This window comes from Streptomyces sp. NBC_01618 (assembly GCF_045209435.1).
Lineage (GTDB): Bacteria > Actinomycetota > Actinomycetes > Streptomycetales > Streptomycetaceae > Streptomyces.
In genome coordinates this window covers 6,525,339-6,746,669 of sequence record NZ_CP109297.1, presented here as the reverse complement: position 1 = coordinate 6,746,669, position 221,331 = coordinate 6,525,339, and the positions used below count along the sequence as shown (strand labels likewise).

General features: G+C 68.8%; 227 protein-coding genes and 18 pseudogenes (2 of these 245 running past the window's edge). 118 read left to right on the top strand and 127 right to left on the bottom strand.

The features are described from left to right. The 6 genes from OH735_RS31395 to OH735_RS31370 form a co-directional block, all read left to right on the top strand. A protein-coding gene (locus tag OH735_RS31395) for an aminotransferase class V-fold PLP-dependent enzyme (protein ID WP_406385044.1) crosses the window boundary here: on the top strand, positions 1-727 show its 3' portion. The gene continues 506 nt to the left of window position 1, outside the view; only the last 727 of its 1,233 coding nucleotides appear in the window; the start codon falls outside the window, past its left edge; the stop codon is at positions 725-727. Beyond that, a complete protein-coding gene (locus tag OH735_RS31390) occupies positions 697-2,679 on the top strand; it encodes a serine protease (RefSeq protein ID WP_406385043.1) in 1,983 nt (660 codons plus the stop codon). Before OH735_RS31395 ends, OH735_RS31390 begins: the two co-directional genes overlap by 31 nt. Positions 2,680-2,789: 110 nt before the next feature. Beyond that, entirely contained in the window at positions 2,790-3,674 is an 885-nt protein-coding gene (locus tag OH735_RS31385; protein ID WP_406386833.1) for an AAA family ATPase, read from the top strand. Between the two features lie 2 nt (positions 3,675-3,676). Further along, positions 3,677-5,635 (top strand): SAV_2336 N-terminal domain-related protein, encoded by a 1,959-nt coding sequence (locus tag OH735_RS31380; protein WP_406385042.1) that lies wholly within the window; start codon positions 3,677-3,679, stop codon positions 5,633-5,635. After that, positions 5,589-7,100: a hypothetical protein gene (locus OH735_RS31375; RefSeq protein WP_406385041.1), complete on the top strand. Its 1,512-nt coding sequence runs from the start codon at positions 5,589-5,591 to the stop codon at positions 7,098-7,100. Before OH735_RS31380 ends, OH735_RS31375 begins: the two co-directional genes overlap by 47 nt. Then, entirely contained in the window at positions 7,097-7,447 is a 351-nt protein-coding gene (locus OH735_RS31370) for a hypothetical protein (protein WP_406386975.1), read from the top strand. Before OH735_RS31375 ends, OH735_RS31370 begins: the two co-directional genes overlap by 4 nt. A gap of 153 nt (positions 7,448-7,600) precedes the next feature. Here OH735_RS31370 and OH735_RS31365 read toward each other — a convergent pair whose 3' ends face one another. Together OH735_RS31365 and OH735_RS31360 are read right to left on the bottom strand one after the other, a co-directional pair. Beyond that, positions 7,601-10,990 (bottom strand): S8 family serine peptidase, encoded by a 3,390-nt coding sequence (locus OH735_RS31365; RefSeq protein ID WP_406385040.1) that lies wholly within the window; start codon positions 10,988-10,990, stop codon positions 7,601-7,603. Positions 10,991-11,446: 456 nt separating this feature from the next. Continuing rightward, the gene (locus tag OH735_RS31360; protein ID WP_406385039.1) at positions 11,447-12,475 is read right to left on the bottom strand and encodes a helix-turn-helix domain-containing protein; all 1,029 of its coding nucleotides are present in this window, start codon (positions 12,473-12,475) and stop codon (positions 11,447-11,449) included. Between the two features lie 221 nt (positions 12,476-12,696). Between OH735_RS31360 and OH735_RS31355 the strand changes: the two genes are divergently transcribed. Genes OH735_RS31355 through OH735_RS31345 form a run of 3 tightly spaced genes read left to right on the top strand, consistent with a single transcriptional unit; the run spans position 12,697 to position 13,580 of the window. Further along, positions 12,697-13,095, top strand: a complete 399-nt coding sequence (locus tag OH735_RS31355) for a Beta-galactosidase C-terminal domain (protein ID WP_406385038.1) — start codon at positions 12,697-12,699, stop codon at positions 13,093-13,095. 20 nt (positions 13,096-13,115) lie between these two features. Continuing rightward, positions 13,116-13,355 (top strand): hypothetical protein, encoded by a 240-nt coding sequence (locus tag OH735_RS31350; protein ID WP_406385037.1) that lies wholly within the window; start codon positions 13,116-13,118, stop codon positions 13,353-13,355. A gap of 30 nt (positions 13,356-13,385) precedes the next feature. Beyond that, positions 13,386-13,580, top strand: coding sequence for a hypothetical protein (locus OH735_RS31345; RefSeq protein WP_406385036.1), 195 nt, complete (start codon positions 13,386-13,388; stop codon positions 13,578-13,580). A gap of 58 nt (positions 13,581-13,638) precedes the next feature. Here the strand turns inward: OH735_RS31345 and OH735_RS31340 are convergent, their stop codons facing one another. The 5 genes from OH735_RS31340 to OH735_RS31320 all read right to left on the bottom strand — a co-directional run bounded on the left by OH735_RS31340 (position 13,639) and on the right by OH735_RS31320 (position 17,403). Continuing rightward, positions 13,639-14,511 (bottom strand): amino acid ABC transporter permease, encoded by an 873-nt coding sequence (locus OH735_RS31340; RefSeq protein ID WP_406385035.1) that lies wholly within the window; start codon positions 14,509-14,511, stop codon positions 13,639-13,641. Further along, positions 14,508-15,152 (bottom strand): amino acid ABC transporter permease, encoded by a 645-nt coding sequence (locus tag OH735_RS31335; protein WP_406385034.1) that lies wholly within the window; start codon positions 15,150-15,152, stop codon positions 14,508-14,510. The genes OH735_RS31340 and OH735_RS31335 overlap by 4 nt, the downstream gene beginning before the upstream one ends. A gap of 17 nt (positions 15,153-15,169) precedes the next feature. Beyond that, the gene (locus OH735_RS31330) at positions 15,170-16,081 is read right to left on the bottom strand and encodes a glutamate ABC transporter substrate-binding protein (RefSeq protein WP_406386831.1); all 912 of its coding nucleotides are present in this window, start codon (positions 16,079-16,081) and stop codon (positions 15,170-15,172) included. 14 nt (positions 16,082-16,095) lie between these two features. Further along, on the bottom strand, positions 16,096-16,839 hold the full coding sequence (locus OH735_RS31325; RefSeq protein ID WP_406385033.1) for an amino acid ABC transporter ATP-binding protein: 744 nt from the start codon (positions 16,837-16,839) through the stop codon (positions 16,096-16,098). Between the two features lie 123 nt (positions 16,840-16,962). After that, on the bottom strand, positions 16,963-17,403 hold the full coding sequence (locus tag OH735_RS31320) for a DUF6278 family protein (protein ID WP_406385032.1): 441 nt from the start codon (positions 17,401-17,403) through the stop codon (positions 16,963-16,965). Between the two features lie 480 nt (positions 17,404-17,883). Between OH735_RS31320 and OH735_RS31315 the strand changes: the two genes are divergently transcribed. Next, the gene (locus tag OH735_RS31315; RefSeq protein ID WP_406385031.1) at positions 17,884-19,065 is read left to right on the top strand and encodes a Cmx/CmrA family chloramphenicol efflux MFS transporter; all 1,182 of its coding nucleotides are present in this window, start codon (positions 17,884-17,886) and stop codon (positions 19,063-19,065) included. Positions 19,066-19,199: 134 nt separating this feature from the next. On the opposite strand, the gene OH735_RS31310 is transcribed toward OH735_RS31315, so the two are convergent. Genes OH735_RS31310 through OH735_RS31295 form a run of 4 tightly spaced genes read right to left on the bottom strand, consistent with a single transcriptional unit; the run spans position 19,200 to position 23,185 of the window. Next, complete coding sequence (locus OH735_RS31310) at positions 19,200-19,979, bottom strand: exodeoxyribonuclease III (protein ID WP_406385030.1); 780 nt, start codon at positions 19,977-19,979, stop codon at positions 19,200-19,202. Between the two features lie 48 nt (positions 19,980-20,027). Further along, positions 20,028-20,684, bottom strand: coding sequence for an MBL fold metallo-hydrolase (locus OH735_RS31305; RefSeq protein ID WP_406385029.1), 657 nt, complete (start codon positions 20,682-20,684; stop codon positions 20,028-20,030). A 12-nt stretch (positions 20,685-20,696) separates the two neighbouring features. Next, positions 20,697-21,950, bottom strand: coding sequence for a 4-carboxymuconolactone decarboxylase (gene pcaC / locus OH735_RS31300; RefSeq protein ID WP_406386830.1), 1,254 nt, complete (start codon positions 21,948-21,950; stop codon positions 20,697-20,699). A gap of 53 nt (positions 21,951-22,003) precedes the next feature. Further along, the gene (locus OH735_RS31295; RefSeq protein ID WP_406385028.1) at positions 22,004-23,185 is read right to left on the bottom strand and encodes a tyrosine-type recombinase/integrase; all 1,182 of its coding nucleotides are present in this window, start codon (positions 23,183-23,185) and stop codon (positions 22,004-22,006) included. A gap of 21 nt (positions 23,186-23,206) precedes the next feature. Between OH735_RS31295 and OH735_RS31290 the strand changes: the two genes are divergently transcribed. From OH735_RS31290 to cutA, 3 genes are all read left to right on the top strand, one after another. After that, positions 23,207-23,341: a hypothetical protein gene (locus OH735_RS31290; protein WP_406385027.1), complete on the top strand. Its 135-nt coding sequence runs from the start codon at positions 23,207-23,209 to the stop codon at positions 23,339-23,341. A 975-nt stretch (positions 23,342-24,316) separates the two neighbouring features. Further along, a complete protein-coding gene (locus OH735_RS31285; RefSeq protein ID WP_406379152.1) occupies positions 24,317-25,705 on the top strand; it encodes an IS1380 family transposase in 1,389 nt (462 codons plus the stop codon). 294 nt (positions 25,706-25,999) lie between these two features. Then, complete coding sequence (gene cutA, locus OH735_RS31280; RefSeq protein ID WP_392666819.1) at positions 26,000-26,326, top strand: divalent-cation tolerance protein CutA; 327 nt, start codon at positions 26,000-26,002, stop codon at positions 26,324-26,326. Between the two features lie 67 nt (positions 26,327-26,393). On the opposite strand, the gene OH735_RS31275 is transcribed toward cutA, so the two are convergent. Next, positions 26,394-27,635, bottom strand: coding sequence for a helix-turn-helix transcriptional regulator (locus OH735_RS31275; RefSeq protein WP_406385026.1), 1,242 nt, complete (start codon positions 27,633-27,635; stop codon positions 26,394-26,396). Between the two features lie 131 nt (positions 27,636-27,766). Between OH735_RS31275 and OH735_RS31270 the strand changes: the two genes are divergently transcribed. Next, positions 27,767-28,276 carry an ATP-binding protein gene (locus OH735_RS31270; RefSeq protein WP_406385025.1) on the top strand — a complete coding sequence of 170 codons (510 nt, stop codon included), beginning with the start codon at positions 27,767-27,769 and terminating at the stop codon, positions 28,274-28,276. Positions 28,277-28,338: 62 nt separating this feature from the next. On the opposite strand, the gene OH735_RS31265 is transcribed toward OH735_RS31270, so the two are convergent. Next, positions 28,339-28,839: an SAM-dependent methyltransferase gene (locus OH735_RS31265; protein ID WP_406385024.1), complete on the bottom strand. Its 501-nt coding sequence runs from the start codon at positions 28,837-28,839 to the stop codon at positions 28,339-28,341. Positions 28,840-28,911: 72 nt separating this feature from the next. Further along, positions 28,912-29,898 (bottom strand): annotated as a pseudogene (locus OH735_RS31260) (Tat pathway signal protein); the annotation flags it as partial. A 47-nt stretch (positions 29,899-29,945) separates the two neighbouring features. Here OH735_RS31260 and OH735_RS31255 point away from each other — a divergent pair. The 5 genes and pseudogenes from OH735_RS31255 to OH735_RS31235 form a co-directional block, all read left to right on the top strand. Then, positions 29,946-31,964: a hypothetical protein gene (locus tag OH735_RS31255; protein ID WP_406385023.1), complete on the top strand. Its 2,019-nt coding sequence runs from the start codon at positions 29,946-29,948 to the stop codon at positions 31,962-31,964. Next, entirely contained in the window at positions 31,937-32,548 is a 612-nt protein-coding gene (locus OH735_RS31250) for a winged helix-turn-helix domain-containing protein (protein ID WP_406385022.1), read from the top strand. The genes OH735_RS31255 and OH735_RS31250 overlap by 28 nt, the downstream gene beginning before the upstream one ends. Continuing rightward, entirely contained in the window at positions 32,472-33,014 is a 543-nt protein-coding gene (locus tag OH735_RS31245; protein WP_406381518.1) for a transposase, read from the top strand. The genes OH735_RS31250 and OH735_RS31245 overlap by 77 nt, the downstream gene beginning before the upstream one ends. A gap of 88 nt (positions 33,015-33,102) precedes the next feature. Beyond that, positions 33,103-35,751: an RNaseH domain-containing protein gene (locus tag OH735_RS31240; protein WP_406385021.1), complete on the top strand. Its 2,649-nt coding sequence runs from the start codon at positions 33,103-33,105 to the stop codon at positions 35,749-35,751. 1,350 nt (positions 35,752-37,101) lie between these two features. Further along, positions 37,102-37,314, top strand: a pseudogene (locus OH735_RS31235) (BTAD domain-containing putative transcriptional regulator); the annotation flags it as partial. Positions 37,315-37,506: 192 nt separating this feature from the next. On the opposite strand, the gene OH735_RS31230 reads toward OH735_RS31235, so the two are convergent. The 4 genes from OH735_RS31230 to OH735_RS31215 form a co-directional block, all read right to left on the bottom strand. Then, entirely contained in the window at positions 37,507-37,743 is a 237-nt protein-coding gene (locus tag OH735_RS31230) for an acyl carrier protein (protein ID WP_406385020.1), read from the bottom strand. Then, positions 37,743-39,662: an HAD-IIIC family phosphatase gene (locus OH735_RS31225; protein WP_406385019.1), complete on the bottom strand. Its 1,920-nt coding sequence runs from the start codon at positions 39,660-39,662 to the stop codon at positions 37,743-37,745. The genes OH735_RS31230 and OH735_RS31225 overlap by 1 nt, the downstream gene beginning before the upstream one ends. Before the next feature lie 411 nt (positions 39,663-40,073). Beyond that, positions 40,074-41,090 (bottom strand): ketoacyl-ACP synthase III family protein, encoded by a 1,017-nt coding sequence (locus tag OH735_RS31220; protein WP_406385018.1) that lies wholly within the window; start codon positions 41,088-41,090, stop codon positions 40,074-40,076. Positions 41,091-41,304: 214 nt separating this feature from the next. Next, on the bottom strand, positions 41,305-42,477 hold the full coding sequence (locus OH735_RS31215) for an ISAs1 family transposase (protein ID WP_406385017.1): 1,173 nt from the start codon (positions 42,475-42,477) through the stop codon (positions 41,305-41,307). Positions 42,478-42,690: 213 nt separating this feature from the next. Here OH735_RS31215 and OH735_RS31210 point away from each other — a divergent pair. The 3 genes and pseudogenes from OH735_RS31210 to OH735_RS31200 form a co-directional block, all read left to right on the top strand. Continuing rightward, positions 42,691-43,836, top strand: a pseudogene (locus tag OH735_RS31210) (beta-ketoacyl synthase N-terminal-like domain-containing protein); the annotation flags it as partial. A gap of 91 nt (positions 43,837-43,927) precedes the next feature. After that, positions 43,928-44,461 (top strand): ketoacyl-synthetase C-terminal extension domain-containing protein, encoded by a 534-nt coding sequence (locus OH735_RS31205; protein WP_406386828.1) that lies wholly within the window; start codon positions 43,928-43,930, stop codon positions 44,459-44,461. 264 nt (positions 44,462-44,725) lie between these two features. After that, positions 44,726-45,304 carry a phosphopantetheine-binding protein gene (locus OH735_RS31200; RefSeq protein ID WP_406385016.1) on the top strand — a complete coding sequence of 193 codons (579 nt, stop codon included), beginning with the start codon at positions 44,726-44,728 and terminating at the stop codon, positions 45,302-45,304. Positions 45,305-45,508: 204 nt separating this feature from the next. On the opposite strand, the gene OH735_RS31195 is transcribed toward OH735_RS31200, so the two are convergent. Together OH735_RS31195 and OH735_RS31190 are read right to left on the bottom strand one after the other, a co-directional pair. Further along, positions 45,509-47,614: an MMPL family transporter gene (locus OH735_RS31195; protein ID WP_406386826.1), complete on the bottom strand. Its 2,106-nt coding sequence runs from the start codon at positions 47,612-47,614 to the stop codon at positions 45,509-45,511. Between the two features lie 19 nt (positions 47,615-47,633). Next, entirely contained in the window at positions 47,634-48,524 is an 891-nt protein-coding gene (locus tag OH735_RS31190) for an ATP-binding cassette domain-containing protein (protein ID WP_406385015.1), read from the bottom strand. A 65-nt stretch (positions 48,525-48,589) separates the two neighbouring features. On the opposite strand from OH735_RS31190, the gene OH735_RS31185 reads away from it, so the two are divergent. From OH735_RS31185 to OH735_RS31165, 5 genes are all read left to right on the top strand, one after another. Continuing rightward, positions 48,590-49,189 carry a TetR/AcrR family transcriptional regulator gene (locus OH735_RS31185; RefSeq protein ID WP_406385014.1) on the top strand — a complete coding sequence of 200 codons (600 nt, stop codon included), beginning with the start codon at positions 48,590-48,592 and terminating at the stop codon, positions 49,187-49,189. Positions 49,190-49,207: 18 nt separating this feature from the next. After that, positions 49,208-49,534 (top strand): type IV toxin-antitoxin system AbiEi family antitoxin domain-containing protein, encoded by a 327-nt coding sequence (locus OH735_RS31180; protein WP_406385013.1) that lies wholly within the window; start codon positions 49,208-49,210, stop codon positions 49,532-49,534. A 180-nt stretch (positions 49,535-49,714) separates the two neighbouring features. Beyond that, complete coding sequence (ltrA, locus tag OH735_RS31175; RefSeq protein ID WP_406385012.1) at positions 49,715-51,076, top strand: group II intron reverse transcriptase/maturase; 1,362 nt, start codon at positions 49,715-49,717, stop codon at positions 51,074-51,076. A 338-nt stretch (positions 51,077-51,414) separates the two neighbouring features. Continuing rightward, entirely contained in the window at positions 51,415-52,386 is a 972-nt protein-coding gene (locus tag OH735_RS31170; RefSeq protein WP_406385011.1) for an endonuclease domain-containing protein, read from the top strand. A 142-nt stretch (positions 52,387-52,528) separates the two neighbouring features. Continuing rightward, positions 52,529-52,666: a hypothetical protein gene (locus tag OH735_RS31165; RefSeq protein ID WP_406385010.1), complete on the top strand. Its 138-nt coding sequence runs from the start codon at positions 52,529-52,531 to the stop codon at positions 52,664-52,666. 407 nt (positions 52,667-53,073) lie between these two features. On the opposite strand, the gene OH735_RS31160 is transcribed toward OH735_RS31165, so the two are convergent. Then, positions 53,074-53,874 carry a transposase family protein gene (locus OH735_RS31160; RefSeq protein WP_406386825.1) on the bottom strand — a complete coding sequence of 267 codons (801 nt, stop codon included), beginning with the start codon at positions 53,872-53,874 and terminating at the stop codon, positions 53,074-53,076. A gap of 94 nt (positions 53,875-53,968) precedes the next feature. Here OH735_RS31160 and OH735_RS31155 point away from each other — a divergent pair, with 94 nt between their 5' ends. Then, positions 53,969-54,223, top strand: coding sequence for an IS3 family transposase (locus OH735_RS31155; RefSeq protein WP_406386824.1), 255 nt, complete (start codon positions 53,969-53,971; stop codon positions 54,221-54,223). 31 nt (positions 54,224-54,254) lie between these two features. Here OH735_RS31155 and OH735_RS31150 read toward each other — a convergent pair. The 8 genes and pseudogenes from OH735_RS31150 to OH735_RS31115 all read right to left on the bottom strand — a co-directional run. After that, positions 54,255-54,821 (bottom strand): annotated as a pseudogene (locus OH735_RS31150) (SRPBCC family protein); the annotation flags it as partial. A 9-nt stretch (positions 54,822-54,830) separates the two neighbouring features. After that, positions 54,831-55,535, bottom strand: a pseudogene (locus OH735_RS31145) (histone protein); the annotation flags it as partial. After that, the gene (locus OH735_RS31140) at positions 55,514-55,786 is read right to left on the bottom strand and encodes a gas vesicle protein GvpG (protein WP_406386822.1); all 273 of its coding nucleotides are present in this window, start codon (positions 55,784-55,786) and stop codon (positions 55,514-55,516) included. The pseudogene OH735_RS31145 and the gene OH735_RS31140, both read right to left, overlap by 22 nt. Positions 55,787-56,038: 252 nt before the next feature. Beyond that, positions 56,039-56,236: pseudogene (locus OH735_RS31135) on the bottom strand (GvpL/GvpF family gas vesicle protein); the annotation flags it as partial. A gap of 16 nt (positions 56,237-56,252) precedes the next feature. After that, complete coding sequence (gene gvpO / locus OH735_RS31130; protein ID WP_406385009.1) at positions 56,253-56,390, bottom strand: gas vesicle protein GvpO; 138 nt, start codon at positions 56,388-56,390, stop codon at positions 56,253-56,255. A 711-nt stretch (positions 56,391-57,101) separates the two neighbouring features. Further along, complete coding sequence (locus OH735_RS31125; protein ID WP_406379152.1) at positions 57,102-58,490, bottom strand: IS1380 family transposase; 1,389 nt, start codon at positions 58,488-58,490, stop codon at positions 57,102-57,104. A 149-nt stretch (positions 58,491-58,639) separates the two neighbouring features. Beyond that, positions 58,640-59,086: an SRPBCC family protein gene (locus OH735_RS31120; RefSeq protein ID WP_406385008.1), complete on the bottom strand. Its 447-nt coding sequence runs from the start codon at positions 59,084-59,086 to the stop codon at positions 58,640-58,642. A 126-nt stretch (positions 59,087-59,212) separates the two neighbouring features. Then, positions 59,213-59,368: a DUF6131 family protein gene (locus OH735_RS31115; protein WP_164495245.1), complete on the bottom strand. Its 156-nt coding sequence runs from the start codon at positions 59,366-59,368 to the stop codon at positions 59,213-59,215. A 110-nt stretch (positions 59,369-59,478) separates the two neighbouring features. On the opposite strand from OH735_RS31115, the gene OH735_RS31110 reads away from it, so the two are divergent. Beyond that, on the top strand, positions 59,479-59,757 hold the full coding sequence (locus tag OH735_RS31110) for a hypothetical protein (RefSeq protein ID WP_406385007.1): 279 nt from the start codon (positions 59,479-59,481) through the stop codon (positions 59,755-59,757). A gap of 376 nt (positions 59,758-60,133) precedes the next feature. Here the strand turns inward: OH735_RS31110 and amaP are convergent, their stop codons facing one another. The 5 genes from amaP to OH735_RS31085 are packed head-to-tail and all read right to left on the bottom strand — an operon-like array spanning position 60,134 to position 62,568. After that, on the bottom strand, positions 60,134-60,733 hold the full coding sequence (amaP, locus tag OH735_RS31105) for an alkaline shock response membrane anchor protein AmaP (protein WP_406385006.1): 600 nt from the start codon (positions 60,731-60,733) through the stop codon (positions 60,134-60,136). An 8-nt stretch (positions 60,734-60,741) separates the two neighbouring features. Further along, positions 60,742-61,425: a DUF6286 domain-containing protein gene (locus OH735_RS31100; protein WP_406385005.1), complete on the bottom strand. Its 684-nt coding sequence runs from the start codon at positions 61,423-61,425 to the stop codon at positions 60,742-60,744. Further along, complete coding sequence (locus tag OH735_RS31095; RefSeq protein ID WP_406385004.1) at positions 61,422-61,874, bottom strand: Asp23/Gls24 family envelope stress response protein; 453 nt, start codon at positions 61,872-61,874, stop codon at positions 61,422-61,424. Before OH735_RS31095 ends, OH735_RS31100 begins: the two co-directional genes overlap by 4 nt. Continuing rightward, positions 61,871-62,098 carry a hypothetical protein gene (locus tag OH735_RS31090; protein ID WP_393704726.1) on the bottom strand — a complete coding sequence of 76 codons (228 nt, stop codon included), beginning with the start codon at positions 62,096-62,098 and terminating at the stop codon, positions 61,871-61,873. Before OH735_RS31090 ends, OH735_RS31095 begins: the two co-directional genes overlap by 4 nt. 38 nt (positions 62,099-62,136) lie before the next feature. Then, positions 62,137-62,568 (bottom strand): Asp23/Gls24 family envelope stress response protein, encoded by a 432-nt coding sequence (locus tag OH735_RS31085; protein ID WP_406385003.1) that lies wholly within the window; start codon positions 62,566-62,568, stop codon positions 62,137-62,139. A gap of 1,141 nt (positions 62,569-63,709) precedes the next feature. Here OH735_RS31085 and OH735_RS31080 point away from each other — a divergent pair. The 7 genes from OH735_RS31080 (at position 63,710) to OH735_RS31050 (ending at position 68,312) form a co-directional block, all read left to right on the top strand. Further along, positions 63,710-65,038 (top strand): IS4 family transposase, encoded by a 1,329-nt coding sequence (locus OH735_RS31080; protein WP_406385002.1) that lies wholly within the window; start codon positions 63,710-63,712, stop codon positions 65,036-65,038. A gap of 450 nt (positions 65,039-65,488) precedes the next feature. Continuing rightward, positions 65,489-65,797 carry a transposase gene (locus tag OH735_RS31075; RefSeq protein ID WP_406385001.1) on the top strand — a complete coding sequence of 103 codons (309 nt, stop codon included), beginning with the start codon at positions 65,489-65,491 and terminating at the stop codon, positions 65,795-65,797. Continuing rightward, entirely contained in the window at positions 65,794-66,777 is a 984-nt protein-coding gene (locus OH735_RS31070; protein WP_406385000.1) for a GvpL/GvpF family gas vesicle protein, read from the top strand. The genes OH735_RS31075 and OH735_RS31070 overlap by 4 nt, the downstream gene beginning before the upstream one ends. A gap of 17 nt (positions 66,778-66,794) precedes the next feature. Further along, entirely contained in the window at positions 66,795-67,019 is a 225-nt protein-coding gene (locus OH735_RS31065) for a gas vesicle protein (protein WP_406379148.1), read from the top strand. After that, positions 67,009-67,416, top strand: a complete 408-nt coding sequence (locus tag OH735_RS31060; RefSeq protein WP_406379150.1) for a gas vesicle protein K — start codon at positions 67,009-67,011, stop codon at positions 67,414-67,416. Before OH735_RS31065 ends, OH735_RS31060 begins: the two co-directional genes overlap by 11 nt. 50 nt (positions 67,417-67,466) lie before the next feature. Next, entirely contained in the window at positions 67,467-67,640 is a 174-nt protein-coding gene (locus tag OH735_RS31055) for a CsbD family protein (protein WP_406384999.1), read from the top strand. Positions 67,641-68,030: 390 nt separating this feature from the next. Next, positions 68,031-68,312: a plasmid stabilization protein gene (locus tag OH735_RS31050; RefSeq protein WP_406386820.1), complete on the top strand. Its 282-nt coding sequence runs from the start codon at positions 68,031-68,033 to the stop codon at positions 68,310-68,312. A 4-nt stretch (positions 68,313-68,316) separates the two neighbouring features. Here the strand turns inward: OH735_RS31050 and OH735_RS31045 are convergent, their stop codons facing one another. Further along, a complete protein-coding gene (locus tag OH735_RS31045; protein WP_406384998.1) occupies positions 68,317-69,270 on the bottom strand; it encodes a Rieske 2Fe-2S domain-containing protein in 954 nt (317 codons plus the stop codon). A 90-nt stretch (positions 69,271-69,360) separates the two neighbouring features. Then, a complete protein-coding gene (locus tag OH735_RS31040) occupies positions 69,361-69,546 on the bottom strand; it encodes a hypothetical protein (protein ID WP_406384997.1) in 186 nt (61 codons plus the stop codon). Between the two features lie 222 nt (positions 69,547-69,768). Between OH735_RS31040 and OH735_RS31035 the strand changes: the two genes are divergently transcribed. Then, positions 69,769-70,185: a VOC family protein gene (locus tag OH735_RS31035; protein ID WP_406384996.1), complete on the top strand. Its 417-nt coding sequence runs from the start codon at positions 69,769-69,771 to the stop codon at positions 70,183-70,185. After that, complete coding sequence (locus OH735_RS31030) at positions 70,182-71,159, top strand: iron-containing redox enzyme family protein (RefSeq protein ID WP_406384995.1); 978 nt, start codon at positions 70,182-70,184, stop codon at positions 71,157-71,159. Before OH735_RS31035 ends, OH735_RS31030 begins: the two co-directional genes overlap by 4 nt. Here the strand turns inward: OH735_RS31030 and OH735_RS31025 are convergent. The 5 genes from OH735_RS31025 to OH735_RS31005 all read right to left on the bottom strand — a co-directional run bounded on the left by OH735_RS31025 (position 71,139) and on the right by OH735_RS31005 (position 73,888). Continuing rightward, positions 71,139-71,342, bottom strand: a complete 204-nt coding sequence (locus OH735_RS31025; RefSeq protein ID WP_406384994.1) for a CDGSH iron-sulfur domain-containing protein — start codon at positions 71,340-71,342, stop codon at positions 71,139-71,141. The genes OH735_RS31030 and OH735_RS31025 overlap by 21 nt on opposite strands. A 37-nt stretch (positions 71,343-71,379) precedes the next feature. Further along, positions 71,380-72,042: a HemK2/MTQ2 family protein methyltransferase gene (locus OH735_RS31020; protein WP_406384993.1), complete on the bottom strand. Its 663-nt coding sequence runs from the start codon at positions 72,040-72,042 to the stop codon at positions 71,380-71,382. Between the two features lie 15 nt (positions 72,043-72,057). After that, a complete protein-coding gene (locus OH735_RS31015; RefSeq protein WP_406384992.1) occupies positions 72,058-73,023 on the bottom strand; it encodes an LLM class F420-dependent oxidoreductase in 966 nt (321 codons plus the stop codon). A gap of 97 nt (positions 73,024-73,120) precedes the next feature. Continuing rightward, the gene (locus OH735_RS31010) at positions 73,121-73,387 is read right to left on the bottom strand and encodes a DUF5133 domain-containing protein (RefSeq protein ID WP_406384991.1); all 267 of its coding nucleotides are present in this window, start codon (positions 73,385-73,387) and stop codon (positions 73,121-73,123) included. A 327-nt stretch (positions 73,388-73,714) separates the two neighbouring features. Beyond that, positions 73,715-73,888, bottom strand: a complete 174-nt coding sequence (locus OH735_RS31005; RefSeq protein WP_406384990.1) for a CsbD family protein — start codon at positions 73,886-73,888, stop codon at positions 73,715-73,717. Between the two features lie 1,336 nt (positions 73,889-75,224). Here OH735_RS31005 and OH735_RS31000 point away from each other — a divergent pair. Further along, positions 75,225-76,133 (top strand): VOC family protein, encoded by a 909-nt coding sequence (locus tag OH735_RS31000; protein WP_406384989.1) that lies wholly within the window; start codon positions 75,225-75,227, stop codon positions 76,131-76,133. A 72-nt stretch (positions 76,134-76,205) separates the two neighbouring features. Then, positions 76,206-76,775: a type 1 glutamine amidotransferase domain-containing protein gene (locus tag OH735_RS30995; RefSeq protein ID WP_406384988.1), complete on the top strand. Its 570-nt coding sequence runs from the start codon at positions 76,206-76,208 to the stop codon at positions 76,773-76,775. A gap of 1,267 nt (positions 76,776-78,042) precedes the next feature. On the opposite strand, the pseudogene OH735_RS30990 reads toward OH735_RS30995, so the two are convergent. The 3 genes and pseudogenes from OH735_RS30990 to OH735_RS30980 form a co-directional block, all read right to left on the bottom strand. After that, positions 78,043-79,172: pseudogene (locus OH735_RS30990) on the bottom strand (glutamate--cysteine ligase). A gap of 437 nt (positions 79,173-79,609) precedes the next feature. Continuing rightward, positions 79,610-79,807, bottom strand: a complete 198-nt coding sequence (locus OH735_RS30985) for a hypothetical protein (protein WP_362453520.1) — start codon at positions 79,805-79,807, stop codon at positions 79,610-79,612. Positions 79,808-80,139: 332 nt separating this feature from the next. After that, positions 80,140-80,688 (bottom strand): hypothetical protein, encoded by a 549-nt coding sequence (locus OH735_RS30980; protein WP_406384987.1) that lies wholly within the window; start codon positions 80,686-80,688, stop codon positions 80,140-80,142. A gap of 306 nt (positions 80,689-80,994) precedes the next feature. Here OH735_RS30980 and OH735_RS30975 point away from each other — a divergent pair. After that, a pseudogene (locus OH735_RS30975) lies at positions 80,995-81,373 on the top strand (universal stress protein); the annotation flags it as partial. 1,334 nt (positions 81,374-82,707) lie between these two features. Beyond that, complete coding sequence (locus OH735_RS30970) at positions 82,708-83,952, top strand: PP2C family protein-serine/threonine phosphatase (RefSeq protein WP_406384986.1); 1,245 nt, start codon at positions 82,708-82,710, stop codon at positions 83,950-83,952. An 8-nt stretch (positions 83,953-83,960) separates the two neighbouring features. Here the strand turns inward: OH735_RS30970 and OH735_RS30965 are convergent, their stop codons facing one another. The 3 genes and pseudogenes from OH735_RS30965 to OH735_RS30955 form a co-directional block, all read right to left on the bottom strand. Continuing rightward, the gene (locus OH735_RS30965) at positions 83,961-84,215 is read right to left on the bottom strand and encodes a hypothetical protein (RefSeq protein ID WP_406384985.1); all 255 of its coding nucleotides are present in this window, start codon (positions 84,213-84,215) and stop codon (positions 83,961-83,963) included. Positions 84,216-84,274: 59 nt separating this feature from the next. Then, a complete protein-coding gene (locus OH735_RS30960; protein WP_406384984.1) occupies positions 84,275-85,351 on the bottom strand; it encodes a Ku protein in 1,077 nt (358 codons plus the stop codon). A 170-nt stretch (positions 85,352-85,521) separates the two neighbouring features. Then, positions 85,522-86,454, bottom strand: a pseudogene (locus OH735_RS30955) (hypothetical protein). Between the two features lie 278 nt (positions 86,455-86,732). Between OH735_RS30955 and OH735_RS30950 the strand changes: the two are divergent. The 4 genes from OH735_RS30950 to OH735_RS30935 all read left to right on the top strand — a co-directional run bounded on the left by OH735_RS30950 (position 86,733) and on the right by OH735_RS30935 (position 89,214). Continuing rightward, positions 86,733-87,101: a DUF3732 domain-containing protein gene (locus OH735_RS30950; RefSeq protein ID WP_406384983.1), complete on the top strand. Its 369-nt coding sequence runs from the start codon at positions 86,733-86,735 to the stop codon at positions 87,099-87,101. Positions 87,102-87,479: 378 nt separating this feature from the next. Next, positions 87,480-87,854 (top strand): hypothetical protein, encoded by a 375-nt coding sequence (locus tag OH735_RS30945; protein ID WP_406384982.1) that lies wholly within the window; start codon positions 87,480-87,482, stop codon positions 87,852-87,854. 125 nt (positions 87,855-87,979) lie between these two features. Then, a complete protein-coding gene (locus OH735_RS30940) occupies positions 87,980-88,192 on the top strand; it encodes a hypothetical protein (RefSeq protein ID WP_406384981.1) in 213 nt (70 codons plus the stop codon). A gap of 599 nt (positions 88,193-88,791) precedes the next feature. Then, complete coding sequence (locus OH735_RS30935) at positions 88,792-89,214, top strand: hypothetical protein (RefSeq protein ID WP_406384980.1); 423 nt, start codon at positions 88,792-88,794, stop codon at positions 89,212-89,214. 122 nt (positions 89,215-89,336) lie between these two features. Here the strand turns inward: OH735_RS30935 and OH735_RS30930 are convergent. Further along, a pseudogene (locus OH735_RS30930) lies at positions 89,337-89,721 on the bottom strand (ATP-binding protein); the annotation flags it as partial. A gap of 842 nt (positions 89,722-90,563) precedes the next feature. Here OH735_RS30930 and OH735_RS30925 point away from each other — a divergent pair. Further along, positions 90,564-90,902, top strand: coding sequence for a MerR family transcriptional regulator (locus tag OH735_RS30925; protein WP_366730956.1), 339 nt, complete (start codon positions 90,564-90,566; stop codon positions 90,900-90,902). 218 nt (positions 90,903-91,120) lie between these two features. On the opposite strand, the gene OH735_RS30920 is transcribed toward OH735_RS30925, so the two are convergent. From OH735_RS30920 to OH735_RS30905, 4 genes and pseudogenes are all read right to left on the bottom strand, one after another. Beyond that, the gene (locus tag OH735_RS30920; RefSeq protein ID WP_406384979.1) at positions 91,121-91,564 is read right to left on the bottom strand and encodes a DUF2267 domain-containing protein; all 444 of its coding nucleotides are present in this window, start codon (positions 91,562-91,564) and stop codon (positions 91,121-91,123) included. A 65-nt stretch (positions 91,565-91,629) separates the two neighbouring features. Then, positions 91,630-92,025, bottom strand: a complete 396-nt coding sequence (locus OH735_RS30915) for a DUF2267 domain-containing protein (RefSeq protein WP_406384978.1) — start codon at positions 92,023-92,025, stop codon at positions 91,630-91,632. Positions 92,026-92,126: 101 nt separating this feature from the next. Continuing rightward, positions 92,127-92,420 (bottom strand): annotated as a pseudogene (locus OH735_RS30910) (Hsp20/alpha crystallin family protein); the annotation flags it as partial. A gap of 371 nt (positions 92,421-92,791) precedes the next feature. After that, positions 92,792-94,018 (bottom strand): hypothetical protein, encoded by a 1,227-nt coding sequence (locus OH735_RS30905; protein WP_406384977.1) that lies wholly within the window; start codon positions 94,016-94,018, stop codon positions 92,792-92,794. A 483-nt stretch (positions 94,019-94,501) separates the two neighbouring features. On the opposite strand from OH735_RS30905, the gene OH735_RS30900 reads away from it, so the two are divergent. After that, a complete protein-coding gene (locus OH735_RS30900; RefSeq protein WP_406384976.1) occupies positions 94,502-94,771 on the top strand; it encodes a multiprotein-bridging factor 1 family protein in 270 nt (89 codons plus the stop codon). A gap of 9 nt (positions 94,772-94,780) precedes the next feature. Here OH735_RS30900 and OH735_RS30895 read toward each other — a convergent pair whose 3' ends face one another. Continuing rightward, a complete protein-coding gene (locus OH735_RS30895; RefSeq protein WP_406384975.1) occupies positions 94,781-95,233 on the bottom strand; it encodes a hypothetical protein in 453 nt (150 codons plus the stop codon). Continuing rightward, entirely contained in the window at positions 95,230-96,060 is an 831-nt protein-coding gene (locus tag OH735_RS30890) for an IS5 family transposase (protein WP_406384974.1), read from the bottom strand. Before OH735_RS30890 ends, OH735_RS30895 begins: the two co-directional genes overlap by 4 nt. 132 nt (positions 96,061-96,192) lie before the next feature. Here OH735_RS30890 and OH735_RS30885 point away from each other — a divergent pair, with 132 nt between their 5' ends. Further along, positions 96,193-96,384: a hypothetical protein gene (locus OH735_RS30885; protein ID WP_406384973.1), complete on the top strand. Its 192-nt coding sequence runs from the start codon at positions 96,193-96,195 to the stop codon at positions 96,382-96,384. Between the two features lie 129 nt (positions 96,385-96,513). On the opposite strand, the gene OH735_RS30880 is transcribed toward OH735_RS30885, so the two are convergent. Beyond that, positions 96,514-96,645 carry a hypothetical protein gene (locus OH735_RS30880; RefSeq protein WP_406384972.1) on the bottom strand — a complete coding sequence of 44 codons (132 nt, stop codon included), beginning with the start codon at positions 96,643-96,645 and terminating at the stop codon, positions 96,514-96,516. A 431-nt stretch (positions 96,646-97,076) separates the two neighbouring features. On the opposite strand from OH735_RS30880, the gene OH735_RS30875 reads away from it, so the two are divergent. The 4 genes from OH735_RS30875 (at position 97,077) to OH735_RS30860 (ending at position 100,889) form a co-directional block, all read left to right on the top strand. Further along, positions 97,077-97,349 carry a DUF6225 family protein gene (locus tag OH735_RS30875; RefSeq protein ID WP_406384971.1) on the top strand — a complete coding sequence of 91 codons (273 nt, stop codon included), beginning with the start codon at positions 97,077-97,079 and terminating at the stop codon, positions 97,347-97,349. A 310-nt stretch (positions 97,350-97,659) separates the two neighbouring features. Then, positions 97,660-98,856 (top strand): IS110 family transposase, encoded by a 1,197-nt coding sequence (locus tag OH735_RS30870; protein WP_406386819.1) that lies wholly within the window; start codon positions 97,660-97,662, stop codon positions 98,854-98,856. Between the two features lie 417 nt (positions 98,857-99,273). Then, complete coding sequence (locus OH735_RS30865; RefSeq protein ID WP_406384970.1) at positions 99,274-99,945, top strand: hypothetical protein; 672 nt, start codon at positions 99,274-99,276, stop codon at positions 99,943-99,945. A gap of 572 nt (positions 99,946-100,517) precedes the next feature. Beyond that, complete coding sequence (locus tag OH735_RS30860; RefSeq protein ID WP_406384969.1) at positions 100,518-100,889, top strand: hypothetical protein; 372 nt, start codon at positions 100,518-100,520, stop codon at positions 100,887-100,889. A 90-nt stretch (positions 100,890-100,979) separates the two neighbouring features. Here the strand turns inward: OH735_RS30860 and OH735_RS30855 are convergent, their stop codons facing one another. Then, positions 100,980-101,402, bottom strand: coding sequence for a YjbQ family protein (locus OH735_RS30855; RefSeq protein WP_406384968.1), 423 nt, complete (start codon positions 101,400-101,402; stop codon positions 100,980-100,982). A 137-nt stretch (positions 101,403-101,539) separates the two neighbouring features. Continuing rightward, positions 101,540-101,878 carry a peptidase inhibitor family I36 protein gene (locus tag OH735_RS30850; RefSeq protein ID WP_406384967.1) on the bottom strand — a complete coding sequence of 113 codons (339 nt, stop codon included), beginning with the start codon at positions 101,876-101,878 and terminating at the stop codon, positions 101,540-101,542. Positions 101,879-101,988: 110 nt separating this feature from the next. Between OH735_RS30850 and OH735_RS30845 the strand changes: the two genes are divergently transcribed. Next, positions 101,989-102,180: a hypothetical protein gene (locus OH735_RS30845; RefSeq protein WP_406384966.1), complete on the top strand. Its 192-nt coding sequence runs from the start codon at positions 101,989-101,991 to the stop codon at positions 102,178-102,180. Between the two features lie 384 nt (positions 102,181-102,564). Here OH735_RS30845 and mobF read toward each other — a convergent pair whose 3' ends face one another. Continuing rightward, positions 102,565-104,535, bottom strand: coding sequence for a MobF family relaxase (mobF, locus tag OH735_RS30840; RefSeq protein ID WP_406384965.1), 1,971 nt, complete (start codon positions 104,533-104,535; stop codon positions 102,565-102,567). A 137-nt stretch (positions 104,536-104,672) separates the two neighbouring features. Next, positions 104,673-105,026 carry a nucleotide pyrophosphohydrolase gene (locus tag OH735_RS30835; RefSeq protein WP_406384964.1) on the bottom strand — a complete coding sequence of 118 codons (354 nt, stop codon included), beginning with the start codon at positions 105,024-105,026 and terminating at the stop codon, positions 104,673-104,675. 319 nt (positions 105,027-105,345) lie between these two features. On the opposite strand from OH735_RS30835, the gene OH735_RS30830 reads away from it, so the two are divergent. The 3 genes from OH735_RS30830 to OH735_RS30820 all read left to right on the top strand — a co-directional run bounded on the left by OH735_RS30830 (position 105,346) and on the right by OH735_RS30820 (position 106,340). After that, entirely contained in the window at positions 105,346-105,510 is a 165-nt protein-coding gene (locus OH735_RS30830; protein WP_406384963.1) for a DUF6207 family protein, read from the top strand. A 137-nt stretch (positions 105,511-105,647) separates the two neighbouring features. Beyond that, positions 105,648-105,998: a hypothetical protein gene (locus OH735_RS30825; RefSeq protein ID WP_406384961.1), complete on the top strand. Its 351-nt coding sequence runs from the start codon at positions 105,648-105,650 to the stop codon at positions 105,996-105,998. 3 nt (positions 105,999-106,001) lie between these two features. Continuing rightward, complete coding sequence (locus OH735_RS30820; RefSeq protein ID WP_406384960.1) at positions 106,002-106,340, top strand: DUF6233 domain-containing protein; 339 nt, start codon at positions 106,002-106,004, stop codon at positions 106,338-106,340. 10 nt (positions 106,341-106,350) lie between these two features. Here OH735_RS30820 and OH735_RS30815 read toward each other — a convergent pair whose 3' ends face one another. Together OH735_RS30815 and OH735_RS30810 are read right to left on the bottom strand one after the other, a co-directional pair. Beyond that, complete coding sequence (locus OH735_RS30815) at positions 106,351-107,304, bottom strand: ATP-dependent DNA ligase (RefSeq protein WP_406384959.1); 954 nt, start codon at positions 107,302-107,304, stop codon at positions 106,351-106,353. Between the two features lie 20 nt (positions 107,305-107,324). Beyond that, on the bottom strand, positions 107,325-108,272 hold the full coding sequence (locus OH735_RS30810; RefSeq protein ID WP_406384958.1) for a Ku protein: 948 nt from the start codon (positions 108,270-108,272) through the stop codon (positions 107,325-107,327). Positions 108,273-108,736: 464 nt separating this feature from the next. On the opposite strand from OH735_RS30810, the gene OH735_RS30805 reads away from it, so the two are divergent. Then, positions 108,737-109,183, top strand: coding sequence for a hypothetical protein (locus tag OH735_RS30805; protein WP_406384957.1), 447 nt, complete (start codon positions 108,737-108,739; stop codon positions 109,181-109,183). A 46-nt stretch (positions 109,184-109,229) separates the two neighbouring features. Here OH735_RS30805 and OH735_RS30800 read toward each other — a convergent pair whose 3' ends face one another. Both OH735_RS30800 and OH735_RS30795 read right to left on the bottom strand, forming a co-directional pair. After that, positions 109,230-109,577 (bottom strand): hypothetical protein, encoded by a 348-nt coding sequence (locus OH735_RS30800; RefSeq protein WP_406384956.1) that lies wholly within the window; start codon positions 109,575-109,577, stop codon positions 109,230-109,232. Beyond that, positions 109,519-110,748, bottom strand: coding sequence for an IS110 family transposase (locus OH735_RS30795; protein ID WP_406386818.1), 1,230 nt, complete (start codon positions 110,746-110,748; stop codon positions 109,519-109,521). Before OH735_RS30795 ends, OH735_RS30800 begins: the two co-directional genes overlap by 59 nt. A 427-nt stretch (positions 110,749-111,175) precedes the next feature. Between OH735_RS30795 and OH735_RS30790 the strand changes: the two are divergent. Then, positions 111,176-111,472: pseudogene (locus OH735_RS30790) on the top strand (transposase); the annotation flags it as partial. 31 nt (positions 111,473-111,503) lie between these two features. After that, positions 111,504-111,749, top strand: a complete 246-nt coding sequence (locus OH735_RS30785) for a hypothetical protein (protein ID WP_406384955.1) — start codon at positions 111,504-111,506, stop codon at positions 111,747-111,749. A gap of 611 nt (positions 111,750-112,360) precedes the next feature. Here the strand turns inward: OH735_RS30785 and OH735_RS30780 are convergent. The 3 genes from OH735_RS30780 to OH735_RS30770 all read right to left on the bottom strand — a co-directional run bounded on the left by OH735_RS30780 (position 112,361) and on the right by OH735_RS30770 (position 116,939). Further along, positions 112,361-113,842, bottom strand: coding sequence for an aspartate ammonia-lyase (locus tag OH735_RS30780; RefSeq protein WP_406386817.1), 1,482 nt, complete (start codon positions 113,840-113,842; stop codon positions 112,361-112,363). A gap of 698 nt (positions 113,843-114,540) precedes the next feature. Further along, positions 114,541-115,548 carry an arginase family protein gene (locus OH735_RS30775; RefSeq protein ID WP_406384953.1) on the bottom strand — a complete coding sequence of 336 codons (1,008 nt, stop codon included), beginning with the start codon at positions 115,546-115,548 and terminating at the stop codon, positions 114,541-114,543. A gap of 44 nt (positions 115,549-115,592) precedes the next feature. Then, positions 115,593-116,939: an MFS transporter gene (locus OH735_RS30770; RefSeq protein WP_406384952.1), complete on the bottom strand. Its 1,347-nt coding sequence runs from the start codon at positions 116,937-116,939 to the stop codon at positions 115,593-115,595. Positions 116,940-117,195: 256 nt separating this feature from the next. On the opposite strand from OH735_RS30770, the gene OH735_RS30765 reads away from it, so the two are divergent. Further along, on the top strand, positions 117,196-117,987 hold the full coding sequence (locus OH735_RS30765; protein ID WP_406384950.1) for an FCD domain-containing protein: 792 nt from the start codon (positions 117,196-117,198) through the stop codon (positions 117,985-117,987). Between the two features lie 226 nt (positions 117,988-118,213). On the opposite strand, the gene OH735_RS30760 is transcribed toward OH735_RS30765, so the two are convergent. After that, positions 118,214-118,972, bottom strand: coding sequence for an IS6 family transposase (locus OH735_RS30760; RefSeq protein ID WP_406384948.1), 759 nt, complete (start codon positions 118,970-118,972; stop codon positions 118,214-118,216). A 724-nt stretch (positions 118,973-119,696) separates the two neighbouring features. Between OH735_RS30760 and rpmF the strand changes: the two genes are divergently transcribed. Together rpmF and OH735_RS30750 are read left to right on the top strand one after the other, a co-directional pair. Continuing rightward, positions 119,697-119,867 (top strand): 50S ribosomal protein L32, encoded by a 171-nt coding sequence (gene rpmF / locus OH735_RS30755; RefSeq protein WP_406384947.1) that lies wholly within the window; start codon positions 119,697-119,699, stop codon positions 119,865-119,867. A gap of 6 nt (positions 119,868-119,873) precedes the next feature. Further along, positions 119,874-121,049 carry a GTP-binding protein gene (locus OH735_RS30750; protein ID WP_365693491.1) on the top strand — a complete coding sequence of 392 codons (1,176 nt, stop codon included), beginning with the start codon at positions 119,874-119,876 and terminating at the stop codon, positions 121,047-121,049. 138 nt (positions 121,050-121,187) lie between these two features. Here the strand turns inward: OH735_RS30750 and OH735_RS30745 are convergent, their stop codons facing one another. Further along, positions 121,188-121,928: a GTP-binding protein gene (locus OH735_RS30745; protein ID WP_406384945.1), complete on the bottom strand. Its 741-nt coding sequence runs from the start codon at positions 121,926-121,928 to the stop codon at positions 121,188-121,190. A gap of 6 nt (positions 121,929-121,934) precedes the next feature. Between OH735_RS30745 and OH735_RS30740 the strand changes: the two are divergent. Beyond that, positions 121,935-122,402 (top strand): annotated as a pseudogene (locus OH735_RS30740) (hypothetical protein); the annotation flags it as partial. A 135-nt stretch (positions 122,403-122,537) separates the two neighbouring features. On the opposite strand, the gene rpsN reads toward OH735_RS30740, so the two are convergent. Together rpsN and rpmB are read right to left on the bottom strand one after the other, a co-directional pair. Then, complete coding sequence (rpsN, locus tag OH735_RS30735; protein WP_406384944.1) at positions 122,538-122,843, bottom strand: 30S ribosomal protein S14; 306 nt, start codon at positions 122,841-122,843, stop codon at positions 122,538-122,540. Then, positions 122,843-123,079, bottom strand: a complete 237-nt coding sequence (gene rpmB, locus OH735_RS30730) for a 50S ribosomal protein L28 (protein ID WP_406384943.1) — start codon at positions 123,077-123,079, stop codon at positions 122,843-122,845. Before rpmB ends, rpsN begins: the two co-directional genes overlap by 1 nt. A gap of 69 nt (positions 123,080-123,148) precedes the next feature. Here rpmB and rpmG point away from each other — a divergent pair, with 69 nt between their 5' ends. The 5 genes from rpmG to OH735_RS30705 all read left to right on the top strand — a co-directional run bounded on the left by rpmG (position 123,149) and on the right by OH735_RS30705 (position 125,564). Further along, positions 123,149-123,313: a 50S ribosomal protein L33 gene (rpmG, locus tag OH735_RS30725; RefSeq protein WP_203183923.1), complete on the top strand. Its 165-nt coding sequence runs from the start codon at positions 123,149-123,151 to the stop codon at positions 123,311-123,313. A gap of 47 nt (positions 123,314-123,360) precedes the next feature. Continuing rightward, positions 123,361-123,615, top strand: a complete 255-nt coding sequence (locus OH735_RS30720; RefSeq protein ID WP_329814610.1) for a type B 50S ribosomal protein L31 — start codon at positions 123,361-123,363, stop codon at positions 123,613-123,615. After that, a complete protein-coding gene (locus tag OH735_RS30715) occupies positions 123,615-124,769 on the top strand; it encodes a CobW family GTP-binding protein (RefSeq protein ID WP_406384942.1) in 1,155 nt (384 codons plus the stop codon). The genes OH735_RS30720 and OH735_RS30715 overlap by 1 nt, the downstream gene beginning before the upstream one ends. A gap of 42 nt (positions 124,770-124,811) precedes the next feature. After that, on the top strand, positions 124,812-125,054 hold the full coding sequence (gene rpsR, locus OH735_RS30710) for a 30S ribosomal protein S18 (RefSeq protein WP_406384941.1): 243 nt from the start codon (positions 124,812-124,814) through the stop codon (positions 125,052-125,054). A 207-nt stretch (positions 125,055-125,261) separates the two neighbouring features. Then, the gene (locus OH735_RS30705; protein ID WP_389998894.1) at positions 125,262-125,564 is read left to right on the top strand and encodes a hypothetical protein; all 303 of its coding nucleotides are present in this window, start codon (positions 125,262-125,264) and stop codon (positions 125,562-125,564) included. A 604-nt stretch (positions 125,565-126,168) separates the two neighbouring features. On the opposite strand, the gene OH735_RS30700 is transcribed toward OH735_RS30705, so the two are convergent. Beyond that, complete coding sequence (locus tag OH735_RS30700) at positions 126,169-127,680, bottom strand: MFS transporter (protein WP_406384940.1); 1,512 nt, start codon at positions 127,678-127,680, stop codon at positions 126,169-126,171. A gap of 218 nt (positions 127,681-127,898) precedes the next feature. On the opposite strand from OH735_RS30700, the gene OH735_RS30695 reads away from it, so the two are divergent. Next, the gene (locus OH735_RS30695; protein ID WP_406384938.1) at positions 127,899-128,411 is read left to right on the top strand and encodes an anthrone oxygenase family protein; all 513 of its coding nucleotides are present in this window, start codon (positions 127,899-127,901) and stop codon (positions 128,409-128,411) included. A 16-nt stretch (positions 128,412-128,427) separates the two neighbouring features. Here the strand turns inward: OH735_RS30695 and OH735_RS30690 are convergent, their stop codons facing one another. The 3 genes from OH735_RS30690 to OH735_RS30680 form a co-directional block, all read right to left on the bottom strand. Further along, positions 128,428-128,619 (bottom strand): DUF6059 family protein, encoded by a 192-nt coding sequence (locus OH735_RS30690; protein ID WP_406386816.1) that lies wholly within the window; start codon positions 128,617-128,619, stop codon positions 128,428-128,430. A 165-nt stretch (positions 128,620-128,784) separates the two neighbouring features. Further along, positions 128,785-129,624 (bottom strand): BTAD domain-containing putative transcriptional regulator, encoded by an 840-nt coding sequence (locus OH735_RS30685; RefSeq protein WP_406384936.1) that lies wholly within the window; start codon positions 129,622-129,624, stop codon positions 128,785-128,787. Continuing rightward, complete coding sequence (locus tag OH735_RS30680; protein ID WP_406386814.1) at positions 129,621-130,076, bottom strand: flavin reductase family protein; 456 nt, start codon at positions 130,074-130,076, stop codon at positions 129,621-129,623. The genes OH735_RS30685 and OH735_RS30680 overlap by 4 nt, the downstream gene beginning before the upstream one ends. Before the next feature lie 513 nt (positions 130,077-130,589). On the opposite strand from OH735_RS30680, the gene OH735_RS30675 reads away from it, so the two are divergent. The 14 genes and pseudogenes from OH735_RS30675 to OH735_RS30610 all read left to right on the top strand — a co-directional run bounded on the left by OH735_RS30675 (position 130,590) and on the right by OH735_RS30610 (position 141,292). Then, positions 130,590-130,916: a TcmI family type II polyketide cyclase gene (locus OH735_RS30675; RefSeq protein WP_406384935.1), complete on the top strand. Its 327-nt coding sequence runs from the start codon at positions 130,590-130,592 to the stop codon at positions 130,914-130,916. 108 nt (positions 130,917-131,024) lie between these two features. Next, a complete protein-coding gene (locus OH735_RS30670; protein WP_406386812.1) occupies positions 131,025-131,414 on the top strand; it encodes a cupin domain-containing protein in 390 nt (129 codons plus the stop codon). After that, positions 131,411-132,688 carry a beta-ketoacyl-[acyl-carrier-protein] synthase family protein gene (locus OH735_RS30665; protein ID WP_406384933.1) on the top strand — a complete coding sequence of 426 codons (1,278 nt, stop codon included), beginning with the start codon at positions 131,411-131,413 and terminating at the stop codon, positions 132,686-132,688. The genes OH735_RS30670 and OH735_RS30665 overlap by 4 nt, the downstream gene beginning before the upstream one ends. Next, the gene (locus tag OH735_RS30660) at positions 132,681-133,931 is read left to right on the top strand and encodes a ketosynthase chain-length factor (protein WP_406384932.1); all 1,251 of its coding nucleotides are present in this window, start codon (positions 132,681-132,683) and stop codon (positions 133,929-133,931) included. The genes OH735_RS30665 and OH735_RS30660 overlap by 8 nt, the downstream gene beginning before the upstream one ends. Beyond that, positions 133,928-134,176: pseudogene (locus OH735_RS30655) on the top strand (acyl carrier protein); the annotation flags it as partial. The gene OH735_RS30660 and the pseudogene OH735_RS30655, both read left to right, overlap by 4 nt. Before the next feature lie 36 nt (positions 134,177-134,212). After that, on the top strand, positions 134,213-134,698 hold the full coding sequence (locus tag OH735_RS30650) for an SRPBCC family protein (protein WP_406386811.1): 486 nt from the start codon (positions 134,213-134,215) through the stop codon (positions 134,696-134,698). After that, complete coding sequence (locus OH735_RS30645) at positions 134,695-135,441, top strand: SDR family oxidoreductase (protein WP_406384931.1); 747 nt, start codon at positions 134,695-134,697, stop codon at positions 135,439-135,441. The genes OH735_RS30650 and OH735_RS30645 overlap by 4 nt, the downstream gene beginning before the upstream one ends. A 20-nt stretch (positions 135,442-135,461) precedes the next feature. After that, positions 135,462-135,785 carry an antibiotic biosynthesis monooxygenase family protein gene (locus OH735_RS30640; RefSeq protein WP_406384930.1) on the top strand — a complete coding sequence of 108 codons (324 nt, stop codon included), beginning with the start codon at positions 135,462-135,464 and terminating at the stop codon, positions 135,783-135,785. Further along, the gene (locus OH735_RS30635) at positions 135,782-136,102 is read left to right on the top strand and encodes an antibiotic biosynthesis monooxygenase family protein (protein ID WP_406384929.1); all 321 of its coding nucleotides are present in this window, start codon (positions 135,782-135,784) and stop codon (positions 136,100-136,102) included. Before OH735_RS30640 ends, OH735_RS30635 begins: the two co-directional genes overlap by 4 nt. Positions 136,103-136,115: 13 nt before the next feature. Continuing rightward, entirely contained in the window at positions 136,116-137,357 is a 1,242-nt protein-coding gene (locus OH735_RS30630; RefSeq protein WP_406384928.1) for an FAD-dependent monooxygenase, read from the top strand. A gap of 9 nt (positions 137,358-137,366) precedes the next feature. Continuing rightward, a complete protein-coding gene (locus tag OH735_RS30625) occupies positions 137,367-137,831 on the top strand; it encodes an anthrone oxygenase family protein (protein ID WP_406384927.1) in 465 nt (154 codons plus the stop codon). A gap of 62 nt (positions 137,832-137,893) precedes the next feature. Then, positions 137,894-138,727, top strand: a complete 834-nt coding sequence (locus OH735_RS30620; protein WP_406384926.1) for an SDR family NAD(P)-dependent oxidoreductase — start codon at positions 137,894-137,896, stop codon at positions 138,725-138,727. A 131-nt stretch (positions 138,728-138,858) separates the two neighbouring features. After that, positions 138,859-139,404, top strand: a complete 546-nt coding sequence (locus tag OH735_RS30615; RefSeq protein ID WP_406384925.1) for a cupin domain-containing protein — start codon at positions 138,859-138,861, stop codon at positions 139,402-139,404. Between the two features lie 184 nt (positions 139,405-139,588). Continuing rightward, the gene (locus tag OH735_RS30610) at positions 139,589-141,292 is read left to right on the top strand and encodes an NAD(P)/FAD-dependent oxidoreductase (protein ID WP_406384924.1); all 1,704 of its coding nucleotides are present in this window, start codon (positions 139,589-139,591) and stop codon (positions 141,290-141,292) included. A gap of 98 nt (positions 141,293-141,390) precedes the next feature. Here the strand turns inward: OH735_RS30610 and OH735_RS30605 are convergent, their stop codons facing one another. Together OH735_RS30605 and OH735_RS30600 are read right to left on the bottom strand one after the other, a co-directional pair. Further along, positions 141,391-141,840, bottom strand: coding sequence for a nitroreductase family deazaflavin-dependent oxidoreductase (locus tag OH735_RS30605; RefSeq protein WP_406384923.1), 450 nt, complete (start codon positions 141,838-141,840; stop codon positions 141,391-141,393). Further along, on the bottom strand, positions 141,837-142,631 hold the full coding sequence (locus tag OH735_RS30600) for an SDR family NAD(P)-dependent oxidoreductase (RefSeq protein ID WP_406384922.1): 795 nt from the start codon (positions 142,629-142,631) through the stop codon (positions 141,837-141,839). The genes OH735_RS30605 and OH735_RS30600 overlap by 4 nt, the downstream gene beginning before the upstream one ends. A 266-nt stretch (positions 142,632-142,897) precedes the next feature. On the opposite strand from OH735_RS30600, the gene OH735_RS30595 reads away from it, so the two are divergent. From OH735_RS30595 to OH735_RS30585, 3 genes are all read left to right on the top strand, one after another. Beyond that, positions 142,898-144,163, top strand: a complete 1,266-nt coding sequence (locus OH735_RS30595; RefSeq protein WP_406384921.1) for an acyltransferase family protein — start codon at positions 142,898-142,900, stop codon at positions 144,161-144,163. 11 nt (positions 144,164-144,174) lie between these two features. Next, positions 144,175-145,245, top strand: a complete 1,071-nt coding sequence (locus OH735_RS30590; protein WP_406384920.1) for a methyltransferase — start codon at positions 144,175-144,177, stop codon at positions 145,243-145,245. Between the two features lie 266 nt (positions 145,246-145,511). Then, positions 145,512-146,141, top strand: a complete 630-nt coding sequence (locus OH735_RS30585; RefSeq protein WP_406384919.1) for a response regulator transcription factor — start codon at positions 145,512-145,514, stop codon at positions 146,139-146,141. On the opposite strand, the gene OH735_RS30580 is transcribed toward OH735_RS30585, so the two are convergent. From OH735_RS30580 to OH735_RS30555, 6 genes are all read right to left on the bottom strand, one after another. Beyond that, on the bottom strand, positions 146,122-146,598 hold the full coding sequence (locus tag OH735_RS30580; protein ID WP_406384918.1) for an ester cyclase: 477 nt from the start codon (positions 146,596-146,598) through the stop codon (positions 146,122-146,124). The genes OH735_RS30585 and OH735_RS30580 overlap by 20 nt on opposite strands. Next, on the bottom strand, positions 146,595-148,265 hold the full coding sequence (locus OH735_RS30575) for an NAD(P)/FAD-dependent oxidoreductase (protein ID WP_406384917.1): 1,671 nt from the start codon (positions 148,263-148,265) through the stop codon (positions 146,595-146,597). The genes OH735_RS30580 and OH735_RS30575 overlap by 4 nt, the downstream gene beginning before the upstream one ends. Before the next feature lie 136 nt (positions 148,266-148,401). After that, on the bottom strand, positions 148,402-150,645 hold the full coding sequence (locus OH735_RS30570) for an MMPL family transporter (protein WP_406386809.1): 2,244 nt from the start codon (positions 150,643-150,645) through the stop codon (positions 148,402-148,404). A 261-nt stretch (positions 150,646-150,906) separates the two neighbouring features. Further along, a complete protein-coding gene (locus OH735_RS30565; RefSeq protein WP_406384916.1) occupies positions 150,907-151,584 on the bottom strand; it encodes a hypothetical protein in 678 nt (225 codons plus the stop codon). Then, positions 151,584-151,907: a PadR family transcriptional regulator gene (locus tag OH735_RS30560; protein ID WP_406384915.1), complete on the bottom strand. Its 324-nt coding sequence runs from the start codon at positions 151,905-151,907 to the stop codon at positions 151,584-151,586. Before OH735_RS30560 ends, OH735_RS30565 begins: the two co-directional genes overlap by 1 nt. A gap of 114 nt (positions 151,908-152,021) precedes the next feature. Beyond that, positions 152,022-152,279, bottom strand: a complete 258-nt coding sequence (locus OH735_RS30555) for a hypothetical protein (RefSeq protein ID WP_406384913.1) — start codon at positions 152,277-152,279, stop codon at positions 152,022-152,024. A 95-nt stretch (positions 152,280-152,374) separates the two neighbouring features. Here OH735_RS30555 and OH735_RS30550 point away from each other — a divergent pair, with 95 nt between their 5' ends. Next, on the top strand, positions 152,375-152,686 hold the full coding sequence (locus tag OH735_RS30550) for a hypothetical protein (protein ID WP_406384912.1): 312 nt from the start codon (positions 152,375-152,377) through the stop codon (positions 152,684-152,686). Between the two features lie 74 nt (positions 152,687-152,760). Here OH735_RS30550 and OH735_RS30545 read toward each other — a convergent pair whose 3' ends face one another. From OH735_RS30545 to OH735_RS30530, 4 genes are all read right to left on the bottom strand, one after another. Then, entirely contained in the window at positions 152,761-152,970 is a 210-nt protein-coding gene (locus OH735_RS30545) for an acyl-CoA carboxylase subunit epsilon (RefSeq protein WP_406384910.1), read from the bottom strand. Between the two features lie 35 nt (positions 152,971-153,005). Continuing rightward, positions 153,006-154,595: an acyl-CoA carboxylase subunit beta gene (locus tag OH735_RS30540; protein WP_406384909.1), complete on the bottom strand. Its 1,590-nt coding sequence runs from the start codon at positions 154,593-154,595 to the stop codon at positions 153,006-153,008. A 413-nt stretch (positions 154,596-155,008) separates the two neighbouring features. Further along, entirely contained in the window at positions 155,009-155,266 is a 258-nt protein-coding gene (locus OH735_RS30535) for a maleylpyruvate isomerase N-terminal domain-containing protein (RefSeq protein ID WP_406384907.1), read from the bottom strand. Between the two features lie 235 nt (positions 155,267-155,501). Continuing rightward, a complete protein-coding gene (locus OH735_RS30530; protein ID WP_406384906.1) occupies positions 155,502-155,735 on the bottom strand; it encodes a hypothetical protein in 234 nt (77 codons plus the stop codon). A 40-nt stretch (positions 155,736-155,775) separates the two neighbouring features. Here OH735_RS30530 and OH735_RS30525 point away from each other — a divergent pair, with 40 nt between their 5' ends. Next, a complete protein-coding gene (locus OH735_RS30525; protein ID WP_406384904.1) occupies positions 155,776-155,928 on the top strand; it encodes a hypothetical protein in 153 nt (50 codons plus the stop codon). Between the two features lie 52 nt (positions 155,929-155,980). On the opposite strand, the gene OH735_RS30520 is transcribed toward OH735_RS30525, so the two are convergent. Further along, complete coding sequence (locus OH735_RS30520) at positions 155,981-156,169, bottom strand: hypothetical protein (RefSeq protein ID WP_406386974.1); 189 nt, start codon at positions 156,167-156,169, stop codon at positions 155,981-155,983. On the opposite strand from OH735_RS30520, the pseudogene OH735_RS30515 reads away from it, so the two are divergent. Next, positions 156,158-156,412 (top strand): annotated as a pseudogene (locus OH735_RS30515) (TetR/AcrR family transcriptional regulator C-terminal domain-containing protein); the annotation flags it as partial. The gene OH735_RS30520 and the pseudogene OH735_RS30515 overlap by 12 nt on opposite strands. A gap of 344 nt (positions 156,413-156,756) precedes the next feature. On the opposite strand, the gene OH735_RS30510 reads toward OH735_RS30515, so the two are convergent. Next, positions 156,757-156,954, bottom strand: a complete 198-nt coding sequence (locus OH735_RS30510) for a hypothetical protein (RefSeq protein WP_406384903.1) — start codon at positions 156,952-156,954, stop codon at positions 156,757-156,759. A 575-nt stretch (positions 156,955-157,529) separates the two neighbouring features. Between OH735_RS30510 and OH735_RS30505 the strand changes: the two genes are divergently transcribed. Beyond that, positions 157,530-159,224 carry a GAF domain-containing protein gene (locus OH735_RS30505; RefSeq protein ID WP_406384901.1) on the top strand — a complete coding sequence of 565 codons (1,695 nt, stop codon included), beginning with the start codon at positions 157,530-157,532 and terminating at the stop codon, positions 159,222-159,224. Between the two features lie 28 nt (positions 159,225-159,252). On the opposite strand, the gene OH735_RS30500 is transcribed toward OH735_RS30505, so the two are convergent. Continuing rightward, positions 159,253-159,984 (bottom strand): response regulator, encoded by a 732-nt coding sequence (locus OH735_RS30500; RefSeq protein ID WP_406384900.1) that lies wholly within the window; start codon positions 159,982-159,984, stop codon positions 159,253-159,255. A 242-nt stretch (positions 159,985-160,226) separates the two neighbouring features. Here OH735_RS30500 and OH735_RS30495 point away from each other — a divergent pair, with 242 nt between their 5' ends. Next, the gene (locus OH735_RS30495) at positions 160,227-161,564 is read left to right on the top strand and encodes a globin domain-containing protein (RefSeq protein WP_406384899.1); all 1,338 of its coding nucleotides are present in this window, start codon (positions 160,227-160,229) and stop codon (positions 161,562-161,564) included. Here the strand turns inward: OH735_RS30495 and OH735_RS30490 are convergent. After that, positions 161,515-162,195, bottom strand: a complete 681-nt coding sequence (locus OH735_RS30490; RefSeq protein WP_406384898.1) for a vitamin K epoxide reductase family protein — start codon at positions 162,193-162,195, stop codon at positions 161,515-161,517. The two genes, OH735_RS30495 and OH735_RS30490, sit on opposite strands and share 50 nt — an antisense overlap. Continuing rightward, a complete protein-coding gene (locus tag OH735_RS30485; protein ID WP_406386808.1) occupies positions 162,192-162,671 on the bottom strand; it encodes a hypothetical protein in 480 nt (159 codons plus the stop codon). Before OH735_RS30485 ends, OH735_RS30490 begins: the two co-directional genes overlap by 4 nt. 227 nt (positions 162,672-162,898) lie before the next feature. Between OH735_RS30485 and OH735_RS30480 the strand changes: the two genes are divergently transcribed. Both OH735_RS30480 and OH735_RS30475 read left to right on the top strand, forming a co-directional pair. Then, on the top strand, positions 162,899-163,405 hold the full coding sequence (locus tag OH735_RS30480) for a pyridoxamine 5'-phosphate oxidase family protein (RefSeq protein WP_406384897.1): 507 nt from the start codon (positions 162,899-162,901) through the stop codon (positions 163,403-163,405). A 66-nt stretch (positions 163,406-163,471) separates the two neighbouring features. Further along, complete coding sequence (locus tag OH735_RS30475) at positions 163,472-163,810, top strand: MerR family DNA-binding transcriptional regulator (protein WP_406384896.1); 339 nt, start codon at positions 163,472-163,474, stop codon at positions 163,808-163,810. A 613-nt stretch (positions 163,811-164,423) separates the two neighbouring features. On the opposite strand, the gene OH735_RS30470 is transcribed toward OH735_RS30475, so the two are convergent. From OH735_RS30470 to OH735_RS30425, 10 genes are all read right to left on the bottom strand, one after another. Next, positions 164,424-165,089, bottom strand: coding sequence for a hypothetical protein (locus OH735_RS30470; RefSeq protein ID WP_406384894.1), 666 nt, complete (start codon positions 165,087-165,089; stop codon positions 164,424-164,426). A gap of 239 nt (positions 165,090-165,328) precedes the next feature. After that, positions 165,329-165,853 carry a hypothetical protein gene (locus tag OH735_RS30465; RefSeq protein ID WP_406384892.1) on the bottom strand — a complete coding sequence of 175 codons (525 nt, stop codon included), beginning with the start codon at positions 165,851-165,853 and terminating at the stop codon, positions 165,329-165,331. Positions 165,854-166,395: 542 nt separating this feature from the next. Next, the gene (locus OH735_RS30460) at positions 166,396-166,539 is read right to left on the bottom strand and encodes a hypothetical protein (RefSeq protein ID WP_406384891.1); all 144 of its coding nucleotides are present in this window, start codon (positions 166,537-166,539) and stop codon (positions 166,396-166,398) included. Positions 166,540-166,575: 36 nt separating this feature from the next. Then, positions 166,576-167,166 carry a hypothetical protein gene (locus OH735_RS30455; protein WP_406384890.1) on the bottom strand — a complete coding sequence of 197 codons (591 nt, stop codon included), beginning with the start codon at positions 167,164-167,166 and terminating at the stop codon, positions 166,576-166,578. 14 nt (positions 167,167-167,180) lie between these two features. Next, positions 167,181-168,344, bottom strand: coding sequence for an ROK family glucokinase (locus OH735_RS30450; protein ID WP_406384889.1), 1,164 nt, complete (start codon positions 168,342-168,344; stop codon positions 167,181-167,183). Between the two features lie 130 nt (positions 168,345-168,474). Continuing rightward, positions 168,475-169,335: an ATP-binding cassette domain-containing protein gene (locus OH735_RS30445; protein ID WP_406384888.1), complete on the bottom strand. Its 861-nt coding sequence runs from the start codon at positions 169,333-169,335 to the stop codon at positions 168,475-168,477. Further along, the gene (locus OH735_RS30440) at positions 169,332-170,384 is read right to left on the bottom strand and encodes an ABC transporter permease (RefSeq protein ID WP_406384887.1); all 1,053 of its coding nucleotides are present in this window, start codon (positions 170,382-170,384) and stop codon (positions 169,332-169,334) included. The genes OH735_RS30445 and OH735_RS30440 overlap by 4 nt, the downstream gene beginning before the upstream one ends. Continuing rightward, entirely contained in the window at positions 170,381-171,364 is a 984-nt protein-coding gene (locus OH735_RS30435; RefSeq protein WP_406384886.1) for a sugar ABC transporter substrate-binding protein, read from the bottom strand. Before OH735_RS30435 ends, OH735_RS30440 begins: the two co-directional genes overlap by 4 nt. 86 nt (positions 171,365-171,450) lie before the next feature. Next, positions 171,451-171,660: a hypothetical protein gene (locus OH735_RS30430; RefSeq protein WP_406384885.1), complete on the bottom strand. Its 210-nt coding sequence runs from the start codon at positions 171,658-171,660 to the stop codon at positions 171,451-171,453. Positions 171,661-171,761: 101 nt separating this feature from the next. Further along, a complete protein-coding gene (locus OH735_RS30425; protein ID WP_406384884.1) occupies positions 171,762-172,520 on the bottom strand; it encodes a GntR family transcriptional regulator in 759 nt (252 codons plus the stop codon). Positions 172,521-172,657: 137 nt separating this feature from the next. On the opposite strand from OH735_RS30425, the gene OH735_RS30420 reads away from it, so the two are divergent. Further along, on the top strand, positions 172,658-173,710 hold the full coding sequence (locus OH735_RS30420; RefSeq protein WP_406384883.1) for a Gfo/Idh/MocA family oxidoreductase: 1,053 nt from the start codon (positions 172,658-172,660) through the stop codon (positions 173,708-173,710). Positions 173,711-173,731: 21 nt separating this feature from the next. On the opposite strand, the gene OH735_RS30415 is transcribed toward OH735_RS30420, so the two are convergent. From OH735_RS30415 to allB, 7 genes and pseudogenes are all read right to left on the bottom strand, one after another. Next, on the bottom strand, positions 173,732-174,154 hold the full coding sequence (locus tag OH735_RS30415; protein WP_406384882.1) for a PaaI family thioesterase: 423 nt from the start codon (positions 174,152-174,154) through the stop codon (positions 173,732-173,734). 44 nt (positions 174,155-174,198) lie between these two features. Further along, the gene (locus OH735_RS30410) at positions 174,199-175,389 is read right to left on the bottom strand and encodes a cytochrome P450 (protein ID WP_406384881.1); all 1,191 of its coding nucleotides are present in this window, start codon (positions 175,387-175,389) and stop codon (positions 174,199-174,201) included. A 149-nt stretch (positions 175,390-175,538) separates the two neighbouring features. After that, positions 175,539-175,805 (bottom strand): annotated as a pseudogene (locus OH735_RS30405) (sensor histidine kinase); the annotation flags it as partial. A 145-nt stretch (positions 175,806-175,950) separates the two neighbouring features. Continuing rightward, positions 175,951-176,574 (bottom strand): dihydrofolate reductase family protein, encoded by a 624-nt coding sequence (locus tag OH735_RS30400; RefSeq protein ID WP_406384880.1) that lies wholly within the window; start codon positions 176,572-176,574, stop codon positions 175,951-175,953. Positions 176,575-176,716: 142 nt separating this feature from the next. Then, on the bottom strand, positions 176,717-177,049 hold the full coding sequence (locus OH735_RS30395) for a putative quinol monooxygenase (RefSeq protein ID WP_406384879.1): 333 nt from the start codon (positions 177,047-177,049) through the stop codon (positions 176,717-176,719). A 67-nt stretch (positions 177,050-177,116) separates the two neighbouring features. After that, a complete protein-coding gene (locus tag OH735_RS30390; RefSeq protein WP_406384878.1) occupies positions 177,117-177,548 on the bottom strand; it encodes a hypothetical protein in 432 nt (143 codons plus the stop codon). Between the two features lie 2 nt (positions 177,549-177,550). After that, positions 177,551-178,894: an allantoinase AllB gene (gene allB, locus OH735_RS30385; protein ID WP_406384877.1), complete on the bottom strand. Its 1,344-nt coding sequence runs from the start codon at positions 178,892-178,894 to the stop codon at positions 177,551-177,553. A gap of 373 nt (positions 178,895-179,267) precedes the next feature. Here allB and OH735_RS30380 point away from each other — a divergent pair, with 373 nt between their 5' ends. After that, on the top strand, positions 179,268-180,068 hold the full coding sequence (locus tag OH735_RS30380; protein WP_406384876.1) for an IclR family transcriptional regulator: 801 nt from the start codon (positions 179,268-179,270) through the stop codon (positions 180,066-180,068). A 144-nt stretch (positions 180,069-180,212) separates the two neighbouring features. Here the strand turns inward: OH735_RS30380 and OH735_RS30375 are convergent, their stop codons facing one another. Next, on the bottom strand, positions 180,213-180,515 hold the full coding sequence (locus OH735_RS30375; RefSeq protein WP_406384875.1) for a DUF5955 family protein: 303 nt from the start codon (positions 180,513-180,515) through the stop codon (positions 180,213-180,215). Positions 180,516-180,783: 268 nt separating this feature from the next. Here OH735_RS30375 and OH735_RS30370 point away from each other — a divergent pair, with 268 nt between their 5' ends. Both OH735_RS30370 and aceB read left to right on the top strand, forming a co-directional pair. Next, positions 180,784-181,416 (top strand): NTP transferase domain-containing protein, encoded by a 633-nt coding sequence (locus OH735_RS30370; RefSeq protein ID WP_406384874.1) that lies wholly within the window; start codon positions 180,784-180,786, stop codon positions 181,414-181,416. A 234-nt stretch (positions 181,417-181,650) separates the two neighbouring features. Next, positions 181,651-183,270, top strand: a complete 1,620-nt coding sequence (aceB, locus tag OH735_RS30365; protein WP_406384873.1) for a malate synthase A — start codon at positions 181,651-181,653, stop codon at positions 183,268-183,270. On the opposite strand, the gene OH735_RS30360 is transcribed toward aceB, so the two are convergent. Continuing rightward, positions 183,225-183,536 carry a hypothetical protein gene (locus OH735_RS30360; protein WP_406384872.1) on the bottom strand — a complete coding sequence of 104 codons (312 nt, stop codon included), beginning with the start codon at positions 183,534-183,536 and terminating at the stop codon, positions 183,225-183,227. The genes aceB and OH735_RS30360 overlap by 46 nt on opposite strands. A 151-nt stretch (positions 183,537-183,687) precedes the next feature. Between OH735_RS30360 and OH735_RS30355 the strand changes: the two genes are divergently transcribed. Continuing rightward, positions 183,688-184,749, top strand: a complete 1,062-nt coding sequence (locus tag OH735_RS30355; protein ID WP_406384871.1) for an amidohydrolase family protein — start codon at positions 183,688-183,690, stop codon at positions 184,747-184,749. Between the two features lie 37 nt (positions 184,750-184,786). Further along, the gene (locus OH735_RS30350) at positions 184,787-185,407 is read left to right on the top strand and encodes a TIGR03086 family metal-binding protein (protein WP_406384870.1); all 621 of its coding nucleotides are present in this window, start codon (positions 184,787-184,789) and stop codon (positions 185,405-185,407) included. An 87-nt stretch (positions 185,408-185,494) separates the two neighbouring features. Here the strand turns inward: OH735_RS30350 and OH735_RS30345 are convergent, their stop codons facing one another. Next, positions 185,495-186,178: an alpha/beta fold hydrolase gene (locus OH735_RS30345; protein ID WP_406384869.1), complete on the bottom strand. Its 684-nt coding sequence runs from the start codon at positions 186,176-186,178 to the stop codon at positions 185,495-185,497. Between the two features lie 109 nt (positions 186,179-186,287). On the opposite strand from OH735_RS30345, the gene OH735_RS30340 reads away from it, so the two are divergent. Next, entirely contained in the window at positions 186,288-187,088 is an 801-nt protein-coding gene (locus OH735_RS30340) for a chitosanase (RefSeq protein ID WP_406386807.1), read from the top strand. A 97-nt stretch (positions 187,089-187,185) separates the two neighbouring features. Here OH735_RS30340 and OH735_RS30335 read toward each other — a convergent pair whose 3' ends face one another. The 8 genes from OH735_RS30335 to OH735_RS30300 all read right to left on the bottom strand — a co-directional run bounded on the left by OH735_RS30335 (position 187,186) and on the right by OH735_RS30300 (position 193,381). After that, positions 187,186-188,646, bottom strand: coding sequence for a nucleobase:cation symporter-2 family protein (locus tag OH735_RS30335; protein ID WP_406384867.1), 1,461 nt, complete (start codon positions 188,644-188,646; stop codon positions 187,186-187,188). A gap of 238 nt (positions 188,647-188,884) precedes the next feature. After that, positions 188,885-190,282, bottom strand: coding sequence for an 8-oxoguanine deaminase (locus OH735_RS30330; RefSeq protein WP_406384866.1), 1,398 nt, complete (start codon positions 190,280-190,282; stop codon positions 188,885-188,887). Positions 190,283-190,494: 212 nt separating this feature from the next. Continuing rightward, entirely contained in the window at positions 190,495-191,418 is a 924-nt protein-coding gene (gene pucL / locus OH735_RS30325) for a factor-independent urate hydroxylase (RefSeq protein ID WP_406384865.1), read from the bottom strand. 5 nt (positions 191,419-191,423) lie between these two features. Then, positions 191,424-191,813 carry a hydroxyisourate hydrolase gene (gene uraH, locus OH735_RS30320; RefSeq protein WP_406384864.1) on the bottom strand — a complete coding sequence of 130 codons (390 nt, stop codon included), beginning with the start codon at positions 191,811-191,813 and terminating at the stop codon, positions 191,424-191,426. A 5-nt stretch (positions 191,814-191,818) separates the two neighbouring features. Then, on the bottom strand, positions 191,819-192,328 hold the full coding sequence (gene uraD / locus OH735_RS30315; protein ID WP_406384863.1) for a 2-oxo-4-hydroxy-4-carboxy-5-ureidoimidazoline decarboxylase: 510 nt from the start codon (positions 192,326-192,328) through the stop codon (positions 191,819-191,821). 192 nt (positions 192,329-192,520) lie between these two features. After that, a complete protein-coding gene (locus OH735_RS30310; protein WP_406384862.1) occupies positions 192,521-192,898 on the bottom strand; it encodes a helix-turn-helix domain-containing protein in 378 nt (125 codons plus the stop codon). After that, entirely contained in the window at positions 192,895-193,146 is a 252-nt protein-coding gene (locus OH735_RS30305) for a hypothetical protein (protein WP_406384861.1), read from the bottom strand. The genes OH735_RS30310 and OH735_RS30305 overlap by 4 nt, the downstream gene beginning before the upstream one ends. 58 nt (positions 193,147-193,204) lie before the next feature. Next, positions 193,205-193,381 carry a hypothetical protein gene (locus OH735_RS30300; protein WP_406384860.1) on the bottom strand — a complete coding sequence of 59 codons (177 nt, stop codon included), beginning with the start codon at positions 193,379-193,381 and terminating at the stop codon, positions 193,205-193,207. Between the two features lie 244 nt (positions 193,382-193,625). Between OH735_RS30300 and OH735_RS30295 the strand changes: the two genes are divergently transcribed. The 3 genes from OH735_RS30295 to OH735_RS30285 all read left to right on the top strand — a co-directional run bounded on the left by OH735_RS30295 (position 193,626) and on the right by OH735_RS30285 (position 197,089). After that, entirely contained in the window at positions 193,626-194,465 is an 840-nt protein-coding gene (locus tag OH735_RS30295; protein ID WP_406384859.1) for a TIM barrel protein, read from the top strand. 46 nt (positions 194,466-194,511) lie between these two features. After that, positions 194,512-195,411, top strand: coding sequence for a 2-hydroxy-3-oxopropionate reductase (locus tag OH735_RS30290; protein WP_406384857.1), 900 nt, complete (start codon positions 194,512-194,514; stop codon positions 195,409-195,411). Positions 195,412-195,631: 220 nt separating this feature from the next. After that, the gene (locus OH735_RS30285) at positions 195,632-197,089 is read left to right on the top strand and encodes a catalase (protein WP_406384856.1); all 1,458 of its coding nucleotides are present in this window, start codon (positions 195,632-195,634) and stop codon (positions 197,087-197,089) included. A gap of 381 nt (positions 197,090-197,470) precedes the next feature. Here the strand turns inward: OH735_RS30285 and gcl are convergent, their stop codons facing one another. Next, positions 197,471-199,246: a glyoxylate carboligase gene (gene gcl, locus OH735_RS30280; protein ID WP_406384855.1), complete on the bottom strand. Its 1,776-nt coding sequence runs from the start codon at positions 199,244-199,246 to the stop codon at positions 197,471-197,473. Between the two features lie 352 nt (positions 199,247-199,598). On the opposite strand from gcl, the gene OH735_RS30275 reads away from it, so the two are divergent. The 3 genes from OH735_RS30275 to OH735_RS30265 all read left to right on the top strand — a co-directional run bounded on the left by OH735_RS30275 (position 199,599) and on the right by OH735_RS30265 (position 201,214). Beyond that, a complete protein-coding gene (locus OH735_RS30275) occupies positions 199,599-200,327 on the top strand; it encodes a hypothetical protein (protein WP_406386806.1) in 729 nt (242 codons plus the stop codon). Positions 200,328-200,362: 35 nt separating this feature from the next. Continuing rightward, complete coding sequence (locus OH735_RS30270) at positions 200,363-200,917, top strand: GNAT family N-acetyltransferase (protein WP_406384854.1); 555 nt, start codon at positions 200,363-200,365, stop codon at positions 200,915-200,917. Positions 200,918-200,992: 75 nt separating this feature from the next. After that, positions 200,993-201,214 (top strand): hypothetical protein, encoded by a 222-nt coding sequence (locus tag OH735_RS30265; protein WP_406384853.1) that lies wholly within the window; start codon positions 200,993-200,995, stop codon positions 201,212-201,214. Positions 201,215-201,236: 22 nt separating this feature from the next. Here the strand turns inward: OH735_RS30265 and OH735_RS30260 are convergent, their stop codons facing one another. Continuing rightward, a complete protein-coding gene (locus OH735_RS30260) occupies positions 201,237-202,910 on the bottom strand; it encodes an AMP-binding protein (protein WP_406384852.1) in 1,674 nt (557 codons plus the stop codon). Beyond that, entirely contained in the window at positions 202,907-204,583 is a 1,677-nt protein-coding gene (locus tag OH735_RS30255) for an AMP-binding protein (protein WP_406384850.1), read from the bottom strand. Before OH735_RS30255 ends, OH735_RS30260 begins: the two co-directional genes overlap by 4 nt. 147 nt (positions 204,584-204,730) lie before the next feature. On the opposite strand from OH735_RS30255, the gene OH735_RS30250 reads away from it, so the two are divergent. The 3 genes from OH735_RS30250 (at position 204,731) to OH735_RS30240 (ending at position 207,080) form a co-directional block, all read left to right on the top strand. Continuing rightward, the gene (locus OH735_RS30250; RefSeq protein WP_406384849.1) at positions 204,731-205,573 is read left to right on the top strand and encodes a response regulator transcription factor; all 843 of its coding nucleotides are present in this window, start codon (positions 204,731-204,733) and stop codon (positions 205,571-205,573) included. An 88-nt stretch (positions 205,574-205,661) separates the two neighbouring features. Continuing rightward, complete coding sequence (locus tag OH735_RS30245) at positions 205,662-206,537, top strand: DMT family transporter (protein ID WP_406384848.1); 876 nt, start codon at positions 205,662-205,664, stop codon at positions 206,535-206,537. 117 nt (positions 206,538-206,654) lie between these two features. Beyond that, complete coding sequence (locus OH735_RS30240; RefSeq protein ID WP_406384847.1) at positions 206,655-207,080, top strand: cold-shock protein; 426 nt, start codon at positions 206,655-206,657, stop codon at positions 207,078-207,080. Between the two features lie 89 nt (positions 207,081-207,169). Here OH735_RS30240 and OH735_RS30235 read toward each other — a convergent pair whose 3' ends face one another. Then, on the bottom strand, positions 207,170-207,400 hold the full coding sequence (locus OH735_RS30235; RefSeq protein WP_406384846.1) for a DUF6296 family protein: 231 nt from the start codon (positions 207,398-207,400) through the stop codon (positions 207,170-207,172). 257 nt (positions 207,401-207,657) lie between these two features. On the opposite strand from OH735_RS30235, the gene OH735_RS30230 reads away from it, so the two are divergent. Next, positions 207,658-208,113 carry a DUF5709 domain-containing protein gene (locus tag OH735_RS30230; RefSeq protein WP_406384845.1) on the top strand — a complete coding sequence of 152 codons (456 nt, stop codon included), beginning with the start codon at positions 207,658-207,660 and terminating at the stop codon, positions 208,111-208,113. A 171-nt stretch (positions 208,114-208,284) separates the two neighbouring features. After that, the gene (locus OH735_RS30225; protein ID WP_406384844.1) at positions 208,285-208,650 is read left to right on the top strand and encodes a nuclear transport factor 2 family protein; all 366 of its coding nucleotides are present in this window, start codon (positions 208,285-208,287) and stop codon (positions 208,648-208,650) included. A 181-nt stretch (positions 208,651-208,831) separates the two neighbouring features. Here the strand turns inward: OH735_RS30225 and OH735_RS30220 are convergent, their stop codons facing one another. Beyond that, complete coding sequence (locus OH735_RS30220; RefSeq protein WP_406386805.1) at positions 208,832-209,641, bottom strand: ArsR/SmtB family transcription factor; 810 nt, start codon at positions 209,639-209,641, stop codon at positions 208,832-208,834. A gap of 249 nt (positions 209,642-209,890) precedes the next feature. Here OH735_RS30220 and OH735_RS30215 point away from each other — a divergent pair, with 249 nt between their 5' ends. Continuing rightward, complete coding sequence (locus OH735_RS30215; RefSeq protein ID WP_406384843.1) at positions 209,891-212,308, top strand: endonuclease/exonuclease/phosphatase family protein; 2,418 nt, start codon at positions 209,891-209,893, stop codon at positions 212,306-212,308. 128 nt (positions 212,309-212,436) lie between these two features. Here the strand turns inward: OH735_RS30215 and OH735_RS30210 are convergent, their stop codons facing one another. Next, positions 212,437-212,883 carry a hypothetical protein gene (locus OH735_RS30210; protein ID WP_406384842.1) on the bottom strand — a complete coding sequence of 149 codons (447 nt, stop codon included), beginning with the start codon at positions 212,881-212,883 and terminating at the stop codon, positions 212,437-212,439. Between the two features lie 365 nt (positions 212,884-213,248). On the opposite strand from OH735_RS30210, the pseudogene OH735_RS30205 reads away from it, so the two are divergent. Then, a pseudogene (locus tag OH735_RS30205) lies at positions 213,249-213,746 on the top strand (SMI1/KNR4 family protein); the annotation flags it as partial. Further along, positions 213,747-213,950: a histone-like nucleoid-structuring protein Lsr2 gene (locus OH735_RS30200; protein ID WP_376317684.1), complete on the top strand. Its 204-nt coding sequence runs from the start codon at positions 213,747-213,749 to the stop codon at positions 213,948-213,950. It abuts the pseudogene before it with no gap. 264 nt (positions 213,951-214,214) lie between these two features. Here OH735_RS30200 and OH735_RS30195 read toward each other — a convergent pair whose 3' ends face one another. Then, on the bottom strand, positions 214,215-214,589 hold the full coding sequence (locus OH735_RS30195; RefSeq protein ID WP_327259723.1) for a hypothetical protein: 375 nt from the start codon (positions 214,587-214,589) through the stop codon (positions 214,215-214,217). Between the two features lie 526 nt (positions 214,590-215,115). Then, positions 215,116-216,050, bottom strand: a pseudogene (locus tag OH735_RS30190) (Tn3 family transposase). 332 nt (positions 216,051-216,382) lie between these two features. Here OH735_RS30190 and OH735_RS30185 point away from each other — a divergent pair. The 3 genes from OH735_RS30185 to OH735_RS30175 form a co-directional block, all read left to right on the top strand. After that, the gene (locus OH735_RS30185; RefSeq protein WP_406384841.1) at positions 216,383-217,936 is read left to right on the top strand and encodes a peptidoglycan-binding protein; all 1,554 of its coding nucleotides are present in this window, start codon (positions 216,383-216,385) and stop codon (positions 217,934-217,936) included. Between the two features lie 503 nt (positions 217,937-218,439). Further along, on the top strand, positions 218,440-219,894 hold the full coding sequence (locus tag OH735_RS30180) for an MFS transporter (RefSeq protein ID WP_406384840.1): 1,455 nt from the start codon (positions 218,440-218,442) through the stop codon (positions 219,892-219,894). Positions 219,895-219,996: 102 nt separating this feature from the next. Further along, positions 219,997-221,331: the 5' portion of an FGGY family carbohydrate kinase gene (locus OH735_RS30175; protein WP_406384839.1), read on the top strand. It continues 237 nt past the right edge of the window; 1,335 of the gene's 1,572 nt are visible here — the first part of the coding sequence; the start codon lies at positions 219,997-219,999; its stop codon lies off the right edge, out of view.

The window sequence follows — 221,331 nt, the reverse complement described above, 5'->3', positions numbered from 1 at the left end:
GGTGCTCGACCAGATCACCTCGGCCACCGCCCGTGAACTGCCGGTGGAGCAAGTCGGTGCCGAACTGGCCCGGCGTAACATCACCCTGCTCGTGGACGGTGCCCACTCCCCCGGCATCCTGGCCTCCCCGCTCGAAGGGCTGGTCTGCGACGCCTGGGTTGGCAACCTCCACAAGTGGGGTTGCGCACCGCGCGGCACGGCAGCCCTCGTGGCCCGCGGCCCGCTGCGCGAGCACCTCCATCCACTGATCGACTCCTGGAGCGCGACCGAAGCGTTTCCCCACCGCTTCGACCAGCAGGGCACCGTGGACGCCACCGGACCTCTGGCGGCGCCGGTGGCACTGGACTTCATCGACCGCACGTGGGGCTGGGAGACGGGCCGCCGCTATATGGACGAACTGGCCGACTACGGCGCCCGCGTGATCGGCTCCGCGTTCGCCGGCTCGGCGGGGCCTACGGAAAGCGTGGACGTCGGCATGCCCGTGCCGGGTATGCGCCTGGTCCGCCTTCCCGAGGGACTGGGACGCACCCGCATCGCAGCGGACGCGCTGCGCGACCGGGCCACCGCCGAACTGGGCGTGGAGGCGGCTTTCACCAGCTTCGACGGAATCGGCTACCTCCGTTTGTCGGCCCATGTCTACAACACCCCGGCCGACTACGACCGCTTCGCCGACTTCTGCGTTCCCGCCCTGCACGAGTGGGCCCGTCAGGCCCGCATGCGGAGCTGACCGACTGCTCCGGCGCGATCCGCCGGCGTGCGGGCATCGACGCGTTGATCTTTGCGAACCGGTCGCGCGACGACGGACTGCCGGTGCGCGAGAAGCGGGACCACGACTGGTACGGGGACCTGGCCGTGCTGGCCGTCGACCGGCCCGGGGACTTTCGCGGTCGACCGCCAAAGTGGGCGCCCATGGAGTCGGGACAGAGGCTGCGGGCCTGGCACAGCACCGGGCTGGGCAGCTCATTCGCCGATGTGCACGTCAAGTACCTTGACGGGGCGGTCGGTTACGTCGACGGTGAGCCGACCGGGATGGCCATCGGGCCGGCGTACAGCGGGGGCCCGCTGTGGTCCGTGGACGCGCAGGTAGTCGTAGGGCTCGTCACCGGGCACATCATGCCGCCCCTCGACCCGATCAGCGGACGGCCGCTCCCGTACGGCAGTCAGCAGATCGCCCGCCGCAGTTGGGCCACCCCCTGGCAGGCAATCCAGGAGGAATTGCGCGCGGCGAACGCGTCGGGGCTTTTCGAGGCGGCGGCCGAGGCCGATCCGGAGGATCCCGCGCTGCCGCTGCTGACCGATCTGCTTGAGACGGTGATGCCTTCGCCCGAGATACGCCGGGAGCGGGCGCGGGCGGTGGCCGAGCGCTGCGGGTACGCCTACCCGCAGGACGGATCGGCGCCCGGGAACGAGGAGTTCGCCCGGCTGCTGGTGACGGACCCACGGGCGCTGGCCGCGCTCAGCGAGGTGTTGCGCCTGCTGGACCCTCCGGCCACCGAGCGGATCCTGCAAGCACGGCTGCTCTCCCAGGTGCCGCTGCTGCTCTCGCCGAGGGAGTTCGACCGGCTGCGCAGCCAACTGGATGGGTTGCCCGAGAGCCTGCGGGCCCGGTTGCCACAGGCGATGCGGGCCGCGCTGCCGCTGGCCGCGGCGCTGCCCGACGGGGAGCGCCTCGACGAGACACTGACCAGCCTGGAGCGGCTCTCCGGCGACAGTCAAGGCGATCCCGCGGGCCCTCGGGTGCCCGGACTGTTGCGGGTGATGGAGTATCTGGCGGTCCTGTGCAGCGAGGGACCGCGGGCCCGGCTGCGGCTCTGGTCCGACGGTGTGGCCGACCGGCTCGGCATACCCCGTTCGGCGCTGGCCGAGCGCCGCTCCGATGCCGAGGAGTGGGCCCGTACACAGGGCGCGCGGACAGCGCCGCTGAGGGTACTGGTGCAGGTGCAGACGCTTGCCGGGGCCGACCGCTACCGGCTCCGCCTGTGGTGCGACGAAGGAGCGGGACCCCGCCAAGTCTCCACCGACGGCGAGCGCGTGTACAGCGGGGCGCAGGCCGCCCGGGAGGTGCTGCGCGCGCTGGAGTCGCTGTGCCGGGCAGCGGACCCGGGCGAGCACCGGCCGCTGGTCGAGGCCCTGGTCGATCGGGCGGGACTGAACCTGCCCATCGATGAGTGGGAGACGGACGACCCCGACGACGTCGTGCCTGCTGTACTCGGTGCGGAATACCAAGTAGTGGTGAACTGCCCGGAGTTACTGCGTCGAAACGAGCGCTTCCTGCCGGACTGGAGGCGGCGCTGGCGCCAGCTTGACACCGGGACCTCGCTGATATTCAGCGACGCGGCGATGGGCCCTCGGGAGATCTACGGGACCCTGATGGACCGGGCCGATGCCGTGCGGGTCTCGGTGGCGGTACCGTCCGGACTCCGGGAGGAGATCGTGCAGGTGTGCCTGGCGGTGGGCGTGCCGGTGGTGGTTTGGGACCGGGCAGGGCAGAGCCAGTCGGCGGCCGTGGCACAGATGGACGTGGTCTCCACCCGCGAGCTGCCCGAGGGGGTGCGGTCGTACCGTGCCAAGACGGTGCACCGGCCCCAGGACTACCCAGGCAGGCCCGTACTGGCCTGGGCTGATGCCGACCGGACCGTGCCCCAGCTGTATCTGGCCGAACCACAGGAGAGCGCATGAGCGAGGCAGAGAACGGGGCAGCCGGCACTCCGCGGGAGCGCGGCGACCACGAGACGGATGCAGGCAGCTGGCGGCTCTTCCGCGGGAACGGGGTGCCGCGCCCGGTGTCGATGCCCCCGGCTCCGCCATGGAGGCGGTTCAAACAAGCCGGCGCACCTGCGCCGCAACTCCCGTACCTGATCAACCCGCAGCATGCCGACGTGGTCAACGCGGCGCTCCACCTGCGCCGACCGCTGCTGGTCACGGGGCCTGCCGGAACCGGCAAGTCCTCGCTGGCCAAGGCCGTGGCCCACGAGCTCCAGCTGGGTCGGCTGCTGCGCTGGTCGGTCAACAGCCGCTCCAGCGTGCAGGATGCGCTGTACCAGTACGACGCCATCGGGCGGCTGCGCGAGACCACACTGAGCCGGGACCGGGGCGAGGGCGATCCCGGCATCGGCCGGTTCGTCCGCTTGGGCCCGCTGGGCACGGCGCGGGTCCCGGGACCGAAACCCCGCACCCTGCTGGTCGACGAGATGGACAAGGGGGACGTAGACCTCCCCAACGACCTGCTCACCGTCTTCGAGGAAGGGATCTTCGACATCCCGGAGCTGGCCCGGCTGCCCGACGGGACGGATGCCGTGGAGGTGCTGACCGCAGACCATCAGGGCACGGCGCTCGTGGAGCGGGGCATGGTGCACTGCACCGAGTTCCCCGTGGTGATCATCACCAGCAACGGAGAGCGGGATTTCCCGCCGGCCTTCCTGCGCCGCTGCGTACGGCTCGATCTGCCGGTCCCCGACGAAGCGAGGCTGCGGGCGATCGTCTCGGCCCATCTGGGAGATCAGGCTTTGCTTGAGGTTGACGACCTGCTCCAGGCATTCCTGCGCCGCAGGGCGCCGGGTGAGCTGGCCACCGACCAGTTGCTGAACGCGGTGTTCCTGCGCGCGGGCGGGGTGGACCTGGACGCGGATGGACTGCTGGACGCGGTCCTGCACCAGCTGACCGGAGCAGGCTGAGCATGATCAGGCCCGACGTGCCCGAACCCGACCGGCTCGGCACCGTCCTCCAGGTGTTGGCCGCCGTCGGTCAGGACCTGGACGCCCAGGGCGTACTGGACGTGCTGTGGCTGGCCCACAGCCTGTCCGGCGATCCGGCCGCCTTGCCGCTCGCCGCCGCCCGGTCCCGCTCCCAGCACCCCGCCGACGGGACAGCCGCAGAGGACGAGTCCTGGCCGGAGCCGGACCAGGAAGCCCCCGGGGAGCTGAAGCTGCCGGACGAAGACCTGCCCGACCTCACCCTCCCTGGCCTGCACGCGGCACCGCTGCCGCCCCCCACCGGCGTACGGGAGTCTGCCGAACACTCCGTACCCGACCTCGAGGACCAGTCGCAGCCGGGCATGCCGGTCCGGGTGCCGGAAGAGAAAGCCCTGACGCAAGAGCTGCTGGTGGGACGGTCGTTGCGGCCGCTGAAACGGAAGCGGCCGAGCCGGTGGCGGTCCGAACTGGACGAGCGGGCCACCGCCGCCGCGCTGGCGGAGACCAGGCTGCCGGACGTGGTCATGCGCCCAGTACGCGAGCGCTGGCTGGACCTGGTCCTGGTGGTGGACGACGGGATCTCGATGCTGCTCTGGCAGCGGCTGACCGCGGACATCCAGGCAACCCTGCAACGGCTGGGCGCCTTCCGGTCGCTGCGGGTGTACGGACTGGACAGCACCGGCCCCGGGGAACCGATGCTGCGCGGGCGGCCCTTCGATCCGACGAGCGCACCCCTGTCGTCCTCACTGTCCGCCGACCCGTCCGGGCGGACGCTTGTACTCGTCCTGAGCGACGGGATGGGTTCGGCCTGGCGCCAGGGACGGATGCACCCGGTGCTGACGCGGTGGGCGCGCTGCGGGCCGACGGCCCTGGTGCACACCCTGCCGCCCGGTCTGTGGGACGCATCGGGGATCCAGGCCGACCGCTGGCAGATCACCACCAGGCACCCCGGGGCACCCAACTCCCGATGGCTGGTCACGGACCAGATGCTGCCGCCGGAACTCGCCGAGTTCCCAGGCACGCCCGTGCCGGTGCTGGAACCGACGGCCGGTGCACTGCACGACTGGGCCCGCCTGCTCACCTCACCCGGGACCACGGTCAGCCTGCCGCTGCTGGGCCCCGCCCGGCTACGGACCCTGATGGCACCGTCCCGGGGCGAGCGCGGGGTGCAGCACTTCAGGGACGCGGCGTCCCCGGAAGCGTACCGGCTGGCGGCGCACCTGGCGGCGGTGAGCCCGGTTTCGGTGCCGGTGATGCGGCTGGTACAGAACGAAGTGCCGTGGCAGGCACGGACCACGCATCTCGCGGAGGTGTTTCTGGGCGGGCTGCTGCGACCGGTGGCCGCTCCCGTGGCCGGGCCACTGCCGGCCCGGCACCAGGTCTTCGAATTCACCGAAGAGGCCAAGCCGGCCCTGCTGGACGCGCTACCCAGCGCCGAACTGGTGGCGACGAGCCGGCGCATGGGGCGACGTCTGAGTCAACTGGCAGGCCGCTCACCGGACTTCCCGGTCTGGCTGGCACACGAGGACGGTCAGGACCGGGTGCCGGAGGCCCTGCGCTCCTTCACCGCAGTGGAGCGCCGGCTGCTGGCGCGGATGGGCATCACCATGGAGCCACTGCCCCGGACCGTCCCGGGCGGCCACGGACCCGGCCCGGTCGCGGACCTGTTCGACCCCTCGGCCGCCGCCGACGCGTCGTCCGCGTGGGCGCCGCTCACTCCACAGGACCCCGTCCGGCTGGGCCCGTATCAGCTGCTGTACCGCCGTGTCGACGACCGGTCCATCATCTACCGCGCGCGATGCCCGGGGCGGGGAGGCCGCGGTCCGGGTAATCCGCCCCGATCTCCCCCGGGCCACAGGCCAGCTGCTGGTCATCGAGGCGGAGGCACTGCGCCGGATGAACGGCCGCTACTCCCCCGCCCTCCTGGCCCGCGGGCTCGATGACGATCCCCCCTGGATCGCCATGCAGCTGCTCAGCGATGCCACCGCGCGGGCGGGGCAGCCTGCCACCCTCGGCGATCTGATCAGCTTCCACGCCGAGGCGGACCGCGCCCCCTTCGATATCCTTACCGGCCTCACCCTTGGCTGGCATCTGGCGGGCGCGCTGAGCATCTGCCACACGAGCGGGCTGGTGCCGGCCTCGCTGACCGAGGACACCGTGGTGGTACTCCAACGTTCGGTGGTGCTGACCGGGCTTTTCGACTGCGCGGTGGACGGCGAGTACGCGGGCAGCGGACCGTTGCCCAGCCAGGCCGACAATGTCCGGGCCCTCGGGGAACTGCTGCGCCGGATCAGCAGCAAGCGGCAGGGCACCTCGTACGGGATGCCGGACGGTATGCACCTGTGGCAGGGGGACACTTGGCAATCCCTGCGGGAGATCGTCGGCCGCTGTCTGGCCCCGGACCCGCTCCGGCGCCCGACCGCCGCCGAGGTTGCAACGGTCCTCGCTCGGTACGTGGCGCTCGCGCGAGGGGGGCCGATGCCCGGGGTGCGCCGCGTCGACGAGGCCCGGAGCGCCGGGGCCCGGCCCGCCCTCCTGGCCCGCCCGGGCGCGGCGCCGCGAGACGTCGCCGCGCTGCGCATCGGGAGCAGGTCGCTGCTCCCCACGGCCCGCACTCCGGAGAGGAGCAGGTTCTACCAGCTGCTGGCTGGGCTGCGTCGACCGCTGACCCAGAGCCTGCGGATCACCGTCGCAGGTGCCCAGCCCGGCTGCGGGCGAACCACCGCATGCCTGGTGCTGGGCGGGATGTTCGCCGCGGTGCGGGGCGAGCCGGTGCTGGCCATGGACGGAGCTCCGGCCGTCGGCGAGCTGTCCGGCTACCTCCGCGAGCGCAACCCCCGCACCCCGCACGAACTCGCCGAACTCCCGGCAAACGCCTCCTACGAGGAGATCCGGGCCTACACGACGCGCGGCACCGGCGGGCTGGAGGTGCTGGCCCATGCCGCCGCCCATTCGACCGCGAGTCCGGCCTACGCTGACGAGTACCGACGGATTATGGCAATGACGGCCCGTCACTACCCAGTGGTACTGAGCGACTGGGCAGGGAGCCGGATCAGCCGGGGCGCGACGACCGTACTGGCGCACACCGACCGGCTGGTGCTGTGTTGCACCAACACCGTGTACTCGGTCGAGGCTGCGGTGGACCAGCTGGACGAACTGCGGGCGGACGGATGGGAGCAGATTGCAGACCAGACAGTGGTGGTGTGCACCGCACTCGGCGGCATCGACCATCTGGCGGACGAACAGAGCGTGCGGGCCATCTTCGCCACCCAGGTGCGGGCCGTGGTGGTCGTACCGTTCGATCGGCACCTGGCGGGCCCCCGGGAGCGGAACCTGTCCAGGCTCCGCCCACGGGTGGCGAAGGCTTTCGCGCAGCTGGCGCAGGAGGTACTGGTGGGTGCGCCGTGAATATATCTCTTGCCGTCGAGGCCACCCTCCGCCCCTTCCCGGGCATCACCCGTGCCGAAGCCGGCGGCGGCCCGCCACGCTGGGGGAGGGGTCCGGTAGCGGTCCCTCTCAGGGTTCGCTCGCTCCCACGCGCGCGGGCTCTGGAACACGCCGTCGGACCAGATATCGGCGATCTTCGCGAAGGTGCTGCGCCGGCCCGGCCCGGCGCGCTGTACGAGCAGGTGCGGGTCGGCGACCCGTTCGAGATCACCGGCGCCGACGCCACGGGCACGGTCGCGGAGGGCAACGGGTACGGGGCGTGGAATGTGGCCTGGTCCGGCCGGCAGGCGAAGAGCGCACTGAAGTGAGCCGCGCGGCCGCGTCGGCAAGCTGTCGGCCTGCCGTGTCCGTGGCGGTCTGCACCACCTGCTGCCCGCACTCGGATGATCACGGGTGCGGGCAGCAGGTGGGTGGCCGGGCGGGCCCCCGGTTGCGGGAGAGCGCCCGGCCGGACCGGGTGGTTACCGAACGTCGTAGGCGCGGGTGATGGTCTGGGTGACCGCGTTGCCGTTGGCGTCGGTGAGGGTGGCCTTCATCATGACCTGCTTGCCGGCGGCGCCGGTGTGGTCGAGGACTGCCGTCCACTTGCCGTCCCGGTGCTCGGTCGGCGCCTGGGTCCAGGTGGCGCCGCCGTCGTAGGAGTAGGACAGCGAGGCCGCCGTGATCGCGCCCGGGGTGTACCCGGCGTGGCCCTCGGCCGACAGGCCGACCTTGATGCCGCTCTGCGCGGGCAGGGTGTTCAGGCCGTCCACCGGCGTGTCGTACGCCGGGAAGAGGATCGGCAGGCCGCGTGAGTAGACGTCCGGCTCCAGGTGGGAGCGGAAGCTCCAGGTGGTGGTGACATCGGTGGAGCGCAGCCAGTTCCGGTCCGAGGTCGGGATCTTGGACAGGTTCTGGGTGAGCTCGTACGCGGAGTCCTCGGCCGGAACCTTGAACACCTCGTACGGATAGGCGCTGGTGGCGATCTGCTCACCGTTGCGCTTCAGCACCAGGTTGCCGAGGTCGCCGAACGATCCGCCGTAGGACCAGTGGTCGCCGGAACCGTCGAGCCAGAGCGCGTTCTGGAATCCGATCAGGTCGCCCTGCCGCTCGGCGGTCAGCATCAGCTTGCCGTCGGCGTCGCGCGGCGCGGCCGGCCGCAGGGGGCCGCCGTACCACTCCTCGGCGCGCCGCTCTCCGGCCCGGTAGGTGCGCTCTTGGTCGTTCATGAACGCGGCGAACGGGAAACTGGTCATCGCGCCGTGGTACCAGGCATCGTCGCCGGTCGTGTAGTAGGCGGTGCGGGTACCGGGCACGTGGACGGAGCCGAACGGGCTCACGGGGACGTAGTTGCCGCTGCTCCCGGTGGGGCGGATGAACATCGCGTCGATGTAGTCGGCCTCCTTGCCCATGGCGTTCCACGTTTCGGTGACCTGGGCCAGCTTGGAGTCCTCGGGCTTGTAGACCTGGTCGGACTGCAGCGGACCCTCGGTCGGGAACGACAGGTTGTAGACGTAGGGCGAGCCGTCCTCGGAACCGGTCGCGCGCCAGGTGGGCCGGAACTCGAAGGTGCCGTTCTCGGCCCGTCCGTCGACGTCCGCGTAGAACTTCTGGACGGTGTTGCCGGCCATCAGCGATCCGGATATCAGCCAGGTGTCGTCCCACGTGCGGGCGTAGCTGAACGTGGTGTTGTTCACCGTCGAGGGGCGGTCGGTGTGCAGGCTCAGCCGGTGGGCCTTGCGGGCGTCGAGGACGACAGTGGTGTCATGAGTGATCCGCAGCTGCGGGTTCCCGAGGTAGCTGACCGATTCGGGCTTGTTGCTCGCGTCGTAGCTCGCCACGAAGCTGCTGAGGGCATAGTCGCCCGGGCGCACGCTGTACGTCTGGGCGGTCGCACCCGCGTTGCTGCGGCGCTCGCCCTTGTCGGTGTCGAGGCTGACCAGGTCCAGGGAGGAGGGGCCGGTCGCGGGCTTGCCATTACGGTCGATGACCTTGACCCGGAGGGTGACCATCTCCGGCTGGACGTAGAGCGTGACGGGCACGGAGACGTGCGCATCGCCGCCGGTGGCCAGGATCCGGCCGGTGACAGCGCCGTACTGGCCGGCCTTGAGGCGGGCGGTGGGATCGATCCGCAGCGGCACCTGGGCGGTGGCCCCCGCGGGGACGGTCACCTTGCCCTGTTCCAGCTTGATGATGCCGGAGTTGACGTCGCTGCCGTCGTTGCCGTGCACACCGCTGACCTTCAGGCCCAGGGTCAGGTCGGTGCCGCTGGTATTGGTGAACGGCACCTGCACGGTGGTGCGGTCCGAGGCGTCCTGCGGCCAGTTGTAGCTGCCGGCCTGGACGGCGGGCGCGGAGAGCACCTTCTGGTTCACCGCGCCGAACACGTCAAGCGCCCCACCGCCGGTCTGGTCGGCGCCGGCGACCTTGCCGCCGGTGCGGGCGGAGGAGACCAGGGCGGCCTTGATCTGCTGCGCGGTCCAGTCCGGGTGGGCCTGGCGGACGATGGCCGCGGCGCCCGCGACGTGCGGGGTCGCCATGGAGGTGCCCGACATCGTCCGGTAGGCGTAGACGCCGCGTCCGCCCGCGTTGGCCGCCGAGATGTCGACGCCGGGGGCGGCGATCTCGGGCTTGAGGGTGTGGGTGACGGCCACCGGACCGCGGCTGGAGAACCACGCGGTGGTGTCGTCGCGGTCGACAGCGCCGACGGTCAGCACGCCGGGCGCGCAGCCGGGCGAGGAGACGGTCTCGATGCCCGAGCCGGCGTTGCCGGCGGCGACGACGAACAGGGTGTGCGTGTTCTGCGAGAGCTGCTTCGCGGCCTCGGCCAGCGGGTCGGTGCAGTCGCCGATCGCGGGGTTGCCCAGGCTCATGGAGACGACGTCGGCCTGCTGGTCGACGGCCCACTGCATGCCAGCGATGATCCAGGAGCTTTCGCCGTAGCCTCTGTCGTTGAGGACCTTGCCGATGAGCAGGCCGGTCCCGGGGGCGACGCCCTTCTTTCGGCCGTCGCTGGCCGCTCCGGAACCGCCGACCGTGGAGGCGGTGTGGGTGCCGTGTCCCTGCCGGTCGTTGGTGCTGTTGGAGTCCGTGAAGTTCTTGGCCGCGGCGACCCGGTTCACCAGGTCCGGGTGCTCGGCGTCCACGCCCGTGTCCAGTACGGCGACCTTGGTGCCCTTGCCGTCGTAGCCCTCGGCCCAGGCCTCCGGCGCGTGCACCTGCTTGGTGGACTGGTCCAGCGTGGCCTTGACCTTGCTGTCCAGCCACAGCTTCTTCAACGTGGAGGCAGAACGTGAGCGGGTATTGGTGATGTCCTGCCAGAAGGTGGCGGCAGTGTCCTTGCCGGCCTTGAGCGCGACGCCGTCCACAGCCGGGAGGCTCAGGCCCCGTTCGGCCCCGCGAGGGGCCGCCGGCGCGCTGTCGGCAACGTTCACACCGTTCTGGTAGGTGGCGATGAGCGGCAGCGTGTCGGTGTGTGTGTCGTCGTATCCCTGGCGGATGAGCCCAGTGACGTTGAACAGCTGCTCGTCGACCTTGCCCTCGGCGATCGCCTGGGAGGCGTCCTCCGGGTAGACGTAGAGGTCCTTGCCCATCTGATAGGTCTGGACCATCGGCTGCGTGCCGTCCTCGCGGGGCAGCACGGCCGCCGAGCTGTGGCCCGACGAGTCCGTGGTCACCAGCACCTTGTCGCCGGTGACGAGCGTGACCGCCACCTGCTTGCCGCCCGCTGCCGCGGCCCCACTGCCGACGATGGGCCGCTTCCCCGAGGCACCGTCAGGCGGCGTATCCGCCGCCCCGGATGGCGCGACCGCGGTAACGGCCAGGACGGCGGCGATCGCCGCGCCCAAGGCTATACGCGTTATGGGGCGCATGAGTCTCCCTACTTGACGCCGTGAACATGCCATGCTGCGGCTGCAGCCTGGCAGACATACGGATTACGTAGGGATGCCAAGCGTGACGGATTTCCCGCGTGTCGGTATTCCGTCACGTGGTCACATCAACCGGTTGGTCGGCTCGTTGGGTCTTCGGACCTGGCAGGTGGGGGTATGCCCCGCCGGGCCGCCGCTTGTCGGCGCGATCGCCGGTGTCGTCATCATGGCCGCCGCCATCGCGAGGTCGTTCCTCATCCGCAAGCCGCCAAGAGCCGCTAGGGGCTCGGTCAGGTACCTGTCGGCTTGGATGCGCGCGCCGCCGCTCCGGTAGACGCCTCCAGCCCGGATCACGGGCCCGGCGGCGGTGAAGCAGAAACCCGCCAGGAGTTGGCGGCCACCCTCGCAGGGTGACCACCGACAGACGGCGACTCCTCGGCTCTCAGGCCGAGGAGGAGATCAAAACCAGCCCGCGCGTGCTGCGTGCCATCCGAGCTGCAGGCGCGAATCCGCTCCGGCAAGGTCCATCAGACGGCGCGTCCGCCGCTCCACGGTGCGTATGGAGAGGCCGAGTTGGGAGGCCGCCCGCCGGTCGGAGATCCCTGCCAGCAGCAGGGCGAGGACCTCCAGTTCCCCCTCGGTCGGCTGCTGATCGGCTGCCGGCTCCACGCGCACACCCGTGGTGGTGGTGTACAGCGGCCGGGCCTGGGCCCACTCCTTCTCGAAGAGGTGGACCAGGGCCGTCAGCAGGCCGCTGCGGTGCACCACGATTGCGCTCGGCTCGCCGCCGGAGTCCGCCATGTCCAGTGGCACCATGGCACGCTCCCGGTCCGACACGACCATCTTCAGCGGCAGCGAGTCGACCAGGCGAAGCTCGAGGCCCGCCGTGATGGCCGCCCGCACGTCCTGCGCTACGTCGTGACCGTCGAGATAGCTCTTGGCAGCCACGACCCGGAAGTCGACTCCGCGGTCCAGCGCGGAACGCTCCGACATGTCGGCATCCTCGCGCGGCACCGCGATGGGCGCGCCGACGAGGAAGACAAGCAACTCCCGCTGGGCACCGCGCTGCAGTTGGTGGAACCGGTGTGCGACCTGCTCAACGCCGACGACCACCTCCACGACGCTGCCCGCAGGGTGCGCGGCGGTACTGCGGTACTGCTCGGTCAGCATCGAGAACGCGGTCTCGGCCCGGTGCAGCGCGTTACGCTGCTCGACGAGAAGCGGGGCCAGGGCCACCGAGGGTGGTGTGAGCCGGTAGCGGGCAGGCTGGAGGCCAACCCCGCAGGCGGCCGGGTCGCCTCCCCCGCTCTCGGCCTCGGTGGCAACCGCCACCAGGCCACGTGTCACCAGGTCAAGCAGGATGCGTGCGGTCTCGGCCTTCTCTATTCCGGTCTGCCGGGCGAGGTCCTGCGCGGAGGCTGTCGGGCGGGCCAGCAGTGCTGTGTAGATGGCCTCTTCGGCCGGGCCCAATCCCAGCGCCTGTAGCATCCGGCTCCTCCTCGGGCGGCCACCGTGTCCGGTCCCGGCGCAGCTCGCGTGGACCGAGCGGAATCTCCTCAGCCGAACCCTACCCCGGTGTCAGGATGTCGCCATTGGCCGTTCACCCGGTCTGCACCCCACCAATGGCTGGGGTGAGCCAAGCGAGCTGCCTGAAGGCTTGGCGGTCTCAACACAGGACGCCGGCCGATCAGCGAGGCCCTCTGCGCTCCGTGTCGAGCGCGCTGCGCAGTTCAACCGCCCGGTCGTCCGGCCGCCCCGCCGTCACCCGCCACCCCTACGGCACCGGCACCGCGTGGTACACGAGCGCCCACCTCGGCGACGGCATCGCGGCAGTGCTCGACGACGCGCTGCGGGCGGCGGGCGTACGCCCCGTGCTCGACGTCCCCGAGGGCGTCGAGGCGACCGTGCGCTCCGGCGCGCGGGGCACGTACCTCGTCGTCCTCGACCACAGCGAGCACGACACGCGGACGCCACTGACCGGCCCCTACGCGGCCGGCGGCACCGACCTGCTCACGGGAGCCGCCGTCCGCGACCACATCGACCTCGGCCCGCTCGGCGTCGCCGTTCTGCGTATAGCCACCGACTCCCGTGGAGAGACCGAGAAATGACGCGTTGGAGAAACCGACACATGACCGGACACCGTCCCCTGAGTGCCCTGACCGCACCCCTCCTCGCCGGCGGCCCCCTCGCCGTACCGCAGACGGCCGCCGCCCACGGACACCCGAAGCCCCCGCCCTCGTACGCCGACGTCCTGGACCTGCACGGCACGCCCGCCGCCGCCCAGCCCGGCGACGACGAGGACAAGGCGAGCCTCCCTCCGTCCTGCATCTCCACGACGGAGGGCCGCTCCCGGCACGCTGGTCAGTAACGCCCCCTATACGTTCCGCGGACGGACGCCGTGCCCGGCCGTTCCCCCGCGGACCCGGAGCTGTTCTCCGCCGTCCGTGGTGTCCCGGCCGGTCGCCGGCTCGCCCTGGTGATCGACACGCTCGACCCGCTGTACGCCGAGCACGGCCCGGCCGGCTCGCAGCTGACCTTCTCCTCGCCCTCGGCGGACCCGTCGTACGGAACCGCCGACTCGCGCGAGAAGTGATCACCGGCTGCTGCCGGACGGGCACTGCCCTCGGAGACCGCTTCGCAGCGGGTCCCGGCTACTGCACTCCCGGCAGCAGCGTTCCTGGTTCGGCCGGTGCGACCTCCACGGCCTTCGTCTTCGGATTACGCCGCTCCTGTTTGGCCACCCAGGTCGCGAACCAGGAGAGCAGCATGCACATCCCGATGTAGATCGGCGAGATCACCATCACCACGGGGATGAAGGGAAGATCGTAGTCGAGGTTGGACGCGATGAGCTTGCCGGCGTGGAGGAATTCCTCGTAGGTGATCAGGTAGCCGAGCGAGGTGTCCTTCAATGCGACCACCAGCTGGCTGATGATCGTGGGCAGCATGGCGCGCACCGCCTGCGGGGCCAGTACGAACGTGGTGACCTGCGTCTTGCGCATCCCGAGGGCGTACGCGGCCTCGCGCTGGCCGCGGTCCACCGAGTTGATCCCGGTACGGAACACCTCGGCGAGCACCGAGCCGTTGTAGAGCGTCAGGCCGGTGACCAGCGCGGGCAGCGGCTGCACTTTCAGGGCCACGAAGATGAAGAAGATCATCACCAGTACGGGCATGGCCCGGAAGAACTCGACCAGAAGCGTCGAGAGCCAGCGCACGGCCCGGTGGTCGGAGAGCCGGCCGACGGCGAGCACCGCCCCGAGCACGAGGGAGAACACCGCCGCCAGCGCGAACGCCTTGAGGGTGTTGCCCAGTCCGCGCAGCAGCAGCTCCTGAATGCCCTGGTATTCGAAGGGCGTCCATTTGGCGCCGGCGAACTGTCCGGTGTCGACGAGCAGATAGACGATCCAGCCCAACAGGGCGAGGATCAGGGCGGTCGACATGAACCCGTACAGGCGGTGACGTCTGCGGGTGACGGGGCCCGGGACATCGTAGAGCGCGGTGGCAAAGGGCGCGGTGCGGGTGGTCATCGGGCGACTCCCCAGCGCTTCTCCATCACATTGAAGAGCGCACTGATGGACAGGGTGATGATGAGGTAGCCGACGGCGATCCAGACGAAGGTCCAGATGATGCTGTACCCCAGCTCGTTGAGGGTCTTGTAGGTGCCGAGCAGCTCCGTCACGCTGAAGGCCCCGGCGATCGCCGAGTTCTTGGCGAGGGCGATCAGTGTCGAGCCGATCGGCGGGATCACCGTACGGAACGCCTGTGGCAGCACGATGCTGTTCAGCGTCTGACCGAACGTCATGCCGAGGCTGCGAGCCGCCTCGCCCTGCCCTCTCGGCACCGTGTTGATGCCGGAGCGCAGCACCTCGCAGATGAACGCGGAGGTGTAGCAGCCGAGCGCGAGGACCGCGAAGACCTTGAAGGGAAGCACCAGTCCGAAGCGCGGCAGTCCGAGCAGGACGGCGAAGAAGAGCAGCGTCAGCGGGGTGTTGCGCAGCACCGTCACCCAGACCGTGCCGAGCACCCGGAGCGAGCCGACGGGCGCCACCCGGCAGGAGGCCATGAAGAAGCCGAGGAGCAGGGCCAGGATCGAGGAGTAGACGGTCAGCTCGACCGTGCCGAGGAAGCCCTTGCCGTAGAGCGAGAAGTTCTCCGTGAGTACGTCCATGGTCGATGCCCGCCCTCTCAGGTCGCCGGGTAGCGGTCGATGGGCGGCGGGGTCGGCGCGGGCACTCCGGACAGACCGAGTGTCGCCTCGAACGCCTTCTTCCAGTTGCCGTTCTTCTCGTTGGCCTCCAGGGCGTCGTCGAGGGCGAACCGCAACGCGTTGTCGCTGCGCGGGACACCGATTCCGTACGGCTCCTCGGAGAAGGGCTTGCCCACCACCTTCATCTCCTCGGGCGCCTTCGCGGCGAAGCCCAGCAGGATCGCGTCATCGGTGGTGACGGCGTCGACCTGGTAGGTGAGCAGGTTGTCGACGCAGATCGAGTACGTGTCGTAGGCGACCAGGATCGCCTTCGGGTAGTCGGCGGCGATGCGCTGGTACGGGGTCGAACCGGCCGCCGAGCAGACCGTCCTGCCGTCCAGGTCCTGCGGTCCGTCGATGTCGTGCTCGTCGGTGCGGACGAGCAGCGACTGCCCGGCCATGAAGTAGGGCCCGGCGAAGCCGACGAGCCTCTTGCGCAGGGCGTTGATGGTGTAGGTGCCGACGTAGTAGTCGATCTGGCCGTTCTGCAGTGCCGTCTCGCGGTTGGCGGAGGCGATGGTCCGGAAGCGGATCGTCTTCGGGTCGAAGCCGAGCGAGGCCGCCATCATCTTGGCGATCTCGATGTCGAAGCCGGAGTAGACGCCGGTGGCCGGGTCCTTCTCGCCGAGGTAGGGCTGGTCCTCCTTGGCCCCGACCCGGAGGTATCCGCGCTTCTTCGCCTTCGTCCAGGTCGGTGATCCGGGCAGCCGGAAGGCGGTGTCGACCTTGTACACGGGCAGTTGTTCGGGCTTCGGCCCCTTCACCGGCGGGCTGCCCTCCTTGCCGCATCCGGCGGCGAGCACGGCGAGCAGGAGAGCGGCGCAGGCGGCCAGAAGTTTTCTCGTACGCAACACGGAGCCCCCCGTCAGTGCTTCAGGATCTTGGACAGGAAGTCCTTGGCGCGGTCACTCTCCGGGGCGGTGAAGAACGCCTCGGGAGTACGGTCCTCGACGACGCGTCCGTCGGCCATGAAGATCACACGGTTGGCGGCGGAGCGGGCGAAGCCCATCTCGTGCGTGACGACGACCATGGTCATGCCCTCCCGGGCGAGTTGCTGCATGACCTCCAGCACCTCGTTGATCATCTCCGGGTCGAGTGCCGAGGTCGGCTCGTCGAAGAGGAGCGCCTTGGGGTCCATGGCAAGGGCGCGGGCGATGGCCACCCGCTGCTGCTGGCCGCCGGAGAGCTGCGCGGGGAACTTGTCGGCCTGCGAGGCGAGTCCGACCCGCTCCAGCAGCTGCCGGGAGCGCCGGTCGGCCTCGTCCTTCTTCCGTTTGCGGACCTTGAGCTGCGCGAGCGAGACGTTGTCCAGCACGGTCTTGTGCGCGAACAGGTTGAACGACTGGAAGACCATGCCCACTTCGGCCCGGAGCTGGGCCAGCCCCTTTCCCTCCTCGGGGAGGGGTCTGCCGTCGATCGCGATGTACCCGGACTCGACCGTCTCGAGTCGGTTGATGGTCCGGCAGAGCGTCGATTTGCCGGAGCCCGAGGGGCCGATGACCACCACCACCTCCCCGCGGCCGACGGTGAGATTGATGTCCCGCAGTACGTGCAACTGTCCGTAGAACTTGTTGACGTCCCGCAGCTCGATCAAAGGATCGACGGCCATGCCCTGCCCCACCCACTTGTCGCTATGTCGAGGTCAGCGCAAACTATCCAGCGCGAAAAGGGACTTCACCTACGACACGCACAAATGGGGCGCAAGGCGTCTTATCCGGTTTTAGTGAGAGTTCTACCCCTCGGCCGATTCCGAGTACACCTGCGAGAGCTCGGGGCTACCGGCCATCGCCCAGTCCAGCCCGGCCTCGACCACATCGATCTCCCGCCCCGAGGCGAGCCGCACCACGGGCTGTCCGCTCGGCCAGATGTTCCAGACCGCACCGGGGACATTGCGCACCAGAACCGTGCCGAGGTAGAGCCCCGCGTCGTTGCCCAGCCAGGGCAGCTCCTCGGGATCGTCGCGCCAGCGCGGCGGCAACTGGTCGAGAGCCGCCAACGAGTCCGGACTGTCGTCGAGTTCGAGCCCCCGTTGCCCTGCCCGGACGCGCAGCAGCTCGCACTCGGCAAGCAGCTCGGCCACGCCCTCGGGATCGGCCGCGACGGCGGCGGCGAACCCCGCCCCTCGCTTACCGTCGTGACGCTTACGCCAGTTGACCAAGAAGGGGATGTTCATACCACTCAGGGTCGCATCCCAGGCGTGATACGCACCACAGGGCGCGCGGCCTGTCGTTCGAGTGCCGAACCGGACGCGGCCCGGTCCGGGTGTGCCGGCTGCTGCCGCCGCTCCGGCGGAAAAGGGGTGGAGGCGAGGGTGACCAGGCTGGTAGCTTCGCGATCATGTCCAGCCCCGAGTCCGACAGAGACTAGCCACCGGTCCGCCGGTGGCCGAACCGCTGTCGCGTCGATCCCGCCCGGTCGTGTACCGGTGGCGGGACCGCTTCCGCCCGGCTGCCGCCGCGGGACCACCGCGGTGTGGGCTGCGCTTTCCCCATCTGCGCTCGTGCGCTGATTCTCCGGCCCGGCGACTGCCGAACTGTCGCGTCCCGTCCATGAACACCCCGGACGTTCCGCCGTGTTGCCACCCGTCTTGACGGGCGGGCGCGGCCCACACCCCCTGCATGGTCCATCCGTCAGACATCCATGGGGTTCCTTCATGCCTTTTGCCGTGTACGCGCTCGGGCTCGCCGTCTTCGCCCAGGGCACATCCGAGTTCATGCTGTCCGGTCTGGTCACGGACATCGCCGCCGACCTCCACGTATCCATTCCGGCCGCCGGGCTGCTGACCTCGGCCTTCGCGATCGGGATGGTCGTCGGGGCGCCGCTGATGGCGCTCTTCAGCCGTAACTGGCCGCGCCGCCGCGCCCTGTTGTTCTTCCTCTGCGTCTTCAGCGCCGCCCATGTCGTCGGCGCGCTCACCCCCGGCTACGGGGTGCTCCTGGCGACGCGGGTCGTCGGGGCGCTGGCGAATGCCGGATTCTGGGCCGTGGCCCTGGTGACCGCGGTCTCCATGGTCGGGCCCGGGGCCCGGGCCCGCGCCACGTCCGTGGTCGTCGGGGGCGTCACCGTCGCCTGCGTGGCCGGTGTTCCCGCCGGTGCGGCGCTGGGCGGGCAGTGGGGGTGGCGGTCGGCGTTCTGGGCCGTGGCGCTGGTCTCCGTACCGGCCGTCGTCGTGATCGCCAGAACGATTCCGGGGACACGGCCGCAGGCCGCCCCGGCACGCGCCCGCGTCGAACTGCGGGCCCTGGCCCGTCCGCGGCTGCTGCTCACCCTGCTGACGAGCGCCCTCGTGCAGGGCGCGACGTTCTGCGCGTTCTCCTACGTCGAACCGCTCGCCACCCGGGTCACCGGACTCGGGTCCGGCTGGGTGCCCGTTCTGCTCGCGCTGTTCGGTCTGGGCTCGTTCGTCGGGGTCACCGTCGCCGGCCGGGTCGTCGACGCACGGCCCCTCGCCCTCACCGCGGCCGGTCTGGTCGCGCTCACCGTCGGCTGGACCGGGCTCGCACTGAGCGCGGGAAGCCCGTTCGCGACGGTCGCGCTCGTCGCGGTCCAGGGGATGCTCGCGTTCGGCACCGGGACGGCGCTGATCTCGTGGGTGTTCCGGCTGGCGGCCGACGCGCCGACCCTGTCCGGTTCGTTCGCCACATCCGCGTTCAATGTGGGCGGCGCGCTCGGTCCCTGGCTCGGCGGGCTCGCGATCGGTGCGGGATTCGGCTTCCGCTCACCGCTGTGGGTGAGCGCGCTGCTGATGGCTCTGGCGCTGGGCACGGCCGGTGCCTCGCTGGGCATGCGCCGGGCCGTCGACCGGCGGAGCCCGGACCGCGTTCCCGCGGTCTGACAGCGGGGTGGATGAGGCCCCGCCCGGCGCTGAACGGGCGGGGCTGTCCTGGTCACAGCAAGCAGCCAGCAAGCGGGATAAGGACATCGACCACGGTATCGGCGACCACTGACAACGACGGCTCGCCCGAGGCGTCAGACGTCGAGGTCCACGACCACCGGTGCATGGTCGGACGCGCCCTTGCCCTTGCGCTCCTCACGGTCCACATAGCTGTCCGTGACCGCCGCGACGAAGGGCGCGTTGCCGTAGACGAGGTCGATCCGCATGCCCTTGTTCTTCGGAAAGCGCAGCTCCCGGTAGTCCCAGAAGGTGTACGGGCGGTCGTACTTGAGCGGGCGCGGCATGACGTCGGCCAGCCCCTCCTGGCGCAGTGCGGCGAGGGCGGCGCGCTCGGCGGGGGTGACGTGGGTGGCGCCCACGAAGAGCGCCGGATCCCAGACGTCCTCATCGGTCGGGGCCACGTTGAAGTCGCCCAGGACCGCAAACGGCCGCGGGCCCGCGGCGTCCGCCGCGACGGCCTTCTGCAGGGCCTCGAACCAGCGCAGCTTGTACGCGTAGTGCGCGTGCTCGATCTCGCGGCCGTTGGGCACGTACACCGACCAGACTCGGACCGGGCCGCAGGTCGCGGAGATCGCCCGGGGCTCCTGCGCGCCCTCGTACTCGGGGCCGCCGGGCAGGCCCTCGACGACGTCGGACAGGCCGGCCCGGGAGACCAGCGCGACCCCGTTCCACCGGCCCGTGGCGTGGACCGCGGACTCGTAGCCGAACTCGCGGAGCGCGTCCGCCGGGAACTGTTCGGCGGAGCACTTGGTCTCCTGGATGCACAGCACATCCGTGCCGGAGCTCTCCAGCCAGGCCAGCAGCCTCGGGAGCCGGGCGGTGATCGAATTGACGTTCCAGGTGGCGATGCGCATGTACGTAAACCTAGCGGCTGCCTCTGACAGCCGCCGGACCGGACGGGGTCACAGGCCGGTCGAGTCCCCCGGGGCCAGCCGGCCGTGGTCCGTGCCGCCGAGGCTGCCGATCTGGTTGTCGTAGATCGGACGGGCGAGGTCGGTGAGGAGCGCGTCGTGGATGTCGATGGCGCGGCGCGGTTTGACCTCGCGTACGTAGTCGATGACCTCGGAGATCTTGTTCCAGGGGGCCATCACCGGGAGCATCAGGGTGTCGACCGGCCGGTCGGGGACGGTGAGCGCGTCGCCGGGGTGGAAGAGCAAACCGTCCACCAGGAAGCCGATGTTGGTGATCCGCGGGATGTCCGGGTGGATCACCGCGTGCAGCTCGCCGTGCACCTGTACGTCGAAGCCCGCCACGGAGAAGGTGTCCCCGTGACCGACGGTGTGGACGCGGCCGGGGAAGGCCGCGGACAGCCGTTCGGCGACGCTGCGCAGGGTCCAGATCTCGGCGGCCGGGTCGGCCTCCAGGCCGGCGCGCAGCCGCCCCTCGTCGAAGTGGTCGGGGTGCTCGTGCGTCACCAGGATCGCGTCGGCGCCGACGGCGGCGTCCTGCTCCGAGAATCCGCCCGGGTCGATGACGAGCATCCGCCCGTCCTTCTCCAGGCGGATGCAGGAGTGCGTCTTCTTGGTCAGTGTCAGGTGCATGGGGTTCGCGGCGTTCATGGGCCCATCCTGCTACGGCCGGGGCGTCGTTTCTTCCTGAATCACGGTCTGGGCGATCGCGAACGCGGCGCTCGCGGCGGGCACGCCGCAGTACACGGCGGTCTGCATGAGCACCTCCTTGATCTCGGCCGGGGTGAGGCCGCCCCGCAGCGCGGCCGTGACGTGTGCGGCCAGGCTCTCCAGACGGCCGGAGGCGACCAGCGCAGTGAGCGTGACGCAGCTGCGGGTGCGGCGGTCCAGGCCCTCCCGGGTCCACACCTCGCCCCAGGCGTAACGCGTGACGAGCTCCTGGAAGTCGCCGGTGAAGTCGTCGGAGGCGGCCAGGGTGCGGTCCACATGGGCGTCGCCGAGCACCTCGCGGCGGACCTTCATGCCGGGCTCGTACGGGTCGGCGCGTCCGGTGGTGCCGGTCTCCGGCTGCGCGGTGGCGGCGGTGATCTCGGCGACGGGCAGCACGGGGGTGGAGAGCTGCGGAGCGAACGGCGGGACGGGGATGGCGGCGAGGGTGTCCTGCCAGGCCGTGGAGAAGTGGGTGAGCAGCAGATCGGTGACGGCTCCGGGCTGCTCGACCGGGGCGAGGTGGGAGGCGCCGGGGACGAGGGCGAGCCGGGCGTCCGGTATGCCCGCGACGAGGGTGCGGGCGTCGCCGGGGCCGGTGACCCGGTCCTCCGCGCCGACCAGGACGAGGGTCGGGACGGTGATGCGGCCGAGGTCGCCGCGGATGTCGAAGACGGCGAGGGCTTCGCAGGCGGCGATGTAGCAGCCGGGGTCGGTGGTGCGGACCATCTGGACAGCCCACTCGACGATGGCCGGCTGGGCGGCGGCGAAGCCCGGGGTGAACCAGCGCTCCGGCGCGCTGCGGGCCATCGGTTCCAGGCCGTTGGTGCGGACGACCACGCCGCGCTGGCGGAATTCGTCGGCGCTGCCGAACCGGGGCGAGGCGGCGATCAGGGCGAGCGAGGCGACCCGGTGCGGGTGGCGCAGCGCGAGGTCGGCGCCGATCGCGCCGCCGAGGGAGCAGCCCGCGTAGCCGAAGCGCTGGACGCCGAGCCCGTCGAGGGTGGCCAGCAGCCGGTCGGCGAGTTCGGTGACGGCGGAGGCCGGGTGGGCGGGGGCGCCGCCATGGCCGGGAAGGTCGAAACGCAGAACCCTCCAGTGCTGGGTGAGCTCGGGCATCTGCCGGTCCCACATGTGCCATGTGGTACCGAGGGAGGTCCCCATGACGAGGACCGGTGCGTCTTCTGGCCCGTCAAAGCGGTATTGCATGGTTTCGATCTTGGGTACATCCACGGGCTCACACCTTCATCTGTCACGATCTGTCACACACCCCCCGCAAGACCACCCCACGCTTCCGCCGCCGGAAGCAGGTCGTTTACATCAAGCTTCACGTACCACTTCTTGGTCGTCTTCACGTTGGTGTGCCCTGCCCACAGGGCGAGCAGGTGATCCGGCACGCCGTTGTTGGCGAGATACGTCAAGCAGGACGCCCGAACATCGTACAGACGGACCCTGCGAAGGCCGTTTTCGTCCATGATCTTGTAGGCCCGTACCCGGAGCTGCCGACCGTTCAGCGCGGCTCCGAGTTCGTCCACCAGGACGTAGCCACTCCCCGAGTGGCCCTCCCCCGACGCCAGCCTCTCCGCCGCCTGCGTGGCCCTGAAGGTCTTCAGTGCCTCGCGGACCAGCGATGGCAGGGGAAGCGCGCGCTCCCCCGCCATGCTCTTGGTGTCCTTCTCCACCACGGTGCGGTTGCCCATCATGGTCCGCGTGTTCGCGATGCTGAGCGTGGCCGCCTCCAGATCGATGTCCGACCACCGCAGGCCGCAGACCTCCGCCGGGCGCAGGCCCATCAGGGAGAGCAGCAGCGGCGCGTACAGGCGGTCCCCCTTCATCGCCGTGATGAAGGCGCCCACCTCCGAGGCGTTCCACGGCGTGACGACCGCCTTCGTCTTCCGCTCCGCCTTCCGCGCCTTCAGCGGGATGTGGACCTCGCTCGCCACATTCACGGTGACAAGCCGGCGCGTGACGGCCCGGTTCAGGGCCTCCTTCAGTCGGGCCAGGCTCATGTCCACGGAGGTCACCCCGAGGCCCGTACCGGCCTTCCCACCGCGCACCCGGCCTCCCTGGAGCGCCCACCGCATCCACTCGCCCACGTGGTCTTCGGTGAGTTCCTGGAGCCGGATGGGCCCGAGCTTCTCGCGCACGCGGTCCAGGGTCACGCGGTAGTTGTAGATCGTCGTGGACTCCAGGTCTTCAGCCTTCATCGCGAGCCACTGATCCAGCCACTCGTTCACGGTGATCTTGTTGGGCGCGACGAACGTTCCCTCGTGGCGCTTGCTAGTGATGCGCGCGTACTCCGCCTTCGCTTCCTTCAGCGTGTCGAACGTGCGCTTCAGCTGCTTTCGCTTCCCGGTGGCGGGGTCCGTGCCCGCGTCCACCACGAAGCGGTAGCGCACCTGGCCTTTCGCGTTCGGCGGCAGCTTCTTGATCGCTTCGGGCACGGTTAGTCCTCTAGTTCTTCGATGCGGTCGCAGTCGCTGCGCACGCGGCAGCTGGTGCTGGTGCTGGTGCTGAAAGCCAAGGGCGATGAAGTCCCCACCTCGGACCTTTCCATCGGGTTGAAACTCCTCCAAAAGGCAGACGGGAAGCCGCGTTGACTTCTGTCAACGGACACAACTGATAGAGCTCACTTCGGCTCTACCGCCAAGCGCAGCCGAATGCGAACTCCCGCAAGGGTCGCCACGATTACCGGTTTGGCTAACCGGCGATCGTCGGCTATGTTGCGCGCCCCCAGCTGGCGCCCCGGGGTTGAGTTCCTTGAAGAAGCAACTGATACGAGCGCAAAGCTGGGGTCTCGTCGTCCGAGGCAACCACCAGGAGGCCGTCACCCGTCAGCCGGTTGAGACTTCGCATAGCGAGGCGCCCGGGAGTCCTGATGGCCTGTGCCACTTGCCGTGTCGTGGCACAGGGATGCACCGCAACATACGCGAGGACGACAAGATCACCGCGATATCCCCTTTGCAATAAATCCTCGCCGAACAGGCCGGCCGCGCAGACGCACAGCCCGGTGGACACGGCACCGTAGTCACCCGCCGCCCGGCCGGACCAAGCGTTCAGCGCGAAGAGGATGGGGGAAGTGAAGCGTGGTGATCGAATAGCGGAATCCAGCAGAGGGCCTCCTACATAGCGACCATGCCAGTAGGGCAGTCTCACGTGAGGCGAGGCTGCGAATCATTCACAGCCTCGCCTCACACCGAAGCAACTGCACCGTCTGACCTGGTATTTGCCGGGACGCTGTACGTTGACATGCTCCCGGCGGAGGTTTCCAGTCCTTTGGAGTTCTTTCTTGTCTGCCGTGGGCGTATGCCTGCCGACAGCTGTGTAAAGCCCATCTGCCACGGACCCGTTGAGGCGCAAGATATGCGCCGGCACCTGCATCATGAAGCCGTTACACGACCTCGTCGACGAGAGGACCTTCACCGTGGTGTCGAAGCAACGCGCCACCCTGAACCCGGATCCACCGGCTTGACGCCTGTGGATCGTGCTTCCGGAAATGAAGAAGTGCCTTGTGACCTGCGATGATGGGGTTTCTCTAGGACCACATCAGGCACGATCGGCAAGGCACTTCCGAGATGCAATCTTCCCATACCGCGACGGCTGTCTCATCCGCGTTCGATGACCCGAACCTGATCGCGTACGGCGGGCTGGAGCCGGTGGTGCGGCTGGCCGAGCGGTGCGGTCTGCCAGCTCTGGCCGACGAGCTCATCAGGCTGCCCGCATCGAAGGACGGCACCGGAGCCTTCCCAGCGGCGAAACTGATGTCGCTGGTGGGTGGCATGGCCGCGGGCGCCGACAGCATCGATGACATGGACCGCCTGCGGCATGGGGCGATGGGCCGCCTGTTTGCCGGGGTCCGGGCCCCGTCCACGCTGGGGTCGTTCCTACGCTCCTTCACGCACGGGCATGTGAAGCAACTCCACGCCGTGGCCCGCCGGTTCCTGCCCGCACTGGCCCGTCATACCCCACTACTGCCCGGCGCGGACCAGGTCGCCTACGTGGACATCGACGACACCATCCGCCGCACCTACGGCTACGCCAAGCAGGGCGCCGGTTACGGATACAGCAAGGTCAAGGGCCTGAACGCACTGCTCGGCATCGTCTCCACACCCCTGTCCGCCCCGGTGATCGCCGCCACCAGGCTGCGCAAAGGACCGTCGAACTCCGCACGCGGCGCGGCAGCGTTCGTCGCCGAGACCATCCGCACCGCCCGTGCCTGCGGCGCCAGTGGCCTGCTGGTGATGCGGGCGGACTCCGCGTTCTACGGCGCCGACGTCGTCAACTCCTGCCGGGCGCTGGGCGCGTGGTTCTCCATCACCGTGCGGATGAACGCCTCCGTCAAGGCCGCGATCGCCCGCATCGACGAGGGCGCCTGGACGCCGATCAAGTACCCCAAGGCGGTCTGGGACGAGGAGGGCCAGTGCTGGATCTCGGACGCCGAGATAGCCGAGGTCCCCTACACCGCGTTCACTTCCAAGCCGAAGAAGCAGCAGGTCACCGCCCGTCTGATCGTGCGCCGCGTCAAACGCCTGGGCACTGGCACCGTTCCCGCCGGACAGGGCACGCTGTTTGACACCTGGCGCTACCACGCCGCGTTCACCGACTCCCCGCTCTCCTTGAAGGACGCCGAGCGTGATCATCGACGGCACGCTGTCGTCGAGCAGGTGATCGCGGATGTCAAGAACAGTGCCTTCGCTCACGCGCCGTCCGGGCATTTCCAGGCCAATGCCGCGTGGCTCGCCCTGGCAGCCGTGGTGCACAACCTAACCCGCGCCGCCGGTGCCCTGGCCGGAACGTTCCATGCCAGAGCGACCACCGCCACCATCCGTGATCACCTGATCAACGTGCCTGCCCGCCTGGCCCGCTCGGCCCGCCGCCTCACCCTGCACCTGCCCGAACGCTGGCCCTGGAGCATGGACTTCACCCAGCTCTTCAGCACGGTGCATGCGCCACCAGCCTCCTGACGCTCCCCGACCGACCTGCCCGAAAGGGCCCGACACCTGTGGCCAAGTGGAAAGGCTGGGCAGACCAGCGGCCACCCCATGCCCGAATCCGCGACTCAACCCCGACACGGCCCGCACAACCCCGAAACACCCACCCCAAGATCAGCCGGTGGATCCGGGCTGAATGACGCGCTGCCGTCTCACTGATCCAGGTCGGCGGGTGAGTCCCACCCACCTTCACCGGTAGCGACCAACTTTCGGCGTGCGCTGGACGGCTGGGTAGGGTCGCGGTACCCGAACTGGAGAGGTAGTTGCATGGCCCACGAGATTGTGATCGCGCAGACGACCAGTGACGACGAGGATCAGGCGAAGGCGCTGGCCCGGGGCGCGGTCGAGAGCAAGCTGGCAGCGGGCGTTCACATCGATGCGCCGATCACCGCCTTCTACTGGTGGAAGGGGAAGGTCGAGACGGCGCAGGAGTGGCGGATCTCGTACATGACTACGACGGACCGTCTCCCGGCACTGGAGGCATGGCTTCACGAGAAGCACCCGTACGACGTCCCCCAGTGGATCACGCTGCCCGTGACCGGAGGGTCGGAGGCGTACCTGTCCTGGGTGGTTGAGGAGACGGCACAGGACTGAGGAGCGTCGGGCCGGCCGTACGACGGCGTTCGCGTCCTGGGCTTGCTCGCCTACCGCGCGAGGAGGCTCAGGAAGCGAACTGCCTCAGGTAAACGGCGAGTTCCTGCTCGCTGTCGGGGAGGGAGGCTGCGATAGTCGCCGCACGCTCCTTGCCCATCGTGTTGGGCTTAGCCTGTGCCGCAGACGCGAACTGGCGTGCCACGTAGATACCTTGGTCGACGTCACCTCCACGCAGCAGGGCCGAAGCGAGATCTCCGAGGACCACAACGCCTCCGTCCGGGAGTTCAGCGCCGAGACGGTGGACTGCGGTGTCGGCTGTAGCGGTGAGTTCGGGACGCCGCAACTGCCCGTATACGGAGAGGGCCAACGAGTCCATGCGGTAGGGGGTCACGAACCGGACCCACGCCTGCTCGCTGGTGTGATCCGCGAAGTCGTAGGCAAAGCGCGCTCGGTCCAACGCCCGGAGCGCCCCCGTCTCGTCGCCGGCCGCCGCAGCTTCCTCCGCGTGCCTGCCGAGGAGCCAGGCGGCAGCAGTAGCGTTGCCGTGGCCTCGCACGTCGTTGGCCGCTTGGGAAAGGAGCTCCAACTTCGCCTTCGGCGTCGAAGCGCCGTAGCTGGTGTAGGTCAGGGCCAGGGCTCGGAGTGGAGGGTGCCCGGCGGTCGCCGCGCACTGCGACGTGACCTTGTAGTAGGCATCGGCTTTGTCGAGCTCGCCCAGGTCCCAGGCCACCCAACCGGCCAGGGCAGCCGTTTCTCCGGCGGCGATGGTGAGAGCCCGTTCGTGCTCGCCGACACGAGGCAGAGCCGCGGTGATCGCGTCAAGATGCGACTCGACCGTGCTTTGTAGTCGCCGGGCGCTGAGGTTGAGTTCCTGGACGTGCAGTTCAGCGGCCCGGTCGATGAGCGCGACGGCGGAGGGCGAATCGATCACGGACCCCTTACCGAGGGCGAGGGCGAGTCGCCCCCAGGGCTCGGCAGCCGCGCTCACGCCGATAGCAGCGCCACCCAGCAGTGTGCGACGCTTCACGGCGTCCTGGGCCTCCCCTGCATTGGCATGCCCCTTTCTCTTGCGAGCGCGGGCAGCCTTTGCCTCCCGCCGTAGTTCCTCGAAGGGGACACCGCAGGCCGCCGCGATGTGGCCGATTGTGTGATTGGTAGGGACGTTCTCGAAGTTCTCATAGCGGCTGATCTCTCGGCGGGTCATGGTGTCCCGGCCGGAGACAGCGTTGATCGCGTCTGCCTGCTCCTCCTGCGTCCGGCCCGCATCCTGCCGAAGCCGGAGGAGAAGGTCGGCGAACGGATCTGGCATGAGTGTGACCTCTATTGGTGGGCGGAATCCAATCATGACCTCAACTCCCCCTCCCGTTTCCCCCCTTGACAGAACTTTCCCCCGCTGGATTCCCCTGGTCGACGGCGTCTCCGCGCGATGCGATAGGCCCCATGACCAGGCTCCAAGAGGCACCCCCGCCCGGCAGGGGCATCCGAGGCTTTGCGGCCGCAGCAGGCGCGTCATACGTGAGGTCAGTTCAGGAGGACCGACGCAGCACATCGGCATGGGCAGACATACCCACGGCATCCCATGCCTGTCAGGCGGCCTTTCTCCCTGACCTCAGGGTAGTTGCGGAGATGCAGCAGGTAGCCAGGGCGTTCCTGCGGCGGTGCCGTGTTTCGAAGCTGGTGGCGGAGTTCTTCGCACTGGCCGTCTCGGAGCTGGTCACCAACGCGGTGATTCACGGTGAGGGCGAAGTCATGCTCCAGATCACGGTGGCCGTCGACGTAGTGCGCGCCTCCGTAACCGATCACAACCCGGTTCCAGCAGTACTCAAGGAAGCCGGACGCGACGGTGAATCGGGTCGTGGGATCCGGCTTGTCGACGCGATCTCAGACGCGTGGGAGAGCAACGGCGAGGAGACGTGGTGTGAGTTCCGGGACGCGAGGGCTGCGGCTTGAGTCAGACCTCCAGATGTTCCTCGACCATGCGAATGACGAGTAGCGCAACTCAGTCCCTCCCGCTACACAGAGCGCTCCGAGGGCCGTTCCGTTGCCTTCGCCCAGTAGTTCGGTTCAAGCATCTCGCCAGGCCATGCTGGCTGACAGATCGGGCCCCGAGGCCCCATCTGCTCGAAATACGGCGCCAGGTCGATCACGGGCGTCCCTTCAACGGCGTCGAGATCGGTGACCAGGAGGTCCCGACCTTCGACCTTCAGCAACCGCGGGTAACTGATCGCCAGTTGGTTGGGTCGCCGGTGGTTGCGGTGGACGAACGTACCCGTCGCCGGCCAGTTCTGGTTTCCCCGAGGACTGCGTGCATGGAGCTGGACGTCTTCGGGTTCCGCCAGGTGGAAGCGCCAGGTCACGACCAGGTGGGAGAACTCCTCAATTCCTTGCAGGGTCTCGGGCGGATACGCGTCGTCGAGCCTGATGATCGATTCGACCGCGCCTTGATAGTCGTCCTGAACGCGGGTGTGGCCCCCGACGACCGTTGCAATCGATTCGACCTCGTACGTCACCATCGGCGCTCGTTCCTCTCCCTGGGCGTAGCGCGTGCGGCGGCCTCCGGCCGGCGCCGCGGATCTGCTCGTCGGTCAGCCTATGGCGCGCAGCATGTCTCGCGCTCGCCGGTCCAGTTCGGCGACGTGGCGACCGCCGCGTTGCCGGACGGGCGAGAGGTCACTCTGCATGCGGACGATGACGTCGCGGGCGCGGCCGGACTGGACGCCGACCATGGCGTCGAGGGCCCGGTTCCAGGTGGCACACGCCTCGTCGAGGCGTCCCTGTTGTACCTGGACGCCGAGGTAGCCGAGGGTCACGCTGTGGGTGCGGGCGTATTGCTGGCGGCGGCGGGTGGCAACGCTGCGCTGGAAGTGGATCTCCGCGTCGAGCGGCTGGCCCATGTCGCGCAGGGCGCAAGCAGTCTCGTGGGCGAGGGAGGCTTCCTGGAAGAAGTCCACGCGGCCCGGCGCATCGTCGTTGTCGGCGCGGGCGAGGTCCCGCTCCGCGCGGCTGATGGCCGCGAGGGTGCCGGGCCGGTCGCCGCCGGCTGCGAGTGCTCGGGAGTGAACGATCGCGAGCAGGGCCTTCTCGCGGTGGCTGGCCTGGCCGTAGCGGTCGCGGGCCATGGAGGCGTCGGCCAGGGCGAGTGCTCTGCGCGGGTGCCCGAGGTCCACTGCTTGGTGTGCCAGGGCTCGCAGGATGTGTCCGCCGAGCGGTCCGTCCCCGGCTTCGGCCGCGATGCGGGCAGCAAGGGTGAGGTAGCGCTGGGCCGTTCGGTGCTCAGAGGCGTCGAAGGCCATCCAGCCGGCGAGGTAGGTCATCTCCGCGACGGCGGAGTACGTATCCCTGCGGTGCTGCTCCGTGCGAAATCGACTGCCGAGCAGGGGGACTGCTTCATCGCGAAGGTGGCCGGCCAGGGCCGAGCGTCCGGAGGCTCCGCCACGCTGCTGGTCTCGCGCGGAGTAGAAGTTCGTGAGGCCGCGGACATCGTCGATGTCGGCCTGGCCTACCAGCCGGGGGGAGACTGCCGTGCGCCTTGCTGCCGCGGCAGGAGCGGCTGTCCACCACGAGGCGGTAGGCCGACGAGGTCCAGCGCAACCTGGACGACGCCTTCCTCCAACAGCGCGTGCTCACCGCACCGCGGGACGGCTGGTCCACCCGCACCCGTCATTCGGTCGCCGAGAGTCTGGACCACCGCTGGCACCTGCCCCTGAACAACCCCGACGTCCAGCGCTATGAGGAACTCGAACGCCGTCACGGACAAGCCCGCGTCCGCCTCTACCAGCTCCTAGTCGACGAAGAGGGGGCGCCACTGCGCGACCTGTTGAGTCGGGGCCCCTTCAGCGGCCACACGCTGTTGCGTCAACTGGCCCGCGCCCTGCACGGACTGGGGGAGCGCTCCGAACACCACAAGTCTCCTGAACTCGAAGACCTGGCCCAGGACTTCTTCGAAGCCAGACTGCAACCGCTCGCCTCCGAGTCCATGGCACTGCCGCCGCCCGACCTCTCCCCCGTTCTGGAGGCGATGACCTCCGCCCATGACGGCACCTCTCCCCCGGACGTCGCCGCGCTCGCGTGGCTGCGCCAGTGCGACGCGCCCGAAACTGTCCTCACCGACGATGAGCTTGCCGACACCGAGGAAAGCGGAACGGAAGGCCACCCCGAAAGCGAAGACACGGCCGACGCGCCCACCCCCCGCGAGCTGCACTGGGCACGTCTGCTGCAGGCCGGTATCTGGGCGGCCCGGATCACCACAACATTCTTCCAGATGGCCAAGCTCTACCCGGCCGTCAACGCAGACCTCGCCCTGGACGTGGACGAAGAAGCCGGGTTCCTCAAGGACCAGCCGCCCCGCGAGCTGATGGCGTTCGTCCCCGAACAGCCCGCCGGGAACCTGATGTCGCTGGAATGGCAGCCCACACCCAGCGGCGACAGCGGCTCGCTGCGCATCCTGTGGCTACGTGGCGTGGGCCGCTGGCTGCTGTATCACCTGCACGACCTGCTGTCCCCCGAAGACATCGACGGCCCCAACACCGTCCTGGCCTCTGCGACGTCGCATGCGCCGGCGGCCCCGAAGTACCACATCGATCTTCCGGTCGGTCTCGTGCTGCGCACCCCGAAACCCTCCCGCGCCGCCCTGGCCGCCTCCCGGATGTTCCTGCGCCCGGGATACACCGCCGGAGGGCGCCCGGTGTTCGTCTCCGGCACTGGCGGCGATCCCCAGCGCCGAGCCCAAGCACTGCTGCGAAATACGGCCGCACTGTGTCTGCCCCGCCCCGGGGCTGCCACCGACCTGCTCGCCCAGGTCCGCACGATGCTGGCCGAGGGCCGTAAACAAGTGCTGTTCACCGTGCTCAGCACCCGCGATGCCGAAACTGTCGCCACCTACCTCAACCTGCACACCACCTACACCGCCCGGCACGTGGTCCGCGACGGCGATTCCCCCGGCCCCTACGGCATCGCCCGCCGCCAGGTCGCCACATTCCCCGCCACCGGCGCCGACATCCTCGTCGCCTCCGAAGGCACCATTCAGCGCGGCCACAACCTCCTCAACGCCCGCCGCGAAGCAGCCCTCGGCGCCATCTTCTACCTGGTACGGCCCCACCCTCCGGGCGACGACTCCTCGTTCGTCCTGTCCCTCCTCGGTGCAGACGCCATGCGCCGCCTCGCCCACCCGACCGACCTGTCCCTGCCCGGCGCGGACGCCGACGACCTCGCCCGCAGGTTGCGCCACGGAGCGCGCGCCACCTGGAGCCTGTTCGGCCAGCCGATCCTCTTCTCCCGGCTGGCCGAACAACGGCTGCGCGACGCCTTCGCCGGCAACCAGCTGAACTCCACCTACCAGACCGCCGGCCGCGGCATCCGCGGGGACGTTCCCGTCCTCGTCTACCTGTGCGACGCCGCCTGGGCACCGCGCACCGCGGACCGCGACGAGACCGCACCCGACACCGAACGCACCAGTCTCCTGGTCGCCACCCAGCACCTGCTCGACCGCATGCTCACCGCCCCCGGCCCCGACGCCTCGCCGATCGAACGCCGTACTGATTTCGGCGTTTCGGGGTCTGGATTTGTGTCGGGAGGGGTGACGGGGTCCGTCCGGGCTGGTACGCCGGAGGTATGCGGTATCCGGACGGGGGCGGGCTGACCGCCGAGCAGCGCAGGCGCCGGGAAGAGGTACGGATGCGGGCCGTTGACCTCTTCGATGAGGGCGTGGAAGTCCCGTGCATCGCCCGGGAGTTACGGGTGAGTGAGAAGTCGGTCTACCAGTGGCGCCGCACCTGGAGGACGGGCGGACGCGAGGCGCTGCGTTCCAGAGGCCCCTGCGGCTACGACTGTCGGCTCGGCCCACACCTGCAGACCAAGCTCGCGATGTGGCTTGATGAGGGGCCGGCCGCGCACGGCTGGGCGGACGACCAGGTGTGGACCGCCGCGCGGGTACGCACGCTGATCGGGCGGAAGTTCCACCTCTCCTACAGCGTCTCCGGGGTCACTCGGCTGCTGCACCGCATGGGCTACAGCGTGCAGATGCCCGCCCGGCCCGCCGCCGAACGCGACGAGGACGCGATCACCGCATGGCGGGAGGCGACCTGGCAGGAGGTAAACCCTCCGGGCGGCGACCGGCGCGTTCATCTGCTTCGAGGACGAAGCGGGCGTGACCGGTCGGCCGCCCAAGGGCCGCACCTGGGGCCGGCGCGGCATCACCCCGAGGGTCAAGGTGCCCGGCCGTAGCCGGGGACGTCTCTCGGTGGCCGGTCTGCTGTGCTACCGGCCGGGCCTGCCCGCCCGTCTGTGCTACCGGCTGCGTCGGCATACCGGCCGCAAGGGCGAGCGTCGCTCGCTGGGCGAGGCGGACTACATACGCCTGTTGGATGGCGCCCACCAACTGCTCAAGGCCCCGCTGATCGTGGTGTGGGACCGGCTGAACACCCACATCTCCAAGACGATGAAGGCACTCGTTGCCGAGCGGGACTGGCTGACGGTGGTCCTGCTGCCCGGGTATGCGCCCGACCTCAACCCGGTCGAGGGCCTGTGGGCGCACATCAAGCGGAGCCTGGCCAACCTGGCCGCCCGCACCCTCAGCGAGCTGGAGACTCTGCTCCGCAGGCGGCTCAAAGCGCTGCAGTACCGGCACGGCATCCTCGGCGGATTCCTCGCCGGGACGGGCCTCGCGCTCGACAGACCGGACAGACCCTAATACGCCGAAGTCAGTAATCACGCCATTCGCCAAGCCTGTTGGGGGCTGGCCGGCCACCTGTACTCCACCATCGACCTGGGAATCTGACATGCCCCAATACCGTCGGCAGCAGTCCGCCGTCTTCGTCTTCACCCCTGACGCCGAACTCACCGCTCACTCCCTCTCAGCCGCGCTTCCGGCCCCCTGGCTGCGCCATCTGCGCACCGTCTGGGAGACCCGCCCCGGACGCCACAGCGCCAGCAGCCTGCCCACCCGCAGCCTGTCCGCGTTGCTGCCCGCCTTCGACCCTCGCATCACCTCCCTGGACCACCGCCTCGACTCCCCCCACGCGCTGCGGGCCACCGCTGAACCCACCACTCCCTTCGACCTGGCCGTGGCTGCCTGGGCCGCCATCGATGTCGCCCCTCACCTGCCCGAGACAGACTGGGAAGCCCTGCTGGGCGAACACCCCGTGCAGTGGCACAGCGAAGACCTCGACCTCGCACACCTCGCCCGCGCCCATGTGCACTCCAACAACACCGCCAACCCTGCCGAAGCAGTCTGGTCGGTGCTGCCCAGCCTGCTCGCCGAGCGCATCGCCACCACCGGTCTCACCCTCGCCGGCCACGCATATACCGGCTGGCTCGGCCCCACCCAGCCCGACAGGCGCCGCCGCGTCTACCTCGGCCCACCCGTCGAACTCACCGACCGCACCGGCGCCCAGGGCCTGTACACGCCCTACATCGAATTCCACCTCGAAACGATCCCCGGCGACCCCCAGGTCCGACTCCACGCCGACCTCCACATGGCCCGCTTCGCCGCCCGCCCAATGAGCTACATCCCCCGCCGCGGCGACAAACCGGCCACCCTCAGCGCCCTGCTCCACACCGACACCGGCTTCCTCACCTCCACCGAGCGGCGCATGCTCGTCCAGGCGGAACTCACCCTCCAGCACACCGCAGACGGCTCCCGCCTGACATGGGCGCCCCGCATCTCCCGCCTCCTGGCACTCCTCTCCCGCCCCCGATACCCCGCCCCCGACACGCTGCGCACCGATCCCGCCTCACTGGCCAGCAGCACTGAGCAGACCATCGCTGCCTGGGCCACACACAGCACCGGTATGCGCTACCACCTGCCGAAGTCCCCCGACGCCCCCTCCACTCCCGACGTGCGCAAGAGCGCCGAGCATCCGGCCGCCCCCGGCTACCAGCCGCGCGATCACCTCGAAGTCTTCGACGCCCTCACCCCGCTCCTCGCCCCGCTCGGCCTGATTCCGGTCACCGCCGCGCACAAGGCCCCCGCCCGCACCCGGCCCTTTCCGCCGCCCTCCGCGCGTATCCCAGCTGTCCCCCGCCCTCACTACCAAATGGAGCACTGGGCTACATCGCCCCGCACCCGTCAGGCCCTCCACCTCGCCCTCACCGACAAACTCGCGCTCACCTCCGAGCCCGGCGAGTCCACCGACGGCTCGGCCACCTACAGCGGCGACGACTACACCCTCACCGTCCACCCGTACGACCCCGGAAGCCTCACCGGCGGCGTCCCCCGCTCCGCCCATACCGACCGTGCCGCGCGCCGCGCCGAGGACGACCGGGCCCGCGCCGACCACACCCAGCAGATCCGCGAGCACGTGCCACCTGCCACCGCCCCGCGGGCTGCAGTCATCGAACTCGACGACCAGCACTACTTCGGCCGCAACCAACTCCTCGACCCCAAAGCCTCGTTCAAGGCAAACCTGCCGTCACTGGGACGCCGGGTGCAGTGCATGCGCCCCGTCCTTCCCGCCCCCGACAAGGCCAGCAAGGTAAAGCGCTACCCCGGGACCGACCTGCGCTCCAGCGACATCGAACGCGCCGCGGCCTCAGCCCTCGACGCCCTGCGCCAGATCGGCTACCTTCCCGACCTTTCTCAACCACGCGGCATCACCGGCCCCTTCGAACTGATCACCCTGTGGATGCCGCCCGCCCCCGGCAACCAGTGCGTCCCGATGATCCTGCGCGCCCGCCCCGGCACCCCACCCACCGCACAGCTCATGCCCACCCGAGGCAGCAACTACGAACCCGAAATCCCCTTCACTCAACTCCCCGAGGCCCTCACCGCCAAACGCGGCCGCATCAACGCCTACCGCGATCGCCCCGCCCTCGTCGACTTCCTGCGCCAGGCACTCGCCCCGGACAGCACCACCGACCGGATCTTCCTCGCCCGCGCCGCCACCCTGCGCCAGCGCGACATCTGGCCCTGGCTCCAGGACACCCATCTCACCCCCGGAGCCGTCCACGCACCCGGCACCCGCCTGGACCAACCCGAAACCGTCCCCACCCCGCGCAAGCCCGGCGACCTGCCCGGCCTGCGCATCATCCGGATCCGCGAGGCCGCCGACCGTAACGCCGTCGCCCACCTCTTCGGCGTCCCCTACAACGAAGAGACCGAACAACGCACCCCCGGCAACGGACGCTTCAGCGGACTCGTTCAGCACAGCGACACCGTCTTCTACGGACTCAACCCCCGCCCAGACCAGAACCAGACCCCTCTCAACGTCACCAAACTCGACCCTGCACGACCCCAGGACGCCACCTGGTCCGTGCACAACCCCCGCCCCCTGGAGATCGTCACAGCGCTCCTGCAAGACGGCGATGACCCCGCCGAACTCGCCATGTACGTCCAGGTCCTGCGGCGCTCCGTCCTGCATGCCGCCAACGGCACCGTCTGGCCCTGGCTCATTCACTGCGCCGACCTCATGACCGAGTACCTCGTGTAGCGCCCTCCAGCAAGCCGATCACCGCGGCCATACGCCTCAGATTCGACAGGTAGGCCGCGGTGCCAGCACCTTCGCCAGGCACGGCGACTGGAAGGTTGCGAACAGGGCAGGACTGGGCCTGCACTCCGGCCGCCCAGAGACCCTGCCCCCTCAACGGCAGTTCGTGCGGGGGCCTGCACGTGGCCTGGGCCCTGCCGGTCCTGTGCCTGCCGCCCAAGCCACACACTCAAGTCGACGACCTAGTCGCGGCCAGCGCGCCGTCAGCCCCGAGCAGCGAGCCGAGGCGTCACGACGCTACGGCAGTCCTGTCTGGCATGTCGGCCCATGCGCTGGCCGCGGCGCACCCATTCATCGATACGGCCCCGGCTCCGCACACGCTTGCGCCACCTGTCGAAGGCGTGTGCGCTAGGCGGTGGTGTCTCGCTGCGTAATTCTCGACAACCTGCCACGCCCGCCTAGTTAACAGGGGGTCTGACCAGCGACCTGAAACGCCTGACGGCCCATCAGAACGAGCCCGACCCCGCCTGTTCTCCACCGCCGCGCAACTCGTGAACACCGGCCGCCGTCGCTGGCCCTGCCTGCCCGCCCGATGGCCCTGGACCGACATCATCACCGATGCGATCGACAGGCTCCAGGCCCTGCCGAACCCCGGCTGACCAGCCACTTCGACCGTCCCAACAACCCGAACGACTACACCGGGAAGTGGAACCCGGCGCCCACCCGATGCGACAACCGGGCCCTCAGCCTGCTCTGACCCCGGAAAAGCCGCACCCCACAAACGCAGAGCCCGAACAGGCCCGCGACCGCCACTTGTGCACGGGCCGGAAGCAGGCTGATGCTCATCGCGCCTATAGGGTCCTCGCACACTCCCAGCACGCCGCATTCCATCTCTCGGAATACCTCACTCACCGACGGGCACAGTCCGCTTGACTGAGGGGCGAGTTTCGGTACCAAATCGCCAGCCGCCCCGGCGGACACGTCAGGGCCTACAGTCAGCCGTATCCGCTGATCAACGGCACACATAACCGAGGCAACGTAGCGCGGGATCGCCGGTTGGCCAAACCGGCGATCCCGCGCACCATTTGTAGTCCACCGCCACAACCTGCCCGTACATCGAAAGGCACCACCCGACGTCTGCCCCCACGCCCCACGCACCTCGACGTGCGGAGCTGCGCCGAACAACACCCGCGTCCATAGAGTTTGCCAGCTAGACCGGTGACGCATCCTGGAGATCGGCTACCGCTCGCGCGGCCGTCGGCCAGCGCACACGCCGAGCTGCCGCCCTTCCCAAAAACACTCCGCCGCCAATCCACAGCACTTGAAAAGACATTGGAGTAGGCCGCGGCGCTGATGGAGCCGGCGCTCGGGCTGTGGCGCGGGCCGACCCTGGGCGACCTGCCGAGCGGTTCGGCCATCAGCCGGTACGTCACCTGGCTGATGGAACTGCGCCTGGAGTGCAGCGAGATGCTCGCCGACGCCCAGCTCGAACTTGGCCGCCACCGGGAGCTGGTGCCGAGTCTGTACTCGCTCACAGCCGAGCACCCGCTGCGGGAGGTCTTCTACCGGCAGCTGATGCTCGCGCTGTACCGCTCGGACCGCAAGGCGGACGCCCTCATGGTCTACCTGCCCGCCGGACGCTCAACGCGGAACTCGGCCTGGAGCCGTGCCGTTCGGTCCAGGACCTCCAGCGGACCATTCTCATGGCCGACGCCCCGGCCCGGTAGCCGCAACCGGCCGCCTGACGCGCGCCACGCTTCAGGCGGCCCCGGCGGCGGGGACGTAGAGGGCGTGGACGGCCCCCAGGCTGGACACTTCGAGGAGGTCGGGCAGCGCCACCCGGCGGCCGGTCTCCCGCTCCATCGCGGTCACCAGCCACAGCAGGTGCACGGAGTCCCAGCCCGGCACCTCGTCGAGGCTCAGGCCGATGTGTTCGGCCGTCACCGGCATGCCCAGCTCGTCGCGGACGAGGGTGACGAAGTCGTCGATGGTCATCACAGTGCTTGTCCTTCCGGATGCGCGGTCAGTCGGATGTGCTCCGGGGACGGGACGATGTCGGCGAGGTCGTGCCGGTAGGTCGTCGTCGTCCCGTCGTCGGCCACCTGCTGGAAGCCGTAGCGGGGGTACAGGTCCTTGACGGTGGTGTTCTTGGCCGTCGGCCGGTAGCTGCCGTACACGGCCTTCAGGCCGGCGTCCCGGGCGTGCCGGAGCAGCGCGGAGAGGCACGCCTGCTCGATGCCGCGGGAGAAGACCCGGCAGCTGAGCAGGAAGTTCTCCACCCGGACGGTGTCGCCGTCGCGGCGGACGAAGACCGCGCCCACCAGGCCGTTGTCGCCGAAGCGGTCGGTGGAGCGGATCGCGAGCGCCCAGGTGCCGGGGTCGGCGATCCGCTCCCGGACGTCCTGCGGCTGGAGGCGTTCGGTCGTGAGGTTGAACTGGTTGGTGCGCAGGGTGATCTGGGAGACCCGGGGGACGTCGCGCTCCTCGACGGGGGTGAACGTCACCCGCACGTCGAGTTCGCGCAGGTAGTCCTCGAGCGAGGAGAAGCTGTGCAGGAAGTCGGAGCGGGCGCTCTCCTCGCGGTACTTGGCGGGGCGGCTGCGGTCCTCGGCGGTGAGCTCCCGGGTGTCGAACCAGCCGTCCCGCAGCAGGCGCTCCACGTGCAGGGCCGGCTCGTCGTCGAGCCGGACGACCGCCACCTCGGGGAGCTCCTGGCGCACCAGCCCGCATTCGTAGGGGCTGTCGTCCGCGAAGACGAAGCTGTCCACGCCCAGGTTGAGCGCCTGGGCGAGGTCCCTGAGGTTGTCCGACTTGGGCTGCCAGTTGGCGGTGATCCGGACGAAGTCGTCCTCGCGCAGCACCATGTCGGGGTGTTCGCGGAAGACCGCGCGCACCGGTTCCCGGTCGTTCTTGCTGGCGGCGGCGAGCAGGACGCCCTGGGAGCCCAGCTGCTTGGCGACCCGCTGGAAGGCCAGGAACGCCTCGCCGCGGTAGCTGCCGCCGACCTCGATGCCGTCCGGTCCGTCGTCGCCGAGGACCCCGCCCCAGACGGTGTTGTCGAGGTCGAGCACCAGGGCCTTCTTGGTGCGTCCGGTCAGCTGGCGGCCGAGGTGCCCGGCCTCCCGCGCATAGGCGGCGAGCAGCGCGGGGGAGAAGTGGGACTTGGCGTACACGCTCAGCCGCGCGTCGCTGACGAGGTCGCCCTCGGCGGCGAGCGGGTCGAGGTCGAGCACCACGAGCGACGGGTGGCCCTCGGCGAGGCACAGCAGCCGGGCGTTGGCGTCGCGCCACACGGCGCCGAGCGCGGCCCGGGAGCGGTAGTCGACGAGCTGGGCGGTGTGGCGCCGCAGCAGCGGCAGGGTGTTGAACAGCAGGGTCCCGCGGCTGGTGGTCCCGAAGGCCGCGGCGAGGCCTTCGACGAGCCGGATCTTCTCGTCGAGGACGCGTTCGACGTCCGCCACGTGCCACAGGGTCGGGACCTCGTCGAAGACGAGCGCCGGGTCCAGCACGCAGAGCACCAGTTCGGGGGCGACCGCGTACAGGGCGCTGCCCGGGTCGGAGAGGTCGAAGACGAAGGAGTTGTAGTCCGAGACGTGCGGGCGCAGCAGCAGCCCGTGCCGGGCGAACTCGGCCGTCAGCGGCGCGACGAGGGAGGAGAGGGTGCCGTGGCCGGTGACGGCGACGGTCATGGCCGGGACGGCGGGGTGCTCGCGCAGGACCTCGTCCGGGTCGAGCCGGCCGAGCAGCTGCCCGGCCCGGGTCAGGCCCTCGCCCGACAGTTCGGACAGCAGGCCGCGGACCTCCGGGTAGTGGGCGGCGAGCCGGCCGGAGCGGAGCAGTTCGAGGAGCCGTCGCTCCGGCGTGAGGGGGGCCGTCTCGCGCGCGGAGCCGTCCGTCGGTACCGGGGTGTCCATCCTGCGTCCTCTCTCGCGAGCTGCGTGTCGAAGTGGCGAACGCCGGATCGCTCCTCGAAGGGCAGCCCGGCAGCGACGAGCCGATCGATCTCCGCCGAACCGCAACGCAGCATCTCCTGCGCCACCGATTCGGGCTGACTCTTGCTGGAATACTCGGCGGGAATGAATTCAATGGAATCCGCGACCCTTTCCCAGGGCGCATCCACCACTACAGGCCGGCCTGACACAGTCCACCTCCCGAGACAGGATCGACAAAATGATTTTCAATCAACTTTGTCGACGCTACCAGCGGGATGACTCGTCATGGCAGATTAATCCCGCACATTTCCTCGTGTATTTTTCATCGAATGAACGAATATGACTGATTGCCCCGCCGGGGCCGATATCCGCGGCGAGGCAATCAATGGGGATTCAGTTCACCGACCGCCGGACGATCGTGCAGGAGAAGGTGGATCCGGCGCCGCTTTGGATGAGCATGCCGACCTCACCGGGCTCAAGTGCCGCCCCCATCTCCGCCAGGTCTGCCAGGTACTCCGCCGGGCCGAGGCAGCCGGTGGCGTTCTCCAGGTACTCCGGCCGCCTGCCGAGGAGCAGATCGACCCCGGGCTTGAACGCGTTCTCGCGCATGTGCCGGATGAGCCGCGGAACCGTGACGCAGCGAATGTCCTCCGGCGCGACGCCGGCCTTGGCCAGGCTTCGCTGCACAGCGGCGTACAGCTTCTCGATACCGCTCTTGGCGAGTTGCGCCGCCTGGGCCGTGGCCTGGAAGGCGTTTTTGGGGCGGTTGAGGTCGATCGGGGTGCTGTGCCAGAGCGGGGCGAGACCGAACTTGTCGTCTCCCCGCATCTGGGTCTCGAACGCCGGATCCGCCGCCATCTCGAGCGCCAGGAGGTCGAGCAGATCGTTGCCGTCGCCGCGTCGGCCGAGCACGACCGCGACGCCCGCGTCCCCGTAGACGGCCTCGTCGTTGCTCGCCCACCGGTCGAACCCGGGCCCGCAGAACCGGTCTGCGGCCGTGACGAGAGCCGCACTCGCGTCAGGCGTGGCGGTCATCCACGTGGCCGCGAGGTGAAGCGCCAGGGCGGCGCCGTTGCAGGTCTGCTGCACGTTGATGGGCAGACTGCTGACGGCTCCCGACTCCTGCGCGATGTAGTGCGCCGGCGACCACAAATCGAATCCCTGGTGGTATATGTGCGCGTGCACGAGGTATCCGACGGTGCCCGGCTCCACACCGCTCTCCCCGAGCGCGTCCCGCGCGGCCAGCACGGCCATTTCCGGTGCCGCCAGCTCGTTCGCGACGGTCACTTCCCTGACACCGATGCGCTCGATGTCCTCCGGGCTGAGCTCACCGGTGGGCGGAATCTCCTTGTCCGGCGGAAACCAAGCCGCCGCCGCCTTGATGCTCAGCCCATTGCCTTGTTCAGCCATCGACTTCTCGGCCCTTTCTCAGTTGAACGTCCAGGTGAACTCGCGGCTGCGACCTCGGCTGCCAGACTACCGACGGAAAAACCCTGAAGGAATATGAGAAATACACGACCGCAAGTGCATCCACAACGGACCCGACCGGCGCACGCCGCCACGAACCTTGTGTTACCAGAATTCCGATGCCCCATCAACCCCTATCGCACCTCAGGAGGTGCAATTAGGGGTACGCGTAGGGGTGGAGGTGGGGTATCAGGGGGCCAGGGCGATTGCAAAGTCTTTTGATCAAGGGGAGGTGCAGGTCAGCTGAGGCCGAGCAGTTCCAGGGGGCGTTCGTAGGGGCGGCGGGCGATCTTACGGAGTCCGGCGGCGATGTTGGTGTGGCCAGCGGTGCGGAGCTGGTTGATGGCGAAGCTTCGCAATGTGGCCATGTTCTCCGGACCATGTCCGGTGGGATCTTGGAGGCGTCCTCACGGAAAGAGGTGTCCCGGACGAAGTGGAGCCTGTTTTCGATCAACCAGTGAGCCCGCAAGATGTTCGCGAGTCGTTCCGGGGAGGCCTGACGGCTGGTCAGATCGGTGATCACGTAGACGGTCTCGCGGCTGCGTCTGCCGGTCTTGGTGTCGGTGCGGTGCCGCACGACCCTGGCGACCTGGGCGGCGTGTGGGAAGTCGACGCCCAAGTCGGTGACGGTCAGTGCCGTGACGACCCGGGTCTCCGTCCGGCCATGGCCGGTGGTGCGGTCGTAGAACTTCGCTGCCGCCTCTTGCCAGGGCAGAGCCCGCAGTTGTTCGTAGAGGTTCTTCTGGTTCCGCTTCACGGTGAAGGCGTAGTGCGCCTTCTTCACGTCGACCAGGAAGCGGGCATGCTCGCGCTGCGTGTGGAGCGCGTCGCCGGTCACAGTAACTCCGTGCAGGTCGAAGGGTTCCAGCAGGGCGGCGAAGCAGGTGATCTCGTTTGTCTTGTCCGGTACCCGCAGCTGGGTGACGGCGAGCCCGGTGCCGGTCATCGCAGCCAGCAGGTGGGCGGCCGGTCTGGTGCCGTGGCGCGAGCCGCGGGCACTCTTGCCGTCCACCGCGAGGGTGTCACCACCAGCCGGATCATGCCCCAGGAGATCAGCCAGCCCGCCGGGGCAGGTCCGCACGACCACCCGCCGCAGGGTCGCCCCGCTGGGCGGAACACGGGCGGAGAACACCGTCGCCGTCCGGGCACCGAGCCGGGCCAGAACATCCTGCGGAGCGTCCGCCGCCCACTCGCCGATCGCCGCGAAGCTCGTCGCCCCCGTGACCACCGCCGAGCACGCGATCAGCAGCACCGCCACGAACGGGTGACGCTTCCCGCGTCGGCACCGCGGATCGACCAGCGTGGCCAGCCGCTCCGGCAGCGGACCCATCGCACGATGGTGACTCGTGGGCGACTTGACCAGACAGACAGTGGCAGACTGACGGCACATCGAAGCTCCGTTGGACGCAGGCGACTTGGGAAGGTCATCTGCACAACGGAGCTTCGTTGCGTACGTCGCGGCCCCACCGAACATCGTCACATCGCCGTGACCTGCGCACCTACAAGATCACCCTGACTTTGCAATCGCCCTGCCGCCCGGAGACTGCACGAGGCCGAACTCAGGGATGCCGAGCCCATCGCGATCGTCGGCATGGGCTGCCGGTTTCCGCCCGATCTGCGCTCCCCGGCGGATCTGTGGCGGTTCGTGGCCGGCGAAGGCGACGGCATCTCGCCGTTTCCCGACGACCGGGGATGGGGTGCCGTGAGCGTGCCCGACGGCGGCGCCCATGCGACGCCGGAACCAACGGTGTGCCAGGGAGGCTTCGTAGCCGGAGCCGACCGGTTCGACGCCGAGTTCTTCGGGATCGCCGAACATGAGGCGCTTGCGATGGATCCGCAGCAACGGCTGCTCCTGGAGACCGCATGGGAAGCCGCCGAGCACGCCGGTCTTGATCCGGTCGGCCTGCGCGGGACGCAGACGGGCGTCTATGCCGGTGTGTCCTACTGTCACTACGGCGCAGGGCCGCAGGCGGTGCTCCCGGCCGGCGTCGAAGACCAGCTGATCGTCGGCGGCACGCCGAGCACGACCTCGGGCAGAGTCGCCTACGTCATGGGATTGCGCGGGTCGGCCATCAGCATCGACACGGCCTGCTCGTCTTCGCTGGTGGCCATCCACCTGGCGTGTCAGGGACTGCGGCGCGGCGACTGCGACCTCGCGCTGGCCGGCGGCGTCACGATCATGGCCACGCCGAACGTCATCCTCGTGTTCGGCCGCCGCGGCGCTGTCGCCGGGGACGGCAGATGCAAGCCCTTCTCGGCTGCCGCGGACGGCATGGGGTTCGGCGAAGGTGCCGGGCTGCTGGTGCTGGAACGCCTGTCCGTGGCACTGCGCAACGGCCACAACGTGCTCGCGGTGATCCGCGGGTCGGCGATCAACCAGGACGGCGCGACGAACGGGCTGACCTCGCCGAGCCGCACGGCGCAGGAGGCGGTCATCCGGCAGGCACTGGCGAACGCCGGACTCACCCCCGACCAAGTGGACGCGGTGGAAGGGCATGGGACCGGCACGCCGCTGGGCGACTCGATCGAGGCCGAGGCCGTCATCGCCACCTACGGCGAGACCAGGACGGCCGACCGGCCCCTACGGCTGAGCTCGGTCAAATCGAACATCGGCCATACCCAGACCGCGTCCGGGGTGGCGAGCGTGATCAAGATGGTCATGTCCATCCGCTCGGGAACACACGCGCGGACGCTCCACATCGACCGGCCGTCCACCTATGTCGACTGGTCCGGCGGGACGGTCGTACTGACCACCGAGTCGGTTCCGTGGCCGGCCGACGCTGGGCCCCGGCGGGCCGGCGGGCCTGTCCTCCTTCGGCATCAGCGGCACCAACGCGCACCTGATCCTCGAGGAGCATGCCACTGCGGACGACGGATCCGCCCCGGCGCCGGGCGGCGCCGACGGTATCTCCGTGCCCTGGGTGCTGTCGGCGAAGACCGAGCCGGCGCTGCGTGCCATGGCCGCGGAACTCGGCGATTTCCTCACCGCTCAGCCGACCCCCACCGCGGAGGTCGGGATTTCGCTTGCCCGCACGAGGGCGGGGTTCAAGCGCCGCGCGGTCAGCGTGGGTCCTCAGCCGGCGAGCACCTCGCCGCGCTCGCGGCTCTGGCCCGAGGCGAGGACGCACCCGGCTTGGTCACCGGGGCGGCCACCGCCGCGAAAACGGCCGTGGTGTTCACCGGCTGCGAGCCGGGATCCGGTGACTCGACCCGGAGGCTGGCGGAACGCTTCCCCGCCTCGTCGAGATCATCACGCGCTCCGAGAGCGCGGACGAGCCGGCGAGCATCGATCCGCGGCCGGCGGAGAGGCATGAACCGTTCCCGCTGACGGACATCCAGCAGGCGTACTGGGTGGGGCGGACACCGGCGGTGGAGCTCGGCGGGAACTCGGCCCACGGCTACATCGAGTTCGACGCCGCGGATCTCGACATCCCGAGGCTGAGTCGCAGTCTCGACAAGCTCATCCAGCGCCACGACATGCTTCGGGCGATCATCCAGCCCGGCGGACTCCAGCGCGTCCTGCCCGAGGTACCGCCGTATGACATCCAGGTCACCGATCTGTCCAGGATTCGCAGATCATGCTCAACGGCTACCGCATCGAGCTCGGCGAGATCGCGGCCCCGCTGCGTCGGCATCCGGGCGTCCGTGACGCACTGGTCACCGTGGACACCAACCCCAGGACGGGCCGCCGCCAGCTGGTCGCCTATCTGGTGCCCGCGGAAGAAGAGGCCACCGCAGGACGGGCGCACCCCGACGCCGGCGCGCTGCAGGCCGCGCTCGAACAGGTCCTTCCGGAGTACATGGTGCCCCGCCACTACCTCGTCATCCCGAAGGTGCCACTGAGCTCGAACGGGAAGGTCGACGTGTCGGCTCTGCCCGCCCCGAGGGATCAGCAGGCCCCCGGCAGGCCGTCCGCTCCGCAGGACGATCTGGAGCGGACTCTGCTTCGGTTCTGGCAGGAAGTCCTGGAACGCGATGACTTCGGGACGGAGGAGAACTTCTTCGAACTCGGCGGGGACTCCCTGCACGCGATCGGCGTCCTGGAACGGATCAGCGAGGAGTTCGGCACGACCGCAAGCCAGGACGACGGTCTGCGCAGGCTCTTCGACAACCCGACGGTCGCCCGGCTGGCCGCTGTCATGCGGGCCGAGGGCTAGTGCCGCGGCGGGCGGTAGTGCCGCGACAGGCAACGTTTGCCCGTCAAGGAGCGGCGGCGTGGGGGCACCGCCCGCGCTGGGGGTCCCTCCCGCTCGAGCAAAGCCGTTTGGATCAGGCCCGATCAGGGAGTACGTACGTGGGCGGGGCCTGGATCACCCGAGGCAAGCCTCGGGTGATCCAGGCCCCGCCCGGTCACGAAGGATTCACTGCCGAGCGAGCTCGTGCGGCGCCGGCTCCTCGAGATCGCTCTCCGGTTCCTTGCGACTCAACGCACTCGGCCACCACATCCGGCGACCGATGTCGTACGTCAGGGCCGTGACGAGGACGGAGCGCACCACGAAGGTGTCGAGGAGTACGCCGAATGCGACCGCGAAGCCGATTTCCACGGCGAAGACCAGTGGCAGCGTCGTGAGCGCGGCGAAGGTTCCGGCGAGCACGACGCCGGCGGATGTGATCACACCGCCGGTGGCGTGCAGACCGCGCAGCGATCCGCGCCGGGTGCCGTGCGCCTTGGATTCCTCGCGCACCCGGGTCATCAGGAAGATGTTGTAGTCGACTCCCAAGGCGATGAGGAAGACGAAGATCCACAGGGGGATCGCAGGGGAGGTTCCGGCGAACCCGAAGACATACTTGAAGGTCAGGGCGCTCACACCGAGCGCCGCCGCGAACGACAGCACGACCGTGGCGAGCAGAACCAGCGGTGCGACGACGGCACGCAGCAGCAGGCCGATGATGAGGCCCACGACGACCAGGACGAGCGGGACCAGCAGATTCCGGTCACTCTCGCCGGCCCTCTTGTAGTCGAGGTTGATCGCGCTGCCTCCACCGACCTTGGCCTCCGCGCCTGGGACGGCGTGCGCCGCGTCACGCACCCGATCGATGGTCGCGAACGCCGCCTCGCTGTTCGATTCGGCCTTCAGCGTGCCTTCCAGGTAGACGCGGCCGTCCTTCACCACCGGCGCGCTGACGTCCGCGATCCCGGGCGTGGCGGCCACGGCGGACCGTAGCGGTTCAGCCGCGCCGGCGGAGCCGATGATCTGGACGGGATCGCCTCCGCCCGCCGGGAAGTGCAGGGCCATCGCCCGCTCACCGGAGACGGCTTCGGGCGTGCCGGTGAAGGAGTCCTTCAGCTGCATGTTGTCCGCCTTGAACCCGATCAGGCCGAGCGCCAGCACACCGAGCACGACCGAGGTACCGATCCAGGTGATGCGCGGCCGACGGACCACTGCGCGCCCGACCCGCGTCCACGTGCCACGTACCGCCGGCTCCGGGGAGCCGAACGCCGGCCGGACCGGCCAGAACAGCCAGCGCCCGAAGATGACGAGAAGAGCCGGAAACAGTGTGGTCATCGCGAGCAGAGCGCTCGCGACGCCAATGGCCATCGAGGGCCCCAGGCTCTTGGTCGAGTTGAGCTCGGCCACGAGGAAACACATCAGGCTCAGGACCAGCGTCGCGCCGCTGGCGACGATGGCCGACCCGGCGTGCCGCAGGGCGACCGCCATCGCCTCATGTCGATCCTCGTGGCGGCGTAGTTCTTCGCGGTAGCGGGCGATAAGTAGCAGGGCATAGTCGGTGCCCGCGCCGAAGACGAGCACGGTGAGCACGAACCCGGTGTCCGCGCCGACCGTCAGGCCCCCATTCCGGGCGAAGAGGTAGATCACCGCCTGAGCGACGACCAACGCCAGGCCCACGCAGATCAGCGGGACGATCCACAGCACCGGGCTGCGATAGGTGAACAGCAGGATGATGACGACGATCGCGATCGTGAGGTAGAGCAGCGTCTTGTCGGTGCCCGAGAACGCGTCGGCCCGGTCCGCGGAGTAGCCCGCGGGTCCGGTGACATGCGTGGTGAGGCCGGAATGGGAGTGGACGACCGACCGGATCTCCTTGACGGCGGACGCGGTCTCGTCCGAGCCCGACTGCCCGCCTGACGCGCCCTTGATGGGGACGACGAGCCGGATCGCCCGGCCGTCCTTCGAAACCACTGGCCCCACGATGGGCGTGGTCACGTGCGCAATCTGCGTGAAGCGCCGGGAGTCCGCCGCGGCCACCGCCTTGTCGTCCGCGGTGACGGCGCCATTGGCGCGCTCGTAGATGACGACCGCCGAGCTGACTTCCGGCGTTAACTTCTTCGCCAGTGTGACGGCCTGGGTCGACTCGGCGTTCTTCGGCAGGAACGTGAAGCTGTCGTTCTGCTGGACGCTGGTGAACTTGCCGCTGAACACGCTGGCGACCGCCAGCAGGCCGATCCAGAACGCGAGGACGACCCATTTCGCCCTCCGACCGGCCGGAATTGCTAATACTCGCATGGAAACTCCGTTGAAGGGTTCAGACAAGGCTGGTGCCGACTGCCTGGGGAAGGTCGACGTTCATGTGCCGCAGGGCGGATGTTGGACCACGTGGACGGCCAGGGCGACCGTGGTGAACACGCCTAGTGCGCCGCCGTCGAGGAGTGACCCCCATGGAACGTCGCATCTGTCGCGCTCTTCCGATGTGCGTCTCACCCCCATCCTGCGGCGAGCGGTTCAAGGACTTGAGCTGGGCGCTGGTGCCTTCGGCCACGATCCGGCCGTTGTCGATGACCGCGATCTGCTCGGCGAGTTGGTCGGCCTCCTCGAGGTACTGGGTGGTCAGCAGCACCGTGGTACCGGCTGCGGCGACCCGACGGACCAGCTCCCACACCTGGTTACGGCTGCGCGGGTCGAGACCGGTGGTCGGCTCGTCGAGGAACAGCAGGTCGGGAGTCACGATCAGGCTGGCGCCGATGTCGAGCCGGCGGCGCATACCGCCCGAGTAGCCGCCCACCGGGCGGCCGGCCGCATCGGTCAGGTCGAACGCGGCGAGCAGGTCGTCGGCGCGTTGCCTGCTGGCGGCCCGGGACAGGCCCTGGAGCCGGCCGAGGATCAGCAGGTTCTCGTATCCCGTCAGGTCTTCGTCGAGGGAGGCGAACTGGCCGGTCATCGCCACCCGGGCCCGGATCGCGTCCGCCTCGGTCATCACGTCGTGACCGAGGACACGGACCATGCCGCCGGAAGGCCGGGTCAACGTGGCCAGGATGCGGATCGTGGTGGTCTTGCCCGCCCCGTTGGGGCCGAGGAATCCGAACACCTGACCTCGCCGAATCGTGAGGTCGATCCCGTCCAGCGCCCGGCTCTCTCCGTAGACCTTGATCAGACCGCGCGCCTCGATCGCCGGATCATCCCCACCCGTCTTTGGCATGCCGTAACAGTTGCGCTATCTCTGGCAGATTGTCAAGGTTATAGCCGAACGCATAGCATTTTGAGATGGACTTGCACGACGCCGCCACGCCACCACGCCGCCGCCGGGCCGACGCCCGACGCAGCATTCACGCCATCCTCAACGCGGCGCGAGTCGTGCTCGGCGAACGCCCCGACGCGAGCATGGAGGACATCGCCGCCGCGGCCGGCGTCACTCGCCAGACCGTCTACGCGCACTTCCCTTCACGCGACGCCCTGGTCGTCGCTCTCATCGAGGCCGCGGCCGCCGAATACCTCGCCGCGCTCGACGCCGCCGACCTCGACACCGCCCCACCCGCCGACGCGCTGGCCCGGCTCCTCGACGTCGGCTGGCGGTTCCTCGACCGCTATCCCCTTCTGCTGAACGCCACCGCGGCCCGGATCCCACGGCCCGACAGCGATCCCCATGACGTAGTGCCCCCACGACTCGAACGGCTCATCCAGCGAGGCCAGCACGCAGGCGACTTCGACCCGTCACCCCCCGCGGCCTGGCTCTCCGCCGCCGTCCTCGGGCTCCACCACACCGCCGCGGCACAAGTCGCAATCGGGCGCCTCACCACCCAAGAGGCAGAGGCGCTGTGTCTGGAAAGCGCACTGCGCCTCTGCGGCGGGAAGGCACGTCGCTAGTGCCGCGGCAGGCAGCGTTTGCCCGTTAGGCTCACGACCGACCTCGCCGAGACCGAAGCCCGCCTGGCCGACCTCGCCGCGACCCGCAAGGTCATCGACGGCATCGCCCCTCCCGACCAGGCAACAGCCCCCGCGGAGACCGCCACCGCCACCGTCTACCAGCGCATCGTGACTACGTTCAACGAGCACCCCGGGAAGGTGTTCCGCGTCCGAGATCTGCACGAGCACCTCGGCCTGCCCACCGACGATCCCTCGATCAACGTCACCCGCTCCCGCCTGGGACGACTCGTCCGCCAAGGACTCCTCGAACAACCCGGACGCGGCCGTTACCAGAAACGGACTTAACGCCCTCTCAGAGCCGGGGAGAGCCCGGAGCAAGGGGAAGGGCGGCAGCAGTTCCATGAAGGGAAGGATGCTGTAATGCCAGAAGACGCGCCGCCGAACGGCGGCGCTCCGGAAGGAGATACCCCAGCGGGGCCCTTCGGCCGGGTACTGGAGATGCAGGCCAAGCTTCACCGTTGGGCGGTGGCCGACCCCGGCCGCCGGTTCGACGACCTGTTCAATTTCGTTCACGACCCGGCGACGCTCATCGTGGCGTTCGACCGGGTCGCGGGCAACCAGGGAGCCCGAACCGCCGGCGTGGACGGTGTGACCGTCACCGACGTCGAGCGGGATATTGGAGCACCTGGGTTCCTGGACGGTCTGCGCTCGGACGTGAAGTCCGGCGCGTTCCGGCCCCTGCCGGTGAGGGAGCGCAAGATCCCCAAGCCGGGCGGGTCGGGAAAGGTTCGCAGCCTCGGTATTCCCACGGTGGCGGACCGGACCGTTCAGGCCGCGCTGAAGCTGGTGCTGGAACCCATCTTCGAGGCCGACTTCCTGCCGGTCTCCTACGGGTTCCGGCCCAACCGGCGGGCTCAGGACGCGATCGCGGAGATCCAGCGTTTCGGCTCCAAGGGATATCACTGGGTGCTGGACGCCGACATCGAAGCGGCCTTCGACAACGTCTCCCATCGCGCCGTTATGGGCGCCGTGCGGAAACGGGTCAAGGACAAGCGTGTCTTGGCGCTGGTCAAGGCGTTCCTCAAGGCAGGCATCCTCAATGAGGACGGCCAGCGAAGGGACACCCACACCGGCACCCCGCAGGGCGGCATCCTCTCCCCGCTGATCTTCAACGTCGCGTTGTCGGCGCTCGACGAGCACCTGCACCGCGACTGGCTGCCCGGCGGGCGGATGGATGGCCAGTACCCGCGTCGCAAGCGTCGTCGGCATGGCCTGCCCAACTGGCGAATTGTCCGCTACGCGGACGATTTCGCGATCATGGTGCATGGCTCTGCCGAGGATGCGGCGGCCCTCCAGGGCGAAGTAGCCTCCGTGCTCGAACCTTTGGGGTTGAGGCTGTCACCAGCCAAGACCCGAATCGCGCACATAGAGGACGGGTTCGACTTCCTCGGGTTCCGCATCCGGCGGCGCCGCAAACGGGGAAGTAACAAGTGGTACGTCTACGCGTTCATCGCCGCGCGGCCCGTCCGCTCGGTGAAGGACAAGATCCGTGCCCTGACCCGCAGGACGTCACAGGCTGACCCCAGGGAAGTGCTGATCCGGCTCAACCAGATCATGCGCGGCTGGGCCAACTACTTCCGGCATGCCGTCGCGAAGCACACGTTCCGCATGCTCGGGGCCTTCCTCTGGCATCGCGTAATCATGTGGCTCAAGACAATGCACCGCTGGTCTTGGAAGGACGTCCGCAGCCAGCTCCTTGGCCCTCACGGGTCATGGCTGCCGATCACTGCGGACGGGGTCGAACTGATCAACCTGGCGCGGACACCGGCGATCACCCGGTACCGCTACCGGGGCGACACGATCCCCAGCCCCTGGCCCACAGCCTGACAACCAGTCCGACGAGAGGAACTGTGGAGAGCCCGGTACTCGGAGACGGGTACGCCGGGTTCGGAGAGCGGCCTGGAGAAACGGGCCGGTGGCAACACCGGAACCGCGCTTCAGGCCGACTCAACCGCCGCGGGACTCTGTTGCTCAATTCGTCTGGGCTCGGGGACCGCTGATGTGCGAGGGCGACTTGCCCGGTTCTTGGCGTTCTGGTGGTGAGGCTGCGGGCACGGGAGGTACTGGCGAACCAGATGTTCAGGAATATGGAGTTGCGGGCGGCGGCCGGGCTGACCGAGGCGCTTGGGACCCGTTGGCGCGTTGCAGGCCGTTAGCCTGTCGGTATGTCGGAGCGTGTCATGCCCGGTCGCACGGACGGCCTGATCACCCTGGTTGCCGCGGACGCTCTGTGGGTCGGTTTGACAGCCGACAGTGCTGTGCCGACGGCTTCTGGGGCATTCACCTGCTCTCCTGACCGTGCCCAGGTGGGGTACGTCCTGCTCGGCGGCCGTGTGGTGGCGACGGTGAGGGCGAGCAACGGTCAGTGGAGTGTTCCGGAGGTTGAGGTGCGCCGGGCGGCCGCGGAACTGAACGCGGTGGGGATGGATCGGCAGGACCTGGTCCGCGTCGGTCCGTTTCGTGGGGCGCCGAGGCAGGAGTGCAACGGGGAAACGCCGCTGCGTTGGCGCCGGCGCATCACGGGGGAACTGCAGGAGCTGGGCGGCCCCGAGCGGGCAGCACGACGTGAAGTCGGCCGGCCGTACCCCCTGGCGGGGATCGACTGGCGACAGATACTCGTGGAGCAGACCCGCGACGGGACGCAGCGCACGTGGTGGCTGCCGCGCGCTGTGGTCAGACTGCTGGACGCGGCCGAGCACGCCGAAACGCAGTGGGTGCAAACCGCGCGGACCCGCCAGGCAAGCGCAGCCGTCACCGAGCCGCCCTCCCACCCCCGGCAGGCCCGAGACGCCGGCGGTCGGCAGACGACGAGCCCCGAGAGCCCCACCGCCGCACTGCGCCCGTACAACAAAGAGCTGGAAGGCCAGCTGTACTCGGTACTCAGCAGGAAACCCGGCACCTCCCGCAAGGTGGCCGGGTGGGCGTGCGCCGTCTGCCGCACCGCGCCCGCCACCGTGCTCGACCACTGCCACGAACACGGCTACGTCCGCGCCCCCCTCTGCCAGTCCTGCAACACACAGGAACGCCCCGACCACCTGTACAGCAACGACATCCGCGTGGCGAACCGCTACACACGCCTCTTCCACACCGACACCGACGACTGGCTCCGCCACTGGCACCTTTCTGGCAGGGACTGAGGTCTTCTCGGCAACCTGACGGTTGCAGTGCGTGACGACCCGCTGGACGGCAGCATGGTGACCCGACGTCAGGCATGAGTGAAACCCCTGGTAGGAACAGGTCTGCGAAGATCACGTTCCCGAGCACCAGAGGCTTCACGCATTGACCAGTGTCACCTACACCGCGGTGCTCAATGCCCGTCGGGAGACCGCCGAGCAGCGAGTGATGACGCCTGGCCCACAACCCGCCGGGGAGCTCGTCGGCCCGAGCGTCCCGGGCCGCCACTACGGAGACTGGTGAGCTCGCATGTTCATCCGTCGACGATGCACCCGCCGACCAAGAACGAACGTCACTCTCTGGAGGTAATGACCTGGGGAACTCGCGACAGTTGAATACGCGAAACTCACCAGCATCAACCCCCGGCCCCCACTTACACTCCCTCGATGAACAACATGCGGTGCACCCAATGCGGTCAGGTCGGGCTTGAGCAGGGCTTTGTCAGTGACAGTGGCAGCGGCGCCCGCGGGTACGCGCGATGGTTCGGAAGCCTCCTTGATCGGGGCATAATGGGCATAGCTAAGACGCGGGGCCTGCCGCAATGGCAGATCGATGCCTTCCGCTGCCCGAACTGCGCACACCTGGAACTGTTCGCCGTCCAGCGATTGAACCTTCGCGGGTAACGTCTCGTGACGGTTCGTGATCTTCGTTCAGGTGGTGCGGCCGTGCTCCATCTGGAGCAGGGCGAGGGCGGCTCGGGCGATTCGGGTAATGCTGCCGGGGTCGAGGCTGACTCTGCGCAGGGCCTTGAAGGTGACCTTGAACAGGGCATTGGCGCGTTCGGCGACGCCGTGGATGCCGCGGATCACCTTGTTGAACGTCTTCTGCTTGAGGTCGAGTTCGCGTCCCTGCGGCTTCTTGGCGGGGTGACGGAAGCCAGGGCCGGCGTTCTCGTAGCCGAGGTCGGTCAGGGTCGGGATGCCCAAGGTGGCGGCGAGGCGGTTCAGCGCGTCGACAAGGCCGTGAGTGCGGGCGCAGGTGGTGTCGTGTTCGCGGCCAGGGCGGACCGGGGAGACCCAGATCGGCCAGCCGTCCGGGGCGGAGATGACCTGGACGTTGCCACCATGGTGCCGGTGCTTTCCCGACCACCAGAGGTCTGCTTTGTTGGGGCCGGGGGCGGCGACGCGGTCGGTACGGATGACGGTGCCGTCCAGGTTGAGGTGGGTGTATCCGGCGGCCGTCGCGCGCTCCAGGGCGGTGGACAGGTCCGGGGCGTGGTCGGCGAGCACGGTCAGGCCCTCGTGCAGGTAGCGGTAGGCGGTCGGTGTCGAGATGCCGTTGTCCCGGGCCAGTTGGACGAGCCGGGCACCGTCGATAAACCACCGCAGCACGAGGACTGCCTGCTTGAAGGCGCCCAGCGCGCGGGTGCCTCTGCGAGTCCCGAGCCGTTCCCGGTGCTCGTGCAGCAGTTTCGCGACGTGCTCGGCGGTCTCCCGACGGGCATTGAGCACCGCGGTGTAGGTGACACTGGTCAATGCGTGAAGCCTCTGGTGCTCGGGAACGTGATCTTCGCAGACCTGTTCCTACCAGGGGTTTCACTCATGCCTGACGTCGGGTCACCATGCTGCCGTCCAGCGGGTCGTCACGCACTGCAACCGTCAGGTTGCCGAGAAGACCTCACTGAAGCGAGAAACGATGCACAGGAGAGTGTTCGTGACGATGTCTCAGGCGAGGCTCGAGATATTCCGGTGGCTCACCTACTACAACGCCCGACGCCGACACAGCGCGCTCTCCTACCTCTCCCCGATGGAATTCGAACAGCACCACCACAAGACAGCTAAACTCTCACTCGCAGCATGAACCCCTGTGTCCACACTCCGGGGGTCACCTCAGTGCCCTTGGCGCCCTCGGATGTCCATACGATGCGGTCGTCGGGAATCTGTTCCTGGACAGTCGCTTTGAAGCTGCGCGAGGAAGGGCCGACTTTGACCTTCCAGTCACTGGCCATCTCGTCGTTCTTCGAGACGTCGCGAACGCCCTTCGCGAAGCTGCTGAACTGGTCGTACTGCGTCCAGTGGTCGTACGCGACGCGCAGGGGCACTCCCACATCGAGAACCTCGATGATGTTCATGACTTTGCCGCCGCTTGACTTGCGTTTCCCCTTTCCGCCGCCGAATGCTTCCTTGACCTTCCCCACGACGTTGTCCTTGAGGCCCTTGGCCTTCTCCCCGACGAATGCCTTCAGGGGGGAGTCGCCCTGGAGGATGCGGGAGCCGATTGCGGGAAGCGACCCGCTCTCGGCTACGTCGGTGAGCTGCTCCGTGACGTCCGTCAGTTTGTCGCCCGCCTTCTCAGCGAGTCTCTCCACTTGCGCAGTGAGGAAGTTGGACAGCTCTTCGCGAAGCCGATCCGCACCCGACTCTTCCACTGCGGGCTGGTCACTTTCCGTCCTGGTCATGACTGGCTACCTCCGACGATCGGCTCGCTTGGATGCTGCTCGCTTCGACGACGTCGTCTTCCGAGCCGCAGTCTTCTTCGCCGGAGCCGTCTTCCGAGCCGCAGTCTTCTTCGCCGTCCGAGGCTTCTCTCCCTGGGCGGGAGCGGCCTTCTTGCGTGCCGCGCCTCCTCTGGGCTGGGCTGATCGCCGAGTGCTGCGCCGCTGCGGCTGCGTCTCTTCCGGTTCTTCCTCTTCCTCTTCCTCTTCCTCTTCCGGCTCCTCCTCCTCCTCCTCCTCCTCCTCCGGCTCTTCCTCTTCCGGCTCCTCCTCTTCCGGCTCTTCCTCCTTCTCTTCCTCGTACTCCGCGCCTTCCTCTTCCGGCTCCTCTTCCTCTTCCCCCTCTTCCTCCCCCTCGTCCCGCTTCTCGCCGAGCCGGGCCGTACGGTCGCTGAGTGCGTCGGCCAGCGAACTCATGCCGCGGTCGGCAGCGGCCGTCACTGCCTTTCGGCCCGCGTCGAGGCCCTCCCCTTTCAGCTGCTCCTGCAGCTCGGCGAACTGGGGAATCTCGCCGAGTCTGCGCATCCCTTCGGCGGCAAGCTGTCGGGGTTCAAGGCCGAATCGTCTGCCTGCCAGATAGGTTGCGATGGTCAGCGCCAGCCGGCCCTTCTTCGTCCGGCCCAGCACATAGCCGCCCACTACTGCGGCCGCGAGGGTCACCTTGGCTGTGTCATCCATGAGCGCGTCACCTTCGATCGTTCGGCTCGGGGGCCGACTTCTGCAGCATGCAGCCGGGCGAGCAGCCGTTCCTCTTCCCGTTCGAACTCCTCCAGGCTGATGTCTCCGTCTTCAAGTTCCCGGTTCAGTAGAGCCAGCTGGGCACGGAGCACTCCTGGGTCGTGCAGCTCGCGCTCGGCAGCATCGTTGAGCTTCTCCGCCACCCAGACCACGCCGCGGACCGGTGCGATGGGGAGCGCGGGCAGTCCCATGTCAGACTCCGGCGGCCCGAACATGAGTGCCGCTCGACGTGTTCGCGGTGCGCGTCGGCAAATCGCTCCGCCACGCTTCGGAAGTCGTTGCTGTCGCCGCGGTTGACAAGGAAGGAACCGCGTCGGAGAGACAGTCCAGTGCAGCAACGTGCCCCGTCTCGCCAACGACCCGTTGACCGCGCACAATCTCCTCGTCCGGAGCGACCATCCCAACCGCATGGGCAGTACCGGGCCCCCATCCGAGAGGCGCAGCAAAAAATCTTGGTGAGCCAACACATCACGCCGCCGGGCGCGGGGCTTCGGAGGAGCCTCACTGACGACTGCGGCAACCTGCCCGTGCCGGACCGTCCGCAGAGGGGCAGACGGGGTGCCCACGCCGCTGCCATTCTTCGGCAGCGGTCGCAGGCATGGGTCGTCTTTCCGGCTGTTGGGCAAACCTGGATCACGCATCGGCGGACCCCCGCCGTTAGCGGCGGACCCTGCGGCACCCCATGAGTTCGCCGTCCCGATCGAGCTGTACCTCGTAGGAGGCAACAAGGCTCGTTGTGTCTGGAATCCGGGGCGACTCAAGGACGACGACGCACCAACCGTCCTCGACACACATCTCACCGCTGATACGCCCTCCGTGGGATGGTCGATCAGCCTATTCAGGCTCCGACAGGCAGCACGGGCAACATGTTCCGCTCCACGCACGAATGGCGTGCGGCGAGCGGCTGTCGTCAAGGATTTCCCGGCGCACGGCCGACGTTCTTCTGCCATGAATTCAAGTCTGATCGGTATCGGGCGCCTCGCACCTTGAGCGGAGCCATCGGGCGCCCCTGCCGGGGTAAGCCGCCGTGCGGTGATTGATGTTTGGGGATGTTTCGGACAACGGTGCACGCGCCCACCGTTTTCATAGCTGCGGGCTCCAGGCACAGGTCGTACGGTCACAGTGCCAGCCCGGTGCACGAAAGGCCGTTCCACGGCCGTGGTCGCGGTGTACGCGAGGCGCCCACGCACGGCAAGGACGGGACGCTGCGTGCAACTGCGGCGCGCGACGTTGCTCCCAGGAGCACCACTCTCATCGCCGCCTGAATGAGCTGGGCGGAACGGGACAGAGACCCGACATACCGATTCGCTGCCCTCCGGGGCGTCGGCAGGCAGACGAATTGTTGAGCCCGGATCCACCGGCTGATCTTGGGGTGGGTGTTTCGGGGTTGTGCGGGCCGTGTCGGGGTTGAGTCGCGGATTCGGGCATGGGGTGGCCGCTGGTCTGCCCAGCCTTTCCACTTGGCCACAGGTGTCGGGCCCTTTCGGGCAGGTCGGTCGGGGAGCGTCAGGAGGCTGGTGGCGCATGCACCGTGCTGAAGAGCTGGGTGAAGTCCATGCTCCAGGGCCAGCGTTCGGGCAGGTGCAGGGTGAGGCGGCGGGCCGAGCGGGCCAGGCGGGCAGGCACGTTGATCAGGTGATCACGGATGGTGGCGGTGGTCGCTCTGGCATGGAACGTTCCGGCCAGGGCACCGGCGGCGCGGGTTAGGTTGTGCACCACGGCTGCCAGGGCGAGCCACGCGGCATTGGCCTGGAAATGCCCGGACGGCGCGTGAGCGAAGGCACTGTTCTTGACATCCGCGATCACCTGCTCGACGACAGCGTGCCGTCGATGATCACGCTCGGCGTCCTTCAAGGAGAGCGGGGAGTCGGTGAACGCGGCGTGGTAGCGCCAGGTGTCAAACAGCGTGCCCTGTCCGGCGGGAACGGTGCCAGTGCCCAGGCGTTTGACGCGGCGCACGATCAGACGGGCGGTGACCTGCTGCTTCTTCGGCTTGGAAGTGAACGCGGTGTAGGGGACCTCGGCTATCTCGGCGTCCGAGATCCAGCACTGGCCCTCCTCGTCCCAGACCGCCTTGGGGTACTTGATCGGCGTCCAGGCGCCCTCGTCGATGCGGGCGATCGCGGCCTTGACGGAGGCGTTCATCCGCACGGTGATGGAGAACCACGCGCCCAGCGCCCGGCAGGAGTTGACGACGTCGGCGCCGTAGAACGCGGAGTCCGCCCGCATCACCAGCAGGCCACTGGCGCCGCAGGCACGGGCGGTGCGGATGGTCTCGGCGACGAACGCTGCCGCGCCGCGTGCGGAGTTCGACGGTCCTTTGCGCAGCCTGGTGGCGGCGATCACCGGGGCGGACAGGGGTGTGGAGACGATGCCGAGCAGTGCGTTCAGGCCCTTGACCTTGCTGTATCCGTAACCGGCGCCCTGCTTGGCGTAGCCGTAGGTGCGGCGGATGGTGTCGTCGATGTCCACGTAGGCGACCTGGTCCGCGCCGGGCAGTAGTGGGGTATGACGGGCCAGTGCGGGCAGGAACCGGCGGGCCACGGCGTGGAGTTGCTTCACATGCCCGTGCGTGAAGGAGCGTAGGAACGACCCCAGCGTGGACGGGGCCCGGACCCCGGCAAACAGGCGGCCCATCGCCCCATGCCGCAGGCGGTCCATGTCATCGATGCTGTCGGCGCCCGCGGCCATGCCACCCACCAGCGACATCAGTTTCGCCGCTGGGAAGGCTCCGGTGCCGTCCTTCGATGCGGGCAGCCTGATGAGCTCGTCGGCCAGAGCTGGCAGACCGCACCGCTCGGCCAGCCGCACCACCGGCTCCAGCCCGCCGTACGCGATCAGGTTCGGGTCATCGAACGCGGATGAGACAGCCGTCGCGGTATGGGAAGATTGCATCTCGGAAGTGCCTTGCCGATCGTGCCTGATGTGGTCCTAGAGAAACCCCATCATCGCAGGTCACAAGGCACTTCTTCATTTCCGGAAGCACGATCCACAGGCGTCAAGCCGGTGGATCCGGGTTGAGGCAGTCCCTCTCGGTCTGTCGCTCACCCCGCGTCCGGGGGCATTCCTTCGACGACTTCCGCAAGTCGCCGCAGCATGCTGCGGTGCCGGAACTGCGCAAGGGCTTCGAGAACTGTGTTGTGGAGACTCCCTCCCAGTCCGCGCAGCGGATGCTCGTCGAGAATGACCAAGGTCTTGTCGCCCCACGGCCGGACGTCTATGGCAATCCGCGCCGTACCCAACGGCCCCCCGTCCGCTTCGAGTTCCAGTGCGCGCGGCGCATCGAGGCGACGGACCGTCGTGCGTCCGCGGAACTCCTTCGGACCCAGACGCACCGTGTATTTGATCGACGATCCGAGTTCCGGCCAACGCCCGTTGCCCGGGGCGGAGTCGAAGGCCCCCACCACCCAGTCCGCATACCGGCTCTCGTCCTCCAGAACCGCCCAGAGGACGGACGGTTCCCGGGCGATGAGCTGATGACGTACAGCCATGTGTGCTCCCATCCGGGACGCTGAAGTTCCAACCCTGGTAGCGATTTGCGGACCGGCACCATATCCGCGCAGAGCACAAGGCACCCGAGCACACCGAGAGCTCACGGGCAGCCGGAACAAGCAGCCCTACCAGTAATGCCGCCGACCGCCCACCGCATGGCCGACGGCACCCAGGATCCAGAGAACGATGCCGATCGCGACGAGCACGATACCGATGGTCCACAGGATCGATATGCCGGCCACCAGGCCGATGACCAGCAGAATGACGCCGAGGATGATCATGGCGCCCTCCGTTCTCGCAGGTCTTTTCAGTATGCGCCTCACACATACACACGGCGATGCAGACCAGGCGATGGCCACGGGGGATCCAAACAGCACAGCCGGTCGCGGAGGTGGACGAAACCCGTCAGCAGGACAATCTCAGTGCGCACCGCTGCGTCCACGCCGCCGAATATGCGCCCGAGCCCGATCCCGACAGAAAGGGTCCAGAAGTCATCTTGGAAACCATTACCTCGACCACCACCGGCACCAACACCGAACTCGAAGTTGAACTCGACACCACGGTCACCGATGCCCAGATCGACGCCCTCGCCATGACCCGGCACCGCTTCCACGGCGACCCGGACGCCAAGAGCGGCCGACCGACCGGAAAAGACACCACTGCGGCTTGAGACTGCATCGTTGCACAGCCCGGAGCTGACCGGCATGCCCGAAGTGGGACTGGATCACCCCGTCGACGAAGTGGCCACTGAATCTGGCCGAGTGGCATGAGCCTAAGCGATTCCGTCAACGCGGGGGGAGCGACGCCGTGGTCCCGGAGCAGCGCCAAAGACAAGCCGAACGCGGCCGACCGAGTCCTGGCCTACCTGTCGGCCTCCGAGACCTGCTGGCCCAGCTCTTCGTCGTCAACGGCAGTACCCCACCAGGGCATTCCTCCTGCCTTGACCTCAACGGACAGGTTCCGCACGCCCCCGACGTGGCCGCGATCCCTGCGACAGCCAACAGCCAACAGAGATCAAACCGTGTTGATTCTCGGCGAGTCCTTCTTTAGGCGACGCGGCGGGCGCGGTGGCGGACTTCCCGGAGTCGGACCTCCGACGGGAGGCGGTCCAGGCCTGCCGAGTCCCGTGCGTGTGCGAGCGTTTCCCGGCTCAGTTGCTCCAGAGCCCGCGCCGGTTCCGCGTGAGACTTCAGCAACAGCCGTACTCGTGCCGCCGGAGCAGTACGCCGACCCGTCAGCCGCACGTGAGCCCGCGAGATCCCGTCCAGGGCCTGTGCCTCCTTCTCGATTGCGTCCTCCAGCGCGCGGCCGTTGAGTCGGGCCGCCGCCACGTCGTCTTCGCTGTCGATGAGGACCTGGCCCAGCCGGTGTCTGCGCAGTTGCGCCAGAAGCCACCACAGCAGCAGTGCGAGAAGCACGGCGAGCACCGCAATGACGGCCGGCCACCACCAGTACTCTTCCCGCCACCGGGTGCGTCCCTCGGTGCCCAGCACGACATCGTTCGGACCTCGGAAGGGCCACCAGCCCGGCACGTCGAACCCCCAGTGGCGCTGCAGATCCAGTCCGCCCAGCAGCACGCCGCCACCCAGGGCGAACAGTCCAAGGCCGAGTAGCCCCAGCAGCACCCGGTTCACCGCCTTGAGCATGGGACGCTTCACCCCTTCTTCGGGCGCCGGACGCGCACGTCCAGCGTGGGCTGCTGGGCGAGACCCAAGTTCGTTGCGGCTTCGCTCAGCGCGGCGTCCAGATCCGCGTGGACCTCGTTGAGATCGCGGAAATGTGCCTGTGCCCGGGCTTTGACCTTCCGGCGGCCGACATCGACCCGTGCCGATTGCACACCGGACACCCGTACGGCTCGGTCGCGCAGAATCAGGGCGGCTGCGTGGCGGTCGAGCCCGGCGCGGACCTCCCCTGTTCCGGGGATTCCGGTGGGATGCCGCATGGGTAGCAGTCTGCGCAGTCCCGGCGTCACCGCCAGCAGGAAAAGCCACAGGCCAAGGGCCATCGCCACTGCGGCCCCGACGGTCATCCAGATGTCATGCAGTGGTCGTGTGGCCAGTTCCTCGGCGAGACGCCGTCGCCAGCTCATCCCGGGCCGGTCTGCCCGCACCGAGACCACGTCGTACAGGAGCAGCCCCATGCCTGCGACGGACAGCAGCGCCACGATGGCTGCCGGGATCCGCCGTGCGGACCAGAAGCGGCGCGCCGGCCTGCCCGCTCTATGGACCGCTGCCGTCGTGCCCTTGCCTGGGGGGTTGCCCGCAGACGTAGTTGCCTGTCCCGTACCGGAGGGAATGTCGCCATCGCCGGTCGGCTGCCGCCAGGTGTTCGCGCTCATCTCACTCTTTCCCGGTCTGTATGCCGCGAGTGCACCGAGTGCAGCCTCTCGACCGACACCGCGAGTTCGGACACGTCCATGCCGGCCCATCTCCTGAGTTGCTCGATGACCTCGCGGCGCACCGCAGCGCACTGAGCCCCAATGTCGGACGGATAGCCGAGCTCCACGGCGATGTGCATCCGTACTTCGCCGAGCACGGCCGGACGGCTATTGGCAGGATCGCCGTCCCGTCCTGCGGCGTTCTCGTTCCGCTCCGGTGCCCGCCGCACAGACGTCGTCACGCGTGGTGTCCGGCGGCCGGGCGGCACGTGGGCGGCCGACTCGGAGAACCGGCTCAGCGCCTCGCGGGCCACATGGGAAGCAATCTTCGCAACGACACGGTCGGAGACGGCGGTCGCTCCCCGCTCCCCGCGAGGAATGCCCGGACGACGATCGACGTCACTGGTCACTGCCGCCAGTCTCCCTGAGCCTGTCGCCGGTCATCGCGCATCCGCTGGTGGTCGTCACGGCGGCGGATGAAGTCACCCGGTTCGAGATCACCTTCCATCAAGCGCCCGGCGACAAGTCCGACGGCGCCCAGTACCAGCACCAGCAGGAAGGCCCAGAAGCCACCGAAGTATCCGGCGAAGCCCAGTGCCATTCCGGCAATCAAGCCGACCACAGCCTTGCTCATCACGCGCTCCTTCGCTCAAGCGGGCTGCTCCCCCTTGGCTACTGAACCCGCTGCCGCTGTTCCTCTTCGTCCTCCTCGTCGGGCAGCTTCACATCGCTGACCGCGATATCGACTTCCACGACTTCCAGGCCCGCCATCCGCTCCACTGCGGAGATCACGTTCTCGCGCACGTCACTGGCCACGTCCGTGATGGAGACGCCGTAGTCGACGACGATCTCCAGATCGATGGCCGCCTGCACCTCTCCCACCTCGACGCTGACCCCGCGCGTGACGGATTTGCCACTACCGGCGCCGGGCATCCGCTCCCGCATGGATCCCATCGAGCGCGCGAATCCACTGCCCAGGGAATGGACGCCGGGCACATCGCGTGCCGCCATTCCGGCGATCTTCTCTACCACCACGTCGGCAATGGTCGTCCGACCGCGAGAGCCGGGCGCACCGCCGTGCTTTCCGCCGGTGTTCTCAGTCATCGGGCTATTCCTCCCTGAAGGAGATCACCTAGCACTCTTTGATCGGATTATATTCGTTTTAGTGGGATTTATCAGAGGCGCGAACCATGAGACGGGGTGGCCCAACGAGTGGTACGAAGTGCCCCTGCCAGAGCCCCTGCGAAGTTGGGGCGCTGTGCGGGAGGGGGAGAACCGCGGCCATGGAAGAGGGTGAGAGGGCGGTGAAAACTGAGGCGTGGATGCAGGCAGTACGGCGCCAGCTCGACCTGGGTCGGCTGCTCCCGCTCGGAGGGTCTGACGACGGGACGTGGATCACCGAGCAAGCAGCCGTTCGGGCCCTCGGGCGCACGGCCGCTGAGATTCCTGACGTTTGGCTGGAGAGCCTCCGCATCGGACCGGCATCGCTCGGGCCCGTGTCCGAGCCGTCCGTCCGTCCGCCGGCCAGCGCGCTACCGCCTGGCCCGCTCAGGATCGAGGCCGCATTCACCGCATTCATGGGGCAGCCACTGCCCCGCACCGCGGAGCAGTTGAGGAGCACATTGCTCAACGTGGCCGCTGAACGGCTCGGCCTGGCCACCGTGGCAGTTGACCTGCGCGTCACGGATCTCCATGAGGGCCCGAAGAGAGACGTCAGGCCGCAGACCGCAGAGAACGCCACGGGGCCCCCGCCGGAGGCCGCAGCCACGCGACGCTCGCTCCCAACGACCGGAACAGGACCCATGCGGGGCCCCAGCGGGGAGCTGGCCGACGTCGCAGCGGCTGTTCCGGGCGTGGCCCGCCTCACCCCCGTGCTGGGAAGCCGCCCGGTCAAAGTGGAGCAACATGACCATCCACCAGGCCAGCACATCCAGGTCCAGCTTGCGGTCGCCGCCGGATACCAACCACTGGAAGTAGCCCGAGCCGTCCGGGCGGCGGTAGCCGACGCAGCCACCAGTGACACCTCGGGCCCGGTAACCGCCGCCGTCCTCATCACAGAAACCGCGGCCTATAGCCCAAGGCCGTGAAGTTACGGCTTGAGTGCGACTGTCCAGGCGGCTGTGATCTGTGGGTTTGCCGGACGTAGGAAGCGGAGCCCCGGTAGAACTGGCAGTCGACCAAGACAACCGTTCACTCACCGGAGGCTCCGCTGTCCGGACAGTCTGCCATCACGCGTGTCGTCACGGTGGCCGAAGGGCTCTATGCACCGGGCCACCTGGGCGAGTTGACCAGGATCGTTCCGTTCGAGCTGGTCGATGCCGTGCTTGTCGAGTGCGGAACCGTCCAGCAGCGGCTGCGGAAACTGCCCGCACGGGTCGTGGTCTACCTGCTGCTGGCCGCGGCCCTGTTCGAGGACTGCGGCTATCGCGAGGTATGGCGCAAGCTCACCGGCGCCCTGGTGGGGCTGCCGCTGGTTAAAGTGACTGCGACCGCGCTGTGGCACGCCCGCTGTCGGCTCGGAGTCCGCCCGGTGCGGGCCCTGTTCGACCTGCTGCGCGGACCCGCCTGCGCGATCCGTACGACCGGAGCACGCTGGAAGGGCCTGCTCGTCGTCGCGATCGACGGCACCCACCTGGACGTCGCCGACGACCAGGCGGTCCGCGCCAAGCTGGGCAAGGGATCCAACCAGTACACCGCCGCCTCGGGATACCCACAGGTCATGCTGGTGACACTGGTCGCCTGCGGCACCCGCGCGATCATCGACGCCGTCTTCGGCCCGCGCAAGCCCGGCGAATCCGTCCTGGGCCGCCGCCTGGCACGCTCCCTGACAGGCGGCATGATCGCCCTGCTGGACCGGGGATTCTCCTCCAACCCCTTCCTGACGACCGTCGCCGGCACCGGAGCGGACTTCCTCGCCCGTCTCTCCTCGGGACGCAAACCGCCCGTCCTGGCCACCTACCCGGATGGCTCGTTCCTGTCCAGGATTGGTGACGTCGAGGTCCGCATCGTCATCTGTGAGATCACCATCGCCACCAGCGCGGGCCGCCGCACCGGCGCCTACCGGCTGGCCACGACGCTCCTTGACCACCGCACCCACCCGGCATTCGACCTGGTCAGGCTGTATCACGAACGATGGGAAGTGGAATCGGCCTACTTCGAGATCAAGAAATCGATGCTCGGCCGACGCGTCCTGCGCTCCCGCACCTGGCCCGGGATCGCCCAGGAGATCTACACGCTCCTGACCGCCTATCAAGTGATCCGGATCGCCATAGCCGACGCCACCCAGGCATCCGGCACCGATCCCGACCGCTGCAGCTTCTCCATTGCCCTGAACACCGCCCGCGACCAGATCGTCCAGGCCCAGGGCGTGATCGCCGACACCGTCATCGACCTCGTCGGCGCGATCGGGCACGCCGTCCTGGGCACCCTCATGCCCGCCCGGCGAATCCGCCTCGGCCCCCGCGCGGTCAAACGGCCCTTGTCTCGATACGCCTACAAGAGCATCAAAGTCGACCGCCACACCTACAAGGCCACCATCAGCATCGACATCTTGACGTCGGATCCCGGACCGTAACTTCACGGCCTTGGCCTATAGCCCTATCGATCACAAAGGTTGTTGACACGGAAGTCTTGACCAAAAGCGGAGGCCCCCGGTGCGGTGGAGCTGTCCGGGAACACGCCACTTGGAGGTGCCTCGCGGCCGCTCTCTTGGCGTGCCACCTTTCGGGATTTCCATGAATTGCCCTGACTACTACCCTGATGGTCTGGGTCGGGGATTTTTGATGGCAGTAGGCGGCCTTGCCGAGGATTTCGTGTGCAATTTTCGTCCAAGCGAAGGGGCGAGGGTGTTCGTTCCCCAGGATCGGATGTCAGGCTGCCAGTGCCTGGACGACCCGGTAGACGCCTCATCTGCGGATCAGCGTCTGCCGTCCCCGCCGGCACTTCCCCGGCAGCTTGAGGTTCCCCCGAGATGCGGGGATGGGTGACAGAAGGTCAGATGGGTCTCATGAGAGGAGCCCAGACGATGCCTGCGCCGAGGAAGTACCCGCTGGAGTTGCGTGAGCGTGCGGTACGGATGTACCTGACCGCCGAGCCGAAGCCCGTGATCCGCCGCATGGCCGAGGAACTCGGCGTGCACCACGAGGCCCTGCGCAACTGGATCCGCCAGGCCGAAGCCGACGCCGGCGAACGCGACGACCTGCTCACCACCGCCGAGCGTGAGGAGCTTGCCGCCCTGCGCAAGGAGAACGCCCAGCTCAAGCGTGCGAATGAGGTCCTGCGGACGGCCTCGGCTTTTTTCGCGGCCCAGCTCGACCCGACCCGGCCCAGGTGACGGCGCTCGTTGACGAGCACCCGCATCTGGGGGTCGAGCCCGTACTCCGGGAACTGAACATCCCCTCCTCCACCTACTACCGGTGGCGCCAGGCCGAGAAGGAACCGTGCGAACGGCGCCGCCGGGACGCCGAGCTGACGGGCAGGATCCGGCAGGTCCACGACGAGTCCGGCGGGATCTACGGCTCACCTCGCGTGCACGCCGTCCTCAAGCGTGAGGGCGTCCACGTCGGCAGGAAACGCGTCGAGCGGCTCATGCGGGAGGCCGGCCTGGCCGGGATCAGCCCCCGCCGGGGCACGAGTTTCACTCGCCGTGACCCGGACGCCGATCTGGCCCCTGACCTGGTGCAACGCGACTTCACCGCGAATGGGCCGAACCGGCTGTGGGTTACCGACCTGACCATGATCTCCACCGGGGAGGGGCCGTTGTGGCTGTCCGCGATCCGCGACGCGTTCTCCCGCCGGGTGGTCGCCTGGGAGACCTCCGCCCGCGCGGACGCCGTCCGCCGGGAGGCGTTCGCCGAGCGGCTGTCCGACCTGGCCGCACAGGTGGAATGGGGCGTCAAGATCTACGTCGAAGCGCCCGCGGCCACCGAAAGCCCGGCAGAGCCGTCCGCAGATCCGGCCCTGAGCCCCGGACGTGCCTATCTCAGCCACCGCAGAGCGCAGCGCCACGCCCGCGACGACGCCTACCGCGACGCCGAACAGGCGGCCTGGCGTGTCGAGGACGCGGCCCGAGACGTGGCCGTTGACCGGGTCCAGCACCGGACCCAGCAAGGCGAACTCGCCCGCGGTCCGGGAGAGAACGTCGTCAACGACGCCTACCTCGTGCCGCTGGCGCACGCCGAACAATTCCGGGCCGACGTCATGCAGGCCGCCGAGGGACTTCCAGGGGTACGTATCGAGGTGACCGGACCGTGGGCGCCCTACTCCTTCGCCACGCCCGCCGAAGCCGAACCGTTGAAGAGAGCCGCGCCGTGAGGGCGGACGGCGGGGCGTTGGCCGCGGCAGAAGAGCCGCTGCCGGACCGGCAGATCGCGCTGATCGACCTGCTGGACCGGCTGCTGAGCGGAGGTGTGGTGCTCACCGGTGACGTCGTACTCTCAATCGCCGATATCGATCTTGTACGCATCTCGCTGCGTGCGCTGATCGTCTCCATCAGCGAACAGAACCCCTCCCCGTGGCCCGCCCCGGCACCCCTGCGAGGCAGCCATGACAGATGAAACCCGCCGGCCCGGCAACCGCTTCGACGAAGTCGCCGACGCGGCGGCCCGTGCCTTCCGTCTGCTGCCCGCCGCCCCGCAGGACGTCCTGCCGCCGAGCGGCTCGAAGGCGCAGGGAACCACACATCGGGTGACCACCGACCCCGACACGGTGGAACGGGACCTGATCAAGCTCGTTCTCACCATCGTCGAGCTGCTGCGACAGCTCATGGAACGCCAGGCACTGCAGCGGGTCGACGCCGGAGACCTCACCGAGGAACAGGAGGAGCGGCTGGGCGCCACACTCATGATTCTGCACGAGCGTATGGTGGAACTCTGCGCTCGATACGACCTTTCCATGCAAGACCTCAATCTGGATCTCGGACCTCTCGGAACATTGCTGCCACCGTCCGAATAGCCGTCGGCCGAACCCCGCTTACTCGACCGAAGGCCCATAAGGAGGACGACATGGGCATCCGAAAGAAGACCAAGAACATCGGCGAGATATCCAAAGGGAAAGCCAAGGAAACGCTCGGGAAGGCCGTTGGTAACGAAAGCCTGGAAAGCAAAGGAAAGGCCGAAAAGACCAAGGGCAAACTGAAGCAGGCCGTGGAGAAGGGCAAGGACAGGTTCCGGCACTGAAAGACACGCTCAGGCACTACGTAGCAGTCACGGCCCCGCCGCCGCACGCCGTGCACCGACGGGGCCAGAGCGACGTTCGTACCCAGGTGCTCGCCTGCGCTTGGGAAGAGATGGTGTCGCGCTTTCGGCTCTCCGCCGCTGCGGGCCCGGCTTCCTCCTGAAGCGCGGGGGCGGGTAACACCCGCGAAGGAGCCGTTCGCGCGGTGAGGCGGTCCGAGTCGCTGCGCGCTCCAAGTAGCGCAGAGCTGCTATTCGGGCTGAAGTGGTATGTGTCATGTGTGGCAGGACGACCGCACCGCTGCGCAGATCGCGTCGACGAAATGTGCTCAGGTCAAGGAGAAGATCAAGCCTGCCGGCTCGAGCAAGAAGCGTGAGCGTTAGTACGAGCACATCAAGGAGAGCGCCAAGGACAGAGGTGAGTCCACAAAGCGTGCGAAGGAAATTGCCGCGCGCACCGTGAACAAGGAGCGGGCGCGCTCCGGCGAGTCGAAGACCTCCAGCAAGGTGTCCACTCAAGACAAAAAGTCCGCCTCACAACGTGGTGGCGAACGGTCCCACAGCGGGCCGCAAGGGCCGACGAAGGATCAGCTGTACGAGGAGGCGAAGAATCGCAACATCGACGGCCGCTCCTCGATGAACAAGCAGCAGCTTCGGAACGCCCTGGGCCGCTGATACGTCATTGCGTGGTTCGGCCTGCTCGGGGCAGCTGTACGTGGACGGTGCCGTCGCTGTCCACACTCACCTGGAAGGACGGCTGCGGTGCGGTAGCCGGCCCACGTACGTTCGCACCGTCCGACAGTCGGAAGACACTGCCGTGCCAGGGGCATTCCACGCAGCCGTCGGCGATCTTCCCGTCCGACAGGGGCCCTGACAGGTGGCTGCACCGCTCGGCAAGGACATGAATGCGGCCACCCGGCTGACGGAACACCAGCAAAGGCACCTCGCCCAACTCCCGCCGCACGGCCTCGCCGACCGGGAAGTCCTCCACTCTGCCGACCGGATGCCAACCCTCTTCCAACAGACGCCGGACCGCTGCCGCCTTGTTGGCGCCTGCGGCTTGGCGATAGGCGAGGTGGCCACCGAGCATCCCGCCGGTGCCGGCCATACACAGCCCCGCAAAGCCGAGCGCCTTGCCCAATGCGGTACGGCCTCGGCCACGATGCACCCAAGATCCCGTGTAGAGCCCGATGGCCGCGGCGATCGACGCCGCGTGCACCAGGCCGGTACGCATCTGGTCCTCGTGCTGCTCAGCCCAGTCCACCCAGCCGGCCAACGCAGCCGGCGCGGCCCCCAGGACGCCCACACCCACCAAGATGCGAGCACTGCGCCGGGTGCCGGGCACGACGTCCAGCACCGCGGCGGAAAACCACGCACCCATCGGAACCTGCACCAGCGCGGGGTGCAGGGGATGGCCGATCGGCAGACCGTGCAGCACATCGCGACAGCGCCCCAGAGGCACGCCGCGCACCATCCGCCGCACGGGGCTGATAACAACATCAAGCTTCTCCAGGCGGCCCAGCGCGTCGAGGGACCTCAGAAAGAGGCCCTCGGTGCGGGCGGCCGCCACTTTCACCCTGTCGCTGCTCGGAGCGAGAACCGCGAATCTCGTATACCCCGCTGAAAGCCGCATGATGAGCGGTTTACCATGTGCGGCCGATTCCCAAACAAGCGTCAGCTCCGCTCCACTCTGGTGGCTGCAGGCGTCTCGGGCAGGACGTTGTCATGCCTGTGGGACCTGCAGGTAGGAGCTGTGTATCTGGCTCCGGCAGCCCGGACACGCCGCCCCAGCCGCCGTACTACCGACCTCGATGCGTATCGTCTCGTCGTTCACGTCCACCGACTGCACCGCCACCTCCGTGATCGGCGGGAACAACATATCTTCCGTCCCGAACACCGTCTTTTCCACGACGCCGAATTGTCGGCCACACCAGGGGCGTCGTCATTTTCGGGTAACTTCCCAGCCGCTCGGCGGAGCATCAATCGTCACTCAGCATGCGCGCGTCACGGAAGTTGAACCAGAACCACTACTGCTCGATAAAGCCAGTTGGTTCTCGACGACGGAAGCCCGTCCCCGTGAGCGTTGGCCGTCGCCCGTGTGTTCTGAGCGTCGGCGGGTACCCGAAACAACATGACCGTCACGAAGACAAGTGTCCTCGTTCTGGACTGCGCGGAGCCCGAAGCCCTGGCGGAGTTCTACGCGTCACTGCTCGATGCGGAAATCCAGGTGGTGAGCGATCCTGATTTTGTGGAACTCGTCGGCCACAACGGCGTGCACCTGGCGATCCGCCGGGACCACGGCTATGCCCCTCCCAGCTGGCCGCGGCCGGACGACGCCCAGCAGGCGCATCTTCGGATACTCGTCGCGCACGGTGATTTGGACGAGGCGGAACGAGAAGCGGTGAGCCTCGGGGCAATGCCGATGGACGCGAAGGCCGGAGGTGGGCTGCGCGGCGTACGCTTTTACGCCGACCCCGCCGGGCACTCCTTCTCCCTCGCGGTGCCCCCACGGAACGAGCCGGCGGGCCGAGGAGAGGAAGCCCCATGAAGCTGCCGGAAACCAGAGGTGAGGTAACTGCCGCCCTGATCGAAGCGCTCGGCCGGGAACCGGGTCGGCGCAGGCTGCCGGACACGTCCCTGACGGCGGGCGCCGACCCGTACGGCGACGACCTCCAGCTCGCCCTGTACCTCTGCTACGAGTTGCACTACCGCGGCTTCGACGGGGTGGACGGCGCCTGGGAGTGGGATCCGGAACTGCTCAGGGTGCGGGCCGCGCTGGAGCGTGGCTTCCTGGCGGTTCTGCGCGCTGACGTGCCGGTGGCAGAGGATGTCGGCAGTGCGCTGGACGAACTCGTTCTGGAGCCAGTGGACGCCGACGGCGTGTCGTACTTCCTGCGGGACGAGGGCGAGCTGTGGCATCTGCGCGAGTACGCCGCCCACCGCTCGCTGTACCACCTCAAGGAGGCCGATCCGCACGTGTGGGTGATCCCGCGCCTGACCGGCCGGGCCAAGGCAGGAATGGCTGCTGTGGAGTACGACGAATTCGGAGCGGGACGGGCGGAACAGGTCCACTCGAAGCTGTTCGCCGATCTGATGGCGGACCTCAACCTGGACACCTCGTATGGGCGCTACCTCGACGCCGGCTCTCGGCAGATGCTCGCGACCGTCAACCTCATGTCACTCTTTGGGCTCCACCGCTCACACCGTGGTGCGCTGGTCGGTCACTTCGCCTCAGTGGAGACCACATCGCCACCAGGGTCGCGGCGCCTCGCTCAGGCATTGAAGCGGACCGGTGCCGGGCCTGCGGCCATCCACTTCTACGCGGAGCATGTGGAGGCCGACGCCGTGCATGAGCAACTCGTGCGACATGAGGTCGTCGCCGGTCTGCTCCAGGAGGAGCCGGATCTGGCACCGGACGTCGCCTTCGGCATCGCGGCCACCGGATGGTTGGAAGACCGGTTCGGGGAGCAGTTGCTCGGCGCATGGCGGGGCGGCGAGTCCTCACTCCGTGTGCCGCTCTGAGGCCGACGATGGGGCTTTCGGCCTCTTCCGGCCGCGGTGGCTCGTGTCGCACCAGGGGAAGATGCGGCTCCGCCGGCAGGTACACAGTGCGACAACCGGACGGTCCGAGCGAGCAATGGTGCCGTCCTCCTGGACCACTTCAACGGGCCCTTCCACGAGCACGGGTCCGCCCGGCTCCTGCATGACGCGCCGTGCAGCTGCCCGAGGTGTGGTCTCCGGTTCAGTACGGCCGTTCTGCACGGATCACCACCAGTTCCTCTTTCTCCTGGCCGCGCTCGATCAGGCCCTGCATCTCCAGCCAGGCGGCCCGTTCGCGCAGGACGGGCCCGAAGGGAACGAACCGGCGGTCGGTCACAGCCACGTCCAATCCGGCTTCAGCCAGCCGCGCCAGGGTCGTCGCTGGGTTGCTCAGTACGGAGTGGACCGCGAGCAGCACACCTCCGGGGCGCAGCAGAACGGGGACCTTGGCACAGAGCCGGTCGAGCACCGCCCGGCCGTCGCTCCCCGCCTCCCAGGCCCGAGCAACACCGCGACGAGGCAATCGGACGTTCGCGGACGGTACGTACGGCGGGTTCGCCAGCACCAGGTCGAACCTCAGGCCGGTCACAGGCTCCGTCAGGTCACCGCGGCTGGCCCGGATAGCCCGCGCGTGCCCGGACAGCAGTGCGTTCAGTCGTGTCGTGAGCACCGCCGCGGCCGACGTGTCGATGGCGATTACACGGGCAGCACCGAAGCGGGCGGCGGCGATCGCCACCGCGCCGGTACCGGTACCCACGTCGAGCACCTCCGCTCCGGGTGACAGACGTTCGCGCCGCAGAGCGGATACCAACATGGCTGTGTCTTCCTGTGGCGCGTAGACACCCGGAGGCTGGAGGAACTTCACTGCCGCGACCGGCTCTCAGAGATCACGCAGGGCGGGCAGCAGGGCCTTCTCCGCCCAGTCGAGGAAGGGCTGCTGATGGTCACCGCCGACCTGGACCAGGGCGATCTCCGTGAAGCCCGCCTCGGCGTAGGAACGCACTGCCTCGACGAAGGTGGCGACGTCGTCACCGCACGGGATGGAATCCGCGATGTCGTCCGGGCGCACGAACTGGGACGCCCCGGCGAATCCGGCCGGCCCGGGCAGCTCTGCGTTGACCTTCCAGCTGCCGACCGACCAGCGGAACTGGTCGTGCGCCCGTGCGACCGCCGCATCCCGGTCGGTGTCGTAGCAGACGGGCAGCTGACCAACCCGCGGCTTGCCCGTACCGCCGTGCCGGTCGAAAGCGTCCAGCAGGTCGCTCCTGGGCTCGGTGGCAATGACGAGATCGCCGAGCCGGCCGGCGATCTCGCAAGACCGCTCCCCCGATACCGCGATCCCGATCGCCGGCAGCTCGTCCGGGAGGTCCCAGAGCTTGGCGTTCTCCACGTCGAAATGTGTGCCGTGATGGCTCACATCACGGCCACCGAAGAGCGCGCGAATGACTTCCACGGCCTCTTCCAGCATCTCCAAACGAACGTGGGCGGCGGGCCAGCCCGCGCCCACCACATGCTCGTTGAGGTTCTCGCCGGAGCCGAGACCGAGTCGGAACCGCCCCTGGGAGAGCAGCTGCATCGTCGCGGCCTTCTGAGCGACCACCGCAGGGTGGTATCGCACGGTCGGGCATGTCACGTACGTCATCAACGGGATCCGCGATGTGGCCTGTGCGGCCGCGCCGAGCACACTCCATGCGTACGGGGCGTGCCCCTGGGAGTCCAGCCACGGAAAGAAGTGGTCCGAAGTGACGGAGAAGTCGAAGCCGGCGCGCTCGGCGCCCACCGCGTGGTCGACGAGCTCACGCGGACCGGCCTGCTCGGTCATCATCGTGTATCCGACCAGCACCATGGAACACTCCTTGCCGAGCCTTCGGCTCCGAACACGAGCTGTCCGGCTCCGGGGCACCCAGGTCATGTAACGAGGTCGCTCGCCTCGGGCCCGAGAATCACGAGAAATCACGAGACTGTTTTCCGCCGTCCCGCGTCATCGCATTGGCGGCCGGCATCACCGATCGGGCCCACCCGAGGTAGAACTCGGCTTCGGTAATCGCATCGCGGGTGGTGCGCTGCCCCATGAGCACACACAAGGTGTACGCGACATCCTCAAGGTGCCGACGGCTGGCCAGATCGTGCGGCTCTGCCAGGACGACGACCTCCCACGCGCGATAGCGCCGCAGCAGCGAATCGACCAGGGACTTGTCCGGGAGCAACATCGCGGCTCCTTAGGCTGAGTGGCGGCCCACGCGCGCTGGGTGACGGCGCACGCGCGTGAGGTCGACAACACCACTCCGCGCAAGTAGGTAACCCCGAGTCGTACGGCGGCGCTTAAAACGGGAGAAAGGATGAACACCAGGGGGCAATCAGCCTAGGCGACCCGGCGTTGCAATCACCCGGCACTCGCACTTCGCCGAACGTCAGCGAACTTTCACCGAGCAACGAAACCTGACGCCTGGTGCCAGCCGCGCGGCCGACAGGCCGCGCCCCGGCGGCCGTGAAACCCGGATGTGGTCGCCCCGGGTTCGCGGCCCACAATGCAGGTCCTACTGTCCGGACTTCTTCAGCCGCTCAGCCGCCTTTGCCGCGGTCTCCTGGGCCTTGCCCGTCATTTGCTCGCCACGGCCTTCTGCCTGCAGGCCCTTGTCGTCCATGGCATCGCCGACGGTTTCCTTCAGTTTGCCCTTGACCTGCTTGGCCGTCGCCTTTGCCTTACCCATGACGATTCCGTCCTTCACTGTCGGGGCTGACGTATCCACCTTGCGTCGATCACTCTGAGGCCGCAATCGGTGAGGTGTCGCGCTCACGAGCAACCGGAAAGAAGGGCCGCGGGAGCAGCACTCTCCGGTCAGTCGGGCGGCTCGGGGACCGGGCGGGAACCGGGACCCGGCGCCGGGGACGGCTCCACGTCCGGTTGGGGCTCGGGTTCGCCGGGACCTGGTTCGGACGGCGGCTGCGGGTCGTGTGGCACCGGATCCGGCCGACTGGGGACTGGCCCGGGACCCTCGGGGGAAGGTTCTGTGGTCATTGCTCTCGTCCTTTCTCGGCTGCTTCGCACCACCCCAGCGGACCAACCGTAAGTTGAGCGAGGTCGCTCGGAAACGGTCCGTGGCAACGGGGCAGGGTTCTGGCGCCGTGGTCGGCATCTCACGCGGGGATAGAGACCGTCAGCAAAGGAATTGGGCAGCCATCTGCACATCGGACACGAGGCCCTCACTTGGCCACGACGGTGCGCTCCTCGCCCGCAGCGCGGCCGAGGGATGCACCGTGGCAAGGAACACCGGTGATGCTCCTGGCTGCTCGCCCCGCCGTCCTGCTGGTGGCGGGGATGTCCCAGTGCGGCAGCGAGAGCAGGGCGCCGCGCTTTGAAGGAGCTGCGCATCAACGACTGCATGCGTCGGTCTTCGTCACGGGCGTCGAACGCGTCCTCCCCCACCATGCTTCCACCGTGCCCCGAATTTCGCCCGGTGCGCTGACTGTGTCCGCTCAAGCTGCCGTCGGCAATCGCTACGGCGAACGCATCTGGAAGCGTCGTCGCCGTTGGCCGCGGTCACCACTCCGTACCGAGCGGCGGGTTCGCCTCCCGCCGCATCCGGGTCGGTGACCCCAGCGTGCAGGAGATCGCCCAGGGCGGCCGATGCCTCCACCGGCAACCAACGAAGGGCTTGTGGTGCCGCACGCGTCGCGGACGAAGCGCCGGACCGGATCGTCGGTGAAACGCCCCCGTCGCAAAGGAAGCAGCGACTGTAGCAGCGCGTGGTCGACCTGAACGCTGTCTCCCTGACTGGTGCTGACCGTACAGTCCTGCGGAGCGATCCGTCTCCCCGGTTGCTCTCGAAGCTCAAGGTGGGAGACGGCGTCGGAGTGTCGGCCGTGTCCGGCCTCGGTACGGAGTGCGGACAGCGTTCTCTCCGAAGCCTCTTATGCCTGCTCAGCGCATGGGCGGAGGAACAGCCCAGTGGCTTCCCGCTTCGGCCGCCCGCTCTACGCTCGCCGCCGGAGGCGCCGAACATGCATGCTGGCAAAGGGGTCGTGTCCCCCGCGCAAGGCAACGCTATGGTTTCCACACCCAGCCCGCCCCGGCCACACAGACCACCGGCAGAGGTCACGGAACTGGCCAGCTGCACTGTCGGTGCCCCTTGCTGGGCAAGCCTCGCCACGCCGGACCCCCGAGCCGCCGAGGACTTCTACGGCGCCGTACTCGGGTGGGAGTTCCGGCGGACCTCGCTGGGTGAGGACTTCAGGATGGCGCTCTGGGCGGGCATGCCCACCGCGAGCCTGGGGTGTACAACACCAGCCTTGCAGGTGGCCCTGGACTGGACGCCCTACTTCTGTGTCACAGACGCCGACGAGGCCGCGGCCCGCATCCTGGAACGCACCGGCACCATCGCGGTGGGTCCGGTCCGCCTTCCCCTCGGTCGCGGGGTGCTGGCTGCCGACCGTGAGGGCAATCGTTTCGGAATCTGGGAAGGGCAACTGATCGCCGACTGGGAGTCCTGGCGCGCACACCGGCCGTGGCGACTGGAACTGCGGGCGGGAGACATGTTCGAGGCCGCCATCTTCTACGGCGAGGTACTCGAGTGGGCCTGCGCCCGGCCCGGCTGCTGCGAGGTCCGCTACGAGCACGGCGGCGTCGCGCTCCGGGACGTCGGCAGCGTGGCAGCCCGGATCGTACCGGCCGGTGCGGCGCTGAGCGGCGAGCGGACGAGTCCGCGCTGGAACGTCTACTTCCCCGTACCGAATGCCGGCAGGGCAACGGAGGCGGCCTCCCGGCACGGTGGCGGAACCATCGGCCGGGCCGTAGAGGGTGATCACCGCACGGCCCTGTTGTACGACCCGCACGGCGCGGTCTTCGGTGTCGAGTCTCCACGCAACTCCCTGATCATCACCACGGCGGTTGGGCTCCGGCGCGGCGCAGGTTCCGATCGGTCCCCGCAGGCCGGGAGGCCTGGCGACGCCGCATAAGCACGAAGATTCGGGGAACCCACGACAGCAATCCACTTCCGGCGGACCGTTCCAACCCGAAAGGACCTGGGAATGTCTGACAACGACGTGAGTATGCGGAAGGTGCTGGCGATCGTCACGAACTACGGCGTCGAGCAGGACGAACTCCTGGTGCCCGTCGAACACCTGCGTGGCTGGGGCGCCGATGTGGATGTCGCTGCCGTGTCGGCGGACGACGTTCAGACCCTGGTCGGTGACAAGGCTCCCGGAAAAACCATCCGCCCCGAGCTTACTTTGAGTGACGTTGCCCCGGCCGATTACGACCTACTGCTCGTGCCGGGTGGCACGTTGAACGCCGATGCGCTGCGCCAGCAGGGTTCGACGACGGAGATCGTCCGCTCCTTCACGTCGTCCGGGCGCCCCGTAGCGGCCATCTGCCACGGCCCCTGGGCCTTGGTCGAGGCGGGTGTCATCGAAGGCAAGAGGCTCACCTCCTACCCCTCGTTGAGGACAGACATCGGCAATGCCGGTGGTGAATGGGCTGACAAGTCGGTCATCAAGGATGACTCCCACGGATGGACCCTCATCACCTCGCGCAACCCAGGTGATCTGGAACCGTTCCTCCAAGAGATCGATGCAGCGCTCGCCGTAAACGCTCACTGAACGCAACCGGTCCTGCCGATACGCGGCTTCCGGCTTACGGGAAGGTGGAACGCCACGGCGCAGCACCCCGTAGCTTCTCTCCCACCTCGTTCCAGACCTCGTTCTCGCAACACGATGACCGCGGAACGTGCCCGCCGGGCACGTTCGAGGCGACGTTCCGACGAGCGCCGTACACCCATGTGGCCGAGCGGCTTTTTGGACGGGTCGGTGCACGGTGGTTAGCTGCTGGTGCCGTCCGATCTGCGCAACTGTCAGCGGCTGGCCGTGACCGGGCGGCAATTCCGCCCCCTTCGGGGAAGGGGGCGGAATCGAGTGTCCGGCGGCGCGTGCCCTCGCTCGTGCGGGCCTTCCGCCTCCGTTGGATGCGGGCGGCTCGACTTCCCGGCATCCAGGCGTGGGGTTGCGCTGAAAAGCAATGCAGTGCGATCGCGACGACAGGCAGGACCAGGAAGAGGACCTTGGAGCTATGTCTCCCCGACAGGAGGCCACTATCAGCGGCGGCGAACTGCCCGTCTTCCCAGTGCCTGGCCGAAGGTCGAACCCTAGTGGCGGATGTCCGCTGCCTCTTGCTCGGACAAGCGAGACGACGTCCGTGCAGATCGAGGGGTACCAAGCCCGAGGGCCCTGGAGCGTGTGCTGGACACGTTCGAGTTGCAGCATCCGGAGATCCGAGTAGTCAGGGTGCGGCCCGGTTCCTGTCCAAGGAGCATGCCGCCAGCGAACAGCGTCGCATATTCGTGGGCCGCTATGTGCCCGGTCCCTGCTGCGCCCCGACCTCCTCCCCCCAGGTCCTGCATACCGATGACGCGGCGCAGGCCTATGGGGCGGCCGTGGCCGCTGACGTACGGGTGCGTTCAACCTGGCGGCGGAGCCGGTCCTGGCGCAGCAACTCGGGGACCTCCTGGACGCCAAGGTGTACGTGTTCCCGTGACGCTGGTGCGGAAGGCTCTGACTGCGGCACGCCCACGCCGGCGCAGGAGGCGCTGTCGTCGTTCCTGAGGGGAGTACGTCGCGGCACAGGTATGGAGACGGCACCGCTCCCATGTAGGAGTGGCGGTGACCGAGAAGGGCCGTGGACTGTCGCCCGGCCTGCCGGCAGATCTCTAGCCGCCTTCATCCTTCACCCGGCTGAACCTGAAGAGTAGCTTGCGCCGCTGTTCGGGCATCTCACCGGCCACCGTGTGGCCGGTGGGTGTACTTTCCCTTGTACCGATTCTCGGCAAACGTGCAGGCCACTGATGCGGGAGCGGGGCGGGTCTCCCCAGGGTCAGCCACGTGTCCTGGACACGCACTCGGCTACTGCGTCACGAAGACTTCCGGTGCGAGCGAGCAGTTCCCGTTGGGTCCGTGCCCCGGTCCCCCGCTCCAGTACGTCCATGAGCGCCTTCTCAGCCGAGGCGAAGTCGTGACTGTCCTCCAGCGCACTGCGAACGTGCGCGAGCAGGTCCCCGACGACACCGGCCGCGGGCTCGGGACGCATGGTGCGGGGGTGGAGCAGTTGCCCCTCCAGTCCCGACCGGCTGGCCTGCCAGGCAGCCATACGCAGGATGCCCGCTCCCGCCGGGTCCGGCGGATCGCCGGCACGCCACTCGCGTGCCGCGGTCTCGACGAGGCCGCGGACGAGCGTAGCAAGCAGCACGGTGTCGGCCGGGTCCAGGCACACGTCCGCCACTCTGATCTCGATCGTTGGGTACCGGTGCGAAAGCCGCGCGTCGAAATAGATCATCCTTCGTCACGCAGGACTCCCGTGTCGATGAGTGCCTGGACCTGTTCGTGGTAGCGCTCCGCGGAACCGAAGATCTCGACCGGTCCGGCGGAGGGCCAGCGCCCCCAGACCCTGCTCCGGTAGCTGCTGTACTTGGTGTCGCAGCCTTGCCAGAAAGGCGAGTTGGCACTCAGTGCCAGCAGGACCGGCAACCATGTGCGCACCCGGTCCAGCACACCGACACCCTCCTCGTCAGAGGCCACAGAAACGTGTACGTGGCATCCGCACGTCAGCTGTTCCTGTGTGGTCTGACCGAACCTGTCAGCCAGCCAACTGTACCGCTCTCCCTGACCGATCGAAGGACTGACCGGCAAAGGGGCCGTCGCAAGGGCCACCACAGCTGCCCCGGTCCGGGCCGCATTCTCTGCGGCCTCAGTGCGCCAGCGGCGGATTTCGTCCGCGAGCTCGCGCATCTCACTGCACGGTTCGGTGGCGAATTCCAGTTGCTGATGATGAAGCTCCGGCTCGAAGACCGAGTCTCCCTCCGAGCGGCGTTCGGCGACGGCCAGCACGGCCGTCGAAAGCGCCCGGGGCTCACCGCTGGGTGTATCGACGAGCAGCAGTTCCTCTTCGACACCAACAGTTCGCACGATCGCATTCTCCGAGTGAGCAGGAACGATGAACCGGCCCATGACAGTGGCCCACCTTCCCCGTATACCTGCTCCAGCGTGGGTCCCCGGAGTCCAAACCCGTCGGAACACCTCACGGAACCACCGGAGTCGAGGGATGACGCGTCCTCCCCGCCGACGAGGACGGGCAGTTCCGGCCCACATTTCTTCACGGACACCTTCACCGACCGAACTGCCCCGTGATCGTCGCGTGGCGAGCCCGAGAAGGCCAAGTAGTTGGGGGGTGGCGTTCGTAGCGGTGGTTGAGTCTGCGGTAGCCAGGACGTTGGGTCGGCCGCGCGGTGGGGTGCTCGCCATGGGGCGAGTCTTGTTCCGCGCGGCCTTCCGCTGAACCGGACAGTTTTACGTCGTCGGCTGTTGCGTCCGTGAGTGCCGCGTGGGCCAGAGCTGGGTACGTTCATCCTTGCGCGGGTTGAGACCGTACGTCGGCAGCAGTCCGCTCAGGTGTTCAGCAGCCGGTTGAAGAACGACCGGTAGCGTTGCAGAGCGACACGCAGTTCCTCGGTCGGTACTTCCTCGCCCCGCTGCCACTGCCCTTCGAGCCCCTGCTTGTGGTCGGAGAAGGTCCGGGCGAGTGCCTGCATCACTTCCGCGACCAGGGTGTCGGCAGCGCTGACCGCTTCGCGGGGGTCATCCACGAAGTCGCTCTGGATCCGCTGCCACCGGCTGCGGAACGCCTCCTGTTCCTCGCCGAGAAGAGGCTCATTCCCGTCCCCGTCTGCGCCTGTGGCGGCCGTGTCGGGCCCCGCGGCGGACGCCGGTGCGTGCCGGGTCCCGTCCTCGCCGCCCGGAAGGTGGCTGGGGTCAGCCGTCGTGGCTTCGCCCGGAAAGGTCGGTGGAACTTCGGTCGGGGCCTCGCGGGCTTCCGGAGCCGGGGCGCCCTCACCGCGGAGATCGTCAGTGGACAGTTTGCCTGCATCGGACCCGCGAGGACCCCGATGTTCCGTCGCCATAGCTCTTCCTCCATCCGTTACTCCCGCGGCCGCCCACCGTTGTGGAGCAGCTCGTCGAACAGAGCCCGGTAGTGGACCATCGCGCCCCGTAGCTCTTCCGTGGTCGCCTGGTGACGGCTGCTGCGGTCGCTGACCTCATGGGCGGTGCGGTAGCTCTGCAGAGTGCGGCCGTGCTCGACCGACAGATCGCTGGCCTGCTGCTCGAACCCCTTGGTCGGATAGCCGCGCTCGCTCATCAGCGCGGTCACGAGCCGGTCGGCTTCGTGGACCGCGTCGTCGGGGTGGTCGACGAACCGCTCCTGCGCCTGACTCCAGCCCTGGGCGTACTTCTCACGGTCCGCCGCCGAGAGAGGCTTGATCTCCAGAGCGTCATGGCGCTGTTCCCGCTCCCGCAGTTCGTGTTCCGCGGCCGGCCGGCTCTGTTTCTCCTCCACGAGCCGCTCGTACTCCGGGCCGAACTGTTTCTTCAGATGGCGTCTGCGCGCGACCTGCCATGCCACGAGTGCGCACACCAGCAAGACGACCACTACCGCAACAATGATCGCTATGAGGGTTCCGGTCGACATGACTCCTCCGCTCGCCGATCACCGAGAAACGAAGAACTGCCGGAGATGCCATGCCCCCGTCACCATCTCCGGCGGAAACCGCCGATGGGTGAGGCGAGTGGCCACCGGTAGCCATGTGCGATTGCCCGGTTATTCTACCGGTAGTGCCATCGATCGCCGGGAAACCGTGTTCGCCCTCGTCCCCAGGCCCGGAGCGAAACGATAGCGACACACTCCCATCTCGCGTGTGCTCCTCTTCAACTGTGTCTGCCACAAGCCAGTGCAGCAACTGCTGGCAGTCCGTCGTGATCGCATTTGGCGAGCACCCTGGCTGTCGACGGCTCCCCTGCCGGCGAGAAGGCGGTCGAATCCGCCTTAGCCGGGGCGGCGCTGCGCGGCGCTGAGATCGTGGGGGTGCACGCGTGGCTGCCGGACTACGTGCTGGCCGGTACGGGGCCGAGAGCGTCTGCTGGCCCAGGCACTCGCTGGCCGCAGGGAACGCTAATCCGGACGTCACGGTCAGACACGAAGTGCTGAGCGGCGAAACCCGCGAGACGTTGATCGAGGCGAGCCGGACCGCCCAGCTCATGGTCGTGGGAGCCAGGGACGTGGCGGTTTCGCCGGCCTGCTCTTGGGTTCGGTGAGCCAGGCACTGCTGCACCACGCGCCGCACTGCCCCGTCACCGTTGTCCGCGGCACGGCATGACCAGCCCCACGGCGCGGTGAGGGCTGCCGCCGCGCGAGATTCCCACCGTCAGGCGCCGCTCAGGCCAATTCCGACCAGGGCGGTTTGTTCGTCGTCCACGCGTCGAGCCAGAGCCATGTGGCACCAGAGCAGGAGGCCCGGTCATTCGCCCGGTCGAGGAGCTGTCCAACCTCAGCCGCGCCCGCAGCACTTTCGAGACCACCATCGTTCGTTCATACCCGGCGGCCTGGACCGCAGACAACGGCGGACCTCGCCGTACCGCCGGATGGCATACGTGGGGTTTGGTCAAGGGAATGTGGGCTGATTGAGTGGATGAGTCGTCCGGTCCACGGAACCGAACCCTCACCCCGGCCGAGGCCGGACGGCGACTCCGCCCCCGCACTCGGTCGGGAGGGGCGGAGTCAAGCTGGGTCCGAACTCGCCCTGAGCACTCCGCCCCCTGTCTCCAGCCACGGCTATGGCTGAGACGGGGGGCGGTTTCGTGCGTCCGGGGCTCGCTCACCGCGGGGCAGGCCACAGGTTCGGCCCGCCTCCACGCCAGTCGATCACCCCGGAGAACGTCGTCCTCGGTGATGTCGTCCATTCCGGCCCGGCGCAGGAACTCCGTCACATCCCGCAGGCAATGCGTTGCAGAGGATCTCCCCGTCGACATGCACCCGGCGGCCGCCGGACTCATCGGGCGGATAGATCACGATCGGAAGGTATCCGGACATGGGCCAAGCCTCACCCCGGCCGGCAACCCGCTCAGACAAGCCACACGCAGCAGCGCCCGGTCAGGACCAGACAGGGCGGCCCGTCCAACATCCATGTCGCACACGCTCACGGCAGGCACGCCGCCGATTCGCTGAGGCCGCGCAGACTGGACCCACGGAAGTATTAGCCCTGTAGGAGGTGTGGCCGTGGCCAGGAGACCCGGCGACAGGCGACGGCCGGCCGCGCCGTGTGACCCGCCTACTGGTCACGGGGGCGTTTCCGATGCGAGCACCGGGTTCACAGGCTGAATCGACCCAGTCTGTGAGGCTTCGCGTACCCCGGCGTGTCGTGTCCATGTGCGAACGCACGAAAGGTATTCGGTCGGGTGCGGTCAAGGGGCAGGCCAGATCGCCTTGCCTGCGCCGGGGCGCCGCCCTTGCAGCAACCTCACTGACACAGCCTCAGCCCGATACCGGTCCCGTTTGCACTGATGGAGTGATTCACCGGCCATGGAAGCCCTCACAGCCGGTGAGTCAGCTGTCGGCGGCGATGATCAGGGGAGCGAATTTCTGGGGCGACGGTCGATGCCTCACGAAGGTGAACGATTGCGGCCGGTCAGGCCAGAAGGGGCGGCTGCGGCTGTGGAGGAACGTGAGCGGCGGCCTGGCAGGAAGGTGGTGGACCGGTCGGAGGGCTTCGGTGAGCGGCTCCTCGGTCTGCTGTTGGACCGTGCGCATGCGATGCCGCCGCAGTTGATCGCTCCGATGATCGCGGAGGAGGTGGCCGGCATCGGTGGCCGCGACGTCTCGATCCTCCTGCAGGACTACGGGCGCGAACTGCTGGTGCCACTGCCGGGCCAGAGACTCCTTGTCGGCGAGCCCCAGGAGATCGCTGACTCTCCGGCCGGTACGGCGTTCTTGCGGGCCACCCCAGTCGAGGTCTGGCAGGCGGACGGCGTGCGGATGTATCTGCCGTTGCTGGACGGCAGCGACGCAGTGGGCGTGCTGGCCCTGACCCTGGACGCCGTCGATGACGACGACCGGCGGCTGCTGCGCCGTCTGGCGAGTCTGGTCGCGGACATTCTGGTCACCAAGCATGCTTATACCGACCGGTTCTTCCAGGCCCGCCGCCGCGAACCGATGAGTGTGGCCGCGGAGATGCAGTGGTCCCTGCTGCCACCGCTGACCATGTCCGTGCCACAGGTCGCTGTAGGCGGAGCGGTCGAGCCCGCATACGACATCGCCGGCGACAGCTTCGACTTCGCCCTCAATGACAACATCCTGCACGCGGCGGTCATCGACGCGATGGGCCACGGACTGGACGCCGCCACGATGGCGACCGTCGCCGTCGGCGCCTACCGGCATGCCAGACGCGCTGGCATCGGCCTGGCCGAGAAGTACCGGTACATGGACCAGGCCATCGCCGAACAGTTCGGAGCCGACCACTTCGTCACTGCACAGATGATGCGCCTGGACATCACCACCGGCCTGTTCCAATGGGTCAACGCGGGCCACCCCGTACCCCTACTGATCCGGGAAAAGCAGGTGATCCGCCAGCTGGAAGGCCCGACCACCCTGCCCGTCGGCCTCGGCGGTACATGCCCCTCCATCAGCCACCTCCAGCTCCAACGGGGCGACCGGGTGCTGTGCTACACCGACGGGGTGATCGAGGAACGGGACGCACACGGACAACCATTCGGCGAGCAACGGCTCATCCGCTGCGTCAACCAACTCGAACACAGGGAAGGAGGAATGCGGGCCGAGGCGCTCCAGCTCTCCCAAGCTCTCAAACAGGAGCGCGGCGGGTCCACCAGTGATGACGCAACCCTCTTCCTGATCGAATGGCGCGGGGAAGCCGCCGACCACCTCACCGCCCTGCAGAAGTGAAGATTTTCTCAGGCATTGCGCACGGCCTGCTCGATGTCGTTGCGGTCAAGGCCCTCATTCTTCGCGTACTGCGTGATCGCTTCCTGCAGATCGCGCTCGAGGTCACGCCACGCCCGCCATGCCGTCTCGTAGGTCGTCGTTTGCGCCTCGCTCCACGGCTCAGTGGCCGGTGGCCCCAATCGCTGGCGCAGTTCCATGACCCGCACGTGCGCCTCGTCCGTTGCGCGCCGCATGCCGACCAGCTCTTCCAGGGTGTCTGCCACGCCCGAACCCTAGAACGCCACAACCGGGCGCGCCTGCGCGAAACCGGACGGATCGGTGGTCACGCAGCGCTCTTTACACGGCGGTGTCCGGCCCGGGCGAGCGCGTCGATGAGCTCGTCCCGGCTCATCTTGGAGCGGCCTGCGATGTCCTGCTCGGTGGCCCGCTGGTACAAGTCCCTCTTGGTCAACCGCCATAGCTCGCTCCTGCTCCCTCCCTGGCCGCGGGTTGTCGCCGACGCGCGGGCTGCCTTCGGCGGGGCCTTCTTGGTGGCGGTCTTCCTCTCCGCCTCCGGCTTGCGCACGTTGCGGGCGGCGGTCTTCTTCTGCCGCGGCTCGGGCGGCTCCTTCTCCCGGGCGCCTTGGGCCTGGTCGAGGCTGCCCTGCAGGAGTTCCATCAGGTCGACGACGTTGGTGGCCTGCGGTGCCTCCTCCGCCGCTGCGATCTCCTGGCCCTCGGCCTTCGCCCGCACCAGCTCCCGCACCTTCTCCTGGTAGGTGTCGTGATACCGGGCCGGATCCCACGGCGCGCCCAGAGCGTCGATCAGCTGGATCGCCATGTCCCGCTCCTTGCCCTTGCCGGCACGGCCGGAGGGCAGTTCGGGTAGCTCCTGCCCGGGATCGCGGACCTCGTCCGCCCAGTGGAGCGTCTGCAGCACCAGGAGCTTGTCCTCGGCACGCAGCGCGGTCAGGTACTGCTTGCCACGCATCACGAACGTGGCGATGCCGGCCTTGCCCGCCTCCGCCAGCGCCGCCCGCAGCAGCTCATAGACCTTCGTGTACTCCTTGCCGCGAGGGGCGATGTAGTACGTGCGGTCGAAGTAGACCGGCTCGACGTCACCCAGGTCGACGAAGTCGCTGATGTCGATGGTCTGGGAGCGCCCGGGCGCGATCTCGTCCAGTTCGTCGGGCTCGACGACGACGCACTCGCCTTCGGCCACCTCGAAGCCCTTGACGATGTCCTCGGCCGGCACTTCCTTGCCGGTACGTTCGTTGACCCGCCGGTTGCGGACCCGGTCGGCACTGCCACGCTGCAACTGGTGAAAGTGGACCGTGTGGTCCCCGACCGCGGTGTACAGGCCGACCGGCACGCTGACCAGCCCGAAGGTGATCACACCCGTCCAGATCGCACGTGCCATGACCGCCCACTCCCATCCTGCCTTTCAGTCAGCGCACCAGGCGCAGCTGCTCCTGCTGACCACGCTGGCACTCCTGCATGCACGGCGCGCGCTGGGAGCAGGCGAGCGGAGTAGGAGCATGCAGCCGGGCAGGAGGCCGGCAGTGGATCTACGGATCCGGGAGCCGACATCTATCTGACGGGGCCGGTCAGACGTTCTACCTCTTGGGCAGCCTCCTGCGCCGCCCGTTCGGCCCGGGTCACAGCGTCAGCCGCCGCCTGGCACCCGTTCCTCGGCTTCCTGCTGTTCGTGTTCGGACCGCTGAAACTCCTCGCGTGCCTTTCGCAGCTGCTCCTCGGCAGCGCTCACCTGCTGGCGGGCCTGGGCATGCCGGTCGCGTGTCTGTTGCAGCGATGCGTCAGCGTCCGCTTGTTCGGCGCGCTGCCTGCGAAGCCGCTGATCGGCCGTCGTGACAGTCTTGCGGGCCTGGGCGAGCTGTTCCTGCCTCTGGCGGCGCCGCTCGGCGAGTTCGCCCTTCGCTCCCGTCCGCGAAGACCGCCGCGGCGCAGTCGGCGCTCGTGCCGGCTTCTGCGCTGCGTCGGTTGTCGCGGCGGTGCCGGACGGAAAGTCTGCCGGCGGGGTGAGTGCGCTCTCCAGGCGTCCGGCGGCCCACTGGTCTGCCGCGTCCTGATCGGCGAGCACGGCGCGCAGGGTGGATGCGAGACCCTGCTGCGCTGCATCCGACAGCCGGTGCCCGGCTTCACGGGCAAGTGCGGCAGCTTTCCGGACAGGGCCGAGACGATACTGCTGCGCTGGTCAGACAGCTCTTTGATCCCGTCGGCATCCAGGGTTCGGTAAGCCTCGCGCAGCGCCCGTCCGAGCTCCAGGAACCGCTGGCTCTCTGCCGGTTGCGAGCGCAGCAGCAGGTTCGCTGCCCAGGCCGCGAGCGTGGGGCGGCGGGCGGCATGGATCAGACGGGCATCCTCCACACGCCCGTCCGCCTTGGCCTCGGCAGCAAGCTCCTCACGGCGGGAGACGAAAGCGGACGGCGGCGTGGCGTAGAGCTCGTCCACAAGTCCCTCTACGTCGTGCCTTCCGCTTCCCCGCGCATCCTTACGCTGCATGATCATCAGACTCCATCGAGCCGGGCTCCCGCGCACCTCGTGCCCCCACCAGCGCGGCAGGAGCAGGCCCGTGTCGGGGACGTCGCCTGCTCCGCAATGGCTTCAGTCTGCGCCGATGGGCGGAGCCAGCGGGGGTTCCTCCCCCAGAGTCCAGAGTCGGGATGCCCCCACTCTTCGCTGCGCTTGCGCCGCCCGCAAACGCAGAGCCGGGGGCGACCAGTACCCGCAGATCACCCGCCTGGTCCGCACGCTCGACTGCATGAAGCGCCTCCGACCCGGTGGCGCATGGGCGAGGGCCAGGTGCCCGGCTCCGCATCGGCAGCGGCAAGAACCACGTCGGCTATCACCTTGCCCTCCACCAGTACTTCGTCACCAACAACCGGCCCGCCCCCCGCTTCCTCATACTCGACCAGCCGACCCAGCCCTACTACCCCTCCGACATGACCAAAGCGCGCGGGCGACTGAAAGACATCACCATCGGCGAAGACCGCGTGACAGCCACCCGTCTATTCCAGCTCATGCACCAGGTCGCCACCGAGCTCTCCCCGAACTTCCAGATGATCGTCAGCGACCACGCCGACCTACCCCACTACTGGTACCAGGAATCGCGGGGAAGTGGCACGGACGAGGACCGGAAGACTGCCTGACTGCCTGTACGGCGGTGCCGGCCCACCGACCGCGGGGGTGACCCCGGCTGCAGGGTTGGAGGCTGCCGGACCCGATGACGGCGCGTCCCGCCCTGGTGCCTGGTGAAGATCGGCGGCTGCCCAGGCGCCCAGAGCGGGGCGGGGCGGCATATCGAGTGTGACGGCGATGATGCGGCCTTGGGCCAACCGTGACAGCTGAGAGCGAGCGTGCGATGTCGACGCGCTCTGCTGTCGGCTGAACGAGCTCCCTCTCGCGATCAGGCGACGAGACTCATCGCCGAGGACGTCGCCCCGGCCAAGCCTGACGTCATCGATCTGATGCTTCGCGCTGTCCAAACGAACTATTTTGGATATACGCCGCAATTTCCGGAGTACGTCATGATCGTCATCCTGGGGCTCATCATCCTGATCGCCGCGGTTGTCGTCGCCGTGGCCGGCATTGTCACCAACGGCGGCATCGCTCACCAGCTCACCGACGGCTTCTCGGTATTCGGGTATCACGTGACCAGTTCCACCGGCATGCTGTTCCTCTACGGCATCGTCGTCGGGGCGCTGGCTATGGTCGGACTGAGCCTGATCGTGGCCGCCGTGCGCCGCCCGACCGTGGATGATCGCGAAGACGCGATCGGCCAACGCGAGACCCCCCGCGCGGAGACCGCGTACGACCGACCCCACGACGGGCGCCCTCGCTCCTCAGCCAGTGGCGGGCGGGGCAGGTGGCATTTCTTCGGGCACCGATCCGCCCCTCGATAGCCCCAGACCGGGAGCCATCAGTACGTCCTCCGAAGGAGAAGCTGCCGCTACGCCGGCACCGGCCCAGGGCGGTTCGTTGCAGCGTCGGTGTGCCAGCACGTGCGGACCGTCGCACGATAGGAGGCATGGTTGCTGCACCGATAGTCGTGCACCGGCCCTCGGCAGCTGGCGGTCGGCGCGTCACTGCGTACCGGAAGATCCTCGGCCTCGCACATGACGATCAGGAGCTGATCGAGTTCCTCCAGCGCGCCGGGCTGCCGGACGCGGAGACCCTCATCGACGACCCTGGAATGGTCGAGTGGCAAGGAGGCCGTGCGCATCAGTGGGACGCGGCCTGATGCACGTGCTCGAACCGCTCCACGTCGACGGCCGGGGACGTCTTCGGTTCGCCCTTCTGCCGGACCGCGTCCCCGTAGCGGGCCAGCTGCCGCAGGGTGGCGTCGGCGCTCTCGAAACACGACCGTCAGGCGCACAGGTCCTCGGGGTGGCTTCGTGCATCACCAGCAGCTCCCTGCGGCCCGCGATGCCCTCCCGCGTGCACGGGTAAAACGGCAACCCCGCATCTCCATCGCAACGCTTTGAACGCGCACACGCCTCCGGAAGCGCGCGAGAATTGGAGAGGCACACCACACCGACTCCGATGAAAGGAAGAGGAGGATGGGCAAAACAGCGGAGAGCCCGCAACAGGAGGAAACCCGTTTGCGCGACGGCGCTGGTCTGCACCTGCACACGCTGCACCCTTCGGTGCCGGTTCCATACCTCACGAAGGAGGAAGTGGCGAGCACCGCCCGAAGTGCGACGGCACGACTGCCCGGTAAGGCGCCGGCCTGGCCTGGGTCACGGCCCGCCTCACCGGCCGCGGACGCCGGTGACCTCGGATGGAAGACACCCGCTGAAGCCCTCAACGAACACCTACTCTTGACTCAAGAAGCCGGTGTTGCGACAACCGATTGAGTCCGGGCATGTGTCCAAACAGATGGCGAAGCACAAGACCGATGAGCCACGGCCCCCGATGGAGGTGTCCCTCGATCAGCGCGACGTCCCCTGGCTCGAAGGGCGACTCTGGGGCCTCGCTGAGGAGATCTCTGAGACTCTCGATGAAACCGCGCACCGTACCCGCTACGTCAACGCGCTCACCCGGGGGAAGAAGCGCTTCACGCCCCAGAATATCGACGAACTGAGGCGTCTCGTTGAGGAGGACCTGAGGCTGCACCGGGCAGAGCTGTCCGACGGTTACCAGGCCGCGTACGACGAGATCAGCCGCGGCCTTGACCTTCCCTCGAAGGTCACCACCACCACATCAGCATCGGTACGCCGCTCTATCGCTCACCAGATCCAGCGCGATCTACTCAGGGGCTGACGCGCTAAGCCGTTCTCATAAACGACCGTTTCTGCGAAGCGAACCGACCGTCAGGCGAGGGGTGGCCGCAGGGCCTTCAAGGTTCGGTCGGAGCGGTCCGGTACTGAGGCGCCTTGGCGCTTCCGGGCGAGAATTGCGCTGACCGTCTTGCCGCCGGACGGCCGGCGGGTGACCGAGGCGGTGTGGGCGAGGCCGTTGACCATGGGCCAGCCGAAGCCTCCGGTGCCGCCGTTGAGGTCAGGGGTGCGCATGCGCGGCGCCTGCGGGCTGTGGTCATGCACGGCCACCGCGATGCTGTCCGGGTGCACGGTCAGGTCCAGGGTCCAGCTGCCGCCGCCCTGGCGCAGGGCGTTGGTGACGAGCTCCGAGACGACCAAGACCACGGTGTCGGCGACCTCGGCTGGGATCGGATCTACGAGACCCGCGAGGAAGTCCCGGGCGCTGTCGCGTGCGACGGCGACGGACGTCGGATCGCGCGGGTACGACAGTGACGCTCATCGTGTCCATCAGGTCACCCTGGCCTCTGCATCGTCATGCCCGGTTGTCTGCGCGGTGCTTGTGCCCGGCCTGTGGTCCGCCAACCCCTGTTTCATCGCCGTTCGAGTTCGATTACCTCATTGTCGAACACGCGAAAATCTATGGTGGCTGGAGTAGACATTGGGTGGTGGCCTGGTTATGGTTTCTCTCGTACCCAGGAAGTCAGCAGGGCCTGGCAGAGACGAACTGCCGGGCAGCAGTACCCGCAGTTGCAGTTGGCAGGACGGTGCGGTGGCGGAGTTTCGAAGCCAGGGTTGTCGCAGGACGGCGACGGGACTGGCGACCGGACCGGGTGGCCCGCAGTGATCAGGGGCCGCCGTGAGCAGTACCGCAGTTGACGCAGTACCCGTAACTGCAGGACGCAGTACCCAGCAGTGAAGTCAGTGAGCAGCACCTCGGTGAAGGCGTCGACTGCGGACGCGCGCACCGGGAAGTTCGGCAGTGGGTTCTAAGCCAGAGCAGACGCAGGACGGGCGACGGGGCTGACTGCCGAAGGTGGCGCTGTCACAGGCCGCTGAGCAGTTCGCAGTACCAGAAGTACGCAGTTGATCACCGAGGAAGAACGGAGGAGCCAGGCGCCATCAGGATCGCCCGGGCGGAAGTCTTGAGCCCGGGTACCGCAGGACATCGATAGTGAGGTGGTCTCCGGTCAAGCAACCGCGATCCCCGCACCCCCGACAGCCTTCCCGTCGGGTCAGCGGAAACAGAACGCCGGCGCAGTACCAGGGCCGGCAGATGGTGTAGCAGTTCCTTCGGGGCCCTGGTGTCGTACGACACCAGGGCCCCTCAAGCGTGTTCCACAGAGAGGTGCAATGACAGCAGACGACACCTTCGGCCGTCTCGACGACGACGACTACCCCGCCTACACCATGGGCCGGGCCGCCGAGATGCTCGGCACCACCCAGGGCTTCCTCCGCGCCATCGGCGAAGCCCGCCTGATCACCCCGCTCCGCTCCGCGGGCGGGCACCGCCGCTACTCCCGCTACCAACTGCGCATCGCCGCCCGGGCCCGGGAGCTCGTCGACCGCGGGACCCCGATCGAGGCCGCCTGCCGCATCGTCATCCTCGAAGACCAGCTCGAAGAAGCCCAGCGCATCAACGCCGAATACCGTCGCGCCGCCGAGTCTTCCGCTCCGTCGGCCTCAGCCTGAGACAGCGAAGACCTGCAACTACCCAAGTGCTTCGGGGCTGGCGCCCGCACATACTGCCCGGGACGCTCCGGCGTCCCGGGCAACGTCGTCTTCACCATGGCTCCGGCCCCGCCCGGAGCCCGGCTGTCACGCCGAGGCTTCGGCGGCCTCTCCCTGCGGGGTGCGCGGGCCGTGCACCGTCGTCCAACCCTCCCTGGCGCTGGAAGGGCACGGACCGTTTACGCGGCAGGGGTGAGTGCGGCGCGGCCGAACAGCAGCGCGTAGCCGGTGGGGAGCTGGTGCAGCATGCGGGTAATGAGGTCGGGGCCGGCGTGGGCGGCGACGGCCGCGAAGACGGAGCCAGTGTCCCACCGGGTCGTGGCCAGGGAGGCGCAGGAGCGGGCGGCGAGGTCCTTGACGAAGGCCCATCCGGTCAGCGGCTGTGTGTCGGGGATCTGCGCGGTCAGGACACGTGCGGCCTCCAGGGGCAGGCAGGCGGCCAGGTCGACGCGTTCGTCGCCGGTCAGCTGGCGCCCCAGCCCCGAAAGGACCAGGCGGACGGCTTCCTCGGCTCTCTCGCGGGTGGGGTAGGCGCCTTCGTAGCGGACCTTCTCCAGCATCTGCTCATATGCCGTCCCGTACGGTTGCTGGTGCTCAAGCGGTACGCGTACGTCGCTGATCACTGCGGTGCATGCCTTTCGTCAAGCCAGAGTGGGGCGGTGCCGGTGTGTGGCACCGAGGTATGGGGTCAGGTGGGCTGAGGGCGACCGAAAAGGAGGTCGTAGCCGGCGGGGAGCTGGAGCAGGATCTGCCACAGCAGGTCATCGCCGACCGTGTCGGCGACCGTCGACAGGACGGCGCTGACGTCCCAGGTCGCGGTCTGCTCGGTGGCGCCCTCGATCCAGGCTGCGGTCGCCCGGACGAACCGCTCCGGGGGCAGCGGCTCGGCGCTCTGCAGAGGGTTGAGCAGGATCAGGGCGAAGCCCTCCGGCAGGCGTGCCGCGAGCTGGGCGCGGACCTCGCCGATCAGATGCGCGCCGAGCAGGGCGAGCAACACACGGGCCGCGCGCTCGGCTTCCTCCGCAGTGCCGTGCTCGCCGCGTTCCTTCACATGGTCGAGGAACGCTTCGCGTCGCAGAGTCATCTCGGCCGCCGCCCCTTCTTGTTCTTCGGACTGCCCACGGGGTGCGGAGGGCGGGTGAGGGGGAGATCAGATGCCCGTCCTCCGCACCTGTCCGGCCGGTGTCAGCCGGAGATCTCCTTGTGGCCGGTTGCGACGCCGATGGAGATCTTGCGGGGCTTGGCACGCTCGGCGATCGGGATCCGCAGGGTCAGCACGCCCGCGTCGTAGTCGGCCTTGATGTGCTCGGTGTCGAGGGTGTCGGCCAGCACGATCTGGCGGGAGAAGACGCCCAGCGGCCGCTCGGACAGCTCCATCTGTACGTCGTCGGCCTTCGCCACCGGCCTGCGCTCGGCCTTGACCGTCAGCATGTTCCGCTCGACGTCGATGTCGATCGCGTCCGCGGTGACGCCGGGAAGCCTGCGCCGCACGGTCGAGGTAGTGCAGCGCCAGTTCATGTCGTAGCACTCCGACGTCGTACCACTTGTTGGCTCTGTACATGTCGAGGAGCAGCGTTTCTACAGCAGTTCGGGAGGCACTTCGGCGTCCGGCGCCGAGCTGTTGTTCACGACGATGGACAGCACCGCCTACCGCCGGGGAAGCGCTTTGCCGTCTGCGCCGCCATCGGAGCCCGAGTGGCCGAGGGCAAAAGCGCTGGCTACGGGCCAGGCGATCGGTGGCGCAGCATCGACGCCGTCGCGCGGGCCGCGTCCGACGGCCACTGCCCACTCCCCGAAGCACCTCCCTATCTCGGCTGACACCTCCACCCGCCAGACCCTCGGTGCGCAGGTCAGGAAGGGGAAGCGGCGCTGCTGTCACCGCCGTCGCCGCTGTCGTGGGTGCGGGGTGCGCGGTCGTCCAGGGTGATGGTGACGAGCGGGCCGTCGTCGGGGGAGAGGGACGCGAGGCTGTCGCTGATGCGTTGGTAGACGGCGCTGGCGAGTTCCCGGTCGCCGTCGCCTTCGGTGGCGGTGCGCCGGAGGGTCGCCAGACTGATGAGGACGGCGATGAGGGACCGGCCCGAGATGTCCGCCGCGATCCGGTTCTCGCTCTGGTCGGCGATGTGCGGAGGCATCCGGAAGTGCGGGTGCCGACCGGCCCAGCCGGACAGGAGCTCCCAGAGATCGCGGTGGCACACCAGGACAGCGGACGAGAGCCCCGCGGCCTGCTCCAGCACCTTGCTGTGGTCCGCATCGGCCACGGGCCGCTCCCGCCCGTCGGCCTCCTCGTCATCCTGTGCGGGCGGGAGGCGTTCGGCGAGGTTGGCGACCTCTGCGCGAAGGGCGGCGATCTGATCGCCCAGGTCCGCGACAGCGGAGGATGTGTCATCAGTCTCCGTACGGGGCGGTGCGGCGATCAGCGGCGCGAGTTCCTGTGCCAGCACCTCGCGTACGGCTTCGGCCATCTGGTCCCGCGTCAGGGGCGCTTCCTTCTCAGGCCCGGCCTCGTCTTCGGGCCTGGTTTCAGCCGCGGGCACGGCGGACTCGTCCGCGTCGCCTGCCGGGGCAGACTTTTCCGCGGCCGCTGGAGGAACGTCAGCAGCGGGGCTGTCCATCCGCTGCTCCGGTACCGCGTTCAGCAAGGGCGTTCCGGCGTGAACGGTGTCGGCGGCCGCCGTGTTGTGCCCGCTGTACTCTCCGGACGCGATCACGACCGGGACCGGTGCGGAGGCCGTAACGGTCTGTGACATGTCGGCGAGGGCGGCCTGCATGCCTTCTACGAGCTGCCTCAGCCGCCGCAGTTCGTCAGCGGTGGCCTCGTCCCGGCCCGAGTACGACAGAGGCAGCAGGTCTTTCGTGTTCTGCAGGGCCTTGGTCATCGAGGAGATTTCCCTGGCGACGCGGGTGTGGGCCGCCTCGTTGTTCTTCTTCACCTCGTCGAGCCCCCGGTCGAGGGTCTCGCTCAGCGTGTTCCCGGTGTGCAGCATCGCCTGGTGCAGCATGGTCAGGCCGCTGGAGACGTCCTCGCGCTCCCCGTTGCCACCCGCGTTGTCCCCATCCTTCTTACCGAAAATCACGCCACCCTCACTTTACGTAGGCATACAGTTACATGGGTACTCTCCCGCGCGGCCGCCCCCCGTACAGCCGATTCCCCCACTCCTGGAGTGAATGGCCGGATCTCGCCAACGGCCTGATATTTACTGACGGTTCAGCGCCCGCCGGGCGGGGGTAGGGGCAAGCCACCGTCGCCTGCCTCGTCGCCACCACCCCACGCGGCGGCCCGCAGGCGCCGCTCACGGAGCCGCTCGCCGTGCTGCGGGAGGCGGCCCGAACGGCGGGCGTCGCCCTGAGAGGGCGGTATGCAAGGTTTTGCCTGATATCTGACTCTGTCGTGGGATTGGCATGCAGGTCAGGGCTGTTAACGAGCGCCGGTTGCATGGCGAGGACGAACAAATCGACTCGGGTTCGGCCTGGTGGGCGTGTTGCGGCGGCCGGTGCCCCTGGGGCATGGATCGAGTCAGAGGGCTGTCCCAGCCCGGGCTCTGCGACATACTGCGGTCATGAGTGGAGAGGAATCGGCGCGGCTGGCGAGAGCCCTCATCGAGTTCCGTGAGGCCGAAGGCATCTCGGAGCGTGAACTCGCGCGCCGCACCTGGCTGAGTGAGGCGACCATCAGGACCTTCGAACGCGACCGTGGGGACCTGCCCACCCCGACCGTTGCCCGAAGCTTCGAGGAAGCCCTCGCCTGGGCTCCGGGCAGCATCAAAACCACGCCGTCCGAGGCGATGGGCCGTGAGCCATCGGCCGACTCGGCCATGGACCTCGAGTAGGCGCGCTGGTCAGGGCTGACTTCCGGGCGATTGCGGTCGTGGCCTGGTGAACAGTCCCGGCTCGGTTTCGGCCAGGATTCCGCGCCTGGTCAAACGCTTCAGTTTGATGCGGACGTTGTTGATGTTGTTCGGTGCGAGGTTCAGGTCCATTGCCTCGCACACGTTGCGCGCTCGCAAGGGGGCGTCGGCTTCGGCGAACACGGCCATGATCCGCTGGTAGGCGGGGCCGTCCGGCAGGGCCGCAGCCGGCTCTGCCAGTGCCAGGGGCGCCTCGTCGGTCAGTTCCAGGAGCGTTTTGCGGGTGATCGTGATGTGTTCGGCTGCCTGGGCGAGTCCGTCCAGCAGCGTGGTCAGCTGCGCGATCTGCTCGTGAGCGGCCTCCGCTTCCACGGCGATCTGCCGCTCGCGGACCTCCAGGCGGGCCAGCAGGGCGCCGAGGGTCTGCTGTGGGTCGCCGCTCACGCGCCGCGCCAGGACGGGGTGGAGGTGCCCGTCAGCCGACGGGCCATCACGTCGCTTATCGCCCAGTACACCCGTGACTCGGCCGAGGCCGGGCGGTGTTCGTAGTCGCGGACCAGCCTGCGGTGGAGCATCAAGATCCCGTTGGTCTGCTCGACTCTCCAGCGGATCGGTTGCGGGACGAAGCCGCGGTCGGCCGGGTTGCGCTCGACGATCTCCACCGCGATGCCCAGGCCGGCGCCGTGGTCGACCACGGTCTTCTTGAACCCCTGGTCCACCAGGGCCTTCGTCACCGTGGAGGTCCCGGTGGCGACCTTGTCCAGCAGCGCGGTGCCGAAGACGTTGTCGTGTACGGAGGCGGCCAGTACCACCACGGCGATCACCAGGCCCAGCACGTCAACGGCCAGCCCGCGCTTGCGGCCCGGTACCTTCTTGGCGGCGTCCCGTCCGGTCGTGGCCGCGGGTACCCCGGCGGCGGCATGCAGGCTCTGGGTGTCGAGCACTACCAGGCTCGGGTCGGCTAATCGTCCCCGGCTCTCACGCACCTGCCAGCGCAGCAGGTCATGGATGACCTCGTCGGTACCGTCGTCGCGCCATTTGTAGAAGTAGTACTTCACCGCGCCAGGCGGTGGCAGGTCGTGGGGCAGGTAGTCCCATTGGCAGCCGGTCCGGGACTGGTACAGGAGCGCGTTGACGATCTCTCGCATCTCGTAGTTGCCCTGGTGACCGCTGACGGACGGGTGTTTCGCCTTCCACGCAGTGGTCACCGGCTCGATCAGCGCCCAGCGTTCGTCGGATAAGTCGCTCTTATAGGGCTTGCGGTCGCTCACCCTGTCACTCCAGCACGGCCAAGCCCGTCGACCGGCCGGGAGTCCCCGCAGTCACACGATCAGGCGACACCGAACCGGACATCAGGTCACTTACCGCCCTCTGAAAACTGCCGCAGACGGGGTGTAGCCATCATGGATCGCTATCAGCTGACCCTGACTATCGGAGCCCGGACCATCATGCGCGGCTGGTGGCCCGACCTACCAACCGCCGAACGGAAGTACCTCCGATGGATCGGCGAGCGCGGCAGCGTCAAGGGCGCCCGGGTCACCCTCGCCGACGAAGCGGCCGACGGGCGCCCGCGGAAGTCGTGGCCGTCGGCCTGACCCAGCCCGGCTGCCATACCGTTCGTAGGAACGAAACATCAAGAACGCCAAGGCCGCTGTGGCCGGATCAACGGGCGCGGCTGGGCGCTGTCGAGCCGCCGCCGGGCTCGGCCACGGCGAGATGATCCACTACACCGGATGCCGCTCCATCCAGGCGTGCACCGCCTGCTCCACCGCGTCCTGCATCCGGATGTCGCGGGCAATGCAGCGGACCTTGAAAGCCCTGTGCAGATTGGCCGGGAGGGACGTTCCGAACGGCACTCGTCTACTCGGCACCGGAGCGAGAGCGTCAGACGGACTGGCGGGAGTGGTCGGGGAAGCGGGGGCTGTCCGGAGGCCTGGCCGGAGGTGAAGCGTACGAGTGCCTCGTACGACTCGGAGTTCGTCATGTGCTGGTAACGAACCGGGCAGCTTCGCGGTAGCGCCGGTGTCTGCCTGGTCAATGGGTTGTTCCTCCCCAGATGTTCGACGCCCGGGCTGGACGGACCGCACTGGTCGACGCCGGCGGTCGTCTCTGCTGATCGCGTTGCACTCGGTCAGGGCCGCCCCGGTACCTTGTCCACCGGCTGGGCCTGTTTCACCACCGGTGATCAGCTTTTCACCCCAGCCTCCTGTGCCCCGGATCAGTGCTCTGGCCCGGGACACAACCGTGTCTTCGCTGGCAGCGCGGTCCGGTCCGGCACTCTGTGCCCATGACCGACGTCTTCGAGCACACCCCGCAGGTCTGGAATGCCGCGCAGCTTCGCGACGCGCTCAAGGACCTGCCCGATGCCGCGCCCATCCACATCGGCGTGGCAGGCGACCCCGGCGACTTCGACGGAAACCGGGACTTCGTCCTCGTGGACGCTCATCAGGTGGAGAACTGGTGGCCGGCCACCTCCACAGCGCCGGAACGTACCCAGACAGCGGACGCACTGACGCTGTTCGCCGACTGGCAGCCGGGCGCCTACGACCGTCTGGACTGAACCGGAACCCACTGCGGCGCCTCGCCCGGGCCGTTTTTCGGAATAGACCTACGTAAACGCCCTCTCAGAGGGCTCTACCTTTTTGACTGGGTTGGTCCTCCCACTCGTAAGGTGAGGGCACCCAGGGGAGCCGGGTGTGGCTATCAGAGGGCTGTCGACTCGTGGCTGGAAACGCTTCGCCGCCCGGCTTCCCACGACGACTCGGCCGCCGATTAGGAAGTGCGAACAAGTCGCTGCGTAGAGCAATGCCGGCGAGGTCGTCCGTGGCACGAACAGCACGAACAGCACGAACACGCACGTCAGGAGCATGATGAGCCGGATATGGGCGGGGATCGACAGCGGGAAGGGTCACCATCACGGTCTCGCACTGGATGCCGACGGCAAGACGCTGCTGTCGCGGCGTGTCGCCAACGATGAGCCCGAGCTGCTGAAGCTGATCGGTGACGTCCTCGACCTCGCCGACGGCCACGAGGTCACCTGGGCGATCGACATGACCGGCGGGGAACCCGCGCTGCTGCTGGCCCTGCTGGTCAACCACGGCCAGGAGGTCCTCTACATCCCTGGCCGCCTGGTGAACCGGGCGTCCGACGGTTACCGCGGCGAGGGCAAGACCGATGCCCGCGACGCCTACGTGATCGCCGACCAGGCCAGGATGCGCCGAGACCTGCGGCCCATCCGCCCCGGAGACGAGGCCGCCCTTGAACTGCGGCTGCTGACCGGCCGCCGCGCAGACCTGGTCGAGGACCGCACCCGCGTGGTGAACCGCCTGCGCGGCACCCTGTTGAGCATGTTCCCGGCCCTGGAACGGGCTCTGGACGTGACCAACACCGGCCCGCTCAAACTGCTGACGGGCTACCAGACTGCGGCCGCGATCCGCCGCGCCGGGGCCGCGCGGCTGACCAGGTGGCTGGCCAACCGCAAGGTCCGAAACGCAAGCTCCCTTGCTGAAAAGGCAGTTGAGGCCGCCGAGCGCCAGCACACAGCTGTCCCCGGGGAGAAGACCATCGCGAAGCTGGTCCACACCCTGGCAGAGGAGGTGATGGCCCTCAACGAGCAGATCTCCGAGATGGACAAGCTCATCGAGGGCCGGTTTCGCGAGCACGAACTCGCCGACATCGTCCTGAGCGTCCCGGGCATCGGCGCTGTGCTCGGTGCAGAGTTCGTCGCCGCCGTCGGCGGCAGCCTGGACGACTTCGGCTCCCCGGACGCCCTGGCGGCCTTCGCCGGTGTCGCCCCCGCACCCCGCGACTCGGGCAAGGTCAGCGGCAACCTCCACCGACCGCTCACCTACCACCGACGTCTCCAGCGCGTCTTCTACACCTCCGCACTCGTCAGCGTCCGCTGCGACCCCAACTCCCGGAAGTTCTACGACCGCAAACGCGCCGAGGGGAAGAAACACGTCCAAGCCGTGCTCGCCCTCGCCCGCCGACGCGTCAACGTCATGTGGGCCTTGATCCGTGACCGACGGTGCTACGAGATCACACCCCCAGTGACCACGATCGCTTGACAACAACATTAGGAAGCGTTTAGGGATGGCTTGTGGTGCTAAGTCGCCCCTGCGGCCAACGATCTTCGGGCTGATTCACACCTTACGTGCGCCTTCACGGCCTTCCGGGCGCCGACCTGTGTGCCCGTTTAATCCGCTTCTCGGCACTGGATTCCGTCTGGTTTAGTAATGGGGCGGAAGATTCCCGCCAGTGCGGAGCTTCCAGCATTTCAGGCTGTGCCGGTTGGTGATGAATACGGCAAAGCGGGTCGAAATACCCATCCCGAATCAACATCAAATGCCCACTCAGACCATGTGAGAGCCGGCCTGCGTTCCGGTCGCGGGCTTTACCGGGCCGCCGCTCGGCGCTTCCCCGTCCCCGGCCTTGGCGGTTGGGGACGGCTCGGGGGAGGCTGGAGAGGGGTTCAGGAGGTCGTCATGCGAGTCCAGGACATCCGGATCGGCGAGACCTACCAGGTCAAGGTCCCCCAGCGACTGCCGCCGACTCTCCGTCACCGTATCCCCCGCACCCATGCCGATTTCGCCACCGACATGCGGCTGAACCTGCGCCGCGGCGACCGCTTCGACCTCACCGTCACCGGTATCGACCCCGAGGGCGCCACCGTCGACGGCTACGAGGCCACCACCACCAACCGGGTCACCCTGAGCCTCACCGCCGACCAGACCGTACTTCTGGACCTCCCCGCCGGCCCCGAGTACGAGATCGACGGCTTCGTCACCGACACCGACGGCAACGAGGTCACCCTCCCCGCCGCCATCACCTACACCGCCCTGCCCGCCGTCTGGCTGCATCCCCTCGAAGAACCCATTCCCCTCGCCCCCAGCACCGCCCGGTTCTACCGCGCCCGGGTACAGGAACAGGCCACCGGGATGACGGTCCAGGACGTTGCTCGCGCCGCTGAGGACGCACAGGAATACCAGCGCGACATCGCCGGGCAGGCACTGGACAGCTACCGAGCCGAGGAATGGCTCCGCACCGCCGAAGTGGAACACCAGGAATGGCGACGGATCTCAGCACTCATGACAGACAAGGCAATGAAGACGTACATCCCGCAGAACGACCCGCAAGGAATGACACCCCACTCCTGAGAAGCACGCTCCCGTGCCCCTGACCCTCGCGGCTGAGATCGCTTCGCGCGCCAGTGCGCCAGGTCAGATGAGCGGCCGTATCCAGTGAGGCAGACAGGAATCGTAGGTGTGCGCCGACCGCCCCCGCGCGCTTTGAAATCTGTGAGTCTCACAGCCCATTTCCCCTGGTAGGCGCGCTGCCCTGTGAGGTGCGATAGCTGTGAGAGCAGCCGTCGGCCAGGGCCTGCGGCTGCTGCATGGTGCTGCTGCTGATCGTGGTGGTGGCTGGGATGGTGGTTCGTGGTGCAGCGCAGCATTTGCAGACCCGGGCGGGACAAGGGTGCTGCTGCTCCGCAAGATGACCGCGCCGCAGCCCCCTACCTGATCGGCCTCCGCGACACGGCCGCATTGCTGACCGGATTCGCCCTCGCCGCCTGCACCTCCGAGGCACGGCTCCTCGGCTGGGCCGACGTCATCGAGGTCGAGCGGGGCCTCGAATTCCAGCTCTGGCGGCCGAAGGTCAACAAGGACGACGCGCACGGCGTACCGTACGGCACGTTCCCCGGCATCTGCCCCGTGCGGGCCCTTCGCGCGTGGCGGCAGTGCCTCATCGACCACGGCTGCCAGCCACCGGCCCGATCTTCATCCACATCGACCGCCACGACAACATCGGCCACCGGATGTTCCGCAACGGCGAGGAAATCGGCGACGCGTCCGGCCGCATGACCGGCGAGGGCATCGCGGAGATCGTCACCCGCGCCGTCGCCCGCGCTGGCCTCACTGCAAGGCCGAACGATCTGTTGGCTCCCGACCTGCCCGCCCGCTGGACCGGCCACTCCCTACGCCGAGGATTCGCCACCGCCGCCCGCGAGAAGGGCGCCGACACGATCGCAACGTGTCGCGAAGGCGGATGTGTCGACGGCTCAAAGGCCGTCGCCGACTATTTCGACCAGGCCGGCATCTGAGGAGACCAACCCCCGCTACGGCATCGGCCTGTAGTCGACATCGGCTGCCAACAGAGGGCTGTCAGCCGCAGGACCGCGTGGGTGGTGCGGTCAGCCGAGGAAGGACAGCCGGACTTGGCGTTCGGGGCTTTCCCGGTTGGAGTTCACCAGTACAACGGACTGCGAGGCCTCCAGCTCCAGCTCACCATTGACTACGGGCAGCGTGGCGTGTGGTGGTACCAGTGCCGGGAGCACGTGGTCACTGCCGTGGCCTGGACGACCGTGGCGGGCTCGCCAACGGTCGTCCGCGGGAAGAATTTCGCGGAGGGCTGCCAACAGGTCATTGTCACTGCCCGCGCCGGTCTCGATGATGGCCAGGCCGGATGTCGCGTCGGGGGTGAAAACGTTCAGCAGTCCGTTTCGCCCATGAGCGACCTCCCGGAGGAACGCGGAGCATGCGTTCGTCAGGTCGTGCATGGTCTCAGTGGCGCCGGTTGCAATGTTGATGGTGCGGGTGGTGAAGGTGCCGGTCATGCGTCAGGCCAGCCCGTGGACCACGAGCCGGCTCTGCTCCCCGTCAAAGAGCCATGTGCCGCCTGGCCCGTGCAAATGCTGCGCCGCACCTCCGCGACACCAGCCTGCTGCGGCACCTTGGCACCCACGATCAGGTTCTAGTTGCAGTTAACGTCCCCTACCCACAGGGAGCTGATGTTGTCGTTTCGGTTGTACTGGGAGGTATTTCCCTTCCAGTTCCCTACTGGCCACTTGTCCCCCCAGCTGAAATAATCTGTGTACGTGCAGACCAACCTGCCAGTCCTGTTCCATACCGAGGAGACTTGGTTGTCCAGGTTGAAGTCGCCCAGGTCATTGGTGCCACTCCGGAAGTACGCCGCTTTGCCAAGTCCGTTGTCGTGCTCATAGACGCAGAACTCGCCGACCTCGCAGTTTCGCCACGGTGTCTCGGCGGCGGGTGCCGCTGCTGCCGCTGGTGGGGTGAGCGCTGCGGACATTGCCAAGCCCGCTGCAGCGGTGAGGGTGAGGAGGGAGCGTCGCATTGACATTAAAAAATCCGCCTTTAGTCGGGAACATGTAGCTTCCTTCCGGCCACTAGAGCAGCTGGATGCCGGGAACCATATGCGAAAACAAGCCTTTGTTGCGGGCTGATGCGTCTCCCTGGGGGCCGCCGGTCGAGCACGGCTTCACCCACCTCAAGAACTGGCGGACCTTGACCAAACTCCGCACCGACCCCGCCCGCGCCACCCACCTTCTGCGCGCCCTGCTCGTTCGGATGAAACTCGAAGTCAGCCGCTGACGGAGGATCTTCTTCGCGGAGTTCCGCCCGCGACCAGCACGAGTACCCTGCGATCCGATCACACCAGCCCTTTGACCTGCGACTTCAAGTTGACGGAGTCTCACTGAGTGGAGACCACTCGATTCGGTGGCGCCCACTCGACGGCGGGCATCGGGTGGGCTCGATGCGGTGTTCCGGGTGTGTCCGGTGCGGTGCGTTTCCCCTTGACACGGGCCTGTGTCAAGGGGAAACGCGGCAGGGTGCGCGGGGGTGGATGCACGGCATCGTCACCGGCGATGCCGTGCATCGTCACCACGATGCTGTGCACTCCGGGGCGATGTCGTGCATCCATCCGGAGAGTGCACGACATCGTCGGGAGCATCGGGTGGACCGCACCGGGTGCATTCAGCGGCCGGCTTCTGGCCCGCGGTGTCGGTCCGGCTGCTGGGGGCGGTGCGCGCGCTGGTCGTCCTCGCGCGCCGGGCGCGGTGGGGTGGTGTCCTCCAGGTCGGCGTACCGGCTCATCGTTTCGCGGGCGCGGTCGGCCGACTTGTTGAAGGCGTCCTGGAGATGACGCAGTCGTTCGTCGGTGAGATCGAGGGCTTCTACGTCCGTGCGGGATGTCTTCAAGGCCCGCAGTGCCGTCATGTCGATCGCCTCCCGTGGTCCGGCGTCCGGCTCCTGGTCGCCGTCCTCGGGGTCGGCGGCCGCGGGCGCGAGCAGCTGCTCGGGCATCGCCGCCTGCTGGTGCCGGGCGACGTCGTACGCCCGGCCCCGCATGGCGGCGGCGGTGGTGGTGCGCAGCTTCTCCCGCACCACCGCACCGGCGAGGACCGCCCGCTCGTACTGCAGCGGGATGCGGGGTATCTCCCACTCCCCCGCGTCCGGGCCCGGGGGCCGGGGCGCAGCCGGCTCGCCGGGATCGGCCGGGGGCTGCCGGTCCGGGTCGGGTGCGGGAGTGGGTGGGCGGCGGCGGGCGGGGAGGTCGGACAGGGCCCACCGGGCGGTGTAGAGGCGGTAGCCGGCTTCCAGGCCGCGTGCGGTCGTCGGCTCGCTGATGTCCAGGCAGTGGGTGGAGATGGCGGCGGCCACGATCTGGTCGTCCAGGCCGGGATCGCGGCGGCGGCCGCGCAGGACGAGGGCGAGGTGGCGCCGGGCTTCGGCGAGCAGGTGCCTGCGGTGGAAGCGGCCGCCGTCGTTCATCACGAACACGGTCGCGGCGACGTCGACGGCCGCCAGGGCGACGTCGACCACGGCGGCGACCCGGGCCCGGATCGCGGCAGCCGCGGCACGGGCGTACTCGAGGAGGGAGGTGATGATGTCGGCGGCCACCCCGGAGGTGAGGATCGCGCTCGTCTTCCACCAGACGCGCAGCTGCGCGAGCGGCCGGGTCTTCTGCTTGGGCGGTCGGGTCTTGCGGGCGGCGATCTGGTTCAGCTTGGCGCGGGCGGTCTCGGAGACCACAGGCAGGTATTTCAGGGTGCCGTCGTCTTTGACGGCGGTGACGTACTCGTGCTCCAGGTCCTCCATGCAGGCGGCGATCTGGTCGCTGCGCCGGGAGGTCCAGCGGATCAGCTCGTGCGGTACCCCGGCGATCTCCATCACCGGCCGGCGCCCCGGGGTGACGGTGCGCGGCTCGGTCGCCAGCCCCAGCTCCTCGCAGACCTCAGCGGCCACGGTCTCGTTGTAGAGCGCGGAGGCGGCCACGGTGTTCTCGTGCAGGGCCAGGGTGTGGATCGAGCCCCACTTCCCGTCCAGGCGCTGCCCCTTCACGGACAGCAGCAGATGGTCATGGAGCAGCGGCATCCCGGAGCGTGCCTCGTAGTGGCGGAAGCGCGCGGCGACCAGGCCGCCGGGCGGCCGGTCACGGTGGATGCCGTCCTTGCCGTACCGGATCACCGCCACCTCGTCCTCGATCCACTCCAGCACCCGCTCGATCGCGCGCTCGTGCGCGGCCTCGATCACCCGCCGGGTCTCCTCATCGCCCAGCGCCCACAACAGGTAGATCGTCGGCTGCGGCCGGAAGACGAAGTCGACGCCGGTGACCGTCACCCTGCGTCCGAGGGCGCCGGCCTTCCACGCCTTCTTCGGGGACTCGCCTTTGGCCAGCCGGTCGGCCTCGATCCGGTCCGCGTACGGGTGCCGGCCCCGCTCGCCGAACAGGTTCCGCAGCTGCGCCTCGGTGACCTCCTCCCCCGCCGTCAGTCCGAGCACGGCCAGGCCGCGGCCCATCCATCGCCCGGCCGGGACACCGGCCTCCTCCTGGGCCTCGCGCAGCGGCATGCGCGCCCGGCGGCGGCCGTCGCCGACGACGACCTGGCGCAGGTAGTAGCGGTACATCTGACCGGCTCGGACGATCCTGATATCCACTGTCATGGAGACCACGCCACACGGCTCTGACCTGCAAGAAAAGGCAGATCAGCGGTACGTCCCGCCAGGCGGGAGCAGCGGCCGAACTTTCTTCTCAGGTGCCCGTCACGCGGGAAGCGGCCCCGGGCCGGAAGCGAATGTCATCACTCTCCGGCAGCTGGTTGGTCGGCATCACGTCTGCCCCGCGCGGTGATCGACTGGTCGATTCCGTCCATCGTGCGCAGGAACGCAGCGTTCAGATCGACGTCGTACCGGTGCGCAAGGATCAGCACGGACCACAGGCAGTCCGCGAGTTCGTGCTCAAGAGCGGCACGGCCACCCGGCATGTCACGGGCTCCTTCCTGTGCCATGACGATCTTTGCCAGATCGCCGACGTCCCCGACGAAGCCGAGCATGAACTCCTCACGTGTCCACGTCCGGCCGCGTTCTCTCAGGTTCAGCTCGTCGTAGAGGTCATGGATGTGCAGGGCGCGGTGCTGGAGTTCGTTGAGGTCCATGCCCCAGTCTTTCCTTGTCCCCCCGTTGCAACCTTTGCCCCGATCGCGCTGTCCAGGGATTGCGGTGGTCCGGGTCGGGGAGCGGTCCGTGATTGCGCAGGGTCGAGGCGCGCACCGAGAAAGGGTCGCGTGGGCCTGGTCGGCCGCGTCTGTGAAGGCGTCCTGGAGTGGCGCAGCCGCTCGGTGGTGAGCTCCAGGGACTCCACATCGGTGCGGAAATCCCTGGGGCGCAGCCTGCCGGGGAGCCCTCGGCTCACTCGTGCGGGTGCGACCCACACCGCCAGCGAACCGAACACGCCCCGGCCACGTCGGGCAGTACATGAAACAGATCGACGAACAGCACGTCAGCAGGCCCGGCCTGGTCGTCCTGGACATCACCACATCCGATGAGGCGACCGCCCGGGCAGTGATGGCCGACCTGGAGCAACGGTGGGCAACCTCCGGCATCACGCCTGTACGGCGCGAGCCCGGACACCGGGGGTGAAGGCCCGCGTTTTCGCGGACATCGGAAACCCCTGCTCCCAGGGTGAGACAACGGCCGCAGAGCCGATCGAGTGGGTCTGACACGAGAAGGCGGCGTGCCCCCACATCCACCTAATCGAACAGACGTACCATTCGTGTGTGCCGACGTACGAATTCCCCAAGGACCTGCGCGAAGCCCAGCTCGCCCTCCATCAGACCCGTGCCGCCTACGAGCAGTACGCCACTACCCTGCCGTGGTCGGCAGTGCCAATGCCCGGCTGGGAAGGCGAGAAGCAACTGCACTCCGGGTACCAGTCCCGCAAGGACGACTCCCCCGGGTACACGGAGGAACAGGCCGCTGAGGTCGCCCGCTTCCAAAGGTTGCTTCTGGAGCTCAGCATCACCGTGTCCACGCACCCTTTCTGGGATTCCGTGGACGGCGGCAGCCGTGTCGACGCCCGTATGGCGCTGAAGCACGTCCACGAGCAGCCCGAGGACGAGGCGGCGTAGCCCGTGTCCGACCCGTCGCAGATATCCCGCCTGGACAAGCTCCGGGTCACCCGGGAGTACCTGGCGTATCAGGTGCAGCGGATGGATCAGGCGATCCGGGACCTGGAGGCTGCTGAGAGTCAGGAGCGGCGCCGTGCGGAGCTGGCACGCGCCGACCAGGGGTGGAAGATCCAGCCCAAGCGGGGCGAGGCGCCCCCGGTGCTGCACCGTGGTGGCTGCGCCGTATTCGGGGCCAAAGACGGGCATCGGCTCAATCGCACGGAGGCGCGGCTTGCGGTGACGCATGAGACGTACATCGTGAAGTGCGAGATCTGCAGTCCGGAGACGGGACTGTTGCCGTAGGCCCGGGCGGTCATGTGATGTCGTCCGGGGCGAGGTCGGGGCGCAGGCGGTGCCAGGAGGGGTGGCGCAGTCGGCCTGCCCGGGTCCGGGCCGCGTAGCGGACTTCGCCGACCAGGCGGGGCAGCACCCACCGTGCGCCGGCCACCCCGGGTGCCTCGTCGAACGGGCACTCGTCAATCGCGGCCATGTGGAGCAGGGTTGCGAGGGTGGTGCGCTCCGTGTCGCTCCACCCGGTGCCGACGCTGCCCACATACCGCAAGGCGCCCTCGTGCCGTTCCCCCAGCAGAAGGGCGCCGGGGAGACCGGCGAGCCGGCCGCGGCCGGGCACCCACCCGCCGACGATCACGTCGGCGGTACGGACGTGACGGATCTTGATCCACGCGCGCGAGCGGACACCCGGTTCGTACCGGGAGGTGAGCCGCTTGGCGAGCACGCCCTCAAGTCCTGCGGTCCGGGTCAGCTCCAGGGCCTGAGCTCCGTGCCCGACGACCGCTGCCGGCGTCGACCAATGGGCCCCGTTCAGGTCCAGGTCCTCCAGGAGGGTGCGGCGCTGGGTGTACGGCAGCCGGACCAGGCTGTGGTCCAGGAACACGGCGTCGAACAGGATCAGGTGGGCTGGCACGACCTGGGCCATGCGGGCAGCCTTCGTCGGAGATCCGGCCAGCCCCATCCGGGACTGCAACCGCTCGAAGTCACTGCGCCCCTCGCTATCGAGAGCGACGATCTCACCGTCCAGGACTGCGGGCCGGCCGAGCACGGAGCCAAGTGGGTCGAATTCCGGGTAGGCGGCGGTGATGTCCGCGCCGGACCGGGCCCGCAGAACCGTAGTCCCGTCGCCCGGCAGGTAGACCATGGCGCGCTGACCGTCCTGCTTCACCTCGAACGCCCACCGGTCTTCGACGGCCGCGGGCGGCAGGCTGCCGGGGGTGGCGAGCATGGGAGCAATCCGCGGCAACGTGACCATGATGGCGCGCCCTTGTCCGGTCAGGACGCGCTGCGCTTCTTCGCAGCCGGTTTCCTGGCCGTACTCTTCTTCGCGGCCGCCGTCGTCTTCTTCGCCGTCGTCTTCTTGGCCGGGACGGTCTTCTCCTTCGCCGATGTCTTCTTGCTGGGCCGCATCTCGTGCACGGTCGCGTCCTCGCCGTGCTCGCCGCGCGCTTCCTTGGCCGCCTTGACCGAGGCGTTCAGAGCGGCCATCAGGTCCATGACCTTCCCGGATTCCCGCTCCTCGCCCTGGGCCGGCTCCCGGAGCTCCTTGCCCTCCGACTTCGCCTCGATCAGCTCTTCCAGGGCGTCGCGGTACTGGTCCCGGAAGCCGCTGGCGTCGTCCATGGCCATCGTGTCGGTGAGCTGGACGGCCCGTTCGATCTCGTCGTCGTCCAGATCGATGGTCCTGGGGGCGAGGGATTGGGGGCTGCGGATCTCGTCCGGCCACCGCAAGCTGTGCAGCACGATCGCACCCTCACGCACGCGAAGGAGTCCGAGGCGCTCGCGGCCATGCCAGGCAAATTTCGCGACGGCGACCTTGTCAGAGCGCTCCAGCGCCTTGCGGAGCAGGGTGTAGGGCTTGGCAGCGACCTGACCGTCGACCGCGAGGTAGTAGCTGTCGCCAATCCGGATCGGGTCAATGCTGTCGGCCGAGATGAACGCGGCGATCTCGATCGCCTTGGCCGTCGGCAGCGGCATCTCGTCCAGCTCTTCATCAGAGATCGGGACCATTTGGTCCTTGGTGAGCTCGTAGCCCTTGCCGATCTCCTCCTGCGGCACGACCTCGTCATCGAGCTCGCAGACCTTGCGGGTGCGGACCCTGCCCATGTCCTTCAGGTGGACCTGATGGAAGCGGACCGACCGGTCCTCGGTCGCACTAATGATCTTGACGGGGATTGTGACCAGGCCAAAGCTGATCGCACCGGTCCACAAGGGCCGCGGCATACCTACCTCCAGGCCCCCCTAGCGGTGTGAGCCGGGAAGCGGACCGGAGCGCCAGGGAAGGGGTGCCAACCCCGTACGTACGAGGGGTCGGGGCGCGGCCGGGCCACCGCCCGTACCCCGATCCTCACGCCAGGGCCCCGGCGACGCATGTGGATCACGGGCAGGTCTGCCGGGGGGGGTGGAGCTATGTGGTGCTGTCCGAGGTGCGGGACCAACCCAATGCTGCAGTCGCTCCCTTGGAAGAGCGAGTCTCACTAGGCTGATCTCGGTACTGACAGCGAGAGGTGGGGACCATGTCCGTTGAGCCGTGCCATGCCGGCGCCGCACGCGAGGCGTACTACTGGGCCGAGGTCGCAGGATCCCTCAAAAAGGCCAGCCGACGCAACTGATCCAGCACCACTCTGTCGCACAGCCCAGAGAGCCGGACGGGCTTGATGGAAGATCAGTGCCGGTAGCGTGACCGCATGAAGGACTTCTTCGCACAGGTAGAGACCCGGATGCACACCTGGCCACCCTTCCGGAAAGATCTCCACTGGCTCGTGATCCCTGGGGAGGACGTCGCCCGGAAGTACTTGTACGAGCCCTACCGCACGCTCGTTGAGCAGCCCGGCGTGTGTCCGGTGCGCCCGGAGTGGATGCACGTCACTGTTCTGCACGCCGGACCGCAGGACAGCGCGACCGGTGCCGAGATCGACCAGCTGATAGCCGAGGTCGCCAAGCGCGCTGTCGACATCGCGCCGTACACCCTGACGCTGTCACCAGCGACGGCGTCCGGGCGGGTGCGGGGGCGGCCGACCGGGCCGCGGACCTTGATGCCGGCCAGGACGGCGGTGAACTGGGGGCTGTCGGCGGACTGTCCCGGGGTGAGGACGAAGGACAGCGGGCGGCAGCGCCGGTCGGCGGAGAGGTGAACCTTTCCGGTCAGGCCGCCGCGCGAGCGTCCCAGCAGGGCCGCTTTCAGCCGGGCCCGTTGCCGTCGGCGCACTCGCCGACGCTCTTCACGTTCCGGGCTGACAGGTTCGGCGCCCGCCCCCGTCTGCCCTTTTCCTCCCTTGCGCGTGCCCCCTTTTCCTCCTCGGCCGCCTTCTCCAGCGCGGTGAGGACCTCGGCGTCCACGACCATGCCGGCGGCGTCGTGGTGGGCCCGGGCTACGGTGGAGTCCACGCTGACCAGGCTGAGGTCGACCTGTCCGCGCGCGGCGGCCTCGGCGATCACGCCGTCCATCAGGGCTTCAAAGACGCCCAGGTCACGCCACTGCAGGAACCGGTGGTAGACCGTCGTCCAGGCGCCGTGGTCGTCGGGCATGTCCCGCCATGGGCTGCCGGTGCAAGAGGTTCCGCTGTGCTGCGACGTGACGGTCGCCAGCTGCTCGTCGGCGGTCGTAGTGGGCTCTGGCGCCTGGCGACCTGGTGAGAGAGACGAAGGCCCAGACGTAGCCGACGGCAGCCAGTCGCTGGTTCTTGACCTTCCGACTCATGACCTTGCAGCTCTTGCCGCTGGCTCTGGTGACCGGGGCACTTCCCGCGTAGGCCTTCAAGGAACCGGCGCTGGCAAATCGAGCCCGGTCATCGCCGATCTCCGCCAGGACCCGGGCGCCGGTCAGTGCGGCGAGACCCGGAAAGCTGCGGATCACGGGTGCGTCCGGATGCTCTTCGAAGGCTTGCGTGACGGCTTCTTCGAGCTGGCTGGCGTTGTCGCAGGCGGTGTTCAGCTGCCTGAGCAGAGCAGACGTCTGATGCCCGAGAGCCGCCTCGACCTGCGGGAGCTGGTGGAGGTAGTCGCGTTTGAAGACCTCGTGGAGCCTTTCGGCTTCGGTCTGGATGCCGCGGACCCGGCCTGCCTGCCTGAGCAGTGACTGCAGGCGCCGCCGTGTCAGTTTCGCGGCAATGGTGGGGGTCGGTGCTGCAGCCAGAATGCTGCGGGCTTCCCTCGAGCACAGGCCGTGTTTGTGCTGGGCGAAGGCGTCGAGGATTGCTGGGTAGAACCCTCTCAGCTGGGAGCGAAGCTTGTTGTGGGCCTGGCCGCGGGCCCAGACGGCGTCTTGTTGGGCCCGGGCGAGCACGGCGATGGCTTGAACGAGTTCGGAGTCCGCCGGCAGCGATCTGTGGGCGGCCATGTCGGTCCGCAGGATGTTGGCCAGGGCCGCGGCGTCGACGGCGTCCGACTTCTTGCGGGCGACAGAGTAGCGGTCGCGGTAGCGGGCAACGGCCAGCGGGTTGATCGCGAAGACCGGCCGGCCGGTGGCTCGCAGGCACGCGACAAGCAGTCCGCGTGACGTCTCGATCGCCACCGGGATCGGAGCGTCCTCGCTATCGCCGTGCTCAGCCAACAGGGCCATGAGCTGGGCAAACCCTGCAGCATCGTCGCTGATCCGCATCTTGGCGAGTTGCTTTCCGCCCGCATCGACCAGTGCAATGTCGTGGTGGTCTTCGGCCCAGTCCACGCCACAGAAGACTGGCGTCGGTAACTCGGTGATCTCCATATGCTTCTCCTTCGGCGTGACTCTTTTCCCAGGCCAGAGCCTGTGCAGGGTGCGCGTGCTCCCTAATGGAAGTGCTCAAGGCACGTCATCCCACCAGCCGTTCGCAACCCCAGCGAGTCGTACGGCCCTCGGTCCGCGTCAGAGCTGAAAGCTCAAGGCAGAGCTGAGAGGTGATCCGCACAACCGGCTCGGACTACGGACAGCAAACCTCCCGGTGGGCGCAGATGGACCGGCCCGCAGCAACAGGACCACTTCGAGGCCCAAACAGACAGAACCGCACCTGGTTCCGAGCACTCATGCCCTGACTGCTGGGCGCGAGCCAACCTCGTCTTGTCAACAGGGCTCTCAGGCCCGGGCGTATTCAAAGGCTCGGCTCGCGCCCCCAGAACGGCAGCTACCGCCGACGTTCGCTTCCCATTAGGCATATTCCTCCCGCGCCAACCGCGCCCACCTGCGCAAACGCAACATCAAGGCCGTCATCCCGGAGAAGAAGGACCAGGCCGCGAACCGCAAGAAGAAGGGCCGCCGGGGCGGACGACCCGTCAGCCACGACGCCGATCTTTACAAGGAGCGCAACAGCGTGGAGCGTTGCATCAACAAGATCAAGGACTGGCGCGGCCTCGCCACCCGCTTCGACAAAACCTCCGCCAGCTACCTCGCAGGGCTCCACCTACGCGGCTCCCTCATCTGGATCCGCAGCCTCCGCCCCACCGAGTGATCTCAACCCGGAACAGGCCCTAAAACCCCATGTGCGAAGTCACCGGCTAGTCCGGCAGGGCATCCGCCGCTGCCTCGCCGATCTGCCCGAGCCGGTGCTGGAACAGCGGCTCCGTATGCTCGGCCTGGTCCTGGTGCACACCGCGGCCGACCACGAGCGAAGAGGCGACACCTCCCCCGGCGAGGACCCTCCAGCCTGGGCGGTGCCCTTCGTCGACGCCGTCGAAGGGATGCTCACCGCACCCGTCTCCGCCGCTGCCGCCGCCGGCAGCCGCTAACCGGCCCGCAGCTTCGCGCGCCCGGGGGCTCCCCCCGCCGGCCGCGACGGCACCTTCTACCAACCCAGAACCCCACGCCCCGCTTGACGAAGGACATAGGTGCGCCGTGAAGCGTGCGCTGTTCGAGTGGTGGTGACAGACGCCACCGCCGTCCTGTCGCAGCAGGTCGGTTGAAGCTGAGGGCAGCCCGACCCGGGAGGTGCCGGGGAGGGTGGCAAGCGGCCCTGACAAAGCCGGGGCGTATCAGCACTGCCAGATGGTGCGGATCCGGCAAGCGAGACGGAAAGGAGTACGCGAGGAACCGGCGCTGACGCCTCCTTACTCGTCACCAACTCGAACCTGGCGGATATGGGCCGGATGCGGTGCGTCCCCGCCCCCTCGGGGGTCGGGGAACTTCCCGGACGGTTGCTATGTGTCGTCCGGGGAGGCTACGACGAAGTGCTGCGGGGTAGTCGTGGCGATGCCGCGGAGGTATAGCCGGGCTCCTCCTCCGTCGATCGAACAGCGTGTGAACACGGGAACCGTTCTGGTTCTGACCTGCGGCAACGTATCCAACGAGGCAGCAGGCTGGGCCCACCGTCGGCCGAACGGGCCGGGACGGGCGGAGCGGATCACACCTCCCTGGCGTCGGTGGCGTGTTCTCTTTGCATGGTCGGGATGAGGGCCTCCGGGCGGAGGATGTTGGCAACTTGCTCTTCGGTGAGCAGGCCTTGCTCCACGACCAGAGCGGGGATGCTGCGCCCGGTGGTGAGCGCCGCGGCTGCTACCTCGGACGCGGCGGCGTAGCCGATGTGGGGGTTGAGGGCGGTCACGACTCCGATGGACTGTTCGACGACACGGAGCAGGTGCGCCTCGTTGGCTGTGATCCCGGTGATGCAGCGGTTGGTCAGAGTGTGGCAGGCGCTGTTCAGGTGGGTGATCGACTCGAACAGTGCATGCGTGATGATCGGCTCGAAGGCGTTGAGCTGCAACTGTCCGCCCTCAGCGGCCATGCTGATGGCTACGTCGTTGCCGACGACCTCGAAGGCGACCTGGTTGACGACCTCGGGGATCACCGGATTGACTTTGCCGGGCATGATGCTCGACCCGGCCTGCACCGCCGGGAGATTGATTTCTGAGAGGCCGGTGCGGGGGCCCGAGGACAACAGGCGCAGGTCGTTGCAGATCTTCGACAGCTTCACCGCGGTGCGCTTGAGCACCCCGGAGAGTTGCACGAACGCCCCGACGTCCTGCGTGGCTTCCACGAGATCGGGCGCGGTGATGACCGGTACACCGGAAATCTCTCGCAAGCGCCGACAAGCGAGCCCGGCGTAGTGGGGGTGGGCATTGATCCCGGTGCCGATCGCTGTGCCGCCAAGGTTGATCTCGCTGATCAACTCTCCGGCTTCGAGTAGGCGTTCGGCGTCTTCGGCGACCATCACACTGTAGGCGCCGAACTCCTGTCCAAGGGTCATCGGAACGGCGTCCTGCAGCTGGGTGCGGCCCATCTTCAGCACGTTGGCGAACTCGACGGCTTTGGTGTTGAAAGCCTCGGACAGCTCGGTCAACGTGCCGTGCAGGCGACGGATGGCGAACTGCAGGGCGATCTTGACGGCGGTCGGGTAGACGTCGTTGGTGGACTGGCTCATGTTGACGTGTTCGAGCGGGTGCATCACCGCATAGTCCCCACGGTCGCGGTGGAGGTGCTCCAGCGCGCGGTTGGCAATGACCTCGTTGGCGTTCATGTTCGTCGAGGTGCCGGCGCCGCCTTGGATGACGTCGACGACGAAGTGCTCGTGGAGAGAGCCTGCCCGGATGTCCTCGCAGGCGGCGGCGATCGCGTCGGCCTTGTCGGTGTCGAGCAGGCCGAGTTCCGCGTTGCTGAGGGCTGCGGCCTGCTTCACGCACGCCAGCGCGACGACCAGATCGGGGTAGGTGCTGATCGGGATTCCGGTGATCGGGAAGTTCTCGGTGGCGCGCAGGGTGTGGACGCCGAAGTATGCCCGGTCGTCGATGGACCGGTCGCCGAGCAGGTCGTGCTCGAGCCGAATCCCGCCGGGAGGGGAACCGGCTTCCGCGATGCCGGTGGTCGCGTGGGCGGTGCTGGCGGTCATGATGGTTCGCTTTCTCGATGTCGGTCGCGGTGGATGGCGGTCTGCGGCGGAATGCCGCCGAGCCGGTCCAGGCGGCCCAAGGGTGTCGTCTATGTCGAACGACCTCATTGGGCCGCCCGGACCGGTGATAGCAGGTCGTGGGCCTCGTGCTGTGGCCGTTTTCTGGGCGGGCGGAGCCGGCGAACACCACCGGCTTCCGGCTGGGGACTGCGAGTTCGACCGATACGCCATCTCTTCGATGACGTCGCGCCGGTGTTGGCCACCATGGCATCGACGTCGTCCTTGGCGAGCTCTTCGTCGGCCATCGGGACCAAGGTGATGGAGCTCTGCATGTTTGGTCCGCGACGATGCGCCGAGAGTGCCGGAGCCCCGGATGGCGACGTCTGCGGCGTCAGCGATTTCGGGTTCGAGTCGGCGGTGGCTGTCCTTGATGGGGCCTGCGTCGTCGGCACAGTTCTGCCGCAGGCTCCAGCCCTTGGCAGCGGACACGATGGTGACGTCGGGGCCGGTCGTCCGCCGGCGCTGCGGCGGCAGGCATGGCCTGTTCGCTCACAGAGTGCGTCAGGGAACCCCTTCGGCACCGGGTTGTCCGCACAGGCCGGATGCTCGACGAGCTCGGAGAGGGGGGCGTTCTTTTCCACCGGGTTGTCGGCTGGCCGCGCCGGGGAGCGCGGCCGGACCCGTGGACTGGCGAAGGTTCAGCTGGTGTGCGCCGGCTCGGCCGCCGGAAGTCGGCCGTTCCTGCGCAGGTACGGCTCGCTGTCGGCCACCCTCGCCATGAATTCCACGCCCAGTTGGGCTCCGAGCAGGGAGGTGTTGTTGGACCGGACGTCGATCATCGGGTTGATCTCGACGATGTCGAATCCGACGACATCGGCGTGCCGGGCGATGCCGAACAGCGTCTGCTTCATCTCTTCGTAGCCGAATCCGTCGGGCTCGGCAGAGGCGCATCCTGGGACAAGTGGCATGTCGAGGACGTCGATGTCCATGCTGACGTAGACCGAGGCGCCCGCGGGTATCTTGTCCAGGAGACGCTCCAGTCCGTGCCGGCGGTACTGCTTCATGGTGATGACGTCGTTGCCGTGGCGCCGGGCGTCGGCCAGGTCGTCCTGGCTCATCCGCATGCTGCGCATGCCGACCTGCACCATCTGTTCGACCTGGTTGAGGGAGGACATCTTCCGGACCGGACTGCCGTTGCCGTACTGGGCGCCGTGAACGAACGGCCTGAAGTCGAGGTGAGCGTCGAAGTGCAGCAGGATGACGGGCTGTTCGTAGGCGCGGACGACGCCGTAGGAGATGGCGTGGTCGCCGCCGTAGACGACCGGCAGCGCGCCGGCGTCAAGGATCTTGCGGACCGAGCGGGTGACGTTGTTCATCGTCTGCTCGGGGTTGGTGTAGACGATGTCGACGTCGCCGCAGTCGACGATGCGGTTGTTCTTGGTCTCATGCACCAGGTACCGGCGGTCCTCATCGAGGTCGTAGTAGCCGCCGTGGCGCTGGGTGGGGCCGTACTCGGCGTACCGGACGGACATCTCGCGAATCTGGCGCGGTGCCATTCGGGCACCGGGGTACCACGGCGAGCCCTCGTCGCTGGGCACGCCCAGGATGGCGATGTCGGCATCGAGTTCGTCGAGGTTGCCCACGATCGGCGCTCGCATGAAGGACGGGATGCCGGTGAACGGGAGGTTGAGCTTGGCTTCGGACATGGTGCTTCTCCAGTTGTGCTTGTCAGCGATGTGGGGGTAGTGGTTCAGCGGACGGGCTCTGCTGTGGCGTCTGGCCGGGCTTTGACTTCGAGCGGCTTGATGTCCCCGACCATGAAGAGGTAGATAAGGCAGCCGGCGATGGCGACGCCGGCAGCGGCGAGGAGTCCGCCGACGAAGGAGCCGGTGCTGCTGTAGATCAGGCCGATGACGAACGGGCTGGCGACGCCGGCGAGATTGGACACGGAGTTCTGGACGCCCTGGATTGTGGACGCCCACGACCGCGTCGAGAGCGGCGCGATGTCGGCGGGCAGCGTCACGATGCTCGACGTGGCGAAGGTGACCCCGCCGAAGGACAAGGACAGCAGGGCAAGCGCCACCATGCTGTTGTCGACCACGGCCGCCAGGCCGATCAGCGCGGACACCAGCATGCCGGCGATGATGCAGGACTTGCGGGCGAAGGTCAGGCTGTGGCCGCGTCTGACCAATGCGTCCGAGGCCCAGCCGCCCCCGAAGTTGCCGATGAATGCGATGATTGCCGGGATCGTGCCGAACACGCCCAACGTGAGCAGGGAGAAGCCGCGTGCCTCGACGAGGTATGACGGGAACCAGGTGATGAAGAAGTAGATCACGAAGGACTGGCAGGAGAATCCCAGCGCCATCCCCCAGACCGTTCGGTACCGGAGCAGGTCGCGCCAGCGCAGTTGCGGGCCGTCGTCTGATGCGTCGGCGTCCTGCTTTTTTTGGCCGGCCTCGATGTAGGCGAGCTCCGCCTCGTTGACCTTCGGATGCTTGCGGGGGTCGCGGTACATCTTCAGCCAGAACACCACCCAGATCATGCCGAGCACCCCGGTGACGATGAACGAGCCGCGCCACCCGACGGCCGCGATCAGCGCGGTCACCAAGGGGGTGGCGAGCAGCGTGCCGCCTCGCGCTCCGCTGTCGTAGATCCCCGACGCTGTGCCTCGCTCCTGGCGGGGGAACCACCGCTCCACGACCTTCGTACAGGCCGGGAACGCGGCCGCCTCACCGACCCCGAGCAGCAGCCGGGCGCCGATCAGCGAGCCGACCCCGCGGACGGCTGCCATGGCGAAGGTGATGAGCGACCACCACGCGACGGCCGCGGCGTACAGCACTCGGCTGCCGAAGCGGTCGACGAGCCAGCCCATCGGGATCTGGAACAGGGAGTACGTCCAGAAAAACGCGCCGAGCAGCAGACCCGAGAGCGCCGGGTCGATGTGCAGGTCCTTGGTCATGTAGGGAAGCGCGACCGAAATGTTGGCCCGGTCCACATAGGCGATGGTCAGACCGGCGAAGGCCAGCCAGATCATGACCCATCTGACACGGGAGCGGCGCTCCGCGGGAGGGGCGGCAGCCCCGACAGAAGTAGTCATCGCATCTCTTCCTGGAGGTGGGACGTCTGAGCCGCCACGTGCCGTGCCAACGTCAGGCGCTCAGTCGGCGCCGCCGTCCCCGCGAGGTGGGCGGCGCTCATGTCGATGGCCTGGAGTCTGCCCGGAGCGACAGATGTCCGTCAATAGTGACGGACGTCTGTCGCTCTTGGAGGTCGACAATCGGAAATGGCATACTGGCTCCTCGACCTCTTCAGACTGCGCAGCGGTTCAAACCGCCGTCACCACAAGGAGTGCTGTGAGCGAAGCGGTGCACGACGCACCCCTGGTGTCGAGCCGGCTGGACGACAGCACCGGCGACGCACTGCTCGTCGTCATCGACGAAGTCGGCAGCCCGGTGGGCGCCCGGCAGATCAGTGCAGCGCTGGCCGAGCGGGGACGGCACCTGTCCGAATCCACCGTGGCGCGACGACTGCGCCAGCTCGATGCCGAAGGCCTGACTCTCCAGGTGGGAGCCAAGGGCCGCGTCCTCACCGACGCGGGCAACAGAGCGGTCGAGCGTCTGCGGCGCACGTCCCGGAGCGCAAGCCTTGTGTCGGCGTCCGAGGTGCGCACCGCTCAGGACGTGATCAACCTGCTCAAGGCCCGGCGGGCGATTGAACCCGAGGCTGTACGTGACGCCACCACGCACATCTCCGACGCCGAACTCGCCGTTCTGCGCACGGTCGTGGCCGAGCACCACGACCGGGCCAAGGTCAAGGAGCGGCCTCCCAGGGACATCGCACTCACCTTCCATCGCCTGCTGAGCGCGCCCGCGCGCAATCCCCTGGTGCGGGCGATGGTCGCCATCGTGCTCGATGACAGCCATGATCACGTCGAGGCGGCGCTGGACGTCATCCTGGAGGCGCATCACCACGGCGCCGTCAGCGTGTCCGAACACGGATCCATCATCGAGGCCATGGCCCAGCGCGACGCAGAGCGCGCCGCCGAGCTGATGCGAGCCCACCTCGACCGACTACTGGAAGAGGTCGACACCTTCATCGTCCGTTACGACTCTGAGCTGCTCGAACGCCTCCTCCGCCTACCGTGAAGGATGCAGTCCGCCCGAGCCGCACTCGGACGGCGCGTCACGTCGCAACAGGGCGAACGTTGCCTGATGCGGCACTAGCCATGGACTTCATCGAGACCGTGACCGTGAACGGACACGTACATTCTCGCCGTCATCGAACACGCCACCCGCCGGCGTTGTCACGTTGGTGGGGTGTTGATCGATTGAGGGTGCGTCAGGGTGTGTAGGGGTCGGGCGGGGGCCTGGGTCACGCTGCGGTGGGCAGGGCGGTGGCGCCGGTGATCTGGTCCCAGATGGCGAAGCGGGTGGTCATCTCGGTGCGGTATTCGGTGGCGGTCATCAGGTGGCGGCGTGGTCGGAAGTGGGGTGAGATGCCGCTGAACGCGGCCAGGAACCGCTGGGCTCCGCCGACGGAGCGGAAGCCCTTCATGGCGCGTTCGCGTTGCCGGGTGGGCTGGTGGGAGTTCTCGGCCCGATTGTTCAGGCCCTTGTGGGAGCGGTGTTCCACGGAGGGCATGACCTCGCGGTGGGCCGCGCCGTAGGAGCGGAGCTTGTCGGTGACCACCACCCGCGGCGCGGTGATGGCCTTCTTGAGCAGCTTACGGAAGAAGCGTCGGGCCGCGGCCTTGTCCCTTCGGCCCTGGACCAGGATGTTGAGCACGTTGCCGTCGGCGTCGACGGCCCGCCACAGGTACTTCAGCTCGCCGTTGATCTTCACGAAGACCTCGTCCAGGTGCCACTTGTCGCCCGGGCGGGGCCGCCGGCGGCGCAGGGAGTTGGCGTAGGCCTGCTCGAACTTCGCACACCAGCGCCGGACGGTCTCGTGGGAGACGATCACGCCGCGCTCAAGCATCAGCTCCTCGACCTCGCGGAAGCTGAGCGGGAAGCGGAAGTACAGCCACACGCAGTGCGCGATGATCTCCACCGGGTACCGGTGCCCCTTGTACGACGGCGACGCGGACGACACGAGCGAACCCCTCCCCAGCACGATCAACTCCAAGATCATCCCAGGCCGGTCAGCCAACGTGACAACGCCCTTCCACGCCCTGGGACAGCACGGGACAGGGCCGCTCCGAAAGACCCGGTCCCCTCCACCCCGGCCCGCCGCACCGTGCCCAAGCCGCCGGCCCACGCGAGCAGCCCGCGGTATCCGGCGGCGGTGGCCGGGAACTCCTCGGTGCCGAACACTGCCCCGAGCGGGGAGAGGACGGCAGCCACATGAGTGTCCCGGTGCGTGTCCACCCCCGAGGATCACCTCCCCCGTGGGACAGCGTCGGCGGCGGGCTGGGGCGCGTGCCGTCTGGCCTTCCTCACGATGGGACACCCGGTATACACAACGCCAGGCTGGATGCGCCTGAACCGTCTTCGGGTGTCTCGCGCGCCTCGGTGAGGGCGTCGGTGGCTCTGCGACGCACCGCCAGAGCCTCGGGCGTACCGATGCCATGACATGCAAGGGGACGTGCACTCTCTTCGGTGGCACGACCGAAAAGACATGCGTCTCGGCCGCCACGGCGCTATCGGGGCCGAGGTGCGGGAGTCAGCGGCCGCGGCGCGGCAGTACGAGGTGATCGAGCGGCTGCCGGCGGGGCGATTCATGTCGGCGAGAGGGTGCGCCGTCGTGGGGGGCGGTGAGCGCCGGCGGAGGGACGGTTCCGCGCCACAGAACCCATTTAGCATTGACTATCGTTTTCATATAGCGTTCGGTGTCGACGACGACCCAGGAGGTCTTCATGGCAGTCCCGAAGCGGAAAACGTCCCGCAGCAACACCCGTCACCGTCGTGCCCAGTGGAAGGCCACGACGCCTCAGCTCGTGCCCGTCACGGTCGACGGCTCCGTCTACCAGGTGCCGCAGCGGCTGGTGAGGGCCTACGAGCGCGGCCTCCTGCGCCCCGAGGGCTGATCCTTCATGGCCCAGGACCTACTGCCCGTCACTGTGCTTTCCGGCTTTCTGGGGGCCGGCAAGACCACACTGCTCAACCATGTCCTCGGCAACCGCGAGGGCATGCGGGTCGCGGTGATCGTCAACGACATGAGCGAGATCAACATCGACGCGGCACTGGTGCGCGGAGGTGAGGCCGCACTCTCGCGCACCGAGGAACGCCTGGTCGAGATGACCAACGGATGCATCTGCTGCACCCTGCGCGACGATCTGCTCGAAGAGGTGGACCGGCTCGCCCGCGAGGGGCGCTACGACTACCTGCTGATCGAGTCCAGCGGTATCTCGGAACCGATGCCGGTGGCGGCGACCTTCTCCTTCCCACGAGACGACGGGGCGACACTGGGTGATCTCGCCCGGCTCGACACGATGGTCACCGTGGTCGACGCGGCCAACTTCCTTCCGGAACTGGCGGGGGGTGACGGCCTCGCCGAGCGCGGACTCGATCAGTACGAGGACGACGAGCGGACGGTCAGCGACCTGCTCATGGACCAGATCGAGTTCGCCGACGTCATCGTGCTGAACAAGCTGGACCTCGTGGACGAGCGAGGGCGCGAACAGCTCAACGCCGCGCTCAACCGCCTCAACCCGGTGGCTCGGATAGTGCCCGTCAGCCGAGGCCGCGTGGAACTGTCCGAGGTACTCGGCACCGGCCTCTTCGACCTGGAGCGGGCCCAGCAGGCTCCCGGATGGGTTCGTGAACTGAACGGGGACCACATGCCGGAGACCGAGGAGTACGGAATCTCCAGCACGGTCTTCCGCTCGGACCGCCCCTTCCACCCCGACCGCCTGTGGACATTCGTCACCGGCGGGCTCGACAGCGGCCGGTACGGGCAGGTACTGCGCTCCAAGGGATTCTTCTGGCTGTCCAGTCGGCCAAACGTGACCGGACTCTGGTCACAGGCGGGTTCCGTGGCCCGCTTCGAGCCGTCCGGCGCGCGCGACGCCGACACCGCGCAGGGCCAGGAACTGGTCTTCATCGGCACGGATCTGCAGGTGGAGGCCCTCCATGATGCCCTGGCCGAGTGCCTGATGTCCGAGGGAGAGGCGCGGCCCGTGACCGATCCGTTCCCGGAGTGGGACACCTACGGCATCGACGACGCGTGTGAGCACAAGCACCCGGACCCGGTGGCGGCACACCCCTGAACTCCGGGCCGGACGGTGGTCGCAGCCACGGCATCGTCCGGTCCGGCTCTTACACGTGTATAGGTGAACCTCGTCGACCAGACCATCGGTCGACGGGGTTCACCTATACACGTGTACACGCGGCGGCAGGGGCCTCACTCACCCCGGGTCATTACTGAGCAGCGGGTCGGGAATCGCGGCCCACGCCTCCCTGCCCTGCGCCAACTCATGGTCGGTCAGCAGGGCTTCGTCGAGGGCGAGTCGGATGGCCTGCTCATCGAGATCCACTCCGGTGAAGACGATTTCGTTGCGCCGCCCCCCGTAGTAGTCGTGCCAAAACCACGACGCGAGAGTGCGCCTCTGGGGCGTGGCGGCCTGCCAGGCCCGCGCCTCTTCCGGCTCCGGCCACCGGTCCGCCTCCCGCAGTTCCAGGTGCGCGCCGGCGGAACGCCAGGTGACCACGGAATCGGGACGGCTGGAGAGCCCCAGATGGCCTCGGCCGCGTACGACGCCCCTCATGACGGCGGTGAGGGCATCGGCCAGGCGTTGCGGGTGGGCGGGGCGGCGGGAGCGCCACAGCACTGACTGCACGGAGTGCGCGGTTCCGCGCCGGATGCCGGGGATCACCACGGGATCCAGTCGCGCCAGCCACTGTTCACCGAAGTCAGCCGGCAGGGGGCGCACCAGGTGACGCCCATCGGCGGATGAATCCAGAAGCGAAGCGGTGCCGTTGACCTGCTCTACCAGAGACGCCGCTCCTGATGCGTACCGCCTGTCGGCGCCTTCCCCCGCGGGCACGTAGAGCACATCGGCAGACTCGACCTGCCGTACCGCCGCCTCGGCCTGCGTGAGCGGAGCCGGACGGTCCCAGCCGTTCCACAGCCGCACAGCCCGGTACACGCAACCGATATCGGCCGGATCGGCAACCAGGCCGGGTCCTACGAGTCCCCCATCGTCCTCGGCGATTACAAGAAGGACAAGGACGCCGAGCTGGAACGCCCGGAGCAGGTGTCGCTCATCGACACCGAGACGGGCAAGATGCGGCTCGTCGACATCGGTACGAGCTACACCTTCCGTTCGCTGGCACGCGGTCCGCACGGTGAGGCGCTCGTCCTGGGCACCGACGGCAGTATCCATGTCATCGACCCCGCCACGGGCAAGGTGACCAAGAAGATCTCCGCCCTCGGTTCGTGGCAGGAGCCGCTGGACTGGCAGCAGCCCCGCCCGGCGCTGTTCGTGCGCGACCACACGGCGTACGTCTCGGACCCGTCGAGCAAGAAGCTGCTGGCCATCGACATCGAGTCGGGCAAGCAGCTGGCCTCGACGGAACTGCCGAAGGCCCCCAACGAGCTGAGCGGCGTCAAGCAGCGCTGACCCTCTCCCGAGTCCCGAGGAGCGCGTTCCCGCCGGGCGGGAGCGCGCTCCTCCTGCTGCTGTCCTGCGATGCCCCCGCGACGCCGCCTCGTCAGCGGGGGCGGCCTTCGGGCCGGGGAACGGCGACGGGTGGTGTCACCAGGAGGACTTGGTCACTCCGGGAAGGAATCCGGCGTGCGCCTGTTCGCGCATCCTGACCCGGGACAGCCCGAACTTCCGCAGGTGACCGCGGGGACGGCCGTCCACGCTGTCCCGGTTGCGCACCCGGGTCGCGCTGGCGTTGCGCGGCTGGCGGCGCAGTTCCTCGGCCGCGGCGGCCCGCTCGGCCTCCGTGGTGTCGGGCCGACGGATGATCTCCTTCAACTCCGCACGCCGTGCGGCGTACTGCTCGACGGTCGCCTTGCGCTTCTCGTTCTGCGCGATCTTGCTCTTCTTGGCCATCAGACCTTCACTCCCCGCGCCCGGATGCGGGCGACCGCTGCCTCGACGCCGATGGTGTCGATCGTCTTGATCGCCCTGGCGCTCAGCACCAGGCGTACATGCCGTCCTTCACTGGGCAGCCAGTAGCGCTTGCGCTGGATGTTCGGGTCGAATCGGCGCGACGTGCGCCGGTGCGAGTGGGAGATGTTGTTGCCGAAGCCCGGCTGTGCGCCGGTCAGTTGGCAGTGGGCGGACACGAAGTTACCTGCCTCTCATTGAACCGGCCCCCATATTGAACATGGAAACCATTTCCATATAGTAGCGGCATGGCTCGCAACGAACTACGCCCGATCATCAAGCTCCGCTCCACCGCGGGAACGGGCTACACCTACGTCACCCGCAAGAACCGACGAAACAACCCCGACCGGCTGGTGCTGCGGAAGTTCGACCCACTCGTCCGCCGCCACGTCGACTTCCGCGAAGAGCGCTGACACCACAACTCCCCCGCTCAACACCCCCCGACCCCTAGGACACCGCTATGAAGCCCGGGATCCACCCCGCCTACCGCCCCGTCGTCTTCCGCGACAAGGCCGCCGACTTCGCCTTCCTGACCCGCTCCACCCTGACCAGCGACCGCACCGTCGAATGGGAGGACGGCAACACCTACCCTGTCGTCGACGTGGAGATCTCCTCCGCGAGCCATCCCTTCTACACCGGCACCGCCCGCGTCCTGGACACCGCGGGCCGCGTCGAGCGCTTCGAGCGGCGCTACGGCCGCCGTGAGGGCCGGTGATGGAGGACAAGCACACGCTCCCCGTCGTCATCGTCAACGGGCTGCACTCGGACGCACGCCACGAGGTCGTGGAGGGGCTGTTGAGGGAGGTGCCTCACAGCGTCGCACTGCACCACGACCTGGCGACAGCGGAGAAGGGCACGGTGCGCCGGACCGTACGCGACACCTCCGGGATGCTCTCCAGCGGCGAGGCCCCCCTGGTGAACGACTGCGCCTGCTGCGCCCTGCGCGTGGACCTGATGCCGGAGCTGGAGCGCCTGGCGGTCGACGGTGTGACCAGGATGGCCGTCGTCGAGCTCTGGGACTCCGTCGAGCCCAGGGCGATGGCCGAGGTCATCGCCGCGCACGGTGAGGGCCTGGTCGAGGTGACCGGTGTGGTCACCGCCGTCGATCCCGCCCTCGTGCTGCCCTACCTCGTCAACGGTGACGACCTCGCCGAGGCGGGTCTGGCAGCCGCGGCCACCGATGAGCGGACCGTCGGAGACACCTGGGCCCGGCAGTTGGAGTACGCGTCGGCTGTCGCCCTCGTGGACAACGACCGGGCGGACGAGGAGGACCGGGCGCTGATCGGTCAGCTGCACCCGACGGCACCGCAGGCAGCGGCCGGTTCCCAGGAGTTGGTGAAGCTTGCTCTCTCGGGGTTCGACGTGGAAGCGGCCGGTGCCGGCCAGCATCCGGCCTGCGCCCTGCTGCCCCAGGAGGCCGAGGAGGCCGGCGTCAGCACTCTCGTGTGGCGCAGGCACCGCCCGTTCCATCCCGAGCGCCTGTACGACGCGCTGGAGGATCTGAGTTGTGCGGCCGCCCGCAGCCGGGGCCGGTTCTGGCTCGCCGATCGTCCCGACACCCTCCTGTCCTGGGACGCGGCGGGCGGCGCGCTCTGCGTCGAGAACAACGGCCCCTGGCTCGCATCCCTGCCGGACGCCGTCTGGGACATGGTTCCGCCGGTCCGGCGAGCGGCCGCTGCACTGGACTGGCACCCCGAGCACGGCGACTGCTGCCAGCACCTGGTCTTCATCTCTCCCGGCCTCGACCGGGACGGACTGACCGCTCTGCTCGATTCCTGCCTGCTGACCGACGACGAGTACGAAGCAGGCCGCGCGGCATGGAAGAACCTGCCGGCCGCATTCGACGCGCTTCTCGACCCGGTCCACTGACCGCCTCACGCACCCGAACACCCACCCCCGTAAGGAAGACCCATGGCGCGACGCCAGGAACCCCGTAAGCCCGCCAAGAACCGACCGAACCCGCTCGACGCAGCGGAGATCACCTACATCGACTACAAGGACACCGATCTGCTGCGGAAGTTCATCTCCGACCGGGGCAAGATCCGCAGCCGCAGGGTCACCCGTATCAGCGCCCAGCAGCAGCGACAGGTCGCCACAGCGGTCAAGAACGCACGCGAGATGGCGCTGCTGCCGTACTCCAGCTCCAGCAAGTGATCCGCGGCCCGGGGCAGCCGTCGCGGTGCGGGGCGGGGTGACGTTCGAGAGCCCTGGGCAGCACGCCGCAGCGCCGGCAGCGCGCCCGGAGGCGTCCGTGTCGGGACAGGCTTACTCTGCGGGATATGCCGGATATATCTGCCACTCGTTCCCCGGCAGGCCACTCCGGCGTCTCTCAGGAGGCGAACCTACGAAGGAGTCAGCGAGATGTCCACGACCACGGCGCACCACCCCCACCCCGCGCACGCGCACCAGCACGCCCCGGGATGCGGCCACGTGGCGATCCCGCACAACGACCACATCGACTACGCGCACGACAGCCACCTGCATCGCGTCCACGAAGACCATGTGGACGAGTGCGTGAATCCGGCGCACTCGGTGCACGAAGGGCACGAGCACCAGCACGGACTGGACTGCGGCCATGTCGCCGTGCCGCATGAGGACCACGTCGACTACGTCCATGACGGCCATCGGCATGCCTCGCACGACGGGCATTGGGACGATCACTGATCAACCACTGCAGCTCGAGGCCCGTCGGCATCGGCCGATCAGGTGACATGCACGGACACGACAGGCGCCGGTGTGGACTCTCCGCACCGGCGCCTGCCGCTGTTCACGTTCGTTCATGACGCAGGCATAGAGGTCGCTCGGCCTGGACATTATGGATATGACAATCATCTCGAAGAGCTGACCCATCACCTGCGGCGGCGCCAACCAGTGCCCCCGGCAGTCGAGCTGTCGCTGCCCCCCTGAGAGGCGAGTGCCGCTGTTGGCTGTCCCCTTGTTCCTGAACCCGAAGCTCGAACCACCACTCACGTCCTTGCTGGCCTCATCCCGATTCCTGCACAGCCTCGTGGACGGGCTGGGCTCGCCCCTCAACCCCGACCACCGAGTTGATGCGCGTCCTGGGGATCGACGAACGACCCGTGCACAGCGTGAGCCTGGAGTCGGACGCGGACGTCCGGGAGGCCGCCATGCAGGCCCGGACCGACGGCCCCATGTCCGACCACCATGCGGCCTCGCGGCGGAAGCCCCGGGGCCGCAGCCGTCGGCATCCCACCTCGGCGCCTCGCGGACCACGCGCCCGGTCGGGACGTACATGACGTCAGCACCATCAGTGCGCCGCGCCACTGTCGGACGGGTCCTGCTTGCCCGCGTCGATGACCACGGCAACGATGAGTGCGGCTGTCGCGAACGCCAGCGCCGCGCCGATGAACGCCCTGCTGTAGCCATGCGTCATGGCCTCCTGGGCTCGTATCACGAGCGCGGCGTCGTGCATGCGCAGACCCGCGAAATAGGTCTCGTCCGCGTGCGGCAGGCGGTTGTCGGCGACGGACGTCGACAGCGTGGCCAGGATGGCCAGGCCGAGCGCGCCACCGGTCTGTTGAGCGGTGTTGAGCAGTCCCGACGCACTGCCCGAGTCGCTCGTGTCGACACCACGCACGGCGCCGAGTGTCAGCGGTACGAAGGCGCAGCCGAGTCCGACGGCGGTGACGAACATGGCGGGCATCAGCGCGCCCGCGTACGGGGAGTGCGGTGTCAGCGTGCTCAGCCAGAGCATTCCGGCCATGGCGACCACCAGTCCGGGTGCGGCCAGCAGCCGTGGCGGCAGCTCGACCACGAGCTTCGAGCCGATCCCCGCCATCAGGCCGATGCCGGCACTGAACGGCAGGTAGGCGAGCCCCGTTCTCAACGCGCTGTACTCCAGCACATGCTGCATGTAGAGGGTCAGGAAATAGAACGTGGCGAACATGCCCAGGCCCACGAGCAACAGGGCCGCGTAGGTGCCTGCACGGTTGCGGTCCTGGAGGACGCGCAGGGGCAGCATGGGGTGTTCGATGCGGCTCTGCCGGAGCAGGAACAGGGTGAGCAGCACCGCGGCGGTGGCGAAGCAGGTGAGGGTGAGGCTGTCGGTCCAGCCCTCCTGGCCGCCGCGGGTGATCGCGTAGACCAGGGAGAGCAGGCCGGCGGTCCCCGCTGCCGCCCCCTGGACGTCGAGCTTCCCGTGTGCGGGGTCGGCCTCGCCGAGCACGGTGGTTCCGGCCAGCACACCGATGCCGATGGGTATGTTCACCAGCAGTACCCAACGCCAGTCGAGGTACTCGGTGAGGACACCGCCCGCGATCAGGCCGACGGTCGACCCCACGCCGGCCATGGCGGCGTAGGTGCCCATGGCTCGGTTGCGCTCCATGCCCTCGGGAAAGTTCGTGGCGATCAGCGCGAGCGCGGTGGGTGCCGCGACGGCGGCGCCCATACCCTGTAGCACCCGTGCGGCTATGAGCAGTCCCGCATTGGGTGCCAGGCCGCCGAGCAGTGACGCGAGTACGAATAAGGCGATGCCGAACCTGAAGACGCGGCGCCGACCGAACAGGTCGCCGGCCCTGCCGCCGAGAAGCATCAGTCCGCCGAACGTGACCGCGTAGGCGTTCACCACCCAGGCCAGGTTGCCCCCGGACACCTTCAGTCCGCTCTGGATGCTCGGCAGCGCGATGTTCACGATCGTGGCGTCGAGCACCACCATCAATTCCGCCGCGGCGATGACGAGCAGGGCGAGAACCGGGTGACGGGTGGGTCCCGTCGGGGAAGCCTTTTCGGGGCCCGAGCCGGCCCGTGCTCCGCGTGACATGGGACCTCCAGGTGGTGGGGCGCACGCGCGCGGCCGGGGAAATCCCGGAGGCGCGCCGCGTGCGGCTGATTTCAGCCGGTTTATCTTGCTTCTTTGTTCTGCGACCGGCGCCGCGCGCAATCCGTGCATCGCCCCGGCCACTGGCGTGGCTATCCTGCCCGTGATGACGCACAACGGGGCCGGGCTGTTCAACTGAGGGAGAGATCATGCTTGTTCGCATGACGAAAGGCATTGCCATCGCCACCACCGGTCTTCTCACCGGCGCATTCGGCTATGGGGCGATCAACCTCGCGCCGACGTTCTGGAAGGTTCCGCTGGAAATGCGGCTGTCCTTCCACGCCCAACTGATGAAGATGAACTCTCCGGTGATGCTGACCGCGATGGCGGCCGCCGCTGCCAGCTCCCTGGCGCTGGCGCTGCAGACCCGCGGCCGGGAGCGATGGCTCGCCGCCGGTGCGACCTCGCTGGCGGTGGCGTCCTTTCTGATCACTCGTTTCGGTAACGTGCCGATCAACGGTCAGATCAAGGTGTGGGCCACCACGTCGGCGCCGGCCAACTACGCCGAGCTCCTGCACCGGTGGGACCTGTTCAACCGGCTGCGCACCACCACCGCCCTGGTCGCCTTCATTCTGCTCGTCGTCACCGCCGTGGCGCCTTTCCGAGACCGGCAGGAGACCGCTCGGGAGCCCATCGAGGCGGACGGCGCGCAGCCGCGGGAGACGAAGGCATGAGAACGCGCCCCGGTGGTCAGCCACGGCCGGTCCTGCCTTCCAGCTGACGGTCGAGAGCCCTTTCGGTCTCGGTCAACGGCCGATCCGAGGCCAGGCATTCGGGGTGCCCGGGTGGGGGCGGTTCCGCGATGTACGGATGGGGCTCGGACAGATATATCTGGCCGTAGGCAATCAGTGAATCCGCGCACAGGCGCAAGAGGCGACGCATGGACCAACGCATGGAACCAATCGTGGTGGGCAGCGAAAAAACCGGGCTAAAGCGCAAGGCCGTGAAGTTACGGGCTGATCGCCGGTTGCACACCGGGTCCTGCGCTCGAAGACCTGGGCCAAGATCGCCATTCCGTTTCCCCGTCCGCGGTACTCGCCTGGCCGCTCAGGCCGAGGCCCGCCGCAGGTGGAACGCCGTGTCGTCGGCGAGTACGGTCTGGTGGGCCATGCGCAGTTCGAGACCGGGGTCGATGCCCAGTTCCTCGACGAGCTGCTCCCGCATGCGACGGTAGGCAACAAACGCGTCGCCGCTGCGGCCGCTGCGGTGGAGCGCCACCATGAGGCGGGCACAGAACCCTTCGCTGAGAGGGTTCTCGGCCACCAGCCGGCTGAGCTCACCAACCAGTTCGAGATGACGGCCGAGCCGCAGATCCAGGTCGACGCGTCTCTTGAGCGCGGTCATCCACGCCTCGTCGTACTGAAGTGCGGCGCCAGAGAGCGCCGTGCTTTCCCCCAGGTCCTCCAGTGTCGGGCCGCGACGGAGGTCCAGTGCCTCTCGGTACTGTTTCGACGCCAGTTCCTCGTGGCCGGCCTCCGCCGAATCCGCCGCCAGCGCACACAGGCGGTCGAAGCACACGGTGTCGAGGATGCCGTCGTTGACCTGCAGTTGATAGCCGGGGGCCCGGGTGCGCAGCGTGCACCAGCGGCCGTCGAGGTCGTGCCGGATCAGGAACTTGCGCAGTTGGGAGACGTACACCCGCAGGGCCGCGAGGGCGGTGGCCGGCGGGCGGTCGCCCCACAGTTCACGGATGAGCGCCTCGGTGGACAAGGTCGCGTTGGGCCGGATGAGGAGTGTGGCCAGGAGCTGACGCAACTTGCGCTGCGGCAGGGGAACTTCGACGGAGTCCACCACGATCTCCAGTGGCCCCAGCAGTCGCAGGGCGACCCTGCGCGGGGTGATGTCCTGCACACCGCACGCCGGCTGCACTTCCATGGTGGCGGTCATGCCAGAACCTCCAGCCGCGGGTGGGCACTGCGGAAGAAGGTCAGCGGCTGCTCCTCGCGCAGCAGGCTGAGGTCGACGACCTCCCCGATCACGATCTCGTGGTCCCCGCCCTGGAACGTGGTGTGCAGCCGGCAGTCGAGATAGGCCAGCGAGTCCCCGAGCACCGGGGAGCCGGTCGCACCGGGACCATGGGGCAGGTCGTCGAACTCGGCGGTGTCGCGGCGGGCGAAAGCGCGGCACAGGTGGGCCTGGTCGGAGGCAAGGATGTTGACGGCGAAGGCGCCGGAGGCCTGAAGAGCCGCGAGAGCCCTCGACTCCCTGTGGACACAGAAAAGCACCAGGGCAGGGTCGAGCGAAACCGAGGTGAACGAATTCACCGTAACCCCCACCGGCTCCTCGTCCTTACCTTGACAGGTAATCACCGCGACGCCCGTCGGATAACGTCCGCACACGTCACGGAGCACTCGTGCCTCCACGGTCGCGGTGTCCCTTTCCTCGGCTTCAGAAACGGTCAAGCTGTCCACGTCAACCCCCTAGGAAATACCGCACTTGCCTCTCACAGCTGAAATCACAGGAGCCAGAAACAGGGTGGTGCAGGTGCCGCGAGCTTAACGAGACGACGATGGTGCCGCCTACGGCCCCAAAGGATGAGGCGGGGCGTACTTTCGTCCCAAGGAGATGTGCCGACGCATGGCACCTGACCGCGTAGGCCCAGGTCAACGAGGCGTGTTCAACCCCGGCGCCCGTTGTGCGGCACGACTGACTGGGCAACCCGGGAGAACCGGGGGCGTGCCGTGCGACCTCCGGTTGCTGCCGCAGTGGCCGGCGGCGTTCCACGGAGCCGGACCGGCGGCCGTCTTTCTTCTCATGGCTTTTTCCTGACCTCATCGACGCTTTACCCCGTCGGGTGATTCTGATGTGGCCGCTCACCGAACGACCGAAAACCTGGAACGGGAGGAAAGTGAATGCGCAGCACTCTGATCGTGGCTCGCATGAAGCCAGATTCCGCCGATGATGTGAACCGTATCTTCACCGAATCCGACGCCGGCGAGCTGCCCCATCTGATCGGTGTGAAGGAACGCAGACTGTTCCGCTTCCACGATCTCTACATGCATTACCTGGCGTCCGACGAGGACGTGCGCGGATCGATCAACGAGCTGCGGAGCCACGAGCTGTTCACCGATGTCAGCGACAGGTTGAGCGCGCACATCACCGCATACGACCCGGGGACGTGGCAAGGGCCCCGGGACGCCATGGCCCACGAGTTCTACACCTGGCACGCGGACGGCTGAGCCGGATCGCCGCTCGCGTGCCGAGGCGACGGCGGCGTCGCCGGCCGGGGGAGCCGCCGCACCGTCGGTGCGGACCAACGAGAGGAGGCTGGCGTGGCCAGCGAACGAATGACCAAGATCGTGACGAAGGACATCGAGCCCAACCGGCGCCGGGGCGGGGATCTGCGCACATTGCTGAGCCCGGCCACCGCAGGCACCACTTCAGGGTTCATGGGGGTCCTCACCTTGGAGCCGGGCGAGGTCGTCACCGAGCACTACCACCCGTATTCCGAGGAGTTCCTGTACCTCGTCAGAGGGGAGATCACGGCGCGGATCGACGGGGAGCCCGTCCCGCTCGCCGCGGGTGAGGCGCTCCACCTGCGGATCAACGTCCGGCACCGGCTGGAGAACGACGGTACGGAGCCCGCCTTCCTGGTCTTCCAGCTGGGCCCGCTCGCACCGCGCCCCGAACTCGGGCATGTGGACACCGAACCGCTGCCGCATCAGGAGTCGGTATGAGTCGCCGCAGGGCCGTGGTCACCGGCGTCGGAGTGGTGGCGCCCGGGGGCATCGGCACCAAGGCCTTCTGGAAGCTGCTGTCCGAGGGACGTACAGCCACCCGTGCCATCACGCACTTCGACGCGTCGGGCTACCGCTCAAGGATCGCGGCGGAGTGCGACTTCGACCCCGCCGCTTGCGGACTGAGTTCCGAAGAGGTCGGGCGGCTGGATCGCTGTGCCCAGTTCGCTGTGGTCGCCGCACGGGAGGCCCTCTCGGACAGCGGGGTCGAGACCGACCAGTTGCCGCCGCATCGCATCGGCGTCTCGATCGGGAGCGCGGTCGGCTCCACCATCACGCTGGAACAGCAGTACGTCCGGGTCAGCGACGCCGGCAGCCGCTGGGTCGTGAATGCCTCGGACCCGTATCCGCACCTGTACGGCGCGCTGGTGCCCGGCACGCTCGCGGCGGAGGTGGCTTGGACGGCCGGGGCACAGGGGCCGGTCCGGGTGGTGTCGACGGGCTGCACCTCAGGTCTCGACTCCGTGGCGCAGGGTGCCCAGTTCATCGAGGACGGATTGGCCGACATGGTCGTGGCCGGTGCGACCGACGCGCCCATCTCGCCGATCACCGTCGCCTGTTTCGACGCCATCAAGGCGACCTCGTCCAACAACGACGACGCCGCCCACGCCTCCCGTCCCTTCGACCGGGACCGTGATGGCTTCGTGCTCGGCGAGGGCGCGGCCGTCCTCGTACTGGAGGACGCCGAGGCCGCGCGCCGCCGCGGTGCCCGGGTCTACTGCGAGGTCGCGGGGTACGCGCAGCGCAGCAACGCGTTCCACATGACCGGTCTGCGCCCGGACGGTTCGGAACTGGCGGACGCGGTGCGGGTGGCACTGGACCGTGCCCAGTTGCCTCCGCAGGCCGTGGACTACGTCAACGCCCACGGGTCGGGTACCCGGCAGAACGACCGGCACGAGACCTCCGCGTTCAAGACCTCGCTCGGCGAACACGCCTACCGCGTGCCGGTGAGCTCGATCAAGTCCATGGTGGGCCATTCCCTGGGCGCGATCGGCGCCCTGGAGCTCGCCGCCTGCGCACTCGCCATCGAGATGGACACGATTCCGCCGACCGCCAATCTCCGGAACCCGGATCCCGAACTCGGCCTGGACTACGTTCCGTTGACAGCACGTGAGCAGCGGACGGACACCGTACTCAGTGTCGGCAGCGGCTTCGGCGGGTTCCAGACAGCGATGGTGCTGGCCGCCCCCGGCCGGGTGATGCTCGATGTCTGACACAGCCACGGCCCCGCGCCGTGCCGTGGTCACCGGCATCTCGGCGGTGGCGCCGGGCGGCAGGGGAACTGACGCGTTCTGGCACTCCGTGCTCGACGGCCGCTTCGGTCTCGGCCCCGTGACGCACTTCGACGCAGCCGAATTCCCGGTGCGACTGGTCGGCGAGGTCTTCGGTGACGGCACTCTGCCCGGCGTCGACCCCCGGCTCGCCGTGCAGACGGACCGCTGGAGCCAGTTCGCGCTGTTGGCGGCCGAGGAGGCGCTGGCCGATGCGGGGGTGCGACCCGAGTCGTTCTCCCCGTACGACCTCGGGGTCATCACGGCCTCCTCCTCCGGAGGCAACGCGTTCGGCCAGCAGGAGATCGCGGCCCTGTGGTCGAAGGGACCGCGGCATGTCGGTCCGTACCAGTCGATCGCCTGGTTCTACGCCGCCACGACCGGTCAGCTCTCCATCCGGCACGGCATGAAGGGCCCCTGCGGGGTCACTGTCGCCGAACAGGCCGGCGGCCTCGACGCGATCGCGCAGGCCCGTCGTGCCCTGCTGCACGGGGATGCCAAGGCCGTGCTGACCGGGGGTACCGAGGCGCCGCTGAGCCCGTACGCCCTGACCTGCCAGACCAGTTCCGGCCGGCTGAGCACCAGCGACGACCCGGAGCGTGCCTACGTGCCGTTCGACGTGGCCGCGTGCGGCCACGTCCCCGGCGAGGGCGGGGCCATCCTCGTACTGGAGGCGCAGGACAACGCCCGCGAGCGCGGCGCCGACTCTCCGTACGGTGAGATCGCCGGTCACGCGGCCACCTTCGACCCGGCGCCCGGCGTCCCCGAGGGCAACGCCCCCACCGCTCTTCGCCGGGCCGTCCGGCTCGCCCTCGCCGACGCCCGGATCCGGCCGGAGGAGGTCGACGTGGTCTTCGCCGACGCGGCGGCCACCCCCGAACTGGACCGTGCGGAGGCGCGATGCCTCGCCGAAGTCTTCGGACCACGCGGGGTGCCGGTCACGGCCCCCAAGGCGCGCTACGGACGGCTGTACGCGGGCGGAGCTCCGCTCGACGTCGTCACCGCTCTGCTCGCCCTACGCGACCAGGTGATCCCGCCCACCGGACCGGGCGCCACCGCGGACCCCGCCCACCGGATCGACCTCGTGTCGGAGCCCCGCGAGGCTCCGCTGCGCACCGCGCTGGTGCTCGCCCGCGGCTACGGCGGCTTCAACTCCGCCCTCGTCGTCCGGACCGTCAGCTCATGAATCCCCTGCCCGATCCCGACCACGCGACATCGAAAGGACCGGTATCCATGACCGCGCCGTCCCTCACGTACGAGGAGTTCCTCAAGATCGTCCAGCAGTGCACCGGGGTTCCCGCGGAGACGCTGCGGGCGGACGACCCGATCGCGACCATCCAGGACATGGGAGTGGACTCGCTGGGTCTGATCAATGTCCTCACCGAAGTGGAGAACCGATACGACATCCAGTTGGATGCCGAGGACCTCACCCGTCTCCCGGAGGTCTTCGCCCTGATCAACGAGCAGTTGAAGCCGGCGGGCGCGCGTACCGAGAACCACGTCGTCATCGACGCACCGTTGGACTTGGTGTGGGACATGACCAACGATGTGGCCAACTGGCCGAACCTGTTCAGCGAGTACGCCTCCGCGGAGATCCTGCAGCACCGAGGTGACACCGTGCGCTTCCGTCTCTCCCTCCATCCGGAGGCCGACGGAAAGGTCTGGAGCTGGATCTCCGAACGCGTCATGGACCGCGTGAACAGGACCGTCGAGGCACACCGCGTCGAGCCGGGCCCCTTCGCCTTCATGAACATCCACTGGTCCTACCGGCAGACCGACACAGGTGTGGAGATGCGCTGGGTCCAGGAGTTCCACATGAAGCCGGACGCCCCGGTCGACGACGCCGCCATGGCCGAGCGCATCAACGGGAACTCGAAGACCCAGATGTCGCTGATCAAGGAGCGGGTCGAGGCGGCGGCCCGGGGCCGTGCCGGAGCGATGGTGGCGCGATGAGCGGCATCGATTTCGCCCTCAAGGGCAAGCACGTCCTGGTCACCGGCGGCGCCCGGGGAATCGGACGGGCCACCGTGCTCGCCCTGGCCGCTCAGGGCGCCTCGGTGACAACCTGCTACGTCAACGAGAGCGGGCAGGTCGAGTCGCTGCGGCGTGAGCTGGGCGAGCAGGGTGCCCAGGGCTCGCTCGTACGCTGCGACATCACCGACCACGAGCAGGCCGGCCGGTTGTGCGCCGACGCGCACGAGAGGTACGGACCCATCGACGCCGTCGTGAACAACGCCGGTGTCATCAGTCACCTCCCGCTGCGGAATCTGGGCCCCGACGAGTGGCATCGCATCCTCGACGCCAATCTGACCGGCATGTACCACGTGATCCGCGCGTCGCTGTCGTACGTCGCCGAGGTCGCCTCCATCGTCAACATCAGCTCCGCCGTCGCACACCACGGCATGCCGGGCGCCGCCCACTACGTGGCGTCCAAGGCCGGTGTGATGGGGCTGACCAGGGCCCTGGCCAAGGAGTTGGGGCCACAGGGAATCCGGGTCAACTGCATCGCCTCCGGGCTGGTCGAAACGGACCAGATGAAGGCCGTCACGGCCGAGGGGCGGGCCCGTTACGAGCAGATGATCTCGCTGGGACGGCTCGGCCGCCCGGAGGAGATAGCCGATGTGGTGCTGTTCCTCGTCTCGCACGCCGCCCGCTACATCACCGGCGCCACGCTCGACGCCGACGGCGGCATCTGACCGGAAGGAGACCGTACTCCGTGCTACGCACCGTGCTGGAGATGACGGTCCGTGAGGGATGCGAGGCAGAGTTCCGCGCGGCCTGGCTGGAGACGGCCCAGGCTGCCGCGCGTCTGCCGGGCAGTGTTGGCCAGACCCTGCTGCGCGACCCGCACCGTCCCCGTACACATCTGATCATGGCCGACTGGGCGGACCGGGCCGCCCTGGAGGCCTTCCGGACAAGTCCCGCTCGGGAACGGCTCAGCGCCCGGCTTGAGCCGTTCCGCGAATCAGCCCGCAAGCGCGTGCTCGAAGCCGTTCAGCACGTGTCAGCCACCACTCCGTTGGAAGGTGATCCCTCGTGACCGTACGTGTCATGGTGTCCGCCCGTGTCGAGGAGAAGGACCGCGAGGCCTTCGAGGAGGCCTACCTCTCGGTCGCCGCCGCCGTCCGGGGCACGCCCGGCCATATTCGCGACGAGATGCTGCGCGACGCGGAGGAGGCCGGCCGCTACATCCTGCTCGCCGAGTGGGAGAGCGAAGAGGCGTTCCGTGCCTGGGAGGACGCCCCGTCGCACCGCGAGATGGCGGCGCCCATGTTCCCCTACTGGAGCGGCGGCGGTATCGAGCGGCGGATCTACGATCTGCGGGCCCGGCTCGACAGCGTCCCGTCCCACACGTGAGCGGACGGCACCCATGGCTACCATCCGCAAGGCCCTGGTGATCGGCGCCGGTATCGGCGGGCTCACCACGGCGGCAGGCCTCCTGCGGCAGGGCATCGAGGCGGAGGTGTTCGAGGCGCGTCCCACGCCGGGACGGCTGCTGACCGGGGGTGGGTTCATGCTCTGGCACAACGCCTTCCTCTCGCTGCGCAGGCTCGGGCTCGGGATCGACGAGGCCGTCGCCGCCGATTCGGTACACATGCGCTTCCACGAGTTCCGCTCCGACTCCGGCCGACGCCTGGCACGTTGGCACCTGGACGGTCCGACGGAGAAGTCCGGCGCACCGGCCTGCGCCCTGCGCCGCTCCTCCCTGCACAAGGTGCTCACCGAGGCGGTGGGTGACCACCGGATCCGGCTGGGCCGCCGGTTCACCGGCTACACGCAGGACGTCGACGGTGTCACCGCGCAGTTCGACGACGGGTCCACGGCCCGTGGTGAGGTGCTGATCGGCGCCGACGGGCTACGTTCCACGGTTCGGGCCGAGATGCGAAGGGGGTTCGAACCACCGCCGCGATACGCCGGATACACGGCCTGGCAGGCCATCACCCGGCTGCCGGGCGAGTCACTGGTGCCCACCGGCACGTTCTTCAACCTGTGGGGCAAGGGGGGCCTGCGCTTCCTGTACTGCAGGCTGAACAAGACCGAGGTCTACTGGGATGCCATCACCAGTGACCGCGCGGCCGCCGGGATCGACACCCTGCGCAAAACGCGAGGCGCTGCGCTGGCGGCCGCGTACCGCGGCTGGGCGGACCCCGTCGGCAGGATCATCTCCTCGACCGACGAGGGGGCGATCCTGCCGGTGAGCATTCACGACCGGCCGCCGAGCGGCGGCTGGAGCGAGGGCCGGGTCGTGCTCATCGGTGACGCCGCCCATCCGATGACGCTCAATCTCAGCCAGGGCGCGGGCCAGGCCATCGAGAGCGGGGTGGTCCTCGCCGACATGCTGGGACGCGCGCAACCGGATGCGGTGCCCGGGACGCTCCGTGCCTTCGAGTCCGCCCGTCGCGGGCGGGCCGGCGACATGGTGACGACCTCGTGGCGCATCGGCACGCTGGGACTGGCTCACAGCGCTCCGCTGTGCCGACTGCGCGACCTCATGATGTACACCTTCTTCGACACGGTCGCCCGGGGCCAGAGCTATGCGCTGATGCTGGACGGCCGGCTGGAGCGGGCGCCCCTTCGGACGGCCGGGGCACTCGACCACGGGGCGGGGTGAGGGCCTCCGATGCTGGCCGCCGCCCTGGCCTCCGTCCTCGTGCTGTGCACCGGCGTGCTCGCGGGTGCGCTGATCGCGGTCGAACGAGCCGTCGTTCCCATGCTGTTGCGTCTGCCCCGGCAGAGCTGGTCCGAAGTGCATCGGCTGCTGGACCCCGGCTTCGACCCGCTGATGCCGACCGTGAACAAGGTGGCGCTGGCCGCCGGCCTCGGGCTGTCGTTCCTGGCCCCCGGGGCTGGTGCGAAGGCCGCGTTCGCCACCGCCCTGGCAGGAGTGGCGGGCGTCGCCCTGGTGTCGGAACTGCGCAACGTACGGATGAACCGACGGGTCGACGCGTGGGCCGAAGCCGGGGAGATCCCCGAGGGCTGGGAGACGCTGCGTGACCGCTGGGCGCGTGCCAACCAGTTGCGTACCGCCTTCGCCGTCCTCGCGTTCTGTGCCGCGCTCAGCGGCTGTTGCCTGCTGTGGGCCTGAGCACCGTATCCGTGGTCCCGGCCGCTTCCGATCGTTTGTCCTTCAGTTGAGGAGCTGATCCCATGAATCCCGCACATGAGGAGAGTGCCGCGCACACGTCGGCCGCCGAGTCCGCCGGGCAGACGCCTGAGCCACCGGAGTTCGCGGGCCGGGTCGCTCTGGTCACCGGGGGAGCCCGCGGCATCGGCGCGGCCACCGCCCGGCTGCTGGCCGCCCGAGGGGCCCGGGTGGCGGTCAACTACCACAAGAGCGCGGACCGGGCCCAGGAGGTCGTGGACTCGATCCGGCAACTCGGCGGTGAAGCAGTGGCGCTGCAGGGCGACGTCACCGATCCCGAGCAGGTGGCCGCGCTGGTCGCCGGTGTCACGGCCGAAGTCGGCCCGGTGAACCTCCTGGTCCTCAACGCCGCGGGTCTGGGCGCCCATGAGGCGCGCATCGCCCCCGTGACGGACCTGACGTGGGAGGACCTGGAACACGTGGTCACACAGCAGCTCAAGGCTCTGCTCCTGACCACGCGTGCCGTGCTGCCGGACATGATCGCCCGGGGCGGCGGCTCGGTGGTGGCGGTGGGGGCGGCGCTCGCCCGCCGGCCCGCACCGCGTTTCCTTCCGCTGGCGGTCGCCAAGGCGGGCGTGGAGGCCGCTGTGCGCACCCTGGCCATGGAAGTCGGCCCACGGGGTGTGCGGGTCAACGCGGTGGAACCCAATCTCATCCTCACCGAACTCGCCCATCAGGTCCCCGAGGAACAGCGCCTGGCCGTTGCCGAGCGCGCCGCGCTCAGGCGCAACGGAACCCCACGGGACGTCGCCGAGGTCATCGCGTTCCTGGCGTCACAGCGCTCCTCGTACCTCACCGGCAGTTGTCTGCTCGCGGACGGCGGCACCGCGTTCGCCTGATCGCCCGGCGCCGCGCACGACGTGGGCCAGTGGATTTTCCCCGCCTTTATCACCCCCTTTGCAGCCGCTGATTGCCTGTCCAACGGCTGCCGTCCGTCACCGGACGATCCGAGCGAAAGAAATGAGAAACCATGTCGAAGCCCGAGCGAAAAGTGGTCAACCGGGACGATGTCGAGCCCGTCTGCTGGTTCGGTGAGGAAGGCCGGTTCCTGCTGCGCAAGGAGGACACGGGCGGGCTGTACAGCTTCTACCAGATCACCACCCAGCCGGGGAGCGGTCCGCCGCTGCACGTGCACGAGACCGCCGACGAGGCGTTCTTCGTCAACAAGGGAAGCTACGAGTTCGAGGTCGGCGGGGTCACGGAGGTCATCAACGCCGGCAGCATCATCTACGGTCCGCGTGGCGTACCCCACCGCTTCCTCAACGTGGGTGACGAGCCTGGCCAGTTGCTCGTGATCGCCACTCCCGGCGGCGTCGAGAACTTCTTCATCGGTCTGTCCGAGCTCGTCGCGGACGGGGCCCCGGACTGGCGCAAGATGCAGCAGCTCGCCAACGAGCACCAGATGCGGGGATTCCGGCCGCCGCCCGGAGCCCACGGCGACCTGGGCGGCCCGCCGGCCGCGGTCCGCGACGGTGCCGGCGGTCCGGCCGCCGCCGCGCGCGGATCCCGTGGCTGACACACACCGCTCCGGGGCGCTGACGGCCCTCCCCCCTCTGCCACCGGCCTCCCGTGCGCCGCATGGCTCGCAGGAGGATCCCGGCCGGGGCACCGCGGCATTCCGCGGTGCCCCGGCCGGCCCCGTGCCGCTCCGGCGCGCTCGCACGCAACCCACTCGTTCCAGTCCGACCAGGGAGGACACCATGCCCAAAAACCTCTCGGGCTACCGTGCCGGACCGAAGCCCGGCACGCCGCCCCGCCATGACGTGATCATTCTGGGTTCCGGCATCGCCGGATCGGCCCTGGGCGCCATCCTGGCGAAACAGGGTGTCTCCGTTCTCCTCCTCGACGGCGGAACGCACCCCCGCTTCGCCGTCGGTGAGTCGACGACGCTCTACACCCTGAAGATGTTCCGGCTGCTCGCCCGGCGCTACGGCATTCCCGAACTGGAGTCGCTCACCTCCTACGAGGACTGCCGCGACAAGATCGCCCCGACCAGCGGGACCAAGCGGCACTTCGGCTTCATCCGGCACGAGGAGGGCAAGGAGCCCGACCCGGCCGAGTTCCTCCAGTTCAGCCCGCCGTCGAAGGTGCTGCAGACCAGCCATCTGTTCCGTCAGGACACCGACGCGTATCTCTTCCACACGGCCATCCGCTACGGCTGTGACGTCCAGCAGGCGTTCCACGTCGAGGACGTCGAACTGGCCGAGGACCACGTTGCCGTGGTCGGGAAGGGCGGTGAGCGTCACGAGGGCCGGTATCTGGTGGACGCCAGCGGGTTCCGGTCCCCGGTGGCCCGGCAGCTCGCACTGCGCAGGCCGCCGGAGGAGATCAAGCACCACTCCCGCTCCTTGTTCACGCACATGATGGGGGTGCGGCCGACGGACGAGTGTCTGCGGGTGGGGCCCGAGGACGCGCCGCCGATCCCCTGGGTGGAGGGGACCATGCACCACATCTTCGAACGCGGATGGTTCTGGTCGATCCCGTTCAACAATGGGCCGGGGTCTAAGAATCCGCTGGTCAGTGTCGGGCTGACACTCGACGAGCGCCGGTACCCCAAGCCGGACGACATCTCCCCGGAGGAGGAGTTCCGGAGCCTGGCGGAACGGTTCCCCGCGGTGCGCCGACTGTTCGCGGACGCCCGGACCGTACGGCCCTGGGTGTCGGCCGACCGGATCCAGTACGCCTCCGGCAAGACCGTGGGGCACCGCTGGTGTCTGATGTCGCACGCGGCCGGTTTCATCGACCCGCTGTACTCCCGAGGCCTCACCAACACCGGCGAGGTGGTCAACTCGCTTGCGTGGCGGCTCCTCGAAGCGCTGGCCGAGGACGACTTCGACGAGGAGCGCTTCCGGTACGTCGACGAACTCCAGCAGGGCCTTATCCGGTACAACGACGAGCTCGTCAACTGCTCGTTCATCTCCTTCAGCGACCACGCCCTGTGGAACGCCGTCTACCGCGTCTGGTGTGCGGCGGAGGTACCGATCAACCTGCGGTTCGACCGGTTCACCGAACGCTTCATGGACTCGGGCGACGACGGCGTGCTCCGGGTGATGGAGGAAGCCGCCCACCCTGGACTTCCGGTGCCCGGATCACACGGCTACAAGGAACTGTTCGACGAGATGGTGCGGGTCTGCGAAGCGGTCGACCGGGGGGAGCGCACCGCCGCCGACGCGGGGGCGGAGCTGCTGACGACGGTGGCGAAGGCCCCCGTGGTGCTGGACCACCTCGGACTGCGCGACCCCGCCTGCAGGTTCATCTACCCCAAGCCGGACGATCTGCGGCAGATGGCGCACTGGCTGCGCCACGAAGGCCCGGACGAGCTGCGCTATCTCACCACCGGCGTCGATGTGCACGGTGTGCCGCTGACGGCCGCGGCCGACGAGGAGATGGCCGTGCCGCACTGACGAAGGCGTACGGCATGCGCATGAGCGGGCGGTTCCCACGGGTTCGTGGGAACCGCCCGCTCATGCGTGGCCGACCTGCGCGGCAGGTGTCCCGGGGTTCAACTCGGCCGAGGGGCGACACGGAAGACGGGGCAGCGCGGCGCTGCCGCCTCGAAGTCCTCCGGGGAGGCCGAGGCCGCCAGTCCGTTGCGCAGGAAGGCACCGATCCCCCTGGGGTTCTGGCTGGGGAACTCACGCAGAATCGGCCCTCTTTCCTCCTCCGGAAGCTCCACCAGCTCCACTTGCTGTTCCCGGCGGCCCCGGGCGAGCACCCCGTGTCCGGCGGCACGGGCGTTCTTGACCCAGTCCGATTCCGGATACGCCTGGAGGATGTAGCGGGTGCCGTCGACGACCACCGGCGCGACCGGAGTGGTCCGGGGCAGGCCGCTTCTGCGGCCGGGCACGGTGAGCAGATGCATCGGGCCGAAGGGCAGCCCCAGGCGGTGCAGGAGGATGACGACGTTGTTGCGTGCCCGGTGCCGGGGTGAGACGGAGCGCTGTGTGGTCATGCCTGTCGCGCCTCGTGGACGCGCCGGGTGATGGCCCTGACGACGGACCGGGGCATCGAGCGCATGAGGGGGAGCCTGATGCGGTACGCCAGCCCGGGCACCGTGGACGGCCGCCCGGCCGCCACCGCGTCCAGTCCGGCGCGGGCGACCTGATCCGCCGTCAGCCACTTCATACGAGGCAGCGCATCGGTCGGCACGCCGGCCGCCGCGTGGAACCCGGAGCGAGTCAGACCCGTGTGCACGGTGGTGACGTGAACGCCGTGGCGGGCGACCTCCATCGCCAGAGTCTCACTCAGCGAGGACAGGAAGGCCTTGGAGGCGGCGTAGGTCGCGGAGCGCGGCTTCGGCAGCACGGCGACGAGTGAGGAGACATTCACGATGCCGCCGGCACCACGCGCGATCAGGCCGGGCAGACAGGCGCGGGCCAGTCTCAGCGGCACGACAGCGTTGAGCACCACGGTGTGCAGCTCACGTTCCGGGGGCAGTTCCGCGAAGTAGCCGGAGCCGCTCGACCCGGCGTTGTTCACCAGAAGCTCCACGGGCCGGTCCGGATCGGCGAGCCGCTTCTCGGCGACGATGACCTGACTCTCGTCGGTGAGGTCGAGCTGCAACACCTCGATGTCCACCCCGTGCGCGGACTCCAACTCGCTCGCGAGCTGTTTGAGCAGGTCCCCTCGCCTCGCGACGAGGACGAGGCCCACCCCTTCCTGGGCCAGCAGGCGGGCGAACGCCTCTCCGATCCCACTCGACGCCCCGGTCACCATGGCCGTGCCGTACGGAAATCGCCGCATGACATCCTCGAATCTCTTCGGCAATTCAACTGCATGAGTCGGAATAGATTAGCGGCAACAGCTGCAAATGTGCCAGCGAAAAGGAGAACCGGAGGCCCACGGGCTGGTTTATTTCGGCTTAACCGAGGGTTCATCGGCCGGTGATGCACTACTGCCGCACGCTCGGGCCCGGCTCCGTACTCAATAAAGCCGTCATGCATTCCGCGACACCGTCCCGGAATGGCCCTCTCCTTCCCGTCCCCGTCGAAATGGCTGGTGCCAGTGCCATGACTTCCTCCGCACAGAAGCGAGAATCGCCGCCCGTCACGCCTCGCACGCCCGGGGCCGGACCGGCTGCCCGGCTGGACTCACTGACGGGTCTGCGCTGGATCGCGGCCTTCGCCGTCTTCCTCTCACACGTCAGCACCCTCCTACCGCTCCCCCACACGGACGCCGTCTTCGCCCTGGGCTCCTCCGGAGTGACGTTCTTCTTCGTGCTCTCCGGCTTCGTCCTCACCTGGACCTACATGGCCTCGGACCGGATCGGGCCGTTCTACGGACGCAGGTTCGCCCGCATCTGGCCGATGCTGGCCATAGGCGTGCTGGTGCCGCTGCTCCTGCAGCTCCCCGACGCCCCGAAGGGCCAGGCGAACACGCTGATCCTGATGGCGCTCTCCGCCGGCCTGCTGTACCAGGCGTGGGTCCCCAGCTGGATCCTGGGCGGGACGAGCCCGGTGACATGGTCCCTCGCGTGCGAGGCGTTCTTCTACGCGATCTTCCCGTTCGCGGCGAAGTACACGGTACGCCGGTCGTTGCGCTGGCTCGGCTGGGCGGCCGTCGCCCTGGTGCTGGTGGGCTGGGGCATCAGGGTGTGGCTCTGGCAGCTCTATCCTCCGCAGGCACGCCCGTCGTTCACCGGTATGGACGGGCTGATCTTCGGCACCTACTCGCCGATCGCCCGGCTCTGGGAGTTCCTCCTCGGCATGGTCGCGGCGGCCGCGGTGCGCAAGGGCTGGCGCTCCCCGCTCGGGGTCCGGTCGGCCACCGCGCTGCTCGTCGCCGGGCTGTTCGCCCTGTGGTTGCTGCGCGACGAGACATGGCGTCTGTACGTCGCGTTCGACGCCCTCGGCCAGGTCACCGCGCCGCTGTACGCACTCGTGGTCGTCGCGGTGGCCCAGCGGGACCTCGCGGGCGGCACGTCGTGGCTGCGGACGAAACCGATGGTGGCTCTTGGTGAATGGTCGTACGCCTTCTACCTTCTGCATTTCACCGTGCTTTTTGAGATCTCGTCGACAGTATTCGACCGGAAGAATATTGTCGAATTCTATATGATGCCGATCGGGGCCAGCTGGTCGAATGCGGGCTGGGCAGTTCTGGCACTCTTCGTCACCGTCACCATCTGCGCCATTCTGTACCGGTTCTACGAACGACCTTCGGAGCTGTGGCTGCGCGCCCGAATAGGCCGGCGCACGCCACGTGTTCCCGCTCCACAAAATCAAGCGACCACCACGGAGAGCCGTCCTTCCGAAAGCAGTTCCACACCAATGGATTGAGGTTGACGGGCATGACGACGTCAAAACCTGTCACGGACGGGCTCGCACCGGTACGGTCCGGCCGGCCCGCGGAGCGTCCGCTGCGAGACCCCTACGACGTGATGTTCGTCGGGTGGTCCTTCTTCCGGAGCAAGCTCCTCACAGCGGCGATGGACCTGGGGGTCTTCTCGGTGCTGGGCGACGGGTCGCTCAGCACCGAGGAGTTGTGCGACCGCGCGGGCCTGCACCCGCGCGGCGCCCAGGACTTCCTCGACGCACTGACCGCCATCGGCCTCCTGTCGCGGGCGGAAGGCCGCTACCGCAACAGCCCGGGCGTGGCCGGCCATCTGCTGCCGGACAGTGAGGAGTTCGTCGGCGGCTTCCTGCGGATGACCACCGAACTCATGGGCGGCGACCAGGACTCCCTCACCGGGCTGCTGCGCAACGGCACGGCCCGGGGCCAGGGGACCGGTGGCGAGGTCCCGTTCACACGGATCTTCCACGACCCGGTCCGACTGCGGCACTTCCTGTCCGCCATGGACAGCTTCAACGGGGCCGTCGCCGAGGAATTGGCACACGTCTTCAACTGGTCGCGCTATGCGACGTTCACCGATGTGGGCGGGGCGCGCGGCAATCTGGCGGAGCGCCTCACCGCCGCGCATCCCGGGCTCACCGGCACGGTGATGGACCGCCCGTCGATGGCCGAACACTTCGACCGGCTCGTGGCGGAGCGTGGCGCGGAGAAGCGCCTGCGGTTCGTGGGAGGCGATTTCTTCCGGGCCGACCTGCCGCCCGCGGATGTACTGATCCTCGGCAGTGTGCTGCACGACTGGCCGATGGAGCAGCGTGCCACGCTGCTGCGCAAGGCGCACGGCGCCGTCCACGACGCGGGGGCGCTCATCGTGTACGACACCATGCTCGACGACGGGCGGCAGCAGGCGGACAGCCTGATGCTCAGCCTCATCATGATGCTGCAGTCCGCACAGGCCGGCGGATACTCGCCTGCCCAGTGCTCCTCGTGGATGACGGACGCGGGCTTCACGGTCGAACGGGTCGTCAGGCTGCCCGCGCTGACGACGGCGGTGATCGCTCGCAAGAACTGACGCGGAAAAGCGCGAGCCCGCTCCTGGGCCGGTGGCCCGGGATCGGGTGTTCAGCGCGCCGTATTCCTCCCCGTGGCCGGACAACCGGGCACGCGGCCGGGGAAAAAGTTCGATGCCCACACCTTCGGTGCGCCCTGCCGATACGTCGGTCCCACACGAATTCGTCAATGCGGGATAAACCTCCGACCGAAACAGATCGACACCGGCCACGCTATTCTGTGCACCAGAACTGCACTACCACACCCCGGGGGGAATACATGTCAGGCATGCCATGCGTCAGCGTCCTGCTCGTCGATTCACACCCCATCTCACTGACCGGGCTACGCACCATTCTCGACGGCTGCCCCGATCTGACAGTCGTCGGCGTCGCCCAGGACGGCGACACCGCCTCCGCCCGGTACCGGGAGTTGCGGCCCGATGTCGTCATCGTCAACTCCCACGAGGACGCGACAGAGGCCCTGGACAGCATAGGTGCGCTCTCCCGGTCCCATTCCCCGCTTCCACCACCCAATGTGCTCGTCCTGATCAACAACGTGAACGCGGCGGCGGGCCAAGTCCTGGAGGCCGGCGTGAAGGGCCTGTTGTCCAGTGGGAGCAGCTCCCAGGAGCTCGCCGCCGCGGTCCGCATCATGGCCACCGGCCGGTCCCTGCTCATCCCCACGGCATGGGAGGAGTCCGGCGACTCCCCGCTCGGCCAGCTGACCGAACGGGAAATCGAGGTGTTCCGCCTCATGACGCGCGGCTACAGCAATGCCGAGATTTCTGCGGAATTAATACTGAGTCAGAGCACCGTGAAATCTCATATCCAAAAAGTAATGGAGAAATTACGCCTCCGCAACCGCGTACACGCGGTCATTTTTGCGTACGAGAAAAACATCATCCATGTCGGCCCCTAGCGAATTGCGTCGACTTCGGGATCTCATCGTCCGGCGTGCGGATCTGGGACAGAACCCGCCTCACGTCGAACACATTTCGATCCTCGACAACCAGTCCATTCTCCACCCGCCACAGCTGAATTCCTTCGGAGGAGATCGCACGTCCGGTGGGGGCCACGCCGGCGAATTCTCCCTGGTGTGTGCCCCGGGTGGTGTACCAGCTCGCCACCCACGGCCCCTCGGCCACCTGTAGTCCGACCCTGACAGTAAGTCCGGAGAACGCGGCTCGCCGCAGTCGCACGCTCCGTTTGGGGCCCTCGGGGCCGACCGGTTCGCCGCCCAGCAGGAAATCAGGGGCGAAGATCCGGTCGGCCGCGTCCAGGTTGCCGCGGCTCCAGCCCTCTTCGAACCAGTACCGCGCGAGGGCCTTGTTGGCTTCCTGGATGCTCGCCCCCACCTGGGAGGTCCCGCCGCTCACCGGCTGCCTTCCGGGGAGACGGAGACCGGTGCGGCACCCGCTGCGCGCAGCGCCTGCAGGCTTTCGCGGCCGATGGTGCTCAGTTCCGGCAGCGGCGATCCTGCGGCCCATTCCAGGAAATCCCTCATCTGGGGCCGATCCGGTTGGACGAACCGCTGGTTGACGTCCTTCCAGCCGAACCCCGGGTACACCGAGTCGGATTCCTGGATGAGCGTGAGAATGATGTCCGCCGCCGTGTCGCCGTCGATCAGCTTCGCTTCGTATCGTCGGCAGGCCTCGGCCATTCCGTCGAGCACTGTCTTGAAAGCGTCACTGTCCGGCCACCACAGGCCGGTGTGGGGCGCCTTCTCCAGAGCGTCGAAGACGGCCGGGTCGCGGTTGGCGCGGAAGTGGCGCAGTGCGTTGTTGATCCTCAGGGTGCCAGGGGTGTTGCCGCTTCCCCAGACACGGAAGACCGCGTCCCAGAGACGGAAATGCGAGAAGGCGATGAACGAGCAGTTGACAAGCGTGTCGTTGTAGTCGAGCAGACCCTGTTCGAGCTCCTCGACATGGCGGAACCGCTCCTCGTCGAAGTCGTCGTCCGCCAGTGCCCCGAGTATGCGCGGGACGAGGGCGTGAATGATCTCGAAGGTGTTGGACATACCGCGCGAGTACAAAGGGTCGAGGAAACCCGCGGCATGGGACATCAAGCACCAGCGCTTACCCACGGTCCGGTGGGACGAATACTGCAGCCGTCCGGTGGAGACCCACTCCCGGACCTTCCTGGCTCCCTCGAACTGCCTTGCCACCGCAGGGAACTGGTGCACCAGCTGCGCGAACTCCTGTTCCGCCGTGACGCCTTCCGGCTTGGGATAAATCCGCGGATCAAGGGTGACCCCCACACTGCACAACGGGTTGCGGGAGAGTTCGTGGTTGTCGAAGGGGATGATCCAGAACCAGCCGCGGTCGAAAAGATGGTGCATGGTGCCCTCGTGCCACCGCACGGGCGGCCGGCTCTTCTCCGGGACGTTCACCACGTCGTCGAAGGGGCGGACTCCGACCATGTGCGTGAACAGGGATCGGGAGTGGTGCTGAAAGCGCGCGGGCTCCTCCCGCAGACCGAGGCGGTCGGCCAGCGGGGAACGGAAGCCGCTCGCGTCCACCAGATAACGAGCCCTGACCACGTGTCCGTCGGTGCCGGTCAGCGTGACGCCGTCGTCGTAGAGGTCGATGTTCTCCACCCGCCACTGCTGCCGTGTCGCGCAGCCGTGCCCGACAGCGACTCGGAACAGATAGGCGTCACTGTCCTGCCGGAAGAGGTGGCTCGCGGAACTCAGCGCATCGGGTATGACGAACTGGTGCGCTTCGTCCGGGTCGGGCTCCTGGCCCGGCCGGTGCAGCATGAAGCCGAAGTGCCGCTTGCTGCCGAAGGTGTTGCTCACCGACTCGTTCATGGTGGTCGCGTCGGTCAGGGCCTCGAACTCGGGCACGTCGTAGCGCTCGGCCAGGACCTGGAGCCAGGCGACCAGCTGGGGGATCATCGACTCCCCCACTGCGAAGCGAGGATGGGTGCCCGCGTCGGCGAGCAGTACCTTGACTCCGTTACGGGCCAGTACGGCGCCGAGGGTGGATCCGGCGATTCCCGAGCCCAGGATCACTACGTCATGGTCAGGCTTCTCTGTGGACACTGTCGGGTTCCCTTCGCAGTCGTAAGGTCTTGGGCGCCGCATTGCGCTCGGCGTCCGCACGACCACCCTTGCGCACGCCGATGAAGGCGTGAGAAAGCACGTGCAAGCCACCGCGCCGGAGCGCGGTGGCTTGCGGTCAGGCACCGCCCAGGGGACCCGCCTTCGAGGAGGGGACCGTCTCGGTGGGGTCCGCCGGCTGTCCTTCGGGAGCCCGCGCCGCCTCGTCGGCAAAGGCACGGTCGGGCCTTGGGCCGGAGGCCTGTTCGGGGGTGGTGACAAGCAACCGGCCCAAGGAGCGCGGGAACCACCAGTTGGACCGCCCGAGAAGCGTGACCAGGGCCGGAGTCAGAACACCCCGGACAACGGTGGCGTCGATGATGATGCCCGCCGCCAGCGCGGTGGCGAACACCTTCACATCGGTGATCGGGATGCTGGCCAGCGCGGTGAAGGCCAGGAAGAGGATGAGCGCGGCGGAGGTGACGAGCCGTCCGGTCCGGCTGATGCCTGTCACGACGGAGGGGATTACGGTGTCGCGCTCCCCCTTGGCGATCAGGTCGAGATGGGTCTCGCGGATGCGATGGAGAATGAACACCTCGTAGTCCATGGAGAGTCCGAAGAGGAACGCGAAGACCGCCATGGGGACCCAGATGGTCACCGCTCCGATGGCCGGGGTGTTGAACAGCAGCTCGCTGCCGTAGCCCTTCTGCCAGATGAGGACCACCACGCCGTATGCCGCACAGGTGGACAGCGCGTTGAGGACCAGAGCCTTGATCGGCAGAACCACCGAGCGCAGTGTCCGGGCCAGCACGATGAAGGTGAGCAGGGCCACGAAGACGAGGATGAGCCCGAGGGATCCATAGACCGCGTCGATGAAGTCGGCGTCCTGCGCCGGTCCACCGCCGACGAGCACGCCCGGGGACTCCCGTGCGGTATCCACGATCTCCGTCACCGTGGCCCCGCCGTCACCGCTCGACGGATCGGCCTTGGTCCACACGTCGACGATGCTCTGCCCGCCGCGCGCCCAGTCCGTCGGGGCGACGGAGCCGGCGACGCCGTCGAGGCCGCTGAGCCGGGTGTTCATCGTGTCGCCGGCGTCCGCCCCCACGACCACCTCGACGGGGCGGGCGATGCCCTCGCCGAAGCCCGCGTCGACGATCCGCTGGAACGCCGCCGCCGGCTTGCCGCCCTGAGCGAGCGTCACTACGGCCGGCTGCCCCAGGCGCAGGGCGAGCACGGGCGCGGCCAGAGCGAGCAGCAGTGTGCCGCTGAGCACCGCACAGAGCGCCGGACGACGTGTGGTGAGTCCGGCGATCCGGGTCCACATCCTGCTATCCGGACGATGCGCGCGGCGCGGCCGGTCGAGCTTGTCGCCCCACGCATAGAGGAGGACGGGCAGCAGGGTGAGGGCGACAGCGACGCTCACCAGCGGGATCAGCAGACCCGCGTATCCGACGCTGCGCAGGAACGGTACGGGGAGGACGACGAGGGCGGCGAGCGAGATCGCCACCGTGGCCCCGCTCAACGCGACGGCACGGCCGGCGCTGGCCACGGACCGCACGATCGCCTCCCTGCGCGCCGTCGGCTCCTGGCCGTCGGCGCCGGGCTTCTGGCGCTCCTCCCGCCAGCGCGTGACGACGAGCAGCGCGTAGTCGATGGCGATGCCCAGGCCGATGAGCGCGACCAGGTACTGGACGATGAACGAGACGTCGGTCACCCCGGTGATGCCGCGCACCAGCAGGAATGTGGTGGGAATGGCCACCGCGGCCATCAGCAGAGGCACGATGGCGAGGCCGCTGGCGAAGACAAGACCCAGCACGAGCAGGGCTCCCAGGGCGCCGATCAGCGTCTCGTAGATCGGACTGCGCTGGGCTCCGCTGTCACGGCCGGACAGTACGGGTTGACCGGTCAGCTCGACCGGGGCGCCCGCTACTTTCGCCTGCTCGACCGCCTTCTTGATGCCCGGCAGGGACTGCTCATAGGGCGAGTTGGAGGGATTGGCCGACGGATAGACGAGCGCCACGGTGGTGCGCTTGTCCTGGGAGAGCAGGGAATCGTCACCGGTGTTCGCGTAGGAGACACTGCGACCACCCTGAGGCGTGATCCTGGTGATCAGGTCGCCCCACTCCTTGCGCACGTCCGCACTGTCGGCGGTGGTGCTCTCCGGCACGGTCACCACGACGAGCAGGGGGGCGTTCTTGCCACCGGTCTGCGAGAAGCGCTGGGCGATGGTGTCGTTCGCCGTCTGGGCAGGCTTGTCAGGGAGCCGCGACTCGAACGAGAGCTTGTCAATCGTGCTGCCCGCCATGGCGCCTCCGGCCATGGTCAGCACCACCCAGACCAGAACCACGGGCCACCGATGGGCAAGCACCCATCGCGTCATGCGCTCCACGGCGCACCTCCTGTAGGGACGCTATTGTATAGCCACGCTACATATCGAGAAACAACGTAACCCCCCATCACGGCAACCGCAACATGCCGTTCGGACACGGAAGTTGGATATGAGGTGGCCACCGTCCCCCGAACGCGCAGAGCTCCCGGTGGGGACGGCGCCGAAACCGTTCGCCGCCCCCACCGGGAGCTCTGGTCACGATCCGTTCGGACCTGCGTGGAGCAGGAAGCCCGACGGAGCGTCGAGGGCCTTCTAGGCGGAACCGGCCCCCCGCAGGGCGGAGACGAATCGCTTCAGGGCGAGTCCGAAATAGGCCCCGGCCAGGAGGGTCAGGACCGCGGGTACGGAGACCAGGGGCCAGTCCAGGGATTCAGGATGGCTCAGCCCCCGGTTGAGCAGGAGCAGGACCAAGGCGCCCAGCACGAACAGCAGACCGATGAGGGCCGCGAGTGTCCCGGTCGTGACCGTGTTGTCCCGCCGGGCGGCCGCCGCCGCCAGACCGCTGCCCTTGCGGAGCCCCGACAGCGCTCCCGCCAGGGAAAGCACGCAGCCGAACGCCACGATCGCCAACCCCATCACGAGGAGGGGTGGATGACGGTACGCCCAGGGCCCGGCCGGGCCACCGAGCAGCGCGCACGCCCACGTCACCGCGAGCAGCGGCAGCGCGCACACGGCTCGCACAGAAAGCCGGTTGGCACTGATGCGCAGCGTCGCGTCGTTGTAGGCCCGGGCGATCTCACTGGGCGGTCCCCACTCCAGGACTGCACGGTGCGCGGCTTCCTCCACGTCCGGGCAGTCCTCCAGGTTTCCTTCGGCCGCGCACTGCAGGCCATCCATCACCTCGTCGATGATGGCCGACCGCCGCGAGTACGGTCCGACAAGGTGCTGCGCCAAGTGGTCGGTGTAATGCCGCAGTACCGCCGTCTCCATTACGCTCCGCCTCCCAGAACCACCGAGATCACGCTGGAAACCTCCAGCCAGGCCGTACGTTTGTCGGCCAGGGCACCGTGTCCGGCCGTGGTGAGGAAGTAGTTGCGACGCCGACGGCCGTTGTGGCGTGACCACTCGCTGCCGACCAGCCCCGCGGCCTCCAGTCGGTGCAGCGCCGGGTAGACCGTCCCTGTGGGCAGGTTGATCGCGTCACCACTGCGCCGCTTGAGTTCCTCGATGACGGCATAGCCGTGCAGTTGTCCGGGCTCCAGCACGGACAACAGCATCCCTTCCAGGTTCCCTCTCAGTGTCTCGGCCTTCATGTCAAACCACACTACACATCGCGTCCGGAACCGGACACCGCACGTTTCCGCGCCTCCGTGGCCCGACAGCGACGTCGGCGCCGGCCGGACTCCGCCGCATCGCCACGGTCCCTCTCAGCCCACAGCACGACGACCTTGCCCCGCGCTGCCGACGCACTCGTCGACAGCGCTCTCTTCGAGAGCGCCCTCGTCGGGGACGGCGGATGTCGGAGACGGAGTCGTCCGCGTCCCGATGAGCAACAGCAGCGGTCCTGTCATGGCAGTTGTCACCAGGGCCATGACGACCATCAGCGAGTACAAGGAGGGGTCGAGCAGGCCGAGTTGGAGCCCGACACCGAGGATCACCAATTCCGTCAGCCCCCTGGTGTTCATCAGCGCCCCCCCGTCACCGGCCGAGAGACGGGCGGCGGTATCGACCGACTCTGTACGTCGGCGCCTTCAGCAGTTCCATCCTGCAAGGTCAGCCCGTGGCCTGGTCCAGCCTCGACGGAGCCGGGCCCTTCTCCTTGAACAAGGTGCCGCCGGGCACCTGGTACCTGCACGCGGTGGCTCTGGGCGCCCGGGCGGGGAGCGGACCGGCCGGCAGTTCACCGCTGCTGGTCGGCACGGTCGGCCCGGTACAGATCGGCGCTCACGCCACCACCCGCCTCGGCATCGCGGTACGACAGGAGGACTGGACCCGGCCGCCGGTGCTGCTCGCCCTGCCCGGCTTCGGTCCGCGGCTGTCGCTGTCGCCGACCGTGGCCTCGGGCCGTCCGGCCAGCCGTTGCCGTCCCTGACAACCCTTCGCATACGGCCGGTTGACCGTTGTGCCGGTCATGGGAGTCGGCCGGCGGGGAGGCCCCGCTCCGGTTCAACCCTGCCAGCTGTGCGGAACGCGGAACGCGCCCATCCGCTCCAGCCGCTGCCAGCCGGCTCTGCTGGGCGTCTGGTGGGAGTCGGTGCCACCGCCGGTCCGGGCCGTGACGCGGGCCAGCAGGACCACGGTGATGGCAGCCAGTTCCTCGGACCGGGCGTGGCCCTTCTCGACTCGGAGGATGTGCTCGGCAACGGTACTGGTCATGGGTGCGCGCTCCCTCGCATGACGACGTACCGGCCTTATTGCGGGGGGTTGCCGTGCTTGCGGGACGGCAGGTCGGCGTGCTTGGTGCGGAGCATGGCGAGCGAGGCGATCAGTACCTCGCGGGTCTCGGCGGGGTCGATGACGTCGTCGACCAGGCCGCGCTCGGCGGCGTAGTACGGGTGCATCAGTTCGGCCTTGTACTCCTTGACCATGCGGGTCCGCATGGCCTCCGGGTCCTCGGCGTCGGCGATCTGCCGGCGGAAGATGACGTTGGCGGCGCCTTCGGCGCCCATCACCGCGATCTCGTTGGTCGGCCAGGCGTACGTCAGATCCGCACCGATGGACTGGCTGTCCATCACGATGTACGCACCGCCGTAGGCCTTGCGCAGGATCAGCGAGATCCTCGGCACCGTGGCGTTGCAGTACGCGTAGAGCAGCTTCGCACCGTGCCGAATGATTCCACCGTGCTCCTGATCGACCCCGGGGAGAAAGCCGGGTACGTCCAAAAGAGTGATGATGGGAATGTTGAATGCATCACACATCTGGACGAACCGGGCCGCCTTCTCCGACGCCTCGATGTCCAGGACGCCGGCGAGGGACTGCGGCTGGTTGGCGACGATGCCGACGACCTGGCCGTCCAGACGGGCCAGGGCGCAGATGATGTTGCGGGCCCAGCGCTCGTGGATCTCCAGGTAGTCGCCGTCGTCGACGAGCTCCTCGATGACCTTGTGCATGTCGTACGGGCGGTTGCCGTCGGCCGGCACCAGGTCCAGCAGGACGTCGCCGCGCCGGTCGGCCGGGTCGTCGCTCGCCACGGCGGGCGGGTTCTCCCGGTTGTTGGACGGCAGCATCCCGATCAGGTAGCGGACCTCGGCGATGCAGGTCTCCTCGTCGTCGTACGCGAAGTGCGCGACGCCCGAGGTCTCGGCGTGCACATCGGCGCCGCCGAGGCCGTTCTGGGTGATCTCCTCGCCGGTGACCGCCTTCACGACGTCCGGTCCCGTGATGAACATCTGGGAGGTCTCGCGGACCATGAACACGAAGTCCGTGAGGGCGGGGCTGTAGGCCGCGCCGCCCGCGCACGGGCCGAGCATCACGCTGATCTGCGGGATGACGCCGGATGCCTTGGTGTTGCGCTGGAAGATGCCGCCGTACCCGGCGAGCGCGCTGACGCCCTCCTGGATACGGGCGCCCGCGCCGTCGTTCAGCGAGACGAGCGGGGCACCGGCCGAGATGGCCATGTCCATGATCTTGTGGATCTTGGTGGCGTGGGCCTCGCCCAGGGCGCCGCCGAAGATCCGGAAGTCGTGCGCGTAGACGAAGACGGTCCGGCCGTCGACCGTGCCCCAGCCGGTGATGACACCGTCGGTGTACGGCTTCTTCTCCTCCAGGCCGAAGCCGGTCGCCCGGTGCCGACGCAGCTGCTCGACCTCCTTGAACGACCCCGGATCGACCAGCAGCTCGATGCGCTCACGCGCCGTCAGCTTGCCCTTGGCGTGCTGCGCCTCGGTCGCCCGGTCACTCGGTCCGCGACGGGCCTGCTCGCGCAGTGCCAGCAGTTCGGCCACACGGCCACGGGTGTCGGACCGTGAATGTGTCGCCCTCTCCGGACTTTCAGCCGTCATCCCCGTCTTCATCGACCGCCCCCACAGCTCAGAACGCACACAACGCGCGTATTCAGTCCCTCACGTTACGCGCCGCGGACATCATGAAAAACCCTCTTCTCCTATACAGCAGAAATTTATATTCTCTTAACAACCAGCCCCCATTCTGAGTCAATTGGCAATGCGGTCGGCGAGGACGGGTGGACACACGACGACAGCCAAAATACCTCGGCGCATGGACGGAACATCCGCATACATCTCCGGCGTGCGGACGTCCATCCGCCGTGCGACACACCCCGCCCGAGGCCGCGCGCCTCCCCAGGAGGGACTACGGCACAGCCCTCAGTCGAGGGCGAAACGGTCCGCCTGCGGACCGTCGAGGCGGCGTCCCGGAGGAAGTCGGACAACTGGGGGTTCGAGAACAGGGCGGCGTCCTAGCGGGCGCACCGGTCGGTCATCCGGTTCAGGCTGCCGCGCGCCTTGACGAGTTCCGCGGCCACCCGGGGAAGTGAGTAGCGGACCCCCCGGGACATATGGGCGGCCACCTCGCGAACCCGCCAGCCCGAGCACAGCGAGGGTTCGTCCCACATTCGAGCCGGTAATCCGTCCAACACGTGAGCGAACTCACGGCGTTCAGCCGCGATCTCCGCGCGGACCTCGGATTCTGAATGCCCGTGTGCAGTATTACCCATAGCTCCAAGGCCATCGTCCGAGCGGCCACAGGTCCAAGAAAAACGCTTTATCCCGGTCAGAAGCAGGCGTTATGGCTGCGGTTTTCCGTCGATCCTTCACACGATGTTCCAGAAGGGTTTTTTTCCTCATCGGGCCATGGAGACCGCGACGGGGACCCGGACGACGGCTCCGCACCCGTGTCGGGCTGTCACGCCGGTCGGGAGGCACCCGGGCGAAGACCCGCCGGATCCACAGCTACCCGAGGGCGACCGCGATCAGAGCGGGGAGCACCGTCACCGCCAGCAGGGTGAGTGAGCCGGAGTCCGCGACCGCCCGGGACAGGGCCAGTTCACCGCGGCCCGAACGGGTGGCCAGCACGGTGGTCCCGTGCACCACGCCCACCATGACAGGCAGCGCGAGCAGCGGCGTGATGCCCAACAGCAGCGCCACCTCGGTACGGCCGGTGCCCCTCACTCCGATTCCCGCCACCGGCAGCACTGCTCGGAGCGGCTGAGGGGACCAAGGGCGCGTGCGGATGGAGTGTGGCGGCTTCCACCTCTCCGGCGTCGACGAGTGCCTGACGCAACTCCTCCACGGCTACCGGATGTTCGTGGCCCGGGCGGGCCGCTGCGGGCATGTGCGCTCGCTGTGGGCCGAGAACGCGGCGTCGGCCGAGCGGTAGGACCGCACGGCCGACGGGCATCAGGTGTCGGTGCGGCCCGACCCCCGTCCGCTCACCAGCCCGCCTTGCGGCGACGCAGCGCGCTGCCGAGCCCGCGCAGCTTGCGCACCTGGGTGTCGGCGACGTCGACGAGCGTGGCGACGGACGCCAGCGTGAGCAGCGCGGTGCCGGACACCGCCATGTGCACGGGCCGGTACTCGTCGCCCTTCACCTGCAGGAAAGCCGGCTCCACCTGCCGCACCGGGGCTACAACTCCATGGCCGACACCCCCGACGAGGCACTTGCCGAGCGGTTCGCCGCCTTCGCCGCGGCAGGGCTGCTCAACGTCCCCGACCCCCGACTCGCGGCCGACCAGTTCATCGCGCTGACCTTCGGCGTCGCGCTGGACAGGCTCGGTTCCGCGAATGCCGCGGAGGACACCCGCGTCCGGCCACTCGTCGTCGAGGGAGTGCGGACCTTTCTCCGGGCATACCGAACCATGTAGGGCTGGGGCAGCACGAAAGAACAGTGCGCCGTCATCCCACGTTTCCTCTGCGGTATTGCAGGGTTTCAGTCGTCGTCTCACTCACCCCCTCACGCTCCCCTTTCTCGCATTTCTCACGGGAGCGGGTCGAGACTCTCGCCGGTCGTCCGCGTGTATCCGCCGCCGGACGAAGGTCCTCCGGATCCCGCTTCACATACCGGCGCTTCGTGGTCTTGACGTTGGTGTACCTCGTCCGCGGGGCAAGGAGATGATCGCGATCCGACCACGTGCTGCAGCGACCCCTCGCGTAGGTCGCCCTCCACCTCGCCGAAGCCGATGAGGCGTTCCGGTGCACGAGGGGCGGCTCATTGCTCGTCCTCGGTGGTCCCGACCGGGTCGGCGGTCCGTACCGGAAGGAGCGCGGACCAGCGAGCTTCCTCCTCACGCTGCTCCTGGCTCCGTCGCAGCCATGCCTGGACGGTCAGGGACACCACGGTGGTGGTGCCCGCGACCGCCAGCAGCGCGACCATGCTCGGATCGACCGGCATGAGCAGCAGAAGCATCGTCGGGGGGCATGGGCCCCTGTGAAGGGGCGTCCTGATTGCCCTGAGATTCCATTGCGTCCACCGGACCGTGTCCTCCAGCTGTTGCGCTTCTTCGAGCGCTCCCCTGCCGCACGGGCGGAGGGGAGCGGTCGGAAAGGTCCGGCGGATCGCGAGGGGACGGACCGGACCTTCCCGGCCGCACCATGCTGGTCCTGACCGTCGAAGCCCTCCAGGGACCGACAGGTACCTTCCACGGGGCCGACCGGCCCTACTGCCGATCCGTCAGGCGGCCGACCGGCCTCACCCGAGTCGGCCCCGGAGGCGGCAGTGCACCGCCGGGCCCTCGGCCCCGTGGCTGTCGTAGGCTGACCGTCCGTGGACCGGTCCCAGCCCTGTGGTGATCCGGTGAGCAATTTCCCGGCATACGGCACACGGACCCAGAGAGCGGCGCCCCGATGACAGAGACAGCACCTACCGCGCCCGACTCCCCCTTCGGAGTCCCTTCTCCCGGCTCCGCCTCCCCCGCCCTCGACTCGCCCGGGGGCCCCTGCCCCGGTCCGGCGACCTGGCCCGAGCCCAGTCGGCCGGACAGGATGCGCAGTCTGCTGGATGCCGTGATGAGTCTGGGGCGGGGCCTAGAACTGCCCGAGGTGCTCCGCGGGATCGTGGAGGCCGCAGTGACCCTGACCGACGCGGAGTACGGAGCGCTCGGCATTGTCGGGGACGGGCAGAAACTGCTGGAGTTCCTGCCGGTCGGCATATCGGAGCAGCTCGCCACCGTGATCGGCCAGACGCCGTGCGGGCGCGGAATCCTCGGTGAGCTGATCCATCACCCAAAACCGCTGCGGCTCACCGATCTGAGCAGCCATCCGCGCAGCTTCGGATTTCCGCCCCATCATCCCCCGATGCGCACCTTCCTCGGGGTGCCGGTGCGGGTTCGCGACAAGGTGTTCGGCAACCTCTACCTCACCGAGAAGCGGGGCGGGGTGAGCTTCGACGCCGACGACGAGGCGGTGCTGACCACCTTGTCGATCGCGGCCGGGGTCGCCATCGACAACGCCCGCATGTACGACGAGAGCCGTCGCCGGGAGCGGCGTCTGGAGGCACTGGGCGAGATCACTCGCACCCTGCTCTCGGGGACGGACGCCGACGAGGTGCTGCATCTGATCGCCGAGCGGGCGATGGAGGTGGCGGGGGCCGACCGGGCCGCGATTCTGCTGCCGACGCCACCCGCGTCCCTCTCCGGAGCTTCGGAGACATGCGGGGCCGAGGCACGTCTCACCGTCGCCGTCGCCCACGGCAGGGACTCCGAACGCGTATCGGGGCTGTCCGTACCCGCGCGGGGATCACTGGCCGGACTCGCCGCCCGTACCGGGACACCGGTGCACTGCGCCGATGTCCGTACCGATCCCCGGGCCCACCCGTTCGGCGACGGTGCCGAGGACGGTCTGGGTCCGGTGGTGACGGTGCCTTTGCGGGTCGACACGGGGGCAAGGGGCGCACTGCGCCTGGGGCGGCCGGCGGACCGCCCGCCGTTCGACGACACCGAGGTCGCGCTCGTCTCGGGCTTCGCCGACCAGGCGGCCATCGCCCTGGAACTGGCCCGTAGACGGGCCGAGTCCGAGGAACTCGCCGTCATGCACGACCGGGACCGGATCGCCCGCGATCTGCACGATCTGGCGATCCAGCGTCTCTTCGCGACCGGGATGACTCTCCAGAGCACCACGCGTGCCATCGCGGACCGGCCGGACGCGGCCGAGCGGGTCAGCCGGGCGGTGGATGATCTGGACACCACGATCCGGATCATCCGGTCCACCATCTTCGATCTGCGGACAGCGGACGGTTCGGGCCGCGGCGGATTGCGGCACCGGATGGCGGAGACCGCTCGCACGGCGGCACACGCCCTTGGTTTCCGGCCCGCTGTGCGGATCGACGGGCCGGTGGACACCACGGTGCCGGACGAACTGGCCGAACACGTGGTGGCGGTCGCCGCCGAGGCGGTGTCCAATGCCTCTCGCCATGCCCGTGCCACTCGTATCGGCATCGTGCTGTCGGCCGACGACGCGGTGACCCTGACCGTCACCGACAACGGCATCGGAATCCGGGGCGGTGTCACGACCGCGCCCGGGACAGGGGCAGCGGTCGATGCCGACGAACCGGCAGCCGGGCGCCTCGGAGGGCTGGCCAATATGCGAACGCGGGCAGAGCTGTGCGGCGGCACACTGGCCGTCGAACGGCCGACGGACGGCGGCACCCGGATCATCTGGCGCGTGCCGCTCCACGACTGACGCCTGAGTGCCTGTCAGCTTCCCGGGGTCAAGGGCACCCCTGGCGGTCCTTGACCCGGCCGACGAGCATCGCGGCCTGGATCCGGCGGCCCACGCCCAGTTTGGCGAGGATCGAGGAGATGCGGTTCTTGACGGTCTTCTCGGCCAGGAAGAGACGTTCCGCGATCTCACGGTTGGTGAGGCCCTCGCCGATGAGATCCAGGATCTGCCTCTCCCTGGGCGTGAGTCCGTCCAGTTCCGATGCCTCCGACGCCTTGGCCGCGGTTCGCTGGGTGCCCCGCAGCCGTGCCATCACGCGGGCAGTCGTCCGTGGATCGAGCATCGAGGTGCCTGACGCGACCGTGCGTACGGCGGCGATCAGATCGGCTCCGTTGATCTGCTTCAGCACGTACCCCGCAGCGCCCGCCATGATGGCGTCGAACAGCGCCTCGTCGTCATCGAACGACGTCAGCATCAGGCAGGCGAGTTCGGGCATCAGGGCACGCAATTCCCGGCATACCTCGATACCGGCGTGGTCACCACCTCGGTCGTCGCCGAGGCGTACGTCCAGTACGGCGACCTGCGGTCTGCTGGCCGGTACGCGGGCCAGCGCCTCCCGGGCGTCGGACGCCTCGCCGACGACCTCGATGCCGTCCTCGGCTTCCAGCAGATCGCGTACGCCGCGCCGTACGACCTCGTGGTCGTCCAGGATGAAGACGCGTACGGGGGCCGCGGACTGCGACGGGGTCGTGCTCAGTGGGGACTTCGCGGACTCGTTCACATCATGCTCGATCGGTTCGGGGAGAGGGCCGGAACCAGTATGTGCCCGTCCGCGGGCCTGTTCCCGCCGGGGTGCCGCAGCATGGCAAACGGTGCTTGAACAGGGCCGAAAGGCCCTGTGGCCGGGGCCGGTCAGCGGGCTGGACGCGGTGCCATACTTGGCGCCGCCAAGATCGTCCGGGCGCCACGGACATCTCCCTTACCCGGCCACCCCACTGCGCTGCACCAAGGAGTCACCGGCCCATGAACACCCCGAGCGAGGACTACCACGCACTGCTCGCACGGCATGACGCGATGCGGCTGCGACGTCGCATCCTGGCCCCGTCCGGCAGCCGTCCCGAACCGTGGAGCGCCAAGGCCCCGCAGGCGTACGACGGAACGGCCGACCAGCTGCTGATCAGCGACTCGCTACCACTGGTGAACCCGCTGGAGGAGCTGATCGCCGAGCTGTACAGGCTGCTGTTCGAGCGGCATCCGTATCTACGGTCGTTGTTCCCCGAGTCGATGGCGTTCCAGCAGGTCCATCTCGTAAGGATCTTCCGCTATCTGATCGGCAATCTGCACCGTACGGACGAGATGATCGGCGTCTTCGGGCAGTTGGGGCGCGACCATCGCAAGCTCGGTGTGCGCCCCGCGCATTTCGAGGCCTTCGAGGCGGCGCTGGTCGAGGCGCTGCGCGTGCGCGCGGGCGCCCGGTGGACCAGTGCGCTGGAGCATGCCTGGCTGCGGATGCTGCGGCTGGCTGTTTCGGCGATGGTCAGGGGCGCGGACGAGGCGATCGCCGAACCGCCCAGCTGGGAGGCGACAGTGACCTCGCACGAACTCCGCACGCCCGATCTCGCGGTGCTGCGGGTACGGCCCCATCAGTCCTACGCCTTCGAGGCCGGGCAGTACGCGTCCTTGGAGTCGCCGCTGCTGGAACAGGCATGGCGTCCCTACTATCTGGCCCGCGCGCCGCATCCGGACGGCGAGCTGGAGTTCCATGTACGGGCCCGGGGCGCCGACGGGGTGAGCGATGCGCTGGTGCACGGCACGCGGGAGGGCGGCGCCGTCCGTCTGAGCGCCCCGCGCGGCGCGCTGGCGCTGCCCGATCACACTCCGTCCGCGGACATCCTGCTGATCGCCTCCGGTACGGGCTGGGCTCCGATGAAGGCGCTGCTCCAGGGGATCGACGCCGACCGGTCCCGTGCGCACCGGGTACGACTGCTGCTGGGTCTCGCCGCGCCGGAGGAGGGGGCGGCGGCCGAAGGGATGTACGACGCGGCGTATCTGGAGGCGTTCCGGCGCGGACGCCCCTGGCTGACCGTCATCGCGGCTGATGCGACGGATGCCCGCTTCGCGGGTGCCGGGCTGCGGGCCCTGAACGGAATACTGACCCCGCGTCCCGGGGCCGCCGCCCGGCAGCACGCCTTTCTGGCCCTGGCCCCCGAGGCCTCCACGACCGGGCCGGCGCGGGCCGTCGCCGAGCGGCTGGTCGCCGCCGGAGTACCGGCCGCGCACATCCATCACGAGACCACCGGCATCGTCGCGGTCACAGAAACGTCTGCCAGTACGACCAGAACCGGGTTGCTATCAGCATGACGACGGCCAGGCACCAGGTCACCGGCACCACGAGCGGGAACTCCAGCACCGCCGCGACCAGGGCGCGTGGGGCGGGCAGAACGCCATGGCGCAGATTGTGCACCGTGGTGTGCCAGAACATGAAGATGGTGGCCACCCACACGAGCACGCACCACAGGCAGAGGGCGCCTATGTCGTACAACGCCTGCGTCATCAGCCACATGCAGAAGCCGACGCCGAACAGCGTGCCGAGGTTCAGCCCCAACCAGTACCAGCGCCGATAGCGTGCGCCTGCAAGCAGGCCGGCGCCGGTCCCCATCACCACCCCGAAGGCGACCAGCCCGATGAGCGGGTTGGGAAAGCCGAACACCGACGCCTGCTCGCTGCGCATCACATTCGTGCAGGACACCACGGGGCTCAGCGAGCAGGCGGGCACGAAGCCGGGGTCGGCGAGCAGTTCGAACTTGTCGATCGTGATGACGAACGAGCCGAGCAGCCCGAGCGCGGCGGTGATCACCAACAGCCACCCGAACCCCCGCCTCGCCCCGGCGTACTCCCGGTCGTAGCCCGTCCCGGACGCACTGGCGCAGACCCGGTCGTCGGCCTCGGATTCTTCCGCCGTCCTCCCCGCCCCACGCTCCGACAGTTTCATGTCCGCCCCCGTACACAACCGTCCGGCCAGACGACCTCCACCCGGATTCCTCGCGCACGCGCGAAGGCAACCAGATGTGCGGTGGCGTCCCGGCCGTCCGACGGCGATCCGTCCCACACGGCGAGCACGGTTCGGCACGTCTCCACCAGACGTTCATCAGCGCTGACACACGCGTTGCGGTCGGCCGGATCGAAAGCCAGCAGCCGTATGTGTTCGGCCAGGACCAGCAGTTCGCCTGCGGCCGGCCGGTCCCGCGCGGGCAGCACGGCGGGAACAGCGCCCTGGGCCGGCAGCAGCACTGTCAGCTTCCGCCCGGCCTCCCGAGCGGCCCGCCCGAACACCAGCGGCAGCCCCGCTCCGGCCCGCACCAAGGCGGCCGCACCCTCTGCCAAGCGGTCCAGCCGCGCTCTCAGTTCAGCTTCCACCAGTTCCAGGGTTCTCTTGCTGAGGTCTCTGTGCCCGACGACTGCGATCACCACGTTTCCCTCCTGCGCGCACCCGCACCGTCCGAACGCTCCCGCACGCCACGGCCCGGCCCGGCCCGGCCCAGGAGCCGATACTCGACCGGCCCGCAGCATGCGATGCACCGCAGTGAACCCATCGGAGGTCCGACGCCGCTAGGGCCGTTCGACCCTGGCGTGGGAACGGCGCCACACGTTGTACTCGTACGGCAGGCGAGCAGACCAGGAGACGAGGCAGCCCCATGAGCTACTCATGCCATCAGTCGCCCCAGCCGTCGGTGCGCACGGCTGCGACCACACCATCGGCGGCGGCACCGTTTTCGGATTCGGCGGCCACCGGTCCGCGCCGCACGATCGAGTTGACAGGTACCCAGGCACTGAGCCTGCTCGGCAGGACGTCGCTCGGGCGGATCGTCTTCACTCAGCGCGCGCTGCCCGCCATCCGACCGGTGAACCATCTGCTGGACCACGGTCAGATCGTCATCCTGACCCATCAGGGCTCGGATCTGTTCGCCCAGGCCCACGACCATGGCGATCGGGGAGTCGTGGTCGCCTACCAGGCCGACGACATCGATCCGCTGACTCATCTGGGCTGGAGTGTCGTCGCCACGGGGTACTGCCGCCCGGTCGCCGATCCGGACGCGCTGACGCGCTATCAGCGGCTGCTCCGCCCCTGGTCGGGCCCAGTGATGAACTGTGCGGTACGCATTCGTCCACATCTGGTCACCGGAATCCGGCTGGCCGTCTGAATTCCGGCGGGGCTGCGTCGTCCCACGCTCTCTCGAACAGGTCTCACCAACTGTCTCACCGACTGTGTGGACTCCCCGGACCATGAGGTCCTGACCTGGCACTATGCTCCCGCCCTGGATCGGCCGGACGCCCCTGGACAGTCGCTGAGGCCGCGCGGGCTGCGGGGTCTGCACGGGCTGCAGGGTATTCATGTCACTGGCGTCGCTCACTCGCTCCAGGTTGGTGAGCGCCTGGCTCGTCGCCATGGCCTGTCCACGCAGGCGGTCCGCAATTACGAGGACGCCGGCATCATCCCATCGGCCCACCGCAGCCGGACGGGGTACCGGGACTGCACCGCCACTCATGCCGCCGGCCTCGCGGTCTACCCGGCGCTCGTCCCTGCCTTCGGCTACTCGACCAGCTGACGCATCATGCATGCCGTCACCGGCGGCCAGCTCGACGAAGCACTGCGCAGACAGACTGCCCCCCTGCTCGGCGGTGACGGAGCGCCCAGGAGAGCGGAGCTGTGCCCGCTCCCACCTCACCCGCCACGTGCCCGGCGGCTGACTGGTCCGGGCTCCGGCTTGGTGCCTGGTGAAGGTGGTCGGTTTACTCGGCAGGGAGCCGCCGGGGGTCCGCGTACATGCGTGCTCGACTCCTGGTTCACCGGGCACTTTCCGTACGGGCCCGATCCCTGATGCGGCCCACTGCTGTTCGAGTGCGGTCATGACCGCGTGGGCGATTGCTTCGTCGGCGCGGTGATGCCGAGGACGACAAGCCCGGGCTCGCTGAGGTACTGCGCGTGGATCGGTTCCATGCCCGTACGGCTGTACACCGCCCTCGTCGACGCTTCCACGCACGTCCGCGGTCCTGAGCTGGATGTTCCGAGAAGGGATATCCTCAGGGCTGGGGCGTCGGACGAAATCCCGGCCCGATTACGGCGGGCCGGGATTCTGTGTTGTGCGTCTGGCCGGAGGGCCCCGGCCCGATTACGGCGGGCCGGAGTTCTCCAGCATGCGCATCAGGCGATTGCTGGATTTAGTAATCGCCGAATTCGCCGAATTCGCCGCCCTCGCCCCTCTCGTTGTGGTGGCGCTTGATGACGCGGAAGCTGGCGATGACTCCGTTCTTGACCTTCACGCCGCCATTCATCTCCTCGTGGTCCTTCTTCCCGTGGTGCTTCTTCTCGTGGTGCTCGCCCTTCTCGTGGTGCTCGCCCTTCTCGCAGTTTTCGTCCTCGTCCTCGCGCCCGCTCTTGCCCGGGCAGACACCGTTGGCGGAGCTGTGCGGGCCGACGGTGGCGATGGGAGCGCCGTTGTCGCACACGGCTCCGCGGAAGACCTCTACCTCGTTGCGGCTGTCGTTGCGGATGTTGAAGCTATTGGCGCCCAGGCCGCTGACGACGGTGATGCAGCCGTCGGGGCGGCCGGAGTATTCGCGCTCGTTGATGTGGATCCGGCCCTCGTAATGGCGCCTGCCCTCGCGCTCGTTGCCTCCGCGCTCGTTGCCCCGGCGCTCGTTGCCTTCGTTGCCCTTGCCGTTGTTGCCGCCTTCCCCGCCCATGAGGGCCTGGGCGGGGACGGCGGCCGGGGCCACCTGGGCCTGGGGGGAGGGGACGGCGGAGGCGTAGGTGATGCCGGTCGCGGTCAGTGCCGCGGCGGCCGCGACGGCCGTGGCGATCGCGTGGGAACGGGTCATGATCATGTCGTTTTCTCCTTCTCGGACTCAGAGACAGTCCCGCTGTGACAGCCGGTGCGTGATTGAACGTACTAACACCTCTTATTCCTGTCATATCGGGCAAGTCGGGACCCCTGGTTTCGTGGGGCCGATCGGGTACGCAGAGCCCCTTTTTGCCACTCCGAAGAGAGCTGACGAATCATCAAAAAGGCTTCTGACTTGGGAAGTTGAAAGACCATTAGCCCTTGCAGGTGATCTTCTGACGTCTACTCACCCGATGTGGCGGTGGGTCGCCAGAAAGTGTCGGCAAGTCGCTGCTTGACATGTGGCCTGTCGTAGGTTCCAAGGAGGCCACGTGAACGGTGGCTGTCCGACGAACGTGACCGCGCACAGCAGGGTTCGTCCAGGCCGGACGGTGACCAATGCCGGCGGGCACGGCCTACCCGCCGCGGCCTGGGCCGACCGTCCCGAGGACCCGAGCGGGCAAGCGCCAGGGCCTGTCCGGGCACGATGACCATCTGCATCGCGCGGAGCAGTGGTTGATCGAACCCGGTCTGGAACTTGTCCGCGGCTGTCATGACGCGGTAATTCGGCTCGGCGAACGCCTCGGCCAGGTCCGGTCCGACCCCCGGGTTCATCTTGACCTCGAAGACCTCATCGTGGATGCCGTACTCCGGGTCGTCCAGAGTGCCGGAGAACGCCACCAAGGTGCCCAGGTCGTACGCCTTGGACTTGTTGTACTTGTCGATCGCCAGCTTGCAACGCAGCGCGTGCTTGCGTTCCGAGGTCAACCGCCCGGACGAGGCTGAACGCCGCCGGATCGGCAAGCCTGATCCCATCGACGCCGACGCCGCCGCCCGCGCGGTCGTGTCCGGCCGGGCCATCAGTGCCCCCAAGGGCGATGCCGTCACCGGAATCCGGGCTCTGCACAACGCGGCACGATCCGCCATCAGAGCCCGCACAACGGCGCTGAATCAGATCGGGCACATCCTGATCAGCGCGCCCGACGGCATCCGCACGAAATACGAAGTGCTGCAGGGCGACAAACACATCGACGCCCTGGCACGCTTCCGCGCCGGCAACGATCCTGTCCATGCCCCGGTCCTGACCGCCCTGCTCGCACTCGCCAGGCACGTCCAGAACCTGACCGAGGAACACGCCACCCTGACCGGGGAGTTGGACGCCCTGGTCACGCGGCTCAACCCCGGCCTGCGCGCCGCCTATGGCGGCTCGCCCATCTGTGTCAGGCCCGCCGCGGCGACCGTGTCGACGATGTCCTTTCGGACTGTGGCCGCCGTCGCCTCGGCTGCGCGGGCTGCGGGGCGGGTGCGGGCTACACGGGCTCCAGGGCCGGGACGGCCTGCACGGTCTGCGGCACCGGGACCGGGGCCGGAACCGGGGCGGGTGCCGCGACCGGCTGCACGGGCTGCGGGGTCTGCACGGGCTGCAGGGTATTCATGTCACTGGCGTCGCTCACTCGCTCCAGGTTGGTGAGCGGCCTGTCGGCTCCCGGTCAGGGGGTCGCCGCGGATACGACATAGACGACAGGGTTCATCGGATCGGTCATGTTCACGGTGATGTCCTGGGTGGGCCGCGGGGCCTTGTTGGTGTGCGTGGTGCCCGCCCACTGGATGCCCGGGTCGAAGCTCCAGCCGGAGATCTCCTGGTCGCGGGGGCCGATGCTGACCTTGCCCGTCACCAGCTCGGCGCGGCCGCTGCCCATCCGGCTCAGGAACCGGTCGAGCCCGGCGGACGTGGTGCGGAACTCCACGTACAGGCGGCTGGCCTTCCAGTTGTTGGTTTCGTAGTACTGCACGTCCAACGAGTTGCCGGGCATCGGCAGCTCGAAGATCCGGCGCTGCATCCGGGACGGCCAGCCCTCCCGGAGCCCCTGTGCGGAGGCCTCGGCCTCCTTGTTCTGGCCGGAGCGGCGGCTCTGGCCCGCGGAGATCAGCAGATAGCCGGCCGGGATGCCGATGAGCAGCACGATGATGGTCGCCGTGACCAGACGGCGGCGGATCATCCGGCGCCGGTCCTGGGGCGGCCTTTCGTCGTCGGGCGGCGAGGACTGGCGCGGCAGGACGGGGTGCTCGACTGCGGTCATGTCTGTGGAGATCCCTAGGAGGTGCGGGTGTTGCGCGTGTTCCGGATGGTGCTCGCGGCCTGGTCGTAGATCTGCGCGTACCGCTCGTACCGCTCGACGCGGCGACGGTTGGTACGGCGGAATCTGCGGGCCACCAGCCGGGCCAGGTCGGCGGCGCCGACCATACCTGCCTCCGGGCCGAGCTGCGCCTTCGCGATCCGGGCCTCGGGGCGGTAGCCGCGACCCGTGAGATGGCGCTTGAAGGCGTCCCTGGCGGGGCCGATCAGCAGGTCGTCGGCGGCGCTGACGCCGCCTCCGATGACGAAGCACGAGGGGTCGAGCGCGGCGGCCAGATTGGCGATGCCGACGCCGAGCCACTGGCCGATGTCCTGGAGGAGCTCGACGCACATCGCGTCGCCCTCGCGGGCCAGTTCGGTGATGAGCGGCCCGGTGATGTCAGGGATGTTGCCCTTGACCCGCTCGATGATGCCGTGCGCCACCGGGGAGTCGGCCGCGGCCAGTTCCTTGGCCTCGCGGACGAGGGCGTTGCCGGAGCTGTACTGCTCCCAGCAGCCACGGTTCCCACAGGGGCAGCGGTGCCCGCCGGGCACCACCTGCATGTGGCCGAACTCACCGGCGACTCCGTACTTGCCCCGCTTGACCTGGCCGTCCTCCAGGATCGCACCGCCGATGCCGGTACCGAGTGTGATCATGACGAGGTGGTCCTCGCCGCGGCCCGCTCCGAAGCGCCACTCCGCCCAGGCGGCGGTGTTGGCGTCGTTGTCGACCATGACGGGGACGACGAGGCGGGAGGCGAGGGCGTCGCGCAGGGGTTCGTCGCGCCAGGCGAGGTGCGGGGCGAACAGCACCTTGGAGCGGTCCGCGTCGACCCAGCCGGCCGCCCCGATGCCGACGGCGTGCACATCGTGCCGGTCGGACAGATCCAGGACCAGCTCGACGATGGTGTCCTCGACGACCTTGGGGCTCTTGGACTTGTCCGGCGTCTCGACGCGCAGCTGCTCCAGGATGTTGCCGTCGGCGTCGACGACACCGGCCATCACCTTCGTACCCCCGATGTCGATGCCGACGGTGGGAACCCGCGGCGCCGTGAGGTGCGAGCGCCGCTCCCGGGTGCCCACGGTCCGCAGGACGGTGGCGCGGGCGGAGCCGCGGTGGGTGAAGTCGCGGTACGTGCTCATCGTCCCTGCGGGGTCTGGGGGGCCGGGGCGGTGCTCCCGGCGGCGGACGGCGCCCGTCGGGCTCGATTCTGCCACTGCCGGAGGCGGCGCGGTCGGCGCAACCGTCGGCCGGGTCCCGTACCGGTCCCGGCTACCGCGGGTCGTCGGTGACCGGATGGCCGCCGAGATGGGTCGGCCCCGGGGCCCGCTCCAGCTCCTGGCCGAGCTCCTCCAGCTCGCTGCCGCCCGCCATCTGGCGGGTCAGTTCGTCCAGCGTGATGCTCGACCGGGTGTGGCTGCCGGCCATGGCTCCCCGCTTGAGCAGGACGAACCGGTCACCGACGAGATACGCGTGGTGCGGGTTGTGCGTGATGAGGACCACGCCGAGGCCGGCGTCGCGGGCGGCGGCGACGTACTTGAGGACGACCCCGGACTGCTTGACGCCGAGCGCGGCGGTCGGCTCGTCCAGGACGAGGACCTTCGCGCCGAAGTACACGGCCCGCGCGATGGCTACGCACTGGCGCTCGCCGCCGGAGAGCGTGCCGATCGGCTGGTCGACGTCGCGCAGGTCGATGCCCATGCGCAGCAGCTCGGCGCGGGTCGTCTCGCGCATCAGCCGTACGTCGAGGCGCTTGAAGGGGCCCGCGCCGGTGGTCGGCTCGGAGCCGAGGAAGAAGTTCCGCCAGACCGGCATCAGGGGGACGACGGCCAGGTCCTGGTAGACCGTGGCGATGCCGCGGTCCAGCGCGTCGCGCGGATTGGCGAGGTTGGTCTCCTCGCCGTCGATGAGGAAGGTTCCCGCGTCGTGCCGGTGCAGCCCTGCGATGATCTTGATCAGGGTGGACTTGCCGGCGCCGTTGTCGCCGAGGACACAGGAGATCTCTCCCGCGTGGACCTCCAGCGAGACGTCCTGGAGCGCCTTGATGTTGCCGTAGAACTTGCTGACGTGGTCCAGCTCGACGAGCGCCCGGTGGGACGTCCGCCCGTCGGCCGGTGCCTGGGGGGCCGTCATTTCGTCGCCTCCGCGCGCTTGCGTACCCATGCGTTGAGCAGGGTGGCCAGGAGCAGCATGGCTCCGAGGAAGAACTTGAACCAGTCCGGGTTCCACTCCGCGTACACGATGCCCTTGCTGGTCATGCCGAAGATGAAGGCACCGACCGCGGAGCCGATCGCGGAGCCGTAGCCGCCGGTGATCAGGCAGCCGCCGATGACGGCCGCGATGATGTAGATCAGTTCGTTGCCGACGCCCTCGCCGGACTGCACCACGTCGTACGAGAACAGCAGATGCTGCCCGGAGACCCAGGCGGCGAAGGCGACCCCGAGGTAGAGCCCGATCTTGGTACGGATGACCGGGACGCCGACCGCGCGGGCCGCGTCGGCCTCGCCGCCGACCGCGAAGATCCAGTTGCCGAAGCGGGTGCGGAGCAGGATCCAGGTGGCGATCGCGACGAGCACGGCCCACCACAGGATGGTGACCTTGAACTCGACGCCGCCGATGGTCCACTGCGAGGCGAAGACCTGACGGGCCGAGTCGAAGCCCTCCATGTCGCCGATGGACTTCGTCGACACCGTCCCGCTGATCAGCTTGGTGAAGCCCAGATTGAGGCCGGTCAGCATCAGGAACGTGCCGAGCGTGATGATGAAGCTCGGCAGTTTGGTACGGGTCAGCATGAAGCCGTTGAACGCCCCGATGGCCAGTGTGACCAGCAGCGACACCAGGACACCGACCCAGACGTTGGCCGTCATCTGGTAGCTGAACATCGACGAGATCAGCGCGGAACTGGTGACCAGGACACCCGCGGAGAGGTCGAACTCGCCGCCGATCATCAGCAGCGCCACCGGCGCGGCCATGATCCCGATGGTGGAGGCCGCGTACAGCACCGTGCCGAGGCTGGAGGCGCGCAGGAAGCTGTCGGCGACGATCGAGAAGAAGATGAAGACGGCCGCGGCGCCGACCACCGAACCGAGCTCGGGGCGGCCGAGCAGTCTGCGCAGCGGTGAGGTGCGCAGCAGCCGCTCGTCGGCCGCGGCCGGGGCGGGTGGGCCGATGACGGTGCTCATCGGGTCCCCCGCTTCGTGTATTGCGCCAGCTCGGCGGCGTCCTTCGAGGTGATGATCTGCGGCCCGGTGAGGACCGGGCGGCCACCGCCGAGCACGTTGCCGTTGTAGCGGTAGAGCCAGAGCAGGTCGACGGCCTCGTACCCCTGGAGGTAGGGCTGCTGGTCGACGGCGAAGCCGAGGCTCTTGTCCTGGAGGGCGTCGGCGACCTTGGCGTTCAGGTCGAAGGTGTCGATCTCGGCCTTGCTGCCCGCGGTCTTCTTCGCCTTGACGGCGGCGTCCGCGAACGGCGCCCCGAGGGTGACGACCGCGTCGATGCCCTTGTCGGCCTGGAGCTTCGCCTCGATGGACGCCTGGACGTCGGGCATGTTGGTGCCCTCGACGTACAGGTTCTGCATCTGCCCGTCGAACGTCTTCTTCGCTCCGGCGCAGCGCTGCTCGTGGCCGACGTTGCCCTGCTCGTGCAGGATGCACAGTGCCTTCTTGCGGCCGCGTGCGTTGAGCTCGTCGCCGACCGCCTCGCCCGCGATGGACTCGTCCTGGCCGATGTGGGTGAGCGCGCCGAACTGCTTGGACTCCGCGGAGCCCGAGTTCACCGTGATCACCGGGATGCCGGCCTTGGTGGCCTTGGCGACGACGTCCTTCATCGCGTCGGGCTTGGCGAGCGTGACGATCAGCCCGTCGACCTTCTGGTCGATGGCGGCCTGGACGAGCTGGGCCTGCTGCTGGGCCTCGTCGTTGTGCGAGTACAGGAACTTGATGTTGTCCTTGACAGCCGCCTGTTTCGCACCGCTCTGGACGATGTCCCAGAAGGTGTCGCCGTCGCCCGAGTGGGTGACCATGGCGAAGGTCCAGCGGGGCGTGGTCACCGCGGACCGGCCCTCGGCGGCAGCCCGGACCGCGCGCTCCTCCGCCCGCTTGCCGCCGGTGCTGCTGCATCCCACCAGGGAAGCCCCCAGCACCGCCGCAAGCACGGCGCCCATCGCACGTACCCCTGTCCGAACCCTTGCCACGACGCCGTGCCCTTCTTGTGCTGCTCGCTGTGCTCTTTGGTGGGGCCGGGGACGATTCACGCGCTGCCCGGCTGGCCAAGTATCCCCGAGCCGGCGACGGCGCCGCCCGGCAGGGGCGGGGCAGGTGCGCGGGCACCGGGTGTGCGCGGCGCTGCGCGGGAGAGACATCGGGCGCCGCGCGCGGTGCATTCCTCCAGCTGCGGTACGTCGTCGGCGGTGACGATCGCCGGGCTGGTGAGCACGGGCCCTACAGGAACGGTACGCATGGTGGGTCCGCCTTCTGTCCCGGCCGCCCGAGTGCGGCTGGGTGAGTTCTAGCGGCAGGCGTACGAGACGTCAACGGGGCCGTGGGGCCGTGGGGCCGTCGTCACCGTACGAGCAGCTGAAATTCGAAGGAGTAGCGCGAGGCCCGGTAGATGTGGGAGCCGAACTCGACCGCGCGCCCGGTGTCGTCGAAGGTGGTGCGCTCCATCGTCAGCACGGCGGCGCCCTGCGTCTCGGCGAGTTTGGCCGCCTCCTCGGCGGTGGCGAGCCGGGCGCCGACGGTCTGGCGGGCGCTGTGCAGGGTGATGCCGGCGCCCCGCATCATCCGGTAGAGGCCGGTGGTCTCCAGCCGTCCGGTGTCGAGGTCGACGACCCCGGGGGGCACGTGGTTGCGCAGGAGTGCCAGCGGCTCGTCGTGCGCGTACCGCAGCCGTTCGACGAGGTGTACGTCGGTGCCCGCCGCGATTCCGAGGGCGTCGGCGACGTCGGCTCCGGCGGGTTCGACGGTGTTGCGCAGGACGCGGGTCGTGGGGTGCCCGCCCGCCGCCTCCAGGTCGTCGTACAGGCTGCTCAGTTCGAGCGGGCGGCGGACCCTGCTGTGCACGACCTGGGTGCCGACGCCGCGACGGCGGACCATCAGGCCCTTGTCGACCAGTGACTGGATGGCCTGGCGGACGGTGGGCCGGGACAGGCCGAGCCGGGCCGCGAGCTCGATCTCGTTGCCGAGGAGGCTGCCGGGGGCGAGCCGGCCCTGCTCGATGGCCGCTTCCAGCTGCTGGGCCAGTTGGTAGTAGAGCGGAACCGGGCTGGTGCGGTCCACGCCGAGCTCCAGCGCGGCGGGGTCGGTGGTGGGTTCGGGCACGCGTGGAGGGTATCCCCCGCATCAGAACCTCCGGTAGTCAGGTCGTTCTGTTGTCCGGACAGCATGAACACCGAACAAGCCGCCTCTTGTCAGGACATACGGTTGACAGCGCAGTCCGGGGGCGTCACGTTGGGTCCATGCGCATCGGACTCATCGGCACCGGACGGATCGGTTCCTTCCACGCGGGCGTGCTGGCCCGCCATCCCGAGGTGGACGCCCTGGTGGTGACGGACACCGACCGGGCGCGGGCGGCCGAGGTCGCGGACCGCGTCGGCGCGACGGCCGCGGACAGCGCCGCCGAGGTGTTCGGCGCGGGTGTGGACGCCGTGGTGATCGCGTCGGCCACGTCGGCGCACGCGGAGCTGATCGGGCAGGCCGCGCGGGCGGGACTGCCCGCGTTCTGCGAGAAGCCGATCGCCCTGGACCTGCCGGGGACGCTGAGCGCGCTGCGGGCGGTCGAACGGGCGGGAAGCGTCCTCCAACTGGGCTTCATGCGCAGGTTCGACGCCGGGTACGGGGCGGCGCGCGCCGCCGTGCGGGCAGGGGCGCTGGGGCGGCTGCACACCGTGCGGGCGATGACGATGGACCCCGCGCCGCCGCCCGCCGCGTATCTGCCGCTCTCCGGGGGGCTGTACCGGGACTGCCTGGTCCATGACTTCGACATGCTGCGGTGGGTGACGGGCCGTGAGGTGACCGAGGTGTACGCCACCGGGTCGGACGCCGGGCCCGAGATGTTCCGGGCGGCCGGCGACGTCGACACGGCGGCGGCCCTGCTCACTCTCGACGACGGCACTCTGGTCACGGCGACGGCCACGCGCTGCAACGGCGCCGGTTACGACGTACGGATGGAACTGGCGGGCGAGCTCGGCCAGATCACGGTCGGCCTGGACGACCGTACGCCGCTCACCTCGGCCGAGCCGCAGGGCCCCGCCGCACCGCACAGCCCCTGGCCGGGTTTCCTGGAACGGTTCGGCGCGGCGTACGAGGCCGAACTGGACGCGTTCGTACGGGTGGTGCGGGGCGTGCTGCCCAATCCGTGCGACGGCCGGGAGGCGTGGTACGCGCTGCTGATCGCGGAGGCGTGCGAGGTGTCCCGCCGTGAGCGGCGCCCCGTGGAGATCGCGGAGGTCGCGAAGATCGCCGGGGGCACCGCCGCCCGTCCGGGGGGAACCGCCCGCCCCTCCTCGTGACGCGGCGGCGGTCCGGGCGGTTCAGGAGGTCGACGCGGCGGACAGTACGGTGCCTTGCGCGACCGCGCAGAGCGTCCTCGCTCCGTCCTCGCCCGCGGCGAACAGCTCACAGCGGACCACGGCCTGGCGGCGGCCGGTGTGCACGACGTCGGCGTGGGCGATGAGGGTGCGGCCGGTGGCGGGCCGGATGTACTGGATGGAGAAGCCGCCGGTCAGTACGGCCGGGCCGAGCGTCGTTCCGGCGGCGAAGGTGATCGAGTTGTCGGCGGCGTAGGCCAGGACTCCCCCGTGCAGAAAGCCGTTCTGCTGCTGGAGTTCCTGCCGGATGTCCACTTCGAGGGTGGCCGCGCCGTCCCCGAAGGCGGTGATCCGGGCCCCGACGAGCCCGCTGAACGGCTGGCTGTCGAGAACCTTCTGTGCCATCTGCAAGTCAAGTCCGGTCATGACAGAGGTTATCAGGCCCCCCCCAATTGCCGGTCGGCCCTGCCTCACCAGCGGACGGGCAACCGTCGCACCCCCCGGATGAGCAGGCCGGGGATCCAGTCGAACTCGCCCCCGTCCGCGTCCAGTACGAGGCCGGGGCACCGGTCCAGCAGTGTGCGGATCGCGATCCGGCCCTCCATCCGGGCCAGGGGGGCGCCCATGCAGAAGTGGCTGCCGTGCCCGAAGGCCAGGTGCCCCTGGGCGTCGCGGCGGATGTCGAAGGTGTCCGGTCGCGCGTAGCGGCCGTGGTCGCGGTCGGCGCCCGCCAGGGAGACCAGGACCGGCTCGCCCGCCGGGATGACCCGGTCACCGATCTCGATCTGTTCGCGGGGGTAGCGGAACGTGGCGGTCTCCACCGGGCCCTCGTAGCGCAGCATCTCCTCGACCGCGCCGTCGATCAGGCCGGAGTCGGCGCGGAGGGCGGCCAGTTGGTCCGGGTGGTCGAGCAGTGCGCGTACCCCGTTGACGATCAGGTTGACTGTGGTCTCGTGGCCGGCGACGAGCAGCAGGAACGCCATGCCCACGAGCTCGTCGGGGGACAGTCCGTCCCCCTCCTCGTCGCGGGTCCGGACCAGCGCGCTCATCAGGTCGTCACCGGGCGAGCAGCGCTTGTCCTCGATGAGTTCGGCGAGATACGCCCCCATGGCGGCCACCGTCTCGGCCGCCTCCTGCGGTGTGGCCGGATGGATGACGCCGTTCGACAGCCGGCGGAACACCTCGCGGTCCAGGTCCGGCACGCCGATCAGTTCGCAGATGACGGTCATGGGCAGCGGGAAGGCGAGCGCGTCGACGAGATCGGCGTGCCTCGACGGCACCATCGCGTCGAGGAGTTCGTCGGTGATCTGCTGGACGCGCGGGCGCAGGGCCTCGATGCGGCGGGCGGTGAACTCGCGGGCGACGAGTTTGCGCAGCCGGGTGTGGTCGGGTGCGTCGAGCTCCAGCATGTTGGCGAAGATCGGGGCGCTCTGGGCGGGCGCGCCGGGCAGCCGACGCCAGTCCTTGCCGAGCCGCTGATCGGCCAGGGCCGCGCGGGCCTCGTCGTACCCCACCACGAGCCAGACCCGCTCGCTGACGTCGGTGCGGACGGTGTGCACGGGACCCGCGGCGCGCAGCTTCGCGTAGTACGGATACGGATTCGCGGTGAAGCCCTCGACCCCGCGCAGATCGACATCGACACGGTCACTGGCATCGGACATGGGATCGCCCCTCCCGGTCTGAACGGCCCGATCGTCTCGGACCGACCGGTTCAGCCTATGCCGCCGGTTTCCGCACCGCCGTCGAGCGGGCCCGTGTCATGCGCCGACGACGCGATCCGGCCACGGCTGTTGGCGTCGAGCCGTGGCGGCCCGACCGGCCACCGCCGCCGCACCCACAGGGAGCAGCAGGCGGCCGCCCCGATCAGGGAGTCGACGAGGACGACGCCGTCGAAGAGGGTGCGGCCGGCGTCGATCGGCGCCGCCGCGAGCAGCCCGATTCCCGCCGCGAAGAGGAACGCGGTGATGTCGACGGCCCAGTCCCGCACGGTGCGTCGGGAGCGGCCGCCCCGGTCGCCGGGGAGCTCGGGGTCGGCCATCGCCGAGGGCAGCGACCAGGAGTACTCCGCACGCGTCATGGGTGTGGGAACGCGCGGGCACGATGTGGAGACCTTGCCGGATCACACGCGGAGCGATCACCGTACCGGGCGGTACCCGGCCCCGGGAATACCTGTCTCGGCTGCCGCGCCCCGCCTCAGGTGTCCGCGGCGGGTGAACCGCGTCTCACTGGTCGAGGGCGAAGGAGCCGAACCGCGCCCGGCCGGTGGGCCGGTAGGTGTGGATCGAGATGCCGTTGGGCGTCGTGCGCGCCTCGATCTGTTCGAACGCCGTGGGCAGCCCGCCGTCCGGGAAGAGCCGGCGGCCCCGGCCGAGCACGACCGGGTAGAAGAGGAGGTTGTACTCGTCGATCAGGTCGTGCGCCATCAGGTAGCGGGCGAGAGCGCCGCTGCCGTGGATCTGGAGTTCGCCGCCCTCCGTCCGCTCCTTGATCCGGGCGACTTCCGCGACGACGTCCGTGGCGACGACGGTCGTGTGCTGCCAGTCCGGCTTCTCCAGGGTGGTCGACACGACGTACTTGGGGTACGTGTTGAGACGGCTTGCGACCGGGTCCCCGGGGTCGGTCACCCTGGGCCAGTGCGCGGCGAAGATGTCGTACGTACGACGGCCCAGCAGGAACGCCGCCACCCGGTCGAACACCTCGGTCATGAACTGATTCATGCCCTCGTCCGCGAACGGCACGAGCCAGCCGCCATACTCGAACCCCCCACTGGTGTCCTCGTCGGGGGTGCCCGGCGCCTGCATGACACCGTCGAGGGTGAGGAAGGTGGTCAGGGTCAGCTTCGCCATGATCATTCTCCTGGTCCGGAAACGGTCGCTTCCCTCTTGAGACCCCACCTCCGTCCGGAACTCATCGGCACACCCGGCGGGGCCGCCGGACGGCAGCCCGGACCGGCGAGGGCTCCGGGGAACGGCAGCACCGACGTACCCGTCACCGCGGGCCGCGCGGGGCGAGTTCCGTCATCCGGGACCAACCCTCGCCCGGCACCTCGACGTTGATGATCTCCGGAGTCTCGGCGACGAGATCCGCCATCGTGTCCATCGCCGCGGCGAAGTGCTGCGACTTCACATGGGCCTCCCCGGCCTCGGGGGAGGCGAATGCCTCCAGCAGGACGAACTGGTCCGGGTTCTCGACGCTGTACGACCACTCGAAGAACAGATTGCCGGGCTCTTTCCGGGTGGCGAGGGTGAAGTCCTCGACGGCCGGGAGCCAGTTGTCGCGTTCGGTGGTATGGACGGTGAATTTGACGGCGATGAAGATCATGCCGTCAGTTTCCCATATGCCGTGAATGAGGACGGATCAGGCACACCCGGGTAGCGCCGGACGGGCGCTACCCGCCGAGTTCGCGGTGGCGCGCGGCCAGCCGGGTGGCACCCTCCTCGGTCGGTGACCCGAACAGCCGCAGCCGGGAGATGCCGCCGTCCGGGAAGATGTCGATCCGGACGTGCGTGGCCCGCACCGCGTCCGGCAGGACGAAGCGGTGGTTCGTGTCGGGCTGCAGCCGGGTCCGGGGCAGCACCCCGTCCATGATCTGGCCCTTGTGGCCGAAGCGCTCGGGGTCGAACTGGGCGGGCTCCGGCTTCAGCAGGTTCTCGCGCTCGGCGAAGAACTCGTCGTTGGCGGCGATCACCCCGGCGCCGAGCCGCCGGTCGGCGAGGTCGACGAGGCCGGTGAAGGGGAGGTCGGCGGTGCGGTAGTCGGCGTACGGGTCGCCGCCGCCGTACGGGTTCGCGTCGCCGGTGAAGCGGGCTGTCGCCGTCATGGTCACTGATTCCTTTCGAGGAGGCGGCCGGTGGGTTCGCCGACGGTGCCGTCCACCGCGATCCGCTGCCCGCGCAGCCACGTCGACTTCACGACGCCGTGCAGGGTCTTGCCGGCGTAGGCGGTGACCTGGTTGCGGTGGAAGAGCTCGGCGGGGTCGACGGTGAAGGTCTCGTCGGGGGCGAGGACCGCGAAGTCGGCGTCGCGGCCGGCTTCGATGGCGCCCTTGCGGGTCAGCCCGGCCAGTTCGGCGGGGGCGGCGGACATCCAGCGGACGACGTCGTCGAGCGAGTGGCCGCGCCCCCGGGCCTCGGTCCAGATGGCGGGGAGACCCAGCTGGAGGGAGGAGATGCCGCCCCACGCGGAGGCGAAGTCCGGCGTCTTGAGGTCGGCGGTGCACGGCGAGTGGTCCGAGACGACGCAGTCGATCGTCCCGTCGGCCAGGCCCTCCCACAGCGCGTCCTGGTTGGCGGCCTCCCGGATCGGCGGGCAGCACTTGAACTCCGTGGCGCCGTCCGGGACTTCCTCGGCGGTGAGGGTGAGGAAGTGCGGGCAGGACTCGACGGTGACCCGTACCCCCTCGCGCTTGGCGGCGGCGATCACCGGCAGCGCGTCGCCGGAGGACAGATGCAGCACATGGACCCGGGCGTTCAGCCGCCCGGCGTGCGCGATGAGCCCCTCGATCGCGGTGTTCTCGGCGTCCCGAGGCCGGGAGGCGAGGAAGTCGGCGTACGCGGGTCCGCTGCGCTGCGGGGCGGAGGCCAGCTGGTGCGGGTCCTCGGCGTGCACGATCAGCAGCCCGCCGAAGCCGGAGATCTCGGCCATGGACCGGGCCAGCTGCTCCTGGTCGAGCTCGGGGAACTCCTCGACGCCGGAGGGCGAGAGGAAGCACTTGAAACCGAAGACCCCGGCCTCGTGCAGCGGACGCAGGTCCTTGAGGTTGGAGGGGATCGCCCCGCCCCAGAATCCGGTGTCGATGTGCGCCTTGGGCGCTGCCACCTGCTGCTTGGTGCGCAGGTGCGGGACGGTGGTGGTCGGCGGGAGGGAGTTGAGCGGCATGTCGAGCAGGGTGGTGATGCCGCCCGCCGCCGCGGCGCGGGTGGCGGTGTGGAAGCCCTCCCACGCGGTGCGGCCCGGGTCGTTCACATGGACATGGGTGTCGACGAGTCCGGGCAGCAGGACGTCGTCACCGAAGTCCTCCAGCCGGACACCGGCCGGCACCTCGGTGTCGTACGGCAGGACGGCGTCGATTCTCCCCCCGGCGACGGCGACCACTGCGGGGCGCGTCCCGTCCGGGGTGACGACACGCGTCGAGCGCAGTACCAGTTTCACGTCCGCACCGGACACCCGTGCTCCTCACTTCGGACTTTCGACCGCTGACGAATTCAACGAACTGTTGAACGAACTGTTGAAGGAGTCTTCACTCGGGATTCGGGCCCGTCAAGACCCCACTTTCCTCGCCCGACGGCAGTCGGACCACCCGGAGGCGCGAGTGGAGATTTCCACAAAGTAAAAGACAGATTTCGGAGTGTGGAACGTAACATGGGACCAGTGCGGCACCACGGAATGGCCCCGCTGACTGCAGACACCGGGACAAAGGGGCTCTGACCGGCCAGGACTCCGCACCCGGAGCAGTGCGCCGATCGGGAACCGACCGGTAGTCTGCTGGGTGCCTCGCCCGGCGAGGCACCCGCTCTTCCGCCTCGAAAGGACCGTTGACGTGCCGTCGTCCCACGCCAGCACATCCGACTCCAAGCCCGCCGCCTCCAGCGGCGGCGTGCAGTCCCTTGAGCGCGCCTTCGATCTGCTGGAGCGGATGGCGGATGCCGGGGGCGAGGTCGGGCTGAGCGAACTCTCCACGAGCAGCGGGCTTCCGCTGCCGACCATCCACCGCCTGATGCGCACGCTGGTGGTGTGCGGATACGTGCGCCAGCAGCCGAACCGGCGCTACGCACTCGGCCCGCGTCTGATCCGGCTCGGCGAGTCCTCCTCCCGGCTGCTCGGCACCTGGGCCCGCCCGTACCTCGCGCGCCTGGTCGAGGAGACCGGCGAGACCGCGAACATGGCGCTGCTCGACGGCGACGAGATCGTGTACGTGGCGCAGGTGCCGTCCAAGCACTCGATGCGCATGTTCACCGAGGTGGGCCGCCGGGTCCTCCCGCACTCCACGGGAGTCGGCAAGGCACTGCTGGCGCACACGCCCCCGGAAGAGGTACGGGCCCTGCTCGCCCGCACCGGAATGCCGGCCGCCACCGAGAAGACGATCACCACGCCGGACGACTTCCTCGACGCGCTGGAGCAGGTCCGCAGGGTCGGCTACGCGGTCGACGACAACGAGCAGGAGATCGGGGTGCGCTGTCTGGCGGTCTCCGTACCCAACTCCCCCACGTCGGCCGCGATTTCGATCTCGGGCCCGGCGGGCCGGGTGACGGAGGCGGCGACGGAGCGGATCGTGCCGATCCTGCAGCAGGCCGCGAAGGAGCTGTCCGACGCGCTGGCCAGCAACGGCTCCACCGGCTGAGCCGCGCCGCCGCGACCGATTCCCGGCCGTCGCGCGCCAGGAGCACGGCGACGGGCAGGGGCGCGGCGGCTGTCAGGAGCGTGGTGGCCGTCAGGAGCGCGGCGGCTGTCAGGTGCACGGTGGCCGTCAGGAGCGCGGCGGCTGTCAGGTGCGCGGTGGTTCGCCGAAGAGATCGACGGCGACGCGTACGTCCCTGAGTGCGGCGGCCAGTGCGCTGACCGAGCCGATCGCCCCCGCGATCAGCAGCAGCGAACGGCGCAGGCGGGGAATCTCCGGCGCGCCACTGATCGCCATCGCGTCCAGCGCGGCCAGCTCGTCCTCGGCGATCCCCCGGTCCGGGAACTCCGCGGGATGCCCCGCCAGCTCGCGGCGGAGCCGGGAGACCGCCGTACGCAGCTCCGCCACTCTCGGATCCTCACCACTGCTGGTCACCCGCGTCTGCCCCACGCTTCGCAACAAAGCACTCCCCCTCGCACATTCTTGTGCCAGTGTTTCGACCGGACCCCGGACCTTGGTCAAGTGTCCGGAGATGCCCGCAAGTTAACGCCATGGCAGGTGCCGAGCGCCACTCCGCGGACGGAATTCAGGGTCTCCCGTAAGGGTGATGCGCACGCCGCTCCATGGACGGCTCGGCGTACGCCGCCGAGCCCGCCTCCCACCGCCCCCGCCGGTCCCCGGTTGCGCGGGCGGGGCGGCTCCGGGGTATCCAGTCCCCATGACTCGAACAACACAGGCCCCGGCCGACAGCGGACGGACCCGGACCCCGGTGATCGCCGGGCTGCTGCTCGCCGCGGGCGGCGGGCGGCGGCTCGGCGGGCGGCCCAAGGCACTGCTCGACCACCGCGGCCGGCCGCTGGTGGAGCACGCGGTACGCGTCCTGCGGGAGGGCGGCTGCGACCGCGTCCAGGTGGTCCTGGGCGCCGCGGCCGACGAGGTGCGCGCACGCGCCGACCTCGGCGGCTGCCCCGTGACCGTCAACCCCGAGTGGGCCAAGGGCATGGGCTCGTCGTTGCGGGCGGGGCTCCGGGCACTGGCCGATACGGGGGCGGACGCGGCGCTCGTGCTCCTGGTGGACCAGCCGGGCATCGGTGCGGACGCGGTGGCGCGGGTGCGATCGGCGTACCGCTCCCGCAGGAGTCTCGCGGCCGCCTCGTACGACGGGGAGCGCGGCCATCCGGTGCTGTTCGGGGCCGACCGGTGGGCGGACGTCGCGGCCGCAGCGGTGGGCGATCAGGGCGCCCGGGCGTATCTGCGGGCGCACCGCGATGCGATCGCGCTCGTCGAGTGTTCCGATGTGGCTCAGGCGTACGACATCGACACGGTGGAGGACCTGAAGCACCTTGAGTGAGTGGACTGGCACGCTGCGCCAGCAACGCACCAATTGTGTCGACCCGGAGAATCTCGACATCAACAAACCATTGAACTTCCACCATGAGGAAACTACTATCCACTGATCAGAAGCCCTCTGCACCTCAGACGGCGACCACGGCCGTATCTCGGAGCCTTGGCACGCCGTGCCATTCCAGGCGACCGGGCGGCCGTGAGACGCCGCCCGCACCGCCCGCTGAAGGAGTGACAGCTCATGTCCGCACCAGCGCCGTCCCCGCTGGCCATCGTCGATGCCGAGCCCCTGCCCCGGCAGGACGAGGTCCTTAACCACGCGGCTCTCGCATTCGTGGCCGAGCTGCACCGGCAGTTCACGCCCCGCCGCGACGAACTGCTCGCCCGCCGGGGCGAGCGCCGCGCCGAGATCGCCCGCACCTCCACGCTGGACTTTCTGCCCGAGACGGCAGCGATCCGCGCGGACGACTCCTGGAAGGTCGCGCCGGCCCCGGCCGCGCTGAACGACCGCCGGGTGGAGATCACCGGTCCGACCGACCGCAAGATGACCATCAACGCCCTGAACTCGGGCGCCAAGGTCTGGCTCGCCGACTTCGAGGACGCGTCCGCCCCCACGTGGGAGAACGTCGTCCTCGGCCAGCTCAATCTGATCGACGCCTTCACCCGTGACATCGACTTCACGGACCCCAGGTCCGGCAAGTCGTACGCCCTGGGGCCCGCCGACGAGCTCGCCACGGTCGTCACCCGCCCCCGCGGCTGGCACCTGGACGAGCGTCACCTCCAGCTCGACGGCACCCCGGTGCCGGGCGCGCTGGTCGACTTCGGCCTCTACTTCTTCCACAACGCCCAGCGCCTCATCGACCTCGGCAAGGGCCCGTACTTCTACCTCCCGAAGACGGAGTCGCACCTGGAGGCCCGCCTCTGGAACGACATCTTCGTCTTCGCCCAGGACTACGTCGGCATCCCGCAGGGCACGGTCCGCGCGACCGTCCTCATCGAGACGATCACCGCCGCGTACGAGATGGAGGAGATCCTCTACGAACTCCGCGACCACGCCTCCGGGCTGAACGCGGGCCGTTGGGACTACCTCTTCTCCATCGTCAAGAACTTCCGTGACGGCGGCGCCAAGTTCGTCCTCCCGGACCGCAACGCGGTGACGATGACCGCCCCGTTCATGCGCGCGTACACCGAACTCCTCGTCCGCACCTGCCACAAGCGCGGCGCGCACGCGATCGGCGGCATGGCGGCCTTCATCCCGTCCCGCCGCGACGCCGAGGTCAACAAGGTCGCCTTCGAGAAGGTCAAGGCCGACAAGGACCGCGAGGCCCACGACGGCTTCGACGGCTCCTGGGTCGCCCACCCCGACCTGGTCCCGATCGCCATGGCCTCCTTCGACGCGGTCCTCGGCGAGAAGCCGAACCAGAAGGAACGCCTGCGCGAGGACGTCTCGGTGGCGGCGGGCGACCTGATCGCCATCGACACCCTGGACGCCAAGCCCACGTACGAGGGCCTGCGCAACGCCGTCGCGGTCGGCATCCGCTACATCGAGGCCTGGCTGCGCGGCATGGGCGCGGTCGCCATCTTCAACCTGATGGAGGACGCGGCCACCGCGGAGATCTCGCGCTCACAGATCTGGCAGTGGATCAACGCGGACGTCGTCTTCGAGAACGGCGAACACGCCACCGCGGACCTGGCCCGCAAGGTCGCGGCCGAGGAACTCGCCGCGATCCGCGCCGAGATCGGCGACGAGGCGTTCGCGTCCGGCAAGTGGCAGCAGGCCCACGACCTCCTGCTCCAGGTCTCCCTGGACCAGGACTACGCGGACTTCCTGACCCTGCCCGCGTACGAGCAGCTGGCCTGAGCCCCGCTGCCCATGCACTGACGACTCCGCCTCCGGCGGTAGACCTCGTAGCCGGTGACCGCCTTGTTGTCGGCGGCCTGCTCCCACATGACGTGCGCGGACGTGGCGCTGCCGGCCCGCGCCGTCACGTGTCCCGGGGTCGTGGGCTTTCGGGTGTCGGCCTCGGGGGCGGAATCGCAGGCGGTGAGCGAGGCGAGGAGCAGGGCGGCAGTGGAGCAGGCCAACGCGGCGGTTGCGTGGGGGCGTTGCACGGTCGTGCCTTCCATCCGGCAACAATGGTCCAGACCTGGATCGCATGGCGCGGGGGTCGCCGACAAAGGGGTGGTGCGGAACGTTCCGCAATGTGCCGGTGTGCGCAGGTGGTCGTGGGTCGGTGATCCGTTGGCAGCAGTGCGGGATGTGACATACGGTCTGCCGATGTTGTGCATACGTGGGGTCGTGCTGCCGGAGCGCGAGGAGCGGGTGTTCTGGATCGACGGCGAGGTGCTTCGCGCGGGCGATCCCCCGGGCGGGCTCGCGGGCCGGGACGCGGAGACGATCGTCGACGGCGGCTGGTTGCTGCCCGGACTCGTCGACGTGCATACCCACCCCGGGGCGCTGGAGCCGGGCGCGCCCTTCGACGAGGAACTGCTGCGCAGACAGTTGGGCGAGCACCGGGACGCCGGAGTGCTCGCGGTGCGTACCCCGGGCACCGCGCAGCGGATGCCCGCCTGGGTGGAGAAGGACCCCGAACTCCCGCGCGTGACCTCGGCAGGGCGCTGGCTGGCCACGCCCGGGCGGTTCTTCCCCGGCGCCGGACGGGATGTGAGCGAGGCCGATTTGGTGCGGGCGGCCGTGGAGGAGGCGGCCGCTTCGTCCGGGTGGTGCAAGGTCATCGGCGACTGGGCCGCCGACGAACCCGCCGTACCGCTCGCGCTGCTGACCTCGGTGGTGGAGGCGGTGCACGCGGCCGGGGGCAAGGTGGCGGTGCACTGCCAGACCGCCGAGGGCACCCGCAATGCCGTACTCGCGGGCGCCGACAGCCTGGAGCACGGTATGCATCTGGACCCGGCGCTGCTGGACCGGATGGCGGCGCAGAGCACGGCGTTCGTCCCGACGCTGAGCGCCTTCGGCGCGAACGTGGACGAGATGCGGGCCCGGGAGCCGGGCGTGCGCCGTGATCTGTGGCTGGCCGGCTGGGACACCATGCTCGGCAATGTGCGCGCGGCCCACGAGGCGGGTGTGACGGTGCTGGCGGGGACGGACTCCTTCCCGTGCGGGACCGTCGCGGGCGAGCTGACCTGGCTGCAGCGGGCCGGGCTGCCGGCCGAGGCGGCGCTCGGTGCGGCGTCCTGGACGGCGCGGTCCTGGCTGGGGCTGCCCGGTCTGGTGGACGGCGCGCCCGCCGACCTCGTCGCGTACGACACCGACCCGACCCTGGACCCGGCCGCGCTGGATCATCCGAGCCGGATCGTGCTCCGGGGACGCGTCGTGCGCTGAGCGATGAGTTCCGGGCGCCGGAGCGGTCTACATTTTTATGGAAACACGCGCGGAGACCACACCCACGATCGATCTGGAGCCCGCGGCCCGGCAGATCACCGCCCTGCTCGACGGGATCGGTGAACAGCAGCTGGCGGGCCCGACGCCCTGTCCCGACTACACGGTCCGGGAGCTCCTCGCCCACGTGGCCGGGCTGAGCACGGCCTTCCGCGACGCGGCGCACAAGGACTTCGGCCCGACGACCGACACCGCCCCGGACGCCGCGCTTCCGGCCCTCGCCGACGACTGGCGCGAAACGCTGCCGCCGCTGCTGGACGAGCTGGTGACGGCCTGGCGCGACCCCGCCGCCCGGCAGGGCATGACCAGGGCGGGCGGTGTCGACATGCCGGGCGAGGTGGCCGCGGTGGTCGTACTGGACGAGTTGGTGATCCACGGCTGGGACCTGGCCCGTTCGACCGGCCAGAAGTACGAGGCGGACGAGGCGAGCCTGTGTGTCTCGCTGGCCATGCTGACGCCGAACGACGCCGTCCCCCGGTCCGAGACCATCTTCGGCCCGCCCGTTCCGGTCCCGGCCGACGCGCCCCTCGTCGACCGGGCCGTCGCCATGAGCGGCCGCCGCCCGGACTGGCAGCCGGGCACGTCGGCCGCGCTTCCGTAGGACCTCGGCCGCGCTTCCGTGAAAGCGCGAGCGGTTGCCGGGCGGGTGCGGGTCCGGGCGCGGGCCGAAGTCCGTACCGTCAGCCCTTCAGCTGGTGAAGAACTCCGTGATCTGCTGGGCGACCTGGCCGGGGTGGACCTCATGCACCCGGTGGCCGCCCCCGATCGTGACCAGCCGGCAGTCCGGGATCAGCGAGGCCATGTCCTGCAGCCGCCCCTGGGGCATGGTGGACTCCGGGCCGCCGGCGATCAGCAGCGTCGGCGCGACGATCTCGCCGAGCCCGGCCGCCCACTCGGGGTCGGGGTCGGACACCTGGGCCCGGATGGGAGCCACGGCAGCCCAGTCGTAGTCCACCGGCCCCTCCGGCTCGGGGGCCGGTTTCGGCTCGCTCGGGAACGGCGGCGGGGTCTCCACCAGCACCAGTCGCTCCACCCGGTCCGCGTGCTCGTGGGCGAGCAACTGCGCGACGACTCCGCCCATCGAGTGGCCGACCAGACCCACCCGGTCGAGCTCGCACTCGTCGAGGAAGCCGAGGACGTCGTCCCGCATCAGCTCCAAGGAGTACTCGTCGGGCCAGTCGCTCTCGCCGTGCCCGCGCAGATCGAGGGCGTACACCCGCCACTCCTCGCCGAGCAGGCTCCCGGCCGCCTCCCAGCTCGCGGCGGAACCGCCGAGGCCGTGCAGCATGACCACCGGCGAGCCGAAGGGGTCGCCCCAGGTCCGGTACGCCAGCCGTACGTCGCCGACATCCACAACAGACTGATCTTCCATACCCCTGACGCTACAGCCGAATGCGCGCAGACCACTCCTCGCGACGTGACAGGGTGGAGGGGTGAAGATCGTTTCCCGTCGCCTGTCCACCGCCGTCGCGGCGGCCGTCATGGCCGTCTCCGTGCTCTCCGGATGCTCGGGATCCGGGTCGGGACCGCGTGCCGGATCGGCGCCCCGGTCCGCCGGGGAAGCACCGGAATCCGGGCTCGACGATCCGGCGAAGAAGGAGATCGCCATGCAACTGGTCTCCAGCGCGGAGAACTCCTCGCTCAACTGGAAGGCGCAGTACGAGTACATCGAGGACATCGACGACGGCCGCGGCTACACGGCGGGCGTCATCGGCTTCTGTTCCGGCACCGGCGACATACTCGACCTCGTCGAGCTGTACAGCCAGCGCAAGCCGGGCAACGTCCTCGCGAAGTACCTGCCCGCGCTACGGAAGGTCAACGGCACGGACTCGCACAGCGGTCTCGACCCGAATTTCCAGAGGGACTGGGCGACCGCCGCGTCCGACTCGGCGTTCAAGCAGGCCCAGAACGACGAACGGGACCGGGTGTACTTCAACCCGGCGGTCGGCCAGGGCAAGGCCGACGGCATCGGCGCGCTGGGCCAGTTCGCGTACTACGACGCCATCGTCATGCACGGCAACGGCGACGGCGACGGCACCAGTTTCGGCTCCATCCGCAAACGGGCCCTCGCCAAGGCGAAGCCGCCGTCCCAGGGCGGCAACGAGGTCACGTACCTCAACGCCTTCCTCGACGCCCGGGTCTGGGCGATGCAGCAGGAGGAGGCCCACTCCGACACCAGCCGGGTGGACACCGCCCAGCGGGTCTTCCTGAAGAAGGGCAATCTGAACCTGGATCCGCCGCTCGACTGGAAGGTGTACAGCGACAGCTACCACATCGGCTGACGCCCCCTGGTCCCGGCTGTGGCGCGTACGGCAGCACCTGCGCAGGGTCGCCGTACGCGCCACAGCGCCGTTCCGGACGGAGCCGGGGGTGTCCGGGTCAGTGCGCGGCCGCCGGGGCCGCAGCTGCCGGACTCCGCTCCTGCTCCCGCTCCTGCCCCGACGGGTCCGGATCCGGCTTCCTGCCCAGGTGGTTGAAGACCAGGTTGAGCACGATCGCCACCACGCATCCGGTCGAGATACCGGAGTCCAGCACCACCAGCAGATCCTTCGGGAACGCGTGATAGAAGTCCGGGGCGGCGATCGGGATCAGTCCGACGCCCACGGCCGCTGCCACGATCAGCGCGTTCTCGCCCTTCTCCAGCGCGGCGGTCGCCAGCGTCTGGATCCCGCTCGCGGCAACCGAACCGAAGAGCACGATGCCCGCGCCGCCGAGGACGGGTAGCGGGACGAGCGCGATGACGGAAGCGGCGACGGGAACCAGCCCGAGCACGATCAGGATGCCGCCGCCGGCGGCCACCACGAAGCGGCTGCGGACCTTGGTCATCGCGACCAGCCCGATGTTCTGGGCGAAGGCGCTGCACATGAAGCCGTTGAAGAGGGGGCTGATGGCGCTGCCCAGGGTATCGGCGCGCAGGCCGCCCTCGATGGTCCGCTCGTCCGCCGGCCGGCCGACGATCTTTCCGAGAGCCAGCATGTCCGCGGTGGACTCGGTCATACAGACCAGCATCACGATGCACATGGAGACGATCGCGGCGATCTCGAACTGCGGTGCCCCGAAGTGGAACGGCGTCGGGAAGCCGATCAGTTCGGCGTCCTTGATGGCGCCGAAGTCGGTGATGCCGACCGGGATCGCGATCAGTGTGCCGATGACCAGCCCGAGCAGAATGGCGATCTGCTGGAGGAAGCCGCGCAGCAGTTTACGCAGGGCGAGGACGATCACCAGCGTGACCGCGGCCATGGTGATGTTGGTCATCGAGCCGTAGTCGTCGGCCATGGCGTTGCCGCCCTGGGACCATCTGAAGGCGACCGGCAGCAGCGAGACACCGATCAGGGTGATCACGGTGCCGGTGACGACGGGCGGGAAGAAGCGGACCAGTTTGCAGAAGTACGGGGCGAGCAGGAAGCCGAGCAGGCCCGCCACGACGATCGCGCCGAAGATGACGGCGATGCCGTCGTGTCCACGGTCCTTCCCTATCGCCACCATCGGGGTGACCCCGGCGAACGAGACCCCGTTGACGAACGGCAGCCGGGCGCCGATGCGCCAGAAGCCGAGGGTCTGGAGCAGGGTGGCGAGGCCCGCGGTGAACAGGCTCGCCCCCATCAGGAAGGCGGTCTCCTTGGGTGTGAGGCCCACGGCGGGCCCCACGATCATGGGCGGCGCCACCACACCCGCGTACATCGCGGCCACGTGCTGGAGGCCGCTGGTGAACATCTTCAGCGGGGGGAGCGTCTCGTCGACCGGGTGTTTCCGGTCCGCCGAGGCCGATTCGGGGATGAGGTGCGGGTCGGCATCGGGTGCTGCGTCTGCGTCGTTGCGAAACCTGGGCGTAGCTGCCACGGCGGTTCCTCCGGTCGGATACACGTCTGCGGTGACGTGGGTGTCAGGGAGGTGGTGCAAGTGGTGCGTTGGTTCAGGTGGGGCAGGTCTTGCAGCTGGTGCGGGCAGCTTTGTTCAGCGGTGCCGGGGGCGCGTGCGTACGCGCCCCCGCACCGTTGCCGTGACCCCGCTCGGGTCCACGGCGGCCGGCCGAGGGCCGTCCCCCTCGGCCGGCCGGTATCGGGGGTGCCCCGGAGCGTCAGGCTCCGGCGGCGATCCGTGCGAGGCGGCGGGCCTCGTCGCGGGTGGCGCGGGCGATGGCGTCCTCGTCCGCGGTGATCAGGTGGTTGTCCTCGACGACGGGCTTGCCGTTGACGAGGGAGAGGGTGACGGGGGCCGCGGCGCCGAAGACGAGCGCGGTCACCGGGTCGGCGATGGAGGCGTGCGCGAGGGTGTCCAGCTTCCAGAGCACCAGGTCGGCGAGCTTGCCGGGTTCCAGGGAGCCGATCTGGTCGGCACGACCGAGTACCTGCGCGCCGCCGTACGTGCCCAGACGCAGGGACTGACGGGCGTTCAGGGCCTTTTCGCGGTGGGCGCCGAGGCGGTTGATGAGGAGGGCGTTGCGCAGTTCGGTGTGGAGTTCGCCGGACTCGTTGGAGGCGGTGCCGTCGACACCCAGGCCGACCGGGACGCCCGCGGCAAGCATGTCGGGCACCCGGGCGATGCCCGCGGCGAGCCGCGCGTTGGACGAGGGGCAGTGCGCGACGCCCGTTCCGGTACGGGCGAAGGCCGCGATGTCGGAGTCGTTCATATGGACGCAGTGCGCCATCCATACGTCTTCACCGAGCCAGCCGGTCGACTCGAAGTAGTCGGTTGGGCCCATCCCGAACAGCTCGTGGCAGAACTGCTCCTCCTCCACCGTCTCCGAACCGTGGGTGTGCATGCGCACTCCCTTGCGGCGGGCCAACTCGGCGCCCTGTCGCAGCAGTTCCGTGGAGATGGAGAACGGGGAGCAGGGTGCGGCGGCGACCTGGGTCATCGAGTCGAAGGAGTCGTCGTGGTGCGCGTCGATGGTCGCCTCGGTGCCGGCGAGCGCACCGTCGAGCGTCTCGACGGCGAAGTCCGGCGGCAGTCCGCCATCCTTCACGCTGCGGTCCATGGAACCCCGGGCGAGGGTGAACCGTACGCCCATGTCACGGGCGGCCCCGATGATGACGCCGGACAGATCGCCGGAGCCCTGCGGGTAGACGTAGTGGTGGTCCATGGCGGTGGTGACGCCGCCGCGGGCCATCATGGCGAGGGAGCCCTGTGCGGCGGCGCGGACCATCGGCTCGTCGATGCGCGCCCACGTCGGGTACAGCGCGACCAGCCAGTCGAACAGGTTGTGATCGGTGGCGAGGCCGCGGGTGATCCACTGGTAGAAGTGGTGGTGCGTGTTGATCAGGCCGGGGGTGACCAGATGCCCGGTGGCGTCGATGCGGCGTACGACGTTCGCCAGGCCCTCGGGGGCCCGGCCCGCGCCGACGGACTCGATGCGGTTGCCCGCGACGACGACATGACCCGAGGCGTACTCGGTGTCGTCGGCGTCGACGGTCGCGATCGAGCAGTTCTCGATGACGATGCGTTCCACGTGCTCAGGAGCTGCCGATGCTGCCATGGTGCTTCCTCTTCTTTTCCGGCGATGCGGGCACGGCAGGACCCTAGGAGGATTTGAGTGCCACAGCCGGACGGCCGTGGGTGCCGAAATGGTGGAAGAACAGGTGAAGCAGGACCGCGGCAGGCGCTCCGGCGCCGATGCCGGAGCCCAGCCTCCGGTCCGGCCCGGTCCCCGCGCTGCTGTGTGCGGACGGGGACCGGCTCAGCGCCGCGTCAGAGGTTGGTCATGTCGACCGGGATCTGCGGCTCGATCCCGTCCCGCAGCACGGTGGCCTCGATCAGGCCGTACGGGCGGTCGGCCGCGAAATAAACCTCGTTGTCGTTCTTGAGCCCGAACGGTTCGAGGTCCACCAGGAAGTGATGACTGTTCGGCAGTGAGAACCGGATCTCGTCGATCTCGCTGCGACTGTTGATGACCCGCGAACCCATCTGGTACAGGGTCTGCTGCAGCGAGAGGGAGTACGTCTCGGCGAAGGCCTGCAGGATGTGCTTCTTGGCCTGCTCGTACGACTTCTCCCAGTTGGGCATCCGGTCGGCGTCGCTGGTCCAGTTGTAGCGCCAGGCCGCGGAGACGTCGGTGCACAGGATGCGGTCGTACGCTTCCTTGAGCGTCGTGTACTTGTCCTTGACGTAGCCCCAGAACTCCGAGTTGGTGGAGTTCATGACCGTGAGGTCCTTCAGGCCGGAGATGATCTGCCACTTCTCACCGTCGAAGGTGATCTGCGTGGTGCGCAGCTCCTGACCCTTGCGGGCGAAGGAGTGGTTGACCTCGTCCGAGCCGATGAACTTCGAGTTGTTGTCCGAGGTCGCGATGCGCTCCCAGGCGTACTCCTGGATCCGGATGCGCGCGGTCTTGATCGGCTCCTGCGTCGTCACGAAGTGGCGCGCGAGGTGGATGCCGAACTGCTCGGCGGACTCGATGCCGTGCTCCTTGGCGAACGCGAACACCGTGTTCTTGGTGGTGTCGGTCGGCAGGACGTTGGCGTTGGAGCCGGAGTAGTGGACGTCGTGCATGTCGCCGGAGAGGGCGACCGAGACGTTCAGGTCCTTGATGTGGTGGGTGTCGCCGGCCCGCGTGATCTTGACGACGCGGTTCTCTGCTTTGCCGTACTGGTTCTGGCCGAGAATCGTGGGCATGTCTGCTAGCTCCCTCGGTATACGGAGTAGCCGAACGGGTTGAGCAGCAGCGGTACGTGATAGTGCTCGCCCGGTACGACGGCGAAGGTGATCGCCACTTCCGGGAAGAACGCACCGCTGTCCCTTACGCGGGGGGCGTCCTGCTGCGCCTCGGCTTGCTTGTTGAAGAAGTACGCCTCGGTCTCGAAGTCGAGACGTACATGGGTGGTGCCCTCCGGCAACGCCGGCAGGTCCTTGCATCGCCCGTCCGCGTCGGTCGCGGAGCCGCCGAGCGTCACCCACGGCGCGTCGCTGCCACTGCGGGCGGCGAGCGTGACGGCGACGGCTACGGCGGGGCGGCCGATGCTGGTGTCCAGGATGTGCGTGGACACCGATGCGGTGGTGTCGGTGCTCAAGACCGTCACTCTCCTTCGGTTACGAGACGGGTCAGCCGGATGCGATTGATCTTGCCCAGCTCGGTGCGCACGATCTCGCGCTCCTGCTCGGGCGAGTTCCCGATCCGGGACTTCAACGCGTCGCGCATCTGCTCACCGGTGGCTCCGGTGGCGCAGATCAGGAAGACGTGTCCGAACCGTTCCTGGTAGGCCAGGTTCAGTTCGAGCATCTCGGCCTTGAGTTCCTCGGAGGCGCCGGCCATGCCTCGCTGTTCGCGGGAGGAGGTCGGGTCTCCGGGCTTCGGGCGGCCGATCGGCGGGTGAGCGGCCATCGCGTCGGCCAGATCCTCCGGCCTCAGCGCGGCCGTGGCGGCATCACTGGCGGAGAGAAGGGCTTCTGCGGTGGTGTACGGGCGTCGGGAGAGGATCACTCTTCCCCAGGCCGCACTGGCGCACACCTTGTGCAACGCGGTGGTGGCCTCGTCGTCCGCCAGGGTGTTGAACCGGGCCAGGCCCGGCGTGGAGCTCGAAGTCACGGGAGCCTCCGTGGCTGATTCTGCTGTGCGTCGCTCGGCGTCGCGTCGGTCGGGCTGCGGATAGCTAACGCCCTCCACAACACCACGTCAACACTTTGTTGAAATTACGCGACCGCAAAAAGGCCGTCGCCCGGCGCTCCGGTCGACGGCCTGGCGCGGCCTTCCACGGCCTTCGCTCACCTACAGGCTCAACTACTCACCTTTGGCGGCATTTTCCCTGTTGAGGTAGTTGTAGACGGTGAAGCGGCTGACCCCCAGCGCGCCCGCCACCGTCTCCACGCCGTGCCGTACGGAGAAGGCACCGCGTGCCTCCAGGGTCCGTACGACCGACTGCTTGGTCCTGCGGTCCAGCTCGGCGAGCGGCATGCCGTGCCGGCGCTCCATGGCGGCCAGGATGTGGTCGAGCGAGTCCGAGAGCTGGGGCAGCCGGACCGCTATGACGTCTTCGCCCTCCCAGGCCAGCACGACGTCGTCGGGTTGCGCCTGCTCGGGGCCGAGCAGCTCGGCGCCCATGGCGTCGACGAGCGGCTTGACCGCGCTGACGAGGGGGTGGTCCGCCGGTTCGGTCACTTCGAGCCCTCCCCGATCACGTTGACCTGGAGCGATACGCGCGTGGCACCGGATGCCAGGGAGCGGCGCAGCAGGGAGTCCACCGCGGTGAGCACCTCGTCCGCGCCGCCCTCCGCGGTGTTGCCGAAGGGGCCGACGTCCACGGCGTCCAGATCGGCGTTCTGGATGACCTCGCGGGCGACGACCGCGTGGGCGGGCGCCTCGTCGAGATCGAAGGGTTCGGTGGTGAACTCCACCCTCAAGCGCACTGTGCCTCCCTGGTGCGTTCGCCGCGTTCCTGTGCGCCCGCGGCCCCGGGGCCCGACCCTAACGGACGGACCCCGGGACCGTCGGGCGGCGGCTCGCCCTCAATGCCGGGACGGTCCCGGTGGACTGCGCGGCCCCCGGGGGCCGGATCGAGCCGGGCGGCGCGGGGGCCGCGGACAGGGCGGCACCGGCGAACAGGGCTTCGAGGACGGTGCGCCGGCTGGTGGCGTGGGCCATGCGAGGCACCTCGTATGGGGTCGAGTGCGGGGGTGTACGGGGGGCGAGCGCCGGGTGCACCAGCCACCCTGTCCCGGCCCGGACCCCCTCGGCAACCGGCGCATTTCCGGCCTCACCTTGCGCAACCGGCACCAAGGCACCCGGCCCGAATTCCGGGCACCCCCTTGACAGCCCTCTCAGCTCCGGGCAATCTTCCGTTACGTAGAAACTAACTTCCGCAATACGGAAGGAGCGCCAAACCCTCATGGGCTACCCGGACCAGCGCTTCGATGTGAACCTTTCGATCCTCTTCACGGAACTCCCGCTCCTGGAGCGTCCCGCGGCCGCCGCCGCGGCCGGCTTCACGGCGGTCGAGCTGTGGTGGCCCTGGATCGAGACCCCCACTCCGCCGCAGGCCGAGCTCGACGCCCTCAAGAAGGCGCTCGACGACGCGGGCACGCAGTTGGTGGGGCTGAACTTCTACGCCGGACAGCTGCCCGGCCCCGACCGCGGCGCGCTCTCCGTGCCCGGCGCGGAGTCGGACCGCTTCCGTGCCAATATCGATGTGGCGGCCGACTTCGCCGCCTCGGTCGGCTGCAAGGCGCTCAACGCGCTCTACGGCAACCGCGTCGACGGCGTGGACCCGGCGGTGCAGGACGAACTCGCCCTTCAGAACCTGGTCGTCGCCGCCCGCGCGGCCGACCGGATCGGGGCGGTCCTGCTGATCGAGACCCTCAACCAGCCGGAATCGCCGCGCTACCCCCTGGCGAGCGCACCGGCCGGCATCGAGATCGTCGACAAGGTAAACGCGGCGACAGGGCTCGAGAACGCCAAGTTCCTGCTGGACCTGTACCACCTGTCGATGAACGGCGAGGACCTCGGCCAGGTCATCACGGCGTATGCCGGGAAGACCGGCCACGTCCAGATCGCCGACAACCCGGGGCGCGGCGCACCCGGCACCGGCTCCCTCCCGCTGGAGCAGCTCCTCGACGAGCTGACGAAGGCCGGTTACGACGGCTGGGTCGGCCTGGAGTACAAGCCGGGCGACCGCCCGAGCACCGAGGCCTTCGAGTGGCTCCCGGCCACCGCGCGGGCCGCCCGTTGAAGGCGGGCAACTCCCCTCGTACACACGCTTATCGGAAGGCACCCTCATGAGCAACAACCTCCCCAAGGTTGCGTGGATCGGACTCGGCATCATGGGCTCCCCCATGTCCGAGAACCTGATCAAGGCCGGGTACGACGTCACCGGTCACACCCTGGAGCAGGACAAGATCGACCGGCTGGTCGCGGCCGGCGGCACAGGCGCGGGCTCGATCGCCGAGGCGGTCCGGGACGCCGATGTCGTCATCACGATGGTGCCCGCCTCCCCGCAGGTCGAGGCCATCGCGTACGGCCCCGACGGCATCCTGGGGAACGCGAAGCGCGGCGCGCTGCTGATCGACATGTCGTCGATCACCCCGCAGACCTCCGTGGACCTCGCGAAGAACGCTGTGGAGAAGGGCATCCGGGTGCTGGACGCCCCGGTGTCCGGTGGCGAGGCCGGTGCGATCGAGGCGGTGCTGTCGATCATGGTCGGCGGCGAGCAGGCCGACTTCGACGCCGCGCAGCCGATCCTCCAGGCGCTCGGCAAGACCATCGTGCTGTGCGGTCCGCACGGCTCCGGGCAGACGGTGAAGGCCGCGAATCAGCTGATCGTCGCGGTCAACATCCAGGCGTGCGCCGAGGCGGTCGTCTTCCTGGAGAAGTCCGGCGTCGACCTCGCCGCCGCGCTGGATGTCCTCAATGGCGGACTGGCGGGCTCGACGGTCCTGACCCGTAAGAAGGACAACTTCCTGAAGCGGAACTTCGCGCCGGGCTTCCGGATCGACCTGCACCACAAGGACATGGGCATCGTCACGGACGCCGCCCGCAATGTCGGTGCCGCGCTGCCCGTCGGCGCCGTGGTCGCCCAGCTCGTCGCCTCGCTGCGCGCCCAGGGCGACGGCGGACTGGACCACTCGGCACTGCTGCGCTCGGTCGAGCGCCTGTCGGGTCAGCCCGTCCATGCCTGATCGGCCGGGCCCCGCCGGGCCCGGCACCAGAGACTTCCGGATGGCGTCGGCGCTGACACCTGTCCTGTCGCGCCCAGGCGCCGGCGCCATCCGGAATACCAGACTCCTAATTTCAACAAACTGTTGACGCCAGGTTCGGGGCGTACTTACGCTCCTGGAGCCCCGAGCCGTCACAGTTCAGCAGCTCAGCAGCTCCCGTACGGAAGGTCGCCCCGACACCATGACGCAGCGTGTGCTTACGACCGAGTCAGGCGCCCCGGTCGCCGACAACCAGAATTCCGCCACCGCCGGCGTCGGTGGCCCGATCCTCCTCCAGGACCAGCACCTGCTCGAGAAGCTGGCCCGCTTCAACCGGGAGCGCATTCCGGAGCGCGTGGTCCACGCCCGCGGCTCCGGCGCGTACGGCTACTTCGAAGTGACCGATGACATCACGGCGTTCACCCGCGCGGACTTCCTCTCCGCGGTCGGCAAGCGCACCGAGACGTTCATCCGCTTCTCGACCGTCGCCGACTCGCTGGGCGGCGCGGACGCCGTACGCGACCCGCGCGGGTTCGCCCTCAAGTTCTATACGGACGAGGGCAATTACGACCTTGTCGGCAACAACACCCCGGTGTTCTTCATCAAGGACCCGATCAAGTTCCCCGACTTCATCCACTCGCAGAAGCGCGACCCGTTCACGGGCCGTCAGGAGCCCGACAACGTCTGGGACTTCTGGGCCCACGCGCCCGAGGCGACCCACCAGGTCACCTGGCTGATGGGCGACCGCGGCATCCCCGCCTCGTACCGTCACATGAACGGCTACGGCTCGCACACGTACCAGTGGACGAACGCCGAGGGCGAGGCCTTCTTCGTCAAGTACCACTTCAAGACGAACCAGGGCGTGCGCTCCCTCTCCAGCGAGCAGGCCGCGGAACTCGCGGGCAAGGACGGCAACTCGCACCAGACGGACCTGCTCCAGGCCATCGAGCGCGGCGTGAACCCGTCCTGGACGCTGTACGTGCAGGTCATGCCCACCGCCGAGGCCGCGGACTACCGCTTCAACCCGTTCGACCTGACCAAGGTGTGGCCGCACGCGGACTACCCGCTGCAGCGCGTGGGCCGGCTGGTCCTGAACCGCAACCCGGACAACGTCTTCGCCGAGGTCGAGCAGGCCGCGTTCTCCCCGAACAACTTCGTGCCCGGCATCGGCCCGTCCCCGGACAAGATGCTCCAGGGCCGGCTGTTCGCCTACGCGGACGCGCACCGCTACCGGCTGGGCGTCAACCACACCCAGCTCCCGGTGAACGCGCCGCGCACCGCGGTCGTCGACAACTACGGCCGCGACGGGCTGCACGCCACGCGCAACGGCGCGCGCCACGACAAGAACTACGAGCCCAACTCGTACGCGGGCCCCGCCCAGACCGACGCGGCGCTCTTTGCCCCGCTCGCGATCCACGGCTGGACCGGCACCCACGCGGCGCCCGCCCACACCAAGGACGACGACTTCTTCCAGGCGGGCGAGCTGTACCGGCTGATGTCCGAGGACGAGAAGGGCCGCCTGGTCGCCAACATCGCCGGGGGCCTCTCCCAGGTGACCCGCGACGACGTGATCGAGAAGAACCTCGCCCACTTCCACACCGCCGACGCCGACTACGGCAAGCGCGTGGAGGAGGCCGTCCGCGCCCTGCGCGAGGACTGAGCCTCCCACTGAGCCCTGCTCGCGCCGCGAATCCGGATGAGGGATGTCATGCGGCGCGGGCAGGACGAGGTCGCGGCGGTTGTGCGATGCCAGTGCGGTGGTGGGGGCTGGTGGGTCTGCTCGTCTCCTGACCTGAAGGGGACGAGCGCTTCCGGCCCGATCGCCGCCGCCGCGACCCCTGTTTTGTTTTCCCCGTGCCAGGGCGCGGAGTACGGATACGGTCCCGTACTCCGCGCCCTTCTTCGCGTGCCGGGCCGCGCCCCGGGTACCGGCCCCCTCGCCACCAGGGTTCCGTCCTCGCACGCCGGACGGGCCGGCAGCATGACCGTGGCCCCCGCCCCGGGAGTCGGGGACGGGGGCCACGGTCGGGCCGGCAGGCTGTCAGGATGCCGTCAGCGGGCGGATCGCGGTCGGGGCGTGGGACGGGTCCGTCGCGATGTCCTCGAACTCGTTGACGGACGCGATGTCCGTACCGCTCATCGCGATGTTCGTCACGCGCTCCAGAATGGCCTCGACGACCACCGGGACCCGGAACTCCGCGGCCAGCTTCTTCGCCTCCTCGAAGGCCGGCAGCAGCTGGTCCGGCTCGGTGACGCGGATCGCCTTGCAGCCCAGACCCTCGACGACCTTGACGTGGTCGACGCCGTAGACGCCGAGCTCCGGCGAGTTGAGGTTCTCGAACTCCAGGTTGACCTGGAAGTCGATGTCGAAGTTGCGCTGCGCCTGGCGGATCAGTCCCAGGTAGGAGTTGTTCACCAGGACGTGGACGTACGGGATGCGGTGCTGTGCGCCGACCGCCAGCTCCTCCAGCATGAACTGGAAGTCGTAGTCGCCGGAGAGCGCGACGACGGAGCCGTCCGGGTCGGCCGTGGCAACGCCCAGCGCGGCCGGGATGGTCCAGCCGAGCGGGCCCGCCTGGCCGCAGTTGATCCAGTGGCGCGGCCGGTAGACGTGCAGCATCTGCGCACCGGCGATCTGGGAGAGGCCGATCGTGGTGACGTACCGGGTGTCGGGGCCGAAGGCCCGGTTCATCTCCTCGTACACCCGCTGCGGCTTCAGCGGCACGTTGTCGAAGTGCGTACGGCGCTGCAGCGTGGCCCGGCGCTGCTGGGTGGACGCGGCCCACTCCGAGCGGTCCTCGAGCTTCCCGGCGGCCTTCAGCTCGCGCGCCACCTCGACGAACAGCTCCAGCGCCGCCTTGGCGTCGGAGGCGATGCCGAGATCGGGGGCGAAGATCTTGCCGAGCTGGGTGGGCTCGATGTCCACGTGGACGAAGGTCCGGCCCCGGGTGTAGACATCCAGCTTGCCGGTGTGGCGGTTGGCCCAGCGGTTGCCGATGCCGAGGACGAAGTCGGACTCCAGGAAGTTCGCGTTGCCGTAGCGGTGCGAGGTCTGCAGGCCGACCAGGCCCGCGTTCAGCTCGTGGTCGTCGGCGATGATGCCCCAGCCCATCAGGGTCGGTACGACCGGGACGCCGGTCAACTCGGCGAATTCGACGAGGAGTTCGGATGCGTCGGCATTGATGATGCCGCCGCCCGCGACGAGCAGCGGGCGCTCGGAGGCGTTCAGCAGCTCCAGGGCGCGCTCGATCTGCCTGCGGGTCGCGGCGGGCTTGTGCACCGGCAGCGGCTCGTACAGATCGGGGTCGAACTCGATCTCGGTGAGCTGGACGTCGATGGGCAGGTCGATGAGGACCGGGCCGGGGCGGCCGGTGCGCATCAGGTGGAAGGCATGCTGGAAGACGCCCGGGACCTGGGCTGCCTCGAGGACGGTCGTGGCGGCCTTGGTGACAGGCGCCGCGATCGAGGCGATGTCGACCGCCTGGAAGTCCTCCTTGTGGAGCACGGCCGTCGGGGCCTGGCCGGTGATGCAGAGGATCGGGATCGAGTCGGCGATCGCGGAGTAGAGGCCGGTGATCATGTCGGTGCCGGCCGGTCCCGACGTGCCGATGCAGACGCCGATGTTGCCCGGGCGCGCCCGGGTGTACCCCTCCGCCATGTGGGAGGCGCCCTCGACGTGACGGGCGAGCGTGTGATGAACCCCGCCGGAGGCCTTGAGGGCCGCGTAGAAGGGGTTGATCGCCGCGCCCGGCACGCCGAACGCGTTGCTGACGCCTTCGCGCTTGAGGATCTCAACTGCCGCTCGGGCAGCGGTCATTCGAGGCATTGAGTGCTCCTGCTCGGACCTGGTGGATTCGGGCTCTGTCGCGCCACCTGAGAGCACCAATTCCGCTTTGATTCCGCATCATTTCCACATTGCGGAAAATTGATTCTGTTATGCGGAAGTCAATCTAAAGCGCGGCCGGGCGGCCGTCAAGAGAGGCCGCACGCGGCGGACCGATGCGCACGCCGGTCCGCGAAGTACGCCAAGTCGCTCCCCCGGACCTCGCTCCTGGTGGACCATGGAGGTACGGAGCGGAGCCGGCCCGCATCGGTCGGCTCCGGCGCGTCGGGGCGCGCCGAGGCGGCCCGTCGCCGGGGCGCGCTCCCGGGGCCGGAGGGAGACCATGGTGGAGTCGGTGCCGGTACGCTGTCCGGCCTGCCGCCGCGTCCACGCGTACAGCACGCCCGTCTATCCGTGTCCGTGCGGGGCGCCGACCACCCCGCCCGCGCTGCGCGGCGCCCCGGTCGTACCGATCACGCACCGCACCTGGAACGACGACTGGGTGACGGTGCGCTGCCGTGGCTGCGGGCGTCTCGACCAGTGGCCGCAGCCGGAGCTGTGCTGCCCGTGCGGGACGGTGCTGCGCATACCGGTCCGCCCGGTGACGGCGCACGGCGGCACAGTCGCCCCCACCGACGGCACCCGGTCCGCCCGACCGTCCCACATCCCGCCGCCGCGCACCGCGCCGCCGCCCCGGCCGGCGTTCCGGCCACGGCCGATCCGTACCGCACGCGACGTGGTCGCCGGCGCCGCCCTGTACCTGAAGTGGCTCGGCTACCACGACGTCGCACAGCCCGCGGAGCACTCCCCCGCGCGGATCGACCTGCGGGCCACCGGGCTGATCGCCCAGGTCGACGCCACCACCCGCCCGACCGCGCTGCGCGACGTCGAGTGCCTCTGGCTGCACGCGCTGACCGCGTCCGCCAGGAGCGTGCTCTTCTCCCTCGTGGGCTACGCCGAGGACGCCGAGGCGTGCGCGGAAGGGCTCGGCGTCCCGCTCTTCACGATGGACCTCACGGGAACGCCGCAGCCGGTCAACACCCCTGCGGACGAGCTGATCAGCACCGGCGCCTGAGACCGGCCGTCATACGCGGGCGCCATACTGGCCGGATGCGTACCCGTACCGCCCGCCGCTCCGATCTTCCGCTGCTGCAGAACATCGAGCGCGCCGCCGGCGAACCGTTCCGCACGCTCGGCATGACCGCCGTCGCGGACGACGATCCGCCACCCCTCGACCTGCTGGAGGGCTACCTGCGGGCCGGCCGCGCCTGGGTGGCCGCGGACGGCGACGACCGCCCGGTCGGCTACCTGATCGCCGACCCGGTCGACGGCGCGGCCCATATCGAGCAGGTCTCCGTCCATCCGTCCGTCGCACGGCGCCGACTGGGCAGCACGCTCATCGACCATCTCGCCGGGTGGGCGGCCGACGCCCGGCTGGACGCGCTCACGCTGACGACCTTCTCCCACGTCCCGTGGAACGCCCCGTACTACACCCGCCTCGGCTTCCGTGCGCTCACGGAAGCCGAACTCACCGACGGGCTGCGGAAGATCAGGGCGGAGGAGGCGGAACACGGCCTGGACCGCTGGCCGAGGGTCTGCATGCGCCGCGAGGTCCCGCGCGCCGAGCACGACCCACACCTCAGCGGAATCGGCCGGCAACAGTGAGTGCAATCGGTCACGTTCGAGCCAGGGGCCACAAATGTTCGGACCGTTGTCAGTGGCGGGCCTTAAGGTAGGGCCATGGTTTTAACTCCACGGCAGATCCCGCTCACCAACCCGCTGCGCACGACCCGACCGACGCACCCGTCCGCCGCCAAGGCGAACGAGGCGATACGGGCATTGGTCGACGCGCGAGCCGGCCAGGACTGGTCGTCCGTGGAATCCGCCGCCTACGAGGTGCTGCTGATCGAATGGGCGGCCGCGACCCGGGGCATGGCCGGCGACATCATCGAGGCCGCCTGACCACGCCCGGGGCGATCCGGTCCTACCGGCCGTAGCGCTCCCGCAGTTCGATCTTGCGGACCTTCCCGCTGACCGTCATCGGGAAGGTCTCCAGGATCCGCAGCAGCCGCGGGATCTTGTAATGCGCCAACTGCTCGCGGCAGTAGTCCGAAACCTCGTCCAGGGTCGGCGGGTGAGCCGGGTCCTTCGGGATGACGCAGGCCAGGATCTCCTCGCCGTACGTCTCGTCCGGTACGCCCACCACCTGCACGTCCGCGATCTTCGGGTGGCCGTGGAGGAACTCCTCGACCTCCCGCGGATACACGTTCTCGCCGCCGCGGATGATCACGTCCTTGATCCGGCCGACGATCTGTACGTAACCGTCCTCGCGCATCACCGCGAGGTCCCCGGTATGCATCCAGCGTCCCGCGTCAATCGCCTCAGCGGTGCGCTCGGGCTCCTCCCAGTAACCGAGCATCACGCTGTAGCCCCGGGTGCGGAGTTCGCCCGCCGTGCCGCGCTCCAGGGTCACGCCGGTCACCGGGTCGACGACCTTGACCTCGATGTGCGGCAAGACCCGGCCGACCGTGCCGGTGCGGCGCTCCAGGTCGTCGTCGCGGCGGGTCTGGGTGGAGACCGGCGAGGTCTCCGTCATGCCGTAGCAGATGGACACCTCGTCCATGTGCATCTCGGCGACGACCCGCTTCATCACCTCGACCGGGCAGGGCGATCCGGCCATGATGCCGGTGCGCAGCGAGGAGAGGTCGTACGAGGCGAAGTCGGGAAGGTTCAGCTCGGCGATGAACATGGTGGGGACGCCGTAGAGCGAGGTGCAGCGCTCCTGCTGCACGGCGGCCAGCACCGCGGCGGGCTCGAAGGAGGGCGCCGGGATCACGATGCAGGCGCCGTGCGAGGTGGCGGCGAGGTTGCCCATGACCATGCCAAAGCAGTGGTAGAAGGGGACGGGCAGACAGATCCGGTCCTGTTCGGTGTAGGCGACCAGCTCCCCCACGAAGTAGCCGTTGTTGAGGATGTTGTGGTGGGAGAGGGTGGCGCCCTTGGGGAAGCCGGTGGTGCCGGAGGTGTACTGGATGTTGATCGGGTCGTCGCAGGACAACTCGGTTTCGCGGTCCGTGAGTTGCTGCTCCGTCACGGATGACGCGGCGGCCAGCAGCGCGTCCCAGGACGGGTCACCGATGTAGTGCACGGCGCGCAGGACGGGGCAGTCGCCGCGGACCTGGTCGACGAGGCCGCGGTAGTCGCTGGTGCGGTGCGTGAGCGAGGCGACCAGGAGCGAGATCCCGGCCTGCTTCAGCACGAACTCCAGCTCGTGCGCCCGGTAGGCCGGGTTGATGTTGACCATGATGGCGCCGATGCGGGCGGTGGCGTACTGCACGAGGACCCACTCGGGGCAGTTGACCGCCCAGATGCCGACCCGGTCGCCCTTGGCCACCCCCGACGCCATCAGCGCACGGGCCAGCTCGTCGACCGACGCGCCGAATTCGGCGTACGTCCAGCGTCGCCCCGACGCGACGTCGACGAGCGCCTCGCGTTCACCGAAGGCCGCGACCGCACGGCCGAGATTGCCCCCGATGGTGTCGCCGAGCAGCGCCGTGGTGCCGGTGCCGTGCGCGTAGGACAGTTCCTGGGCCCGAGGATGCCCGCCCGCTCCGGCGGCACCGGCACCGGCCCCTTGCGCGTGGGACAGCTCGCTCATCGCAGATCCCCCTCGTCGTACTCGGTGCCGGCGCCCCGGGCCGTGCGCTCGCGCAGTTCGATGCGGCGGATCTTGCCGGAGACGGTCTTGGGCAGCTCGGCGAACTCCAGCCGGCGGACCCGCTTGTACGGGGCGAGGACCGCCCGGGAGTGCTCGAACAGGACCTTCGCCGTGTCCGGTCCGGGCTCCCAGCCCTCCGCGAGCACGACGTACGCCTTCGGCACGGCGAGCCGTACCGGGTCGGGTGCCGGGACGACGGCCGCCTCGGCGACCGCCTCGTGCTCCAGCAGGGCGCTCTCCAGCTCGAACGGCGAGATCTTGTAGTCGGATGCCTTGAAGACGTCGTCGGCGCGGCCGACGTAGGTGATGTAGCCGTCCTCGTCGCGGGAGCCGATGTCACCGGTGCGGTAGTAGCCGCCGGCCATCGCCTGCGCGGTCCGGTCCGGGTCGCCGTGGTAGCCGGTCATCAGGCCCACCGGGCGGTACGACAGGTCGAGGGAGATCTCTCCCTCGACCGCGCCGGGCTCGCCGGTGACCGGGTCGAGGAGCTCGACCTTGAAACCGGGGCTGGGCCGTCCCATCGAACCGGCCTTCAGCAGCTGCCCCGGGGTGTTGGCGACCTGGACGGCGGTCTCCGTCTGGCCGAAGCCGTCCCGGATGGTGACGCCCCAGGTGCGCCGCACCGTCTCGATGACCTCCGGGTTCAGCGGCTCACCGGCCGCCACGACCTCGCGCGGCGGGGTCTTCAGCTGGGAGAGGTCCGCCTGGATCAGCATCCGCCAGACGGTGGGCGGCGCGCAGAAGCTGGTGACGCCCGAGCGGTCCATCTCGGCCATCAGCCGGCCCGCGTCGAAGCGGGTGTAGTTGAAGATGAAGACGGTCGCCTCGGCACTCCAGGGCGCGAAGAGGTTCGACCAGGCGTGCTTGGCCCAGCCGGGCGAGGAGATGTTGAGATGGACGTCCCCGGGCTTGAGGCCGATCCAGTACATCGTCGACAAGTGGCCCACGGGGTAGGAGACATGGGTGTGCTCGACGAGCTTGGGGCTGGCGGTCGTCCCCGAGGTGAAGTAGAGCATCAGCGGTTCGTCGGCATCGGTCTCCCGGTCCGCCTCGAAGGTCTCGGGCTGCTCGTCGGCGCCGCTGTACGACAGCCAGCCGGGCACGTCCGCGCCGACCGAGATCCGGGTGTAGTCGCCGGGCACCTCGTCGAACTTGGCGGTGTCGGCGTCCCGGACCAGGGCGTGCCGGACCCGGCCGCGCTCCACCCGGTCGCGCAGATCTACCGGGCCGAGGAGCGGGGTGGCGGGGATGACGACGGCGCGCAGCTTCATCGCGGCGAGGGCCGTCTCCCACAGCTCGACCTGGTTGCCGAGCATGACGAGGATGCGGTCCCCGGCCCGGACACCCTGCGAGCGCAGCCAGTTCGCGGCCTGGTTGGAGCGGGCGGACATCCGGGCGAAGGACACCTCGGTGCGGCCGCCGTCCTCCTCCACGATGTGCAGGGCGGTGCGGTCGTTGTTCTCGGCGATGGCGTCGAACCAGTCGAGCGCCCAGTTGAAATGGTCGGTCCGGGGCCAGCGGAAGCCCTCGTAGGCCGCGTGGTAGTCCTCGCGGTGCTGCAGCAGAAAGTCCCGGGCGGCCCGGAACGTCTCCGTCGCGCTGGTTGCCGACATGTGCCCTCCTCATTGCGGACCGGACCGGTCGTTTAACATCATGTAAACAGTGACCCAGGTCTCACCACCCCCGAACGGGGGTGGTGCGGCGAGCGGGGGCCCTGGAGCCTGCCGGAGCCGGGCAGGACCGGGCAGAGAGGCGGCAGCGTGCCGGAATCCGTCGACGCGGTGGAAATACAGGCGGCGCTGCTACGGCTGCGCCGGACCAGTGGGCTGCCCGTGGCCTTCGGGGGGCTGCTGTCGGATTCCCGTCATGCCCGGATAGCCGAGCTGAACGGGGCGCAGACGACCGCGCTGCGCGGACTCGTCATCTCGGCGGGCAGCGGGCTCGGCGGCAAGTCGATCGCCCTGTCCCGGCCGTGCGCGGTGACCGACTACCGCTCCTCGCGCCACATCAGCCACGAGTACGACCTGGCGGTTGCGGCGGAGGGCCTGCGCTCGGTGCTCGCGGTGCCCGTCGTCGTACGGCGCAAGGTGCGCGGCGTGCTGTACGGGGCGCTGCGCGAGCCGGTCACTCTCGGGGACCGTACGTTCGACGCGGCGATGGCCGCGGCCCGCGATGTGGAGCAGGCCCTGGTCGTACGGGACGAGGTGCAGCAGCTCCTGGCCGTGACCCGGGAACAGGTCACGGACCCGAGAGCGGCGCCGGAGGCGTGGGAGGACGTCCGCGAGGCCCATCGCGAACTGCGTGCCCTGGTCCCGAAGGTCGTCGACCCGGCACTGCGCGACGATCTGCTCGCGGTGTGCGGGCTGCTCGCCTCGGCGTCCGGGACCCGCGCGCCGAAGGCCCGCGGGGTGCACCTGGCGCCGCGCGAGGTGGACGTGCTGGCCTGTGTGGCGGCGGGGACGACGAACGCGGTGGCGGCGGAGCGGCTGGGGCTGCGGCCGGAGACGGTGAAGGGGTATCTGCGTTCGGCGATGCGCAAGCTGGGGGCGCACACCCGGCTGGAGGCGGTGGTGGCGGCGCGGCGCGCGGGGCTGCTGCCGTGATCCCGGTGCTGCCGGACTCGTGACTCCCCGCCATGCCGCCACGCCGCCGCACCCCGGATCGTGGGCCCTCCGCCCGCATCATGGGTCGGTGATCAGCGTCCTGTTCGCCATCCTGACCGCACTCAGCAACGGCGCGGCCTCCGTGCTCCAGCGCCGCGCCGCCCGCACCGTACCCGACACCGAGGCGATGCATCTGTCGCTGATCGGGCACCTGCTGCGCCAGCGCATGTGGCTCGCCGGTATCGGCCTGGTGATCGTCGCAGCCGTCTGCCAGGCCGTGGCGCTGGCCACCGGGCCGATCGCGGTGGTCCAGCCGATCTTTGTGATCGAACTGCCGGGCGCACTGCTCATGGCCGGCTTCGTGATGCGGGTCCGGCTGCCCCGGCCGACCTGGTACGCGGTGGCGGCCGTGACCCTGGGCCTGGCCCTGGGCATGGCCTCCGCGGCCCCGGGCGGCGGCAGCGCGTCCGTGCACGGAACGGCCTGGGTGCCGACGCTGGTCCTGACCGGCGTCTTCGAGGCCACGCTGATCGGCGCGGCCCTGAGCACCCGCGGCAACCCCCGGGGCACACTGCTCGGCCTCGCCGCCGCATGCGGATACGCGCTCACGGCCGCGCTCATGAAGGACGCCATGGCACAGCTCGAAGCGGACGGCGGCGGAGCGGTGGCGCTCCTGACGTCCTGGCAGCTGTACGCGACCGCCGCGGCCGGAGTGGGCGCGCTGTTCCTCCTCCAGAACGCGCTCCAGGCGGGCACGCTGGTGGCCGTCCAGCCACCGCTCACCCTCGGTGACGCGCTGATCAGCGTCCTGTACGGGGTGACGCTGTTCGGCGAGCATCTGCGCACCGGCTGGTGGGTGCTGCCCGAACTGATCGCCCTCGCCCTGATCGCCGTGGGCTGCGTCGAGCTGGCCCGCTCCCCACTGGCGTCCGGAACCGCGCCGCCGGCACCCAGGGTCAAGTGACCCGGAATCCTGGCGATCGCCCGGACCGGGTCGCGCCGCCCGGACGCACGGGGCTATTCTCCGGTCGAGCCATGCGTGGCGACGGGCAAGGGGCCCGATCATTTCCTGGGGGTTGGTGTGGTTACTGGTCGTGTGGTGCGGTTCGACGGCGCACGGGGATACGGTTTCATCGCGCCCGATCACGGCGGCGAGGACGTCTTCCTCCACGTGAACGACATGTTGATCCCGGAGTCCTACGTACACACGGGTACGGCGGTCGAGTTCGAGATCGAGGACGGTGACCGCGGACTGAAGGCGTCGTCCGTCCGGCTCGCCGAGGGGCCCGACGGGAAGCCGCTGACGCCTCCGAGGCCCGTCGCGGTCCATGGTTCCGGGTCGGCGGACGACGACACCCTGTGCGATGTGCTCAGCGCGTCCGAGTACACCAAGGAGGTTACCGACCTCCTGCTGGAGTCGGCGCCGACACTGACGGGCGCTCAGATCCTGCAGATCCGGAGCGGGTTGCTGCAGTTCGCCAAGAACCACGGCTGGACCGAGGGCTGACGGCCCCGCTCCCGACGGAGCCGTGAACATCCCGGGGCCGGTCCGGCCATGACCCGCCGGACCGGCCCCGGGACGGGCCCGTGAGCGGCTCAGACCCTCGATTCACGCACCACCAGTGGGGTGCCGAGCACCTGGTGTCCGCCGGTGGCCAGCATGCGCACCTCTCCGCGGTCGCTTATCTCCGCACGCACGATTCCGGTCTCGTCCTCGTAGATCGGGTACCCGCCCGCGCCCGACTGCGCCGTACGCCGAACAGTCACCGTGTCGTCCTCCACGGCGGACGCCTGAAATACCAGCTCGTAGCTCTCCGGGTAGTCCATGGCGATTCTCCCGATACGGATGGGGCAGGGCATGGTTCAGCCTGCCACTTCCATGGTCCCCCAGACCGGCCCCCGGCGCCCGGTCTGGCGGCCCACGGCTGCGGGCTCATGCCCGGGCAACCTATCCTGAACCCATACGGGCGGTTCGACGGCATCAGGGCGCATATCGCACATATACCGCACGTACGCCCCCTTTCCCCCGAGTCGCGTGTGCGCCATGCACGACCGGGATCCTCGAGACCGGGAAGGGACTGACCATGAAGGATGGCGACATGGGAGACGATGTCTACCAGCCCCAGGAACCGGAGGCCTCCGATCCCACCGAGCAGCTCGACATCGAGGACACCCTGGACAACCGGGTGGGGCTGAACGACCTCCTCGACGAGGGCTACTCCCCGCCCGAACGACCATGGGCGGTGGAGGACCAGGGCACCACGGCCGCCGAACAGCACAGCGGCGAGCCGCTGGAGAGCCGTCTGGCCCGGGAACTGCCGGAGGTCACCGAAGCCGCGGGGGACGACGTGGGGGACCTGTCCGACGGTGACGGCGAGCTCTGGGACGCGGAGGTCGGTACGGTACGCGCCGGCCGTCTCACCCGGCAGCTGGACATCAACGAGCCGGACACGCTGACGGCCGAGGACGTCGGGATCGACGGAGCGGCGGCATCGGCCGAGGAGGCCGCTATGCACGTCGTCCGGGACAGCCAGATCTGAGGAGGCGGCTCTTTCTTCCTCCTGCACCGATGCCCGGCAGCCCTTCCGTTCCCCTGCCCTGCCGCATGACCTCGGAGGTAATCGACGCCTTTCTCGGCGTCGGACATCGTGTTCCTCACCAGCACACGGGAGCCCGGCCCAGGAGCCGGGACGCGAGGAGGGGACAGCACGATGACCGCATACGAGGACGCCGTTCAGCGTTACTTCGCCGCCTGGAACGCGGCCACCGCCGAGGACTTGGAGAAGGCCGTGGCGGCCGCCTTCACCGAGACCGCCACCTACACCGACCCGCTGGCCGATGTGCGCGGCCACGAGGAGCTCACGGCCACGATCGACGGGGCCCATGAGCAGTTCCCCGGATTCGAGTTCCGGCCGACCGGCACCCCGGACGGGCACCACGACATCGTGCGCTTCAGCTGGGAACTGGTCTCCACCGACGGCTCGGCGCCCGTCGCCGGGTCCGACGTGCTCAGGCTCGCCGACGACGGACGCATCGCTTCGGTCAGCGGCTTCCTCGACCGGGTACCCGGAGCCTGATCCCGGGGCCGGATCCCGGAGCCTGATCCCGGGGCCGGAGCCCGGGGCCTGATCCCGGAGCCTGACCCCGGAGCCTGACCCCGGAGCCTGCCCCCGGAGCCGGAGCCGGACCCGAGTCCGATCCCCATGGCGTCCGGGAGGCCGAGCCGCCCCCCGGACCGCCTCGTCATCGAGCGGCTCCTCAGCCCTGCCCGTCGAGGACCTTCCCGCCCTCCAGAAGGGTCTTGAGCGCCGAGAGGATCATGATCCAGCCGCCGCTGACGCCCTCCAGCATCTTGCTGTCCGGGCTGTCGAACCCGTCGTGGGTGATCGTCAACTTGACGCCCATCCCGGGCACCTCGGCCGGCTCGATGTCGAAGGTGACCTTCGACCGTTCCTGAACGGCCTTCTCCCACGCCTCGTCCGAGGCGAAGCCGAACATCTCGCGGTGCATGGGCTGCAGGGTGTGCCAGGTGTACGAGAGCCGCTTGCCCGGCTCCGCCACCAGGACCCGCTGACCGACCTCCTCGAACTCGCCGTCCGGGGACATCTTCCAGCGGACCGGTGCGCCGACCTCCCACGTGGACTCGGGGCCGTGACCGACCATGTACATCTTGATGAACTCGGGGTCGGTCAGCGCCTGGTAGAGCTTCTCGGCGGTGGTCTGGATGTAGATGACGTAGACGAACTCGGGCTTGTCCATGGCCGTTCCTTCCAGGGTCTGCTTGAGGTGGGACAGTGCACTCAGGCGGTGGCGTTCGTATCGGCCGATCCAGCGGTCGGCGACCTCCTGGATGGGCACCGGGTTGAGGTAGTGCAGCTTCTCCCGGCCCCGACGTACCGCGGTGACCAGCAGCGCCGATTCGAGCACCGCGAGGTGCTTGCTCACCGCCTGCCGGCTCATGTCCAGGCCCTCGCCCAGCTCCCGCAGGGTCTGGCCGCCCCGCGCATTGAGCCGGTCGAGGAGCTCCCGGCGGCTCGGATCGGCGAGCGCCTTGAATATCGCGTCCATCGTCGCCATCACGTCACCGTCGCCCGTCCGTGTCCCGGACCCCCACCATAGGCAACCAATTGGTTGCATGTCGAGCCGGGCGCGCGCCGCCCAGCACCTCCGGGTCGCCGGGCAGTCGGATGGTCGGGGCGGCGGGCCTGAGCACTTCCGGGTCGCCGGGGCGATTTCTCGAATTAACTTCTGATGTCTTGTCACGGCCGGGTCTACGCGCATAGCTTTTGCCCTCACCACACTTCGGGAGCAGCCACCGTGCACATATCCAGACCTCGTTCCGTTCTGCTGTCCGGCGCCGTCGCCGTGACGCTCTCGGTCACCGCTCTGCCTGCCGCGTTCGCGGCTCCGTCCTCGACCGCCGTGATCTCCGAGGTGTACGGCGGCGGGGGCAATTCGGGTGCGACGCTCACCCGCGACTTCATCGAGCTGGCCAACGCCGGCACCGCCGCGTACGACCTGACCGGTTTCAGCGTGCAGTACCTGCCGGCCGCCCCGTCGGCCGGCTCGCTGTGGCAGGCCTCCGCACTGACCGGGTCCGTCGCCCCCGGCGGCCGCTATCTCGTCGCCGAGGCCGCCGGCACCGGCGGCACGGTCGCCCTGCCGACGCCGGACGCCACCGGCACGGTCGCGATGGCGGCCGGCGGCGGAACCGTCGCGCTCGTCACCGGCAAGACCCCGCTGACCTGCAAGACGGCGGCCGACTGCGCGGCCGACCCGCGGATCGTGGACCTCGTCGGCTACGGCTCCGCGGTCGTACGGGAGGGCAGCGGCCCCGCGACGGGAGCGTCGAACACCTCCTCGGTGGCGCGCGGCACATCCCTCGCCGACACCGACGACAACGCCGCCGACTTCACCGCGGGCGCCCCGACGCCGGTCAACACGGCCGGTCAGACCTCCGGCGGCTCCGACCCCGGCGACCCCGGCGGCCCGACCGAGCCCGGCACCGTCCGGATCCACGACATCCAGGGCACCACCCGGGTGTCGCCGCTGAAGGGCCGGCAGGTGACCGGGGTCCCCGGCATCGTCACCGGCGTACGGACCACCGGTTCGCGCGGCTTCTGGATCCAGGACACCGCGCCGGACGCGGACGCCCGGACCAGCGAGGGCGTGTTCGTCTTCACCGGCTCCACCGCCCCGGAGGTCGCCGTGGGCGACTCGGTGCTGGTCAGCGGCAAGGTGGACGAGTACTACCCGTCGACGACCACCCAGTCGATCACCGAGATCACCGCCCCGAAGACGACGGTCCTGTCCTCGGGCAACGCGCTGCCGGCCCCGGTCGTGCTCGACGCAGCCGCGGTTCCGGACGCGTACGCTCCGTCGGCGGACGGCGGTTCGATCGACTCGCTGGCCCTCGACCCGTCGGCGTACGCCCTCGACCTCTACGAATCGCTCGAAGGCACCAGGGTCCGGATCTCCGACACCCGGGTGACGGGTGCGACGACGGCGTACGGCGAGGTCTGGGTGACCGTCAAGCCGGACGAGAACCGCACCGGGCGCGGCGGCACGCTGTACTCCTCGTACAACGACCAGAACACCGGCCGTATCAAGGTGATGTCGCTCGACCCGGCCAAGCCGGTCCCCGTCGCCGACGTGGGCGATGTGCTGTCCGGCGCGACCACCGGTGTCGTGGACTACGCGTCGTTCGGCGGCTACAACCTCCAGGCCACCGAACTGGCCACGCTCACCGACAACCACCTGCAGCGCGAGGTCACCCGGAAGCAGAAGGGCAATGAACTCGCCGTCGCCACGTACAACGTGGAGAACCTGGACGCGCTGGACGAGCAGGCCAAGTTCGACACCCTCGCCGAGGGCGTCGCGGTCAACCTCTCTTCCCCGGACATCGTGTCGCTGGAGGAGATCCAGGACGACAACGGTGCGGTGAACGACGGCACGGTCGGCTCCGAGGCGACGCTGAAGCGGTTCACCGACGCCATCGTGGCCGCGGGCGGTCCGCAGTACGCGTGGCGGTACATCGCCCCCGAGAACAACAAGGACGGCGGCGAACCCGGCGGAAACATCCGTAACGTCTTCCTCTTCAATCCGGAGAGGGTCGACTTCGTGGACCGCGCGGGCGGCGACGCGACCACCGCCGTGACCGCCGTGAAGACGAAGAAGGGAGTGACACTCTCGGCGTCGCCCGGCCGGATCACCCCGACCGACGCGGCGTGGGCCGACAGCCGCAAGCCGCTCGTCGGCGAGTTCCGCTTCCACGGGAAGCCGGTCTTCGTCATCGGCAACCACTTCACGTCCAAGGGCGGCGACCAGCCCCTGCACGGCCGCTACCAGGAGCCGAAGCGCAGCTCGGAGACCAAGCGGGCGAAGCAGGCGACGGAGGTCAACACCTTCGTCAAGTCACTGCTGGCAGCGGACGATTCGGCCCGCGTCATCACCCTCGGCGACCTCAACGATTTCGCGTTCTCGCCGACGATGGAGGCGCTGACCAACGGCGAGGTACTCAAGCCGCTGATCACCACGCTGCCCGCGAGCGAGCAGTACAGCTACGTGTACGAGGGCAACTCGCAGACGCTGGACCACATCCTGACCAGTCCCGGCATCCGCCGCTTCGACTACGACGTGGTGCACATCAACGCGGAGTTCGCCGACCAGGCGAGCGACCACGACCCGCAGGTCGTGCGGGTCGACGTCAACGCGCAGGACAACAGCGGGCGTTGACCGCCGGGCCCGCGAGCGCAGGGTGCGGGCCGTTCGGGGTGGGGTGGGGGCGGGCCTCACCCCACGCCGGGCCTCACCCACCGGGCCTCACCCACACCGGGCTCCGGACCCCGGCCCGGGCCGCCCCCTCACGCCCTCGGCACCGAACGCGCGCCCGCCGACTGGCGCGGGAGGGCGGCCCGGACAGACCCCTCCCCCGGGGCCCTGCCCGGTGACCGACCGTGGGGACCAGCGGTACAGCCGTTGGCGCGGTGGAGGGCTTCGAGCTGGCTCGCCAGCTCCTGCCGGGCGGTCGACGTCCGGGCGTACCCGATGCGGACCGGTCGCTCGGTGCGGGGTACGGGCACAACGGCAAGCGCCGGGCCCTGCTTCCACGCGCGGCCGGGGAGCCGGTCGGCGGGGACGGGGATCTCCAGTTCCTCGCGGAGCGCGGGGACGAGGACGAAGCGCGGGGTGTGGTACTTCGCGGCGGTCTTCCCGCCTCGGGTGCGGCAGGCGCTGCCAGCGGGCGCGTCACAGTTCGGGCAGTTGTGGCGTTCTACCGCCAATGCGGCCTGATCGGGCGTGAGATCCATGACGGCAGCCTCTCAGAAGTGCCTCGCACAACACGCCGGTTTCGAGAGGACTTCTGCGAACGGCGACCTGCGGAAACGTGATCATTCCGGGTCCTGTCGCAGAACTCTCACAGATGATCATTTCTGAGAATGACCGTGTGTGATGTCCGTTGCCGGAGACCGCCCGCCGCGCGCAGGCAGGTAGCCCGCAGCAACATGGAGACCCCGACAGGGTTCGATGTCAGTGGCCCCGCGTACGGTCTGCCCATGGATGATCAGCGGTCGCCCTTCCCTCTGATAGACGACGTCAGAACCTGGGAGTCCGTTCTGCGGTTCCTGGGGGTCAGCAACGCGGGTCGGCGTGCTCCGTCCGTTGGAGATCACGCATGAGCGAAATGCCGACGCACGAGGCAGAAGACGTACGACAGCCATGGGGCCGGGTCACCAAGTGGCTCGAACAGCACGCTCCCGACGTTTTTGCTGAGCTTGGCGACCCGGGCAGCCCGACAGCCATCAGCGGTACTGAAGACCGCATGGGCCTGAAACTGCCGAGAGAAATGTGGCAGTGGCTTCTGTCGAACGACGTCGGTGCCGGGAGACAACCCGATGCCCACTCGTGCCTGGTGGCGCTGGGGTGTGGGGGAGTCATCCCCAGCGGCGGTCTGCTTCTGGGGCTCACGGACATTGAGCGGGTCTACCTCCACAAGATGGGCATGGAGGAGATGGAACCGTCCGACGACCCTGACTATCCGTCCTGGCGCCAAGAATGGGTGCCGATCGCCGCGGAGAGCGACGGCTTCTATGGGCGGTTTTTGAACACACGCACTGGAAGCATCGGGTCTTGGACCGAGGGCTCCTACCCCGAAGAAGGAAAGTTTCCCTCGCTGTTCGCCTTCTTCCAGGATGCAGCGGACCACCTGGAGGGAGTCTCCTCGGACAACGCGAGAGAAACCGCCGGGGGCCCTATGCGCGACCGCGGTCCGGAGGGCGAGGCGATACGCCTCTGGGCCCGCGCGAACGGCTACCTCGTTAATGACAAGGGGCGCATCCCCGCCTTCATCCGCGAGGCGTACGAAGCATCACTGTGAGCGTCGTGATTGGCCGTTGAGGCCAACACGGCGGCTGCCCTTGGCGCCGGTCTTCGTTCCGATGTTCCCAACCACCGCAGGGGTGACGGCCACTGTTCCGGAACCGGGCGCGGTGGGAGACTGCGGCGGTGTCAGGGTTGGCTCACCGCGCACGCCATCCCAACCGGGTTCACCGTCCTGCCCCGGGGCACGACCGGCTACTACGGCCTGGTCGGCCCCGGGCTGACGGAGGGCGTGGACGAGTAGGCGCTGACGGCCAACGCACTAGCGGGTCAGCGTCTCGAAGCCGACATCTCCGCAGTACTGCACGACGCGCCCCTCTGCCTCGGAGTCACTGTTGTTCATCGCTGCCACCGTCGCATCCCCCAAGGTGCGGCCTCCGCCGACGGTCTCATCCCGGAGCGGTCGCATCGCGAGGAAGGCGTCCTGAGCGACGGCCCCGACCTCGTCGTACTCTGACGGTTCCGGCGTGTCCGTGCCCGCCGCGTTCCGCGCCTTCTGCCACGCCCCCAGCTGCGTGCAGTAGTTCTCCCGCTGCGCGGTCAGCCACTGCTCGTCCTTGCCCTCGGACGAGGAACACCCCGCCGCCACAGCCACCATGGCGAGGACCGGAACTACCACCTTAAGTACGCGCACCACGTTGCCCCCGCTGAAACTGCGTCCGCTCGTCCCTGTCACCTGCAACTCCCGCAGCAGGGTACCCGCGTGGAATACCTGGCCGCCGCAGAGGTCGCTGACTGAGCTGCACAGCGCCCGTACGAATCGCGATGGCGGGCCGTTCTCTACCATGTTGTCGCCCGCGCACAGATGACTATGTGGCTGCCCATGCCCCAGCGCACCGAGCCCGCCGGGGCTCACGATACGCATCGGGACGTGTCTGACAATTGAGCTTGAGGTGGGGCGTGGCTCCAGGCATTCGCAGCTTCCGGTGGATCCGCCGGAACGATCGACCTGCACTGACTCGCAGTTGAGGTTCAAAAACACCTGCTCACCAGCCTCGCGGAGAAGCTGGGCAAGGAGCGGTTCGACGCCGAGTTCGTCAAGGCGGTCAAGGGCACCGACATCAAGCCGCGTACTCCCAGAGAGCGGACCGCAACGGCGTCGAAGCGGCTGGCCAAGGGGGCCCACAAACTGATCGGCGCCCCTGGTCGACTCCTGACGCCCGTCAGACCTCCGCGCCGTCCTCGTCGTCGTCGAGCCCGGCCGCGTCCGGGTCCCGGAGCGGACGCAGGGTGCCGCCCGCCAGCTGGGTGGCGGTGAAGCTGTAGCGGCCCAGGACGTTGAGGTTCTTGTGCTTGAGCGGGGATAGCCGGGCCACGTCCTCGTCGCGGACCTCGTGACCCTTGGCGCGGAGTTGGGCGACGGCGGCGTCGATGTACCTGGTCGTCCAGAGCACCACCCCATTCAAAACAAGACCCAGTGACCCCAACTGATCTTCCATCCCGTCCCGGTATGCCTGGTGGATGGTGCCCTTCTTGCCGTGGCAGATGTCGCGGGCGAGCTTGTGGCGGGACTCCTGGACGGTGAGCTGCTTGTGCATCTGACGCCGGTAGGTGTCGTCGACGGGTCGACGACGGCGAGCAGGTGCAGGGTCTTGGCGATGCGCCCGTACTCGGCGAACGCCTGCCCCAGCGGGGTGGGGTGGCCCTCGCGGCCGAACATCCGCAGCAGGTCGTAGGCCCTGACCTGGCTGGTGACCAGGGAGCCGGCCACCCGCAGCATGTCCGGCCAGGCCGTGACAACCTTCTTCACATTGACCTTGTTGCGGGCCAGTGCCTCCCACGCGTGCTCGTACGCCGTCTTCAGCCGTTCGGTGTACTCCTTGACGCAGGAGACGTTCTCGATCTCCAGCTGCGTGGCCAAATGCTCCACCACCGGCCACGGCACGGCCAAGGGGTCCTCCAGGAACAGTCCGATGTAGCGGACCGTGCACATCTGGAGGGCGAAGCCGAGCCGGTTGTGGTCACCACGCCGCTTCGCGATCAGCTTCCGGTCCTCGTCGTCGAGGAAGAAGAACCGCTCCAGCTCGCGCCTCGTCGGCTCCTCGGCGAACTTCCCGTACGCCTCGGCCTGTTCATCAGTCAGAAATTCCACCGGCATGCGGCGGACGGTAGCCAGCCCCCACCAGTGATCGAGAATCTTCCGGAGAACCCCGCACCGCACCGATCACCTGTGCTAGGCGACCAAGATCAAGTCCTTAGCGCCAACGGCTGTACCGCTGGTCCCCAACGCCGGTGACCGCGGAGGCGGTCGCCGGGCAGGGCCCTGACCTGCACCTCAACCGCGTTGGAGTGAAAGGAAGTTCGACACGTCGGCGCATGATTGTCATGCCCGGAACAGATCGATACGCTGGGCGGGCTCAACGGCCCTCGGCCCACCCCACTCGGGCCCGGGGGTCGTTCTTTCTCTCCCCCCACCGAGCAGGAGCAGGTATGCCCCGACGCGCCGTCCCCCACACCACGGCCCGCGCATCCGTCCTCGCGGCCCTCACCGCCACCGTGCTGGCCGCGACCGGCGCCCCGGCCCTCGCCGCTCCGGACGACGGACACCCGATGAACCGGGCGTTCGCGCGGGCGGCCGAGAAGTTCGACGTACCGCGTGATCTGCTCGCCGCCGTCGGATACGGCGAAACCCGGCTCGACAGCCACTCCGGGCGCCCCAGTCAGGCGAACGGCTATGGCGTGATGCATCTGGTGAGCAACCCCGTGAACCGGACGCTGGAGCGGGCCGCCGCCCTCACCGGCGAGCCCGTGGCCGACCTCCGCAGCGACACCGCGGCCAACATCCTGGGCGGTGCGGCGGTGCTGCGCAGCTACGCGGACAAGCTGGGCCTCGACGCCCGGGACCGCGACGACATCGACGCCTGGTACCCGGCCGTCGCGCGGTACAGCGGCACGACGGGACGCGCCGCAGCCCTCTACGCCGACACCGTCTACACCTTCCTGACCAACGGGCTCTACGCCACCGTCCCCGGGGGTGAGCAGATCTCGGTGACGGCCCGCCCGGTCTCACCGCAGAAGGGCACGTTCGACACCACCGACGTACGTACCCAGAGCCCCGACTACCCGTCGGCGCTGTGGGTTCCGGCCGACGCGCACAACTTCGCCGTGGGCCGGACGGCCAAGATCGACAAGGTGATCATCCATGTCACGCAGGGCTCGTACGCGGGCTCGATCAGCTGGTTCCAGAACCCGACGGCAGAGGTGAGCGCCCACTATGTGGTGCGTTCCTCCGACGGCCAGATCACCCAGATGGTGCGCGACAGCGCCACCGCGTACCACGCACGGAGCCAGAACGCCTCGGCGCTCGGCATCGAGCACGAGGGATTCATCGACGACCCGTCGTGGTTCACGGACACGATGTACCGATCCTCGGCGGCCCTGACGAAGCATCTGTGCGACCGGTACGGGATTCGGAAGGACCGGGCGCACATCATCGGGCACAGCGAGGCACCGGGCAACGACCACACGGACCCGGGGCCGTACTGGGACTGGAACCGCTATATGCAGTTGGTGGGCGGGGCCAACGGCGGCGGCAACAGCGGTGACGGCCTGAACTTCACCGCGTACAAGACCCAGCGGAGCGGCTCGACGGGCCCCCAGGTCAGAGCCGTTCAGCAGCTGCTGAGCGAGCAGGGCTACGGGGTGGGCACGGTGGACGGCGGCTTCGGACAGGCCACACAGAATGCGGTGATGGCGTATCAGGCGACCCACGGCCTGTCGGCCGACGGCGTCGTGGGAGCCAGAACCTGGACCGCGCTGCTGTCGGCCGGCGCGACGACGACGCTCAAGCAGGGCGACTCGGGCGACGGGGTGAAACGGCTCCAGCGCTCACTGACCGCGGCGCTCGGCTCGACGGTCGGCATCGACGGGAGCTTCGGCCCGGCGACGGCGACGGCGGTACGCAGCTACCAGACGAGCCGGGGGCTGACGGCCGACGGCATCGTGGGACCGGCAACCTGGGCAGCGCTCCGGGCCGGGCGCTGACAAGTCCTGCGGGAAGACCGTGGCGCCGTCCGGAGTGAAGCGGACGGCGCCGCACGTCCCGGACATCGCTCATGCACGGAGTCGTGCCACCGACCGGGCTGCCCACACTTGTGCAGTGTGCGGCAGCCTCCCGGCCCACAACTCTGCCGACAACCCTGCCGACAGCCCTTGGAGCCGGGCACGGCGGCGACGGCGGCGAAGCGGGCGCCTTCCGTGGCCTGACGGGGTATGTGCACCGCGCCGGGGGCCGTCGGATGCCGCCGGGGCAGTGCACGTACCATGAGGTCCCACGTCACGTTTGAGTAACCTGCCGGAAACCCTTGACGTTTGTCCTGACTCGTTCTTAACCTCACTGCGTAGTTCGCATTCCTTGCAGTTCACGTGCTGCGGCGCTTTCCGCAGTGTTTTGACAGGCACAGACATAGACCACCTGTCGGTGGTTTCGTCATGCCTGTTTTTTTGTGCTCCCGTGCCGCCGATGGGTCTTCCTCGAAGGCGGATTCATGGCACAACGTCCGAGCGTCAAAGGCGTCGCCGACGTCGTTGCGCTCATCGATGGGCTGGGAAAGATCACCGGCCGGGCGCAAGTCATCTGGTTTCTCGTGTTCGGCGGGCTGTTTCTCGACGCCTATTCGAACGCCGCGCTGAGTGCCGGTCTGGGACCGATGACGTCCCAGATGGAGCTCACCAGCACGCAGGTCTCGATCCTCACGGCCACCGCACCGGCCCTGGCGATCGTCTTCAACCCGGTCGGCGGTTGGCTCGCCACCCGGATCGGCCGCGTTCCCCCGCTGCTCATCGCGAAGGTGTTCGCCATCGCGGGCGCCCTGCTGGCCGCGTTCGCCGGTGACTTCACCGTCGTCTGGCTCGGCCGGGTCCTGGTGGGTGTCGCGTACGGCATCGACTTCGCCGTCGCCATGGCGCTGCTCGCCGAATACACCCCGGCGAAGCTGGGCGGCCGGCTGAACCTGTGGCAGGCCGTCTGGTACGTCGCCACCACCAGCAACCTCGCGCTCGCCCTGCTCTTCTTCAACCTGGACGTGGGCGCGGACATCTGGCGCTGGTCGGTCGGCTCGGCCGCGGTCGTCGCCGCCGCGCTGCTGATCGGCCAGTGGCTGATGCTGCGGGAGAGCCCCACCTGGCTGGCGAGCAAGGGCCGGCTGGACGAGGCCGTCGTCAACCTGGACCGGATCTATGCCATCAAGGCCGTCGCCGGGAAGCCGGACGAGGCGACCCGCGCCGCCACCGAGGCGCCCGCCATCGGTTTCCGTCAGGCCGGGCTGCTCTTCAAGGGCGAGTACCTGCCGCGCACGGTGCTGTCCTCGGTCATCTCGCTCGGGCAGTCGATGCAGTACTTCGCGGTCGGCTGGTACCTCCCGCTGATCAGCCTGACCATCTTCGGCGAGAGCTTCGAGAAGGCCACCATCGGCTCGATGGTCTTCAACGCCTTCGGTATCGCGGGCGGCCTCCTCTCGGCGTACTTCGGCCGGCGGCTCGGGCTGCGGCTCAGCTCCGCCGCCGGTTTCGCCGGGGTGTTCGTGGCGCTGCTCGCGATGGGGCTGACCTTCGAGAAGGTGCCCACGGCCGTGGCGTTCCTGCTGCCGGTGCTGTTCATCCTCTGCCACTCCGCGGGCCCGGGTGCCAACGGCAAGTCCATCGCCGCGCTCTCGTACAGCAGCGATGTCCGCGCGCTCGGCACCGGTGTCACCGGGATGGTCGGCAGCTTCGGCAGTGTCGCAGGGCTGTACGTCTTCCCGCAGATCAAGGACTCGATGGGGCTCGCCGACACCTTCCTGGTGCTCTCCGTCGTGCCGCTGCTCGGCCTGATCACCTGCCTGGCGATCAAGTGGGACCCGACGAAGGCCGCGTCCCCCGACGAAGCCGCCGGACAGGACCGGGCCGTCGTCGGCGCCCGGGCCGGCTCACCGGAGGACGCGGAGTCCGCGACCGCGCGCTGACCGGCCGCCGGACCTGTCGCACCACACGATGGTCCCCACCCCCTTCTCGTATCCCTCCGCTCCTTCCGCACAGCTCGCGATGCTCGCAATGAAAGGGCTGCAATGACGCAGACGTTCCCCGGCGCCGCCGCACGGCGCGGTGTGCTGTCCATCGACGAGGGCACCACGGGCACCAGAGCCGGAGTCGTCCTCGACTCCGGCGCGGCCCACGAGGTGTTCTACCGGTCGATCAAGGTCAGCCATCCGGACGATCTCTCGGTCGAGCAGGACCCGATGGAGATCTGGAGCGCCACCGTCGAGGTGGCACGCCGGGCCGTCGGCCGGGCCCGCGAGGAGGGCATCGAGATCACCGCGGTGGCGCTCTCCACCCAGCGGGCCACCGCGATGCTGTGGGACCGGGTCACCGGGCGGCCGTTGCTGCCCGCGGTGGTGTGGCAGGACCGGCGTTACGCCCATGACCTCACCGCGTACGAGGCGGAGTGGGACGCCGCCCTGCTGGCCCGCCAGGGCCGGCCGGTCGGCGCCCGCGCCCCGTTCCTCTGGGCCGCGCGGCAGATCACCGCGCACCCGGAGGTGGCCGCCGCGCACCGCGAGGGCCGGCTGCTCTTCGGCACCGTCGACACCTGGCTGATCTGGCGTCTCACCGGTGGCGCCGTGCACGCCACCACCCCGACCAACGCCGCGTCCAGCGGCGGTTATCTGCTGGAACGGCACGCCTGGGACGAGGAGTGGATCAGCCACCTCGACTTCCCTCTCGACCTGCTTCCGGAACTCCGCTCCGACGACGCCGGATTCGGTACCACCGACCCGGCCGCCCTCGGGATGGCCGTCCCGCTGGCCGCCTCCATGGGCGACCAGCACGCCGCACTGATCGCGCTCGGCGGCCTCGCCGCCGGGCAGGGCATGTGCGTGTACGGGACCGGCGCCTTCGTCGACGCGGCGACCGGCACCACGCCCGCCCTGCCCCGGCCGGACATCTCCGGGGTGCTCGCCCAGCCCGGCCGGCGGCAGGGCGACATCAGCCACTACAGCCTGGAGGCGTACACCTCCACGGCGGGTTCGGCGCTGCGCTGGCTCTGCGACGACCTGGGGCTGTTCGCATCGCCGAAGGAGCTCGGTGAGGAGGCGGGCCGGGTCCCCACCCGGCCGGGCCGCACCCCGCGTTTCGTCCCGGCGCTCGCCGGGGTCCGTACGCCGGTCTGGCACCCGGAGGCCACCGCCTCCCTCACCGGGCTCACCCTCGCCACCACCCGCGCCGATCTCGCCCGCGCCGTGCTCGACGGGATCGCGCACTCCGTTTGCGACCTGATCGACGGGGTCGCCGACACCATGGGCACTCCGTTCACCCGGCTCCGGGTGGGCGGCGGGGTCTCCGGCAGCGACCCGCTCATGCGGATCCAGGCCGACCTGACCGGCCTGCCGCTGGAGCGGGTCTCC

Excerpts from the sequence above, each read along its gene's own strand:
- OH735_RS31240 (WP_406385021.1), top strand. The coding sequence starts at position 33,103 with ATGCCCCAATACCGTCGGCAGCAGTCCGCCGTCTTCGTCTTCACCCCT.
- rpmG (WP_203183923.1), top strand. The coding sequence starts at position 123,149 with ATGGCTCGCAACGAACTACGCCCGATCATCAAGCTCCGCTCCACCGCG.
- OH735_RS31375 (WP_406385041.1), top strand. The coding sequence starts at position 5,589 with ATGAACGGCCGCTACTCCCCCGCCCTCCTGGCCCGCGGGCTCGATGAC.
- rpsR (WP_406384941.1), top strand. The coding sequence starts at position 124,812 with ATGGCGCGACGCCAGGAACCCCGTAAGCCCGCCAAGAACCGACCGAAC.
- OH735_RS30645 (WP_406384931.1), top strand. The coding sequence starts at position 134,695 with ATGAGCGGCATCGATTTCGCCCTCAAGGGCAAGCACGTCCTGGTCACC.
- OH735_RS31380 (WP_406385042.1), top strand. The coding sequence starts at position 3,677 with ATGATCAGGCCCGACGTGCCCGAACCCGACCGGCTCGGCACCGTCCTC.
- OH735_RS30265 (WP_406384853.1), top strand. The coding sequence starts at position 200,993 with ATGGTTTTAACTCCACGGCAGATCCCGCTCACCAACCCGCTGCGCACG.
- OH735_RS31340 (WP_406385035.1), bottom strand. The coding sequence starts at position 14,511 with ATGACCACCCGCACCGCGCCCTTTGCCACCGCGCTCTACGATGTCCCG.
- OH735_RS31365 (WP_406385040.1), bottom strand. The coding sequence starts at position 10,990 with ATGCGCCCCATAACGCGTATAGCCTTGGGCGCGGCGATCGCCGCCGTC.
- aceB (WP_406384873.1), top strand. The coding sequence starts at position 181,651 with ATGTCCGCACCAGCGCCGTCCCCGCTGGCCATCGTCGATGCCGAGCCC.
- OH735_RS31335 (WP_406385034.1), bottom strand. The coding sequence starts at position 15,152 with ATGGACGTACTCACGGAGAACTTCTCGCTCTACGGCAAGGGCTTCCTC.
- OH735_RS30885 (WP_406384973.1), top strand. The coding sequence starts at position 96,193 with ATGGATCGCTATCAGCTGACCCTGACTATCGGAGCCCGGACCATCATG.
- OH735_RS30940 (WP_406384981.1), top strand. The coding sequence starts at position 87,980 with ATGGTTGCTGCACCGATAGTCGTGCACCGGCCCTCGGCAGCTGGCGGT.
- OH735_RS31170 (WP_406385011.1), top strand. The coding sequence starts at position 51,415 with ATGTCGGAGCGTGTCATGCCCGGTCGCACGGACGGCCTGATCACCCTG.
- OH735_RS31265 (WP_406385024.1), bottom strand. The coding sequence starts at position 28,839 with ATGGTGACGTACGAGGTCGAATCGATTGCAACGGTCGTCGGGGGCCAC.
- OH735_RS30570 (WP_406386809.1), bottom strand. The coding sequence starts at position 150,645 with ATGACGCGATGGGTGCTTGCCCATCGGTGGCCCGTGGTTCTGGTCTGG.
- cutA (WP_392666819.1), top strand. The coding sequence starts at position 26,000 with ATGGCCCACGAGATTGTGATCGCGCAGACGACCAGTGACGACGAGGAT.
- OH735_RS31200 (WP_406385016.1), top strand. The coding sequence starts at position 44,726 with ATGCTCAACGGCTACCGCATCGAGCTCGGCGAGATCGCGGCCCCGCTG.
- OH735_RS30835 (WP_406384964.1), bottom strand. The coding sequence starts at position 105,026 with ATGGACCTCAACGAACTCCAGCACCGCGCCCTGCACATCCATGACCTC.
- OH735_RS30565 (WP_406384916.1), bottom strand. The coding sequence starts at position 151,584 with ATGGAGACGGCGGTACTGCGGCATTACACCGACCACTTGGCGCAGCAC.
- OH735_RS30235 (WP_406384846.1), bottom strand. The coding sequence starts at position 207,400 with ATGGACTACCCGGAGAGCTACGAGCTGGTATTTCAGGCGTCCGCCGTG.
- OH735_RS31220 (WP_406385018.1), bottom strand. The coding sequence starts at position 41,090 with ATGGCTGAACAAGGCAATGGGCTGAGCATCAAGGCGGCGGCGGCTTGG.
- OH735_RS30870 (WP_406386819.1), top strand. The coding sequence starts at position 97,660 with ATGAGCCGGATATGGGCGGGGATCGACAGCGGGAAGGGTCACCATCAC.
- OH735_RS31055 (WP_406384999.1), top strand. The coding sequence starts at position 67,467 with ATGGGCATCCGAAAGAAGACCAAGAACATCGGCGAGATATCCAAAGGG.
- OH735_RS30750 (WP_365693491.1), top strand. The coding sequence starts at position 119,874 with ATGGCCCAGGACCTACTGCCCGTCACTGTGCTTTCCGGCTTTCTGGGG.
- OH735_RS30690 (WP_406386816.1), bottom strand. The coding sequence starts at position 128,619 with ATGCGTCGCCTCTTGCGCCTGTGCGCGGATTCACTGATTGCCTACGGC.
- OH735_RS31075 (WP_406385001.1), top strand. The coding sequence starts at position 65,489 with ATGCCTGCGCCGAGGAAGTACCCGCTGGAGTTGCGTGAGCGTGCGGTA.
- OH735_RS30450 (WP_406384889.1), bottom strand. The coding sequence starts at position 168,344 with ATGAGCACGTACCGCGACTTCACCCACCGCGGCTCCGCCCGCGCCACC.
- OH735_RS30260 (WP_406384852.1), bottom strand. The coding sequence starts at position 202,910 with ATGAGCGAGCTGTCCCACGCGCAAGGGGCCGGTGCCGGTGCCGCCGGA.
- OH735_RS30545 (WP_406384910.1), bottom strand. The coding sequence starts at position 152,970 with ATGACCAGTACCGTTGCCGAGCACATCCTCCGAGTCGAGAAGGGCCAC.
- OH735_RS30845 (WP_406384966.1), top strand. The coding sequence starts at position 101,989 with ATGCCGGGAACCATATGCGAAAACAAGCCTTTGTTGCGGGCTGATGCG.
- OH735_RS31030 (WP_406384995.1), top strand. The coding sequence starts at position 70,182 with ATGAAGCTGCCGGAAACCAGAGGTGAGGTAACTGCCGCCCTGATCGAA.
- OH735_RS30220 (WP_406386805.1), bottom strand. The coding sequence starts at position 209,641 with ATGGACGCGATATTCAAGGCGCTCGCCGATCCGAGCCGCCGGGAGCTC.
- OH735_RS30705 (WP_389998894.1), top strand. The coding sequence starts at position 125,262 with ATGTCCACGACCACGGCGCACCACCCCCACCCCGCGCACGCGCACCAG.
- OH735_RS30700 (WP_406384940.1), bottom strand. The coding sequence starts at position 127,680 with ATGTCACGCGGAGCACGGGCCGGCTCGGGCCCCGAAAAGGCTTCCCCG.
- rpsN (WP_406384944.1), bottom strand. The coding sequence starts at position 122,843 with ATGGCCAAGAAGAGCAAGATCGCGCAGAACGAGAAGCGCAAGGCGACC.
- OH735_RS30600 (WP_406384922.1), bottom strand. The coding sequence starts at position 142,631 with ATGCGGCGATTTCCGTACGGCACGGCCATGGTGACCGGGGCGTCGAGT.
- OH735_RS30595 (WP_406384921.1), top strand. The coding sequence starts at position 142,898 with ATGACTTCCTCCGCACAGAAGCGAGAATCGCCGCCCGTCACGCCTCGC.
- OH735_RS30660 (WP_406384932.1), top strand. The coding sequence starts at position 132,681 with ATGTCTGACACAGCCACGGCCCCGCGCCGTGCCGTGGTCACCGGCATC.
- OH735_RS30610 (WP_406384924.1), top strand. The coding sequence starts at position 139,589 with ATGCCCAAAAACCTCTCGGGCTACCGTGCCGGACCGAAGCCCGGCACG.
- mobF (WP_406384965.1), bottom strand. The coding sequence starts at position 104,535 with ATGACAGTGGATATCAGGATCGTCCGAGCCGGTCAGATGTACCGCTAC.
- OH735_RS30805 (WP_406384957.1), top strand. The coding sequence starts at position 108,737 with ATGAAGGACTTCTTCGCACAGGTAGAGACCCGGATGCACACCTGGCCA.
- OH735_RS31060 (WP_406379150.1), top strand. The coding sequence starts at position 67,009 with ATGACAGATGAAACCCGCCGGCCCGGCAACCGCTTCGACGAAGTCGCC.
- OH735_RS31325 (WP_406385033.1), bottom strand. The coding sequence starts at position 16,839 with ATGGCCGTCGATCCTTTGATCGAGCTGCGGGACGTCAACAAGTTCTAC.
- OH735_RS31140 (WP_406386822.1), bottom strand. The coding sequence starts at position 55,786 with ATGGGACTGCCCGCGCTCCCCATCGCACCGGTCCGCGGCGTGGTCTGG.
- OH735_RS30715 (WP_406384942.1), top strand. The coding sequence starts at position 123,615 with ATGGAGGACAAGCACACGCTCCCCGTCGTCATCGTCAACGGGCTGCAC.
- OH735_RS31225 (WP_406385019.1), bottom strand. The coding sequence starts at position 39,662 with ATGGACACCCCGGTACCGACGGACGGCTCCGCGCGCGAGACGGCCCCC.
- OH735_RS30780 (WP_406386817.1), bottom strand. The coding sequence starts at position 113,842 with ATGACCGCCAGCACCGCCCACGCGACCACCGGCATCGCGGAAGCCGGT.
- OH735_RS31305 (WP_406385029.1), bottom strand. The coding sequence starts at position 20,684 with ATGAACGCCGCGAACCCCATGCACCTGACACTGACCAAGAAGACGCAC.
- OH735_RS30630 (WP_406384928.1), top strand. The coding sequence starts at position 136,116 with ATGGCTACCATCCGCAAGGCCCTGGTGATCGGCGCCGGTATCGGCGGG.
- gvpO (WP_406385009.1), bottom strand. The coding sequence starts at position 56,390 with ATGTGTGTCGAGGACGGTTGGTGCGTCGTCGTCCTTGAGTCGCCCCGG.
- OH735_RS30400 (WP_406384880.1), bottom strand. The coding sequence starts at position 176,574 with ATGGCGAAGCTGACCCTGACCACCTTCCTCACCCTCGACGGTGTCATG.
- OH735_RS30435 (WP_406384886.1), bottom strand. The coding sequence starts at position 171,364 with ATGGGCGCCGTGCTTGCGGCGGTGCTGGGGGCTTCCCTGGTGGGATGC.
- OH735_RS30290 (WP_406384857.1), top strand. The coding sequence starts at position 194,512 with ATGAGCAACAACCTCCCCAAGGTTGCGTGGATCGGACTCGGCATCATG.
- OH735_RS30695 (WP_406384938.1), top strand. The coding sequence starts at position 127,899 with ATGACGAAAGGCATTGCCATCGCCACCACCGGTCTTCTCACCGGCGCA.
- OH735_RS30230 (WP_406384845.1), top strand. The coding sequence starts at position 207,658 with ATGAAGGATGGCGACATGGGAGACGATGTCTACCAGCCCCAGGAACCG.
- OH735_RS30370 (WP_406384874.1), top strand. The coding sequence starts at position 180,784 with ATGACTCGAACAACACAGGCCCCGGCCGACAGCGGACGGACCCGGACC.
- OH735_RS30395 (WP_406384879.1), bottom strand. The coding sequence starts at position 177,049 with ATGATCTTCATCGCCGTCAAATTCACCGTCCATACCACCGAACGCGAC.
- OH735_RS30210 (WP_406384842.1), bottom strand. The coding sequence starts at position 212,883 with ATGGATCTCACGCCCGATCAGGCCGCATTGGCGGTAGAACGCCACAAC.
- OH735_RS30855 (WP_406384968.1), bottom strand. The coding sequence starts at position 101,402 with ATGACCGGCACCTTCACCACCCGCACCATCAACATTGCAACCGGCGCC.
- OH735_RS30180 (WP_406384840.1), top strand. The coding sequence starts at position 218,440 with ATGGCACAACGTCCGAGCGTCAAAGGCGTCGCCGACGTCGTTGCGCTC.
- pucL (WP_406384865.1), bottom strand. The coding sequence starts at position 191,418 with ATGCCCACGATTCTCGGCCAGAACCAGTACGGCAAAGCAGAGAACCGC.
- OH735_RS30480 (WP_406384897.1), top strand. The coding sequence starts at position 162,899 with ATGAGCTACTCATGCCATCAGTCGCCCCAGCCGTCGGTGCGCACGGCT.
- OH735_RS31010 (WP_406384991.1), bottom strand. The coding sequence starts at position 73,387 with ATGTTGCTCCCGGACAAGTCCCTGGTCGATTCGCTGCTGCGGCGCTAT.
- OH735_RS31025 (WP_406384994.1), bottom strand. The coding sequence starts at position 71,342 with ATGCAGGAGCCGGGCGGACCCGTGCTCGTGGAAGGGCCCGTTGAAGTG.
- OH735_RS30185 (WP_406384841.1), top strand. The coding sequence starts at position 216,383 with ATGCCCCGACGCGCCGTCCCCCACACCACGGCCCGCGCATCCGTCCTC.
- OH735_RS30350 (WP_406384870.1), top strand. The coding sequence starts at position 184,787 with ATGGAAACACGCGCGGAGACCACACCCACGATCGATCTGGAGCCCGCG.
- OH735_RS30810 (WP_406384958.1), bottom strand. The coding sequence starts at position 108,272 with ATGCCGCGGCCCTTGTGGACCGGTGCGATCAGCTTTGGCCTGGTCACA.
- OH735_RS31270 (WP_406385025.1), top strand. The coding sequence starts at position 27,767 with ATGACCAGGCTCCAAGAGGCACCCCCGCCCGGCAGGGGCATCCGAGGC.
- OH735_RS30560 (WP_406384915.1), bottom strand. The coding sequence starts at position 151,907 with ATGAAGGCCGAGACACTGAGAGGGAACCTGGAAGGGATGCTGTTGTCC.
- OH735_RS31250 (WP_406385022.1), top strand. The coding sequence starts at position 31,937 with ATGCGGTATCCGGACGGGGGCGGGCTGACCGCCGAGCAGCGCAGGCGC.
- OH735_RS31100 (WP_406385005.1), bottom strand. The coding sequence starts at position 61,425 with ATGAGCGCGAACACCTGGCGGCAGCCGACCGGCGATGGCGACATTCCC.
- OH735_RS30285 (WP_406384856.1), top strand. The coding sequence starts at position 195,632 with ATGACGCAGCGTGTGCTTACGACCGAGTCAGGCGCCCCGGTCGCCGAC.
- OH735_RS31035 (WP_406384996.1), top strand. The coding sequence starts at position 69,769 with ATGACCGTCACGAAGACAAGTGTCCTCGTTCTGGACTGCGCGGAGCCC.
- OH735_RS30815 (WP_406384959.1), bottom strand. The coding sequence starts at position 107,304 with ATGGTCACGTTGCCGCGGATTGCTCCCATGCTCGCCACCCCCGGCAGC.
- OH735_RS30510 (WP_406384903.1), bottom strand. The coding sequence starts at position 156,954 with ATGCTTCTGCTGCTCATGCCGGTCGATCCGAGCATGGTCGCGCTGCTG.
- OH735_RS31015 (WP_406384992.1), bottom strand. The coding sequence starts at position 73,023 with ATGGTGCTGGTCGGATACACGATGATGACCGAGCAGGCCGGTCCGCGT.
- gcl (WP_406384855.1), bottom strand. The coding sequence starts at position 199,246 with ATGACCGCTGCCCGAGCGGCAGTTGAGATCCTCAAGCGCGAAGGCGTC.
- OH735_RS30915 (WP_406384978.1), bottom strand. The coding sequence starts at position 92,025 with ATGACTCTGCGACGCGAAGCGTTCCTCGACCATGTGAAGGAACGCGGC.
- OH735_RS31350 (WP_406385037.1), top strand. The coding sequence starts at position 13,116 with ATGACCGGACACCGTCCCCTGAGTGCCCTGACCGCACCCCTCCTCGCC.
- OH735_RS30410 (WP_406384881.1), bottom strand. The coding sequence starts at position 175,389 with ATGTCCGATGCCAGTGACCGTGTCGATGTCGATCTGCGCGGGGTCGAG.
- OH735_RS30615 (WP_406384925.1), top strand. The coding sequence starts at position 138,859 with ATGTCGAAGCCCGAGCGAAAAGTGGTCAACCGGGACGATGTCGAGCCC.
- OH735_RS30470 (WP_406384894.1), bottom strand. The coding sequence starts at position 165,089 with ATGATCATGACCCGTTCCCACGCGATCGCCACGGCCGTCGCGGCCGCC.
- OH735_RS31185 (WP_406385014.1), top strand. The coding sequence starts at position 48,590 with ATGGACTTGCACGACGCCGCCACGCCACCACGCCGCCGCCGGGCCGAC.
- OH735_RS30995 (WP_406384988.1), top strand. The coding sequence starts at position 76,206 with ATGTCTGACAACGACGTGAGTATGCGGAAGGTGCTGGCGATCGTCACG.
- OH735_RS31230 (WP_406385020.1), bottom strand. The coding sequence starts at position 37,743 with ATGACCATCGACGACTTCGTCACCCTCGTCCGCGACGAGCTGGGCATG.
- OH735_RS31000 (WP_406384989.1), top strand. The coding sequence starts at position 75,225 with ATGGTTTCCACACCCAGCCCGCCCCGGCCACACAGACCACCGGCAGAG.
- OH735_RS30540 (WP_406384909.1), bottom strand. The coding sequence starts at position 154,595 with ATGACGGCTGAAAGTCCGGAGAGGGCGACACATTCACGGTCCGACACC.
- OH735_RS30685 (WP_406384936.1), bottom strand. The coding sequence starts at position 129,624 with ATGACCGCCACCATGGAAGTGCAGCCGGCGTGCGGTGTGCAGGACATC.
- OH735_RS30625 (WP_406384927.1), top strand. The coding sequence starts at position 137,367 with ATGCTGGCCGCCGCCCTGGCCTCCGTCCTCGTGCTGTGCACCGGCGTG.
- rpmF (WP_406384947.1), top strand. The coding sequence starts at position 119,697 with ATGGCAGTCCCGAAGCGGAAAACGTCCCGCAGCAACACCCGTCACCGT.
- OH735_RS30875 (WP_406384971.1), top strand. The coding sequence starts at position 97,077 with ATGACCGACGTCTTCGAGCACACCCCGCAGGTCTGGAATGCCGCGCAG.
- OH735_RS30225 (WP_406384844.1), top strand. The coding sequence starts at position 208,285 with ATGACCGCATACGAGGACGCCGTTCAGCGTTACTTCGCCGCCTGGAAC.
- OH735_RS30590 (WP_406384920.1), top strand. The coding sequence starts at position 144,175 with ATGACGACGTCAAAACCTGTCACGGACGGGCTCGCACCGGTACGGTCC.
- OH735_RS30255 (WP_406384850.1), bottom strand. The coding sequence starts at position 204,583 with ATGTCGGCAACCAGCGCGACGGAGACGTTCCGGGCCGCCCGGGACTTT.
- OH735_RS31090 (WP_393704726.1), bottom strand. The coding sequence starts at position 62,098 with ATGAGCAAGGCTGTGGTCGGCTTGATTGCCGGAATGGCACTGGGCTTC.
- OH735_RS31385 (WP_406386833.1), top strand. The coding sequence starts at position 2,790 with ATGCCCCCGGCTCCGCCATGGAGGCGGTTCAAACAAGCCGGCGCACCT.
- OH735_RS30945 (WP_406384982.1), top strand. The coding sequence starts at position 87,480 with ATGATCGTCATCCTGGGGCTCATCATCCTGATCGCCGCGGTTGTCGTC.
- OH735_RS31085 (WP_406385003.1), bottom strand. The coding sequence starts at position 62,568 with ATGACTGAGAACACCGGCGGAAAGCACGGCGGTGCGCCCGGCTCTCGC.
- OH735_RS31275 (WP_406385026.1), bottom strand. The coding sequence starts at position 27,635 with ATGCCAGATCCGTTCGCCGACCTTCTCCTCCGGCTTCGGCAGGATGCG.
- OH735_RS30900 (WP_406384976.1), top strand. The coding sequence starts at position 94,502 with ATGAGTGGAGAGGAATCGGCGCGGCTGGCGAGAGCCCTCATCGAGTTC.
- OH735_RS30770 (WP_406384952.1), bottom strand. The coding sequence starts at position 116,939 with ATGACTACTTCTGTCGGGGCTGCCGCCCCTCCCGCGGAGCGCCGCTCC.
- OH735_RS30665 (WP_406384933.1), top strand. The coding sequence starts at position 131,411 with ATGAGTCGCCGCAGGGCCGTGGTCACCGGCGTCGGAGTGGTGGCGCCC.
- OH735_RS31320 (WP_406385032.1), bottom strand. The coding sequence starts at position 17,403 with ATGAACATCCCCTTCTTGGTCAACTGGCGTAAGCGTCACGACGGTAAG.
- OH735_RS30330 (WP_406384866.1), bottom strand. The coding sequence starts at position 190,282 with ATGGCAGCATCGGCAGCTCCTGAGCACGTGGAACGCATCGTCATCGAG.
- OH735_RS31290 (WP_406385027.1), top strand. The coding sequence starts at position 23,207 with ATGCGGTCGCAGTCGCTGCGCACGCGGCAGCTGGTGCTGGTGCTGGTG.
- OH735_RS30440 (WP_406384887.1), bottom strand. The coding sequence starts at position 170,384 with ATGAGCACCGTCATCGGCCCACCCGCCCCGGCCGCGGCCGACGAGCGG.
- OH735_RS30430 (WP_406384885.1), bottom strand. The coding sequence starts at position 171,660 with ATGCGTACCGTTCCTGTAGGGCCCGTGCTCACCAGCCCGGCGATCGTC.
- pcaC (WP_406386830.1), bottom strand. The coding sequence starts at position 21,950 with ATGCAATACCGCTTTGACGGGCCAGAAGACGCACCGGTCCTCGTCATG.
- amaP (WP_406385006.1), bottom strand. The coding sequence starts at position 60,733 with ATGCTCAAGGCGGTGAACCGGGTGCTGCTGGGGCTACTCGGCCTTGGA.
- OH735_RS30300 (WP_406384860.1), bottom strand. The coding sequence starts at position 193,381 with ATGGCCCACGCCACCAGCCGGCGCACCGTCCTCGAAGCCCTGTTCGCC.
- OH735_RS30850 (WP_406384967.1), bottom strand. The coding sequence starts at position 101,878 with ATGTCCGCAGCGCTCACCCCACCAGCGGCAGCAGCGGCACCCGCCGCC.
- OH735_RS30960 (WP_406384984.1), bottom strand. The coding sequence starts at position 85,351 with ATGGCACGTGCGATCTGGACGGGTGTGATCACCTTCGGGCTGGTCAGC.
- OH735_RS30445 (WP_406384888.1), bottom strand. The coding sequence starts at position 169,335 with ATGACGGCCCCCCAGGCACCGGCCGACGGGCGGACGTCCCACCGGGCG.
- OH735_RS31190 (WP_406385015.1), bottom strand. The coding sequence starts at position 48,524 with ATGCCAAAGACGGGTGGGGATGATCCGGCGATCGAGGCGCGCGGTCTG.
- OH735_RS30415 (WP_406384882.1), bottom strand. The coding sequence starts at position 174,154 with ATGACCGGACTTGACTTGCAGATGGCACAGAAGGTTCTCGACAGCCAG.
- OH735_RS30360 (WP_406384872.1), bottom strand. The coding sequence starts at position 183,536 with ATGGAAGGCACGACCGTGCAACGCCCCCACGCAACCGCCGCGTTGGCC.
- OH735_RS30925 (WP_366730956.1), top strand. The coding sequence starts at position 90,564 with ATGACAGCAGACGACACCTTCGGCCGTCTCGACGACGACGACTACCCC.
- OH735_RS30455 (WP_406384890.1), bottom strand. The coding sequence starts at position 167,166 with ATGACCGCAGTCGAGCACCCCGTCCTGCCGCGCCAGTCCTCGCCGCCC.
- OH735_RS31360 (WP_406385039.1), bottom strand. The coding sequence starts at position 12,475 with ATGCTACAGGCGCTGGGATTGGGCCCGGCCGAAGAGGCCATCTACACA.
- OH735_RS30830 (WP_406384963.1), top strand. The coding sequence starts at position 105,346 with ATGAAACAGATCGACGAACAGCACGTCAGCAGGCCCGGCCTGGTCGTC.
- OH735_RS30800 (WP_406384956.1), bottom strand. The coding sequence starts at position 109,577 with ATGCCCGACGACCACGGCGCCTGGACGACGGTCTACCACCGGTTCCTG.
- OH735_RS30495 (WP_406384899.1), top strand. The coding sequence starts at position 160,227 with ATGAACACCCCGAGCGAGGACTACCACGCACTGCTCGCACGGCATGAC.
- OH735_RS30270 (WP_406384854.1), top strand. The coding sequence starts at position 200,363 with ATGCGTACCCGTACCGCCCGCCGCTCCGATCTTCCGCTGCTGCAGAAC.
- OH735_RS30620 (WP_406384926.1), top strand. The coding sequence starts at position 137,894 with ATGAATCCCGCACATGAGGAGAGTGCCGCGCACACGTCGGCCGCCGAG.
- OH735_RS31005 (WP_406384990.1), bottom strand. The coding sequence starts at position 73,888 with ATGGGTAAGGCAAAGGCGACGGCCAAGCAGGTCAAGGGCAAACTGAAG.
- OH735_RS30980 (WP_406384987.1), bottom strand. The coding sequence starts at position 80,688 with ATGTCGACCGGAACCCTCATAGCGATCATTGTTGCGGTAGTGGTCGTC.
- OH735_RS30355 (WP_406384871.1), top strand. The coding sequence starts at position 183,688 with ATGTTGTGCATACGTGGGGTCGTGCTGCCGGAGCGCGAGGAGCGGGTG.
- OH735_RS30535 (WP_406384907.1), bottom strand. The coding sequence starts at position 155,266 with ATGGGTAATACTGCACACGGGCATTCAGAATCCGAGGTCCGCGCGGAG.
- OH735_RS30420 (WP_406384883.1), top strand. The coding sequence starts at position 172,658 with ATGCGCATCGGACTCATCGGCACCGGACGGATCGGTTCCTTCCACGCG.
- OH735_RS30345 (WP_406384869.1), bottom strand. The coding sequence starts at position 186,178 with ATGGAAGATCAGTCTGTTGTGGATGTCGGCGACGTACGGCTGGCGTAC.
- OH735_RS30390 (WP_406384878.1), bottom strand. The coding sequence starts at position 177,548 with ATGACGGCGACAGCCCGCTTCACCGGCGACGCGAACCCGTACGGCGGC.
- OH735_RS31310 (WP_406385030.1), bottom strand. The coding sequence starts at position 19,979 with ATGCGCATCGCCACCTGGAACGTCAATTCGATCACCGCCCGGCTCCCG.
- OH735_RS30555 (WP_406384913.1), bottom strand. The coding sequence starts at position 152,279 with ATGAACACCAGGGGGCTGACGGAATTGGTGATCCTCGGTGTCGGGCTC.
- OH735_RS30670 (WP_406386812.1), top strand. The coding sequence starts at position 131,025 with ATGACCAAGATCGTGACGAAGGACATCGAGCCCAACCGGCGCCGGGGC.
- OH735_RS30505 (WP_406384901.1), top strand. The coding sequence starts at position 157,530 with ATGCGCAGTCTGCTGGATGCCGTGATGAGTCTGGGGCGGGGCCTAGAA.
- OH735_RS31045 (WP_406384998.1), bottom strand. The coding sequence starts at position 69,270 with ATGCGGCTTTCAGCGGGGTATACGAGATTCGCGGTTCTCGCTCCGAGC.
- OH735_RS31195 (WP_406386826.1), bottom strand. The coding sequence starts at position 47,614 with ATGCGAGTATTAGCAATTCCGGCCGGTCGGAGGGCGAAATGGGTCGTC.
- OH735_RS31120 (WP_406385008.1), bottom strand. The coding sequence starts at position 59,086 with ATGGCTGTACGTCATCAGCTCATCGCCCGGGAACCGTCCGTCCTCTGG.
- OH735_RS30605 (WP_406384923.1), bottom strand. The coding sequence starts at position 141,840 with ATGACCACACAGCGCTCCGTCTCACCCCGGCACCGGGCACGCAACAAC.
- OH735_RS30675 (WP_406384935.1), top strand. The coding sequence starts at position 130,590 with ATGCGCAGCACTCTGATCGTGGCTCGCATGAAGCCAGATTCCGCCGAT.
- OH735_RS30340 (WP_406386807.1), top strand. The coding sequence starts at position 186,288 with ATGGCCGTCTCCGTGCTCTCCGGATGCTCGGGATCCGGGTCGGGACCG.
- OH735_RS31125 (WP_406379152.1), bottom strand. The coding sequence starts at position 58,490 with ATGCAATCTTCCCATACCGCGACGGCTGTCTCATCCGCGTTCGATGAC.
- OH735_RS31115 (WP_164495245.1), bottom strand. The coding sequence starts at position 59,368 with ATGATCATCCTCGGCGTCATTCTGCTGGTCATCGGCCTGGTGGCCGGC.
- OH735_RS31285 (WP_406379152.1), top strand. The coding sequence starts at position 24,317 with ATGCAATCTTCCCATACCGCGACGGCTGTCTCATCCGCGTTCGATGAC.
- OH735_RS30585 (WP_406384919.1), top strand. The coding sequence starts at position 145,512 with ATGCCATGCGTCAGCGTCCTGCTCGTCGATTCACACCCCATCTCACTG.
- OH735_RS30720 (WP_329814610.1), top strand. The coding sequence starts at position 123,361 with ATGAAGCCCGGGATCCACCCCGCCTACCGCCCCGTCGTCTTCCGCGAC.
- OH735_RS31315 (WP_406385031.1), top strand. The coding sequence starts at position 17,884 with ATGCCTTTTGCCGTGTACGCGCTCGGGCTCGCCGTCTTCGCCCAGGGC.
- OH735_RS30760 (WP_406384948.1), bottom strand. The coding sequence starts at position 118,972 with ATGATCTTGGAGTTGATCGTGCTGGGGAGGGGTTCGCTCGTGTCGTCC.
- OH735_RS30295 (WP_406384859.1), top strand. The coding sequence starts at position 193,626 with ATGGGCTACCCGGACCAGCGCTTCGATGTGAACCTTTCGATCCTCTTC.
- OH735_RS31215 (WP_406385017.1), bottom strand. The coding sequence starts at position 42,477 with ATGGGTCCGCTGCCGGAGCGGCTGGCCACGCTGGTCGATCCGCGGTGC.
- OH735_RS30775 (WP_406384953.1), bottom strand. The coding sequence starts at position 115,548 with ATGTCCGAAGCCAAGCTCAACCTCCCGTTCACCGGCATCCCGTCCTTC.
- OH735_RS30490 (WP_406384898.1), bottom strand. The coding sequence starts at position 162,195 with ATGAAACTGTCGGAGCGTGGGGCGGGGAGGACGGCGGAAGAATCCGAG.
- OH735_RS30865 (WP_406384970.1), top strand. The coding sequence starts at position 99,274 with ATGCGAGTCCAGGACATCCGGATCGGCGAGACCTACCAGGTCAAGGTC.